The organism is Streptomyces sp. NPDC048290 (genome assembly GCF_040652095.1).
Lineage (GTDB): Bacteria > Actinomycetota > Actinomycetes > Streptomycetales > Streptomycetaceae > Streptomyces.
This window is the reverse complement of sequence record NZ_JBEZLM010000007.1, coordinates 12,669-240,339: the sequence shown is the minus strand read 5'-3', so window position 1 is coordinate 240,339 and position 227,671 is coordinate 12,669. Positions and strand designations below refer to the sequence as shown.

At 71.8% G+C, this 227,671-nt stretch carries 205 protein-coding genes, 2 tRNA genes, 1 pseudogene and 1 riboswitch (1 of these 209 running past the window's edge); of the genes and pseudogenes, 99 read left to right on the top strand and 109 right to left on the bottom strand.

Features of this window, described 5'->3' with window-relative positions; all coding sequences use genetic code 11:
• Window positions 1–376, top strand: partial view of a non-homologous end-joining DNA ligase gene (gene ligD, locus AB0D49_RS14695; protein WP_362756485.1) — the end only. The gene continues 524 nt to the left of window position 1, outside the view; only the last 376 of its 900 coding nucleotides appear in the window; its start codon lies beyond the left edge, outside the window; the stop codon is at window positions 374–376.
• A gap of 6 nt (window positions 377–382) precedes the next feature.
• Here ligD and AB0D49_RS14690 read toward each other — a convergent pair whose 3' ends face one another.
• On the bottom strand, window positions 383–1,186 hold the full coding sequence (locus AB0D49_RS14690; RefSeq protein ID WP_362756482.1) for an NERD domain-containing protein: 804 nt from the start codon (window positions 1,184–1,186) through the stop codon (window positions 383–385).
• A 99-nt stretch (window positions 1,187–1,285) separates the two neighbouring features.
• Here AB0D49_RS14690 and AB0D49_RS14685 point away from each other — a divergent pair, with 99 nt between their 5' ends.
• The 6 genes from AB0D49_RS14685 (at window position 1,286) to AB0D49_RS14660 (ending at window position 7,690) form a co-directional block, all read left to right on the top strand.
• Window positions 1,286–1,792, top strand: coding sequence for a protein phosphatase (locus AB0D49_RS14685; protein ID WP_362756480.1), 507 nt, complete (start codon window positions 1,286–1,288; stop codon window positions 1,790–1,792).
• A gap of 287 nt (window positions 1,793–2,079) precedes the next feature.
• Window positions 2,080–2,775, top strand: coding sequence for a hypothetical protein (locus tag AB0D49_RS14680; RefSeq protein ID WP_362756477.1), 696 nt, complete (start codon window positions 2,080–2,082; stop codon window positions 2,773–2,775).
• Between the two features lie 59 nt (window positions 2,776–2,834).
• A complete protein-coding gene (locus AB0D49_RS14675) occupies window positions 2,835–4,085 on the top strand; it encodes a HAMP domain-containing sensor histidine kinase (protein ID WP_362756913.1) in 1,251 nt (416 codons plus the stop codon).
• A 151-nt stretch (window positions 4,086–4,236) separates the two neighbouring features.
• Window positions 4,237–4,668, top strand: a complete 432-nt coding sequence (locus AB0D49_RS14670) for an SH3 domain-containing protein (RefSeq protein WP_362756474.1) — start codon at window positions 4,237–4,239, stop codon at window positions 4,666–4,668.
• A 32-nt stretch (window positions 4,669–4,700) separates the two neighbouring features.
• On the top strand, window positions 4,701–6,164 hold the full coding sequence (locus tag AB0D49_RS14665) for an FtsW/RodA/SpoVE family cell cycle protein (RefSeq protein ID WP_362756471.1): 1,464 nt from the start codon (window positions 4,701–4,703) through the stop codon (window positions 6,162–6,164).
• Entirely contained in the window at window positions 6,161–7,690 is a 1,530-nt protein-coding gene (locus AB0D49_RS14660) for a penicillin-binding transpeptidase domain-containing protein (protein ID WP_362756467.1), read from the top strand. The genes AB0D49_RS14665 and AB0D49_RS14660 overlap by 4 nt, the downstream gene beginning before the upstream one ends.
• 36 nt (window positions 7,691–7,726) lie before the next feature.
• Here AB0D49_RS14660 and AB0D49_RS14655 read toward each other — a convergent pair whose 3' ends face one another.
• Window positions 7,727–8,620 (bottom strand): hypothetical protein, encoded by an 894-nt coding sequence (locus tag AB0D49_RS14655; protein WP_362756464.1) that lies wholly within the window; start codon window positions 8,618–8,620, stop codon window positions 7,727–7,729.
• A 196-nt stretch (window positions 8,621–8,816) separates the two neighbouring features.
• Between AB0D49_RS14655 and AB0D49_RS14650 the strand changes: the two genes are divergently transcribed.
• Window positions 8,817–9,755 carry a diiron oxygenase gene (locus tag AB0D49_RS14650; protein ID WP_362756461.1) on the top strand — a complete coding sequence of 313 codons (939 nt, stop codon included), beginning with the start codon at window positions 8,817–8,819 and terminating at the stop codon, window positions 9,753–9,755.
• 104 nt (window positions 9,756–9,859) lie between these two features.
• Window positions 9,860–10,591 (top strand): GntR family transcriptional regulator, encoded by a 732-nt coding sequence (locus AB0D49_RS14645; protein WP_362756458.1) that lies wholly within the window; start codon window positions 9,860–9,862, stop codon window positions 10,589–10,591.
• 656 nt (window positions 10,592–11,247) lie between these two features.
• On the opposite strand, the gene AB0D49_RS14640 is transcribed toward AB0D49_RS14645, so the two are convergent.
• Window positions 11,248–13,425, bottom strand: a complete 2,178-nt coding sequence (locus AB0D49_RS14640) for an MMPL family transporter (protein WP_362756455.1) — start codon at window positions 13,423–13,425, stop codon at window positions 11,248–11,250.
• 235 nt (window positions 13,426–13,660) lie between these two features.
• On the opposite strand from AB0D49_RS14640, the gene AB0D49_RS14635 reads away from it, so the two are divergent.
• The 5 genes from AB0D49_RS14635 to AB0D49_RS14615 all read left to right on the top strand — a co-directional run bounded on the left by AB0D49_RS14635 (window position 13,661) and on the right by AB0D49_RS14615 (window position 17,915).
• Window positions 13,661–14,899 (top strand): histidine kinase, encoded by a 1,239-nt coding sequence (locus AB0D49_RS14635; protein WP_362756451.1) that lies wholly within the window; start codon window positions 13,661–13,663, stop codon window positions 14,897–14,899.
• A gap of 28 nt (window positions 14,900–14,927) precedes the next feature.
• Window positions 14,928–15,608, top strand: coding sequence for a response regulator transcription factor (locus tag AB0D49_RS14630; protein ID WP_362756448.1), 681 nt, complete (start codon window positions 14,928–14,930; stop codon window positions 15,606–15,608).
• A 136-nt stretch (window positions 15,609–15,744) separates the two neighbouring features.
• Window positions 15,745–16,404: a helix-turn-helix domain-containing protein gene (locus AB0D49_RS14625; protein WP_362756445.1), complete on the top strand. Its 660-nt coding sequence runs from the start codon at window positions 15,745–15,747 to the stop codon at window positions 16,402–16,404.
• Window positions 16,391–16,684 (top strand): hypothetical protein, encoded by a 294-nt coding sequence (locus AB0D49_RS14620; RefSeq protein WP_362756442.1) that lies wholly within the window; start codon window positions 16,391–16,393, stop codon window positions 16,682–16,684. The genes AB0D49_RS14625 and AB0D49_RS14620 overlap by 14 nt, the downstream gene beginning before the upstream one ends.
• Before the next feature lie 103 nt (window positions 16,685–16,787).
• Window positions 16,788–17,915 (top strand): NlpC/P60 family protein, encoded by a 1,128-nt coding sequence (locus AB0D49_RS14615; RefSeq protein WP_362756439.1) that lies wholly within the window; start codon window positions 16,788–16,790, stop codon window positions 17,913–17,915.
• 227 nt (window positions 17,916–18,142) lie between these two features.
• On the opposite strand, the gene AB0D49_RS14610 is transcribed toward AB0D49_RS14615, so the two are convergent.
• From AB0D49_RS14610 to AB0D49_RS14585, 6 genes are all read right to left on the bottom strand, one after another.
• Entirely contained in the window at window positions 18,143–19,381 is a 1,239-nt protein-coding gene (locus tag AB0D49_RS14610) for a tyrosine-type recombinase/integrase (RefSeq protein ID WP_362756436.1), read from the bottom strand.
• A gap of 719 nt (window positions 19,382–20,100) precedes the next feature.
• Entirely contained in the window at window positions 20,101–20,346 is a 246-nt protein-coding gene (locus AB0D49_RS14605; RefSeq protein WP_362756432.1) for a helix-turn-helix domain-containing protein, read from the bottom strand.
• Between the two features lie 249 nt (window positions 20,347–20,595).
• Window positions 20,596–22,086 (bottom strand): ATP-binding protein, encoded by a 1,491-nt coding sequence (locus AB0D49_RS14600; RefSeq protein ID WP_362756430.1) that lies wholly within the window; start codon window positions 22,084–22,086, stop codon window positions 20,596–20,598.
• Between the two features lie 230 nt (window positions 22,087–22,316).
• A complete protein-coding gene (locus AB0D49_RS14595) occupies window positions 22,317–22,862 on the bottom strand; it encodes an HNH endonuclease (protein ID WP_362756427.1) in 546 nt (181 codons plus the stop codon).
• Between the two features lie 2 nt (window positions 22,863–22,864).
• Entirely contained in the window at window positions 22,865–23,647 is a 783-nt protein-coding gene (locus AB0D49_RS14590; RefSeq protein WP_362756424.1) for a hypothetical protein, read from the bottom strand.
• On the bottom strand, window positions 23,644–24,030 hold the full coding sequence (locus AB0D49_RS14585; RefSeq protein WP_362756421.1) for a hypothetical protein: 387 nt from the start codon (window positions 24,028–24,030) through the stop codon (window positions 23,644–23,646). The genes AB0D49_RS14590 and AB0D49_RS14585 overlap by 4 nt, the downstream gene beginning before the upstream one ends.
• Window positions 24,031–24,262: 232 nt before the next feature.
• On the opposite strand from AB0D49_RS14585, the gene AB0D49_RS14580 reads away from it, so the two are divergent.
• Both AB0D49_RS14580 and AB0D49_RS14575 read left to right on the top strand, forming a co-directional pair.
• On the top strand, window positions 24,263–25,021 hold the full coding sequence (locus AB0D49_RS14580) for a GntR family transcriptional regulator (protein WP_362756418.1): 759 nt from the start codon (window positions 24,263–24,265) through the stop codon (window positions 25,019–25,021).
• The gene (locus AB0D49_RS14575) at window positions 24,991–25,563 is read left to right on the top strand and encodes an ATP-binding protein (RefSeq protein WP_362756356.1); all 573 of its coding nucleotides are present in this window, start codon (window positions 24,991–24,993) and stop codon (window positions 25,561–25,563) included. The genes AB0D49_RS14580 and AB0D49_RS14575 overlap by 31 nt, the downstream gene beginning before the upstream one ends.
• A 1,366-nt stretch (window positions 25,564–26,929) precedes the next feature.
• On the opposite strand, the gene AB0D49_RS14570 is transcribed toward AB0D49_RS14575, so the two are convergent.
• From AB0D49_RS14570 to AB0D49_RS14550, 5 genes are all read right to left on the bottom strand, one after another.
• Window positions 26,930–28,180: a styrene monooxygenase/indole monooxygenase family protein gene (locus tag AB0D49_RS14570; RefSeq protein ID WP_362756353.1), complete on the bottom strand. Its 1,251-nt coding sequence runs from the start codon at window positions 28,178–28,180 to the stop codon at window positions 26,930–26,932.
• Window positions 28,181–28,305: 125 nt separating this feature from the next.
• Window positions 28,306–28,944, bottom strand: coding sequence for an ATP/GTP-binding protein (locus AB0D49_RS14565; protein ID WP_362756350.1), 639 nt, complete (start codon window positions 28,942–28,944; stop codon window positions 28,306–28,308).
• Entirely contained in the window at window positions 28,925–29,344 is a 420-nt protein-coding gene (locus AB0D49_RS14560) for a DUF742 domain-containing protein (protein WP_362756347.1), read from the bottom strand. The genes AB0D49_RS14565 and AB0D49_RS14560 overlap by 20 nt, the downstream gene beginning before the upstream one ends.
• The gene (locus tag AB0D49_RS14555) at window positions 29,341–29,871 is read right to left on the bottom strand and encodes a roadblock/LC7 domain-containing protein (RefSeq protein ID WP_362756342.1); all 531 of its coding nucleotides are present in this window, start codon (window positions 29,869–29,871) and stop codon (window positions 29,341–29,343) included. The genes AB0D49_RS14560 and AB0D49_RS14555 overlap by 4 nt, the downstream gene beginning before the upstream one ends.
• Window positions 29,868–32,957: a nitrate- and nitrite sensing domain-containing protein gene (locus AB0D49_RS14550; protein WP_362756338.1), complete on the bottom strand. Its 3,090-nt coding sequence runs from the start codon at window positions 32,955–32,957 to the stop codon at window positions 29,868–29,870. The genes AB0D49_RS14555 and AB0D49_RS14550 overlap by 4 nt, the downstream gene beginning before the upstream one ends.
• 439 nt (window positions 32,958–33,396) lie before the next feature.
• On the opposite strand from AB0D49_RS14550, the gene AB0D49_RS14545 reads away from it, so the two are divergent.
• Complete coding sequence (locus tag AB0D49_RS14545; protein ID WP_362756336.1) at window positions 33,397–34,185, top strand: protein phosphatase 2C domain-containing protein; 789 nt, start codon at window positions 33,397–33,399, stop codon at window positions 34,183–34,185.
• A gap of 35 nt (window positions 34,186–34,220) precedes the next feature.
• Here AB0D49_RS14545 and AB0D49_RS14540 read toward each other — a convergent pair whose 3' ends face one another.
• Window positions 34,221–34,724 carry a MarR family transcriptional regulator gene (locus tag AB0D49_RS14540; RefSeq protein ID WP_362756333.1) on the bottom strand — a complete coding sequence of 168 codons (504 nt, stop codon included), beginning with the start codon at window positions 34,722–34,724 and terminating at the stop codon, window positions 34,221–34,223.
• A gap of 219 nt (window positions 34,725–34,943) precedes the next feature.
• Between AB0D49_RS14540 and AB0D49_RS14535 the strand changes: the two genes are divergently transcribed.
• On the top strand, window positions 34,944–35,762 hold the full coding sequence (locus tag AB0D49_RS14535) for a lysozyme (RefSeq protein WP_362756331.1): 819 nt from the start codon (window positions 34,944–34,946) through the stop codon (window positions 35,760–35,762).
• A gap of 342 nt (window positions 35,763–36,104) precedes the next feature.
• On the opposite strand, the gene lon is transcribed toward AB0D49_RS14535, so the two are convergent.
• Window positions 36,105–38,537, bottom strand: coding sequence for an endopeptidase La (gene lon, locus AB0D49_RS14530; protein WP_362756328.1), 2,433 nt, complete (start codon window positions 38,535–38,537; stop codon window positions 36,105–36,107).
• A 175-nt stretch (window positions 38,538–38,712) separates the two neighbouring features.
• Here lon and AB0D49_RS14525 point away from each other — a divergent pair, with 175 nt between their 5' ends.
• The 7 genes from AB0D49_RS14525 to AB0D49_RS14495 all read left to right on the top strand — a co-directional run bounded on the left by AB0D49_RS14525 (window position 38,713) and on the right by AB0D49_RS14495 (window position 47,130).
• The gene (locus AB0D49_RS14525) at window positions 38,713–38,859 is read left to right on the top strand and encodes a hypothetical protein (protein WP_362756325.1); all 147 of its coding nucleotides are present in this window, start codon (window positions 38,713–38,715) and stop codon (window positions 38,857–38,859) included.
• Window positions 38,860–38,868: 9 nt separating this feature from the next.
• Window positions 38,869–39,381, top strand: a complete 513-nt coding sequence (locus tag AB0D49_RS14520; RefSeq protein WP_362756322.1) for a YfbM family protein — start codon at window positions 38,869–38,871, stop codon at window positions 39,379–39,381.
• A 612-nt stretch (window positions 39,382–39,993) separates the two neighbouring features.
• On the top strand, window positions 39,994–40,722 hold the full coding sequence (locus AB0D49_RS14515) for a spermidine synthase (RefSeq protein WP_362756319.1): 729 nt from the start codon (window positions 39,994–39,996) through the stop codon (window positions 40,720–40,722).
• A 113-nt stretch (window positions 40,723–40,835) separates the two neighbouring features.
• Window positions 40,836–41,579, top strand: coding sequence for a response regulator transcription factor (locus AB0D49_RS14510; RefSeq protein ID WP_362756316.1), 744 nt, complete (start codon window positions 40,836–40,838; stop codon window positions 41,577–41,579).
• Window positions 41,576–42,703 (top strand): HAMP domain-containing sensor histidine kinase, encoded by a 1,128-nt coding sequence (locus AB0D49_RS14505; RefSeq protein ID WP_362756313.1) that lies wholly within the window; start codon window positions 41,576–41,578, stop codon window positions 42,701–42,703. The genes AB0D49_RS14510 and AB0D49_RS14505 overlap by 4 nt, the downstream gene beginning before the upstream one ends.
• Window positions 42,704–43,012: 309 nt before the next feature.
• A complete protein-coding gene (locus AB0D49_RS14500) occupies window positions 43,013–46,852 on the top strand; it encodes a multifunctional oxoglutarate decarboxylase/oxoglutarate dehydrogenase thiamine pyrophosphate-binding subunit/dihydrolipoyllysine-residue succinyltransferase subunit (protein ID WP_362756310.1) in 3,840 nt (1,279 codons plus the stop codon).
• 89 nt (window positions 46,853–46,941) lie between these two features.
• Window positions 46,942–47,130 carry a DUF6104 family protein gene (locus tag AB0D49_RS14495; protein WP_362756307.1) on the top strand — a complete coding sequence of 63 codons (189 nt, stop codon included), beginning with the start codon at window positions 46,942–46,944 and terminating at the stop codon, window positions 47,128–47,130.
• Between the two features lie 15 nt (window positions 47,131–47,145).
• Here the strand turns inward: AB0D49_RS14495 and AB0D49_RS14490 are convergent, their stop codons facing one another.
• Entirely contained in the window at window positions 47,146–47,973 is an 828-nt protein-coding gene (locus AB0D49_RS14490) for a hypothetical protein (protein WP_362756304.1), read from the bottom strand.
• 246 nt (window positions 47,974–48,219) lie between these two features.
• On the opposite strand from AB0D49_RS14490, the gene AB0D49_RS14485 reads away from it, so the two are divergent.
• Window positions 48,220–49,107 (top strand): DUF4097 family beta strand repeat-containing protein, encoded by an 888-nt coding sequence (locus AB0D49_RS14485; protein ID WP_362756301.1) that lies wholly within the window; start codon window positions 48,220–48,222, stop codon window positions 49,105–49,107.
• Window position 49,108: 1 nt separating this feature from the next.
• Entirely contained in the window at window positions 49,109–50,257 is a 1,149-nt protein-coding gene (locus AB0D49_RS14480) for a helix-turn-helix transcriptional regulator (protein WP_362756298.1), read from the top strand.
• An 87-nt stretch (window positions 50,258–50,344) separates the two neighbouring features.
• Here the strand turns inward: AB0D49_RS14480 and AB0D49_RS14475 are convergent, their stop codons facing one another.
• The 4 genes from AB0D49_RS14475 to AB0D49_RS14460 form a co-directional block, all read right to left on the bottom strand.
• Window positions 50,345–50,956 carry a Clp protease N-terminal domain-containing protein gene (locus AB0D49_RS14475; protein WP_362756910.1) on the bottom strand — a complete coding sequence of 204 codons (612 nt, stop codon included), beginning with the start codon at window positions 50,954–50,956 and terminating at the stop codon, window positions 50,345–50,347.
• Window positions 50,956–51,165, bottom strand: a complete 210-nt coding sequence (locus AB0D49_RS14470) for an HTH domain-containing protein (protein ID WP_362756295.1) — start codon at window positions 51,163–51,165, stop codon at window positions 50,956–50,958. Before AB0D49_RS14470 ends, AB0D49_RS14475 begins: the two co-directional genes overlap by 1 nt.
• Before the next feature lie 73 nt (window positions 51,166–51,238).
• Window positions 51,239–52,201, bottom strand: a complete 963-nt coding sequence (locus AB0D49_RS14465) for a zinc-binding dehydrogenase (protein ID WP_362756292.1) — start codon at window positions 52,199–52,201, stop codon at window positions 51,239–51,241.
• A gap of 394 nt (window positions 52,202–52,595) precedes the next feature.
• Window positions 52,596–53,786, bottom strand: coding sequence for an NADP-dependent malic enzyme (locus tag AB0D49_RS14460; RefSeq protein WP_362756906.1), 1,191 nt, complete (start codon window positions 53,784–53,786; stop codon window positions 52,596–52,598).
• 687 nt (window positions 53,787–54,473) lie between these two features.
• Here AB0D49_RS14460 and AB0D49_RS14455 point away from each other — a divergent pair.
• The 3 genes from AB0D49_RS14455 to AB0D49_RS14445 are packed head-to-tail and all read left to right on the top strand — an operon-like array spanning window position 54,474 to window position 57,210.
• Entirely contained in the window at window positions 54,474–55,445 is a 972-nt protein-coding gene (locus tag AB0D49_RS14455) for an ABC transporter substrate-binding protein (protein WP_362756289.1), read from the top strand.
• 38 nt (window positions 55,446–55,483) lie between these two features.
• The gene (locus tag AB0D49_RS14450) at window positions 55,484–56,437 is read left to right on the top strand and encodes an amino acid ABC transporter permease (RefSeq protein ID WP_362756286.1); all 954 of its coding nucleotides are present in this window, start codon (window positions 55,484–55,486) and stop codon (window positions 56,435–56,437) included.
• On the top strand, window positions 56,434–57,210 hold the full coding sequence (locus AB0D49_RS14445; protein ID WP_362756283.1) for an amino acid ABC transporter ATP-binding protein: 777 nt from the start codon (window positions 56,434–56,436) through the stop codon (window positions 57,208–57,210). Before AB0D49_RS14450 ends, AB0D49_RS14445 begins: the two co-directional genes overlap by 4 nt.
• Before the next feature lie 70 nt (window positions 57,211–57,280).
• Here the strand turns inward: AB0D49_RS14445 and AB0D49_RS14440 are convergent, their stop codons facing one another.
• Window positions 57,281–58,057, bottom strand: a complete 777-nt coding sequence (locus AB0D49_RS14440; RefSeq protein ID WP_362756280.1) for a class I SAM-dependent methyltransferase — start codon at window positions 58,055–58,057, stop codon at window positions 57,281–57,283.
• 104 nt (window positions 58,058–58,161) lie between these two features.
• Between AB0D49_RS14440 and AB0D49_RS14435 the strand changes: the two genes are divergently transcribed.
• A complete protein-coding gene (locus AB0D49_RS14435; RefSeq protein WP_362756277.1) occupies window positions 58,162–58,791 on the top strand; it encodes a CGNR zinc finger domain-containing protein in 630 nt (209 codons plus the stop codon).
• Here AB0D49_RS14435 and sodX read toward each other — a convergent pair.
• Window positions 58,695–59,129, bottom strand: a complete 435-nt coding sequence (sodX, locus tag AB0D49_RS14430) for a nickel-type superoxide dismutase maturation protease (RefSeq protein WP_362756274.1) — start codon at window positions 59,127–59,129, stop codon at window positions 58,695–58,697. The two genes, AB0D49_RS14435 and sodX, sit on opposite strands and share 97 nt — an antisense overlap.
• A gap of 142 nt (window positions 59,130–59,271) precedes the next feature.
• On the opposite strand from sodX, the gene sodN reads away from it, so the two are divergent.
• Window positions 59,272–59,667, top strand: a complete 396-nt coding sequence (sodN, locus tag AB0D49_RS14425; protein WP_362756271.1) for a superoxide dismutase, Ni — start codon at window positions 59,272–59,274, stop codon at window positions 59,665–59,667.
• 88 nt (window positions 59,668–59,755) lie between these two features.
• Here the strand turns inward: sodN and AB0D49_RS14420 are convergent, their stop codons facing one another.
• Together AB0D49_RS14420 and AB0D49_RS14415 are read right to left on the bottom strand one after the other, a co-directional pair.
• Window positions 59,756–60,589 (bottom strand): DUF6415 family natural product biosynthesis protein, encoded by an 834-nt coding sequence (locus AB0D49_RS14420; protein ID WP_362756268.1) that lies wholly within the window; start codon window positions 60,587–60,589, stop codon window positions 59,756–59,758.
• A 406-nt stretch (window positions 60,590–60,995) separates the two neighbouring features.
• A complete protein-coding gene (locus AB0D49_RS14415) occupies window positions 60,996–61,334 on the bottom strand; it encodes a hypothetical protein (RefSeq protein ID WP_362756265.1) in 339 nt (112 codons plus the stop codon).
• A 145-nt stretch (window positions 61,335–61,479) separates the two neighbouring features.
• Between AB0D49_RS14415 and AB0D49_RS14410 the strand changes: the two genes are divergently transcribed.
• Entirely contained in the window at window positions 61,480–62,238 is a 759-nt protein-coding gene (locus AB0D49_RS14410) for a GntR family transcriptional regulator (protein ID WP_362756262.1), read from the top strand.
• A gap of 93 nt (window positions 62,239–62,331) precedes the next feature.
• Here the strand turns inward: AB0D49_RS14410 and AB0D49_RS14405 are convergent, their stop codons facing one another.
• A complete protein-coding gene (locus AB0D49_RS14405; protein ID WP_362756259.1) occupies window positions 62,332–62,568 on the bottom strand; it encodes a hypothetical protein in 237 nt (78 codons plus the stop codon).
• A gap of 22 nt (window positions 62,569–62,590) precedes the next feature.
• On the bottom strand, window positions 62,591–63,745 hold the full coding sequence (locus tag AB0D49_RS14400) for an inorganic phosphate transporter (protein ID WP_362756255.1): 1,155 nt from the start codon (window positions 63,743–63,745) through the stop codon (window positions 62,591–62,593).
• Window positions 63,746–63,963: 218 nt separating this feature from the next.
• On the opposite strand from AB0D49_RS14400, the gene AB0D49_RS14395 reads away from it, so the two are divergent.
• Window positions 63,964–64,728, top strand: coding sequence for a VOC family protein (locus tag AB0D49_RS14395; RefSeq protein ID WP_362756252.1), 765 nt, complete (start codon window positions 63,964–63,966; stop codon window positions 64,726–64,728).
• A 13-nt stretch (window positions 64,729–64,741) separates the two neighbouring features.
• Here AB0D49_RS14395 and AB0D49_RS14390 read toward each other — a convergent pair whose 3' ends face one another.
• The 7 genes from AB0D49_RS14390 to AB0D49_RS14360 form a co-directional block, all read right to left on the bottom strand.
• Window positions 64,742–65,959 carry a sigma-70 family RNA polymerase sigma factor gene (locus AB0D49_RS14390; RefSeq protein WP_362756903.1) on the bottom strand — a complete coding sequence of 406 codons (1,218 nt, stop codon included), beginning with the start codon at window positions 65,957–65,959 and terminating at the stop codon, window positions 64,742–64,744.
• Between the two features lie 68 nt (window positions 65,960–66,027).
• Window positions 66,028–66,441, bottom strand: a complete 414-nt coding sequence (locus AB0D49_RS14385) for a YciI family protein (protein WP_362756249.1) — start codon at window positions 66,439–66,441, stop codon at window positions 66,028–66,030.
• Between the two features lie 221 nt (window positions 66,442–66,662).
• The gene (locus AB0D49_RS14380) at window positions 66,663–66,893 is read right to left on the bottom strand and encodes a hypothetical protein (protein ID WP_362756245.1); all 231 of its coding nucleotides are present in this window, start codon (window positions 66,891–66,893) and stop codon (window positions 66,663–66,665) included.
• A 45-nt stretch (window positions 66,894–66,938) separates the two neighbouring features.
• Entirely contained in the window at window positions 66,939–67,523 is a 585-nt protein-coding gene (locus AB0D49_RS14375) for a dihydrofolate reductase family protein (RefSeq protein WP_362756242.1), read from the bottom strand.
• 186 nt (window positions 67,524–67,709) lie between these two features.
• Window positions 67,710–68,330 carry a GNAT family N-acetyltransferase gene (locus tag AB0D49_RS14370; protein ID WP_362756239.1) on the bottom strand — a complete coding sequence of 207 codons (621 nt, stop codon included), beginning with the start codon at window positions 68,328–68,330 and terminating at the stop codon, window positions 67,710–67,712.
• A gap of 255 nt (window positions 68,331–68,585) precedes the next feature.
• Window positions 68,586–69,686 (bottom strand): family 2 encapsulin nanocompartment cargo protein polyprenyl transferase, encoded by a 1,101-nt coding sequence (locus tag AB0D49_RS14365; protein ID WP_362756236.1) that lies wholly within the window; start codon window positions 69,684–69,686, stop codon window positions 68,586–68,588.
• A 106-nt stretch (window positions 69,687–69,792) separates the two neighbouring features.
• Window positions 69,793–71,199 carry a family 2B encapsulin nanocompartment shell protein gene (locus AB0D49_RS14360; RefSeq protein WP_362756232.1) on the bottom strand — a complete coding sequence of 469 codons (1,407 nt, stop codon included), beginning with the start codon at window positions 71,197–71,199 and terminating at the stop codon, window positions 69,793–69,795.
• A 331-nt stretch (window positions 71,200–71,530) separates the two neighbouring features.
• On the opposite strand from AB0D49_RS14360, the gene AB0D49_RS14355 reads away from it, so the two are divergent.
• Both AB0D49_RS14355 and AB0D49_RS14350 read left to right on the top strand, forming a co-directional pair.
• Window positions 71,531–72,121 carry an N-acetylmuramoyl-L-alanine amidase gene (locus tag AB0D49_RS14355; protein ID WP_362756229.1) on the top strand — a complete coding sequence of 197 codons (591 nt, stop codon included), beginning with the start codon at window positions 71,531–71,533 and terminating at the stop codon, window positions 72,119–72,121.
• 49 nt (window positions 72,122–72,170) lie between these two features.
• Window positions 72,171–73,154 carry a pyridoxal-phosphate dependent enzyme gene (locus tag AB0D49_RS14350; protein ID WP_362756226.1) on the top strand — a complete coding sequence of 328 codons (984 nt, stop codon included), beginning with the start codon at window positions 72,171–72,173 and terminating at the stop codon, window positions 73,152–73,154.
• A gap of 44 nt (window positions 73,155–73,198) precedes the next feature.
• On the opposite strand, the gene AB0D49_RS14345 is transcribed toward AB0D49_RS14350, so the two are convergent.
• Entirely contained in the window at window positions 73,199–74,797 is a 1,599-nt protein-coding gene (locus AB0D49_RS14345) for a Na+/H+ antiporter (protein WP_362756223.1), read from the bottom strand.
• A 62-nt stretch (window positions 74,798–74,859) separates the two neighbouring features.
• On the opposite strand from AB0D49_RS14345, the gene AB0D49_RS14340 reads away from it, so the two are divergent.
• The 3 genes from AB0D49_RS14340 to AB0D49_RS14330 all read left to right on the top strand — a co-directional run bounded on the left by AB0D49_RS14340 (window position 74,860) and on the right by AB0D49_RS14330 (window position 76,994).
• The gene (locus AB0D49_RS14340; RefSeq protein ID WP_362756220.1) at window positions 74,860–75,120 is read left to right on the top strand and encodes a UBP-type zinc finger domain-containing protein; all 261 of its coding nucleotides are present in this window, start codon (window positions 74,860–74,862) and stop codon (window positions 75,118–75,120) included.
• A 315-nt stretch (window positions 75,121–75,435) separates the two neighbouring features.
• Entirely contained in the window at window positions 75,436–75,849 is a 414-nt protein-coding gene (locus AB0D49_RS14335; RefSeq protein ID WP_006136266.1) for an anti-sigma factor, read from the top strand.
• Complete coding sequence (locus AB0D49_RS14330; RefSeq protein WP_362756216.1) at window positions 75,846–76,994, top strand: RNA polymerase sigma factor SigF; 1,149 nt, start codon at window positions 75,846–75,848, stop codon at window positions 76,992–76,994. Before AB0D49_RS14335 ends, AB0D49_RS14330 begins: the two co-directional genes overlap by 4 nt.
• Before the next feature lie 116 nt (window positions 76,995–77,110).
• On the opposite strand, the gene AB0D49_RS14325 is transcribed toward AB0D49_RS14330, so the two are convergent.
• Window positions 77,111–77,569 (bottom strand): hypothetical protein, encoded by a 459-nt coding sequence (locus AB0D49_RS14325; protein ID WP_362756212.1) that lies wholly within the window; start codon window positions 77,567–77,569, stop codon window positions 77,111–77,113.
• Window positions 77,570–77,718: 149 nt separating this feature from the next.
• Here AB0D49_RS14325 and AB0D49_RS14320 point away from each other — a divergent pair, with 149 nt between their 5' ends.
• A complete protein-coding gene (locus tag AB0D49_RS14320; RefSeq protein WP_362756209.1) occupies window positions 77,719–78,687 on the top strand; it encodes a diacylglycerol kinase family protein in 969 nt (322 codons plus the stop codon).
• 322 nt (window positions 78,688–79,009) lie between these two features.
• Window positions 79,010–79,267 carry a WhiB family transcriptional regulator gene (locus tag AB0D49_RS14315; protein WP_003992873.1) on the top strand — a complete coding sequence of 86 codons (258 nt, stop codon included), beginning with the start codon at window positions 79,010–79,012 and terminating at the stop codon, window positions 79,265–79,267.
• Between the two features lie 340 nt (window positions 79,268–79,607).
• Here the strand turns inward: AB0D49_RS14315 and AB0D49_RS14310 are convergent, their stop codons facing one another.
• Together AB0D49_RS14310 and AB0D49_RS14305 are read right to left on the bottom strand one after the other, a co-directional pair.
• Window positions 79,608–81,074 carry a PAS domain-containing sensor histidine kinase gene (locus AB0D49_RS14310; protein ID WP_362756900.1) on the bottom strand — a complete coding sequence of 489 codons (1,467 nt, stop codon included), beginning with the start codon at window positions 81,072–81,074 and terminating at the stop codon, window positions 79,608–79,610.
• Window positions 81,075–81,724: 650 nt separating this feature from the next.
• On the bottom strand, window positions 81,725–82,420 hold the full coding sequence (locus AB0D49_RS14305; protein WP_362756206.1) for a TetR/AcrR family transcriptional regulator: 696 nt from the start codon (window positions 82,418–82,420) through the stop codon (window positions 81,725–81,727).
• Window positions 82,421–82,520: 100 nt separating this feature from the next.
• Here AB0D49_RS14305 and AB0D49_RS14300 point away from each other — a divergent pair, with 100 nt between their 5' ends.
• The gene (locus tag AB0D49_RS14300; protein WP_362756203.1) at window positions 82,521–82,661 is read left to right on the top strand and encodes a hypothetical protein; all 141 of its coding nucleotides are present in this window, start codon (window positions 82,521–82,523) and stop codon (window positions 82,659–82,661) included.
• Window positions 82,662–82,685: 24 nt separating this feature from the next.
• Here the strand turns inward: AB0D49_RS14300 and AB0D49_RS14295 are convergent, their stop codons facing one another.
• A complete protein-coding gene (locus AB0D49_RS14295) occupies window positions 82,686–83,759 on the bottom strand; it encodes an SIS domain-containing protein (RefSeq protein WP_362756200.1) in 1,074 nt (357 codons plus the stop codon).
• A gap of 320 nt (window positions 83,760–84,079) precedes the next feature.
• On the opposite strand from AB0D49_RS14295, the gene nagB reads away from it, so the two are divergent.
• Window positions 84,080–84,865: a glucosamine-6-phosphate deaminase gene (gene nagB, locus AB0D49_RS14290; protein WP_362756197.1), complete on the top strand. Its 786-nt coding sequence runs from the start codon at window positions 84,080–84,082 to the stop codon at window positions 84,863–84,865.
• A 213-nt stretch (window positions 84,866–85,078) separates the two neighbouring features.
• Here the strand turns inward: nagB and AB0D49_RS14285 are convergent, their stop codons facing one another.
• The 4 genes from AB0D49_RS14285 to AB0D49_RS14270 all read right to left on the bottom strand — a co-directional run bounded on the left by AB0D49_RS14285 (window position 85,079) and on the right by AB0D49_RS14270 (window position 89,782).
• Window positions 85,079–86,587 carry a glycoside hydrolase family 3 protein gene (locus tag AB0D49_RS14285; RefSeq protein WP_362756194.1) on the bottom strand — a complete coding sequence of 503 codons (1,509 nt, stop codon included), beginning with the start codon at window positions 86,585–86,587 and terminating at the stop codon, window positions 85,079–85,081.
• Between the two features lie 9 nt (window positions 86,588–86,596).
• Entirely contained in the window at window positions 86,597–87,427 is an 831-nt protein-coding gene (locus AB0D49_RS14280; RefSeq protein WP_362756191.1) for a carbohydrate ABC transporter permease, read from the bottom strand.
• Entirely contained in the window at window positions 87,424–88,398 is a 975-nt protein-coding gene (locus tag AB0D49_RS14275) for a sugar ABC transporter permease (protein WP_362756188.1), read from the bottom strand. The genes AB0D49_RS14280 and AB0D49_RS14275 overlap by 4 nt, the downstream gene beginning before the upstream one ends.
• A 97-nt stretch (window positions 88,399–88,495) precedes the next feature.
• A complete protein-coding gene (locus tag AB0D49_RS14270) occupies window positions 88,496–89,782 on the bottom strand; it encodes an extracellular solute-binding protein (RefSeq protein WP_362756185.1) in 1,287 nt (428 codons plus the stop codon).
• Between the two features lie 456 nt (window positions 89,783–90,238).
• On the opposite strand from AB0D49_RS14270, the gene AB0D49_RS14265 reads away from it, so the two are divergent.
• From AB0D49_RS14265 to AB0D49_RS14255, 3 genes are all read left to right on the top strand, one after another.
• Window positions 90,239–91,003, top strand: coding sequence for a GntR family transcriptional regulator (locus tag AB0D49_RS14265; RefSeq protein ID WP_362756182.1), 765 nt, complete (start codon window positions 90,239–90,241; stop codon window positions 91,001–91,003).
• A gap of 225 nt (window positions 91,004–91,228) precedes the next feature.
• Window positions 91,229–93,370: a carbon starvation CstA family protein gene (locus AB0D49_RS14260; RefSeq protein WP_362756179.1), complete on the top strand. Its 2,142-nt coding sequence runs from the start codon at window positions 91,229–91,231 to the stop codon at window positions 93,368–93,370.
• A 91-nt stretch (window positions 93,371–93,461) separates the two neighbouring features.
• Window positions 93,462–93,650 carry a YbdD/YjiX family protein gene (locus AB0D49_RS14255; RefSeq protein ID WP_362756897.1) on the top strand — a complete coding sequence of 63 codons (189 nt, stop codon included), beginning with the start codon at window positions 93,462–93,464 and terminating at the stop codon, window positions 93,648–93,650.
• A gap of 57 nt (window positions 93,651–93,707) precedes the next feature.
• Here the strand turns inward: AB0D49_RS14255 and AB0D49_RS14250 are convergent, their stop codons facing one another.
• Window positions 93,708–93,896 carry a hypothetical protein gene (locus tag AB0D49_RS14250; RefSeq protein WP_362756176.1) on the bottom strand — a complete coding sequence of 63 codons (189 nt, stop codon included), beginning with the start codon at window positions 93,894–93,896 and terminating at the stop codon, window positions 93,708–93,710.
• A gap of 354 nt (window positions 93,897–94,250) precedes the next feature.
• Here AB0D49_RS14250 and AB0D49_RS14245 point away from each other — a divergent pair, with 354 nt between their 5' ends.
• The 6 genes from AB0D49_RS14245 to AB0D49_RS14220 all read left to right on the top strand — a co-directional run bounded on the left by AB0D49_RS14245 (window position 94,251) and on the right by AB0D49_RS14220 (window position 101,418).
• Window positions 94,251–95,015, top strand: coding sequence for an XRE family transcriptional regulator (locus AB0D49_RS14245; RefSeq protein ID WP_362756173.1), 765 nt, complete (start codon window positions 94,251–94,253; stop codon window positions 95,013–95,015).
• Between the two features lie 33 nt (window positions 95,016–95,048).
• Window positions 95,049–95,624, top strand: coding sequence for an XRE family transcriptional regulator (locus tag AB0D49_RS14240; RefSeq protein ID WP_362756170.1), 576 nt, complete (start codon window positions 95,049–95,051; stop codon window positions 95,622–95,624).
• A gap of 367 nt (window positions 95,625–95,991) precedes the next feature.
• Complete coding sequence (locus AB0D49_RS14235) at window positions 95,992–96,501, top strand: GNAT family N-acetyltransferase (RefSeq protein WP_362756167.1); 510 nt, start codon at window positions 95,992–95,994, stop codon at window positions 96,499–96,501.
• 78 nt (window positions 96,502–96,579) lie between these two features.
• Window positions 96,580–96,657, top strand: a riboswitch (cobalamin riboswitch).
• Window positions 96,658–96,804: 147 nt separating this feature from the next.
• A complete protein-coding gene (locus AB0D49_RS14230; RefSeq protein WP_362756164.1) occupies window positions 96,805–99,183 on the top strand; it encodes a ribonucleoside-diphosphate reductase subunit alpha in 2,379 nt (792 codons plus the stop codon).
• The gene (locus tag AB0D49_RS14225) at window positions 99,174–100,214 is read left to right on the top strand and encodes a ribonucleotide-diphosphate reductase subunit beta (RefSeq protein ID WP_362756161.1); all 1,041 of its coding nucleotides are present in this window, start codon (window positions 99,174–99,176) and stop codon (window positions 100,212–100,214) included. Before AB0D49_RS14230 ends, AB0D49_RS14225 begins: the two co-directional genes overlap by 10 nt.
• Before the next feature lie 238 nt (window positions 100,215–100,452).
• The gene (locus AB0D49_RS14220; RefSeq protein ID WP_362756157.1) at window positions 100,453–101,418 is read left to right on the top strand and encodes a helix-turn-helix domain-containing protein; all 966 of its coding nucleotides are present in this window, start codon (window positions 100,453–100,455) and stop codon (window positions 101,416–101,418) included.
• Window positions 101,419–101,428: 10 nt separating this feature from the next.
• Here the strand turns inward: AB0D49_RS14220 and AB0D49_RS14215 are convergent, their stop codons facing one another.
• The 10 genes from AB0D49_RS14215 to AB0D49_RS14170 all read right to left on the bottom strand — a co-directional run bounded on the left by AB0D49_RS14215 (window position 101,429) and on the right by AB0D49_RS14170 (window position 111,896).
• On the bottom strand, window positions 101,429–102,805 hold the full coding sequence (locus AB0D49_RS14215) for a cytochrome P450 (protein ID WP_362756154.1): 1,377 nt from the start codon (window positions 102,803–102,805) through the stop codon (window positions 101,429–101,431).
• On the bottom strand, window positions 102,802–103,818 hold the full coding sequence (locus AB0D49_RS14210) for a multidrug MFS transporter (protein WP_362756151.1): 1,017 nt from the start codon (window positions 103,816–103,818) through the stop codon (window positions 102,802–102,804). Before AB0D49_RS14210 ends, AB0D49_RS14215 begins: the two co-directional genes overlap by 4 nt.
• Window positions 103,819–104,205: 387 nt before the next feature.
• A complete protein-coding gene (gene def / locus AB0D49_RS14205; protein ID WP_362756148.1) occupies window positions 104,206–104,856 on the bottom strand; it encodes a peptide deformylase in 651 nt (216 codons plus the stop codon).
• Between the two features lie 436 nt (window positions 104,857–105,292).
• Window positions 105,293–106,273 (bottom strand): hypothetical protein, encoded by a 981-nt coding sequence (locus AB0D49_RS14200; RefSeq protein ID WP_362756145.1) that lies wholly within the window; start codon window positions 106,271–106,273, stop codon window positions 105,293–105,295.
• A 149-nt stretch (window positions 106,274–106,422) separates the two neighbouring features.
• Entirely contained in the window at window positions 106,423–107,649 is a 1,227-nt protein-coding gene (locus AB0D49_RS14195) for an HD domain-containing protein (protein ID WP_362756142.1), read from the bottom strand.
• Window positions 107,646–108,968, bottom strand: a complete 1,323-nt coding sequence (locus AB0D49_RS14190; protein WP_362756139.1) for an HD-GYP domain-containing protein — start codon at window positions 108,966–108,968, stop codon at window positions 107,646–107,648. The genes AB0D49_RS14195 and AB0D49_RS14190 overlap by 4 nt, the downstream gene beginning before the upstream one ends.
• Window positions 108,969–109,104: 136 nt before the next feature.
• A complete protein-coding gene (gene rsrA, locus AB0D49_RS14185; protein ID WP_362756136.1) occupies window positions 109,105–109,407 on the bottom strand; it encodes a mycothiol system anti-sigma-R factor in 303 nt (100 codons plus the stop codon).
• A complete protein-coding gene (sigR, locus tag AB0D49_RS14180) occupies window positions 109,404–110,087 on the bottom strand; it encodes an RNA polymerase sigma factor SigR (protein ID WP_362756892.1) in 684 nt (227 codons plus the stop codon). Before sigR ends, rsrA begins: the two co-directional genes overlap by 4 nt.
• Window positions 110,088–110,344: 257 nt before the next feature.
• Window positions 110,345–111,016, bottom strand: a complete 672-nt coding sequence (locus tag AB0D49_RS14175; protein WP_362756133.1) for an alpha/beta family hydrolase — start codon at window positions 111,014–111,016, stop codon at window positions 110,345–110,347.
• A 64-nt stretch (window positions 111,017–111,080) separates the two neighbouring features.
• Window positions 111,081–111,896, bottom strand: a complete 816-nt coding sequence (locus AB0D49_RS14170) for an SOS response-associated peptidase (protein WP_362756130.1) — start codon at window positions 111,894–111,896, stop codon at window positions 111,081–111,083.
• Window positions 111,897–112,109: 213 nt separating this feature from the next.
• On the opposite strand from AB0D49_RS14170, the gene AB0D49_RS14165 reads away from it, so the two are divergent.
• Window positions 112,110–112,808 (top strand): Crp/Fnr family transcriptional regulator, encoded by a 699-nt coding sequence (locus AB0D49_RS14165; RefSeq protein WP_362756127.1) that lies wholly within the window; start codon window positions 112,110–112,112, stop codon window positions 112,806–112,808.
• 34 nt (window positions 112,809–112,842) lie between these two features.
• Here the strand turns inward: AB0D49_RS14165 and AB0D49_RS14160 are convergent, their stop codons facing one another.
• Genes AB0D49_RS14160 through AB0D49_RS14140 form a run of 5 tightly spaced genes read right to left on the bottom strand, consistent with a single transcriptional unit; the run spans window position 112,843 to window position 118,694 of the window.
• The gene (locus AB0D49_RS14160; protein ID WP_362756124.1) at window positions 112,843–113,607 is read right to left on the bottom strand and encodes a hypothetical protein; all 765 of its coding nucleotides are present in this window, start codon (window positions 113,605–113,607) and stop codon (window positions 112,843–112,845) included.
• Window positions 113,604–113,870 (bottom strand): hypothetical protein, encoded by a 267-nt coding sequence (locus tag AB0D49_RS14155; RefSeq protein ID WP_362756121.1) that lies wholly within the window; start codon window positions 113,868–113,870, stop codon window positions 113,604–113,606. The genes AB0D49_RS14160 and AB0D49_RS14155 overlap by 4 nt, the downstream gene beginning before the upstream one ends.
• Window positions 113,867–114,907, bottom strand: a complete 1,041-nt coding sequence (locus tag AB0D49_RS14150; protein WP_362756118.1) for a hypothetical protein — start codon at window positions 114,905–114,907, stop codon at window positions 113,867–113,869. Before AB0D49_RS14150 ends, AB0D49_RS14155 begins: the two co-directional genes overlap by 4 nt.
• A gap of 11 nt (window positions 114,908–114,918) precedes the next feature.
• Window positions 114,919–116,085, bottom strand: coding sequence for a hypothetical protein (locus AB0D49_RS14145; protein ID WP_362756115.1), 1,167 nt, complete (start codon window positions 116,083–116,085; stop codon window positions 114,919–114,921).
• Window positions 116,082–118,694, bottom strand: a complete 2,613-nt coding sequence (locus tag AB0D49_RS14140) for a hypothetical protein (protein ID WP_362756112.1) — start codon at window positions 118,692–118,694, stop codon at window positions 116,082–116,084. Before AB0D49_RS14140 ends, AB0D49_RS14145 begins: the two co-directional genes overlap by 4 nt.
• A 575-nt stretch (window positions 118,695–119,269) precedes the next feature.
• Here AB0D49_RS14140 and AB0D49_RS14135 point away from each other — a divergent pair.
• The 4 genes from AB0D49_RS14135 to AB0D49_RS14120 all read left to right on the top strand — a co-directional run bounded on the left by AB0D49_RS14135 (window position 119,270) and on the right by AB0D49_RS14120 (window position 122,971).
• The gene (locus AB0D49_RS14135) at window positions 119,270–119,983 is read left to right on the top strand and encodes a M50 family metallopeptidase (RefSeq protein WP_362756109.1); all 714 of its coding nucleotides are present in this window, start codon (window positions 119,270–119,272) and stop codon (window positions 119,981–119,983) included.
• Between the two features lie 181 nt (window positions 119,984–120,164).
• The gene (gene aroA, locus AB0D49_RS14130) at window positions 120,165–121,496 is read left to right on the top strand and encodes a 3-phosphoshikimate 1-carboxyvinyltransferase (protein ID WP_362756106.1); all 1,332 of its coding nucleotides are present in this window, start codon (window positions 120,165–120,167) and stop codon (window positions 121,494–121,496) included.
• Between the two features lie 11 nt (window positions 121,497–121,507).
• Window positions 121,508–122,518, top strand: coding sequence for a ribosome small subunit-dependent GTPase A (gene rsgA / locus AB0D49_RS14125; protein ID WP_362756103.1), 1,011 nt, complete (start codon window positions 121,508–121,510; stop codon window positions 122,516–122,518).
• 129 nt (window positions 122,519–122,647) lie between these two features.
• Entirely contained in the window at window positions 122,648–122,971 is a 324-nt protein-coding gene (locus tag AB0D49_RS14120) for a multidrug efflux SMR transporter (RefSeq protein ID WP_362756100.1), read from the top strand.
• A gap of 221 nt (window positions 122,972–123,192) precedes the next feature.
• Here AB0D49_RS14120 and AB0D49_RS14115 read toward each other — a convergent pair whose 3' ends face one another.
• On the bottom strand, window positions 123,193–123,804 hold the full coding sequence (locus AB0D49_RS14115; RefSeq protein ID WP_362756097.1) for a TetR/AcrR family transcriptional regulator: 612 nt from the start codon (window positions 123,802–123,804) through the stop codon (window positions 123,193–123,195).
• Window positions 123,805–124,002: 198 nt separating this feature from the next.
• Here AB0D49_RS14115 and hisN point away from each other — a divergent pair, with 198 nt between their 5' ends.
• Entirely contained in the window at window positions 124,003–124,803 is an 801-nt protein-coding gene (gene hisN / locus AB0D49_RS14110) for a histidinol-phosphatase (protein ID WP_362756094.1), read from the top strand.
• 196 nt (window positions 124,804–124,999) lie between these two features.
• On the top strand, window positions 125,000–125,392 hold the full coding sequence (locus tag AB0D49_RS14105) for a CBS domain-containing protein (RefSeq protein WP_362756091.1): 393 nt from the start codon (window positions 125,000–125,002) through the stop codon (window positions 125,390–125,392).
• An 80-nt stretch (window positions 125,393–125,472) separates the two neighbouring features.
• Here AB0D49_RS14105 and AB0D49_RS14100 read toward each other — a convergent pair whose 3' ends face one another.
• Window positions 125,473–126,936: a catalase gene (locus AB0D49_RS14100; protein ID WP_362756889.1), complete on the bottom strand. Its 1,464-nt coding sequence runs from the start codon at window positions 126,934–126,936 to the stop codon at window positions 125,473–125,475.
• Window positions 126,937–127,060: 124 nt separating this feature from the next.
• On the opposite strand from AB0D49_RS14100, the gene AB0D49_RS14095 reads away from it, so the two are divergent.
• From AB0D49_RS14095 to AB0D49_RS14080, 4 genes are all read left to right on the top strand, one after another.
• Window positions 127,061–127,477 carry a Fur family transcriptional regulator gene (locus AB0D49_RS14095; protein WP_362756088.1) on the top strand — a complete coding sequence of 139 codons (417 nt, stop codon included), beginning with the start codon at window positions 127,061–127,063 and terminating at the stop codon, window positions 127,475–127,477.
• A gap of 227 nt (window positions 127,478–127,704) precedes the next feature.
• A complete protein-coding gene (locus AB0D49_RS14090) occupies window positions 127,705–128,490 on the top strand; it encodes an ABC transporter ATP-binding protein (RefSeq protein WP_362756085.1) in 786 nt (261 codons plus the stop codon).
• Window positions 128,487–129,353, top strand: a complete 867-nt coding sequence (locus AB0D49_RS14085; protein WP_362756082.1) for an ABC transporter permease — start codon at window positions 128,487–128,489, stop codon at window positions 129,351–129,353. Before AB0D49_RS14090 ends, AB0D49_RS14085 begins: the two co-directional genes overlap by 4 nt.
• Entirely contained in the window at window positions 129,350–130,522 is a 1,173-nt protein-coding gene (locus AB0D49_RS14080) for an ABC transporter substrate-binding protein (protein ID WP_362756079.1), read from the top strand. The genes AB0D49_RS14085 and AB0D49_RS14080 overlap by 4 nt, the downstream gene beginning before the upstream one ends.
• Window positions 130,523–130,640: 118 nt before the next feature.
• On the opposite strand, the gene AB0D49_RS14075 is transcribed toward AB0D49_RS14080, so the two are convergent.
• Window positions 130,641–130,714: transfer RNA gene (locus AB0D49_RS14075), tRNA-Met, on the bottom strand.
• A gap of 84 nt (window positions 130,715–130,798) precedes the next feature.
• Here AB0D49_RS14075 and AB0D49_RS14070 point away from each other — a divergent pair.
• The 7 genes from AB0D49_RS14070 to AB0D49_RS14040 all read left to right on the top strand — a co-directional run bounded on the left by AB0D49_RS14070 (window position 130,799) and on the right by AB0D49_RS14040 (window position 137,970).
• Window positions 130,799–131,611 carry an SUKH-3 domain-containing protein gene (locus AB0D49_RS14070; RefSeq protein ID WP_362756076.1) on the top strand — a complete coding sequence of 271 codons (813 nt, stop codon included), beginning with the start codon at window positions 130,799–130,801 and terminating at the stop codon, window positions 131,609–131,611.
• Between the two features lie 251 nt (window positions 131,612–131,862).
• Window positions 131,863–132,294 (top strand): hypothetical protein, encoded by a 432-nt coding sequence (locus AB0D49_RS14065; protein WP_362756073.1) that lies wholly within the window; start codon window positions 131,863–131,865, stop codon window positions 132,292–132,294.
• 50 nt (window positions 132,295–132,344) lie between these two features.
• Window positions 132,345–133,901, top strand: a complete 1,557-nt coding sequence (locus tag AB0D49_RS14060) for a HAMP domain-containing sensor histidine kinase (RefSeq protein ID WP_362756070.1) — start codon at window positions 132,345–132,347, stop codon at window positions 133,899–133,901.
• Window positions 133,804–134,463: a response regulator transcription factor gene (locus AB0D49_RS14055; RefSeq protein ID WP_362756067.1), complete on the top strand. Its 660-nt coding sequence runs from the start codon at window positions 133,804–133,806 to the stop codon at window positions 134,461–134,463. The genes AB0D49_RS14060 and AB0D49_RS14055 overlap by 98 nt, the downstream gene beginning before the upstream one ends.
• A gap of 314 nt (window positions 134,464–134,777) precedes the next feature.
• Window positions 134,778–135,380 (top strand): carbonic anhydrase, encoded by a 603-nt coding sequence (locus AB0D49_RS14050; RefSeq protein WP_362756064.1) that lies wholly within the window; start codon window positions 134,778–134,780, stop codon window positions 135,378–135,380.
• A gap of 227 nt (window positions 135,381–135,607) precedes the next feature.
• Window positions 135,608–137,749: a SulP family inorganic anion transporter gene (locus AB0D49_RS14045; RefSeq protein ID WP_362756062.1), complete on the top strand. Its 2,142-nt coding sequence runs from the start codon at window positions 135,608–135,610 to the stop codon at window positions 137,747–137,749.
• Complete coding sequence (locus tag AB0D49_RS14040; protein WP_362756060.1) at window positions 137,746–137,970, top strand: hypothetical protein; 225 nt, start codon at window positions 137,746–137,748, stop codon at window positions 137,968–137,970. The genes AB0D49_RS14045 and AB0D49_RS14040 overlap by 4 nt, the downstream gene beginning before the upstream one ends.
• Window positions 137,971–138,201: 231 nt before the next feature.
• On the opposite strand, the gene AB0D49_RS14035 is transcribed toward AB0D49_RS14040, so the two are convergent.
• The 3 genes from AB0D49_RS14035 to AB0D49_RS14025 form a co-directional block, all read right to left on the bottom strand.
• Window positions 138,202–140,136, bottom strand: a complete 1,935-nt coding sequence (locus AB0D49_RS14035; protein ID WP_362756058.1) for a sel1 repeat family protein — start codon at window positions 140,134–140,136, stop codon at window positions 138,202–138,204.
• Between the two features lie 249 nt (window positions 140,137–140,385).
• Window positions 140,386–140,459 (bottom strand) — tRNA-Met (locus tag AB0D49_RS14030).
• A 53-nt stretch (window positions 140,460–140,512) separates the two neighbouring features.
• Entirely contained in the window at window positions 140,513–143,488 is a 2,976-nt protein-coding gene (locus AB0D49_RS14025; RefSeq protein WP_362756886.1) for a UPF0182 family protein, read from the bottom strand.
• Between the two features lie 166 nt (window positions 143,489–143,654).
• Between AB0D49_RS14025 and AB0D49_RS14020 the strand changes: the two genes are divergently transcribed.
• A complete protein-coding gene (locus AB0D49_RS14020) occupies window positions 143,655–144,197 on the top strand; it encodes a PPA1309 family protein (RefSeq protein ID WP_362756055.1) in 543 nt (180 codons plus the stop codon).
• 426 nt (window positions 144,198–144,623) lie between these two features.
• Here the strand turns inward: AB0D49_RS14020 and AB0D49_RS14015 are convergent, their stop codons facing one another.
• The 4 genes from AB0D49_RS14015 to AB0D49_RS14000 all read right to left on the bottom strand — a co-directional run bounded on the left by AB0D49_RS14015 (window position 144,624) and on the right by AB0D49_RS14000 (window position 148,302).
• On the bottom strand, window positions 144,624–145,721 hold the full coding sequence (locus tag AB0D49_RS14015; protein ID WP_362756052.1) for a PDZ domain-containing protein: 1,098 nt from the start codon (window positions 145,719–145,721) through the stop codon (window positions 144,624–144,626).
• A 73-nt stretch (window positions 145,722–145,794) separates the two neighbouring features.
• On the bottom strand, window positions 145,795–146,067 hold the full coding sequence (locus AB0D49_RS14010) for a hypothetical protein (protein WP_362756944.1): 273 nt from the start codon (window positions 146,065–146,067) through the stop codon (window positions 145,795–145,797).
• Between the two features lie 169 nt (window positions 146,068–146,236).
• A complete protein-coding gene (locus tag AB0D49_RS14005) occupies window positions 146,237–146,689 on the bottom strand; it encodes a molybdenum cofactor biosynthesis protein MoaE (RefSeq protein ID WP_362756883.1) in 453 nt (150 codons plus the stop codon).
• Window positions 146,690–147,183: 494 nt separating this feature from the next.
• Complete coding sequence (locus AB0D49_RS14000; protein ID WP_362756049.1) at window positions 147,184–148,302, bottom strand: SDR family oxidoreductase; 1,119 nt, start codon at window positions 148,300–148,302, stop codon at window positions 147,184–147,186.
• 192 nt (window positions 148,303–148,494) lie between these two features.
• Between AB0D49_RS14000 and AB0D49_RS13995 the strand changes: the two genes are divergently transcribed.
• Both AB0D49_RS13995 and AB0D49_RS13990 read left to right on the top strand, forming a co-directional pair.
• Window positions 148,495–149,961: a zinc-dependent metalloprotease gene (locus tag AB0D49_RS13995; RefSeq protein ID WP_362756046.1), complete on the top strand. Its 1,467-nt coding sequence runs from the start codon at window positions 148,495–148,497 to the stop codon at window positions 149,959–149,961.
• Complete coding sequence (locus tag AB0D49_RS13990) at window positions 149,958–150,506, top strand: NUDIX domain-containing protein (RefSeq protein ID WP_362756043.1); 549 nt, start codon at window positions 149,958–149,960, stop codon at window positions 150,504–150,506. The genes AB0D49_RS13995 and AB0D49_RS13990 overlap by 4 nt, the downstream gene beginning before the upstream one ends.
• Before the next feature lie 164 nt (window positions 150,507–150,670).
• Here AB0D49_RS13990 and AB0D49_RS13985 read toward each other — a convergent pair whose 3' ends face one another.
• The 4 genes and pseudogenes from AB0D49_RS13985 to AB0D49_RS13970 form a co-directional block, all read right to left on the bottom strand.
• Window positions 150,671–151,423: an AIM24 family protein gene (locus AB0D49_RS13985; RefSeq protein WP_362756040.1), complete on the bottom strand. Its 753-nt coding sequence runs from the start codon at window positions 151,421–151,423 to the stop codon at window positions 150,671–150,673.
• A 26-nt stretch (window positions 151,424–151,449) separates the two neighbouring features.
• Window positions 151,450–152,127 (bottom strand): AIM24 family protein, encoded by a 678-nt coding sequence (locus AB0D49_RS13980; protein WP_362756037.1) that lies wholly within the window; start codon window positions 152,125–152,127, stop codon window positions 151,450–151,452.
• A gap of 8 nt (window positions 152,128–152,135) precedes the next feature.
• Window positions 152,136–153,989, bottom strand: coding sequence for a TerD family protein (locus AB0D49_RS13975; RefSeq protein ID WP_362756034.1), 1,854 nt, complete (start codon window positions 153,987–153,989; stop codon window positions 152,136–152,138).
• A 503-nt stretch (window positions 153,990–154,492) separates the two neighbouring features.
• Window positions 154,493–155,083: pseudogene (locus AB0D49_RS13970) on the bottom strand (M48 family metallopeptidase); the annotation flags it as partial.
• Window positions 155,084–155,308: 225 nt separating this feature from the next.
• Between AB0D49_RS13970 and AB0D49_RS13965 the strand changes: the two are divergent.
• Together AB0D49_RS13965 and AB0D49_RS13960 are read left to right on the top strand one after the other, a co-directional pair.
• Window positions 155,309–156,610 carry a TOMM precursor leader peptide-binding protein gene (locus AB0D49_RS13965; RefSeq protein ID WP_362756031.1) on the top strand — a complete coding sequence of 434 codons (1,302 nt, stop codon included), beginning with the start codon at window positions 155,309–155,311 and terminating at the stop codon, window positions 156,608–156,610.
• On the top strand, window positions 156,603–158,123 hold the full coding sequence (locus tag AB0D49_RS13960; RefSeq protein ID WP_362756028.1) for an AarF/ABC1/UbiB kinase family protein: 1,521 nt from the start codon (window positions 156,603–156,605) through the stop codon (window positions 158,121–158,123). Before AB0D49_RS13965 ends, AB0D49_RS13960 begins: the two co-directional genes overlap by 8 nt.
• A gap of 102 nt (window positions 158,124–158,225) precedes the next feature.
• Here AB0D49_RS13960 and AB0D49_RS13955 read toward each other — a convergent pair whose 3' ends face one another.
• The 5 genes from AB0D49_RS13955 to AB0D49_RS13935 all read right to left on the bottom strand — a co-directional run bounded on the left by AB0D49_RS13955 (window position 158,226) and on the right by AB0D49_RS13935 (window position 162,127).
• The gene (locus AB0D49_RS13955) at window positions 158,226–158,435 is read right to left on the bottom strand and encodes a hypothetical protein (RefSeq protein ID WP_362756025.1); all 210 of its coding nucleotides are present in this window, start codon (window positions 158,433–158,435) and stop codon (window positions 158,226–158,228) included.
• A gap of 138 nt (window positions 158,436–158,573) precedes the next feature.
• Entirely contained in the window at window positions 158,574–158,897 is a 324-nt protein-coding gene (locus AB0D49_RS13950) for a hypothetical protein (protein ID WP_362756022.1), read from the bottom strand.
• Window positions 158,894–159,265, bottom strand: coding sequence for a WhiB family transcriptional regulator (locus AB0D49_RS13945; protein WP_362756019.1), 372 nt, complete (start codon window positions 159,263–159,265; stop codon window positions 158,894–158,896). Before AB0D49_RS13945 ends, AB0D49_RS13950 begins: the two co-directional genes overlap by 4 nt.
• Before the next feature lie 175 nt (window positions 159,266–159,440).
• Window positions 159,441–159,764, bottom strand: a complete 324-nt coding sequence (locus AB0D49_RS13940; RefSeq protein WP_362756016.1) for a hypothetical protein — start codon at window positions 159,762–159,764, stop codon at window positions 159,441–159,443.
• Between the two features lie 143 nt (window positions 159,765–159,907).
• Window positions 159,908–162,127 carry an ATP-dependent DNA helicase UvrD2 gene (locus AB0D49_RS13935; protein WP_362756013.1) on the bottom strand — a complete coding sequence of 740 codons (2,220 nt, stop codon included), beginning with the start codon at window positions 162,125–162,127 and terminating at the stop codon, window positions 159,908–159,910.
• A gap of 333 nt (window positions 162,128–162,460) precedes the next feature.
• Here AB0D49_RS13935 and AB0D49_RS13930 point away from each other — a divergent pair, with 333 nt between their 5' ends.
• Complete coding sequence (locus tag AB0D49_RS13930) at window positions 162,461–162,718, top strand: mycoredoxin (protein ID WP_362756009.1); 258 nt, start codon at window positions 162,461–162,463, stop codon at window positions 162,716–162,718.
• A gap of 78 nt (window positions 162,719–162,796) precedes the next feature.
• Here AB0D49_RS13930 and nudC read toward each other — a convergent pair whose 3' ends face one another.
• The 5 genes from nudC to AB0D49_RS13905 all read right to left on the bottom strand — a co-directional run bounded on the left by nudC (window position 162,797) and on the right by AB0D49_RS13905 (window position 173,563).
• A complete protein-coding gene (gene nudC, locus AB0D49_RS13925) occupies window positions 162,797–163,741 on the bottom strand; it encodes an NAD(+) diphosphatase (RefSeq protein ID WP_362756006.1) in 945 nt (314 codons plus the stop codon).
• Window positions 163,742–163,897: 156 nt separating this feature from the next.
• Complete coding sequence (locus AB0D49_RS13920) at window positions 163,898–165,301, bottom strand: dipeptidase (protein WP_362756003.1); 1,404 nt, start codon at window positions 165,299–165,301, stop codon at window positions 163,898–163,900.
• Window positions 165,302–165,311: 10 nt separating this feature from the next.
• Window positions 165,312–168,995: an ATP-dependent DNA helicase gene (locus tag AB0D49_RS13915; protein WP_362756000.1), complete on the bottom strand. Its 3,684-nt coding sequence runs from the start codon at window positions 168,993–168,995 to the stop codon at window positions 165,312–165,314.
• A 108-nt stretch (window positions 168,996–169,103) separates the two neighbouring features.
• A complete protein-coding gene (locus tag AB0D49_RS13910) occupies window positions 169,104–172,913 on the bottom strand; it encodes an ATP-dependent DNA helicase (protein WP_362755997.1) in 3,810 nt (1,269 codons plus the stop codon).
• A gap of 263 nt (window positions 172,914–173,176) precedes the next feature.
• Complete coding sequence (locus AB0D49_RS13905; protein ID WP_362755994.1) at window positions 173,177–173,563, bottom strand: MGMT family protein; 387 nt, start codon at window positions 173,561–173,563, stop codon at window positions 173,177–173,179.
• Between the two features lie 186 nt (window positions 173,564–173,749).
• Between AB0D49_RS13905 and AB0D49_RS13900 the strand changes: the two genes are divergently transcribed.
• The 3 genes from AB0D49_RS13900 (at window position 173,750) to AB0D49_RS13890 (ending at window position 179,926) form a co-directional block, all read left to right on the top strand.
• Window positions 173,750–176,575, top strand: coding sequence for a lysylphosphatidylglycerol synthase transmembrane domain-containing protein (locus AB0D49_RS13900; protein ID WP_362755991.1), 2,826 nt, complete (start codon window positions 173,750–173,752; stop codon window positions 176,573–176,575).
• Window positions 176,576–176,696: 121 nt separating this feature from the next.
• On the top strand, window positions 176,697–178,244 hold the full coding sequence (locus AB0D49_RS13895) for an alpha/beta hydrolase (protein ID WP_362755988.1): 1,548 nt from the start codon (window positions 176,697–176,699) through the stop codon (window positions 178,242–178,244).
• A gap of 152 nt (window positions 178,245–178,396) precedes the next feature.
• Window positions 178,397–179,926 carry an alpha/beta hydrolase gene (locus tag AB0D49_RS13890; protein ID WP_362755985.1) on the top strand — a complete coding sequence of 510 codons (1,530 nt, stop codon included), beginning with the start codon at window positions 178,397–178,399 and terminating at the stop codon, window positions 179,924–179,926.
• A gap of 227 nt (window positions 179,927–180,153) precedes the next feature.
• Here the strand turns inward: AB0D49_RS13890 and moeZ are convergent, their stop codons facing one another.
• From moeZ to AB0D49_RS13870, 4 genes are all read right to left on the bottom strand, one after another.
• Window positions 180,154–181,332: an adenylyltransferase/sulfurtransferase MoeZ gene (gene moeZ / locus AB0D49_RS13885; RefSeq protein WP_362755982.1), complete on the bottom strand. Its 1,179-nt coding sequence runs from the start codon at window positions 181,330–181,332 to the stop codon at window positions 180,154–180,156.
• A 63-nt stretch (window positions 181,333–181,395) separates the two neighbouring features.
• Window positions 181,396–182,109 (bottom strand): spherulation-specific family 4 protein, encoded by a 714-nt coding sequence (locus AB0D49_RS13880; RefSeq protein ID WP_362756880.1) that lies wholly within the window; start codon window positions 182,107–182,109, stop codon window positions 181,396–181,398.
• Window positions 182,110–182,180: 71 nt separating this feature from the next.
• Window positions 182,181–183,140, bottom strand: coding sequence for an NAD-dependent epimerase/dehydratase (locus tag AB0D49_RS13875; protein ID WP_362755979.1), 960 nt, complete (start codon window positions 183,138–183,140; stop codon window positions 182,181–182,183).
• 808 nt (window positions 183,141–183,948) lie between these two features.
• The gene (locus tag AB0D49_RS13870) at window positions 183,949–185,088 is read right to left on the bottom strand and encodes a hypothetical protein (RefSeq protein WP_362756877.1); all 1,140 of its coding nucleotides are present in this window, start codon (window positions 185,086–185,088) and stop codon (window positions 183,949–183,951) included.
• On the opposite strand from AB0D49_RS13870, the gene AB0D49_RS13865 reads away from it, so the two are divergent.
• Window positions 185,002–185,775, top strand: a complete 774-nt coding sequence (locus AB0D49_RS13865) for a hypothetical protein (protein ID WP_362756941.1) — start codon at window positions 185,002–185,004, stop codon at window positions 185,773–185,775. The two genes, AB0D49_RS13870 and AB0D49_RS13865, sit on opposite strands and share 87 nt — an antisense overlap.
• Here the strand turns inward: AB0D49_RS13865 and AB0D49_RS13860 are convergent.
• From AB0D49_RS13860 to AB0D49_RS13850, 3 genes are all read right to left on the bottom strand, one after another.
• Window positions 185,667–187,514, bottom strand: coding sequence for a DUF3492 domain-containing protein (locus tag AB0D49_RS13860; protein WP_362755976.1), 1,848 nt, complete (start codon window positions 187,512–187,514; stop codon window positions 185,667–185,669). The two genes, AB0D49_RS13865 and AB0D49_RS13860, sit on opposite strands and share 109 nt — an antisense overlap.
• A gap of 269 nt (window positions 187,515–187,783) precedes the next feature.
• A complete protein-coding gene (locus AB0D49_RS13855) occupies window positions 187,784–189,301 on the bottom strand; it encodes a DUF3152 domain-containing protein (protein WP_362755973.1) in 1,518 nt (505 codons plus the stop codon).
• Window positions 189,302–189,487: 186 nt separating this feature from the next.
• Window positions 189,488–190,498 carry an alpha/beta hydrolase gene (locus tag AB0D49_RS13850; RefSeq protein WP_362755970.1) on the bottom strand — a complete coding sequence of 337 codons (1,011 nt, stop codon included), beginning with the start codon at window positions 190,496–190,498 and terminating at the stop codon, window positions 189,488–189,490.
• A gap of 312 nt (window positions 190,499–190,810) precedes the next feature.
• On the opposite strand from AB0D49_RS13850, the gene AB0D49_RS13845 reads away from it, so the two are divergent.
• The 4 genes from AB0D49_RS13845 to AB0D49_RS13830 all read left to right on the top strand — a co-directional run bounded on the left by AB0D49_RS13845 (window position 190,811) and on the right by AB0D49_RS13830 (window position 192,878).
• Window positions 190,811–191,038 carry a hypothetical protein gene (locus tag AB0D49_RS13845; protein WP_362755967.1) on the top strand — a complete coding sequence of 76 codons (228 nt, stop codon included), beginning with the start codon at window positions 190,811–190,813 and terminating at the stop codon, window positions 191,036–191,038.
• A gap of 186 nt (window positions 191,039–191,224) precedes the next feature.
• Window positions 191,225–191,872, top strand: coding sequence for a TetR/AcrR family transcriptional regulator (locus AB0D49_RS13840; RefSeq protein WP_362755964.1), 648 nt, complete (start codon window positions 191,225–191,227; stop codon window positions 191,870–191,872).
• A 198-nt stretch (window positions 191,873–192,070) separates the two neighbouring features.
• The gene (locus AB0D49_RS13835; RefSeq protein ID WP_362755961.1) at window positions 192,071–192,298 is read left to right on the top strand and encodes a DUF3107 domain-containing protein; all 228 of its coding nucleotides are present in this window, start codon (window positions 192,071–192,073) and stop codon (window positions 192,296–192,298) included.
• A gap of 310 nt (window positions 192,299–192,608) precedes the next feature.
• Window positions 192,609–192,878 (top strand): hypothetical protein, encoded by a 270-nt coding sequence (locus tag AB0D49_RS13830; protein WP_362755958.1) that lies wholly within the window; start codon window positions 192,609–192,611, stop codon window positions 192,876–192,878.
• Window positions 192,879–193,127: 249 nt separating this feature from the next.
• On the opposite strand, the gene AB0D49_RS13825 is transcribed toward AB0D49_RS13830, so the two are convergent.
• Window positions 193,128–193,919, bottom strand: a complete 792-nt coding sequence (locus AB0D49_RS13825; RefSeq protein ID WP_362755955.1) for a ferritin-like fold-containing protein — start codon at window positions 193,917–193,919, stop codon at window positions 193,128–193,130.
• A gap of 425 nt (window positions 193,920–194,344) precedes the next feature.
• Between AB0D49_RS13825 and AB0D49_RS13820 the strand changes: the two genes are divergently transcribed.
• The gene (locus AB0D49_RS13820) at window positions 194,345–197,050 is read left to right on the top strand and encodes a DEAD/DEAH box helicase (RefSeq protein ID WP_362755952.1); all 2,706 of its coding nucleotides are present in this window, start codon (window positions 194,345–194,347) and stop codon (window positions 197,048–197,050) included.
• An 87-nt stretch (window positions 197,051–197,137) separates the two neighbouring features.
• Window positions 197,138–198,010 (top strand): alpha/beta hydrolase, encoded by an 873-nt coding sequence (locus AB0D49_RS13815; RefSeq protein WP_362755949.1) that lies wholly within the window; start codon window positions 197,138–197,140, stop codon window positions 198,008–198,010.
• A 4-nt stretch (window positions 198,011–198,014) separates the two neighbouring features.
• On the opposite strand, the gene AB0D49_RS13810 is transcribed toward AB0D49_RS13815, so the two are convergent.
• Window positions 198,015–198,920: an NYN domain-containing protein gene (locus tag AB0D49_RS13810; RefSeq protein WP_362756874.1), complete on the bottom strand. Its 906-nt coding sequence runs from the start codon at window positions 198,918–198,920 to the stop codon at window positions 198,015–198,017.
• 159 nt (window positions 198,921–199,079) lie between these two features.
• Here AB0D49_RS13810 and AB0D49_RS13805 point away from each other — a divergent pair, with 159 nt between their 5' ends.
• Window positions 199,080–199,232 carry a hypothetical protein gene (locus AB0D49_RS13805; RefSeq protein ID WP_138049181.1) on the top strand — a complete coding sequence of 51 codons (153 nt, stop codon included), beginning with the start codon at window positions 199,080–199,082 and terminating at the stop codon, window positions 199,230–199,232.
• An 84-nt stretch (window positions 199,233–199,316) separates the two neighbouring features.
• On the opposite strand, the gene AB0D49_RS13800 is transcribed toward AB0D49_RS13805, so the two are convergent.
• From AB0D49_RS13800 to AB0D49_RS13785, 4 genes are all read right to left on the bottom strand, one after another.
• A complete protein-coding gene (locus tag AB0D49_RS13800; RefSeq protein ID WP_362755945.1) occupies window positions 199,317–199,922 on the bottom strand; it encodes a MarC family protein in 606 nt (201 codons plus the stop codon).
• A gap of 70 nt (window positions 199,923–199,992) precedes the next feature.
• A complete protein-coding gene (locus tag AB0D49_RS13795) occupies window positions 199,993–200,850 on the bottom strand; it encodes a PHP domain-containing protein (RefSeq protein ID WP_362755942.1) in 858 nt (285 codons plus the stop codon).
• A gap of 306 nt (window positions 200,851–201,156) precedes the next feature.
• Complete coding sequence (locus tag AB0D49_RS13790) at window positions 201,157–201,798, bottom strand: DUF6758 family protein (RefSeq protein WP_362755939.1); 642 nt, start codon at window positions 201,796–201,798, stop codon at window positions 201,157–201,159.
• 190 nt (window positions 201,799–201,988) lie between these two features.
• Window positions 201,989–202,621, bottom strand: coding sequence for a suppressor of fused domain protein (locus AB0D49_RS13785; RefSeq protein WP_362755936.1), 633 nt, complete (start codon window positions 202,619–202,621; stop codon window positions 201,989–201,991).
• Window positions 202,622–203,237: 616 nt separating this feature from the next.
• Here AB0D49_RS13785 and AB0D49_RS13780 point away from each other — a divergent pair.
• A complete protein-coding gene (locus AB0D49_RS13780; RefSeq protein WP_362755933.1) occupies window positions 203,238–204,356 on the top strand; it encodes a magnesium and cobalt transport protein CorA in 1,119 nt (372 codons plus the stop codon).
• A gap of 22 nt (window positions 204,357–204,378) precedes the next feature.
• Window positions 204,379–204,909 carry a hypothetical protein gene (locus tag AB0D49_RS13775; RefSeq protein ID WP_362755930.1) on the top strand — a complete coding sequence of 177 codons (531 nt, stop codon included), beginning with the start codon at window positions 204,379–204,381 and terminating at the stop codon, window positions 204,907–204,909.
• A gap of 28 nt (window positions 204,910–204,937) precedes the next feature.
• On the opposite strand, the gene AB0D49_RS13770 is transcribed toward AB0D49_RS13775, so the two are convergent.
• The gene (locus AB0D49_RS13770; protein WP_362755927.1) at window positions 204,938–205,705 is read right to left on the bottom strand and encodes a hypothetical protein; all 768 of its coding nucleotides are present in this window, start codon (window positions 205,703–205,705) and stop codon (window positions 204,938–204,940) included.
• Between the two features lie 234 nt (window positions 205,706–205,939).
• Between AB0D49_RS13770 and AB0D49_RS13765 the strand changes: the two genes are divergently transcribed.
• Genes AB0D49_RS13765 through AB0D49_RS13755 form a run of 3 tightly spaced genes read left to right on the top strand, consistent with a single transcriptional unit; the run spans window position 205,940 to window position 209,055 of the window.
• On the top strand, window positions 205,940–207,229 hold the full coding sequence (locus AB0D49_RS13765) for a CBS domain-containing protein (protein WP_362755924.1): 1,290 nt from the start codon (window positions 205,940–205,942) through the stop codon (window positions 207,227–207,229).
• Entirely contained in the window at window positions 207,219–207,878 is a 660-nt protein-coding gene (locus AB0D49_RS13760) for a DUF1003 domain-containing protein (protein ID WP_362755921.1), read from the top strand. The genes AB0D49_RS13765 and AB0D49_RS13760 overlap by 11 nt, the downstream gene beginning before the upstream one ends.
• 43 nt (window positions 207,879–207,921) lie before the next feature.
• On the top strand, window positions 207,922–209,055 hold the full coding sequence (locus tag AB0D49_RS13755) for a P-loop NTPase (RefSeq protein ID WP_362755918.1): 1,134 nt from the start codon (window positions 207,922–207,924) through the stop codon (window positions 209,053–209,055).
• A gap of 284 nt (window positions 209,056–209,339) precedes the next feature.
• Here the strand turns inward: AB0D49_RS13755 and AB0D49_RS13750 are convergent, their stop codons facing one another.
• The 5 genes from AB0D49_RS13750 to sigE form a co-directional block, all read right to left on the bottom strand.
• Window positions 209,340–210,002 (bottom strand): hypothetical protein, encoded by a 663-nt coding sequence (locus AB0D49_RS13750; RefSeq protein ID WP_362755915.1) that lies wholly within the window; start codon window positions 210,000–210,002, stop codon window positions 209,340–209,342.
• Window positions 210,003–210,250: 248 nt separating this feature from the next.
• Window positions 210,251–210,730 (bottom strand): sec-independent translocase, encoded by a 480-nt coding sequence (locus tag AB0D49_RS13745; RefSeq protein WP_362755912.1) that lies wholly within the window; start codon window positions 210,728–210,730, stop codon window positions 210,251–210,253.
• Window positions 210,731–210,903: 173 nt separating this feature from the next.
• Window positions 210,904–212,634, bottom strand: a complete 1,731-nt coding sequence (locus tag AB0D49_RS13740; protein ID WP_362755909.1) for a trypsin-like peptidase domain-containing protein — start codon at window positions 212,632–212,634, stop codon at window positions 210,904–210,906.
• 731 nt (window positions 212,635–213,365) lie between these two features.
• Window positions 213,366–214,340 carry a zf-HC2 domain-containing protein gene (locus tag AB0D49_RS13735; protein WP_362755906.1) on the bottom strand — a complete coding sequence of 325 codons (975 nt, stop codon included), beginning with the start codon at window positions 214,338–214,340 and terminating at the stop codon, window positions 213,366–213,368.
• Window positions 214,337–215,038 (bottom strand): RNA polymerase sigma factor SigE, encoded by a 702-nt coding sequence (gene sigE / locus AB0D49_RS13730; protein ID WP_362756871.1) that lies wholly within the window; start codon window positions 215,036–215,038, stop codon window positions 214,337–214,339. The genes AB0D49_RS13735 and sigE overlap by 4 nt, the downstream gene beginning before the upstream one ends.
• A gap of 234 nt (window positions 215,039–215,272) precedes the next feature.
• On the opposite strand from sigE, the gene AB0D49_RS13725 reads away from it, so the two are divergent.
• Window positions 215,273–215,971, top strand: a complete 699-nt coding sequence (locus AB0D49_RS13725) for an O-methyltransferase (protein WP_362756868.1) — start codon at window positions 215,273–215,275, stop codon at window positions 215,969–215,971.
• A gap of 201 nt (window positions 215,972–216,172) precedes the next feature.
• Here the strand turns inward: AB0D49_RS13725 and AB0D49_RS13720 are convergent, their stop codons facing one another.
• Window positions 216,173–216,340, bottom strand: a complete 168-nt coding sequence (locus AB0D49_RS13720; RefSeq protein ID WP_003966491.1) for a DUF3117 domain-containing protein — start codon at window positions 216,338–216,340, stop codon at window positions 216,173–216,175.
• A 376-nt stretch (window positions 216,341–216,716) separates the two neighbouring features.
• Between AB0D49_RS13720 and AB0D49_RS13715 the strand changes: the two genes are divergently transcribed.
• Window positions 216,717–217,520 (top strand): enoyl-CoA hydratase-related protein, encoded by an 804-nt coding sequence (locus AB0D49_RS13715; RefSeq protein ID WP_362755903.1) that lies wholly within the window; start codon window positions 216,717–216,719, stop codon window positions 217,518–217,520.
• 18 nt (window positions 217,521–217,538) lie between these two features.
• Here the strand turns inward: AB0D49_RS13715 and AB0D49_RS13710 are convergent, their stop codons facing one another.
• Both AB0D49_RS13710 and AB0D49_RS13705 read right to left on the bottom strand, forming a co-directional pair.
• A complete protein-coding gene (locus AB0D49_RS13710) occupies window positions 217,539–218,126 on the bottom strand; it encodes a DNA-3-methyladenine glycosylase I (protein WP_362755900.1) in 588 nt (195 codons plus the stop codon).
• Window positions 218,123–218,479: a DivIVA domain-containing protein gene (locus AB0D49_RS13705; protein WP_362756865.1), complete on the bottom strand. Its 357-nt coding sequence runs from the start codon at window positions 218,477–218,479 to the stop codon at window positions 218,123–218,125. The genes AB0D49_RS13710 and AB0D49_RS13705 overlap by 4 nt, the downstream gene beginning before the upstream one ends.
• 147 nt (window positions 218,480–218,626) lie before the next feature.
• Here AB0D49_RS13705 and folP point away from each other — a divergent pair, with 147 nt between their 5' ends.
• Window positions 218,627–219,487: a dihydropteroate synthase gene (folP, locus tag AB0D49_RS13700; RefSeq protein WP_362755897.1), complete on the top strand. Its 861-nt coding sequence runs from the start codon at window positions 218,627–218,629 to the stop codon at window positions 219,485–219,487.
• A 42-nt stretch (window positions 219,488–219,529) separates the two neighbouring features.
• On the opposite strand, the gene AB0D49_RS13695 is transcribed toward folP, so the two are convergent.
• Together AB0D49_RS13695 and dapE are read right to left on the bottom strand one after the other, a co-directional pair.
• The gene (locus AB0D49_RS13695; protein WP_362755894.1) at window positions 219,530–220,288 is read right to left on the bottom strand and encodes a TIGR00730 family Rossman fold protein; all 759 of its coding nucleotides are present in this window, start codon (window positions 220,286–220,288) and stop codon (window positions 219,530–219,532) included.
• 205 nt (window positions 220,289–220,493) lie between these two features.
• Window positions 220,494–221,597, bottom strand: a complete 1,104-nt coding sequence (gene dapE / locus AB0D49_RS13690; protein WP_362755891.1) for a succinyl-diaminopimelate desuccinylase — start codon at window positions 221,595–221,597, stop codon at window positions 220,494–220,496.
• 139 nt (window positions 221,598–221,736) lie between these two features.
• Between dapE and AB0D49_RS13685 the strand changes: the two genes are divergently transcribed.
• A complete protein-coding gene (locus tag AB0D49_RS13685) occupies window positions 221,737–222,708 on the top strand; it encodes a heavy metal transporter (RefSeq protein WP_362755888.1) in 972 nt (323 codons plus the stop codon).
• 380 nt (window positions 222,709–223,088) lie between these two features.
• Entirely contained in the window at window positions 223,089–223,514 is a 426-nt protein-coding gene (locus AB0D49_RS13680; RefSeq protein ID WP_362755885.1) for an ATP-binding protein, read from the top strand.
• A 249-nt stretch (window positions 223,515–223,763) separates the two neighbouring features.
• Here AB0D49_RS13680 and AB0D49_RS13675 read toward each other — a convergent pair whose 3' ends face one another.
• Complete coding sequence (locus tag AB0D49_RS13675; protein WP_362755881.1) at window positions 223,764–224,861, bottom strand: bifunctional succinyldiaminopimelate transaminase/glutamate-prephenate aminotransferase; 1,098 nt, start codon at window positions 224,859–224,861, stop codon at window positions 223,764–223,766.
• A 93-nt stretch (window positions 224,862–224,954) separates the two neighbouring features.
• Window positions 224,955–225,275, bottom strand: a complete 321-nt coding sequence (fdxA, locus tag AB0D49_RS13670; RefSeq protein WP_003985062.1) for a ferredoxin — start codon at window positions 225,273–225,275, stop codon at window positions 224,955–224,957.
• 141 nt (window positions 225,276–225,416) lie between these two features.
• Between fdxA and AB0D49_RS13665 the strand changes: the two genes are divergently transcribed.
• A complete protein-coding gene (locus AB0D49_RS13665) occupies window positions 225,417–226,484 on the top strand; it encodes a GNAT family N-acetyltransferase (protein WP_362755878.1) in 1,068 nt (355 codons plus the stop codon).
• 65 nt (window positions 226,485–226,549) lie between these two features.
• Window positions 226,550–227,362 carry a transglutaminase-like domain-containing protein gene (locus tag AB0D49_RS13660; RefSeq protein ID WP_362755875.1) on the top strand — a complete coding sequence of 271 codons (813 nt, stop codon included), beginning with the start codon at window positions 226,550–226,552 and terminating at the stop codon, window positions 227,360–227,362.
• Window positions 227,363–227,671 lie beyond the last annotated feature (309 nt).

Here is a 227,671-nt window from a genome sequence, read left to right as displayed (position 1 = left end):
GGCGGTGCGCGGGGCGTCCAGCGGGGAGGTGTCCGCATACGCCAAGGGGCTCGCGGTGGAGGCCGAGCGGGCGCTGCCCCGGCTGGTGGTGCACCGGATGACCAAGAGCCTGCGGGTGGGGAAGGTCTTCGTCGACTGGAGCCAGAACGCGGCGCGCAAGACCACCGCCACGCCCTACACCCTCCGGGCCCGCCAGGAACCCCTGGTCTCCGCGCCGGTCACCTGGACGGAGGTCGAGCGGTGCCGCGAACCGGCGGCGCTGGCCTTCCGCGCCGGGGACCTGGCGGAGCGGCTCGCGGCGGACGGGGATCTGCTGGCGCCGCTGCTGGAGCCGGACCGGGCCGCCCCGCTGCCCTCGCCGTCCTCGCCGTCCTGAGCGGTGTCACACCCGTGCCCAGGTGTTCCGGTCCCTGGCCATCGCGTGCAGCGCCGCCACGTCCGCGGGCTTCAGCACCGCCCCCTCGCGGGCCAGCCCGCCGAGATCCGCCTCGGTGAGCACCCGTACGCCGCGCGGCGCGGCCGGGGTCTCCAGACGGGACGGGGCGACCACCGCCAGCACCGGCCGTACCTCGGCGGTCAGCGCGTAGGACGCCCGGTCGGCGGCGGCCCGCACCAGGCGCAGCAGCGGCCAGGGCGCCCTGCGGCCCACGGCCACCAGCGGATCGGTGATCCGGACGCGGTGCTTGCGGGCGTACAGGGCGTGGACGGCGTACACACCCGACGGGCCGATCGTCAGATGGTGGACGCGGTCACCGCCGGGGAGGGGGACCGAGTGCAGGGTGTGCCAGCCCGCGCCCTCCAGCAGGTCCAGACACCCGCCGACGGTCCGCTCCGCCTCCAGGGCGTTCCTGCGGGGGTCGGCGCGCAGCCGGGCGGGCGGCGCCGGATCGCGGTCCAGGGCGATGAGCAGGGCCTCGCCGGGACGGTTGGGGGCCAGGTCGTCATCGGGGTGGAGGGCGAGCCGGGCCAGTTCGGCGGGGGTCGGGACGGGCGGGGGGCCCACCGCCACCTGGCCGGTGAGGTAGGGGGCCAGCGCCGCCAGGACGGATTCCTGCTCGTCCTCGCTCAGCAGATTGACCCGGGCCGTCTGCCGGTCGTACCAGGCGATCTTCCGGCCGTCCGGGAGACAGACGTACAGGCGTTCGCGTCCGTGGTGCGCGGTCGGTATGACCCGCAGTCGTCTCATGCGCCCTCACCCCCGGTCCATGGGACCAGGCGGGGTGCTCCACGGGCAAGAACCCGGCTACCGTGGACAGCGGTGGGGACGACCTATGGGGAGGCTCCGGTGCGTACCCGCGGGAGGGCAGCCGACGTACCCAGCCCCGAGACGCCCTGGAGCGAGATCGTGCCGGGCCTGTGGATGGGCGGGCATGAGTTCCGGGGGCGTTCGGGGCAGCTCAGGTCCGCCGTGGTGCGGGGTGAGTTCGATCTCGTGCAGACGCTGCTGCGGCAGCCGGGACACGGCCCCGATCCCGGCGTGGAGCATCAGGTGTGGGCGATCCCGGACGGCCCGCTGGACGGTACACAGCTCGCCGGTGTGATCCGGCTGGCGCGGGCCACCGCGGACGCGGTGGACGCGGGGCGGACCGTGCTGGTGCGCTGCTTCCACGGCTACAACCGCTCCGGCCTCGTGGTGGCGCAGGCCCTGACCCATCAGGGGCACTCCGCCGACGGTGCCATCCGGCTGATCCGGGCCCGGCGCTCGCCCTGGGCGCTGCACAACGATCTGTTCGTGGAGTATCTGCGGACCGGTCTGAGCACCGTACGGCTGCTGGAGGAGCTGGCCGAGTAGGGGCGAGTGGCCCCGAGTGGCCCCAGGTAGCGCCGGGTCCCGCGTCCGCCGCCCCGGGGTCGCCGCCCGACCCGTGCACAAAAGGGACTTCTCTACGAATAGGGTGTACCGGGCATCCTTCCGGTGCCCCGAACCCGCGTACCCCACTCGCCCCCGTCCAGCCCGTCCAGCCCCGTCCAGCCCCGTCCGCCCCCGCCCAGCCCCGTCCGCCCCCGTCCAGCCCCGTCCGCCCCCGTCCAGCCCCGTCCAGGAGTCCCGTGCCTTCCAGCCGCCGTCCGGTGCGTGCCGTGTCCCGCCGTGGTGCCGGTGCCGCCGTCGTCGCCCTGCTGCTGGCCGTGGCCACCGCCTGCGGCGACGCCGGGGAGCTGCGGGCCGCCGGTACCGCGCCGACCGCCAGCAGCCCGGAGCGGCTGTGGCCGGAGCTGGCCCCGGCCACCTCCCCGGCGTTCCCGCTGGAGGAGGCCGACCGGGAGGTCATACGCGGGATCGTGGCGCCCGGCGACGATCTGCGCCGGGTCGACCCGGCGGCCCTGGTGGACGCCGAGATCGCCGCCCATCCGGACGACTACACGGCCGCGAAGGCCCCGTACCGGGTGACCGCCGAGCGGATGGCCGGCTGCGCGCCCGGGGACGGGCCGGGCGGCGGCTGCCCGGTGCTCACCCCCTACTACCGGGATCTCACCGGGGACGGCCGCCCCGAGCTGACCCTCGGATTCCGGCTGCTGCCGGGCGGGCTGACCGCCGTACGGATCTACACCGTCGAGGATCACAAGGTCGTCCAGGTGATGTCCTGGGACGACGCCTTCAGCTCGGCGGAGCTGGCCGAGCGGGCGCTGATCATGCGGCTGCCGTCGGACGTGCCGGGCTACGACTACCGGCTCCAGTGGACCTGGGACACCCAGGAGCGGGCGATGCTGCTCACCCATGACGAGATGGTCCGTACGGGCGTCAGCCCCACGCCGACCGGTACGGACGCCCGGTGATCCGGCTGCCGCAGTGGGCCGGGACCCTCGGGGCGAAGGCGGCGCTGTTCATCACGGTGATGTGCTGTGCGCTGGCCGCGCTGCTGGGCATCCTGGTGCATGTCTCGGTCACCAACCAGACCGTCGGACAGGCGCGTGAGCTGGCGCTGTCCCGGCTCGCCGACTCCACCCGCACCTACGAGGCCGGGGGCACCCCGCTGCCGGGCGCGGCGATCGACCCGGCGGGGCTGCCGCATCCGCTGCGCGCGCTGGCCGCTTCCGGGCGGCGCGGCACGATGGTCGCCGACCACCGCGGCCATCCCACGATGTGGGCGGCGGGCCCGGCCGAGGGCGGACGCGCGCTCGCCGTCCGGGTCGACTACGCCCAGCAGGCCCGCACCATCGACGCCCTCGACCAGGCCATCGTCTGGTCCTCGGCGCTGGCCATCGGGGCGACGCTGCTGGTCGGCGCGTTCGCGGTGACCCGGGTGACCCGGCGGCTGCACACCACCGCCCGGGTGGCCCGGCGGATCAGCGCGGGCGATCTGGACGCCCGGGTGAACGACCCGCGCACCAAGGACCCGACCCGGCCGCAGGACGAGGTGGCGTCGGTGGCCGCCGCGCTGGACTCCATGGCGGGCTCGTTGCAGAGCAAGCTCCAGAGCGAGCAGCGGTTCACCGCGGATGTGGCGCACGAGCTGCGCACCCCGCTGACCGGGCTGCACGCGGCGGCCGAACTGCTGCCGCCGGGGCGCCCGACCGAGCTGGTGCGCGACCGGGTGCAGGCGCTGCGTACCCTCACCGAGGACCTGCTGGAGATCTCCCGGCTGGACACCGGGCGTGAGCGGCTGGACCTGACCACCGAGGAACTGGGCGCGCTGGCCGGACGGGTGGCACGGGCGGCGGGCGGCGGCACGGAGATCGAGGTGGCGCGGGACGCGGCCGTACGGACCGACCGGCGGCGGCTGGAACGGGTGCTCGGCAATCTCGTCGTCAACGCGCACCGGCACGCGCGCCCGCCGGTGGTCCTGACGGTGGACGGGCCGGTGGTGACCGTACGGGACCACGGGGGCGGCTATCCGGACTATCTGGTGGCGCATGGGCCGCAGCGGTTCCGGACGGAGGGCGGGGCGACCGGGCACGGGCTGGGGCTGACCATCGCGCTCGGGCAGTCGGAGGTGCTGGGGGCGCGGCTGGAGTTCACCAACGCGCCGGAGGGCGGGGCGGTGGCCCGGCTGACCCTGCCGGAGGCTCCGCCGACGGCACCGGCGGAAGGACCGGCGGCACCGGCGGAAGGGCCGGCGGCGGCTCCGCCGGGGGGACCGGTCTGAGGCGGGGTCGGCGGGGCGGCGCGGGCAGGTGGGACGCGGGCAGGTGGGACGCGCTCCGATGGGTGAGTGTGACGGGCGGCGCCAAGGCGCCGCTTCTATCGTGGCGAACAGTGGCAATTCACCACATTCACCCGCCTTCTGGAGGTCCCTCATGTCCCCCACACCCCCGCGTATCCGGTCCTCGCTCACCCGGCTCGCCATAGCCACCGCCACGGGCGCGCTGCTCGCCGGTACGGTCGCCGCGGTTCCGGCCGTCGCCGACGAACATGACAGCGGCGACAGCTACAGCCGCGAGGACAGCCGCTCCGACGAAGGCCGCTACGACGAAGGCCGTGAGCACGGTTCGCGCGGGCACTACCGGGGCCGGGTCACCGCCGACCGGCTGCTGCTGCGCAGCAGGCCCGACCGGGGCGGCCGGGTGATCCGCTCGGTGCACCGGGGCGAGATCGTCTCGATCTACTGCAAGACCGCCGGGCAGCGGATCGAGGGCAATCCGCTGTGGTACCTGCTGACCGACGGCACCTGGGCCTGGGGCGCGGCCCGCTACATCGACAACATCGGGTCCGCGCCCCGGTGGTGCTGAGCCGACTCCTGACATTTAGGTAGGTTCCGGGCATGAGTGATGCCGGAACTGCCGGAACCCTGCTCCCGGTGGAGCCCGCCCCGCCCGCCGTCCGTCTCCCCCGGCGCCGGGGGGTCGAACTGGCGCTGATCGTCGTCGCCGTACTGCTCTCGGTGTACGGCTACTGCGCGGTCGGCCTGGCCAGGACCGGGTCCGTGCCGCCCGGCGCCGCGGGCTACGGCGCCGGGCTGGGCGCGCTCGCGCTGGTGGCGCATCTGGCCGTACGGCGGCGGGCGCCGTACGCCGATCCGCTGCCGCTGCCCATCGGGGTGCTGCTCAACGGGCTCGGGCTGGTCCTCATCTACCGGCTGGACCTGGACACCCCGGGCGACCGGGCCGCGCCCGCCCAGCTCGTCTGGTCCACCCTCGGCGTGGGGCTGTTCATCGTGGTGGTGCTGGTGCTGCGCGACCACCGGGTGCTCCAGCGGTACGCGTACGTCTGTGTCGCCGCCGCCCTCGCGCTGCTGATCCTGCCGATCCTCTTCCCCGCCGTGAACGGGGCCCGGATCTGGATCAGGATCGCCGGGTTCTCCATCCAGCCCGGTGAGTTCGCGAAGGTGCTGCTGGCCGTGTTCTTCGCGGCCTATCTCGCCGCCAACCGGGCCGCGCTGGCGCACGCCGGACGGCAGGTGTGGCGGTTCCGGCGGCTCCAGTTGCCGACCGGGCGGGTGCTCGGGCCGGTCCTGGCGATCTGGCTGGTCAGCGTCGGGGTGCTGGTGCTGGAGCGGGACCTCGGGACCTCGCTGCTGTTCTTCGGACTGTTCGTGGTGATGCTGTACGCGGCCACCGGCCGGATCGGCTGGATCGCCGTCGGGCTGACGCTGGCCGCGCTCGGCGCGGTGGCCGTCGGACGGCTGGAGCCGCATGTGGCCGCCCGTATCCAGGACTGGCTGCACCCGTTCGCCTCCATCGAGGCCGGACAGGGACCCAACCAGCTTGCCCAGTCGCTGTTCGCGTTCGCGGCGGGCGGGCTGCTGGGCGCCGGTCTTGGGCTCGGGCACTCACCGCTCATCGGCTTCGCCGTGAAGTCCGACTTCGTACTCGCCACCGCCGGGGAGGAACTCGGCCTGGTCGGGCTGACCGCCGTCTTCCTGCTGTACGCGCTGCTGGTGGAGCGCGGCTTCCGGGCCGGGCTGGCGCTGCGCGACCCGTTCGGACGGCTGCTGGCGGTGGGGCTGGCGTCCCTGATCGCGCTCCAGGTGTTCGTCATCGCGGGCGGGGTGACCGGGCTGATCCCGCTCACCGGCATGGCGATGCCGTTCCTCGCGCAGGGCGGCTCGTCGGTGGTCACCAACTGGGCGATCGTGGCCCTCCTGATCCGGGTGAGCGACTCGGCACGCCGCCCGTACGACGACGACGGCCCGGCCGGACCCTACGACGACCGCCCCGACCAGCGCCCCGGTCAACGCCCCGACGACCGCCCCAGCGACCGCCCCGGCGAGCAGGCCGCCCGATGACCCGGCACGTCCGCCACGCGGCCGTCTTCTGCGCCCTGCTCCTGCTCGCCCTCCTGGTCAACGCCACCCGCGTCCAGGTCTTCGAGTCCCGCTCCTACGACGACAACCCGGCGAACCGGCGCGGGGTCATCGCCCGCTACGGCCAGCCGCGCGGCGACATCCTGGTCGGCGGCAGGCCGGTCACCGGCTCGGCGGACACCCGCGAACAGCTCCGCTACGAGCGGACGTACGCCCACGGCCCGCTGTACGCCCCCGTCACCGGCTTCTCCTCCCAGGAGTACGGCACGACCTTGCTGGAGCACGCCGAGGACGGGGTGCTGTCCGGCACCGACCCGATGCTGTCCCCGTTCCCGCTCTGGAACGACCTGGCGCGCACCCGCAGCGCGGGCGGCGATGTCGTCACCACCCTCGACCCGGCCGCGCAACAGGCGGCGTACGCGGGGCTGGGCGCCCGCAAGGGCGCGGTCGCGGCGGTGGAACCGGCCACCGGGCGGATTCTGGCGCTGGTGTCGACCCCGTCGTACGATCCGGCCGTGCTGTCCGGCAACGGGGCGGCGGCGAAGGAGGCGTGGGCGCGGCTGAACGGGGATCGGGAGAAGCCGATGCTCAACCGGGCGGTGCGCCAGACGTACCCGCCGGGATCGACGTTCAAGGTGGTGACGGCGGCGGCGGCGCTGGACGCCGGGGTGATCACGGATCTCGACGCGCCGACCGACTCCCCCGCCCCCTACACCCTCCCCGGCACCACCACCTCCCTCGGCAACGAGTCGGACGGCTGTGCGGACGCCTCGCTGCGGGAGGCGTTCCAGTGGTCCTGCAACACGGTGTTCGCCAAGCTCGGCGTGGACACCGGGGTGGCGGACATGGCGGCGACGGCTCAGGCGTTCGGCTTCAACGACACCGGGGTGAGGATCCCGTTCTCGGTCGCCGAGTCCACCTTCGACACCACCGTCGACCGGGCGCAGCTCGCGCTGTCCTCCATCGGGCAGTTCAACACCCGGGCGACCCCGCTCCAGATGGCGGCGGTGTCGGCGGCGGTCGCCAACGGCGGGCAGTGGCGCACCCCGTATCTGGTGGAGCGCACGACGACCGGCGACGGGGACGTCCTCGGCCGGGCGGGCGGGCGGCCGGTGCGCCAGGCGATGCGCCCGCTGACCGCGCTGCGGATGCGGGAGCTGATGCGGGACGTGGTGGAGGAGGGCACCGGCACCAACGCGGCGATCCGGGGCGCGGTCGTCGGCGGCAAGACCGGCACCGCCCAGCACGGGGTGGACAACACGGGCACGCCGTACGCCTGGTTCGTCTCCTGGGCGCAGGCCGAGGGCGACTACGAGCCGACGGTGGCGGTCGCGGTGGTGGTGGAGGACGCGGCGGCGGACCGGGGCCGGGTCAGCGGCAACGGGGTGGCCGCGCCGATCGCACGGGCGGTGATGGAGGCGGTGCTGAAGAAGGGGGACGGGAAGCGGAAGGGGCGGGGCGGGCCCGCCCGGACACCGGACGCCGGGCGGCCCGGTACGCGACGCTGACGTACCGGGCCCGCGCGGCGGGAAGGACCGGAACCGTCAGCCGATCGGCCGGCGCATCTCCTCGCGGATCTGGAGGGTGGTCCTGGCGGCCTCCTCCAGGTCGATGTCCTCGGGGGCCGTGGCGATCAGTTCGGGGGTCACCTCGGCGACCGTGGCGCCGGTGTTGCCGTCGATCCAGCCGCAGGTGGGGATGGACATCTCGGTGCCCATCGTGGACTGGGTGAGGACCTCGCAGGTGACCGTGATGCCGGAGGCGTCCGGGGTGAAGTCCTGCGGCGGGACGGCGACCTCCATGCCCTCGGCCGAGGCGGCACCGGACATCATGTTGTCGCGGTTGGCGTCCAGGCTCAGGAACCGTCCGTACATGCCGGACACCACCAGCGTGCCCGCGGCCTCGTCGCCGCCGAGGCTGTAGGTGGCGACGACGGCCGTGGTGTCCTTGGCGTCCCAGGCGGTGTCCGCCTCCGCCTCGATGGCCTGGCCCTCGGTGTCCGACATGTCCTGGGCCAGTTCGTACGTGTCGTCCAGCAGGGTCTGCGGCACGGTCAGCTCGTACTTGGCCTCCGGGAAGCTGTCCTCGACCTCCTTGCCGATCAGCGCCAGCCCCACCACGACGACCACGACCAGCGCCACGACCCCGCCGACGATGCCGAGCACCAGCGCGGTCCGCTTCTTCTTCGGCGGCGGCCCCATGGGCGGTACGCCCCAGGGCTGCGGGGGCTGGCCGTACGGGGCGGCGCCGGGCTGGGGCGGCCCGTAGGGGGCGCCGAAGGCGCCCTGCGGGGACGGCGGCTGGGGCGGCTGACCGTACGGCCCGCCCTGCGCGGGCGGTTGCGGATAGGGGCCGGGCGGCGGGTTCTGGCCGTACGGGTCCTGGGGCGGCTGCTCGCCGTACGGGTTCTGCGGGGGCTGCTGCGGAGGTATGGACACATCGGAAAGGTACTGCACAGGAAGGGAGGTCAGGGGCCGTCGGCGGCGGAGGCGCGGGCTCCGCCGGGGAGCGGGACCCGCCCCGGGCGGTAACAACTGCGCCCCGGGGGATTGACCGACCTTGCTGACACGCAGTCTTATAAGAGGTGACCCGGGGTAACTGACCCAGCGACCGGCACCACGAGGTGGGACCACCATGACGACCCTGACCGATGGCGACGCGCTCGACGGACTGCGGGACGCGCTGGGCCTGCTGAAGGACCGTGAGCAGGTCGCCGAGCGGCTGCTCGCCGCGTCCGCGAAGCACTCCTTCGACCCGGACGGCGAACTGGACTGGGACGCCCCGTTCGAGGACGGCAAGTGGTTCTGGCCCCCGGAGCTGCTGTCCCTCTACGACACCCCGATGTGGCACCGGATGAGCGAGGAGCAGCGCATCCTGCTCTCCCGGCACGAGGCGGCGGCGCTGGCGTCGCTGGGCATCTGGTTCGAGATCATCCTGATGCAGCTGCTCGTCCGGCACATCTACGACAAGGCGGCGACGAGCGCGCATGTGCGGTACGCGCTCACCGAGATCGAGGACGAGTGCCGCCACTCGAAGATGTTCGCCCGGCTGATCTCCCGGGGCGACACGCCCTGGTACCCGGTCAGCCGCGCCCACCACAACCTGGGCCGCCTCTTCAAGACCGTCTCGACGACCCCGGGTTCCTTCACGGCGACCCTGCTGGGCGAGGAGGTCCTCGACTGGATGCAGCGGCTGACGTTCCCGGACGAGCGGGTGCAGCCGCTGGTGCGCGGGGTGACCCGGATCCATGTGGTGGAGGAGGCCCGCCATGTCCGGTACGCCCGGGAGGAACTGCGCCGCCAGATGGTGACGGCCCCGCGCTGGTCCCAGGAGTTCACCCGGGTCACCTCCGGCGAGTTCGCCCGGATCTTCTCGATCGCCTTCGTGAACCCGGAGGTCTACACGAACGTCGGCTTGGACCGCCGGAAGGCGGTGGCCCAGGTACGCGCCAGCGCCCACCGCCGCGAGGTGATGCAGACCGGCGCCCGCAAACTGACGGACTTCCTGGACGAGATTGGGGTGCTGCGGGGGGTGGGGCGGCGGCTGTGGCGGGCGTCGGGGCTGTTGGCGTAGCCGCTCCGCGAGTTCACGGGTTCGCCTGGATCTGCCTTGACTCGGATCGGCGTCTGCTTGAGCATGCCTACTGGACCAGTCAACCGTTTGACGGGAAGTCAGTCATGGCACTGCCGAAGTATGACCAGATCGCATCCGACCTCCGGGGGCGCATCGTCCGGGGCGAGATCGAGGCGGGCGACGCCCTGCCGTCCGAGCGTGAGTTGACGGAGCGCTGGAGTGTCTCGCGGGCCACCGTCGTACGGGCTCTGGACGTCCTGCGGCAGGAGGGCCTCATCGAGACCCGCCAGGGCACCGGGAGCAGCGTCAAGCAGCGGACGCCACTGGCCCGCACGGCGGGCGAGCGTTACCGGACCGCCGTGACGACCGGCCACATCTACACGGCCGGTGAGCATGCGGACATTCTCAGCGCGGAGCTGGTGCCCGCTCCGGAGGATGCCGCGACGGCACTGGGCGTCGACCCCGGCGACCAGGTGGCCCGCAGGGAGCGGGTGACCTTCGAGGGCGAGCAACCGACCTCGATGAGCTACTCCTGGTTCACGTCCGCCGTCGCCGAGGCGGCACCCCGGCTGCTCCAGCGTGAGCGGGTGCGGGAGGGGACGACTCGCTACGTGGAGATGGAGACGGGACGACGACCCCACACGGGCCGGGACTGGTGGACCTCGCGGCTCGCCACCGACCGGGAACGGCAGTTGCTGAAGCTTGAGAACCCCGAGGCCGTGGCGGAAGTACGGCACGTCTCCTACGACGAGGACGGCCAGCCACTGGCCTACGAGGTGGCCATCACCCCGGCGGGCCGGTGGGCCCGCACGGAGGAGTACGCGATGACCGACTGACCGTCGGACGCCGAACTGGCATACGGGCCCCGGCCGTTGGCGGGGCCCTTTTTCACGCCCACCTTGACATGACTAGTCCACCGGTGGACCATTCAAGTGCACGGTGAGTGGCGATGCGGTCACACTCCACTGATTCCACTGTGCCTCGTGCTGACTCCACAAAACCCCCGGCGACCGCGTCACCGGCCCCGGGGGCATGGCCACCAGCTATTGAGGAGCTGACGACAGTGAGCATTATCCCCGCGCTCTTGGCATGGACACTGGGCACGCTGCTGCCCGGAAAGGGCCGACGACGAAGGGTCCCGCGCTGCGCCTGCCCCTGCCACCGCCCCCACGCACAGGCCGCGCCATGAACGCCGGTACCCCACCCGCCCCGGGCACCTCCCGCATGACCATCGAGACCTACCGGGTCCGCCTGGACGGTGAGCGTGTGGACCGTACCCCGCCGCGCGTCTACGAGCCCGGCCCCGGACCCATCGCCCTTGACTCCCACCGCTGGCCCCCCTGCCGCTGCCCCCGCTGCCGGGCTGGGCAGGGCCCTCGCGGCATCTGGTAGCACCGGAGAATGCCCCTTCAGCCCAGCCCCCTCAGGGGCGCGGGGAACTGCGCGACCAGCCACACCCAAGCCGCACCCGCCCCGCGCCCCGAACCACCCCTCACCGACCCCCGACCACCGACAGCTCCCGTTCCTCCCCCACCTCCGCGGACTTCCGCCGACGCCCACCACCACTGGGCCACCACATCCCCCGCCCCAGCAGCACAGCCAACGCCGGCACCAGCACCAGCGAAAGCACCAGCGCCGACAGCAGAATCCCCAGCGCCGTCGCGAACCCGACCTCCGCCGTCGCCGGATTCGCCGCCAGACTCGCGAACGACCCGGCCAGCACCACACCCGCCGTAGTGATCGCCGGCGCCGTGTGCCGCACGGCCAAGGACACCGCCTCCCGGACGGAGGACCCCCTCATCTCCTCCCGTATCCGGTCACTGATCAGGATGTTGTAGTCCGTACCGAGCGCGACCACGAACAGGAACAGCACCAGCGGGAGCGTGAAGGTGACCCCCGCCCGGTCAAGTCCGTGCTGGAACACCAGCGTCGCCGCCCCCAGCGTCGCCGTGAAGCCAAGACCGACCGAGACCAGCAGCACCAGCGGCGCCACCAGGGAGCGCAGCAGCAGGAACAGGATCACCGCGATGAGCGCCGCCGCGATCGGGAAGACCAGCCGCAGATCCTTGTCGACGGCCTCGGAGATGTCCGCGTACACCGCCGCCGTACCGGTGATGTGCGCCTCCGCCCCGTCCGGCCGGTGCTCGGCGAGAGCGTCCCGCACGGGCCCCGACACCAGGTCCCGCGCCTCGGCCGACGACGAGTCCGCCGTCAGCACGACCCCGATCCTGGCCGCCTTGCCGTCCTCGGCGTACTGGACCGGTGTGACCTGTCCGACGCCCTCGGTCCCGGCGAGCGCCTTCGACAGCGAGGTCACCGCGCCCCGGTCCAGCGGGCCGTCCGCGTGCACGTACACCGTGTGCGGGTCCGTCGCCCCGGCGGGCATGACCTTGGAGATCTCCTCGGAGACCCGGACCGCGTCGGTGCGGTCCTGCTCCGGCATGTCGTAGCTCATCCGCACTCCGGCCGCGCCCGCCGACAGCACACCCAGCAGCGCCAGGCTCGCCAGCACGCACCGCACCGGCCGGTGCGCCACCGCGTCGCCGAGGCGCGCCGCCAGTCCGCCCCGCCGTTCGGTGCGCCATGCCTTCGACGGCCAGAACATGCCCTGCCCGGCGACCGCCAGCAGCGCCGGCATCAGGGTGAGGCTGGCCACCAGCATCACCAGCACGGACACCGCGATGGACGGGCCGAGCACCCGGAACTGCCCGAAGCTGGCCACGCCCAGCGTGGCGAACGCGGCGACGATGGTGAGCCCGGCGGAGGCGATGGCCCCGCCCACCTTCGCGGCGGTCGCGGCGGCGGCCTCCCGGGCGGGCTGCCCGGGGTTCGAGCGCAACTGCTCCCGGAAGCGGAACAGGAGGAACAGGAAGTAGTCGATGCCGATGCCCAGCAGCACCACGGTGATCAGCGACGGCACCGAGGCGTCCAGCGGTATGTCGAACAGGACCGCCGTCCCGGCCACCGCGCCCATCGCGACCCCGCCGATCAGCGAGCAGGCGATCAGCGGCAGGATCGCCGCGAGGACACTGCGGAAGACCAGCACGTTCAGGAGCACGATCAGCCCGAAGGTGAGCCCGGCGATCAGCATCTCGCGATGCTCACCGGCGTCCTTGGTGTCCACGGTGGACGCGATCCCGCCGGTGAACCCGGCCCGCAGGCCCGCCGCCGAGAACTCGTCCTCGGCGCTGTCCCGCACCTCCCGGTACACGTCCTGGAGCCCGGGGTCGTTCATGTTGCCGTTCAGGGAGAGCGACAGCAGCTGGAACGTGCCGTCGGGGGCGGTCGGGCCCACGGCGAGGGAGGGCCGCTGGGAGTGGTCCTCCATCAGCGGCATCTCCGGCGCCTTGGCCTTGATCCGCTGCTCGGCGAGACCGGCGGTGATCGTGGCGATCCGCTCCCGGTCGGCGCCGGTCAGCTTCCCGCCGTCGGAGCGGGCGACGAGCACCGTGGCCGCGTTGGCGTCCGGCTGCTCGCCGAACGCGTCCTCCGCGATCTTCAGGGCGGCGGCGGAGTCGTAGCCCTGGGGGAGGAAGTCCCCCGGCTGGGAGTCGGTGGCCCGGTACATCAGCGATTGGCCGACGACGGTCAGGGCGATGCCGAGCACCGCCCAGACGGCGATCGTCAGCCAGCGCCTGCGCGTGGCGAACGAGGTCAGAGCGCGGATCATGTCTGCTGGAGCCTCTTCCGGAGACGGGGATCTGGTACGGCTCCAGCCCATCAAGCCGACCCCCGGTCGGACATCGTGCACACGGCGGAACGGCTCCCCGGACCCCGGTCATGCCCCGCGCCGCATCCAGGACCGGGGTACTGGACGGCGATCCTGCGAGGTGAGGAGGGCGGGCCGCCGCGCGCGTGGTCCCATGGAGAGGCTCGCCCGACGACCGTACGGAGGACACCAGGGGATGCAGCGCGCTACGGACACCGCCACCGATCCGGCCGGACCGGACCACCCGGACGGAGGGCGGCTGCGCCGCGCCGTCCGCTGGTACACGGTCCACGCCGGACAGCGCGGCCTGGTCTCCCCCGCCCTGTCCTGGCTGCGCAACGACGTCCTGATCCTGGTCGCCACCGCCCTGGATATGCTCGACTACCTCGCCTCCGGGTACGACCGGGGCGAGGTGACCTGGGCCGGGACCGTCGTCGTCGCGCTCGCCCCGCAACTGCTCCTCGCCCGGCGTGAGCATCCGGTGGGGACACTGGTGGCGCTGGTCGTCGTCCAGTCCGCCGCCGGACTGGTGGTGCCGCTGACCCACGGGGTGAGCGTCGCCGTGCTGATCGCCCTGTACGCGGTGGCCCGTACCTCGGACCGGCGGACGCTGGCGTGGTGCCTCGGGCTGACCATCGCCTCCAGTGTGGTGCGCTCGGTGGCCGGGAACGCCCCGCTGGAGGCGATCGTGGGCGACGCGCTCGGCCTCGGTCTGGTCGTGCCCGTGGCCCTGTGGGTCCGCAAGTGGCGGCGCCAGACCGAGCTGACCCGGCATCTGCTCGCCGAGCGCGCGGTCGCCGACGAGCGCCGCCGGATCGCCCGTGAGCTGCACGATGTGGTGGCCCACCACATCACCACGATGTATCTGATGTCTGGCGGCGCCAGGACCGTGCTGGACCACGACCGTGACGCCGCCCGTGAGGCCCTGGTGACCCTGGAGGCGTCGGCGCGGGAGGCGCTCGGTGAGATGCGCTCCCTGCTGGGCGTACTGCGCGGCGACGACGCCCCCGAGGCGCCCAGCGAGCCCCAGCCGGGCATCGCGGACATCGAACGGCTGGTGGAGGGCGTGACGACGGCCGGGCTGCCCACCAAGCTCCGGATCACCGGCGGCCCGCCCCCCGCGCCGGTCCCGGCGACCGTCGGGCTGACCGTCTACCGGATCGTGCAGGAGGCGCTGACCAACTCCCGCAAGCACGCGCACGGCACCCACGCCGATGTCCTGCTCGACTACGGCCCCGGCCGGATCACCGTCTCCGTGACCGACGACGGCCGCCCGCAGCCCCACCCCCACCGCCCGTCCTCGCCGATGGGCGGCGGGTATGGTCTGCTGGGCATGAGGGAACGCGTCGCGGTCCACGGGGGCCGCCTGGACGCGGGCCCGCGCGACGAGGGCGGGTTCCGGGTGACGGCGACCCTGCCGCTGCCGCCCCTGTGACACCGACCAGCCCGAGGAACCCCACCGCGTGACGACCCCGCTGACCCCACCGGCCCCCCTGACCGTCCTCATCGCCGACGACCAGCCCCTCGTCCGCACCGGACTCTCCCTGATCCTGCGGGCCGCCCCCGACATCGAGGTGGTCGGCGAGGCGGGCGACGGCGAGCAGGCGGTTCAGGCCGCGCACCGGCTGCGCCCGGACGTCGTCCTGATGGACATCCGGATGCCGGTCCTGGACGGCGTCAGCGCCACCGAACGCCTGGTCGCCGAGCTGCCCGGCATCCGCGTCCTAGCGCTCAGCACCTTCGACATGGACGAGTACGTGATCCGCGCCCTGCGCGCGGGCGCGTCCGGCTTCCTGCCCAAGGACGTCTCCCCCGAGGAACTCGCCACGGCCCTGCGCACGGTCCGCTCCGGCGAGGCCGTGGTCGCCCCCCGGCTGCTGACCCGCCTCATCGCCACGTTCGTCAGCGCCCCCCAGCCCACCACCGACCTCGGCGGCCTCACCGACCGCGAGACGGAGATCCTCCGCCTGATCGCCTCCGGCCTGGACAACACGGAGATCGCGAACGCCCTCGGCATCGGCGTCCAGACCGTGAAGAACCACGTCACCAGCGTCTTCGCCAAACTGGGCGTACGCGACCGGGCACAGGCGGTGATAGCGGCCTACGAGTCGGGCCTGGTCCGAGCCCGCAACGGCTCGACGTGACGGGAGGGGCACGCGGGGGGATCGGCGAGCCCTGATCATCGGCGGCGACGGACCGACGGGGTCAGGCCGCCGACGTCGTACGGACCGCGTCAGACCCCCGCCGTCCCGTCGACCATGGCGGATTACCCTCGATCCCATGTCTCCCGCCGCCCCCGCCTACCGACGCCTCAGCGTCGAGGAGCGCCGCGCCCAGCTGCTGACGGCCGCCCTCGACCTGTTCGCCGTCCGCGCCCCCGAGGACGTCTCCCTGGACGAGGTCGCCGAGGCGGCCGGGGTCTCCCGCCCCCTGGTCTACCGCTACTTCCCCGGCGGCAAGCAGCAGCTGTACGAGGCCGCCCTGCGCTCCGCCGCCGAGGAGCTGAAACTCTGCTTCGACGAGCCCCGCGAGGGCCCGCTGCTGGCGCGGCTGACCCGAGCCCTGGACCGCTACCTCGCCTTCGTGGACGGCCACGACACCGGCTTCAGCGCCCTGCTCCAGGGCGGCAGCGTGGTGGAGACCTCCCGTACGACGGCCATCGTGGACGGGGTGCGCCGGGCCGCCGCCGGGCACATCCTGCGCCATCTCGGGGTCGCCGACCCCGGCCCGCGGCTGCGGATGACGGTCCGGATGTGGATCACGGCGGTGGAGGCGGCCTCCCTGATCTGGCTGGACGAGGAGAAGCAGCCGCCGGTGACCGAGCTGCGCGACTGGCTGGTGGAGCAGTTCGTGGCGATGCTCACGGTGACCGCCGGACGCGACCCGCAGACGGCGGGGCTGGCCGACGCCCTCGCCGCCGCCCCGGATGACCGAGACTGACCCGGTGAGAAGCGAAGACACCCCCTTCGAGGGCGGCCCGCTGGACGGCCGGGTGCTGCCGGTGCTGCTCGGGATGACCGGCCACCCCCCGAAGACGTACCGCGTCCCGGTGCCCGACCCGGCGGGCGGCGAGCCGACCGTCCTGTGCTATCTGCGGGTGCCGCGCTCCCCCGGCGGCAAGGTCGGTATGCGCGACCGCTGGAAGTACGTGTACGCCCCGGAAGGCAAGCCGACAGGCCGGGTGCGCTGGCCATGGACGAAACCCGGCACTCCCGGGTGACCCCCTTACGCCATCCCGCCGACGCCCGGCGCGCGCCCCGCGCCGCCCGGCCCCATCCTCGCGGTGCGGGGCGGAGACACCTCCCCGCGGCGGAGGTGATGACATGTCAGGAAGGCTTCTGCGACTGGCCTGTACGGCGGTCTGCGCACTCTCCTCGCTGGCCTTCACGGTCCCGCCGGAACCCGCCGCCCCCGCCGACGGGGACGACCGGACGGTCATCGCGCTGCTGACGGACCTTCAGCGGCTGTACCGGGAGGCGGAGCAGGCGAGCGAGACGTACAACGCCACCGAGGAGCAGCTGAAGAGGCAGCGCGCCGAGGTGCGCCGTCTGGACACCGAACTGGCCCGCGCCCGCACCTCGCTGCACGACAGCCGGGCGGCGGCCGGTCGGCTGGCCCGCCAGCAGTACCAGTCGACGTCGGACCTCTCCCCGTACCTGCGGCTGCTGCTGGCCAGCGATGCACGCCGGGCGCTGGACCAGGGCCATGTGATCGGCCAGGTGGCCCGCGAACGCGCCGCCACCGTGGACCGGCTCACCGGCGGCGAACGCAAGGCGGGATCGCTGGCCCGCGAGGCCCGCAAGGCGCTCGACACACAGCTCGCCCTCGCCCGTAAGCAGCGCGAGCAGCGCGACAAGGTCACCGGCCGCCTGGACGAGGTGGAACGCCTCCTCGCCTCCCTCACCGCCGAGCAGCTCACCGAACTGTCGGCCCGTGAGGAGCGGGAGACCGAGAAGTCCCAGAAGACGTTCATGGCGTCGGGCGCCCTGAGCAGCACCGCGAAGAACCCCACCGCCCAGGGCGAACGCGCCCTGCGCTACGCCGTGGAACAGCTCGGCAAGCCGTACGAGTGGGGCGCCGAGGGCCCCGACACCTACGACTGCTCGGGCCTGACGTCCCAGGCATGGGCGGACGCCGGAACCCCGATCCCCCGCACCAGCCAGGAGCAGTGGGCGCGACTGGACCACGTACCCCTGGACCGCCTACGCCCCGGCGACCTGGTGATCTACTTCCCCGAGGCAACCCACGTGGCCCTCTACCTGGGCAACGGCAAGGTGATCCAGGCCCCCCGCCCCGACACAAAAATCAAAATCTCCCCCATCGCAGCGAACCCCATCCTGGGAGCAGTCCGCCCGGACCCGGGTTCCACCCCGATGCCGACGTACACCCCACTAACCCTCCCGGAGAACGCCGAGCAAGGCTCAAACGAAGGGTTCAACGGGATCTTCTAGGGGCGCTGGGGGTACCCCCTCTGGGGGAGGAACTGCGCGAAAAGCGACCACGGACCCGCACCAGCCCACGCACCCCCACCCCCACGGCGATTACCCGGCAAGAGAAGCGAGGTACGCCTGCGTCTTCTCCGGCTCAGAGAAGCAAGCGAACGGCCCGCTAGGGCTCTCACCAGCGTGTTCGTTCCAACTGGCCGTGCCGTAGCGGGCCGTGGGCCGTGTCCGGGCCGTCAGACAGTGCGGCGAGCCGTGTCATAGACGGACGTGATCGCTGCCCGGGTGCGCTCCTGACTGCTCGGCATCAGGTGGGCATAGATCCGGAGCGTCAGCGCCGCGTTGCTGTGCCCAAGGTACTCACTGACGGCCTTGATGTTCTCTCCGCTGTCCAGCAGCGCGGACGCGTAGAAGTGCCTCAAGGCGTGCATGCCGTGCTCGCGCGCCGCCGCGTGGCCATCCTCCTTTGTCTTCGGCTCAGGGATCACCCCGGCCACGACGAGGGCGGGCTTCCACGCTTCCTCGTTCAAGGACGTGCGCCACACGTGGTTGCCGCCCGGCGCCATGAAGATGAGCCGCTTGGTCACCTTCGGTCCGTCAGGTGTCCCCCAGGGCAGCGTGATCTCAACTGGAGGGAAGCGCTTCATGTGGGCCCTGAGCGCGTCGGCCACAGGGCCAGGGAGGGGAACGCTCCGGGTCTTGCGCCCCTTGGGCAGGGCGAACACGGGCTTACTCCGGCTGAGCTTGAGTTGTTGAACGACCTGGATCGTGTCGGTCTCGAAGTCGAGGGCGTCCAGGGCGATCCCTAGAATCTCCCCTTGCCGCATACCGCAACCGGCGCCCAGGTCGACCATCGGTCGATATCGCTCCGGCATTGCTCCCTGCACCGCGAACACCCGCTCAGCCGACCACGGCACCACACGCTTGGGAGTGAGCGTGGGCGGCTTCACCGACCGCGCAGAGACCGGGTTGCGGCTCAGGTAGCCGTCATCGACAGCAGCGCTGAGAGCGCCCCGTACGTTCGCGTAGATGATCCGGCCGTACGAGCCGGGAACAGTGGCTTCAAGCTGTGCCACCCATTCCCGGATGTGCTCCGGCTTGAACGACCCAAGAGGGCGAGAGCCGATGTGCGGGAAGGCGTGCAAGCGGAGTTGAGACTTCATGGACTCGATCGTGTTCGGGTCCGCCCCGAGGGTGGTCAACCACTTCTCGGTGTACTGCTGAAAGGTGAGCTTGGCCGCGCGAGGGTCGATGTACTGACCACTCGACATGTCCGTCTCGATGGCGCTGAGCCACTTCTCGGCGAGTCGCTTCTGTCGGTCGGGGAAGCTCTTGGACTTCTCGGTGCCGTCCGGGCCGACGTAGCGGGCCCGGTAGCGCATTCCGGTGCCGTACCGGCTGGAGCGGACCCTGACGGGCTTGCCGGTGGTGTCGTTCTCGGTCTTGTACCAGCGGTCTTGGATGTGGCCAGCCATGGGGGCTGTGTCCCTTCTGGGTAGCAGGGCGGTGCGGGGCCTGTTGGCCGCTGTCCGGCCTGTTTCGGGGTGTGCTGGGCCGGGCCCGCTACTCGCTACGGGCCTGATCGGCGGGGGTTTGGGTTGCTAGCGGGGTTGCTACCGGTAGCGGGTGCGGGTGCTACCGGTAGCGGGCCCGGCGGGTGTTGGGGAGGGAGGCGGGCCAGGGGGCCGATGTGGCGCTCAGGGGCCGGTTTTCGGGGGCGTGCGGTGGCGCCTCCCCTGCCTCCCCTGCCTCCCCAAACGGGTCTTTGCGCTGGTCAGTGCAGGGGAGTCGCTGCGGGGAGGCCGGTGGGGAGTTCTCCCCACCTCCCCACTCCGGCGGGCGGTGCCTCCCCCTGCTGCGGGCCGGTTTCTGGGGCGCCGGCGGGGCGGGTTGCTGGTCGCTTCGCCGCTGATGGTGGGCGGGTTGGGTCGCTGGCGGGGTTGCTTGCGCGAGCGGTGGTGGTCGCTTGCGCACGCGAGCCGTGGCGGTCGGGCAGGGAGGCGGAGACAGGGGGTGCCGGGTGGCTTCCTGAGGGGGTTTCGGGGGCTGTGGGGGTGTGCCTCCCTGTCTCCCTGTGGGGGTGTTTGTGCTGGTCAGGTGGAGGGAGGCGGGTCAGGGAGGCTGTCAGGGAGTCCTCCCTGCCTCCCTGACCCCGCGGGGCGTTCCTCCCTGTCCCGGGGGCCGTTCCAGCGCGTCAGGCGGCGTCCGCCGCGTTGTGCGCGGTCTGCTCGGCCTCCCACGCGTGGACGGCGGTGGGGTTGTAGCGGAGGTAGCGGCCTACGCGGAAGCCGGGGGGTCCGATGCGCTTGCGGCGCCACTGGTAGAGGGTCTCGACGCTGGGGAGGCTGAACATGGTCACCAGGTCTTCGGGGGTGAGGTAGCGGTCCGGGAGACCGGCGCGCAGGATCGCGCGGGGGTCGGTGGGCTGGTCGGTGGCCATCGTTGGTGACTCCTCGTGTCCGGGCCGGGGGCGGGCGGGAGTGGTGCCGGGCGGGGTCCTAGAGAGTTGGTGTATTCCAGCGTCCGCAGCGTCCCAGCGTCCGCCCGCTTCAGTTCGTGCAGGTCAGTGGAGGTGAGGGGTGCGGACGCTGGTGCGGACGCTGGGAGCGCGGGACGGGTGTAGCGTCCGCAGGGTCGACGTGTCCGGGCCGCTGGTGTGCGGCCCGGCCCGGAACGGGTTCCGGTGACGTCAGTACAGGTCGGGCGGGGGTTCGTCGGGCGTGTTCGGGTTCTGGCCGGGCCAGAGGGATGCCTGTTCGGGTGCGGACGCTGTGTCCTGGTCGGGGTCGGTGCGGGCCAGGGTGAGGAGCTTGTGCCGGGTCCGGTCGCGGCTACGCTGCGTGTCGTCCACGCTGATCCCGATGGACCGCAGGAGCGGTGCGAGCCGTTTGACCCGTCCGCCCGCGCGGGTGGCGTCCTTGGGCCAGTTCGGCGGGCGCACGGGCGGTGCGGGCAGGGCTTCGAGGAGCTGCCCGGCGGTGCCCTGCCAGGTACCGGCCTGGTCGACCAGCCGGGCGATGGCCAGCGCGAACGGGTCGCCCTCCATCGCGTCCGTGGCGACGTTCGCCGACGTGCTGAGGTAGTCGCCCAGGGTGTTCCAGCCCTGTGTCTGGTCGACCGCGGCCAGCACCCGGGCGAAGTCGGCCATGCGGGGCATGGACTCCAGCCGTACGGACGGAAGGACCGCCAGCACGCACGCCAGCACATCGAACAGCGCCCCGAGCACCGCCGGGCGCACCACGTCGAACGTGGCGTCTAGTTCCTCCTCCGAGCGGCGCCGCCCTGCGTCGATGAGCTGGAGATCGAGCATGAGGACGCGTTCCGCGAGGTCACCGGCGAGAGCTCCCGCGTCGATGGTGGTCATGGCCAGCACCCGCCGGAAGGTGAGCACGACCACGTCGTCATCGCTGTACAGGGCGCGGTCGACCACGCCGTCACCGGTCACCGCCTTGCACAGGGTGTCGGACAGCCATGGCGGGATGGTGCTGATGTTGTCGAGGCACAGGGCCCATGAGCTGAACGCCTGCCGTGACCATGCTTTCTCGTCCCTGGGCTGGCTCCGTTTCGCGGCCGGGGACGGGTCGACCAGGTTGATGAACATCTGCGCGGCCTTGGACTTCCCGGTGCCCTGCTCTCCCTTGCACACCAGGGCCGGGTGCGGGATGTCCGGAATCCACGCGGCCACCAGCCACGCCACCAACTGACGGAAGGACGCCGTGTCCATGTTCACCAGCGCGTGGAGCTTGGCCAGCCCGTCACCGTCCAGGACCGGCGTGGGCATCGGCGCCATCGCCCCGGACCGGCGGAACAGCACCGGGGCCCGCTCCACCACCGACCAGCCCGTTGCCGACACCACCACCGCACGCCCGTCCGCACTGCCCAGGTCGACCGCCACCGCACCGTCCGGAGCGCGCCCGACACGCAGGTGCACGGGTACCGGGTCGCCGTCGTCCGCGATCCCTTCCAGCACGGTCATGGTGTCCGCCAGCGCGGACTGGGAGGCCACCTCCCCGGGATAGGCGTCGGCGAACAGCCGGGCGAGACGCTGGCGCAGCCCGCCCTTGTTCCGCAGCGGCAGCGCGATGTTCGGGCCGTCCAGGGCGACCGCGTAGGGCCGCCCGTCCGGCGACATGACGAACCGGTACCGCTCCCGCGCCATGGCCACCAGCCGCGCGGCCACGGGCGGCGGCTTCCCCCCGTCCCCGCCACCCGCCGACCTACGACCGGCGGACGGCGACGTACGGGGCGGGTCGACCGCCCGACTCCCCGCACGCTCACCGGTGTCCACCGAGTCGGGCGACCCGTTCAGCGTCGGGTGCGCCGTGTCCACGGGGCGGGTCGACCTGTTCAGTGGGGCGGTCGGAAGGTCGACGGGTCGGGTCGACCCGTTCAGGTGTCCGTTCATGGCGTTCACGCGAACACCGCCTCTCCGGTCGGTCCCGTGCACCTGCGGACGGGTCGGGGGGCACGTAGGCAGTCGGGTCGGATCGACGTGCGGCGCATGGCCGTGCGGCAGACCGGTCGGGTCGACCGCACCGGGCCGTGACGCCGGGTGTGACGCGACACGTCACGCAGGTCAGGGGTCGACCGTGCGCCGATCGGGTCGGGCATCCAGACCCTCTGGAAGGTCGGCTGGTGGGAGTGAGCGAGTCGGGCCAGCAGGGGCCAGACGGACGGGTCGACGGTCGGCTGAGTCGGGTCGGCCCACCGCAGCAGGAGCAGCGCGAGGGAGAGGGGGAACCGGTCGGCCTTGGCCTGGTTGCAGTCGACGCACGCCAGCGTCAGGGAGGTGACCGACCAGGACCGCCACAGCGACTGAGGGGCGATGTGGTCCAGGGTGGCCTCGCTAAGGTCGGTGAACGGGTGGCGGCAGTACGTGCAGCGCTGCCCGTGGCGGCGGGCGAGCTGTTCCCTGCGCAGGCGCCGCTTGGCTGAGTTGATCGGGCGGAGGCTCACGGCTACCACTCCGTCCGGGCGGACCGCAGCCACAGGCCGTCCGGCGCCGGGGGCGGGGTCAGACCGACCAGGTAGCCGCCGCTGTCCGGACGCACGATCAGCGGGGCGGGCTGGCTGCGGTCCCAGCGCACCAGGTCGAACGCGAACCGGCGGCGGTGGTAGTCGGGCAGCGCCTGCTTGTACAGCCACTCCCGTTCCCGGTCCTGGTCGGCGGTCCGGCCGAACTCCTGGGCCATGAACGCCCCGAGACGGATCAAGGTCTCGGTCGGCACGGCCGTCACACCCTCGTGGACGGCGCGGGCCACCAGCAGCTTGCGGCGCGGGAGCTCCCGGAACTCGGCCATGCGGCAGCGGTCCAGACCGGACAGGTAGAGGGCCACGCCTACTTCCCCGGCCGTCATCGGGCGGGAGCGGGCCCCCTCGTACCAGAACGACAGGGCGAGCCGGTAGGCGAACCTGCGGCAGTCGGCCACCTCCGGGAACTCCCCGGCGGGCAGATCCCCGAACAGGGGCGTGATGCCCGCGATCCCGGCCGGGCCCAGCGTGCGCACGGCGCCGTTCAGCGCGTCATACAGGGTGTCGGTGTCGGGAACCGGCACGGCCAGTTCGTCCACAGCCGTCTCGAACAGCGCTGCGGCAGCTTCCGTGACCGTCAGCTCCAACCCCATGATCGGGATGGTGGGGAAGTCCTCCCCGGCGGGGCGCCGGTCCATCTCCGCGAGGGAGAAGACCGGCGCCGCACCCGGAGCGACCTGCGCGTACAGCGCGTCAGTCGTGTTCGTCATGCTGCGGTCACCCCGAACACACGGGTGACCGCACCGGCGAGCATCTGCACGAACAGCGCCGACCTGCACCGTCCGGCCCGCGCGTTGCGGTACTCGACCATGGCGCGCTCACCGTTGATCTCCAGCGTGCGCACGTTCGTGTCGATCACCGCGAACTGAAGGGAATCGGCAATCGCCTCGTCGTCCTCCAGCTCCTCGAACAACAGGCTCAGACCCGGCGTATAGAGCAGCAGACCAAGGATCTCCGCGAACGACAGGCACATACGCACCTGCACCTCGGCCCGCACCGGCTCACCCGGCTCCGGACCACCGAAGATCTCCACCCCCTCACGCAGGCCAACGGCCGACACGGACGGGGAGGGCGCAACGAGAATTCCAGGCATGATGGATGTACCCCTTCGAGGGTCAGGGAGCGGCTGACTGCTTGGCGGTAGGTGGCCGCTCCTTGCTTTCCTGGCGTTGACCAGGCTCTTTACGGATCAGTGCACGCCCACAGCAGTGGCTTCCGTTCGGCCGAACTGACCGGCGGGCACATCCCTAAGGTTCCCTAGGGCACCCTAGGGTGTCAAGCGGTACGCTAGGGAACGCATCAACTGAGACGAGGGAGCTGACGAAATGTCGGAACAGGCCGACAACCGCGCGCCGTACGCGCAGATCGCCGCCCACTACGAGGAAATGATCACGTCCGGCGCGCTGGAACCGGGCGCACTGTTGCCGAGCATCAAGAGCCTCGCGCAGGAGTGGAAGGTCAGTACTGCAACCGCGGAGAAGGCGTTGCGCAAGCTCCGTAGCGAGGGTCTTGTCAGGGGGATTCACGGGATCGGGACAGAGGTACTGGACCGTCCGTCCCCCATGTCGTCAGGGTCTCAGCGGCAGGATCGCGGTCGACGCAGCGGGTCGAGTTGGGGGGCGGGTGAGCGTTCCGACTCCCACCAGGCCAGCATGGTGCCGGCGCCTAGTGATGTGGCTCGCGTGCTGGATATCCCGCCGGGATCGGACGTAATCAGGCGGAGGCGTGTCTATCGCGACCGGCATGGGATCGTTGCCCATTCCACGTCATGGATTCCGGCTCAATACGGCAAATTGATTCCCGAGTTGGTGCATAGTGAGCGTTTGACCGGCGGTACTTCTCTACAGCTAATCACTCGTGCTACAGGTCGACCCATTATTCATCGCGTTGATACGGCTTCAGCACGCCTGTTGACTCCTAAAGATGCCGAACTGTTGGAATTGAACCCTGAGGAATGCCCGACTGAGCCGGTAGTCGTGATGACAGCGAAATTTGTGGACAGTGACAGCAATGTCGTGGAATACGGCGTTGACCTTGGTGGCCCTGGTCGCACATGGCGCACCGAATCGGAAGTCTCCCAGTGACTTCTCCTCGCAGCGAATCCGCACCTTCCTGTGTACTTCTGGCAGGGCTTCCAGGGTCAGGCAAGACGACACTCTCTCGTGCGCTTGCGGCGCGCGGATTCGTCAGACTGTGCCCTGACGAAGAGATGTTCCGTCGGCATGGCGTGTACGGTATTGACTTTCCTCGCGGGATCTTCCCGAAGCTCGAAATCCCCGTACTCGAAGAGACCTCAAAAGAATTGCGAGGAAATCTAGAGGAGGGTTGCAGTGTGGTGGTCGATCACGGTTTCTGGACACCAGCCGACCGTACCAAGTGGCGCTCAATCGCGATCGATTCGGGAGCAAATGCGCTGCTTGTATATCTAGAGGTCGACCATGATGAACTTTGGACCCGCGTAAGCAAGAGAAACGCACAGCATGAGGCCGACCCGAACTCCATCTATTTCGCTGAAAGTGATCTGGTCCGCTATCGAAACCGATTCGTTCCCCCAGGGGTAGACGAGCCGCATCTCGTCTACGACGGCGACCCCGATTCGGTGCTCAGAGCTTTGAAACAGGGATAGAAGGGGCGGCCAAGGCCGCGCAGCCCTTGGCGGCTCGCTGCGCTCGCACGACGTAGCGGTGGGAGCTCCCGCCGGTCGCGCGCTTTCGGCCGGTCGTGGCACCGGATGAAGAGGCCACCCCCGCCCCGCGTGGGGGTGGCCTCTTCTCTGTTCGGGAGCGGCCAGCGTCCGCAGCGTCCGCACGTCTCCCCCTACTAAGAGCAGTCCTGACCTGCGGAAACAGATGACTGGTTACAGAGTGTGTCTGGACGCTGCGGACGCTAGCGGACGCTAAACAAACTGTTTAGCGTCCGCAGTATCGGCGCAGGTCAGACGGGGTGCGCGATGCCCGGCGGACGCTGCGGACGCTGTTTTCTTCTTTTCTCTGTAAGAGAGAAAAGAAGGGCTCTCTGGTAGGGAGGGGGATCGCCCGGTTCCTGACCGAAATGCCGACCTTCCCTCAGGCTGGCTTTACCGGGGGGGGCGTCCCGCCGTTGGCATCGGCCTGTCTCACTGGGGGACCACGGCGTTTCAGGGGGGGCGTGGGCGATGCACGGCCGTCTGCCCCCCCCTGAAACGCCGTAGTGGCAGCCCAGGCGCGGGGAGGCCGATGGTGGGCGCGGCACACGGCCCCCTGCCGCCTGTACTGCTGCCAGCCGCCTTCCAAGGGGAGGCGTCCGGGTGGTGCTCTCCCTGCCCCCTTGGAAGGCATCCCGGGGCGCCCTGCACGGACAAGAAGAGCACGCGGCGCCGGGGTGCTCCTCTTGTCCGTGCCCTGTGGCCACGGTTCGCCCGCCTGCCCGGACCCCCTCTACCCCCCTTACCTTGCAGGCCAGGGGGCGCTACCACCCCCTCTACCCAGGTAAGGACCCCGCTTTACCCCGGGGCGCCCGGAGGGAGCCGCACACAGGCGTCCCCGGGGCCCGCCCAGGGGAGCCCCGGTAAAGGCGCCCCCCTCTACCCGCACTGGGCAGACAAGCCCCGGGAGCGCCACCGGGAGGCTTCAGCCGCAGACCGGCCGGGAGCTCCAGCGAGGGAAGGCGCCCGACAGTCGTCCGCCCGAAGGGCGGTCCTTCTCGCTCTTCCCCCCAACGACGGCGCGCGGCCCGGAACGGCCGGTCCGCCCCGCTAGCGAGGCGTGGCACCGCTGGAACACCCGCTCGGGGCTGATTCCAGGAACCCGCCAGACAGGGCCGCTATCCGCTAACGCGCTGGTCACCAGCCATTCCAGCCGCTAGCGGGGTCGCTAACGCTAGCGGCACGCCCCGCTAGCGTTAGCAGCCGATCGGGCGCCGTGGCCGGGCCGTCTGTGGGCCGTCCGAGGGTGACCAACGTCGACAGATGACGACAGGTGATGACGGCTCGACCGCAGCTCAGGCGGTAGCGATCAGCCAGCCAGGGAGGCCAGATACGCCTGAGTCTTCTCCGGCTCATAGAAGAAGTTCTCAAAATCCGCAGGGTCGTCAAACCCATTGGCGAACCGATCAGCAACCGCCGATATCTCCCCCGCCGCCCCGATCAACCCAAGAACATGCTCAGGCGGCGGAGCCAACATCGCATTCGTCCACTTGGTGACATGCTGAGCAGTCCCCCAGTACCGCTCGAACGCCCCCCGCATCCACGCCTCGTCGAACTCCCCCTCCCCCCGCTCCAGAATCGACGCGAGATACGACGCCGCGCACTTCGCCGCGGAGTTGGACCCCTGCCCGGTGATCGGATCGTTCGCGACGACCACGTCGGCGACCCCCAGCACCAGCCCCCCGCCCGGCAGCGTCCCCACCGGATTGCGGACCGTCGGCGCGTACCGCCCGGCGAGCGTCCCGCCCGCGTCCGTGAGCTCGACCTTGGTGGCGCGCGCGTACTCCCAGGGCGTGAACTTCTCCATCAGCTCCAGGGTGAGGGAGAGATGCTCGGCCGGGTCCTTGATGCCCTGGAAGGCGTCGAGGGGGCCGCCGGGTATGCCCTCCCAGAACAGGATGTCGGCCCGCCCGCTGGTGGTGAACGTCGGCATCACGAACAGCTCACCGACGCCGGGCACCAGATTGCAGCGGACCGCGTCGAAGTCGGGGTGCTCGGGGCGCGGCCCCAGCCCATGGACATAGGCGACGGCCAGCGCGCGCTGCGGCTCGCGGTACGGGGAGCGGTCGGCGTCCCGGCCGAACATCTGGACCAGCTCGCCCTTCCCGGCGGAGACCAGCACCAGGTCGTACGTACGGGAGAAGTAGTCCAGGTCGCCGACGGCCGCGCCGTGGATGACGAGCTGGCCGCCGCGCTGGGCGAAGGTCTCCATCCAGCCGGCCATCTTGACCCGCTGGTCGACGGACTGGGCGTGGCCGTCGAGTCTGCCGACCCAGTCGATGATCCGCTGGGTGGGGCCGGGGTCGTGCGAGCCGGGGGCGGCGACGGAGACACCGAGGCCCTCGATACGGGGGGCCTGGGACTCCCAGAAGTTCAGCTGGAGGTCGCGCTCGTGCTGGAGCGCGGTGTGGAACATGCACTGCGTCGACATGACCCGCCCGGCGCGGATCTCGTCGGCGGTCCGGTTGGACATCAACGTGACCTCGTACCCGTGCGACTGGAGGCCGAGGGCGAGCTGGAGGCCGGACTGTCCGGCTCCGACGACGAGTATCTTCCGCATGAGGCTGCTGGACTCCTAGGTCGGGACACCGACGGGGGTGTGCCGGTGCACGGTCTCTCGGACTACTCGAACAACGCAGATAACGCAGATAACGCAGATAGCGCGGGTAACGCGGGTAACCGGAACTACTCGGGCGTCTCGTCCAGCGCATGGCCGACGAGCGCCAGCAGCGTCTCGATCACAGAGATCCGGCGCCGCGCGTCCATGATCATTACAGGGATGTGCGCGGGGATCGTCAACGCCTCCCGCACATCCTCCGCGGCGAACACCTCACTGGCGTCGAAGTGGTTGACCGCGACGACATACGGCAGTCCGCAGCTCTCGAAGTAGTCGAGCGCGGGGAAGCAGTCCTTCAGCCGCCGGGTGTCGGCCAGCACGACCGCGCCGACCGCGCCGCGCACCAGGTCGTCCCACATGAACCAGAACCGCTGCTGGCCGGGGGTGCCGAAGAGGTACAGCACCAGGTCGTCGTCCAGCGTGATGCGGCCGTAGTCCATGGCGACGGTGGTGGTCAGCTTGCCGGGCGTGGCGGAGAGGTCGTCGGTCTCCTCGCTGGCCTCGGTCATCAGCGCCTCGGTCATCAGCGGAGGGATCTCCGAGACCGAGGTGACCAGGGTGGTCTTGCCGACCCCGAAGCCCCCGGCCACCACGATCTTGGTGGCGATGGGGGCCCGGCTGTGGTCCGTCTGCCAGGACCGCGGGTTGTCGTCGTCGTCGACGAACGGGAAGACGCCCGAGACGGCGTCAGAGACGACGGAGTCCACTCAGCACCCTTTCCAGCAGCGCGCGCTCCGGCCGGCCCGCGCCATGGCCGGTCCCGGTCCCGTACACACGGATCTTTCCCTGGTCCGCGAGATCGCTGAGCAGCACCCGGACCACGCCGAGCGGCATTCTCAGCAGCGCGGCGATCTCGGCGACCGTGCGCATCCGGCGGCACAGTTCGACGATGGCCCGCATCTCCGGCATCACCCGGGGATTGAGGCCGTTGGTGAGTTCCTTGCGCTCCTCGCCGGCCTCCAGCGCGGCCGTGCTGGCGACGAAGGTCTCCACCAGCAGGACATGCCCGAACCGGGTCCGGCCGCCGGTCAGCGAGTAGGGCCGGACCCGGGCGGGTTTACGGTCCCCGCCGCGCACCGGGAGTTTCTGAGGTCCGCCGTCGCTCATCGCTCACTCTCCGCGGGCACGGGCGTCCGGGGTCCGCCGGACGGTTCGGGCTCCAGGGACTTCCGCAGCTCGGTGCGGAGTTCGGGGGTCAGCACATGTCCGGCGCGGCCCACGAAGAGCGCCATGTGGTAGGCGACCACACTCATGTCGCAGGCGGCGGAGCCATGGACGCCGAGCAGCGAGCCGTCGCTGATCGACATCACGAACAGGCTGCCCTCCTCCATCGCGATCATCGTGTGCTTGACCCCGCCGAAGTCCAGCACCTTGGCCGCCCCGAGGGTGAGGCTGCCGATACCGGACACGATGGTGGCGAGGTCGGCGGCCGAGCCGCGGGGCCCGGTGGGGCGCTCCTCGCGGGCCTCGCGGGCCTCCGCGTTTCTCCCGGGGTCGGACGACAGCAGCAGCAACCCGTCGGAGGAGACCACCGCGACGGAGAGGATGCCGGGCACCTCCTCGACGAGGTTGGTCAGCAGCCAGTGCAGATTGCGGGCCTCACTGCTCAGTCCGAACGTACTGGGCGCGGTCAACTGCTTGCCTCCTCGACGGTGCCCCCCGTGGATTCTTCGGCTGATGCGTGTGCTGGGCCGGTGCCGGACCGGGTGTCCGCCGGACCGGTGCGGCCCGTCTCCTCGGCGGCCAGCTCCGCCCGGACGTCCCGGAGCCCGGCCTCGGCGCCCCTGCGGAACCCACCGAGCCTACGGCGCAGCGCCTCGGCGTCGACGGAGGAGGTACGCGGGCGCGGCGCGGCCTGCGGCACGCTGATCCGGGGGGTGCGCTTGGGCAGCCCCTTGTCGGTGACGGCCTCGTCCGCTCCGCCGGGGTCACCGGGGTCGGCGTGGGGCCGTTCGTCGGGCGCCCGCTCATGGGTGTCGGGGCCGATGGCGTAGGGGTCGGAGGCGGGGGCGGGGGCCGGGACGCGGGCGGATCGCGACGGCCCGGGGGCAGCCTCGCGCTCCGGGTACGCCCCGTGGTCCGCGTACGCTCCGCGCTCTCCGTTCTCTACGTGCTCTGCGTGCTCTGCGTTTTCTACGCGCTCTGCGTGCTCGGCGCTTTCTCCGTGTTCTACGTGTTCTGCGTACTCTCCCTGGCCCTCGGCCGGTTCGGGCGGTTCGGGGGCCAGCAGCTCCATCGTGGTCTCGGACGGGCTGGGCTCCCGGGCGGCGGTCCTGCGTACGGGCAGCGGCGGGTGGCCGCCGGTGCCGGGCTCCGCGCCGGACGGCGGGACGGTCTCCCGCACCGGCTCACCGGAGTCCGCCACGGTGTCCGTCCCGGCGGTGGGCGCGGCCGGGCGGTCCAGCTCCTCCGGGGTCGCCGCCGCGACGGCCTGCTCGGCGAGGGCGACCAGCGGGTCCCGGGCGGGAACCGGGGCCGGGGTTCGGTCCTGGGACGCCGACCGGCCGTGCAGCACATTGGAGTTGGCCTCGGCGTCGGCGCCGGGCAGCGAGAAGGTGCCGCTGGCGTCGGCGGCGGGCGAGGGGGCCGGTACGGCGGTCGGGCGGCCGGACACCAGCAGCGACCCGGGCAGCACGACGACGGCGGCGATCCCGCCCTGCTTCTGGTCGCGGAGCTGCACCCGCACCTGGTGGCGCTGGGCGAGCCGGGCCACCACATACAGCCCGAGCCCGAGGCCGTCGTCGCCCTGCTGCTCATAGGGCGACTCGGGGTCGAACTCGCCGAGCCGGGCGTTGAGCCGGGTCATCCGCTCCTCGGTCATGCCGATGCCCTCGTCCTGCACGGAGAGCATCACTTCACCGCTCTCCAGCAGCCAGCCGGAGACCTCGACGGGCACATCGGGCGGGGAGAACGTGGTGGCGTTCTCCATGAGTTCGGCCAGCAGATGGGAGAGGTCGTCGGCGGCGAACCCGGCGACATGGGCGTGCCGCGGCAGCGCGGCGATCCGGATGCGGTCGTAGCGCTCGATCTCGCTGACGGCGGCGCGGACCACGTCCACCAGCGGGACCGGGCCCGCGGTGTGCTGGACGTGCTCGGTGCCCGCGAGGACGAGCAGGTTCTCGCTGTGGCGGCGCATCACGGTGGCGAAGTGGTCGAGCTTGAAGAGGGTGGCGAGCCGCTCGGGGTCGTCCTCGCGGTCCTCAAGACCCTCGATGACGGCGAGCTGGCGCTCCACCAGGCCGAGGGTGCGCAGAGCGAGGTTGACGAAGGTGCCGCCGATGCTGCCGCGCAGCCGGTCCAGGGCGGCGGCGGAGTCGTCGAGTTCGCCGCGCAGCTGCTCCCGGGCGTCGGCCATCCGCTGGCGCTGGGTGATCAGATGCTTGCGGTCGGACTCCAGGGTGGCGATCCGCTCGTGCAGCAGGACGGCCTGCGCGTGCAGGCTGTTGACGGACCGGACGACCTGGGCGAACTCGTCGTTGCGGCCGGTGAACTTCACGGCCTCGGCGGCCCGCGGGTCCTCGGCCTCGGCGAGCCGGGCGGAGCCGAGACGCAGCACGGCGAGCGGCCGGGTGAGGGTGCGGGCCATGGCGGTGGCGGTGCCGACGGCGAGCAGCATCAGCGCGCCGAGCAGGGCGATCCGGATCTCCAGCGCGGTGACATCGTCGTCGCGCAGGGTCTCCAGGCTGGTGGTGCGGCGCTCGAAGAGGGAGGACTCCACACCGCGCATCAGCTCGATCCGGGCCGACAGGGCGGCGTCCAGCTCGGCCGGGTCGGTGCCCAGCTCGTCCTCGCCGAAGGTGGGGCGACCGGTGAGGTCGGCCAGGAACTGGTCGGCGGAGTTGACCTCGGTGCCGGTGAGGGTGGAGTCGTAGGAGGACTTGGCGCTGTCGGGGGCGGTCTCGTGGAAACCGGCGAGGGCCGCGTCGGAGCGCAGCCGGGCCTGCTGGGCGGCGGCGGTGAGCGCGTCGCGGACCTTGGTGTCCTCCTCGGAGGAGACGGTGGTCTCGACGGGCATCCCGGTGATCGGGTCGTAGCTGGTCTCGGTGCTGGTGGGCACGGAGAGCGCGGCGAGCAGCAGGCCCCGGGTGGCGGCGGCCTGCTGGACGGCGGTGTCCAGCTGGGCGAGCGCGTAGCCACCGGCGCCCGCCCTGGGGGGCAGCTCTTCGGCGAGGTCCTCGGCGAGCCGGTGGAGTTCGGCGATGGCGTTGGAGTACGCCTGGTGGGCTTCCAGGGCGCTGCTCTTGCCGGTGAGGGCGGAGCGGCGGACCCCGGCGATGGCGTCGAGGTCCTCGCTGAGCGCGGCCGGGGTGTCGGGGTCGGCGCGGAGTTCGGCGACCTGGCGGTCGACCCGGGCGCTGTGCTGCTCGTCGGGCGCCTTGGACTCGGGGCGTCCGGCGGCGACGAAGGAGATGACCTCGTCGCGCTCGTCGGCCAGCGAGTGGGCGAGGGTGAGCGCGTTCTGGGTCTGTCCGGCCAGGGTCACCAGGTCCTGGGTGTCACTGAGCCGGGTGGAGGCGGCGAGCACCGAGGGGGTGCCCGCGGCGGCGACGGCCGCGGCGACCACGGTCACCGCGATGATCAGCCGGTTGCGTACATGGGTGGGGCGCCCCCGTCCGACCGGCGGGGCCGGGGGAGGGACGACGGACGGGGCGACGCCAGGGCCGGACGGGCCCGCGGGTGCCCCGGCGGTGGTGCCGGGCGTGTGGTTCTGGCCTCCCATGGGGGCCGTCCGCTTGCCTGCGCGCCGAAGCCGCTTGTTCTGCACCGGTGCTCGCATTCCTGACTCGCTGTACCCAAGGGGCCGGGTGACGTTCCGTCAATCGTCCGTCATTTCGGTGCAACTGGTGCGACCTCACCCGGTTTCGGTGACCGACCCTCCCAGTGCCGCTGGGTGGTGGTCACGCATCATCGGACCCGCCACCCGAAGGAGTGAACATCGGAGGGGAGTTGGCGGGCAAGTTCCTCCGGCGTGTGCCGACGGGTGGGTCCCGCGTGCCAGTTGGACGTGCGGGACGCACTTTGACAGGATTCGCCGTCACCAGTTCCCAGACCATTGCAATATCCTCCAAAACCGGCGCCTGACCTGCACGCCCGTGCCGCACGGGCAGAGGTTGTCGCCCATTCGCGCAGCTTGTGAAGGGGTGGTGCAGACTGACGGGATGCGTACGGAACTGGTATCGGAGCCCGGCGACCGGACACGGCCCAACGAGGACTTCGCGAGTGTCGCACTACCCGCTTCGGGGCAGGGTGGTTCGCTCGTGGTGCTCGACGGGGTGACCCCACCGCCGGACGGGACGGGCTGTGTCCACTCCGTCCCGTGGTACACCGCGCGCCTGGGCGGCGCGCTGACCGAACTGACCGTTTCACTGCCGGATGTCCCCCTTGTGGAAGCCCTGTCGCTCGCCATCGCGCGTACCGCTTCCGCACACGGGGATACCTGTGACCTTTCTCACCCCCGTACTCCACAGGCGACGGTGGTCACCGTCCGCTGGACCGATTCGAAGATCGAATACCTGGTCCTCTCCGACTCCGCCCTGCTGGTGGAGTCCCCGGACGGCCTGATCACCCCGCTCCTCGATGACCGGCTTGACCGGGTCTCCCGGACCGCGCTCACCTCCGCCGAGGTGACCGACGCCACGCTGCGGAACAAGGAGGGCGGCTTCTTCACGGCCGCCGCCGATCCCTCGGTGGCCGCGCGGGCGGTGACCGGGACCCTGCCGCGCGCCGAGGTCCGCGCGCTGGCCGCGCTCACCGACGGGGCGACCCGCTGGACGGAGACATTCCACGAGGGCGACTGGAGCGACCTGTTCCTCTATGTCCGCAAGAACGGCGGACCGTCACTGATCGAGCAGGTACGGGGACGGGAGCGGGCGGACGCCGAGGAGCGGGCGTATCTGCGCCGGAGCAAGACGCACGACGACGCGACGGTGGTGTTCGTGGAGCTGTAGGGGAGCCATCAGGGGACGGGCGCCAGGGAACGGGGCTACTTCTCCATCCCCTGGTTGAGCTGCTGGAGGAGCCGGGCCAGTTCGGCGACCTCACGGCGGTCCCAGTGGGCGAGCTTGCTGACATAGCGGGCGCGACGGGCCTCACGGACCCGGCCGACCCGGGTGCGGCCCTCCTCGGTGAGATGGACCAGCCAGGCCCGGCCGTCCGCCGGGTCGGGCTCGCGGGCGACCAGCCCGAGTTCCTCCAGGGCGCGCAGTTGGCGGGACATGGTGGCCTTGCCGACGCCGATGTACGCGGCGAGGTCGGTGGCCCGCTGGCGCCCGCACTCGTCGAGCCGCACCAGCAGCCCGTACGCCGACGACTCCAGGTCGGGATGGACCTCGCGGGCCATCTCGCCCTGGTTGGCCCGCGCCCGGCGCATGAACATGGTCAGCTCGCGCTCCAGGGCGAGGAACTCACGGTCCGCGGCCTGGTCCACACCACTCGGTGTCGGCCCGGGTTCGTCCCGATGTCCGTCCGCGTTCGCGTCCTCGTGCACGTCAGCACCCCTGCCCGGTTTCCCGCTCGTGAAAGTTTCCGCCAGGAGCTGTCATCTCCGCAGCTCCGTCAGTATTTCGCAGGCGTAGACCAACGGCAGCCTCCGACCCCCCTTCCCTCCCGGTGTTCTACGTGCGTAGCGTTTTTACCGCGCCCGAACTGACATGCCCACCTCATTCTGAGACGCGGGCGCCCCACCGAGTCTCGAAAGGCACGCACCATGACCGTGCACAGACCCGGAACCCCCCGATCCCCCCTCACCGCGCTGCTGCTGGCCGTGTGCTCCCTGCTGACGGCGCTGGTCGCCGTCCCGGCGTCGGCCGCCGACACCCCGCCGCGCGGTACGGCCCACATGGGCATGGGCGTCGCCCCCCACGACGGCGTCCACGGCACCCCCGGCCCCGGCCGGGCCGCCCAGACCGAGGGCGTCGACGTCAGCAGCCATCAGGGCAATGTGGCCTGGACGACCCTGTGGAACAGCGGCGTCCGCTGGGCCTACACCAAGGCCACCGAGGGCACCTACTACACCAACCCCTACTTCGGGCAGCAGTACACCGGCTCGTACACCGTGGGCATGATCCGCGGGGCGTACCACTTCGCCACCCCGGACACCACCAGCGGCGCGGCCCAGGCCAACTTCTTCGTGGACAACGGCGGCGGCTGGTCCCGCGACGGCCGTACCCTGCCGGGCGCCCTGGACATCGAGTGGAACCCGTACGGCGACACCTGCTACGGCAAGACGCCGGGGCAGATGGTGTCCTGGATCGCCGACTTCCTGAACACCTACCGGGCCCGTACCGGCCGGGAAGCGGTCATCTACACCGCGACCAGCTGGTGGACCCAGTGCACCGGCGACTACGCCGGTTTCGCCGGCGCACACCCCCTGTGGATCGCCCGCTACGCGGCCACGGTGGGCACGCTCCCGGCGGGCTGGTCCTACTACACGATGTGGCAGTACACATCGACAGGCCCAACGGTAGGCGACCACAACCACTTCAACGGCGCCCTGGACCGAGTCGTGGCCTTGGCCAACGGCTGAGCCGGAGGCCGAGTTCGAAGACGGGGATACCCTCGCTCTCAAACCCCGGTCTGGGCAACCCCTCAAGGGGCGCGGGGAACTGCGCGAACACCACCCACTGCCCCGCACCCAACCCACACGACCAGCCCCACCCTCCCAGGGGCGCGGGGAACTGCGCGAACACCACCCACTGCCCGCACCCAACCCACACGACCAGCCCCCCTCCCAGGGGCGCGGGGAACTGCGCGACCAGCCCCCACCCACCCGCACCCACACAGCGACCGGCCCCAACAAACACAACGGCGAGGGCCCGAGGCCCCAAATAGGAACCCCGGGCCCCCGCACAGGCACCGACCACGTCCGTCACGCCGCGACCGGCACCTCCGACGCCGCCCCACTGACCGCGGGCGCGAGCGCCAGCTCAAGGACCTGCCGGACATCGGTCACGGCATGTACATCGAGCTTCTCCAGCACCTCGGCCGGCACATCATCGAGGTCGGCCTCGTTCCGCTTGGGGATGACGACCGTCGTCACCCCGGCCCGATGCGCGGCGAGCAGCTTCTGCTTCACCCCACCGATCGGCAGCACCCGCCCGGTCAGCGACACCTCACCGGTCATCGCCACATCCGTCCGGACCAGCCGCCCCGAGAGCAGCGAGGCCAGCGCCGTCGTCATGGTGACGCCCGCGCTCGGACCGTCCTTGGGGACCGCGCCCGCCGGGAAGTGGATGTGCACACCCCGGTCCTTGAGGTCGCCCACCGGCAGTTCCAGCTCCGCGCCGTGCGAACGCAGGAAGGACAGGGCGATCTGCGCGCTCTCCTTCATCACATCACCGAGCTGACCGGTCAGGGTCAGTCCGGCCGCGCCGGTCTCGGGGTCGGCCAGCGACGCCTCCACGAAGAGGACGTCCCCGCCCGCGCCGGTCACCGCGAGCCCGGTGGCCACGCCCGGCACCGCCGTACGCCGCTCGGCCGGGTCCTGCGCGGACTCGGGCACGTGGTGCGGCCGTCCGATCAGGTCGCGCAGCTCCGCGTCCGTGACGGTGAACGGCAGCTTCCGCTCCCCCAGTTCATGCTGGGCGGCGACCTTGCGCAGCAGCCGGGCCACCGACCGCTCCAGGTTGCGCACCCCGGCCTCGCGGGTGTACTCCCCGGCCAGCTTGCGCAGGGCGCTCTCGTCGATGGTCACCTCGTCCTTGTCCAGGCCCGCCCGCTCCAGTTGGCGCGGCAGCAGGTGGTCCCGGGCGATGACGACCTTCTCGTCCTCGGTGTATCCGTCGAGCCGGACCAGCTCCATACGGTCCAGCAGCGCCTCCGGAATGGCTTCCAGCACGTTGGCGGTGGCCAGGAACACCACGTCGGACAGATCCAGCTCCACCTCCAGGTAGTGGTCCCGGAAGGTGTGGTTCTGCGCCGGGTCGAGGACTTCGAGCAGCGCGGCGGCCGGGTCGCCCCGGAAGTCGGACCCCACCTTGTCGATCTCGTCCAGCAGCACCACCGGGTTCATGGACCCGGCCTCCTTGATGGCCCGCACGATCCGGCCGGGCAGCGCGCCGACGTACGTACGGCGGTGACCGCGGATCTCGGCCTCGTCACGGACGCCGCCGAGGGCGACCCGGACGAACTTGCGGCCCATCGCGTGCGCCACGGACTCGCCGAGGCTGGTCTTGCCGACGCCGGGCGGGCCGACGAGCGCCAGCACGGCACCGCCGCGCCGCCCGCCGACGACCCCGAGGCCCCGCTCGCCGCGCCGCTTGCGCACGGCCAGGTACTCGGTGATCCGCTCCTTGACGTCCTCAAGTCCGGAGTGCTCGGCGTCCAGGATGTCCTTGGCGCCCTGGATGTCGTACGCGTCCTCGGTCCGTTCGCTCCACGGCAGTTCGAGGACGGTGTCCAGCCAGGTGCGGATCCAGGAGCCCTCGGGGGACTGGTCGCTGGACCGCTCCAGCTTGTCGACCTCCTTGAGGGCGGCCTCGCGGACCTTCTCGGGCAGGTCGGCGGCCTCGACGCGGGAACGGTAGTCGTCGGACTCCTCGCCCTCCTTGTCACCGTTCAGGTCGCGCAGTTCCTTACGGACCGCCTCAAGCTGGCGCCGCAGCAGGAACTCGCGCTGCTGCTTGTCGACGCCCTCCTGGACGTCCTTGGCGATGGTCTCGGCGACATCCTGCTCGGCGAGGTGGTCACGGAGCTGCTGGGTGGCCAGCTTCAGCCGGGCGACGGGGTCGCCGGTCTCCAGCAGTTCGATCTTCTGTTCGGTGGTCAGGAACGGCGAGTACCCGGAGTTGTCGGCCAGCGCGGACACGTCCTCGATGGCCTGCACCCGGTCCACCACCTGCCAGGCACCGCGCTTGCGGAGCCAGCTCGTGGCGAGCGCCTTGTACTCCTTCATCAGTTCGGTGACGCTGCCCGGCAGCGGGTCGGGCACGTTCTCGGCGAGCCGGGTGCCCTCGACCCACAGCGCGCCGCCCGGTCCGGTGGTACCGGCGCCGATCCGGACCCGGCCACGGGCGCGGATCAGCGCACCCGGGTCGCCGTCGGCCAGCCGGCCGACCTGCTCGACCGTGCCCAGCACACCGGTGGTGGCGTACACCCCGTCGATCCGCGGCACCAGGAGCACCCGGGGCTTACCGGGCTCCGATCGCGCGGCGACCTGCGCGGCCTCCACGGCGGCGCGTACGTCCTTGTCATTGAGGTCCAGCGGAACCACCATCCCGGGCAGCACGACCTCGTCGTCGAGCGGCAGCACGGGCAGGGCGAGCGGGGCGGACGCCCCGAAGCCGGCGGACTCAGCAGCCATTATCTCCCCTTCGGCAGTCAAGTTGAGCTATGCCGACTCAATGCTCCTGAGCCCCACATTGTTCCCCACCCGATGTTCGCTCTGAGCGATCAGCCGATATGCCCTCGGTGACGTGCGAGAACACCAGAAGCGCCCAGGAGATTCCACGGAGACTCCACGACCGCCACGAGCCGTGATGCGCTCCCCGCCCCACACCGCCGCCGCCCGCGGCGCCACCCCCGACGGCCACGCCCTGTACACCTCCCTGGGCTGGCGCGCGGTGGCCCCGCCGACCAGCGCGAAGTACCTCGGCGCGAACGCCGGTGTCAGTGCCCCCGCCTAGCCTGCACGCATGGGAATGACCGGAGAGTACGTACGGCTGACCGCCGCCGAGCTGGAACGGACCCTCGGCGACGCCGACTGGGCGCACGAGTGGGTCGGGGAACTCCAGGAGAGCGCGGCCGAGTCGGAGGCGCCGCCGCCCGAACCCCGGCTGCACAGCACCGGGAAGACCTGGCAGGCGCTGGACTTCCTGCTGCGGCGCCGGGCGTTCCCGGTGGACGTGGTGTTCGGCGAGGCGGACGTGCCGGGCGCGATGGAGTGGGGGCACAGCCCGCCCCGCCATCTCACCCCCGAGCGGGTCGCCGTCGCCGCGCGGGCGCTGGCGGACCTCACCCCGCAGGCGCTGGCCGAGGGGGTCTCGGTGGCGGAGTTCGCGGCGGCCGGGCTCTACCCCGAGGGCGTCTGGGAACGGGACGAGCAGAACGAGGAACTGGACTGGGTGATCGCCGAGTACCAGGACCTGGTGCGGTTCTTCCGGATCGCCGCCCGCTACCGGCAGGCCGTCCTGCTCTGGATCGGCTGACCGGGCGGGCGGCGATCCCGGCGGCCAGCGCGATCGGGTGCCCCCAGTCGGTCAGCGGGTCGTCGTGGCGGACCAGGGCCAGGAGCGGCGCCCCGCCGTACAGCGCGAGCGGCGGCCACCGCAGCCGGGGGCGCGGGAGCCCGGCGAGCGCGCCGGTCCCGGCGGCCACGCCGGAACTGACCCCGTGGTCCAGCCGGTGCGGCGAACTGTCCGGGGGCGGCCCGGCCAGCACCCCGTGCCCGATCGGCACCTCGATCGCCAGGGTCGCCCCCACATGCCCGAGCAGGAACACCGCCCCGTCCGCAGCCGTCCGAGCCGCCGCTCCAGCGCGGTCAGCACCGGGGACGCCCAAGGTACGGCCCGGGATGCCCGAAGTCACCCGGTCCCGGACGCCCAAGCCACGATCCGGGACGCTCAAGGTGTGGTCCAGGACGCTCAAGGTGCGGTCCCACGTGAAGCGCTCCCTCCGTATCGCTCGACCAGCGCTGTGCGTCCCCCTCGCCCGCGCCTGGAGGGCCACCTCTCCTGCCCGCTCCTCTGGTGTTCACACTCCGTCAACGCCAGGTGCGAAATTCCGTCAGCCGGACGTCAGGGAACTGACAGGATGGGCGGATGTCCGCCATCTCCGGCGTCCCGACCGCCGCCTCCCCCGCCCCGCCCGGACCCAGCGACACGCCGGTGGTGCTGGACCGGCGGGACGGCCCCTACGGCGAGGTCGCGCTGCGCCGCCACGGGGAGTTGCTCCAGATCATCGCCAACGGCTGTTTCCTGATGGACACCTCGGACGGCCGCAGTGAACGGCTGCTGGTGGAAGCGGCGCTGGCCGCGCTCGGCGAACATCCCCGGCCGTCCCGCCCGTCCGTCCTGATCGGCGGTCTCGGCGTCGGGTTCTCGCTCGCACACGCCGCCGCCGACCCCCGCTGGGGGCGTATCACGGTCGTGGAGCGTGAACCGGCCGTCATCGACTGGCATCTGACGGGTCCCCTCTCCGCGTTCTCCCGCGAAGCCCTCGCCGACCCCCGCACCGAGGTGGTCCAGGCCGATCTGACCACGTACGTCAATGAGACGTGCGCCACTTATGACGCGCTCTGCCTCGACATCGACAACGGCCCCGGATGGACCGTCACCGAGGACAATGAGGGGCTGTATTCGGACGCCGGAATCGCAAGCTGCGCAAGGGTCTTGAACCCCTCGGGGGTACTTGCCGTATGGTCCGCGAAACCCTCTCCCGAATTCGAAGGAACCTTGGGGAATGCCGGATTCCAACGTGTGCGTACCGAAGAGGTCCCGGTTGCCCGGGGAGTTCCGGACGTCGTGCACATCGGCGTCCTGCCTGGATAGCAAAGGCGTGGTGACTGCCCGTACGCTGCCTACCTGACGCGGATCATTCAAGCGTCAATCGCAGTCGAGGGATCACCCCACGGATTCCGAAAAGCACACTTCAGGGGCGGGCGATGGAGCAGACACACACCTCCCAGAGCAGCGCGGCGGCGACGGCCACCCCGGGCGCGCAGCGGCGAGTCCTGGTGGTCGAGGACGATCCGACCATCGTGGACGCCATCGCGGCCCGGCTGCGCGCCGAGGGATTCCTCGTACAGACCGCCGGTGACGGTCCGGCGGCGGTCGACACGGCCGAGGCATGGCAGCCCGACCTGCTCATCCTCGACATCATGCTGCCCGGCTTCGACGGCCTCGAGGTCTGCCGACGGGTGCAGGCCCAGCGCCCGGTGCCGGTGCTGATGCTCACCGCGCGTGACGACGAGACCGACATGCTGGTCGGTCTGGGTGTCGGCGCCGACGACTACATGACCAAGCCGTTCTCGATGCGGGAACTGGCCGCGCGGGTGCATGTGCTGCTGCGCCGGGTCGAGCGGGCCGCCATCGCGGCGTCCACGCCGAGAAGCGGCATCCTGCGCCTGGGCGAGCTGGAGATCGACCACGCGCAGCGCCGGGTGCGGGTGCGCAGCGAGGACGTTCATCTGACCCCCACCGAGTTCGATCTGCTGGTCTGTCTGGCGAACACCCCGCGCGCGGTGCTCTCCCGGGAGCAGTTGCTCGCCGAGGTGTGGGACTGGGCGGACGCCTCCGGCACCCGGACCGTCGACAGCCATATCAAGGCCCTGCGCCGCAAGATCGGCGCGGAACGCATCCGCACGGTGCACGGGGTCGGGTACGCGCTGGAGACACCGACGCCATGAGCGGGGGGCGGCCGGCCGCGAGACGGAACGCCGGGGGCCGGAACCCCGGTGAGGAGCCCTGGGGCGGTGTCCGGCCGTTCTCGATCAAGACCAAGCTGGGCGCGCTGGTGGTCACCTCGGTGCTGATCACCACCGGGCTGTCGATGATCGCCGTACGGACCCAGACCGAGCTGCGGTTCATCACGGTGTTCTCGATGATCGCCACCCTGCTGATCACCCAGTTCGTGGCGCACTCGCTGACCGCGCCGCTGGACGACATGAACACGGTGGCCCGCTCGATCTCGCACGGCGACTACACCCGCCGGGTGCGGGAGAACCGCCGGGACGAGCTGGGCGACCTGGCCGTCACCATCAACCGGATGGCGGACGAGCTGGAGGCGCAGGACCAGCAGCGCAAGGAGCTGGTGGCGAACGTCTCGCACGAGCTGCGCACCCCGATCGCCGGGCTGCGGGCGGTGCTGGAGAACATCGTGGACGGGGTCACCGAGCCCGACCAGGAGACCATGCGCACCGCCCTGAAGCAGACCGAGCGGCTCGGGCGGCTGGTGGAGACGCTGCTGGACCTGTCCCGGCTGGACAACGGGGTGGTGCCGCTCAAGCAGCGGCGGTTCGAGGTGTGGCCGTATCTGTCGGGGGTGCTGAAGGAGGCCAACATGGTCGCCTCGGCCCGCGCGGGCATGGCGTCCGGCTCCGGCAGCCACACCCGTACGGACGTCCATCTGCATCTGGACGTGACCCCGCCCGAGCTGACCGCGCACGCCGATCCGGAGCGGATCCACCAGGTGGTGGCCAATCTGATCGACAACGCGGTCAAGCACAGCCCGCCGCACGGCCGGGTCATCCTCAAGGCGCGGCGCGGCCCGCGCCCGGAGTCGCTGGAGCTGGAGGTGCTGGACGAGGGCCCCGGCATTCCGCGCTCGGAGTGGCACAAGGTGTTCGAGCGCTTCAACCGGGGCGCGGTCAACCGTCCGCACGGTCCGGGCAGCGACGGCGGTACGGGGCTGGGGCTGGCCATCGCGCGCTGGGCGGTGGATCTGCACGGCGGCCGGATCGGGGTGGCCGAATCCGAGCGGGGCTGCCGGATCCTTGTCACCCTTCCGGGAGAGTCCGCCGCAGCGAGTTGACGTAAAGTTTGCCGAGAGCCGTTCCGGGCGTCATCGCGCCGGGAGGCCACGGACACGTGTGATCAGGCAGGTGCGATCGGACACGTGCGGAGCACGGGTCCGGCCGCGACACGCGCCGGACCTGGGCCGACCCATTTCTCCAGCAGCGGAACCACGCTTGTTTCCCGCCATTTCCAGCCCCGAAACCCGGCTCTCGATGTGACTTACGCGACGTTGAACGGGCCCGGCCTGACCTTCGCGGTCGCGGGGGCGTAGCCTTAATTCCCGCTGTCCCATCACCTTGTGAAGCGGAAGAGGGCGGTTGCCGCCGTGTCGCCACAGTCCCCCAGTAACGCATCGAGTGTCTCGACCGACGCCGGCCAAGCGGGCAAGAACCCCGCTGCCGCGTTCGGGCCGAACGAGTGGCTCGTCGACGAGATCTATCAGCAGTACCTCCAGGACCCGAATTCGGTAGACCGCGCCTGGTGGGACTTCTTCGCCGACTACAAGCCGGGCGCCCCCGCGGCCCCGGCTGCGGCGGGTACCGCAGCCGCGGGGGCTGCGGAGACCACCACCGCGACGGCGCAGTCCGCGCCCACCGCCCCGGCCGCCCCCCGGCAGGCCCCGGCCCCGGCCCCGGCTGTGCAGGCGACCCCTGCCGCCCCGCGGCCCGCGGCTGCGGCTCCCGCCGCTCCGGCGCCCGCCCGGCCCGCCACCCCGGCGGCGCCCGCCGCGCCCGCCGCCAAGCCCGCCGCCGCACCGGCGCCCGCGAAGGCCGCACCGGCCCCCGCCACGGCGCCCGCCGGTCCCGAGCTGGTGACGCTGCGCGGCCCGGCCGCCGCCGTGGCGAAGAACATGGACGCCTCGCTGGAGATGCCGACCGCCACCTCGGTGCGCGCGGTCCCGGTGAAGCTGCTGTTCGACAACCGCATCGTGATCAACAACCACCTGAAGCGGGCCCGGGGCGGGAAGATCTCCTTCACCCACCTCATCGGCTTCGCGATGGTGCAGGCCATCAAGGCCATGCCGGGGATGAACTGGTCGTTCCAGACCAAGGACGGCAAGCCCACCCTGGTCAAGCCGGAGCACATCAACCTCGGCCTCGCCATCGACCTGGTCAAGCCCAACGGCGACCGCCAGCTGGTCGTCGCGGCGATCAAGAAGGCCGAGACGCTCAACTTCTTCGAGTTCTGGCAGGCGTACGAGGACATCGTCCGCCGCGCCCGGGACAACAAGCTGACGATGGACGACTTCACCGGGGTCACGGTCTCCCTGACCAACCCCGGCGGCCTCGGCACGGTCCACTCGGTGCCGCGGCTGATGCCCGGCCAGTCGGTGATCATGGGCGTCGGTGCCATGGACTACCCGGCGGAGTTCCAGGGCACCTCCCAGGACACCCTGAACAAGCTCGGCATCTCCAAGGTCATGACGCTCACGTCGACCTACGACCACCGGGTCGTCCAGGGCGCCGCCTCCGGCGAGTTCCTGCGCCAGGTCGCCAACCTGCTGCTCGGCGAGAACGGCTTCTACGACGCCGTCTTCGAGTCCCTGCGCATCCCCTACGAGCCGGTCCGCTGGCTCAAGGACATCGACGCCAGCCATGACGACGACGTCACCAAGGCCGCCCGGGTCTTCGAGCTGATCCACTCCTACCGGGTCCGCGGCCATGTCATGGCCGACACCGACCCGCTGGAGTACCGCCAGCGCAAGCACCCCGACCTCGATGTCAACGAGCACGGGCTGACGCTGTGGGACCTGGAGCGCGAGTTCGCCGTCGGCGGCTTCGCGGGCAAGGCCCTGATGAAGCTCCGGGACATCCTCGGTGTGCTGCGCGACTCGTACTGCCGCACCACCGGCATCGAGTTCATGCATATCCAGGACCCCAAGCAGCGCAAGTGGATCCAGGACCGGGTCGAGCGCGGCCACACCAAGCCGGAGCGCGAGGAGCAGCTGCGCATCCTGCGCCGGCTGAACGCGGCGGAAGCCTTCGAGACCTTCCTCCAGACCAAGTACGTCGGGCAGAAGCGGTTCTCCCTGGAGGGCGGCGAGTCCGTCATCCCGCTGCTGGACGCGGTCCTGGACTCGGCCGCCGAGTCCCGGCTCGACGAGGTCGTCGTGGGCATGGCCCACCGCGGCCGGCTGAACGTGCTGGCCAACATCGTCGGCAAGTCGTACGCGCAGATCTTCCGGGAGTTCGAGGGCAACCTCGACCCGAAGTCGATGCACGGCTCGGGCGATGTGAAGTACCACCTGGGCGCCGAGGGCACCTTCACCGGTCTGGACGGCGAGCAGATCAAGGTCTCGCTGGTCGCCAACCCCTCGCACCTTGAGGCGGTGGACCCGATCCTGGAGGGCGTCTCGCGCGCCAAGCAGGACATCATCAACAAGGGCGGCACGGACTTCACGGTGCTGCCGGTGGCGATCCACGGCGACGCGGCCTTCGCGGGCCAGGGCGTGGTGGCCGAGACCCTCAACATGTCGCAGCTGCGCGGCTACCGCACCGGCGGCACGGTCCACATCGTCATCAACAACCAGGTCGGCTTCACCGCCGCCCCCGAGTCCTCGCGCTCCTCGATGTACGCGACGGACGTGGCCCGCATGATCGAGGCCCCGATCTTCCATGTGAACGGCGACGACCCGGAGGCCGTGGTGCGCGTCGCGCGGCTCGCCTTCGAGTTCCGTCAGGCGTTCAACAAGGACGTGGTGATCGACCTCATCTGCTACCGCCGCCGCGGGCACAACGAGTCGGACAACCCGGCCTTCACCCAGCCGCTGATGTACGACCTGATCGACAAGAAGCGCTCGGTGCGCAAGCTGTACACCGAGTCCCTGATCGGTCGCGGTGACATCACGCTGGAAGAGGCCGAGCAGGCGCTCCAGGACTACCAGGGCCAGCTGGAGAAGGTGTTCACGGAGGTCCGCGAGGCCACCTCGCAGCCCGCCGCCGTGGAGACCCCGGACCCGCAGGCCGAGTTCCCGGTCCAGGTGTCCACGGCGATCTCCTCCGAGGTCGTCAAGCGGATCGCCGAGTCCCAGGTCGCCATCCCCGACCACATCACCGTCCACCCGCGGCTGCTGCCGCAGCTCCAGCGCCGGGCGGCGATGGTCGAGGACGGCACGATCGACTGGGGCATGGGCGAGACCCTCGCGATCGGCTCGCTGCTCCTGGAGAACGTGCCGGTGCGCCTCGCCGGTCAGGACTCCCAGCGCGGTACGTTCGGCCAGCGCCACGCGGTGATCATCGACCGGGAGACCGGCGAGGAGTACACCCCGCTCCAGTACCTCTCCGAGGACCAGGCGCGGCTGAACGTCTACAACTCCCTGCTCTCCGAGTACGCGGCCATGGGCTTCGAGTACGGCTACTCGCTGGCCCGCCCGGACGCGCTGGTGATGTGGGAGGCGCAGTTCGGCGACTTCGTCAACGGCGCCCAGACGGTGGTGGACGAGTTCATCTCGTCGGCCGAGCAGAAGTGGGCGCAGACCAGCGGTGTCGTCCTGCTCCTCCCGCACGGCTACGAGGGCCAGGGCCCGGACCACTCCTCGGCCCGTCCGGAGCGGTTCCTCCAGCTCTGCGCGCAGAACAACATGACGGTCGCCATGCCGACGCTCCCGTCGAACTACTTCCACCTGCTGCGCTGGCAGTCGCACAACCCGCACCACAAGCCGCTGGTGGTCTTCACCCCGAAGTCGATGCTGCGGCTGAAGGCGGCGGCGTCGAAGACGGAGGAGTTCACCACGGGCCACTTCCGCCCGGTCATCGGGGACGAGTCGGTCGACCCGGCCGCCGTGAAGAAGGTCGTCTTCTGCGCCGGCAAGGTCTACTACGACCTGGACGCCGAGCGGAAGAAGCGGGGCGTCACGGACACCGCGATCATCCGGATCGAGCGGCTGTACCCGCTGCCGGGCGCGGAGCTCCAGGCGGAGATCAAGAAGTACGCGGGCGCCGAGAAGTACCTGTGGGTGCAGGAGGAGCCGGCGAACCAGGGCGCGTGGCCGTTCATCGCCCTCAACCTGATCGACCACCTGGACCTGGCGGTCGGCGCGGACGTCCCGCACGGCGAGCGGCTGCGGCGGATCTCCCGCCCGCACGGCTCGTCCCCGGCGGTCGGCTCCGCGAAGCGCCACCAGGCGGAGCAGGAGCAGCTGGTCCGCGAGGTGTTCGAGGCGTGAGCCGCTGAGGCGTCCGAGTACGCCGGGCCCGGCCCCTGGAGTCCGCTCCGGGGGCCGGGCCCTTCCGCGTCGCCGCCTATCCTGAGGGCATGTACTTCACCGACCGAGGCATCGAGGAGCTGGCGAAGCGGCGCGGCGAGGAGGAGGTCTCCTTCGAGTGGCTCGCCGAGCAGCTCCGTACGTTCGTGGATCTCAACCCGGACTTCGAGGTGCCGGTGGAACGCCTGGCGACCTGGCTGGCCCGGCTGGACGACGAGGACGACGAGGACGACGACTGACCCGGGGCGTCCCCGTCAGTCGCGGGGCCGGACGAGGTCGTACGTCAGCCCGAGGGCGCCGTGGGCCAGCAGCAGCGCCCCCGCGGCGAGCCAGCCGGGGCTGCGGCGGCGCAGCCCCCACAGGGTGAGCGGAAGCCCGGCGGCGATCTGCACCAGCGCGAGCGTCCGGACGTCGGGACGGTGGGCGACAGCGCCGGGTGTGACGTCCCGCAGGGCGTCGCGGGCGGTCTCGCGCAGGGTGGCGCGGTCGACGCGCCGGACGCCGGGCCGGTCGCGCAGCGCGGTGCGCAGTGCGGCGGTGGGGGTGCCGGGGGTGAGTCCCGGGGGAAGGTCGACGCCGATCCGGGAGAGCACCGCGAGCAGCCCGCGCAGCCGGGCACGGGCGTCGGACACGAGGTCCGGCTCGGCCAGCCGGTCGAGCGACTGCACATCGAGTACGGGGTCGAGGCCCAGTCGGGCGGCGAAGGTGCGCATGGCCTCGTCCTCACCGGCCGCCGTCCCGTCGGCGAGCCAGACATAGCCGACCGGGCGGCGGAAACCGGCGGCGAGGCTGTATCCGGCGCGGTCCCGGTCCCACCAGAGCGCGAGCACCGGCCAGGGGGCGCCGACGGCGAGCGCGGAGGCCCATCCGGTGGCCACCCGGTCGACGGGTTCCGCCCCGTCGTCCCAGGCCCGCCCCTCGGGCACCAGCACGCTCCATCCCTCGCCCGCCGGTGCGAGCAGCAGCGACTCGGGCAGCAGCGCGGCCACGAGGCCGACGGAGTCGGCGGGGGCACGGCAGAGCAGCAGAGCGCCGGGGGCGGGACCGGGGCGGGCACTCGGCGCGAGATCTTCCGACGACATGCTTCACACGCTAGGGCAAATTGCCGGGAATGGGCGGATTGGGGTGGCGGGGTGCGGCCGGGGAGGACGGGGCGAGGCGCAGGGAGGCGGTCCGGTCCGCAATCGCGACTGTCTTGACTTTCCGGGTCCGCGATATATCGTGAATGCAGGCAGACACGATATGGCGTGTTCAGCGCGTCCTGCGTGTCGGGGGTCATGTCCGTCCGGTCCCGTGTGCGGTCCGGCCCGGTCGAGGAGGTCTGCACCATGCCCGAGTGGTCCGTCGGCGAGCCGAGGAAGCTCACCTTCGACGCGCCCGTGAGCGAGCTTCAGGTACGTATCGTCAGTGGAACGGTGAACGTCGTGGGGACCGACGAGAGTTCCGCGCGGCTGGAGATCTCCCAGATCGAGGGCCCGCCCCTGGTGATCACCCAGCAGGACGGCACGCTCACGGTGGCCTATGAGGACCTGCCCTGGAAGGGCTTCCTGAAGTGGCTCGACCGCAAGGGCTGGCGGCGCAGCGCCGTCGTCTCCCTCGCGGTGCCCGCCCGTACCCGGGTCGAGGTCGGCGTGGTCGGCGCCAACGCCATGGTGTCCGGGATCGAGGGCCGGGCCGAGGTCAAGGGCGTCTCCGGGGACACCACCCTGGTCGGACTGACCGGACCGGTGCGCGCCGACACCGTCTCCGGAAGCCTGGACGCCCAGGCCCTGAGCGGCGATCTGCGGTTCAACTCGGTCTCCGGTGACCTCACCGTCGTAGAGGCGGGCTCGTCGGTGAAGGCGGACTCGGTGAGCGGTTCGATGATCATCGACCTGGACCCGGTGAGCCGTCCCACGGACATCAGTCTGACCAGCGTCTCCGGTGAGATCGCCATCCGGCTGCCGCACCCGGCCGACGCCGAGGTGGAGGCCAACACCACGAGCGGCCATGTCTCCAACGCGTTCGAGGATCTGCGGGTCGGCGGCCAGTGGGGCGCCAAGCGGATCACCGGTCGGCTCGGCGCGGGCAACGGCCGGCTGAAGGCGACGACGGTCTCCGGCTCCATCGCCCTGCTGCGGCGGCCCGCGGAGGAGGCGCCGTGGGACGCCGCCGGACCAGACGCCGAACCGGCCGCCGGTCCCGCGGACGGCACGACTGACAAGAAGGTGCTCTGACATGCCCCCCGTCTTCGCTCACGGCCGGCTCCGGCTCTATCTGCTGAAGCTGCTCGACGAGGCCCCGCGCCACGGCTACGAGGTGATCCGCCTCCTGGAGGAGCGCTTCCAGGGCCTGTACGCCCCGTCGGCGGGCACGGTGTACCCCCGGCTGGCCAAGCTGGAGGCCGAGGGCCTGGTCACCCACACCACCGAGGGCGGCCGGAAGGTGTACGCCATCACGGACGCGGGCCGCGCCGAACTCGCCGACCGCAGCGGTGAACTGGCCGATCTGGAGCTGGAGATCCGGGAGTCGGTCGCGGAACTGGCGGCCGAGATCCGCGCCGATGTGCGCGGCGCGGCCGGGGACTTGCGCCGGGAGATGCAGGCCGCCGCGCGGGAGGCCCGGCACGGCACGGGTGCCCGGGGCGCCGGTGCGCGCACCGGGGAGTTCGGCGCCCCCGGCGACCCTGGAGACTACGGCGACAAGGAGGCGTGGCGCGTGGCGAAGGAGGAGATGCGGCGCGTCAAGCAGGAGTGGAAGGAACAGGCCCGGCGCGCCAAGGACGAGAGCAGGCGGGCGCGCGAGGAGGCGCAGCGGGCCCGCAGGCAGGCCAAGGAGGCCCAGGACCGGGCGCGTGCGCAGGCTCAGGAGGAGGTCCAGCGGATCGCCCGCCGGGTGCAGGAGCAGGTCCAGGACCACTTCACCCGCGGAGACTGGCCGACGGGCGTCCGCGAGGGCCTGACGGAACTGGCCAAGGAGTTCGGGGAGTTCGGCAAGGACTACGGCAAGGAGTTCGGCAAGGACCTGGGCCGCGACTTCGGCTTCGGCCGGGGGGACGACCGCAAGGACGGTCACGACCGGGACCGGGCCGAGGCGACCGACGCCCACGACGACCACGAACACGGCGAACACGGCGAACACGGCCATGACCGCGAGGCTGACCGTGACGGGACAGACGCCTCCTTCCCCCGCCCGTCCTGGGCCGACGACCCTCCGACCGGCGACCCGGCCCGCGATCTGGACCGGCTGCTGGACCGCTTCCGCGACGACATCCGCGACGCGGCCCGCGACCACGGTGTCACCCCGGACCAGCTCCAGGACGCCCGCCGCCACCTGTCGACGGCGGCGGCGCACATCGGGGCGCTGCTGCGGGGGCGGGGCGCGTGAGCGGAACCGGAACACCGGGCGGGGCACCCGGGGCCGGGGTCCCCGTCGCCCCGCCCCTCGCCCCGCCTCTCGCCCAGGGAGTCCCCGTCAGCCCGCCGCCCTTACGTCTCCTTCGCCCTCCCCCTCCCTCCCCCCTGCTCCTTCTCCTGCTGCTCCGCCTGGCCCCAGCACCCGGGTCACCGACGCGAAGGTGACCCCGTGGTCGGCGAGCACCTCGGCGACGACCCCGCGCCCGGTGGTGAGGGCGAGCAGCAGATGCTGGTCCCCGATGGCCCGCTCACGCCGGGCGAGGGCGATCCGCAGGGACTGTTCGAGCACGTCCTTGGCGGGGCGGCTGAAGGAGCGGTGCCCGCGCCACCAGCGGCCGTCCCGCCGGTCGCCGGAGAGCGCGCCGACGCCGTGCACCTCCTCGACGCGGGAGACGACCTCGGTGACATCGATACCGAGCCCGGCGAGGGCGTCGGCCTCGGCCTGGGAGAGCCCGGCGCGGTGGCGTACGTCGGCGAGAGCGGCCCGCAGGGTCCCCTCGGGGTCGGCGAGCCCGAGCGCGGCGAGGACGAAGGCGCCCTTGCCGCCGGGCCGCCCGGCGAGGGAGACCAGCAGATGCTCGACCTCGACGGCCCCGGAACCGGACCGTTCGCTCTCCTCGACGGCGCCGGTGACGACCGCGCGGGCGTCCTGGGTGAACCGTTCGAACATCATCGCCTCCCGTACTTCTTGTGCACGGCCTGCCTGCTGACGCCGAGTTCGGCCGCGATCTCCTGCCACGACCACCCTTGATTGCGCGCGCCGCGCACCTGTACCGCCTCCAGCTGCTCCAGCAGCCTGCGCAGCGCGGCGACGGCCCGCAGCCCGACCCGGGGGTCGCGATCACCGGCCCGCTGCGCGAGATCCGTTGCTTCGGTCATGACGTCAACCTACATTGACACCTCACACACGTCAACCAAAGTTGACGACGGCCATTCGGTGAACCGGTAGACGCTAGTTGCGCAGCACCACCTTCCCGAACAGCCCCCCGGACTCCATCCGTTCGAAGCCCTCGCGGGCCCGGTCCATGGGCAGCACCTCGTCGATGACCGGCCGGACACCCGTGGCGGCGCAGAAGGCGAGCAGATCCTCCAGCTCGTCCTTGGTGCCCATGGTGGAGCCGACGATCCTCAGCTCCAGGAAGAAGACCCGGGTCAGTTCGGCGTGCGCGGGCCGGTCGCCGCTGGTGGCCCCGGAGATGACGATCGTGCCGCCGGGCCGCAGCGACTTGACGGAGTGCGACCAGGTCGCGGCGCCCACGGTCTCGATGACGGCGTCGACCCGCTGCGGCAGCCGGGCGCCGGGCTCGACCGCCTCGACGGCCCCCAGTTCGACCGCCCGTCTGCGCTTGGCCTCGTCCCGGCTGGTGGCGAAGATCCGCAGCCCGGCGGCCTTGCCGAGGACGATGGCCGCGGTCGCGACCCCGCCACCGGCGCCCTGCACGAGCACCGAGTCCCCGGGCCGCACCCCGGCGTTGGTGAACAGCATCCGGTAGGCCGTCAGCCAGGCGGTGGGCAGACAGGCGGCCTCCTCGAAGGAGAGCGCGGCGGGCTTGGGCAGCACGTTCCAGACGGGTACGGCGACCTGTTCGGCGAAGGTCCCCTGGTAGCGCTCGGTGAGGATGGAGCGGGGCTCCCCGGGGCCGACGCCGTGCCCGGTCTGGCCGATGACGGAGTGCAGGACGACCTCGTTGCCGTCCTGGTCGACCCCGGCGGCGTCACAGCCGAGGATCATCGGCAGCCGGTGCTCGGGGAGCCCGACGCCGCGCAGGGACCAGAGGTCGTGATGGTTGAGGGAGGCGGCCCTGACATCGACGACGGTCCATCCCGGCGGCACCTCGGGAGCGGGCCGCTCCCCCAGCTCCAGTCCGTCGAGCGGTCGGTCACGGTCGATTCGGGCGGCGTAGACAGCGAACATGCCGCCGACGATAGGTGTCCCCCCACGCCCGAGGAACGCCCCCACACTGTGACGCATCCCCCCTTGCACCCCGCTCCCCTGAGAGCAACGCCCTCAAGGGACAGGGGGGAACCACTCACCCCGGGCAGACCAACGCCCTCCCCGGACACGGGCAACTACGCACCCCGGCAGGGCAACGCCCTCAAGGGGCGCGGGGAACTACTCACCCCGGGCAGAGCAACGCCTTGAAGGGGCGCGGGGAACTGCGCGCCCAGCCACACTCCACCCGCACCCGGCACACGACACGCACCCCCACCCCCTCCCCCCGGGGCGGCACCCGTGCAACATCCCCGCACGGGCGGGTGGGTGGGCAAAAAAGGGCCCCGCCGCGGCGGACGGGGCCCTCGAAAAACACCTAGCGCCGAGCGACCCCATCCGCCCGCGCCGCCGCAGCGACAGCCGCCGTCACCGCAGGAGCGACCCGCTCGTCGAACGGCGACGGAATGACGTACGACGCGCTCAGATCGTCCCCGACCACACCCGCGAGGGCCTCCGCCGCGGCCAGCTTCATGCCCTCCGTGATCCGGGAGGCCCGCACCTGGAGCGCCCCCGCGAAGATGCCCGGGAACGCCAGCACGTTGTTGATCTGGTTCGGGAAGTCGGACCGCCCGGTGGCCACCACCGCCGCGTACTTGTGCGCCACGTCAGGGTGGATCTCGGGGTTCGGGTTGGCCATCGCGAAGACGAAGGCACCCGGCGCCATGGAGGCGACCGCCGCCTCCGGCACCGTACCGCCGGACACGCCGATGAAGACGTCGGCGCCCGCGAGCGCCGACTCCAGCGAGCCGCCGAGCCCCGCCTTGTTGGTCAGGGACGCCAGCTCCCGCTTGACCGGCGTGAGGTCGTCCCGGTCGGCGGAGACGACGCCCTTGCGGTCGGCCACCGCCACGTCCCCGATCCCGGCGTCGATCAGGATCTTGGCGATGGCGACCCCGGCCGCCCCGGCGCCGGAGATGACCGCCCGCAGCTCACCGAGCGCCCGCCCGCTGAGCCGCGCCGCGTTGCGCAGCGCCGCCAGCGTGACGACCGCGGTGCCGTGCTGGTCGTCGTGGAAGACGGGGATGTCCAGGCGCTCCTGGAGCTTGCGCTCCACCTCGAAGCACCGGGGCGCCGAGATGTCCTCCAGGTTGACCCCGCCGAAGGAGGGCGCGAGCCGGACGACGGTCTCCACGATCTCGTCGACGTCCGTGCAGGCCAGCGCGATCGGGACGGCGTCCACCCCGCCGAACTGCTTGAACAGGATCGCCTTGCCCTCCATCACCGGGAGGGACGCCTCGGGACCGATGTCCCCGAGGCCGAGCACGGCCGTGCCGTCGGTGACGACGGCGACGACATTGGACTTCCAGGTGTAGTCGTTGACCAGGTCCGGCTGCTCGGCGATCGCGCTGCACACTTTCGCGACGCCGGGTGTGTACGCGAGGGACAGGTCGTCCTTGTCGCGCACCGGCACGGTGGCCTGCACGGCCATCTTGCCGCCGCGGTGCAGCGCGAACGCCGGGTCGAGGTCGAAGGTGTCGAGGGAGTCCAGGGAGTCGAGGGAGCCCAGGGGCTCCCCGGCTTCCTGGTCGACGTCTCCGACATTTCCGGCGTTTCCGGCACTGCGAGGATTGACGATCTCCGCTGCCACGTTGTCTGACCCCTTAGGTGTTCATGGTTGAGGGTGGCCGCCTCTGGTCGAAGAGGCGGGCGGGACCGTGTACGACCCTGTGGTGCGTAGTGATGAGAACGGGCGTACACGACGGGCACGCCGCACACGCGCCCTTGAGCCCCGGATGAGGGGTGTAAAGAACCTTCATACCTGACGACCGGCGTCAGGGACGAGTCCATAACGCGAAGGTCACATGCATCACGTGACGATCACAGCATGTCGCCCCGAGGAGGTTTGAACGGCGTCCGGTCGCACCCCTGAATACCGGGATGTAAGGGACAAAGGGCGACCAAACCCCTGACGGTCGCACAATCACCGGCAAAGGGACGGCATTGTCCGTCCGCGCGCGGGGAATCGCCGAAGATCTTCCGGCCGGAAGCCGGGATTCCTGAAGATGATCCGGTCATGATGTACCGGAGTGGTGCGGTTCGGGGGTGTCCCGTTATCCGATTTTGACATGACTGGCCCCCTGAATGCCCTAGTCCGAATGGCAAGATGCCGTAATCACACGAGGTCGCGACACTCGAAGAGGTGTGTCGGCCCGACCCCATCGGCAACCCTCGCCATCCGCCGGAGGAACCCACCATGACCGCACGCTCCACCCGTCGTACGACCGCCACCCGCACGCGGCTGGCCGCGGTCGGCTCGATCGCGGTCGCAGGCACCCTGCTGCTCACCGGCTGCGGTGACCAGACCGAGGGCAGCGGTGCGGAGAGCAAGGAGAGCGCCGCCTCGTCCTCGGCCGCCGGCGCCCCGCTGGCCGACAAGCTGCCCCAGGCGATCCGCGACAAGGGCGTCATCAAGGTCGGGTCGGACATCGCGTACGCGCCGGTCGAATTCAAGGACGAGTCCGGCGCGACGGTCGGTATCGACCCGGATCTCGCCGCGGCGATGGGCAAGCAGCTCGGGGTCACCTTCGAATTCGAGAACGGCACCTTCGACACCCTGGTCACCGGTCTGCGGTCCAACCGCTACGACATCGCCATGTCCGCGATGACCGACACCAAGGACCGCCAGGAGGGCATCGACTCCGACACCGGCAAGAAGGTCGGTGAGGGCGTGGACTTCGTCGACTACTTCACCGCGGGTGTCTCGATCTACACCAAGAAGGGCGACGACCAGGGCATCGCCACCTGGCCCGACCTGTGCGGCAAGAAGATCGTGGTGCAGCGCGGCACGGTCTCCGAGGACCTCGCCAAGACCGAGGCCAAGAAGTGCCCGGCGAACAAGAAGCTGTCCATCGAGGCGTTCGACAACGACCAGCAGGCCCAGACCCGGCTGCGGGCCGGCGGCGCCGACGCCGGTTCCTCGGACTTCCCGGTCGCCGCGTACGCCGTGCAGACCTCCGGCGGCGGCAATGACTTCGAGCTGGTCGGCGAGCAGGTCGACGCGGCCCCGTACGGGATCGCGGTGGCCAAGGACGACGCCCAGCTGCGGGACGCCCTCAAGGCCGCTCTGGACGCGGTGATCGCCAACGGCGAGTACCAGAAGATCCTGGAGAAGTGGGGCGTCACCGCCGGTGCCGTCACCGAGGCCGTCGTCAACGGCGGCAAGTGACCGGGCCCCGGAACCGCGGTCGCTGAAAGGCCACCACCGTGACTCCTGACTTCTCCAAGACGGGCGAGAGCCCGGCGGACACCCCGCCGGGCCCCTCGGCGACGCCCTCGGAGGCCATCAAGGCCATCCCGGTGCGGCACTACGGGCGCTACCTCACCGCCGTGATCGCGGTGGCGCTGCTGGGCACGATCGTCTACGCGTTCGCCCAGGGCAAGATCAACTGGGGTGCCATTCCGGACTATTTCTTCGACAGCAGGGTCCTGAGCGGTGTCGGCAAGACACTGCTGCTGACCGTGCTGGCCATGGCCATCGGCATCGTCGGCGGCATCATGCTGGCCGTGATGCGGCTGTCGAAGAACCCGGTGACGTCGTCCATCGCCTGGTTCTACATCTGGTTCTTCCGCGGTACGCCGGTCCTGGTGCAGCTCGTGGTCTGGTTCAACCTGGGCCTGGTCTTCGAGTTCATCAACCTCGGCCCGTTCTACCGGGACGAGTGGTCGGACTTCATGACCCCGTTCCTGACCGCGCTGCTCGGCCTCGGTCTGAACGAGGCCGCGTACATGGCGGAGATCTGCCGTGCCGGTCTGCTCTCGGTGGACGAGGGCCAGACGGAGGCGTCGCACGCGCTGGGCATGAGCCAGGCGAAGACCCTGCGCCGGATCGTGATCCCGCAGGCGATGCGGGTGATCGTGCCGCCCACCGGCAACGAGGTCATCAACATGCTGAAGACGACCTCGCTGGTGTCGGTCGTCCAGTACTCGGAACTCTTCCGGGTGGCCCAGGACATCGGACAGACCTCCGGCGCCCCCGCCGAGATGCTGTTCCTCGCCGCGGCCTGGTACCTGCTGCTGACCTCGGTCTTCAGCGTGGGCCAGTACTACCTGGAGCGCTATTACGCCCGCGGCTCGTCCCGCCAGCTGCCGCCGACCCCGATGCAGAAGATCCGCCGGAACCTTCTCTCACTCGGCCGTCCGAAGGGAGCCTCGGCATGACGCACGACCCCGCCGTGCCCATGGTGAAGTCCGAGGGCGTGCACAAGTCCTTCGGCCCGGTCGAGGTGCTCAAGGGCATCGACCTGGAGGTCCGCACCGGCGAGGTGTTCTGCCTGATCGGCCCCTCCGGCTCCGGCAAGTCCACCTTCCTGCGCTGCATCAACCACCTGGAGCAGATCAACGCCGGACGGCTGTACGTCGACGGCGAGCTGGTCGGCTACCGGCAGAAGGGCGACAAGCTCTACGAGCTGAAGGACAGCGAGGTCGCGGTCAAGCGCCGGGACATCGGCATGGTCTTCCAGCGCTTCAACCTGTTCCCGCACAAGACCGCGGTGGAGAACATCATCGAGGCCCCGGTGCAGGTCAGGGGCGTGCCCAGGTACGTGGCCCGGGAGCGCGCGATGCAGCTCCTGGAGCGGGTGGGCCTCGCCGACAAGGCACGGAACTACCCCTCGCAGCTCTCCGGCGGCCAGCAGCAGCGGGTCGCCATCGCCCGTGCGCTGGCGATGGACCCGAAGCTGATGCTGTTCGACGAGCCCACCTCGGCGCTCGACCCGGAGCTGGTCGGGGACGTCCTGGACGTGATGCGCGATCTCGCCGAGTCCGGGATGACCATGATCGTCGTCACCCATGAGATGGGCTTCGCCCGCGAGGTCGGCGACAGCCTGGTCTTCATGGACGGCGGTGTGGTCGTGGAGTCCGGCAACCCCCGGGACGTCCTGACGGACCCGCAGCACAACCGCACGAAGGCGTTCCTGTCGAAGGTCCTCTGACCTCGCACGCACAGGGAAGGGGCGGTACGGAGATCCCCGTACCGCCCCTTCCGTATGTTCAAGAGCGCCGCTACTTCAGCGCCAGCAGCAAGGTGTCCGACGGCGAGCACCACACCGCCCGCGCCTCGCCGAATCCGGCCGCGCGGAGGGTCTCGGCGTGCCAGGACACGGGGGGCATGTCGCCGTCGGCGTGTTCGCCGTAGATGGCGAAGCGGCGGGCGGTGGGCTCGGCCAGCACCGGGTCCTCGGCGGCGAGCTGCCACCAGGCGGCCCAGTCGACGGCGCCGTCGGCCTTGGCCTGATCCATACGCTCATGGCGCAGGGCGCGCTCAGCCGCGTTGATCCGGGGAGTGCTGTCATCGATCATGTGATCGACGTTCATGAAGACACCGCCGTCCCGGACCAGCCCCGCCATCTGCCCGTAGAGCACGGCGAGCGGGTCGCGATGCAGCCAGTGCAGGGCGGTGGCCGTCAGGATCGCGTCGTACGACGGGTACGGCAGGGCGGCGGGCCAGTGCGGGTCCTTGAGATCGGCGGTGACGAGGGTGACCCGGTCGTCCCCGGCGAAGGTGCCCTCGGCGATGGCGAGCAGCGCGGGGTCGAGGTCGACGCCGGTGCTGACGGCGCCGGGGAAGCGATCGAGGAGGCGGGCGGTGATGGAGCCGGTGCCACAGGCGAGGTCCAGGACGCGCGGGGTGCGCCCGACGGTCGCCTCGACCATGTCCAGCATGACCCGGAAGCGCTCCTCGCGGTCCGGCAGGTACCACTCCTGCTGCCGGTCCCAGCTGTGCTGCCACCCCTGCCAGTCGGTGCCCGCTCCGGTTCCGGCCGCCGTGGTCTCCGTCATGGTGGATGCCCTCCATCCCCTCGCACGCGTAATACCCTGGACACGGAATCGACTGTTACGTCGATCCGCGTCACGACCATAAAGCCCCTCCGTAAGGACTACAAGTGGAACTGGCCTATTACTCGGACTACGCCGTGCGGCTCGTGAACAGCGAGGAACCCGGGCGGGGCACGGACGCGCTGACCACGGTGGAGGCCGTACGCGAGCTGTTCGGGGGCAACCAGTCGGCCGCCCGCCGGGCCACGGACGCGGACGTGACCCGCTTCCGCGCGGTCCGCGCCCGGCTCCGGTCGGTGTTCGAGGCGGCGGACGGCGACGACGAGACGCTCGCGGTGGACCTGCTGAACTCACTGCTGCTGGAGTTCCCGGTCAGCCCGCAGATCTCCGGCCATGACTTCCGGGACGACGACGGCCGCCCCCTGTGGCACATGCACCTGGCCGACCACCCGTCGAACGCCACCGCGGGCTATGCCGCCATCGCGGCGATGGGCCTGGCCTTCCACCTCACCGAGCACGGCGTGGACCGGCTCGGCCTGTGCGAGGCACCCCCGTGCCGCAACGCCTACCTCGACACCTCCACCAACCGCTCCCGCCGCTACTGCTCCGACCGCTGCGCCACCCGCGCGAACGTGGCCGCCTACCGGGCCCGCAAGCGCCTGGACGCCGACCGGTCGCAGAGCACTGGCCGCGCGGCGGACACCGCCCAGCGCAGCACGGCGAACGGCGTCCGCTGACCCGTGGGGAACGGCCGGTAGCGGAACCGCACCCGCCCGAGCACCAGCTCCTCGGGCACCACCCCGTAGTCGGTGCTGTCCCCACCGGCGTACGCGTTGTCCCCGAGCACCCACCAGCCGCCCTCGCGCCGCCCCGCCGCCCGCTTGACGACCAGCAGGTCCTGCTGGAACGGATGGCGCAGCACGACCACGTCACCGGGCCTGATCCGGGCGCCGTAGTGCACCACCAGCCGGTCCCGGTCACGCAGTGTGGGCACCATCGACGGCCCGGACACCTCGGCCATCCCGAACGGCAGCACGAAGCCCCTGCGGTCGCTCTCCTGCGACAGTTCCGGCATCCCGGCACCTCCCCGGTCGTTCCTCCACAGTGTCAGTCTGGCCCTGGACTTTCGTCCTAAGCCCATGGGGGCACTCGCGAAAACCCCTTCCTCAGGGAGTAATGTCCCACCTGAGAAGACGATCACGAGGAAGGAATGCTCCATGCTTTCCCGCCTGTTTGCCCCCAAGGTGAAGGTCAGCGCCCACTGCGACCTGCCCTGCGGCGTGTACGACCCGGCCCAGGCCCGTATCGAGGCGGAGTCGGTCAAGGCCGTCCAGGACAAGATGGCCGCCAATGACGACCCGCACTTCCAGGCTCGCGCCACCGTCATCAAGGAGCAGCGCGCCGAGCTGGCCAAGCACCATGTGTCGGTGCTCTGGAGCGACTACTTCAAGCCCCCGCACTTCGAGAAGTACCCCGAGCTGCACCAGCTCGTGAACGAGACCCTGAAGGCCCTCTCGGCCGCGAAGGCGTCCACGGACCCGGCGACGGGCCAGAAGGCGCTGGACTACATCGCCCAGATCGACAAGATCTTCTGGGAGACGAAGAAGGGCTGATCTCCGATCATGCCGTCACCGGGATCTCCGTGCCCGACGGACGCAGCGCAGCCCGCCCCTCACCGTCCTGAGGGGCGGGCTGCGGCCTTCAGCGGACCGGGCACAGCCCGACATGGACATAGGCGCGGGAGAAGCCGCTGCACCCCTCCCGGACGCGCGGCACGACCTGATGATCCCCGATGAGCAGCGCCCCGGAGCAGCGGACACAGTACGGCGGCCGGTCGGTCACCACTGCACGGGCACGCGCGTGAGCCTGGGCGAGGGGTACGGCGGTGGCGCACCGGTCGGCGGCGCAGACCCAGCAGGTGTCGGAGTGCCGCTGCCAGTCGAGATAGGTGCGCAACGCGTCCCGCCGGACGGTCCAGCACCGCTCGCACGCCGAGGGAGCCTGCTCGCGGACAAAGGCGAGGCGATGCATGGCGCTGCCGGCGGCGGCGCCCACTCCGCACCAGACGCACGCCTGCCCGGTGCGCTGGTGGGGGGTCAGGGTGCGGAGGGCGGGCATGTCGTCGGCGAGCTGCCGGGCTTCGAGGGCGGCGGTCTGTCGCTCGCTGGTCAGATTCTCGTAGTGGTCACACAGGGCGTGGACGGCACGGGCGAGCCGCTGCGCGTGGGCAAGCCGGACGGGGTAGGCACCGGGCGGGTCGAGGCTGAGTCGGCGGCGGGCTTCGCGCACTCCGGCTGCCGCGCAGGCCCGGGGGACGTCGTCTTCGGGGAGCCGGGCGGTGATCTGCTCGATCTCGGGGATGGTGAGCATGAGATGCCCACGCAACTGAAGCACCAGCGTCTCCAACTCGCCCTCACCCGGCAGGGATGCCTCCTCGCCGAGAAGCTGCCGCACGGCCGCGCGCATGGTCTGGATGTCCAGCGGGGCGGTGGTCCGGTGTGTGGCCTCCTTGAACTGGACATCGCGTGCGCCCATGCCCGCGAGCCGGGTGATCGTCTCCGTCCAGTCCGCAGTGGGCGCACTCCAGGTTGCCGCGCCCTGTGGCTTCAAGCCGTGCGAAGCCCGAGGGGCGTCGGGTAGCGTCATTGCTGGTCGCCTTCCTTCTTTGCGAGGTGGTGATGGCCCGCCCCGGCCGGGGCACCTTGCCCGGTCGACCCGGCCGGGGCGGGAGTCTGCGTGGTGGCGGAAGGCGGCCCACATCCGGTGCCGGGCGGGCAGGCGTACACCTCGATGTCTAGGACGTGCGCGCCGAGCCTGCCCCGTGCGATACCGGCGCTGATCCCGCCCGCCGTCAGGGACTTGCGGCACCAGCAGCAGGACCAGCCCGAGTACTGCGCCCGGTCCAGCGTGTCTGCGGGCGGTGGACCTGACGGACGGCCGGTCACCGGTCCAGCCCGAACTGTGCCCAGACTCCGCGCTCGTCGTCGGTGTGTCCGGCAGCGTCGGCAAGGCCGGTGACCAAGACCCAGCCGGGCCCGTGACGGGCGATGAGCGGGAGCGGGTCCGGGCCGTGCGCGCTGATGCGGACGCGGGGACCAGCGGTGGACAAGGTCATCTCGATGACCGGGGCGCCCGAACTCAGGACTGCGACATACAGCTCGTTCGCGACGGCCGGGGCGTCCGGATGCTTGACGCGGCCAGCGGTCCACAGGCGGACGTGCGGCGCTTCGATCGGCTCTCCCTTGAACGCCTTCTGCCACGTTTGACCCGATTCGGACATGGGAGGCCCCCGGTACACACGGCTTATCTGAGTACAGGAAATCTTTATCTGTACTCAGAATGTAGCGGGGATTGGCGCTGGTCAAGGGGTAGGGGAGAGTATGTGTACTCAGATTGACCTGATCACTCGGAATGGGGGTGCCGTGGTGGCACAGCCTGAGTACCTACGGATCGCCGCCGACCTGCGGCGCCGCATCTCCTCCGGGGAGTTCGGGCCGGGCGATCAGATCCCGACGCTCCCCGAACTGTGCGGTGAGTACGGCGACGTCTCCCAGACGACCATCCGGAACGCACTCGCCCTGCTCCGCAACGAGGGCCTGATCGAGACGCGGGCCCGCGCCGGGACACGCGTTCGGCCGAGGCCGCCGACCCACCGCATGGCAGCCGACCGCTACCGGGCCACACCCGGCGCCAAGTCCACGCCCTACACCAGGGATCAAGGCATCGGTTGGACGGAGTACAGGCTCGACAAACGGTTCGAGCGGGTGCAGGCCGATGCCGAGCTGGCCGGTCTGTTCGAGTGCGAGATCGGCGAGCGGCTCCTCGCCCGGCACTTCGTCTTCTACGACAACGACCAGCCGACGCAGATGTCGACGTCCTACGTGCGCTGGTCGGACGTTGCCGGTACGCCGGTTGCCGACCCGATCAACGAGCCGTGGCCCGGCGGCACTCGCGCGCAGCTGGCCACGCTCGGAATCCGAGTCACGGCCATCACGGAGTCGTTCACCGCAGCGATGCCGACCGAGCTGGAGGCGTCGACGCTCAGGATCGGAGCTGGGGTTCCGGTGCTGCGCTACACGCGCAAGCACATCTCCGACACCGGCCGCGTGGTGGAACTGGCTCACCCGATCGTGCGGCGCGGAGACACCACGATCGTGGACTTCCGGATCGAGCTGGACGACTGAGGGGTGCGGGCCTGGTAGAGCCTTGAGCGGCGAGGGGAGTGCCCAGTACATCTGGACATGACCAAGCCCCAGGCCCGCAAAGCACCCCACCCCTCAATGAAACTGCGGCACCAGCAGATAAATCCCGTACCCCACCACCACCCCGCACACCACAAAACACACCCCCGCCTGCACCAACCCCGTCACCGACGTGCCCCCGTCAGGGCCATGGCGGGCGTCGGACACGCGGGCCATGCCGACCACGCCCAGGGCGAAGACGACGACCACCGCCACCGTCACTCCGAGACTCACCCCGGCGACCTGGCCCAACGCGCCCCAGTCCAGATGCATCCGACGACCTTCCCTTCCGTACTCACACCGCCTTGGACACCTTCTCCGGGCGAGCCGCCCGCACGGAGACCTCGTTCGCGTCATTGACATTGCTCGCGCGCACCGGATTGCGCCGGGCCAGCAGCACGATGCCGAGCGCGAGCGCCGCGCCGACCAGGGCGACGACGACCGTCCCGGCGTTCCCGCCATGCGTGACCACACTCGCCGCGAGCCCGCCGACCAGCGCCGCCGAGGGCAGCGTCACCAGCCAGGCCAGCGCGATCCGCCCGGCCACCCCCCACCGCACCTCGGCCAGGCGCCGCCCCAGTCCCGCGCCGAGGATGCTCCCGGAGGCGACCTGCGTGGTGGAGAGGGCGAACCCCATGTGCGCGGACGTCAGGATCACCGCCGAGGACGCCGTCTCCGCCGTGAAGCCCTGTGGTGACTCGATCTCGGTGAGGCCCTTGCCCATCGTGCGGATGATCCGCCAGCCGCCGATGTACGTGCCCAGCGCGATGGCCAGCCCCGCCGAGGTGATCACCCACGGCGGCGGACCCGAGCCCGGGGCGAGCGCGCCCACCGAGATCAGCGTCAGCGTGATCACGCCCATCGTCTTCTGCGCGTCGTTCGTGCCGTGCGCCAGCGACACCATGGACGCCGAGGCGATCTGCCCCAGCCGGAACCCCCGCTTCACCGACCCCTGCCGGGCCCGCGCGGTGAGCCGGTAGGCGAGGTACGTCGCCGTCAGCGCCGCCACTCCCGCGACCAGGGGCGAGGCCAGCGCGGGCAGGAGGATCTTGTCCACCACCGCGTCGAAGTTCACCGCGCCCGTGCCCGCGCCGACCCAGACCGCCCCGATCAGCCCGCCGAACAGCGCGTGCGAGGAACTGGACGGCAGCCCCAGCAGCCAGGTCAGCAGATTCCACAGGATCGCCCCGACCAGCCCCGCGAACACCATCGCCGGGGTCACCAACGAGTCGTCCACGATCCCGCCGGAGATCGTCCGGGCCACCTCGGTCGAGAGAAAGGCGCCCGCGAGATTGAGGACACCGCTGATCAGGACCGCCACTCTCGGAGCGAGCGCGCCCGTGGCGATGGAGGTGGCCATCGCGTTCGCCGTGTCGTGGAACCCGTTGGTGAAGTCGAACGCCAGGGCCGTGACGACGACGACCGCCACGAGGAACGTGATGTGGTCCATGTGGTCCGATGTAATCGGACGATCCGCCCCTGACCGGGCAGGCGGCGGCGCGGCCCCCGCCCGGGTCGATGCATTCGACACACAGGCGCACTGCGCAGCACGGGGGCGCACGCTCTCGCGCACTTCCGACCACGCACGCCCACCGTCCCCGTCCCTCCCCCCGGCAGCCGCCACGAAATTCCGTCGGCCCGCCCCTGACTTCCGCCTACGCTCCCGCCATGACCGTCCGCTGGACCTACGCCTTCATCGACCGCCCCGCCGAGCGCCTCGACACCGCCCTCGCCTTCTGGACCGCCGTCACCGACACCCGGACCTCCGACCGCCGGGGCGACCAGGGCGAGTTCACGACCCTGCTGCCCCGCACCGGCGCCGACCCCTGTGTCAAGGCGCAGGGCACCGCGTCCGGCCCCGGCGGCGCCCATCTCGACTTCTCCGTGGACGACGTCGACGCCTTCGCCGAGCGGGCCGTACGGCTCGGGGCGCGGACCCGCGCCCGGCACGACGGCTGGACAGTCCTGCGCTCCCCGGCGGGTCACGCGTTCTGCGCGGTGCCCTGGCAGGGCGAGACGGTCAGGCCGCCGGTCGTCCACGGCAGCCGGCTGGACCAGGTGTGCCTGGACACCCCGCCGTCCGCCCACGACACCGAGGTCGCCTTCTGGACCGGGCTGCTGACCGGCGCCGAGGGGGCCGGGTGGGAGTCGGTCACCAGTCCGCTCCCGGAGTTCCACGCCGTCGTACCGCCGCCCGGTCTGCCCGTCCGCGTGCTGCTCCAGCGGCTCGGCGCCGAACAGCCCGCCGCCGCGCACCTCGACCTGTCCTGCGCGGATCTGGACGCGACCGCCGCCGCGCACGAGCGGCTCGGCGCCACGGTCGTGCACCGGGCCACGTACTGGATCGTCCTGCGCGACCCGGCGGGCGGCACGTACTGCCTGACCGGCCGCGACCCGGAGACCGGCGGACGACCCAACCCCGAGTCCGCCTGAGAGGCCCGCGCGCCTACTCCCCCACCAACCTCGCCGCCCTCCCCCGCAGATACCTCCGCTCAGGCACGCTCAGCGTCCGCGCCGCAGCCGCCTCGTACGCGGCGCGAGCCGCCCCGTACTCGCCCGCCCGCTCCAGCAGATGACCGCGCACCGCGTCCGTCCGGTGGCCCAGGTCGGAGCCGTCGAGCGCGTCCACGGCGGCCAGCCCGGCCCGTGGACCGTCGACCATCGCGACGGCGACCGCGCGGTTCAGCCGCTCGACCGGTCCCGGCACCATCCGGACCAGGATGTCGTAGAGGCCGAGGATCTCCGTCCAGTCGGTGGCCCCGGCGGACGGGGCCTCGTCGTGGACGGCGGCGATGGCCGCCCGCAGTTGGTACGGCCCCGGACGGCCGCGCCGCAGCGCCCCGGTGATCAGGGCCACGCCCTCGTCGATCGCGGCCTTGTCCCAGCGCGCCCGGTCCTGTTCGTCCATCGGCACCAGATCGCCGTCGGGCCCGGTGCGCGCGTCCCGGCGGGCGTCGGTGAGCAGCATCAGCGCCAGCAGCCCGGCCACCTCGGTGTCGTCCGGGAGCAGCCGCTGCGCGGTACGGGTCAGCCGGATCGCCTCCCCGGCCAGCTCACGCCGCTGGAGGCGGGGCCCGGACGTCGCCGTGTAGCCCTCGTTGAAGATCAGGTAGAGGGTGTGCAGGACGGCGGGCAGCCGGGCGGGCCAGTCGTCGGGGCGGGCGAAGCCGACCCCGCGTACCTTCCGCTTGGCCCGGCTGATCCTCTGGGCCATGGTCGCCTCGGGGACGAGACAGGCCCGCGCGATCTCGGCGGTGGTGAGTCCGCCGACCGCCCGCAGGGTGAGCGCGAGCTGCGCGGACGGGGACAGCCGGGGGTGGCAGCACAGGAACAGCAGGCTGAGGGTGTCGTCCTCGCGCGGCTGCCGCTCGGCGCCCGGCGGCGGCGCGGTGAACGCGTCACGGGGCGCGAGTTCGACGACCCGTTCCTCCCGGCGGCGCCGCGCCTCCTCGCTGCGCAGCGCGTCCGTCAGCCGCCGTGCCGCCACCTTGATCAACCAGCCCCGTGGATTCTCCGGGACCCCGCGCTCCGGCCACTGCCCGGCCGCCGCGATCAACGCCTCCTGTACGGCGTCCTCGGCGGCGTCGAAGTGCCCGTACCGGCGCACCAGCGCCCCGAGGACGGTCGGGACCAGGTCCCGCGCCTCCCGCAGGGCGTCCGGCACCCGGTCGCCGTCCCGCCGCTCCTCGTCGCCGTCCCGCACGACCGGCCGTTCCCCGCCGTCCGGCCCGCTCAGATGTCCCCTGCGCCGTCCAGGATCTGCCGGATCTCCACCGGGTAGACCGGTGCCCCGGCGGGCTGCGGGCAGCCGGCGATCCGCGCGGCGATCTCGGTGACCCGCTCCAGACCGGCGCACTCCAGCACCCAGTACCCGGCCAGCATCTCCTTGGTCTCGCTGTACGGGCCGTCGGTGACGATCGGCTCGCCGTCCGCGCCGAGGGTGACATGGCGGATCTGCGCCGGGGCGGCCAGGCCCTGGCCGTCGATCAGCTCACCGCTCTCGGAGAGGTCGTCGTTGACCGCGCTCATGAAGGCGTACATCGCCTGGAGGTCCTTCTCGTCCCAGGCCGGGGAGGCGGCGGACGCCTTGCCGGCCATGGCGTCGTAGTCGATCTGCGCGCCCTGAATCATGACCAGGTACTTCATCGCCGTGCTCCTTCGACTCGGCCGCCCCCTGCGGGCGACGCTCACCCGGGACGTCGGAGCCGATCCGGGTTCCTCGACAGGCGACCTGGAAACTTCCCGAGGAATGTCCGGCGGGCCGCCCGGGAGGGGTCCCCGGGGAGGGCTTCCCAGGGAGGGCTTCCCAAGGGGCTTCCCAGGGGGCTTCCTGGGCGGGGCTTCCGGGGGGCTTCCCAGGGGGGCGCTCAGGCCGTCGGACCAGGCGCGTGCTCGTCGGCGGTCACGTCCTTCTCCGCCCCCGGCTGTTCCTCCTCCGGTTCCCTCGCCCCCGCAGGGGCCACATACGCCGCGCAGGCACGGTTCCGGCAGGGTCCCGCGACCCAGGTCGGCACCCACGCGCCCAGCGTCTTGTGGCGCCAGATCACCGTCTCCACCGGCTGTCCGCAGACCGGACAGACCCGCTCATCGCTGTCCATGCCCTCAGCGTAGGGCGGTGCCCCGCCCTCCGCCGCTCCACCGGCTCACCGCTTCCGGCCGTACGTCCGCACCACCGCCCCATTCCCGAAGGCGCGCACCGACTCCAGGGCGAACGCGGTGATGTCGAAGCCCCTGGCGAACATCGGCATACCCGAGCCGTAGACCAGCGGGTAGGACTTGATGACGAGTTCGTCGATCTCGTCGAAGAGCGCGCCCGCGAGCTGGGCGCCGCCGCACAGATAGATACCGAGGCCGCCGTCCTCCGCCTTCAGCTCCCGCACCTTCCCGACGACGTCCGAGGCGACGATCTCGACGTCCGGGTCGGGGGACTCGCCCAGCGTGGTGGAGGCGACGTACTGCCGCATATGGGCGTAGGGGCTGGTGACGCCCTCCTTCAGGGCGAGGTCGTAGCTGGCCCGGCCCTGGATGACCGTGTCGAACCGCTTGTTCTCCAGGTGGTCGGTGCCGGTGGCCCGGCGGCCGTGGGTGGGCAGCGTCTCGGGGTACTCGGCGGCGAGGTAACCGAAGAACTCCTCGTCCACCAGCGAGACCATCGCCGTCGCGTCGCCCTGCGGATCACCGATGAATCCGTCCAGGGAGCAGGCGATGAAATAGGTGAGCTTGCGCAAACTTGCCTCTTCTCAAGGGAGACGACCGGGAGCGCGGCGGAATCGCCCGCCCCGATGACGACTCCATTTGTAGTACTCCACCTGTAGTGGTTGCAAGTCTTTTAGCGACCCGGGAAGCACCCACCAGCGACCCGCCCGTGAGTCCGCTCGTGAGTCTGCCCCCGGTTCCGTCAGGGATTTCGCAGGTCAGAGCCCGTTCGACTGGCGCCACATCGGCCACATCGTCGGGCCGCCCTCCGGCAGCTCCAGCGGCGTGCCGTACGGCGCGAAGCCCAGCCGCGCGTACAGATCACGGCTGCGCGCGTTGCTCGCCTCCAGGTAGACGGCCGTACCGTCCCGGTCGCAGCGGTCCAGCACGGGACCCATCAGCGCGCTGCCGAGCCCCTCGCCCTGCCGCTGCGGGGCGACGCCGATCAGCCAGAGGTATTCGTGCGCCCGGTCCCCGGGGTGGATGGCGGCGGTCAGCCGGGCTATCTCCTCGACCCGCGGATTCCCGGGGTCCACGGCCTCCCGCAGCAGTACGGCGTCGTCCTCGTCCTGCCCGGAGCCGGGTTCATGCCCGGCGTCCCCCGCCGCTCCCGGCACCGACAGCCACAGCGCGCACGCCGTACCGTCCTCCAGCACATCGATCCGGCCCTCGGCCAGCACGATGTCGGTGAAAGCGCCCATCAGCCGGTGGTGGGCGCGCGCGAACGCGTCGCCGGGAAAGACCCAGTTGCTCACCGGGTCGTCCTGGAAAGCCGAGTCCAGAAGCCGGACGACCTGCTCCCGGTCGCCCTCCCCCGCCGTCCGGATCGCCACGCCCATGGTCCCGCCTCCACGTCAACCGCTGTTGTCTCTTTGGCGGTTGAAGACTAGCGGGACGCGTGGAACGGCGGACCCCGCACAGCGTGGGCTGTGCGGGGCCCGCCGGACCGGAACACCGGGACCGGAACCAGGACCCGCCCCGGAGCTGCCGCGGACTCCGGGGCCGGTGCGCCGCCTGGACGGCACCTATCTCTCGCCGTCCAGGCGGCGCCCTCCTTTCCGTGTCCCCCGGCGCCCCGTCCCGCCGCCGCTCGGCTAGCTGCTGCGGCGGGTCACGAACTCGGCCAGCGCGAGCAGACCGTCCGCCAGCGCGGGGTCCGGGATCGCGCGGGCCAGCTGGTCCATCGCGCGGGCCATCCGGTCGGCGGCCTGGCTCTGCGCCCAGTCCCGGCCTCCGGCCCGTTCGATGGCGAGCACCGTGCGCTCCAGGTCGCCCTGGTCGTACGGCGCCCCGTACAGCGCCGCCAGTTCGGCCGCCCCGGGCGTGCCCGAGGTGAGCGCGGCGACCACCGGCAGGGACTTCTTGCGGGCGGCCAGATCCGCGCCGGCCGGTTTGCCGGTGCGGCCCGGGTCGCCCCAGATGCCGATGACGTCGTCGATCAGCTGGAAGGCGAGCCCGGCGGCCCGCCCGAACGCGTCCAGCGCGTCGACGGCCTCGTCGTCCGCCCCCGCGTACAGCGCGCCGACCGCGCACGCGCAGCCGATCAGGGCGCCCGTCTTGGCCTCCGCCATGGTGAGCACCTCGTCGAGGGTGACCTCGTCGGGTGCCCGGCTCTCCATGGCGGTGTCGGCGTGCTGGCCCTCGCACAGCTCGATGACGCAGGCGGCGATCCGGGCGGCGGCGCGCGGGGCCGCCGGATGCGGGTCCCGCGCGAGCATCATCTGGGCCAGCGCCTGGAGGGCGTCGCCGACCAGGATCGCGTCGGCGGTGCCGAACACGGTCCAGGCGGTGGGCCGGTGGCGCCTGGTGACGTCCCGGTCCATCACATCGTCGTGCAGCAGGGTGAAGTTGTGCACCAGCTCCACCGCCGCCGCGGCGCGTACCGCGGCGGCCCGTGCCGCGCCGCCGCCGAGGGCTTCGGCGGCGGTGAGGACCAGGGCCGGACGGATCGCCTTGCCCGCGCTGCCGTCCGCCGGGGTCCCGTCCGGGTTCTCCCAGCCGAAGTGGTAGCGGGCGACGCGCCGCATCTGCGCGGGGAGCAGGGCGAACGCGGACCGCAGTTCGGGGTCGACGGACTCCCGGGCGCGGTCCAGTATCAGCGCCGCCTCCCGCCCGTCGTCCGCGTGGACGGCCACGGCGCCCTCCTGTACCTCGCCGCTGGGCCGTTCCGCGTCCGGCGTCAGGGACTCGGCCATCGGCGCCCCCTCGAAAGGCCCGGTGACGGGGTCGCCCCGCCCCGTCGCGCGTCGAGGGGATGTCCCCACCCGGCAGGGCGGGGACACGGCGACGGTGCGGGACGGGTCACTGCCAGCGGCCGATCTCGACGTTCTCCAGCACGCCGAGCGCGTCCGGGACCAGCACGGCCGCCGAGTAGTAGGCGGTCACGAGGTACTTGATGATGGCCTGTTCGTTGATGCCCATGAACCGCACCGAAAGGCTCGGCTCGATCTCGTCCGGCAGTCCGGACTGGCGCAGCCCGATGACGCCCTGGTCCTGCTCGCCGGTACGCATGGCGATGATCGAGGTGGTCCGGGCCTCGGTGACCGGGATCTTGTTGCACGGGTAGATCGGCACACCGCGCCAGGTCGGGATGCGGTTGCCGCCGACGTCCAGGCTCTCCGGGACCAGTCCGCGCCGGTTCAGCTCACGGCCGAACGCGGCGATGGCGCGGGGGTGGGCGAGGAACAGCTTGGTGCCGCGGCGGCGGCTGAGCAGCTCGTCCATGTCGTCGGGGCTGGGGACGCCGTCGTGCGGCTGGATGCGCTGCTCGTACTCGCAGTTGTTGAGGAGCCCGAACTCGCGGTTGTTGATCAGCTCGTGCTCCTGGCGCTCCTTGAGCGCCTCGACCGTGAGCCGCAACTGCTGCTCGGTCTGGTTCATGGGCTGGTTGTAGAGGTCGGCCACCCGGGAGTGGACCCGCAGCACGGTCTGGGCGACGCTCAGTTCGTACTCGCGCGGCCGGGCCTCGTAGTCGACGAAGGTGTGCGGGATGTCGGGCTCGCCGGAGTGGCCGGCCGCGACGTCGATCTCCTTCTCGCCGTACTTGTTGGTGCGCTGCGCGGGGACGGCCCGCAGCCCGTCGAGGTGCCCGCGCAACGTTTCCGCACGTTCCGCGACCTGCTGGAAGTCGTCCCGGGAGAGCACGAGCACCGTGCACGCGGTGCCCGCGCGGACGGTGTACTCCCAGATGGCGTCCGGGTCCAGCAGTGCCTGGTCCCCGAAGTAGGCGCCGTCGGCGAGGACCCCGAGCACGGCGTCGTCGCCGTAGGGCCCGGTGCCGACCTTCTCGACCCGGCCGTGCGCGAGCAGGTACACCTCGTTCGTCGGGTTGCCGAAGGACGCGATCACCTCCCCCGCGGCGATCTCCCGCTGGGCGCACCGGCGCGCCAGCTCGGTCAGCACCTCGTCGTCCTCGTACGACCGCAGGGCGGGCAGTTCGCCCAGCTCGGCGGGGATGACCTCGACCCGGTCACCGGTCTTCACAAAGGTGACGCGCCCGTCGCCGACCGCGTACGTCAGCCGCCGGTTCACCCGGTACGTGCCGCCCTGCACATCCACCCACGGCAGCGTCCGCAGCAGCCAGCGCGAGCTGATCTCCTGCATCTGCGGCACGGACTTGGTCGTGGTGGCCAGGTTCCGCGCTGCCGCCGTCCCCAGACTCTGCTGCGGCGTGCCCTGCTCCGTGCGGACCTCTTCGCCTACCGACATATGGAACTGCCCTCCCGGTCATGCCCGGACAGCACTCCGCCGCCGGGCACCGAACTCCGCGGGACAGATTTCCATCACCGGCGTGCCGGTGCTATTACCCGAAAGAGCGGGAATGGATCACCGCGCGCCGGGGCACATGTGAGGCTCCCGGCTCATGACCGAGCCCGCGGAATGCGCCGTTCCAGCGTCACCCCGTAGCGGAATGGACCTGTCCGAATCCGCTCGCACGCTGTACGAATCGATGATTTCGGCCGCAATGCGTTCGGTACAAGCAGCGGTACGAGACGGCCGCGACCGGCGGTCGGCGCTCAGGTGTGCGAAGGAGGCGGTCATGGCCCCACCCATGTCCGCGAACACATTTCTGAATACGCTCCGCGAGGAAGGGCTGAAGGTCGTCGAGGTCGGCGACTGGCGCCACCACAACCGCAACAGCAAGGGCCCCTGGGGGCCGGTGCACGGGGTGATGATCCACCACACCGTCACCAAGGGCAGCGCCCAGACCGTACAGATCTGCCGGGACGGCTATGCCTCCCTGCCCGGCCCGCTCTGCCACGGGGTCATCACCAAGGACGGCACGGTCCACCTCGTCGGCTACGGCCGCGCCAATCACGCGGGGCTCGGCGACGGCGATGTCCTGAACGCGGTGATCGCCGAGAAGGCGCTGCCACCGGACAACGAGGCGAACACCGACGGCAACACCCACTTCTACGGCTTCGAGTGCGAGAACCTCGGCGACGGCAAGGACCCCTGGCCCGCCGCCCAGCTCGACGCCATCGCGCGGGCGGCGGCGGCCGTCTGCCGGGTGCACGGCTGGAACCAGCGCTCGGTGATCGGCCACCTGGAGTGGCAGCCCGGGAAGATCGACCCGAAGGGCTTCACCATGGCCTCGATGCGCACCCGGGTCGAGGAGCGGCTGAAGTAGCCGCCCCCGACCTCGCCGCAGGCGCGGCGGCGTGACCGACAATGGGCTGATGACCAGCCCCGACGCCGTCGCCGCGCTGCGCCCCCGGCTGCCCTCGCCGCTGGTGGAGGCGGCCGATCCGCGCTTCGCCCGCCGGGGTGTGCGGCTGCTGCTCAAGCGGGACGACCTGATCCACCCGCGGCTGATCGGCAACAAGTGGCGCAAGCTCGCCCCGAACCTCGCCGCCGCCGCGGGCCGTACGGTGCTGACCTTCGGCGGCGCCTACTCCAACCATCTGCGCGCCACCGCCGCCGCGGGCCGTCTCCTGGGTCTGCCGACGGTCGGTGTGGTCCGCGGCGACGAACTGGCCGGTGGCCCGCTCAACCCGTCCCTGGCCCGCTGTGCCGCCGACGGCATGAGGCTGCACTTCATCGACAGATCGATGTATCGCCGCAAGGCGGAGCCCGCGACCCGCGCGGCGATCCTCCGCGCGGCGGGCGCCGAGGACGCCTTCGTGATCCCCGAGGGCGGCAGCGACGAGCGGGCGGTACGCGGCTGTGTGGCGCTCGGCGAGGAACTGCGGGGCACGGCGGACGTGGTGGCCGTCGCCTGCGGCACCGGCGGCACCCTGGCGGGACTGGCCGCGGGTCTGGCCCCGGACCAGCGCGCTCTGGGCGTGCCGGTGCTCAAGGGCGGCTTCCTCGCCGACGAGGTCCGTGCCCTCCAGACCGCCGCGTTCGGCGGACCGCGCGGTGCCTGGTCCCTGGCCGACGGCTTCCATTGCGGCGGTTACGCGCGGGTGCCGAGGGAGCTGGAGGCGTTCGCATACGACTTCGAACAGCGCCACGGACTCGCCGTGGAACGTCTGTATGTCGCCAAGTTGCTCCATGCCCTTGTCGCCCTCACCGAGGCGGGCGCCTTCCCGCGCGGGACCCGTCTCACGGCGGTCGTCACCGGGGCGCCCTTCACGCCGGGCGCGCGGGAGCCGGAGGACACGCCGGAGCGGGACAGGCCGGGGCGGGACACGCCCGGACCGCCCCGCGCGGGGCACTGACCCCACGCGAAGGACGGACATACGGCGGGCGTACATGACCGGCCTCAGTCGGACGTCTCCCGGTAGGCGGCCGCCTCCTCCAGGTCCAGTCGGCGCAGCAGGGTGCGCAGCATCTCGTCGTCGATGTAGCGCAGGTCCCGCAGCCGGACGAAGACCTCCCGCTCGGCGCCGATCATCTCGCGGGAGAGCCGCCGGTAGGTGTCGTCGACGCTCTCGCCGGTGACCGGGTTGGGCTGGCCGAGCCGCTCCCACACGGAGTTCTGGCGGCGTTCCAGGACCGTGCGCAGCCGGTCGGCGAGGGGGCCGGGCAGGGCGTTGCGCTCGTCCTGGAGGAGGTCGTCCAGCCGCTGTTCGGCGGCCCGGGACGCCTGGGCCTGGGCGTTGGCCTCGACCAGGGTCTCGGCCTGGGCGTCCTTGCCGGGCAGCCGCAGGACACGGATCAGCGGCGGCAGGGTCAGTCCCTGGAGGACGAGGGTGCCGATGACGGTGGTGAAGGTCAGGAACAGGATCAGGTTGCGGCCGGGGAAGGGCTCGTTGTCGTCCAGGGTGACCGGGATGGAGAAGGCGATGGCCAGCGAGACCACCCCGCGCATTCCGGCCCAGGAGATGACGAAGGCGCCCTTCCAGGTCGGGTTCTCCTCGCGTTTGCGCACCCGCGCGGACAGCATCCGCGGCAGGAACGCCGCCGGATAGACCCAGATGAACCGCGAGGCGACCACCACCAGGAAGACGGCGACGGCGTACCAGGCGGCTTCCAGCCCCTCGTACGCGCCGAGGCCGCGCAGCACCACCGGGAGCTGGAGGCCGATGAGGGCGAAGACCGCCGACTCCAGGACGAAGGCGACCATGCGCCACACGGCGTCCTCCTGGAGCCGGGTGGCGAAATCGACCTCCCACGCGCGGTGGCCCAGATAGAGCGCCACGACCACGACCGCGAGCACTCCGGAGGCGTGCACCTGCTCGGCGACCCCGTACGCGACGAACGGGATGAGCAGGGAGAGCGTGTTCTGGAGCAGGGCCTCCTTGAGATGCGTGCGCAACCAGTGCAGCGGGAACATGAGCAGGACCCCGATACCGATGCCGCCGACCGCGGCGATCACGAATTCGCCGATCCCGCCGGCCCAGCTCGCGCCCTCCCCGACGGCCGCCGCGACGGCGACCCGGTAGGCGGTGATCGCGGTGGCGTCGTTCACCAGGGACTCGCCCTGGAGGATGGTGGTGATCCTGGACGGCAGTCCCACGCGGCGGGCGACCGCGGTGGCGGCGACGGCGTCCGGCGGTGCCACCACCGCGCCCAGCACCAGCGCCGCGGTCAGCGGCAGCCCCGGCACCAGCAGATAGGCCGCGTAGCCGACGGTGACGGTCGCGAACAGCACATAGCCGACCGACAGCAGGGCGACGGGACGCAGTTGCGCGCGCAGGTCGAGATAGGAGCTGTCGGTGGCGGCGGTGTGCAGCAGCGGGGGCAGCAGCAGCGGCAGCACGATGTGCGGGTCGAGGGCGTACTCGGGGACGCCGGGCACATAGGACACCGCCAGACCCGCCGTGACCAGCAGCAGCGGCGCGGGCACCGGGGTGCGCCGCCCGGCCGCGGCGACCGCGGCGCTGCCCGCCACCAGCAACAGCAGCGGCATCACGTCCATGCGCCATCCCCGCCCTTCGTTGTGCGCGCGGTCTCCCGCACACCCGTCGTAATCTGGCAATCATGAAACAGTGCACGCACGTGGACGCGCTGCCGCACCCGGAACCGGACCCGCTCAGCGAGACCTGTCTGGAGTGTCTCGCCGACGGCACGAACCCGGTGCAGTTGCGGCTCTGCCTCTCCTGCGGCCACGTCGGCTGCTGCGACTCCTCGCCGCACCGCCACGCGACCGAGCACCACAAGGAGTCGGGTCACCCGGTGATGATGACGTTCGAGCCCGGCGAGGACTGGCGCTGGTGCTTCGTCGATCATGTCCTGGTGTGACTCCTGAGACGATCCCCGGGTGTCGTCCCGGCGTCCGAAAGCGATCGGATGTGATCCACGACAGGTCCGGTTCGGGGACGGTTCGACCCTCTGACGTCTGGGTACGTCAATGCGGCGCGCGCTCTTCCCATTTGGGCCCGCCACACCCCTAGCCACGGAGCGTATCCGTGTGTTTACTATGAGTGACAGCAAGGGGTTGGGGTCCCGGGGACAGGACTGTTGAGAGCGCGATAGCGTCACCGCTGAACGACACATCGCGTTACCCCGGGGGGCGACCCTCGGCCCCGAACAGCTTGTACCACCTTGGAGGTGAGGGTGTCCCAGATCGCAGGCGAGCCCGCGACCCAGGACTTCGTGGAAGTCCGGCTGCCGGCCGCGGGTGCCTACCTGTCGGTGCTGCGGACGGCCACGGCCGGCCTCGCGGCCCGTTTGGACTTCACCCTGGACGAGATCGAGGACCTGCGGATCGCGGTGGACGAGGCATGCGCGATCCTGCTCCAGCAGGCCGTGCCGGGCTCCGTGCTCAGCTGCGTGTTCCGACTGGTCGACGACTCACTGGAGGTCACCGTCTCGGCGCCGACCACGGACGGTCACGCCCCCTCGCGGGACACCTTCGCCTGGACCGTGCTGTCCGCCCTGGCGGGCAAGGTCTCCTCAGCCGTGGACGAGGACCGGACCGTCTCGATCAGCCTGTACAAACAGCGCGGCGCGGGACCCGGGCCGGCGTGAAGGACGGGGACGGGCCGGTGCGGGACGATGAGCGCGGCACACGGGAGCTGGCCGCCGAGGGCGCCACGGGGGCCCCGGGCGGCCCCCGCCCCATGGCGGACGGCATCGACGCCATCCCCGAGCAGGCCCGGCCGCACCCGGAGGACGTGTCCGGTGACACCGGACCGGCCGGTCCCCCCGGCGGGGGACGGACGAATCAGGAAGGTGCCGCGCGGAGCACGTCTCCGCGGCGGAGCGGGGTGTCCCCCGTCCGGGCTGACGCGCGGGCTCGGGGAAGGGCAACGGGCGGGACGATGAGCGAGCACGAGCGGAACTCCGGACAGGCGGCGCCGACCGCGCCGACCGCGCAGAGCACACAGCACGGCACACAGCACAGCTCACAGCACGACCCTCAGGACCGCAGCGGGGCGCGTGCGATGTTCCTGGAGCTGCGCAAGCTGAAGGAGGGCAGCGCGGAGTACGCGGAGCTGCGCAATCGGCTGGTGCGGATGCATCTGCCGCTTGTCGAGCACCTCGCGCGCCGGTTCCGCAACCGCGGCGAGCCGCTGGACGACCTGACCCAGGTCGCCACGATCGGGCTGATCAAGTCGGTCGACCGCTTCGACCCGGAGCGCGGCGTGGAGTTCTCGACGTACGCCACACCGACCGTGGTCGGCGAGATCAAGCGGCACTTCCGGGACAAGGGCTGGGCGGTCCGGGTCCCCCGCCGCCTCCAGGAGCTGCGCCTCGCCCTGACCACGGCCACGGCCGAGCTGTCCCAGTTGCACGGGCGCTCCCCCACGGTCCATGAACTGGCCGAGAAGCTGGCGATCTCCGAGGAGGAGGTCCTGGAGGGCCTGGAGTCGGCGAACGCGTACTCCACGCTGTCCCTGGACGTCCCCGACACGGACGACGAGTCCCCGGCGGTCGCCGACACCCTGGGCGCGGAGGACGAGGCGCTGGAGGGCGTCGAGTACCGCGAGTCCCTCAAGCCGCTGCTGGAGGATCTCCCGCCGCGCGAGAAGCGCATCCTGCTGCTGCGGTTCTTCGGGAACATGACCCAGTCGCAGATCGCGCAGGAGGTCGGCATCTCGCAGATGCATGTCTCCCGGCTGCTGGCCCGCACACTGGCCCAGTTGAGGGAGAAGCTCCTCGTGGAGGAGTGAGGCCCGCACGGACAGGACGGGGTCCGCGATCCCAGGCACGGGTCCAGGCACGGGTCCGGGTGCGAGTGCGGGCCCTGGTCTTGGTCCCGGCCCGAAGGGGTCCCCGCCCGGGAGGGTTACTTCCGCTCCGCCTCGTCCGCCACCGGGCCCGCGCCCGGTCCCCGGATGTTCAGCGCGCGGGTCGTCTCCTGGTTCACCAGGAGCAGCAGCGCCAGCACCGCCGTCACCCCGAGCGCGATCCCGGCCGGGATGGCGGCGCTGTCGGTCTGGAGCAGGTTGTAGGCGACGGGCAGCGCGATGATCTGGGTGATGACGGCCGGGCCCCGGCTCCAGCCCCGCCGGCCCAGCAGACCGCGGGCGGCGAGCAGCGGCAGCAGCGCGAGGACGATGAGGGTGACCCCGCCGGTGACGGCCTGCTGCCGGTCGTCCGGGTGGCCGGTGAGTCCGAGGACGAGGATCCAGGCGCCGCCGACGAGCAGCGCGAGCCCCTCCAGACCGGTCAGGGCCGCCGCGTAGGTCAGCCGCCGCGGACGGGGTCCGGTGGGTTCCGGGGTGGGATTCTGGTCACTGCTCACACCGGCAGGGTAGCCGCCGGGACGTACGGCGACCGGTGCGGCCCCTGGGCGGCGGCTCCCGGCGGGCGTACCGGGTCCGGGTCCCGGTGGCCCGTTCCGATCCCCCGCGCACTGGGACCGAGTACCACCCAGTAGGTACGCTGCAACCCATGCGTGCACTTCTCGTGGTCAATCCGGCGGCAACCACCACCAGTGCGCGCACGCGCGATGTGCTGATCCACGCGCTCGCCAGCGAGATGAAGCTGGAGGCGGTCACCACCGAGTACCGCGGCCACGCCCGGGACCTGGGACGCCAGGCGGCGGAGAGCGGCAACATCGACCTGGTGGTGGCGCTCGGCGGCGACGGCACGGTCAACGAGGTGGTCAACGGGCTGCTGCACTCGGGCCCCGACCCGGAGCGGCTGCCCGGTCTCGCGGTGGTGCCCGGTGGCTCCACCAATGTCTTCGCCCGCGCCCTGGATCTGCCCAACCACCCCGTCGAGGCGACCGGCGCGCTGCTGAACGCGCTGCGCGAGGGCAGTGAGCGCACGGTCGGTCTCGGACTGACCTCCGGCACTCCCGGCACCGAGGACGAGGGGGTGCCCTCGCGCTGGTTCACCTTCAACTCCGGGCTCGGTTTCGACGCCGGGGTCGTCGGCCGGGTCGAGCAGCAGCGCGAGCGCGGCAAGAAGTCCACCCACGCGCTCTATGTCCGTCAGGTGGTCCGCCAGTTCCTGGGCGAGCCGAGCCGTCGGCATGGCTCCATCACCCTGGAGCGGGCCGGTGAAGATCCGGTGTCCGATCTGGTGGTGTGCATAGCCTCGAACACGGCCCCGTGGACCTTCCTGGGCAATCGCCCGATGTACGCGTCACCTAAGGCATCGTTCGATACCGGGCTCGACGTATTCGCTCTCAGCCGGCTGTCTACCGCCGCGGTTGCCCGATATGGCACACAGTTGCTTACTTCGTCCCCCGAGCGGGGACCGCAAGGAAAGCATGCGGTCTCACTCCACGATCTGGACCAGTTCACCTTGCATTCGAAGGTCCCACTGCCGCTTCAGATGGACGGTGACCACCTCGGGCTGCGCACCAGCGTGACGTTCACAGGCGTACGCCGTGCACTGCGTGTGATTGTGTGAGCAGAAGGGGCTAAAGTCCTTTCACTCGAACGTTTAGGCCAGGGTCCACCCCATGGAAGTACGGCTGTGACCTAGTCGACACCGAGGAATCAAAAAAAACTTTCCAGAAGGGGTTGTATCCGCCGCTGAGGTTTGCGAGTCTCTACGTGGCGATCGAGACGGCCCGCACCACCGGCCTCCACAGATCACCGGAACCCCTCTTCAAACCCACAGGACCACGCCAGGGCAACCTGACGGTCGGCCCTTCCCTTGTTGAGGGATTCGTGAAAGCGTTCACATTCACAAGCAATCAGCACGTAATACCCAAGGAGAGGTAGCAGCCATGGACTGGCGTCACAACGCCGTTTGCCGCGAGGAAGACCCCGAGCTCTTCTTCCCCATCGGCAACACCGGTCCCGCGCTGCTGCAGATCGAGGAAGCCAAGGCCGTCTGCCGTCGCTGCCCGGTTATCGAGCAGTGTCTGCAGTGGGCGCTTGAGTCCGGTCAGGACTCCGGCGTCTGGGGTGGTCTCAGCGAGGACGAGCGCCGCGCCATGAAGCGCCGCGCCGCCCGCAACCGGGCCCGTCAGGCATCCGCCTGACCTACCCGCCCCGCACAACAGCCTGAGCTTGGCGGCGCGTACAGCGAGTACGCAACTCCCGCCCCCGAGCCGCAGCGCGCAGTACCCCGATGCGCACTGGCCCCGGACCGTTCACCACGGTCCGGGGCTCTTTGCTGTGCGGGGTTCCCTTGGGTCCGCGCACTTTGGGCCCAAGTGCTTTTACGCCCAGGTGCTCTTATGCCTGGGCGCTTTTATGCCCTGGCCCTTTGGTTCCCTGGTCCTGTGATGCCCTGGTTCTGCGATGCCCGGGGGATGTCCGGGCTGTGCGAGGACGGGTGTTCGCATCCGCCTCATCCGGCGCATGTCCCTTTGTGATTGTTCACTTGTGCGCGCGGACCGGGATGTCCAGGATCACCTGGGTGCCGCGCTCGGGGGCCGGGACCATGTCGAAGGTGCCGCCCAACTCGCCCTCCACCAGTGTCCGGACGATCTGGAGGCCCAGGTTCCCTGAGGTGTGCGGATCGAAGCCGGGCGGCAGGCCCACACCGTCGTCCTGGACCGTGACCAGCAGCCGGGTCTGCTTGGTCGTACCGCCGCGCACCGCCGAGACCTCGACCGTGCCCGTCTCGCCCTCCGTGAAGCCGTGTTCCAGGGCGTTCTGGAGGACCTCGGTGAGCACCATGGCGAGCGGGGTGGCGACCTCCGCCTCCAGGATGCCGAAGCGGCCGGAGCGGCGGCCGGTGACCTTGCCGGGCGAGATCTCGGCGACCATGGCGACCACCCGGTCGGCGATCTCGTCGAACTCCACCCGCTCGTCCAGGTTCTGGGACAGCGTCTCGTGCACGATGGCGATGGAGCCGACCCGGCGGACCGCTTCCTCCAGCGCCGCGCGGCCCCGTTCGGATTCGATCCGGCGGGCCTGGAGGCGCAGCAGGGCGGCCACCGTCTGGAGGTTGTTCTTCACCCGGTGGTGGATCTCCCGGATGGTGGCGTCCTTGGTGATCAACTCGCGTTCGCGGCGGCGCAGTTCGGTGACGTCCCGGAGCAGCACCAGCGAACCGGTGCGGGTGCCCTTGGGCTTGAGCGGGATCGTACGGAACTGGATGACCCCGTCGCGGGCCTCGATCTCGAAGGCGCGCGGGGCCCAGCCGCTGGCGACCTTGGCGAGGGCCTCGTCGACCGGGCCGCGGGTGGGGGCGAGTTCGGCGGTGGTCCGGCCGAGGTGGTGGCCGACGAGGTCGGCGGCGAGGCCCATGCGGTGGTAGGCGGAGAGCGCGTTCGGGGAGGCGTACTGGACGATGCCGTCGGCGTCGACGCGGATCAGGCCGTCGCCGACGCGCGGGGAGGCGTCCATGTCGACCTGCTGGTCGGCGAACGGGAAGGCGCCGGCCGCGATCATCTGGGCGAGGTCGGAGGCGCTCTGGAGGTAGGTCAGCTCCAGTCGGCTGGGGGTGCGCACGGTGAGCAGATTGGTGTTGCGGGCGATGACCCCGAGGACCCGGGAGGCGCGTCGTACGGGGATGGACTCGACGCGGACCGGGACCTCCTCGCGCCATTCGGGGTCGCCCTCGCGGACGATCCGGCCCTCGTCGAGCGCCGCGTCCAGCATGGGGCGGCGCCCGCGCGGGACGAGATGGCCGACCATGTCGTCCTGGTAGGAGGTGGGGCCGGTGTTGGGGCGCATCTGCGCGACCGAGACATAGCGGGTGCCGTCGCGGGTGGGGACCCACAGAACGAGGTCGGCGAAGGAGAGGTCGGAGAGCAGCTGCCACTCCGAGACCAGCAGATGGAGCCACTCCAGGTCGGAGTCGTCGAGGGCGGTGTGCTGGCGGACCAGCTCGTTCATGGAGGGCACGCTGTGAGCGTACCTGGGGGTCTGAGAGGCCCCCGCATGTCCGGCCCTGCGCCAAGGGGTCATGTGCGGCCCCTTGGGGCGGTCTCGGGGCGGGAGGGGATTCGGGAGGGGGCTGCGGAGGGGCTCGACGGGGCCGTGCGCGGCCCGGAAGACACCCGCGGGCCGCGGCGCCTGGGAGGGACCCTCAACCCTCCCGGCACCGCAGCCCGGAGCAACAACGGCCGTGGGGTGTGCGGTCCCGGTCGGCCGATGGATGAGGACCCGGGGCAGTCAGGGCAGAGAGCACCGGTTCCTCGGTCCGCCCTCCTGTGCGGGGAGGACGGAGGCTTGTGTGCAGTTGGCGTCGCCGCGCGGGGCGCGACGGTCTGTACCGCTGGTGGTACGACTGCTGGTCTCGCTGGTGGTACGGCCCCGGAGACGACCGCTGGTACGGCTGCCGGGACGACCGGTGGTCCGATCGTTGGCCCGATCGACGGTCTGGTCGGTGGCGCCGCCGGCCGGGCGACCGGCCGGGTCACCGCCGCGCGGGGTTCCCTCCGTACAGCATTGTGGACTAGACCACTCCGCGTGTCCATGAGTCGGGGGCGGTGAATTGTTGGAGGCTGTTGGCTGTTGACGCCTCGCAGCCTAACCCGCGGAGGTCAGCCGCGGGGCCAGTTGGTCATGGCGATTTCGGCCAGTGCCTCCAGTTCCACCCGGCTCGCGCCGTCGCGGGCCTGCTGGGACATGCCCTGGATCATGGCTCCGGCGAACCGCGCGAGCGCGGCCGCGTCGGTGTCCGCGGGCAGTTCACCGGCGGCGATCCCGGCGGCGACCCGGCTGCGGATCGCCGCGATGTCGGCATGGCGCCGGTCTCTGAGGGACGCCTCGACCTCGGGCGTGGTGCAGTTGGTGGCGGCGTGGACGTAGAGAGAGCCGCGTGGATGGCCGGGTTCGGTGTAGACGGCGGCGGACTCCCTGAGCAGTCGCTCCACGGCGGCACGGGCGGTGGGCTCCTCGGCGAGGGCGACGGCGCCGAACGACCCGTACCGCTTGTCGTACTCGACGACGACCTCGTCGAACAGGGCGCGTTTGTCGCCGAACGCGGCGTAGAGGCTGGGGGCTCCGATGCCCATCTCGCGGGTGAGGTCGGAGACGGAGGTGGCCTCGTACCCATGGGCCCAGAACGCCATGAGGGCCTTTTCGAGGGCGCCCGCCCGGTCGAAGGAGCGGGGGCGGCCCCGGCGGCGGGGTGGGGCGGGGGGCGCGGATGGTGGCCGCGAGGGGGTCTGTGGCGCCCGCGCCGAGGGGGTCTCCGTGTCGGAGGGGGTTGCGGAGGGGGGTTCGACGCTCGCCATGACTTTATTCTATAGCGGGTACTAGAGAAATGTCGGCGGGGTGGTGTACGGTTTTTCTGTAGCGACCGCTAGATATTTTCGGCTGAAGGGGGCTGCGGGGATGGGGATCGGGGTGGGGGCAGGTGTGCTCGGGGGCAGGGCGGCGCTGGTGACGGACGCCGCGCTCCCGGCCGTCGCCGCGACCCACATGGCCAAGGGCGCGGGGCAGCATGTGGACGCGACGGGGGGAGGGCGCTGCTGAGGTTCTAGGGGGCGGGGTGCGGGGTCAGCGGGTCTCCGTGACCTTGGCGAGGGCGCGGGGGGCGTCGGGGTCCTGGCCGCGGGCGATGGTGACCTCGTAGGCGAGGAGTTGGAGGGGGATGATCTCCAGCACGGGCTGGACCTCCTCGGCGACCCCCGCGGTGGGCAGGACGAATCCGGCGGAGGCGTCCCGCACCCGGTCGGCGGGCCCGATGACCACGAGGTCGGCGCCCCGGCCGCGCAGCCGGTCCAGGACGGGCTGGAGCGCTTCGCCGCCCTTGCCGTCGGTGACGACCGCGATGACCGGGGAGACGTTGTCGACCATCGCGAGCGGGCCGTGCAGCAGATCGGCGCCGGAGTAGGAGAGGGCGGGGATGTAGCTGGTCTCCATCAGCTTGAGGGCGGCTTCCTTGGCGGTGGGGTAGCCGTAGCCGCGGGAGGTGATGACCATGCGCTCGGCGAAGCGGTAGCGGGCGGCGAGGGCGCGGATCTCGTCCTGGCGGGCGAGGAGCCCCGCGGCGAGGTCGGGGAGGACGGCGGCGGGGGCGCCGTCGCCGCCGCCCAGGTGCTCGACGAGGAGGTACAGGGAGAGGAGGGAGGCGGTGTAGGTCTTGGTCGCGGGCAGCGCGCGCTCGGGGCCGGCCAGGATGTCGATGTGGTACTCGGAGACGGCGGCCAGCGGTGAGTCCGGGTTGTTGGTCACCGCCAGGGTGATGGCACCGGCCTCGCGGGCGGCGCGGGTCGAGGCCACGAGGTCGGGCGAGCCGCCGGACTGGCTGACGGTGACGACGAGGACATCGGTGAGGTCGGGACGGGCGCCGTACGCGGTGGTGGTCGACATGGAGGTCAGACCGCAGGGCAGGCCGAGGCGGATCTCCAGCAGGTACTTGGCGTAGAGGGCCGCGTTGTCGGAGGTGCCGCGGGCGGTCAGCAGGACGAAGCGGGGCTTGCGGGCGGCGATCTCCTGGGCGACCCGCCGGATCTCCGGGATGCCGTCGGTGAGGATGCGGCGCAGCACGGCGGGCTGCTCGGCCATCTCACGGGCCATGATCCGGCCGGGGGCATCGCCGTGGGGCTCCGGGGTGGTGGCGGCGGTCATGCGGGTTCCTCCGGGGGCGGGGCGGCTGGGCGTGCGCCTTCCTCGTTCTGCGCCGCGCGGGCTCACTGGTTCGCGGGGCGCGAGGGCGCGGGGCTCACGAGTTCCATGGTGCGGGTGTGGGCTCCGCCGGCTCGCGGGACGCGAGGGCGCGGGGCTCACGGTGGCGTCATGGTGCCATGCGCCGGTCGCGCGCAGGCGCACGCTGACCTGGGACGGCGGGCCGATTCCTGATAGATTGGTCTAAACCACACGACCCGAATTCGGATTCTCCGCGTCTTCCTTCGAGTTCCTTCTCCCTTCTTCAGAACGGCAGGCCCAGCGTGGAAGTTGTCATCGTTCCGGACGCCGCGGCGGGCGGCGAGCTGATCGCCGAGGCCATGGCCCAGTTGCTGCGCGGCAAGCCGGACGCCCTGCTCGGGGTGGCCACCGGTTCGACGCCGCTGCCCATCTACCAGGCGCTGGCGGCGAAGGTGCGGGCCGGGGTCGTGGACACCTCGCGGGCGCGGATAGCGCAGCTCGACGAATACGTGGGGCTGCCCGCCGAGCATCCCGAGTCGTACCGGTCGGTGGTGCGGCGCGAGGTGCTGGAGCCGCTGGGGATCGGGACGGACGCGTTCATGGGGCCGGACGGCACGGCCGAGGACATCCCGGGGGCGTGCGAGGCGTACGACCGGGCGCTGGGGGCGGCCGGCGGGGTCGATCTCCAGCTTCTGGGGATCGGCACGGACGGGCACATCGGCTTCAACGAGCCCTGCTCGTCGCTGGTGTCCCGGACGCGGATCAAGACCTTGACGGAGCAGACGCGGGTGGACAACGCGCGGTTCTTCGACGGAGACATCGACCAGGTCCCCCACCACGTCATCACCCAGGGGATCGGGACGATCCTGGAGGCACGCCATCTGGTGCTGCTGGCCACGGGCGAGGGCAAGGCGGACGCGGTGGCGGCGACGGTGGAGGGGCCGGTGGCGGCGGTGTGCCCGGCGTCGGCACTGCAACTGCACGCGCGGGCGACGGTGGTGGTGGACGAGGCGGCGGCGTCGAAGCTGAAGCTCTCCGAGTACTTCCGGCACGCGTTCTCCAACAAGCCGGAGTGGCAGGGTATTTAGGTAGAACGGAGAGTGCCGGTCACCCTGGGGGGAGCCAGGAGTGACCGGCACTGTTTTGTGCGGGCAGGTCTGAGAGCCGTGCGCGGTTCCTCCCCCGGAGGGGGTACCCCCAGCGCCCCTGAAGGCACAGGGCGCTGGAGGTCCCCCCTCCGGCGGAGGAACTGCGCGACCAGCCACAGCACACCCGCACCCGGCAACGCACCCACCGCCCCCCTACTCCCCCGCCAACACCTCCGCCGCCGCGCGCCCGCTCACCCTCGACGCGCCGTAGGTCGCCACATGCAGCGCTCCCCGGGGCGGGGCCTGGGGGACGCCCATCTCGATCACCGTGGTGTCGGGGCGGGCGGCCAGGAGGGCCGTCACCGCGTCGGACATCCAGTCGTGCCGGTGCTCGTCGCGGACCACGGCGACCACCGGGCGCCCGCCCGCCGCCGCGAGGATCTCCGCCGTGAGGGTCTCCGCCGCCGCGCCGGGGCCGGAGTACGTGCCCGACTCGGTGCCCGGGAGGAGTTCCGCGAGGTCCGCCACCGGTCCCCACGGGGTCTCGTCCCCGACGGCGATATTGGCGACCGGCGAGAACACCGCCACGTAAGGCGCCGACGTCAGCGGGGAGAAACCTTCCGCCGCCGTCACCCGCAGGGCCCGCCGCGCCGCCGTCAGGCCGATGTCACGGGGGACGGAAGCCGTCCCCGGCGCAACGCCCCGCGCGGGGTCCCGGGTCCAGCGCGCCAGCCCCCGCACCCGCTCCGCCGCGTCCGCGAGGCGTTCCTCCGGGAGGTCGCCGGAGCGGACCGCGGCGACGATGGCGTCCCGCAGCCGTCGTACCGTCTCGTCGTCGGCGAGGCCGCCGCCCACGCAGATGGCGTCGGCGCCCGCGGCGAGCGCGAGGACGCTGCCGCGTTCGATGCCGTAGGTGGCGGAGATGGCCTGCATCTCCATGCCGTCGGTGACGATCAGGCCGTCATGGCCGAGTTCGCGGCGGAGCAGTCCGGTCAGGATGCCGGATGACAGCGTTGCCGGGCGGTCCGGGTCGAGCGCGGGGACCAGGATGTGCGCGCTCATCACGGCGAGGCTGCCCGCCGCGATGCCCGCCCGGAAGGGGGCGAGATCGCGGGCGGCGAGCACGTCCGCGTCCACGTCGATACGGGGCATCGCGTGGTGGGAGTCGACGGCGGTGTCGCCATGGCCCGGGAAGTGCTTGACGCAGGCCGCGACGCCCGCGGCCTGGAGGCCCTGGACGTACGCGGCGGTGTGCCGGGCGACCAGGGCGGGGTCGGCGCCGAAGGAGCGGACCCCGATGACCGGGTTGTCGGCGTTGGAGTTGACGTCCGCGGACGGGGCCCAGTTGAAGTTGACCCCGCACTCGGCGAGCCGGCGGCCGAGTTCGTAGGCCACGTCCCGGGTGAGGTCGGTGTCGTCCACCGCGCCGAGGGCGTGGTTGCCCGGGAAGGAGGAGCCGGTGCGGACCTCCAGGCGGGTGACGTCGCCGCCCTCCTCGTCGATGGCGACGAGGACGTCGTCGCGCTCGGCGCGCAGCTGGGCGGTGAGCGCGGTCAGCTGCTCGGGGGTGGCGATGTTGCGGCCGAACAGGCCCACCGAGGCGAGGCCCTCGCCGAGGCGGCGGAGCAGCCAGTCGGGGGCGGTGGTGCCGGGGAAGCCCGGCTGGAGAACGGTGAGCGCGTCACGCGTGAGCGTGTCGGTCTCGCTGGCGATGGTCGTCATCGGATGGCGTTATCCCTTCACGGCGCCCGCGGTGAGGCCGCCGACGACCTTGCGCTGGAGGAAGAGGAAGAGGATGAGGATGGGGATCGCGAACAGCGTGGACGCGGCCATGGTGGCGCCCCAGTCGTTGCCGAAGACGCTCTGGAAGCTGCTCAGCCACAGCGGCAGGGTCTGCGCGTGGGCTTCCTTGTTGATGACCAGGACGAGCGGGTACTCGTTCCAGGCGGTGATGAAGCCGAACATCGAGGTGGCCATCAGACCGGGGGCGAGCAGCGGGAAGATGACCTTGCGGAACGCCTGGCCGCGGGTGCAGCCGTCGACCATGGCGGACTCCTCCAGCTCCTTGGGCACCGCGGCGACGAAGCCGCGCAGCGTCAGGATGGTGAAGGGCAGGATCATCATCGTGTAGAAGAGCGTCAGCGGGACCAGGCTGTTCAGCATCGACGCGTCGCGCACGATCATGTAGATGGCGATGATCATGACTTCCCAGGGCGCCATCTGGGCCATCATGAAGCCGACGATGAAGCCGCGGCGGCCCTTGAACCGCATCCGGGCCAGGGCGAAGGACGCGGCGAGCGCGATCAGCAGCGAGAAGGAGACCGCGAGGCCGGTGACGATGAACGAGTTCGCGACGAACGTCCAGAAGTTGTCCGCCGAGACCGCGGTCGAGAAGTGGTCGAGGGTGAAGTCGGTCGGGAACCAGACCGGGTCCTCGGAGATGATGTCACCGGTCGGCTTGAACGCGGTGGAGAACATCCAGTACACCGGGAAGACAAAGCCGATGAAGAGGACGATCGCGGTGACATTGGGCCAGACACGGCCGAAGAGCGAGCGCTTCACAGCTCCTCCTCCTCTTGCTTGAGCACGAGCCGCAGGTAGTACGCGGTGATTCCGAGCAGGATCAGGATGGTCAGTACGGCGATCGCGGCGCCCATGCCGTAGTGCTGGTTGCCGACGCCCTCGACGTACGCGTACACGGGCAGGATCTCGGTGAGGCGGTCGGGGCCGCCGCCGTTGAAGGTGAAGACCTGCACGAACGCCTTGAAGACCCAGATGACCTCAAGGAACGTGGTGGCGTAGAGGAACGGCGACAGGAACGGCATGGTGACCGTCCTAAAGCTGCGCCAGGCGCCCGCCCCGTCCAGGGCCGCGGCCTCGTACAGCTCGCCGGGGATGGTGGTGGTGGCCGCGTAGAGGTTGAGCGCGACGAACGGGATGGACATCCAGACGATCAGCACGGTGACGACGAAGAAGGTCGACATCTGGCTGCTGGTCCAGCTGTAGTCGGCCATGGAGTGCCAGCCGAGTTTGTCCAGCACCCAGTTGACGACACCGAACCGCTGGGCGAACAGCCACTGATAGACGGTGGTGGCGGCGACCACGGGCATCGCCCAGGTCAGCACCAGGCCGATCATCAGGGCGATCCGCATCTTCTTGCCCAGCCGGGCGAGCAGCAGACCGATGAGGGCGCCGAGCACCATGATCAGGGCGACATTGACCGCCGTGAACAGGATCGAGCGAAGGGTGACCCGCCAGAAGTCCTCTCCGGTGAGGGTCTCCTTGTAGTTGTCGAGGCCGTTCCACTCGGTGACGCGCTGGATGAGCTGCGCCATGTTGAGGTTCTGGAAGGACAGCAGGACGTCCTTCAGCAGCGGCCAGCCCAGCAGCAGCACAGTGGCCACGACGGCGGGCAGGAGCAGCAGGTACGGCAGGAAGGCGCCCGCGCGCCTCGGTGGTGTGCCGGGGCGGTCGGCCTGCGTCTTACGGATCGGCACCTGATCCGAGGGCGGCCGTTCGGTCTGCACGGTCATGCTCGCGATCTCTCTTCTCGACCTACGTACGTTCGCCGGGGCGGAGACGGTCCGAGGACCGCCCCCGCCCCGGCTTGAGCGCGGAGCGCCGGTGCGACTACTCCTGCGACAGACGCTTGTTGAACTCGCCCTCGACCTGGGCGGCGGCCTGGGCCGGGGTCTTCCCGTTCAGCACAGCGGTCAGGTAGGTCTTGATCGGGTTGGGCGCGTTCTCGACCGCGGCCCACTCGGCGATCAGCGGCGTGGTGCCACCGCCCGCGGCGGCCGGCGCGGCGGCCTCGGCCGCGGCGTTGCCCGCCAGGTTGGACTGGAGCGACTCCTTGTTCGGGATGACGCCGTTGGCCTTGGCGAGCTTGCCCTCGAACTCGTCCGAGAGAATGATCTTCATGAACTCCTTGGCCAGGTCCTGCTTCTGGCTGCCCGCCGCGACGGCGAGGTTGGAGCCGCCGAGGAAGACGCCCTCGGGCTTGTCCGCGGTCGGACCCGGGATGGTGAAGTAGCCGATCTGCTCCTCGATCGCGGCGTTGGCCTCGATCGCGATGCCGGCCTCCCAGCCCATGCCGATGAAGGCGCCGACGTTGCCCTCGGCGAACACCTCACCCTGCTGCGGGGTGGCCTCGTCCTTGTCCTTGGGGGCCTTGGACAGGGCCTGGAACTTCTTGTACGTCTCCGCGGCGGCGGCCACCTCGGGCGAGTCGAGGTTGGAGACCCACTTGTCGCCGTCCTGCTTGACCAGCTCGCCGCCCTCGCCGACCACCAGGCCGACGAAGTGGTACCAGTTCTGGCCGGGCAGGTAGATCGGCTCGGCGTCGGTCTTCTCGCCGATGGTCTCCAGGTTGGCGTAGAACTCGTCGCGGGTCTTCGGGGTGGTGGTGATCCCCGCGTCCGCCCAGACCTTCTTGTTGTAGAGGACGACACGGTTGGCGAAGTACCACGGAGCCGCGTACTGCTTGCCGTCGAAGACGGAGGAGTTGTTGAGCGCCTCGGTCCAGTCGGCGCCGATCTCGGTCTTGAGGTCGGCCAGGTCCGCGAGGCCGCCGGTCTTGGCGTAGGCGGGGGTCTGGGTGTTGCCGATCTCGAAGACGTCCGGCGGGTTCTCCTCGGAGAGGGCGGTGGTCAGCTTCTGCTGAATACCGTTCCACTGCTGGACCTCGAACTTGACCGTGGCCTTCGTCTCCTTCTCGAAGGCGGCGGCGACCTCTGCCTGCCAGTCGTCGGGGGACGAGCCGTCCATCACCCAGACCGTCAGTTCCTGACCCGCGTAGTCGCCCGCGGCCGCACTCTCGCCGCCGCTGCCCCCGTCGCCGCCGTCGTCGCCCCCGCACGCCGCGATGGAAACCATCATCGCCGCGACACCGATCGCGGATATCAGCTTGCGCTTCACGCCACCCTCCTCAGGGATGCCACAAACCCCCCTGCCTCCCCGCGGTGCTCGTCGAAACGCCGTGCGTACCGTCAATGGGGCCGGGACCTGGACCAATGGTGTAGACCAGTACGGGGAGCTTGGCTCAGACCAATTGGCCTGTCAAGGGTGCTCATAGGCCCTCCCGGTGTCCGTGATGACACCGAGATATGCAGGGAACTTTCATTGCGCAAGCCACGTATCGGACGTACCACTGCGGGTGTCCCGACGGGCGTACCACCCGCGTGATCCTGCCGTGATGGACTAGACCAACGGGGGTCACGAAGGTATACAGAGGAGATCACGGACGTGCGGCGGACCATCTGGGGGCGATCGGGCCAACCGGGAGTGGCCACGCGCAGACAAAGCCGTGCCACGATGTGAGCCGCGTCCGGCGGGTGCCGGTCGCTTCGGCATCCGGAGCCGGGAAGGCAGAGCATGACCACCGACGTCAGCAGTGCGGAGAACGAGGGTGGGGCGACCGTCCGTACCGCGCGCGTGCCCAAGTACTACCGTCTGAAGAAGCATCTGCTCGACATGACGGAGACGCAGACTCCCGGCACCCCCGTGCCGCCCGAGCGCACCCTCGCCGCCGAGTTCGACACCTCGCGCACCACGGTCCGCCAGGCGCTCCAGGAACTGGTGGTCGAGGGGCGGCTCGAGCGCATCCAGGGCAAGGGCACCTTCGTCGCCAAACCGAAGGTGTCCCAGGCACTCCAGCTCACCTCGTACACCGAGGACATGCGCGCCCAAGGGCTGGAACCCACCTCCCAGTTGCTGGACATCGGCTACATCACCGCCGACGACCGGCTCGCGGTACTGCTGGACATCACGCCCGGCGGCCGGGTGCTGCGCATCGAGCGGCTGCGCATGGCCAACGGTGAGCCGATGGCCATCGAGACCACGCACCTCTCCGCCAAGCGCTTCCCCGCGCTGCGCCGCAGCCTCGTCAAGTACACCTCCCTCTACACCGCCCTCGCCGAGGTGTACGACGTCCATCTCGCCGAGGCCGAGGAGACCATCGAGACCTCGCTCGCCACACCGCGCGAGGCGGGGCTGCTGGGCACCGACGTGGGTCTGCCGATGCTGATGCTGTCCCGTCACTCCCTCGACCGGGACGGCAAGCCGGTGGAGTGGGTGCGGTCGGTGTACCGGGGTGACCGGTACAAGTTCGTGGCACGGCTGAAGCGACCGGAGGCGTAGCGCCGCCGGAGACATGGGACCACCGGAGACATAGGACCACCGGAGGCATAGGGCCGACCGAGTGGAACCGGTCCGTCCGGACGTACGCCCCGAGCGCCCCGCAGCGTAGGGCCGTACGTCCGCTTTACACAATCCCCTTACCCGACATGGCCGTTCACGCCGTAGCGCGGATCACACGGCTGCCGTAGCGTCCTCCCGTCATCGCATACGACGGGAGGACGACCCGTGCGCACAGCGAATGCCCGAACCCTCGTCATCTGGACCCTTGTCGCGCTGGTCGGAGCCGCCGGCTGGACCGTGCTCGCGCTGTCCCGCGACGAGGAGGTGTCCGCCGTCTGGATGGTCGCGGCGGCCCTCGGTTCGTACGCCATCGCCTATCGCTTCTACTCCAAGTTCATCGCCTACAAGGTGCTCAGAGTCGACCGGACCAGAGCGACCCCGGCCGAGCGGCTGGACAACGGGATCGACTACCACCCGACCGACCGGCGGGTGCTGCTCGGCCATCACTTCGCCGCCATCGCGGGCGCGGGCCCGCTGGTCGGCCCGGTGCTCGCCGCGCAGATGGGCTATCTCCCCGGCACCATCTGGATCATCGTCGGTGTGATCTTCGCGGGCGCGGTCCAGGACATGGTCGTCCTGTTCTTCTCCACCCGCCGCGACGGCCGTTCGCTGGGGCAGATGGCCCGGGAGGAGATCGGCCCGTTCGGCGGGGCGGCGGCGCTGCTCGCCGCGTTCGCCATCATGATCATCCTGCTCGGGGTGCTGGCGCTGGTGATCGTGAACGCGCTCGCCGAGTCGCCGTGGGGCACCTTCTCCATCGGCATGACCATCCCGATCGCCCTCCTGATGGGCTTCTATCTGCGGGTGCTGCGCCCCGGCCGGGTGGTCGAGGTGTCGGTGATCGGGGTCGCCCTGCTGCTGTTCGCGCTGATCGCGGGCCGCTGGGTGGCCGAGTCGTCGTGGGCGGAGACCTTCACCCTCGCCCCGTCCACGCTGGTCATCTGGCTGGTGGCGTACGGCTTCATCGCCTCGATCCTGCCGGTGTGGATGCTGCTCGCCCCCCGTGACTACCTCTCCACCTTCATGAAGATCGGCACGATCGTGCTGCTCGCGCTGGGCGTGATCATCGCCATGCCGACGCTGAAGATGGACGCGGTCACGCCCTTCGCCTCCAACGGGGACGGGCCGGTGTTCGCGGGCTCCCTCTTCCCGTTCGTGTTCATCACGATCGCCTGCGGCGCGCTGTCCGGCTTCCACGCCCTGATCTCCAGCGGTACGACGCCGAAGATGATCCAGAAGGAGACCCAGGTCCGGATGATCGGCTACGGCTCCATGCTGATGGAGTCGGCGGTCGCCGTGATGGCGCTGGTCGCGGCCAGCATCATCGACCCGGGGCTGTACTTCGCGATGAACGCGCCCGCCGGGGTCATCGGCACCACGGTCGAGAGCGCGTCCCAGGCGGTCGCGGGCTGGGGCTACACGATCTCCCCGGAGGACCTCGCGCAGGCCGCGAAGAACGTCGAGGAGTCGTCCCTGCTCTCCCGTACCGGCGGCGCGCCCACCCTCGCGGTCGGGGTCTCGGAGATCTTCGCCCAGGTCACGGGCGGTGGACTACGGGCGTTCTGGTACCACTTCGCCATCATGTTCGAGGCGCTGTTCATCCTGACCGCGCTCGACGCCGGGACCCGGGTGGGCCGGTTCATGCTCCAGGACATGCTGGGCAACGTCTACAAGCCGTTCAAGAACATCAGCTGGAAGCCGGGCCTGGTGATCACCAGCGCGATCGTCTGCGGCCTGTGGGGCTACTTCCTGTGGGTCGGCGTCCACGAGCCCCTCGGCGGGATCAACCAGCTCTTCCCGGTCTTCGGCATCTCGAACCAGCTCCTGGCGGCGGTCGCCCTCGCCATCTGCACGACCCTCCTCATCAAATCCGGCCGCCTGAAGTGGGCGTGGATCACCGGCATCCCCTTGATCTGGGACGCCACGGTCACCCTCACCGCGAGCTACCAGAAGGTCTTCTCCTCGGACCCCAAGGTCGGCTTCTTCAAGCAGCGCCAGGTCTTCCAGGACGCGATCGACCGGGGCGAGGTACTGGCCCCGGCGAAGACGATGGACGACATGCGCACGGTGGTGACCAACTCGACGGTGGACGGCGTCCTGACGGCGATACTGGCCCTCCTGATCATCATCGTCATCGCGGACGCGGCGCGGGTCTGCGTCCGCCACATCCGCCGTCCGGCGCTGTCGACGCTGAGCGAGGCGCCGTACGTCGAGTCGAAGATCGTGGCCCCGGCGGGCCTGTTCCCGACGCAGGAGGAGAAGGAGGAGGCGGCCCATGCTGCGGTCGGCACTGCGGCGGACCGCTGAGCGCGTCCGCCGGTCAGCACTGCGGCGGACGGCTGAGGGCGTCCGCTGGTCGGCACTGCGACGGACGGCTGAGGGCGTCCGCTGGTCAGCACTGCGACGGACGGCTGAGGGCGTCCGCTGGTACCTGCGCGAATTGACGGACGAGTCGGCGTACGACCGCTATTGCGCGCATCTGCGCAAGGGGTGTCCGGAGGCGGTGGTGCCGTCGCGGCGGGACTTCGAACGGATGCGTACGGATCGCCAGGAGGCGGACCCTCGGGAGGGGTTCCGCTGCTGCTGAGCGGGACCTGGCGTGGGGTGCCCTTCCGCGTGCTCGGGGCGGCACCCCACCTCCCGGCTACGGCTTGCTCCGGCAGCGGGGGCAGCGGCATGGGGGCCAGCGGTGGGAGTCGATGACGAGGGGGCCGGGTCCGGGCAGGTAGCTCCAGACCCGGGAGGGCCCGACCCGCTCACCGTCCGGCCGCACCCGGTAGGTCTCGACGGTGAGGCGGGAGGCACCGGGCGCGGGCGGGGTACCGGCGTTCACCGGGGGCCCCGCTGGACGGGGATACGGGGCGGAAGTTCACACCGGGAACGGGGGGCGCGCCCGCGCGGCACGGGATTCCGACAGCGACAGCAGACACCGGCACGCCGCCTGCCGGAAGGCGGAAGGAACAATGCCAGCACCCCTTTTAAGAACGTATGCATAATGCTCACCGTCGTCAGCTCCTCAGACGCTGATGGCCACGCCCCCGGACCGTTCACGCGGTCGCGGGGGTTTGTCACGATCACCCTCGCGCCGCGACAAGGAGCCGCGCGACGACGCTTGCGACGTCATATCGGCGACACAAGAGGCGTCATTCCGGTGTCATTGACGTCGTCTCAGGGCTACCGTGATCGCATGACGACACCGAACAGCACCCTTCGGGCGGTCCGCATGGGGCTGCTCATGAGTCAGGACGAGTTCGCGCGGGCGATCCGCGACGCCGGGACGCGGCTGGGCTCGGCCAACGACGCCTCCAAGCGGCTGGTGCAGCGCTGGGAGAGCGGCACGACGGCCGCGCCGCGCCCCCTGTACGCGCGCGCCCTGGAGCTGGTGACCGGGTTGCCGATCGAGTCCCTGGGCTTCCCCTCCCCCGTGCTGGTCCGCGTCTCCGAGGACGGCAGTGGCGGGCACGACCTCCAGGGCTCGCCGATAGGCATCCCCCGGGCCGACGCGTCCCCCGCCGGGCAGCCGAATCCGCACGGCAACCACTCCGGCGTCTGGCAGTCGACCTACGAATACGTCTCCAGCGGCCGGGGCAACCAGGTCTTCACCGGCAAGCATCACGTCGTCCTGCTCCAGCACGGCAACCGGATCACGGGCCGCAGCCTGCCGGGCGCCTCCCTGAACCCCGACAGCCCGCTCACGCTCGACCTCCAACTGGAGGGCAGCACCGTCACCGGCACCTGGACCGAGCAGACCTCCACGGAGGGCTACTACCGGGGCGCCCGGTACTTCGGCGCGCTCCAGATGCTCGTGGAGCCGACCGGCCGCCGTATGGCGGGCAAGTGGGTCGGCTTCGGGAAGGAGTTCGACGTGAACACCGGCCCGTGGGAGCTACGGCTACTGGACCCCTCCACGAACAAGGCGACCCTGGACAAGTACAACCGCCCACCGGAGTAGCCCTTCGGGGCGGATCGGGAAGTGGACGAGGAAATGATCTGGCCAGCCGCGATGAAGGCCCGTATCAAGAACAGGACGGACCGGGAGATCCTGCACAGCTATCCCTACCGTTCCGCCGCGCCGTCGACGCTCTGGGCCGAGTTGGTCCAGGGGGCCACCCAGGAGATCTTCCTCTCGGGCTACACGAACTACTTCTTCTTCACCTCCGTCCCGGCCTTCCCCGAGACCCTGCGGCGCAAGATCGCGTCAGGAGTCCGGGTCCGTTTCCTGCTCGGCGACCCCGAGGGGGAAGTGACCCGGCAGCGCGAGACGGTGGAGGACACCGCCCTGACCGTCTCCACCCGCATCCGCATCACCCTGGAGCAACTGACGCGACTGGGCCCGCTGGACGGACTGGAGACCCGCTACTCGTCCCCCGAAGACGCCGTGAACCACGTGAGCCTGAGCGTCTTCCGCTTCGACGACGACGTACTCGTCACCCCCCATCTCGCCCGCCTGGTAGGCCACGACTCCCCCCTGCTGCACCTACGCCGCCACGGCGACACCGGCATGACAGCCCGCTTCCACGACCACGCAGAGGAACTCTGGACCAGGGGACGCCCCGCCTAGGGGCGCGAGGAACTGCGCAAAAAGCGACCACCCGCCCCGCACCCAACACACCAGACCAAGCCACCCACCTCCCAGGGGCGCTGGGGGTACCCCCTCTGGGGGTGGGGGTGCCCCCTCTGGGGGAGAACTGCGCGAAGAACCACCACCGGCCCGCACCCGACACACCGCGCCCGCCCCACTCCCCCCCAGGGGCGCGGGGAACTGCGCAACAAGCGACCACCGGCCCGCAGACGACACACCGCGCTCACCCCCTCAGGGGCGCGAGGAACTGCGCGACCAGCCCACCACAACCGACCGCCGAACACCCACGCCAGGCCCCCCAAAAAATCAGCCGCCCCCACCCCACCCCACCCGGCAAACTCCCCCCATGCACTCCACCCACCTCACCATCCGCCCCGCCACCCCCGCCGAATACCCCCGCCTCGGCGACCTCGTGGCCGACAGCTATCTCAGTGAGGGGTATCTCGAATACGGCGGGGACGATCCCTACCTCCCCGTACTCAAAGACGTCGCCCGGCGAGCCAAGCACGCCGAGATCCTCGTCGCCGACACACCCGACGGAGTCGCCGGCACCGTGACCTTCGTCGCACAGGGAGACACCCCCATGGCCGACATCGCGGCCGGCGACGAGGCCGAGATCCGGATGCTCGCCGTCTCCCCCACCGCCCGGGGCCACGGCATCGGCGAGGCCCTCGTCCGCGCCTGCATAGCCCGCGCGGCAGGCGCCACCCGCATCGTGCTCTCCACCCAGAGCGAGATGCACGCCGCCCACCGCCTCTACGAACGCCTCGGTTTCGTCCGCACCCCGCACCGGGACTGGAATCCCTTGCCACACCTGGACGACCTCACTCTCCTCACCTACGAGTTGACACTGTGAAACCGGCGCGACACAACATGTGGGGGTGACCCGACAGCGCGGCACAAGATGTATGCTCATGCTCGCTGTCGCCCGCAGGGGAATCCGGTGCGAATCCGGAACTGTCCCGCAACGGTGTACATGTACGCATTCGCGTACTTGGCCAGTCCGAGGACCTGCCGACGGCGCGCCCGGCCATCCGGTCCGGGTGCCATGACGTCCGGGCCTCGCGGAGTGGGCCGGTGGACGCGACGCCCCGCGCGCTCGTGAGCCACCGACCCCTGCCCTCCCCGAGGCCCCGTGCCGAGCGAGGGAGAGCCCCACGTGACGATCGCGCCAGCCGACCCGGCTTCAGTAGTCACCCCTGTGGAGAGCGACGGTCCAGGCGCCGCGCTGCTGCGGACGCTGACCGAGCTGACCGCCGACCTCCCCGACACCGACCCCGGCCGGGTGGCCGCCGCCGCGCTCCGCGGCCGGTCCGCCCGCGCGGACGAGGCGGAGTTGCGCGAGCTGGCCACCGAGGCCGCGGCCGGACTGATCTCCGAGGACCCCGCCTACTCCCGGCTCGCCGCCCGGCTGCTGACGATCTCGATCGCCGCCGAGGCCGCGAGCCAGGGCGTCACCACCTTCACCGAGTCCGTCGCCGTCGGCCACCGCGAGGGCCTGATCGCCGACCGCACCGCCGCCTTCGTCACCCTGCACGCGGCCCGCCTCGACGCCCTCACCGACCCGGCCGCCGACGACCGCTTCGGCTACTTCGGGCTCCGCACCCTGCACAGCCGCTACCTCCTGCGCCACCCCATCACCCGCAAGGTCGTCGAGACCCCCCAGCACTTCCTGCTCCGGGTCGCCGCCGGACTCGCCGAGGACGACAGCGCCCGCGCGCTGGACGAGGTCACCGCGCTCTACGGTCTGATGAGCCGCCTGGACTACCTCCCCTCCTCCCCCACCCTGTTCAACTCCGGCACCCGACACCCCCAGATGTCCTCCTGCTACCTCCTGGACTCCCCCAAGGACGAGCTGGACTCCATCTACGACCGCTACCACCAGGTCGCCCGGCTCTCCAAGCACGCCGGCGGCATCGGTCTGTCGTACTCCCGCATCCGTTCGCGCGGCTCCCTGATCCGGGGCACCAACGGGCACTCCAACGGGATCGTGCCGTTCCTGAAGACCCTGGACGCCTCGGTGGCCGCCGTGAACCAGGGCGGGCGGCGCAAGGGCGCGGCGGCGGTCTACCTGGAGACCTGGCACTCCGACATCGAGGAGTTCCTGGAGCTGCGCGACAACACCGGCGAGGACGCCCGCCGTACGCACAACCTGAACCTGGCGCACTGGGTGCCGGACGAGTTCATGCGCCGGGTCGACACGGACGGCATCTGGTCGCTGTTCTCCCCGGCGGACGTGCCCGAGCTGGTGGACCTGTGGGGCGATGACTTCGACGCGGCCTACCGCGCCGCCGAGGCCCGTGGCCTGGCCCGCAAGACGCTCCCCGCGCGCGAGCTGTACGGCCGGATGATGCGCACCCTCGCGCAGACCGGCAACGGCTGGATGACGTTCAAGGACGCCGCCAACCGCACCGCCAACCAGACCGCCGAGCCCGGCCACGTCGTGCACTCCTCCAACCTCTGCACGGAGATCCTGGAGGTCACCGACGACGGCGAGACCGCCGTCTGCAACCTCGGCTCGGTCAATCTGGGCGCCTTCGTCGACCAGGCCACCGGCGACATCGACTGGGCGCGGCTGGACGAGACCGTCCGCACCGCCGTGACCTTCCTCGACCGGGTCGTGGACATCAACTTCTACCCGACCGAGCAGGCGGGCCGCTCCAACTCCCGCTGGCGCCCGGTCGGCCTGGGCGCGATGGGCCTCCAGGACGTCTTCTTCAAGCTGCGGCTGCCGTTCGACTCGCCGGAGGCGAAGGCGCTGTCCACCCGGATCGCCGAGCGGATCATGCTGGCCGCCTACGAGGCGTCCGCCGACCTCGCCGAGCGCCACGGCCCGCTCCCGGCCTGGGACAAGACCCGTACCGCGCGCGGTGTGCTGCACCCCGACCACTACGGCGTCGAGCAGTCCTGGCCGGAGCGCTGGAGCGCGCTGCGGGAACGTATCGCCGTCACCGGGCTGCGCAACTCGCTGCTGCTGGCCATCGCCCCGACCGCGACCATCGCCTCCATCGCCGGTGTCTACGAGTGCATCGAGCCGCAGGTCTCCAACCTCTTCAAGCGCGAGACCCTGTCCGGCGAGTTCCTCCAGGTCAACTCGTACCTGGTGCAGGATCTGAAGAACCTCGGTGTGTGGGACGCCCGCACCCGTGAGGCGCTGCGCGAGGCCAACGGCTCGGTGCAGGGCTTCGCGTGGATTCCCGAGGAGGTGCGGGGGCTGTACCGCACGGCGTGGGAGATCCCGCAGCGCGGGCTGATCGACATGGCCGCCGCCCGCACCCCGTACCTGGACCAGTCCCAGTCGCTGAACCTGTTCCTGGAGACGCCGACCATCGGCAAGCTGTCGTCGATGTACGCCTACGCCTGGAAGCAGGGGCTGAAGACCACGTACTACCTGCGGTCGCGCCCGGCGACCCGGATCGCGCGGGCCGCCCAGGGCCAGGCGCGCGCCGAGAAGACCATCCCCGTCCAGCAGGTCGCCGACCCCGACGCGGTCGCCTGCTCCCTGGAAAACCCCGAGTCCTGCGAGGCATGCCAGTAATGTCCACCCCGTCCCAGCCGTCCCGCCGCACCCAGAACCTGCTCGACCCCGGTTTCGAGCTGACGCTCCGGCCGATGCGCTACCCCGACTTCTACGAGCGCTACCGGGATGCCATCAAGAACACCTGGACGGTCGAGGAGGTCGACCTCCACTCGGACGTGGCCGACCTCGCCAAGCTGAGCCCCGCCGAGCAGCACCTCATCGGACGGCTGGTCGCGTTCTTCGCGACGGGCGACTCGATCGTGGCGAACAACCTGGTGCTGACGCTGTACAAGCACATCAACTCGCCCGAGGCGCGGCTCTACCTGTCCCGGCAGCTGTTCGAGGAGGCCGTGCACGTCCAGTTCTATCTGACGCTGCTGGACACCTACCTCCCCGACCCGGAGGACCGCAACGCCGCCTTCGCGGCGGTGGAGAACATCCCCTCCATCCGCGAGAAGGCCGCGTTCTGCTTCAAGTGGATCAACGAGGTCGAGAAGCTGGACCAGCTGGAGTCCCAGGCCGACCGCCGCCGCTTCCTGCTGAACCTGATCTGCTTCGCCGCGTGCATCGAGGGCCTGTTCTTCTACGGCGCCTTCGCGTACGTCTACTGGTTCCGCAGCCGGGGTCTGCTGCACGGCCTGGCCACCGGCACCAACTGGGTGTTCCGCGACGAGACCATGCACATGTCCTTCGCGTTCGACGTGGTGGACACGGTCCGCAAGGAGGAGCCGGAGCTGTTCGACGACCAGCTCCAGCAGGAGGTCACCGACATGCTGCGGGAGGCCGTCGAGGCCGAGCTGCAGTTCGCCCGTGACCTGTGCGGCGACGGCCTCCCGGGGATGAACACGGAGTCGATGCGGCAGTACCTGGAGTGCGTCGCCGACCAGCGGCTGACCCGGCTGGGCTTCGCACCGGTCTACGGCTCGGAGAACCCGTTCTCCTTCATGGAGTTGCAGGGCGTTCAGGAACTGACCAACTTCTTCGAGCGCCGCCCGTCGGCGTACCAGGTGGCCGTGGAGGGCACGGTCGACCTGGACGAGGATTTCTGAGGCTCGTCACCTCGCTCCGCCTCCCTGAGCTGACGGTCGATGCGCAGCTCGCGCACCGCGCCGATCAGCCCGGGGAGGCTCACGAGAAGCAGGATGCCGAGGACGGCCAGCAGGCCGAGGAGTCCTTCTGTCTGTGCGCTAGTCATGACATTACTGTCGCGCCGAATGCTCCTTACCGACAGTGGCAGGACTGCCGCACACCCTCGATTTCCTGCCAGTGGCGCGGCACACTGGCCGCATGTTGAAGAACGTGGCCGTCGCGCTGCTCGACGGTGTCCATCCCTTCGAGTTGGGGGTCGTCTGCGAGGTCTTCGGCCTCGACCGCAGCGACGAGGGGCTCCCGGTCTACGACTTCGCGGTCGTCTCCGCCGAGGGCCCCACCCTCACCACCCATGTCCCCGGCTTCACCGTGGCCACCCCGCACGGTCCCGACCGGCTGGACGAGGCCGACCTCATCGCCGTACCGGCGGGCAGCGAGTACCTCGTCCGGGACTATCCGCCCGCGCTGCTGTCCGCGCTGGTCAGGGCCGTAGATCGCGGTGCGACCGTGCTCAGCGTCTGCTCCGGGGCGTTCGTGCTGGGCGCCGCCGGACTGCTGGACGGCCGGCGCTGCGCGGTGCACTGGCGCCATGTCGAGGAACTGGCCTTGCGCTACCCGCGGGCGATCGTGGAGCCCGACGTGCTCTATGTCGACGCCGGCCGCGTGATCACCTCGGCGGGCACGGCCGCCGGGATCGACGCCTGTCTGCATATCGTGCGCCGGGAGCAGGGCACCGAGGTGGCCAACCGGATCGCCCGCCGGATGGTGGTCCCGCCGCACCGCGACGGCGGCCAGGCCCAGTACATCGAACGGCCGCTGCCCCTCTCGTCCTGCGACACCGTCGGCGAGGTACTGGCCTGGATGGACCAGCACCTCGCCGAGGAGATGACGGTCGAGCAGCTGGCGGCGCGGGCGCACATGTCACCGCGCACCTTCGCCCGGCGCTTCCAGCAGGAGACCGGGACCACGCCCTACCGCTGGATCCTGCGCCAGCGGGTGCTGCTGGCCCAGCGGCTGCTGGAGGCGACCGACGAGACGGTGGACGCCATCGCCGCCCGGACCGGTTTCGGCTCGGCCGCGGCGATGCGCCACCAGTTCCTGCGGACGGTGGGCACCACTCCGCACGCCTACCGGCGCACGTTCCGAGGCCCGGAGGCCGCCTGAACCGGGTCCGCTAGCGGGCGACCGGGGTGAGCAGCAGCCGGTTGGGCCGCAGGGTGATGCCCAGCCGGGTGGTGTCGTCGGAGCCGGGCACCTGTTCGAACCGGTACTTGCCGGCCACCGCCGCCGTGATCAGCGTCAACTGGGCCATCGAGAAGTGATCACTGGGACACTTCCGATTGCCCACGCTGAACGGGCTCATGGCGAATTTCGGAACCTCCTTGGCGCGTTCCGGAAGCCACCGGTCGGGATCGAAGCGAAGGTTCTCGTCGTACGACTGCGGATCGCGCTGGACCGCGTACGGACTGTAGATGAGGTCCGCCCCCGCCGGAATGCGATACCCGCCGAGTTCGGCGTCCGCCACCGCACGGCGGGTCAGTATCCATACGGCCGGGCGCAAACGCATCGCCTCGACGATGACATTGTTGGTGTGGGTCAGCTTGCGGACGTCCTCGAATGCGACCGGGCGCCCGCCGGTGACGGATTGCACCTCGGCGCACACCTTGTCCGCGTGCTCCGGGTGTTCGGCGAGGATGTGGAGCAGCCACATGATCGTGGACGCCACGGTTTCGCTGCCGGGCAGGACTATCGCGACCACCTGGTCGTGGATCTCCTGTTCCCCGATGGGGTCGCCGTTATCGTCCTTCGCCGCCAGCAATGCCGTCAGCAAATCGTCCGGCTTTTGACCGGATGCCCGGCGCTCGGCGACGATCTCGTCCACCAGTAGATGGAAATCGGCCAAGGCCCGGTTGAATTCGCGGTTGGCCGGAAGCGGTACCTGGTACAGCGGGCCGAGCGGCACCACCATCCGCCGGTACATGCCCCGGAAGATCACCGCGAGCGCGTCGCACAGCCGCTCCGCCCGCTCGTCCATGTACTCCCCGCGCAGCAGACAGCGCGCGGCGACCCGCACCGCGACCCGGAACGCCTCGCCGGTGCACTCGATGGTCTCGCCCGGCTGCCAGCGCTCGGTCAGCGCGTGCGCCTCCTCCTCCATGATCGGGCCGTACGCCGGGATGGCGTCCAGCCGGAAGGCGGGCTGGATGGTGCGGCGCTGGCGGCGGTGGCGCGGGCCGTTGGCGGTGGCCACGCCCTCCTTGCCGAGCAGCCCCTCCAGGGACTCCCAGAGCGGGCCGTCGATCTTGTAGTTGGGGTCGAGCGCGAGCGCTCCGGTCAATTCCGGCGTGGTGACGGCGTACACCGTCTTCGGGCCGAGCCTCAGCCGGACCACCTCGCCGTGGGCGCGCAGCCCGGACATGAAGCCGAGCGGATCGCGCACAAGTCTCAGGCCGTGTCCGAAGACCGGCACTCCGCCGCCCGCGAGGGGCGGTTCACGCAGTTCGTCGGGCCCGGGGGCGGTGGTTTCGGGCCTTGCCGACTCGACGGTCATTTCTCACCTGCCGCTTCGTTGTTGACGTACGGGGGCGTGGACCGGTCGTCCCAGCTGTCGACCATGTATCGGCCGGACTCGTGGTGGAACCAGTAGACGGAACTGAACCAGTTCCGCATATTCGCGACGCAGGTACGGACCGCGCCGCCGAGTTCTTTTCCGGCGACCGTGCCGTCGGCGTCGAGTTCCTCGGCGAACCGCAATGTCTGGCGTTCGGCGACCAGGAATTCAGAAATGCATTCCTCGACCCGGCGCCTTACTTCCGCGACCGCTTCCTCCAGGCTCAGTCCCTCATGGGTGACAAGACTGATCCCGAGATTGTGCACATCGGCGCCCGCGATTTCCTTGGGCAGCGAGCAGAGATCGTTGTACCAGGCGGCGAATTCCTGGCTGAGCAGCGCCGCCCGCCGGAAAGCGGGATTTCTGCGCACCGGACGTGGGAGCTCCAGCCCCGCGGCCGGTTCCAGGAGATCCGTCCAGATCCAGTGCGCGAAGGTCAGCCGGCGCAGCGCGAGATATTCCTCGACGCCCGGGATGACCCCCTCGGTGCGGTTGTGGAACTCGCGGTCGTACGCGTCGATGACCGCGTGGAAGTGCCGGGCGAAGCGCGCCGCCCAGCCCCCCGGGAGGAACGACAGCAGCCGGGCCACGCTGTCCGCGAACCCCGCCACCAGCGGGTCCTTGTCGTGCAGATGGTCCCCGGGGGCGTCCAGGGCGGTGTGCAGGCGCTGCCGCAGCCGGCGCCAGGACTCGGGGCGGCGGTGCACGATGTCCCGGTCGTGGCGGTCGTCCCAGACGAAGAACCAGGTGCTGTAGTCGCCTATCGCCTGGAGAACGTCGTCGGAGGCCCCGAGGTAGTACCCGGCCATCAGATCCGTGTAGCAAAGTCCATCGGCATATTCCTCCACCTTGTCGGCCGGCATGAGCCGCATTTCCAGCAGCCAGGTGCGGGTCTTCTCCTGGAGCCTGGGCCAATACGGGTGCAGCTGCCGCGGAAACTCCGACTCGATCACCGGGAGAGAGAGCGATGGTGGGATCGCAGTCGTCGTCGATGTGGTGCCGTGTGGGAAAGACACGAACAAACCCCTCTCAGCCGCCAGGTGCGCACACCCCTCCCGCGGTACCGGGCGTGCGCCGTTGCGTATCCCCGCACTTCCCATTCAGCACCACAACTGACCGATCTGGGAACGGATTTGCTTCATTCACTACCCCAACATGCCCCGATTCCCCTCTTGCGTGACTGATTGTGGATCAGTAGGAGAGAAGAACGGGTCGGTAACCGATCGGACGTACGACGGCGTACGAACGCGTACGAAGGACAGACGAACGGCGCCCGTCCGGGGTCTCCCGGGCGGACGCCGTCGGTCCGGCGCGGGGGCGGAGGACCGCCCCGGCGCGTGTCAGTCGTTGGCGACCACGGGGTAGCGCGGCTCGTTCTCGGCCATCTGCCGCAGCGCGTCCTTGCGCTCCCGCTTGGACAGCCGGTCGATGTACAGGTACCCGTACAGATGGTCCGTCTCGTGCTGCAAACACCGAGCGAAGTATCCGGTGCCCCGCACCCTGATCGGATTGCCCCGCTCGTCCTGCCCGGTCACCTCGGCGTAGTCGGGGCGGGCGAGCGGCGCGTACGCCCCCGGCACCGACAGACAGCCCTCGTTGCTGTCGTCCAGGCTCCTGCGGTCGGCGGGCAGCTCCACCACCCGGGGGTTGCAGACCACGCCCACGTGCCGGTTGCCGTCGTCGTCCGGGCAGTCGTACACGAACACCTTCAGATCGACGCCGATCTGGTTGGCGGCGAGGCCGACGCCCTCGGCGGTCCGCTGGCTGGCGAACATGTCGTCGACCAGGGCGCGCAGGGCGTCGTCGAAGACGGTGACGTCCTGGCACTCCTTGTGCAGCACCGGGTTGCCCACCACGGTGATCGCCCGCGAGGTGCCCCGCTCCCGGTAGGCAAGCTCCCGCTCCGCGCAGTCCTCCGTGTCCACGACGAACCCGTCGCCATCGACGGGAAGCACGCCCACGTGCTGCTGTTCGGTGTCCTGCTGACCCATGACGGACGTAAGCCCTTCCTACACAAAAACTTCCGGAGCAATGCGCATCCAGGGTACGCGCGACACGGGCATGCAGGGGCGCGGGGAACTGCGCGAGAGAGGACCACCGGCCCGCACCCGGCTGTCCAGGGGCGCTGGGGGTACCCCCTCTGGGGGAGGAACTGCGCAAAAACCGACCACCGCCCCGCACCCGACCATCCAGGGGCGCTGGGGGTACCCCCTCTGGGGGAGGAACTGCGCAAAAACCGACCACCAACCCGCACCCGACCCTCCAGGGGCGCGGGGAACTGCGCAAAAACCGACCACCAACCCGCACCCGACCCTCCAGGGGCGCGGGGAACTGCGCGAAGAGCGACCACCAACCCGCACCCGACCATCCAGGGGCGCGGGGAACTACGCGAAGAGCGACCACCGCCCCGCACCCGGCACAGAAAGATCAACACACCTCTTCGAGATCCCGCCAGTCCCGAGACTCCGGCGAGTCAGCAACCCACCCGTCGAGCAACCCCCTCACCAGAGAAGCCGGCGCAGCCACCCCGCACTCCCGCTCCGGCACCCACAGCTGCCCGTCCGTCCGGTGCCCCAGCGGCCCCGGCTGTCCCGGCTCGCTGTGGTCGTGCGGGTCGAGATGCTCCCCGTCGCCCTCGTCGGACGGCATCCGGGACTCCGAGCACAGCCGGCACAGCAGCCGCACGGACGACGACCAGTCCTCCGCCGCGAACCCGGCGTCCGCGGCGAGCTGCTCCAGCGCGTCCCGGTCGGCCTCGGTCGCCGCGTCCAGCAGCACCACCCAGGTCGGCACCGGCGACGGCGCCCACAGCTCGATCTCGTCGAACACCGGGTAGGCGTGCCCGGCGGACGTGGTGCGCTCGCCGTGCGGCACCCCGTCGTGCAGGACGACCTCGCCCCAGCGACGGCCCGACGACGGCAGCGGGATGGACAGCACCTCGATCCGCGCCGGATCGAGCCGCCGCCCCCACACCACCTCGGCCTCGCCCTCGGGCGACAGCCGGACCGCCGCGCTGCCCAGGTCCATGCCGACCGGCTCACCGGAGACGGTGGCGCCGCCCGGGACATGCAGTCCGTACGCCTGCCAGGCGCGGCGCGCCAGCGGCCAGTCCTGGAGGGCGGTGGCCGCGATCCCCACGTTCCACCAGTCGGGTGCCCCGGTCTCCCGGTCGAGCAGCGCCACGGCCCGCAGCCCGGCGGCCCGCGCCTGCTCCCAGTCGTGCCGGAACTTGTGCAGCAGGGCCAGGTTGAACCAGGACTCCGACAGCCAGGGCTCCAGATCGGCCGCCCGTGTCAGCAGCGCTCCCGCGTCCTCGTACCGGCCGTCGCCGATCAGCGTGAACGCGCGGTCCGTGGCCTGCCGCCAGGAGGCGGAGGGCCGGTGCCGTCCCTTGCCGAAGATCCTCACGATTCCCGCCTGCCAGTTCCGTTCGGTGGGCTGGCCGAGCCCCCGGACACCCTCTTCCTCGCATCCAACCACGTACCGCTGGAAGGGCGCTCATTACCCATGGGTTACCCAGCCGGAAGCGGGGTCAGACCCCTGGTTTCCCTTGTCGCTCACGGCCCGCCGCCCTGGTTCGCCAGGACCCGGGCGAGCGCTTCCACGACCTCCGGGGCGTAGGCCCCGGCGGTGCCAAGCCGCAGTTCCTCCAGCGCGGTGAGCGGCCCGCCCGGACCGGTGTCCCGCGCCTTCTCCTCGTAGGCGTTGACCGCCCGGACGATCCTCGCCGCCAGGGGCTGGTCGCGGTAGGGGTCGGCCTGCTGCTCCACGACGGCGGCGACGGCCGCGTTCACCCCGGTCTGGCGGACCACCGCGCCGCCCAGCAGCGCGATCCGGCGCTGTTCGGCGGCGGGCAGTCCGGCGGTGGCGCCCGCCGGGACCGGGTCGACCAGGCTGAGCTGGCCGATGTCGTGCATCAGCGCCGCGTACTCCAGCACGGTCAGCTCCGGCTCGGTGAGCCCGAGGTCGCGGCCCACGGCCTGGCTGAGCGCGGCGACCCGGTGGGCGTGCCCGGCCGGGGTGTACCCGGCGATCTCGGTGGCGCGGGCGAGGGAGGCGATGGTCTGCCGGTAGGTGGCGCGGACCGCGGAGTAGCGCCGGAAGGTGACCTGGGCCAGCAGCAGCGGCAGACAGAACAGGGGCAGCGCCCACAGCCCGGCGACGGCGACCCCGAGCGCCATCACCGCGCCGGTCGCGCACACCGCCGAGCCGATCCCGCGCATCGCCCGCAGTTCCTCGCGCAGCAGCGGGCCGAACGGCCAGCCGGTGCGGGCGTGCGCCAGCGCGGCGGCCAGCACGGCGTCGCACAGCTCGGTCAGGACCAGGATCACCACCAGCAGCACGGCGTAACCGGGTCCGCCCCAGTCGTCGAACACGCCCTGGGTGTAGAGGGGCTGGAAGCAGACGGCGGCGAACGCGGTGGTCAGCACGCGCCGCGAGAGATGGTCGAGGGTCGGCCCGCGCCCGCGCGCCACATACGGCACGCTCCCGGCGAGCGTCGCGGCGAACACCACGGTGACCACCTGGGCGACCCCGTGCCCGGTGGGCTCCCCGCCGACCTCCCCGAGCAGCGCGTACGACAGCGCGCCGGCGGCTCCGAGCGGCGCCGCCTCCCGGCCTTCGGTCCAGGTCCACCGGGTCAGCTCGCCGACGGCGACGAGGACGCCGAACGCCAGCGCGGTCCCGCGTCCCTCAAGCCCCAGCCACAGGGTCAGCCCCAGACAGCAGCAGGACCCGACCAGGGTCCAGCCGTACACCGCGGCGCAGAGCAGCCGACCCCTCATCGGTGCGCCCCCTGGCGGCGGACCGCCGGGAGGGAGATCCGGGGGGCGCGCGGCTCGTCGGAGGTGACCGCCGGGTGCCAGCCGGTGTCGTCGCCGGTGGGGGCCCGGCCCAGGGCGCGGACCAGGGCCTCGACCATCCGGGGGTCGAACTGCGCGCCCGCGCAGCGCCGCAGCTCCGCGAGCGCCACCGGCACCGGACGGGCCCGGCTGTAGGAGCGGGTGGAGGTCATCGCGTCGAAGGCGTCGGCGACGGCGACGACCCGCGCGGGCTCCGGGATCTGGCTGCCGACCAGGCCGTACGGATAGCCGCTGCCGTCCAGGCGCTCATGGTGGTGCAGGATCGCGGAGCGGGCCTCGCCGAGGAAGCCGATGCCGCGCACCATCTCGTGGCCGTACTCCGGGTGGAGTTCGATCACCCGGCGTTCCTCGGGGGTGAGGGGACCGTCCTTGCGCAGCAGCCGGGTGGGGACGCCGAGCTTGCCCACGTCGTGCAGGATCCCGGCGAAGCGGATCAGCTCGATGCGCTCCTCGTCCAGCCCGAGTTCCCGCGCTATCAGCATGGACGCCTGGCCGACCCGCTCGCTGTGGCCGCGGGTGTAGCCGTCCTTGATGTCGACGGCCTGCACCAGGGCGCGGATGGTCGCCTGATGGGCGGCGCTCTCCCGGTGGTACTGGGCGAACGCCCACCACGACACACACATCGGCAGCAGCACCAGCAGCGCGGCGACCGGCCCGTAGGGGCTGCGCCACAGGACGGCCATCATCAGCCCGGCGAGTCCGTGCACGGCGATCGGCCCGAGCGAGCGGGCCAGCAGCCCGCGCCAGGCGCGCCGGGCGGGGACGCCCTCGGCGAGCACCAGGACGGCGCCGTCCAGCGCGGTCAGCACCAGGCCGAAGGCGAGCACCGCGGCGGCGGCCGGGAACAGCGCGTAGGGGAAGTCGGAGGCGACGACCGCGTCCCGGCCGCCGAAGACCCAGTGGGCGTGGGTCGCGGTCCAGACGGCGACCACCAGCCGGGCCGCCCGCCACAGCCGCCGCCAGCCGCGCGGGCTCTGCTCCACCTGGGCGATCAGCGCCCCCGGCAGCACCACCAGGGCGGCGGCGGGCGGAGGCAGCAGAAACGCTCCGGCAAGGAGGACCGGATAGCAGGTACCGGCGAAGCGCCGCCGGGCGAGCCGTTCCCCCGCCGCGTGCAGCACGGCGAGGGCGGCGACGGCCCACCACGGGGTACGGAGTCCCGGTACGGGGGTCAGACAGGCGAGCGCGGTGAGCGCGACACCGGCGATGAACACACGGGCCTGTGCCGGTCTCGCCGCCATGACGCCCTCCCCCGACCCCGACCATGCCTGTCTCGGCTCCGGAGCCTAGGACGGCGGGGGGAGGCGTGCGGGCGGATAACCCGTCGATTAGCACGTTCGGGTGACGGCGGGCCCGCTCGGGGCCTGCTGAAGTGGCTCAGGACTCCTGGGCGCCGGCCGTCACGTCATGGTCGGGCGCGGGCTGCCCGGAGCGGATCAGCTCCAGCCGCCCCATGACCTTGGCCCGCAGGTCGCTGGGCACGTCGTCATGGCCGCAGCACCGCTTGACCAGCTTCTTCACGGCCTGCTCCAGACCGTACTTCTCCAGGCACGGCGAGCACTCGTCGAAGTGCTGCCGGAACTTGTCCCGGTCGACATCGGGCATCTCGCTGTCGAGGAACTCGTACAGATGGTCGAGTACCTCACTGCAATCCGTCTCGTGCGGCTCTCCGCAGCTCATGAGCCCGAGCCTTTCGCTTCGTTCGACTCTCCGGCGCCCGCCGGGACGAGCCCGCGCTCACGGGCGTAGTCCTCCAGCATTCCGCGCAGTTGCCGGCGTCCCCGGTGCAGCCGGGACATCACCGTACCGATGGGTGTCCCCATGATGTCCGCGATCTCCTTGTACGCAAAGCCCTCTACGTCCGCGAGATACACGGCGATACGGAATTCCTCCGGGATCGCCTGGAGGGCTTCCTTCACGTCCGAATCGGGCAGATGGTCCAGCGCCTGCGACTCGGCGGAGCGCAGACCGGTCGACATGTGCGACTCGGCGCGGGCGAGCTGCCAGTCCTCGATCTCCTCGGCCGCGGAGCGCTGGGGTTCGCGCTGCTTCTTGCGGTACGAGTTGATGAACGTGTTGGTGAGGATGCGGTACAGCCACGCCTTCAGGTTGGTGCCCTCGCGGAACTGGTGGAAGGACGCGTACGCCTTGGCGTACGTCTCCTGCACCAGGTCCTCCGCGTCGGCCGGATTGCGCGTCATGCGCAGCGCGGCCGAATACATCTGGTCGAGGAATTCCAGCGCGTCCCGCTCGAAGCGCGCGCTGCGCTGCGCGGTGGTCTCCGCGCCGCCGCCCCGGCCCTCGGGCTGCTCCGCCTGGCCGTTGTCGGTCCCTGCGTCGGTACCGGGAACCGGACCCACCTCCTCAAGTTTCCGGGCAGGACCGAACCCGGTCCCACCAGAATCGGAGGATAGACGACGATCCGGTCCGGCCGCCGCTCGAATAGGGGCGGTCTTGGCCGCGTGCAGCACGGTCCACTCCAGGTCGGCCTGGGGGGTGCGGCTGGGGCTTACGGTCGAACCCATGCGGCGGACTTCCTCTCCACGACGGCGGTGCCGGTGCCCCGGCCCTACTGTCCGCCTTCAACAGTGCCCCGAGTCGCGGCATTCCCCGCCCGTCAGCCCAGGCCCGCGACCCACTCCGTCACCCGGTCCGTGATCAGCGTCACTGCCTCGTCCTGGCCGAGGGGCGCCTTCTTCGGCACGGCGAGACCATGATCGGCGTACGGCACCTCGACCAGGGCGTAGGTGCCGCCCGGCGGGAACTCGGCGGGGCGGCCGAAGGGGTCGTTGCCGCCCTGGACGACGAGGGTGGGCACCCCGGCGGCGAGCAGCTCGGCGGCGCGGGACTTCTCGGGCCGGCCCGGCGGGTGCAGCGGGAAGCTGAGCGCGAGGACGGCGGCGGCGCCCAGTTCCCCGGCCGTACGGCAGGCGACGCGGGCGCCCGCGCTGCGGCCACCGGCGATCACCGGCAGCCCCGGGGCGGTGAGCGCGGGCCACAGGCCCCGCCAGCCGGTGTCCAGGGTCTTCGGCGCCGGAGCGACCTTCTTCCCGGCGACCCGCCAGGGCTGCTCCACCAGGGCGACGGTCACGCCGTGCGCGGGCAGTACCCGGGCGAGCGCCTGGAGGTCACGGGCGTCGATGCCGCCCCCGGCGCCATGGCTCACGGCGAGCACCCGGCGGGCGGCGCGGGCCGGGTGCCAGGTAATCCGGGCGGTCCCGGCGTCGGTCTCGACGGTCTGTGTCTGTGTCTGTGTCTGCGTCTGCGTCCGATGGCCCTTGCCGGTCATGTCCGCGTACCGCCCGTTCCTCGCCGTCCCGTGCTGACAGCGCCGATCCTGCCGTACGCGCCGGTCAGAACAGGGTGCCGACCTCGGGACCGGCGAGTTCCTTCAGCAGCTCCGGGCCGTTGTTGCGGACGTTGCTGACCGCCGTGGAGACCGGGTAGGCGCGCATCAGCCCGTGCGGCGGCGGGGCGAGCAGGGAGCGCAGTTCCTCCGGGTCGGTGCGGGACGGGTCGAGCCAGTCGTCCCAGCGGTCCGGGGTGAGCATCAGCGGCATCCGGGGGTGGATCTCGGCGAGCGCGTACGGTCCGTCGGCGGGGGCCACGGCCAGCGGGGTGGTCTCCGCCTCGGTGGTGATCACCGAGCAGGTCACCCACCATGCCCCCGGGTGCTCGTCGGGCAGGGTGCGGTCGCGCCAGAACTCGTACAGCCCGGCCATCGCGAAGACCGAGCCGTCGGCGGGGAGCACGAAGTACGGCTGCTTGCGGGGGCGCTTCTTCCTGCCCTCCACCTCCAGCTCCCGCTCGTCCTTGCCGGTGACCCACTCGTAGTAGCCGTCGGCGGGCACGATGCAGCGGCGGGTGGCGAAGGCCCGGCGGTACGACGGCTTCTCGTGGACGGTCTCCGCGCGGGCGTTGATCATCCGGGCGCCGCCCTCGGGCGTCTTGGCCCAGGACGGCACCAGCCCCCATTTGAGCTTGCGCAGCTGACGGACCGGGCGGGGGTCGTCGGCGTCCTTCAGGGCACGGTCGAGGACGGCGTAGACCTCCTTGGTGGGGGCCACGTTGTAGTCGGGGGCGAGCGTCTCCTCGGGCTCCCACTGCTCGATCCCGAAGATTCCGGCGAGATCCTCGGGCCTACGACTCGACGCATACCGTCCACACATCTGCAACCACCCCTGTGACCTGCGAAAGCCCCGGCCCCGGTGCGGTGTGCCGCCAGGACCGGCCGTAACGACCCAGTGTCCCAGTGTCGCAGGTCACGCCGGTTCGACGGGCGCCGGGCCGCCTGCCCCGAACGGGCCCGCGGGGCGGTGCCGGTGCCCTATCATTCCGGCGGCTTCGCGGCGGGGGGGATGGACGTGCGGTGGGGAGCGGGCGTGGCGGTGCCGGACGGGATGTGGCCGGAGCCCGGTTTCATGGGGCTGCTGGACGCCGGGCGGCGCCGGGAACTGCTGGCCCTGGGGAGCCGCCGCTCCTTCCCGCCGGGTGCGGCGCTGGTGCTGGAGGGGAGCACCGACAGCACGGTCTTCGTGCTGGTCGACGGCTGGGTGAAGGTCCTGGGCAGCAGCGCGGACGGCGGTACCTCGCTGCTCGCGGTGCGCGGCCGGGGCGACCTGATCGGGGAACTCGCGGCGATCGACTCCCGGCCGCGCTCCGCCACCGTGATCGCGGCGCGGACGACGGCCGCCACCGAGGTCACCGCGGTCGCGTTCCGGGGCTTCCTGCGCGCCCACCCGGGGTCGGCGGAGGCGCTGCAACGGACCGTCGCGGGCAAGCTGCGCAGCGCCACCCGGTACCGGATCGACGCGGGCGGCGGCTCGGCGACCGTCCGGCTGGCCCGCACCCTGGACACCCTCGTACGGACCCATGGGCTGGCCGTCGACGGGGGCCTCCGGATCGACATGCCGCTCAGCCAGTCGGACCTGGCGTCGCTCACCGGGATCTCCGACGCGAGTGCCCAGCGGGCGCTGCGGCGGCTGCGGCTGGACGGGACGATCATCACGGGGTACCGGGGGATCGAGGTACGGCGGCCGGCCGCGCTGCGGGCGGTCGCCGAGCAGCGGGCTCAGCCGTGACGCGGACAGGGAGGCGTACGGCGGCCCCGGCGGTTCAGAGCGGGCCGAAGCGTCGGAAGATCTCCGGCTGGTAGAGCGCGGGAGCCACCTGCTCGGGGGTCGGCACCGGCGGCGGCACGGGGAACCGGCCCGGGGCCGGACCGGGCGACGGGGGCGGGGACGGGGCGGGGGACGCGGTGGGCGCGGTGGACGGCGGGGGCAGCAGCTCGGGGGTGAAGGCGAGGTACATCCACACCTCGGTGGCGAACTTCTTGGCGGGCAGATCCGTGCGGTAGCGCACGAAGAGGTCCGGGTCCAGACCCTGGTAGCCGTGTTCGAGCACATCCTCGAAGAGCGACTCGGAGACCACCAGGGCCAGTTCGCAGGCGGGCAGGGTCTCCATGACCGTGCGCGGGGCGGACGAGTCGAGCATCCGGCAGGTGCGGACGCCCGCGCGGCTGACGAACCCGTTGGCCGCCTCCTGCACGATCCCCTGGTGCATCGCCGCCCGCAGCCGGAGCCGGGAGTCGAGGGCCAGGTCGCGGTTCATCTGCCGCAGGGACAGGGCGAGTTGCTGCACAAGCCGGGGCACCACCCGGCCCTCGTCCAGGGCCGGGGGCAGCAGCAGCACCTCGCCGTCGCCCTGCGGCTGGCGGGTGCAGGCGGCCCGGTCCACGTCCGCTCCGGCGCAGGCGCGTTCCATCACCTCCACGAGCCGCTGCTGCACGGCGAGCTGCCGCAGATGGTCAAGGGTGCTGTAGCCGACCAGATCGACGGCGAGGATCAGCCGCCGGAGGGCGGGCGGGATGCTGCCGCTCATTCGTCCTCGTCCTCCTCGACGGGGAAGTCCGCCGCGGGGAAGTCCTCGACGGGGAAGTCCGCTGCGGGGAAGTCCGCCGCGTGGACATCCTCCAGGGGGTCGTCCGCCACGGGGAAGTCCGCTGCGGGGGACTCCGGCTCTTGGACCTCCGCCGCGTGGACATCCTCGGCGTGGACATCCTCGGCGTGGACATCCTCGGCGCGGAAATCCTCGGCGCGGGGCTCCGCCGCCGTGGGGAACAGGGTCTCGCCCACTCCGGTCACTCGCTCTCGCGTCCCTCGGCCGACCCTGGCGGCAAGACTCCACGCCTCCCGCCGGACCTTGTCCGCGATGACGCCGAGGACGTCGGCCGAGGTCTGCGACGCCACAGCACCGGGGTCATGAGGACCAGGACCAGCAGGGTCCGGCGGGTCCAGATCCACCGTCGGAACCAGCCCACCGTGCGGCCGAACCAGCCCGGTCGGCCGCCCGCTTTTCCCGGGCCGAGACGCACCGGCCGTCCCGGGGTGTCGTGGACCGCCAGCACATAGAGCGACTCGCCCGGCTCCGGAACGGGGGCGTCCGCGGCGCCCTCCGTCTCGTTCAGCACCAGGGCCCGGCCCACGGTCGCGCCGGTGAGCAGGGCCCGTACCCGGGCCAGGAAGTCCACTCGGGCCCCGTCCCGGACGTCCGCGTACCACGACCCGTCCGGATCGTCGCCGGGGAGCGCCGGTACGGGGGCCAGCCCGGCGAGGAAGGCGTCCAGCCGCCGGCACACCTCGCCGCCCGCGTCGGCGTCCCGGCGGTCCCGCAGCTCCATGACGTCCGGATCGGGGAAGACCTGGTCGAGCGCCGTGCCGAGCGCCGTGCGCGGGTCGCCGCCGCCGCTGCCGCCGTCATAGCCGTCGTAGCCGGAGAGCCAGTCGTGGATGAACCGGAAGACCGGGTGGGCGGGTCCGACCGGGGTGTCCGACTCCAGGGCGAGGACATGGCGGATGGGCCGGTGGAAGGCGTCGCGCCGCCGGGACGGCACGGTCGCCAGGAGGCGCCAGCCGGGGCCGTCGGTCTCCACCAGCAGGGTCGGCTCCTCGAACCGGGTGTACGGGCGGTACGCCTGCCACCACATCGCGGCCGGGGCGGCGCCGAGGAAGCGGTAGTCGGCGTTCCGCTCGAAGCCGCGGGTCATCAGATAGCCGTGGACGCGGCCGAGGGCGCTCAGCTCCCTCATCGCCCTCATCTCCGTGTGCCTGTCCCCGTCCATGGAGTCGTCCATGGGATCGTCCATGGGGTCGTCCATGGGATCGTCCATCGTGTGGTCCATGGGATGTCCCCTCAGAGCCATCTGCTGCGTTTGCCGAGTTCACGGGTGGCCAGCGACCGGACGGCGTCGTCGAGCCGGGCGATCTGGAGGCGCAGCCGCTCCGCCTCCGCCTGGTGTCCCGCCGCCGCCAGCCGGGCCACCCGGGTGTCGCCGTTGGCCCAGTGCCGCAGCGCCCGGAACCAGCCCCGCCGGTAGCTCTTCAGGTTCTCCTCGGCCTGCTCTCTCGCCCCGTCGTGCCGGTCGGCGACCTGGGCGGTGTAGCTGCTGCGGGACTGCATGAGCATCCGGCAGACGGCGCTCAGCAGATCGTCCGCGCCCACGATGCTGATCCTGGTCGGGCGCCGGATGCCGAAGTGGCTGACCGGTGCGAGCACCGCCGACCCGGCCCGGGTCGGATGCCACTCGGTACGGACCAGTTCGACACAGCCGAGGGTGTCGACCGGGCAGTACAGCACCTTGGCGTGCGGCGCGTTCAGCCGGATCAGCTCGATCAGCGGGCCGTAGACCGTACGCACCCGTTCCAGCAGGCGCACGGCCCGGTTCTTGCGTCCCCCGTTGTCCGCGAAGTAGCTCTCACATTTGACCGGCGCGAAGACGATCAGGGCGGGCTGGTCGGTGAGGTCGGCGCGGCGCTGCGCCCAGTCCAGCACGATGTCCTGGACCACCATGGTCTCCAGCACATGCGTGACGCTCTGGAGGTGGGCGGTCTGTACGGCCTCCATCAGCACCGTGGCGTCCACCGGGACCAGCAGCACATTGCAGTCGGTGAGGAAGTCGAGGCACTCCTTCCACTGCTGGTGCTCGGGCTCCGTCATGTGGTCGGGCTCGGCCATCCAGCCGCCGGGGAAGTCCAGCAGGGAGAACCCGATGGCCTCGCCGTCGCGGCCGGCCCGCAGCTCCAGCTGGAGGTACCGGGCCTCCGAGCCGCCGGCCAGCCGGGATTCGAAGCTCTCGGCGAGGACTCCGCCGTTGAGGGCGCTGCGGCTGGCCCGCAGGACGTTCCGGGTCTCCTTGTCCGCCTCACGCAGGCGTACCCCGCTGCTGCCGAGCAGCCGCTCGCTGTCGGTGAGCACGGACACCACCAGCGAGGTCTTGCCGACGCCGCTGGGGCCGAGCATGCCGATCCGGAAGGGCGGCGGGGCGTCGTCGGTGCCGGTGCTGGTGTCGGTGTCGGTCACGGCTGCTCCTCGGGTGCTTCGGCGGACAGCGGCCCGGTGGCCTGCCGTACCGTCTGCCGGACGGCGTCGCAGGCGCGGCTCACGGCCGCGAACCGGGCGTGTCCGCTGCCCAGCCCGCTGTAGCGGCCGGGCCAGAGTTCATTGCGGTAGCTGCGGGCGAGCCGGGCGAACTCGCGGTCGGAGGAGCCCGAGCGGATCAGCGCGTCCTCGAACTGCTCCACCGCCGCGAACAGCACCTGGGCGGGCAGTACCGCGTCGCCCAGCAGGGCCTGCCGGGTGGTGTGGGCGGCCTGCTCGGCCCGCTGCTGGACGAAGCCGTACAGCTCCGCGACGCCGTCCGCGCTGGCCTCGACGGTGATCTGGGTGCGCATACCGCCGGTCAGCGGATCGCGCACGGTCAGGCTCAGATCGTCCAGCTGGGGGCGGATCCTGGGGTGGAGCTGGGTGCGGTAGTCCAGGCGCAGGTCCAGCAGTTCCCCGACGGCGGCGGCCAGCTCCGGGCAGGGCTCGGAGCCGGTGAGCAGCAGGTCGGCGAAGGCGCGCAGGACGGCGGCGGGGGGCGGGGCGGGGGCGGGGGCGGGAGTGGTCTCGGGGGCCGCCGGGGCGGGGGCGGGTCCGGTGCCGGGGACGTCCCCGAGCAGGTTCCCGGTCCGTTCCCGCAGTGTCGTGGCGATGGCGCCCAGCAGGCGTACCACCCGTTCCTGGAAGTAGAGGTCGATCGTGGAGAACCGGCGGCCGATCTCCACCCGGATGCGGTTGAACTCGTCCACGGCGACCTGGCTGGCGTCCTGCTTGACGAGGACGCGTCCCAGATGGGCGTCGACCCAGGCGCCGCGGTGGGCGCCGACCGGATCGCCGCTGTTCCCGGTGGGGAGGGGCGGGACGGCGCTCTCCCGGGCGGGGACGGGCGGGGTGCCGTCTTCCCTGGCCGGGATGGGCGGGGTGGCGTTCTCCCCGGCGGGGACAGGTCGGGTGCCGCCTTCCCGGGCCGGGACGGGCGGGGTGGCGTTCTCCCCGGCGGGGACCGGTCGGGTGCCGCCTTCCCGAGCCGGCACAGGCGCGGCGGCGCTCTTCCCGGCAGGGCCCGGTGCCGGGTCGGGCGGCGCGCCGGTGCCGAGCCCGTGCACGATCCACGCGCGCAACTGGTCGTAGGCGCTCTCCACGGCGGCGACGAAGTCCTTGTCCTCCTGCTCGGCCATGACCTCCGCGCGGAGCCGTCCGCGCAGCGCGGCGAGATCCGCCGCCAGGGACTCCTGCAACTGGCGGGTCATGTCGCCGAGGTCCTCGGCGGGGGCGGCGGACATGCCCCGGAGCCGGTGGACCGCGCCCGTGATCCGCTCGACGCGTTCCAGCACGGCGGCGGCCAGCTCACCGGAGCGCCGGTCCAGTTCGGCGACGATGTCCCGGTCCATCGCGGGCAGCCGCCGCACCAGCAGGTCCAGCAGCGGCTGGAGCAGATCGCGGCCGACCGCGTCCGGATCGGCGCCGTCCGCCTCCAGCACGGTGAAGCGGCTGTCGCCGCGTCCCGCGTTCAGCTCGCTGCGCAGATTGCCCCGGAGGTCCTCGATCAGCCGCGGGGCGTCCCCGGCGCCCCTGTTGACCAGGAAGCACACGAAGTCACCGGTGCGCCGGACGAGACCGCGGGCCATGTCCAGGAGGGCCAGCGCCCGGTCGTCGGCGGCGCTGTAGAAGGCCATGCCCTCCACCGGGCGCTTCACCAGGAGGACCAGGTCCACCTCGTGCCGCAGCCCGGCCACATGGTGCCGCTCGGCGTCCGCGGCGATCTCCCCGAGCCCGGGGAGGTCGACCAGGGCGAGCTGTCCGACGTCGCCGTGCGGGAAGGGGCAGCTGATCCGCACCTCCTTGACGGCCAGATAGGGGCGGGGCGCGTCTCCGGTGTCGACCTCCGCCTGGGTCGGGTAGGCGACATGGCGCCGCACCTGGTCCAGCGGCACCTCGCGCACGCCGCCCACCAGGTCCGCCCGGTAGGACGGCAGGGCGCGCTGGGCCGCCCTGACCCGCTCCAGGACCGGGCCGCGGATGTCCTCGACCGTGTCGGGGTAGGGCCAGTCGGCGAACTCGTCGAGGGTGCCGGGACGCCCATGCAGCCCGAGCAGCGTGTGGTACGGCCACACCGACTGCTCCAGGAACGAGGCGGGGTCATGGAGTTCCAGCACCGCGCGCGCCGGACCCTCCGTGTGCTGGATACGGGACCGGACCGCCGTGACGGGCACCCCCGATCCGGACGGGATCTGCTCGGCGCCGAGCCCCGAGATCGACCGCAGCACGGTGCTCTTGCCCACCCGCGCCTGACCGCTGACCCCGAGAGTGACGGTCGTCCGGGCGAACCGGGCTGAGGTGTGCTGGTACTGCTCCGACAGTCCCGCGATCCGTACCTGGAGGTCCTGCACGCCCAGGTCCTCGGTCTGGGCGAGGATCTCCGCGGAGGCGTCCTCATGCCGGCGCAGGGCGAGGACCGCCTGCTCCAGCTCCGTCAGCCGGGTGTTCACCTCCCCCCACCAGGTGATCTGCGACAGGACCTCGGCTCGTAAGGCCCGGCGCGCGAGGAGCAACTCCTCGATCCGCCGAGCCACCTGGGACCGCGACAAAACCGCCTCCCCCCTCTTCCCCGGCTCACCGGGGAGACCTTCCGCTCCCCAGGAAGACCCTTCGCTCCCCGGAGAGACCCTCCGCTCCCCTGGGACACCCTCACGCGGGCACCCCAACTAGCCCGGCACAGCGCCGAGTTGATCCCTCGGCGCGGCCGGTCCACCCCCCGCTCTCCCCTGGAGGCCGCTCAGCGTAGGGCTCCGCGCGCCGCCCGTCCCCCTCAAGTGAGGGAATTGTGCGAGAAATGACGAACCGGGGTGAGGAAGGGACGTATCGCGACCGGATCCATGGGCGCGCCACAGGACCCTCAGGGCCTGTCCACAGCCGCCACGGGTAGCCCTCACACGGCTCTGAGCTGGTCTTTCCCGCCCAGGAACGATCGCGTCCCGACCGGCGTCCTACCTAGCGTCCGCACTCTCGTGCCACACTGCCGGATTCCGCACGAGGCCCACCGAGACACAGGGTCCACCGAGACACATGGCCGACCGAGACACGTGGCCGACCGAGACACGAGGCCCGCGGAAGCACGAGGCCCACCACGAGGCCCACAGAGACCAGGGAGCGCCCCGGACCCATGGACAGCACCACAGCGACCTCGCTCTGGGACGAACTGACCGGCACCCAGCCCGCCCCCGACGTATGGGTGGTGATCGGCACCCTGCTGGTCGCGCTGGCCGTCGTCGTCCCGCACGCCCCGTGGCGGATATCCCGCAACGCCATCACCATCGCCCACGAGGGCGGGCACGGGCTGATCGCCCTGCTCACCGGGCGCAGCCTGACCGGTATCCGGCTGCACTCGGACACCAGCGGCCTGACGGTGAGCCGGGGCAAGCCGCACGGCATCGGCATGATCCTCACCGCCGCCGCGGGCTACACCGCCCCGCCGCTGCTCGGCCTCGGCGGTGCCGCGCTGCTCGGCTCGGGCCGGATCACGCTGCTGCTGTGGCTGGCGACGGCCCTGCTGCTGGCGATGCTGGTGATGATCCGCAACGCGTACGGCGTCCTGACGGTGTGCGTCAGTGGGGCGGCCTTCCTGCTGGTGTCCTGGCTGGCGGGTCCGCAGGTGCAGGCCGCGTTCGCGTACACGGTGGTGTGGTTCCTGCTGGTCGGCGGGGTGCGCCCGGCCTTCGAGCTCCAGGCGAAGCGCTCCCGTGGCGGCGCGGGCGACTCGGACGCGGACCAGCTGTCCCGGCTGACACACGTCCCGGCGGGCCTGTGGTTCTTCCTGTTCCACGCGGTGTCGCTGTGCTCGCTGATCGGCGGCGGCCGATGGCTGCTGGAGCTGTGAGCGTGCCCGGCGCGACGAGCCCGGCGCCAGGAATCCGCCCTGAGTGACGTACGCCGGACGCCGGACGGGGAAGCCCCGGCGGAAGGGGGGCGCACGGCGGACGGGTGACCGCCCGGAACCGGGCCCCGCCCGGCCGCGAGAGGCGAAACACCGCCCACCCCGCCCCTTATAAGGTGGGTGTATGGCCCCCAACACCACGCACACCGCCCTCTGGCCCGCCCCGCACGCGAGCGGAGCCGTCGACGCGACGGTCCACGTGCCGGGGTCGAAGTCGGTCACGAACCGTGCTCTCGTGCTCGCCGCCCTCGCCTCCGAGCCCGGCTGGCTGCGCCGTCCGCTGCGCTCCCGCGACACCCTGCTGATGGCCGGTGCCCTGCGGGCGATGGGCGTGGGCATCGAGGAGACGGTGTCGTCCAGCTCCTCGGTCGCCGGTGACTCCGGCGAGGCGTGGCGGGTGCTCCCGGCCGGGCTGCGCGGCGACACCGCCGTCGACGTCGGCAACGCCGGGACGGTGATGCGGTTCCTGCCGCCGGTGGCGGCGCTGGCCGACGGCCCGGTCCGGTTCGACGGCGATCCACGCTCGTACGAGCGTCCGCTGCACGGGGTGATCGACGCGCTGCGGGTGCTCGGGGCCCGGATCGACGACGACGGGCGGGGCGCGCTGCCGCTGACCGTGCAGGGCTCGGGGGCGCTGGAGGGCGGCCCGGTGGAGATCGACGCGTCCTCGTCGTCGCAGTTCGTCTCCGCGCTGCTGCTGTCCGGGGCGCGCTTCAACCAGGGCGTGGAGGTCCGGCACATCGGCTCCGCCCTGCCGTCGATGCCGCACATCCGGATGACGGTGGACATGCTGCGCGCGGTCGGCGCCCAGGTGGACACCCCGGAGTCGGGCGGCGAGCGCAATGTCTGGCGGGTGACGCCGGGCGCGCTGCTCGGCCGCGATCTGACCGTCGAGCCGGACCTGTCCAACGCCCAGCCCTTCCTGGCGGCGGCGCTGGTGACCGGTGGCAAGGTGATCGTCCCGGACTGGCCGGCCCGTACCACCCAGCCCGGCGACCGGCTGCGGGAGATCTTCACGGAGATGGGCGGCAGCTGCGAACTGACGGACTACGGACTGGAATTCACCGGATCCGGCGCGATCCACGGAGTGGATGTGGACCTGAGCGAGGTCGGTGAGCTGACCCCCGGTATCGCGGCGGTCGCGGCGCTCGCCGACTCCCCCTCCACCCTGCGCGGGGTGGCCCACCTCCGGCTCCATGAGACGGACCGGCTGGCCGCGCTGACCAAGGAGATCAATGAACTGGGCGGCGATGTGACGGAGACCGCCGACGGACTGCGCATCCGCCCGCGCCGGCTGCACGGCGGGATCTTCCACACCTACGAGGACCACCGGATGGCGACCGCGGGCGCGATCATCGGTCTGGCGGTGGACGGCGTACAGATCGAGAACGTGGCCACGACGGCGAAGACCCTGCCGGACTTCCCCGACCTGTGGACCGGGATGCTCGGGGCGTAGGGGTTCACGCGATGCGCCGCTACGGCAAGCACACCGACGAGGACGACATCCGTTCGCGCCCCAACCGCAAGGGCAACCGGCCGCGCACCCATATCCGTCCCAAGCACGAGGACGCGGCCGAGGGCATGGTCCTCACCGTCGACCGGGGCCGGCTGACGTGTCTGGTCGAGGACCGTACGGTGATCGCGATGAAGGCCCGGGAGCTGGGCCGCAAGGCGGCGGTGGTCGGCGACCGGGTGGCCCTGGTCGGCGATCTGTCCGGCACCAAGGACACCCTCGCCCGGATCGTCCGCATCGAGGAGCGCACCTCGCTGCTGCGCCGCACGGCGGACGACGACGATCCCTACGAGCGGGTGGTGGTCGCCAACGCCGACCAGCTGGCGATCGTCACCGCGCTCGCCGACCCCGAGCCGCGCCCCCGGCTGATCGACCGCTGTCTGGTGGCCGCGTACGACGGCGGTCTCGACCCGGTGCTGGTGATGACCAAGTCGGACCTGGCCTCCCCGGACAAGCTCCGGGAGCTGTACGGCGACCTGGACATCCCGTTCGTCGTCACCAGCCGGGAGGAGCTGGCGAGCGGGGCGGCGGTGGAGCGGGTCGCCGAGCATCTGGCCGGGAAGGTGACGGCGTTCGTCGGGCACTCCGGGGTCGGCAAGACCACGCTGGTCAACGCGCTGGTCCCGGCGGACCGGCGGCGGCTGACCGGTCATGTCAACGCGGTGACCGGCCGGGGCAGGCACACCACGACCTCGGCGCTCGCGCTGCCGCTGGCCGGGTCCGGCGGCTGGGTGATCGACACCCCGGGCGTGCGGTCCTTCGGACTCGCCCACATCGACCCGTCCCGGGTCATCCACGCCTTCCCCGACCTGGAGCCCGGTACGGCGGACTGTCCGCGCGGGTGCAGCCATGACGAGCCCGACTGCGCGCTGGACGCCTGGGTGGCCGACGGTCACGCCGATCCGGCCCGGCTCTACTCGCTGCGGCGGCTGCTGGCGACCAGGGAGCGCCGGGACGGCGACTGACCTTGGCGTTGTTTGATCCGTTCAAGGTCAGGTAAGGGCATAATCGCAACAGCCGTATCCCAAGCCCTAGTAAAGTCTGACAAGCGGTCACAGGACGTCACAGAACGTGAAGTTACGGGAGGATTGCGCATGGCGTGGCTGCTGGTCATCGTCGCGGGGCTGCTCGAAACGGGCTTCGCCGTCTGTCTGAAGCTGTCGCACGGGTTCACCCGGCTCTGGCCGACGGTCGCCTTCTGCATCTTCGCCCTGGGCAGCTTCGGTCTGCTCACCCTGGCCCTGAAGAAGCTGGACGTGGGCCCGGCGTACGCGGTGTGGACCGGGATCGGCGCGGCCGGTACGGCGATCTACGGCATGGTCTTCCTCGGCGATCTGGTGTCGGTCCTGAAGATCGTCTCGATCAGCCTGGTGGTCATAGGAGTCGTCGGCCTCCAGCTCTCGGGGTCCGCACACTGACTCCGGGCCCTTGGGGGGCATCCGGTGGTCTGAGTCCGGCCCTTTCAGAGGTCATCCGGCGCACTGAGTCCCTGCCTCTCCCGGGGTCATCCGGCGGTCCGAGTCCGGCCCCTTCAGGGGTCATCCGGCGCACCGACCCCGGCACTTTCTGGAGTCATCCGGCGCACTGAGTCCTCCCTCTCCCGGGGGCGTCCGGCGCATGAGTCCGGCCCTTTCTGGGGTCATCCGGTGGTCTGGCGGGACAGCGCGTCCCGTATGAGCCCGGCGACGCCGCCCTCCCCCGGGGGCGCGGCGACGCAGGACAGCGCGAGGCGGACCGCGAGTTCGCAGGCGCGGGCCAGTTCGGCGGTCTCGGTCCCCGGCCGGGCGCGCCCGCCGCCGAGCACGGCGACCGCCCGGTCCCGGACCAGGGCCACCAGATCGCCCGGCGAGGGCAGCGGCCCGTCGGCCCGGCGCTGCGCGGGCACCGCGGCGGACGACGGCACGGCGGCGAGCGAGGGCCTCGGCAGCCGCTCGCTCCAGCATCCGGTGACCATGGCTCCGACCAGCGCGTTCTGCCGGGCGGCGAGGGTGATCCACTCGGCGGTCGCGGTGAGCCGCTCCCGGGCGTCGACCGCGGAGGACAGCGCCCGTTCCACACCGGCGAGATAGCCGTCGGCCTCGCGGCGGACCAGGGCGCGGGCCAGGCCGTCCTTGCCGCCGAACTCGTTGTACAGCGTCTGCCGGGACACCCCGGCCGCCGCGGCCACGTCCACCATCCGCACCGCGGACCACGGCCGCCGGGCCAGCGCGGTGTAGGCGGCGTCGAGCAGGGATTCCCGAGCAGCAGGCATCACGCCTCCCAGGGGGAACGACACTGCCGCACAGATTTGACGCGCGGGGTGGAGGTGTCAAGGGTCCGCGCAACCCCGTACGGCAGCGCACGGCACTGTGCGGCCCCGCGCCGCCGCTCCGCCGTCCCCCCGTTCCGCCGTGACACACCCACGCGCCCCCCATGGCCCGTCCCCGGTCCGGACAGATAGCGTGCGGGTATGCCCGACTATCTCGACGATCTCCGGCTCGCCCACGTTCTCGCGGACGCCGCGGACGCGACCACCATGGAACGGTTCAAGGCTCTCGACCTCAAGGTGGAGACCAAGCCGGACATGACCCCGGTGAGCGAGGCGGACAAGGCCGCCGAGGAACTCATCAGGAGTCAGCTCCAGCGCGCCCGCCCCCGGGACGCGGTGCTCGGCGAGGAGTACGGGGTGGCGGGCACCGGCCCCCGGCGCTGGGTGATCGACCCGATCGACGGGACCAAGAACTATGTGCGGAGCGTCCCGGTCTGGGCCACGCTGATCTCCCTGATGGAGGCGGCGGAGGGCGGCTACCAGCCGGTCGTGGGCCTGGTCTCGGCGCCCGCGCTGGGCCGTCGCTGGTGGGCGGCGAAGGGGCACGGGGCGTTCTCCGGCCGCAGTCTGACCTCCGCGAGCCGTATCCATGTCTCGGCGGTCAACCGGCTCGCGGACGCGTCCTTCGCGTACTCCTCGCTGTCCGGCTGGGAGGAGCAGGGCCGGCTGTCCGGATTCCTGGATCTGACCCGGCAGGTGTGGCGCACCCGGGCGTACGGCGACTTCTGGCCGTACATGCTGGTGGCCGAGGGCGCGGTCGACCTGTGCGCCGAGCCGGAGCTGTCCCTGTGGGACATGGCGGCCACCGCGATCATCGTGACCGAGGCGGGCGGCGCCTTCACCGGGCTCGACGGCCGCCCCGGCCCGCACAGCGGCAACGCCGCCGCGTCCAACGGCCCCCTCCACGACGAGTTGCTCGGCTACCTCAACAACCGCCGCTAAAACCGGCCGCCACCGGAGCCCGAACGCCTCCACGCGCCCCAGGGCGGGCCGTACGCGCCCCCTTGTTGACTCTCCCTTTGCCTGCGACTCTGAGAGCCCCCACCCTTGTGAATTTGTGAAACGATGAACTAATCAACCGATGAAACCCCATCGGACCCACTGAGGGCGGGGACTCCCAAGGAGGTGGCTCCAGCCCATGCTCGTCCGCGACGCCATGAGCACCGTGGTCCTCACCATCGGCCCCGACCACACACTCCGCCAGGCCGCCGCGCTGATGTCCGCGCGCCGGGTCGGTGCGGCGGTGGTCCACGACCCCGACGCCGACGGGATCGGCATACTCACCGAGCGCGACATCCTCATCTCCGTCGGTCTGGGACAGGACCCGGACATCGAACGCGCCCACGCCCACACCACCACCGATGTCGTCTTCGCCGCCCCGGCCTGGACCCTGGAGGAGGCCGCGCACGCCATGGCCCACGGCGGCTTCCGCCATCTGATCGTGCTGGAGCGCGGCGAACCCGCCGGGATCGTCTCGGTCCGCGACATCATCCGCTGCTGGGCCCCGCGCCGCCAGCGCGTCCCCGCGTAACTAGCGGGCCGGGAAAAGGGCAAGGAAAGCGGGCCGGGTCCCCGTCCAGGGGACCCGGCCCGTCGCTCCGGCAGGCGGGGTCAGCCGCGCATGGCCTGGACCGCGGCCTCCAGCCGCTTGCCGAAGTCCGCGTCCGCCCGCCGGAAGTTGCCGATCGCGCGCTCGGCGAGGTCGTCGCGCGAGACACCCGCGATGGCCCCGGCCAGATTGGCGATCAGCCGCTCCTTCTCGTCCTCGGACATCAGCCGGTAGAGGTCACCGGCCTGGACGAAGTCGTCGTCCTCGGAGTGCGAGGGAGCCGGGTGCTCGCCGGTGAGACCGGTGACCGCGGTGGCCGACCACAGGGGGCGGTCGGTCTGGTGGGGGCCGCCGAAGCTGTTGGGCTCGTAGTTCTTGGCGCCCTTGTGACGGCCGTCGTACAGCGCGCCGTCGCGCCCGTGGGTGCGGGCCTCGGTGGCGTGCGGGCGGTTGACCGGGAGGTGGTCGGCGTTGATCCCGACCCGGTAGCGGTGGGCGTCGCCGTACGCGAACAGCCGGGCCTGGAGCATCTTGTCCGGGGACGGGCCGATGCCGGGCACGAAGTGGGCCGGGGAGAAGATGCTCTGCTCGACCTCGGCGAACACGTTCTCCGGGTTGCGGTTCAGCTCCAGCCTGCCGATGGTGACCGGCGGATAGTCCGCGTGCGGCCAGACCTTGGTGAGGTCGAACGGGTTGAAGCGATAGGCCGCCGCGTCCTCGGCCGGCATGATCTGCACCTGCACGGTCCAGCTCGGGAACTCCCCGCGCTCGATGGCCTGGCGCAGATCGCGCTGATGGGAGTCGGGGTCCTTACCCGCGAGCCGCTCGGCGTCCGCGGCGGCGAGGTTCTTGATCCCCTGGTCCGTCTTGAAGTGGTACTTCACCCAGAAGACCGCCCCGGCCTCGTTCGTCCACTGGAAGGTGTGCGAGCCGTAGCCGTTCATGTGGCGGTACGAGGCCGGGATGCCGCGGTCACCGAAGAGCCAGGTCACCTGGTGGGTGGCCTCGGGGCTGAGCCCCCAGAAGTCCCATACGTTGTCCGCCTCCTGGGAGCCGGTGTACGGGTCGCGCTTCTGGGTGTGGATGAAGTCCGGGAACTTGATCCCGTCCTTGATGAAGAAGATCGGGGTGTTGTTGCCGACGAGGTCGTAGTTGCCGTCCTCGGTGTAGAACTTCAGCGCGAAGCCGCGCGGGTCGCGCACCGCGTCCGCCGCCCCCAGGTTCCCGGCCACGGTCGAGAACCGCAGGAAGACCTCGGTCTCCTTGCCGACCTCGGAGAGAAATCCGGCCCGGGTGTACGGGGTGACATCGGCGGTCACCGTGAAGGTGCCGTAGGCACCGGCCCCTCGGGCGTGCACCACCCGCTCCGGGATGCGCTCCCGGTTGAAGTGGGCCAGCTTCTCCAGCAGAAGCTGGTCCTGGATCAGCAGCGGACCGCCGACCCCCGCGGCCTCACTGTTCTGGTTGTCGGAGACCGGGGCACCGGCCTCCGTGGTGAGCGGTCCCTGCGTCACGTCCGCCTCCAGCTGCACGTTCTTGTTCCTCGCCTAAAGTCGTCTCCGATCCTACAATGGACATTGTCCAAGTCAAGCAGGGCTCTAAAGCCACACCTATTCAGGACCTGGGCCCCTTGCTGTTAAGGTGGTCGGCATGAGTGACCTTCTGGAACGGCTGCGCGGACGCGGATGGCGTATGACCGCGCAGCGGCGTGTCGTCGCCGAGGTGCTCGCCGGTGATCATGTCCATCTGACCGCCGACGAGGTGCACGCCCGTGCCGTGGCCAAGCTGCCCGAGATCTCCCGGGCGACGGTCTACAACACGCTCGGCGAGCTGGTCTCGCTCGGCGAGATCCTCGAGGTCAGCACCGACAAACGGGCCAAGCGCTACGACCCCAACGCGCACCGGCCGCACCAGCACCTGGTGTGCGCCCAGTGCGGCGCGATCCGGGACGTCCACCCGACCGGCAATCCGCTGGCCGACCTCCCCGACACCGAGCGCTTCGGCTTCACGATCTCGGACGTCGAGATGACGTACCGCGGCATCTGCCCGAACTGCGCGAGCGCGTAACCAGCGCCAGTACCAGCACCAGCACCAGCACGTCCACCGAGCCCCGGTGCCCCTTCGGCGCCGGGGCCTTCGGTATGTCCGGCACCCCACCCAGACGCCCCACCCGGACACCGCGCCCCTCCGTCCCGTTCCGTCCCCACCCTTCCCGAATCCCTTCCCGAATCTGACGACCCGTCATATGGTCGACGGCACCCACCAGTCCGTACCGCACTCCGCGAGGAGACCCAGTGGGAGAGCCGTACACACCGGAAGCGAACCGTCCGAAACTCACCGCCACCGATCTGACCCGCACATTCGGCCGAACCCCCCACGCGGTCGACGCCCTCGGCCCGCTCGACCTCACCGTCGCCGCGGGCGAGTTCGTCTGTGTCGTAGGCCCCTCGGGCTGCGGCAAGTCCACCCTGCTGCGGATCGCCGCCGGGCTGCTGCGCCCCAGCACCGGCCGCCTGGAGATCCGCACCGCCAGCCCCCGCCCCGCCGCGATGATCTTCCAGGACTATGGGATCTACGACTGGAAGACCGTGCGGGCCAATGTCCGCTTCGGTCTGGACATCCAGGGCGTCCCGCGCCGCGAGGGCGACCGGCGCGCGGCCGACTGGCTGGCCCGGCTGGGCCTCGCCGACTTCGCCCACGCCTACCCGGCGACCCTGTCCGGCGGGATGCGCCAGCGCGTGGCCATCGCCCGCGCCCTCGCCGTCGAGCCCGAACTGCTGCTGATGGACGAGCCCTTCGCGGCGCTTGACGCCCAGTTGCGCACGATCCTCCAGGACGAGCTGCTGGAGATCACCCAGGCGCTGCGCACCACCACGCTGTTCATCACCCACAGCCTGGAGGAGGCGATCGTGCTGGGTGACCGGGTGCTGGTGATGTCCGCCCGGCCGGGCCGGATCATCGCCGAGCACCGCCCGCCGTTCCCCCGCCCGCGCACCGGTGACATCCGCGCCACCGCCGAGTTCACCGCGCTCAAGGGCGAGCTGTGGGAACTGCTGCGCAAGGAGGCGGTGCAGGTATGAGTACCGTCGTGCGCACCCCGCCCGCCGAATCCGTGCTGGTCCGTGAGCCGGGGCCGCGTGAACTGCATCCCGGGCGCACCCATCGCCGCCGCCGCGCCCTGGAGGTCTCCCTCGCCCTCGCCGTGCCGCTGGCGCTCGTCCTGCTCTGGCAGTTGGCCGCCGCCCAGGCGTGGATCGACGACCGGGTCTACCCGGCCCCGTCCACGATCCTCGCCGACGGCTGGGACCGGGCGGCGGCCGGTGAGCTGTGGCCGGACGTCTGGGCCACCTTGCGACGCGTGCTCGCCGGGTACGCCGTCGGCACCGCCGCCGGGTATCTGCTCGGGCTGCTGATGGGGTCGTTGTCCCTGGTCAGGGCGGCGCTGGAGCCGCTGCTCGACGCGCTGTACGTGGTGCCGAAGCTGGCCCTGCTGCCGATCTTCCTCAATATGTTCGGGCTCGGCGAGGGTCCGCAGGTGGCGCTGGTCGCGGCGACGGTGTTCTTCTTCGTGTGGATCTCCACCATGTCCGCGGTGATCGCGGTCCCGGCCGGGCACCGGGACGCGGGCCGGGTCTTCGGGGCGTCGCCCTGGCAGATGTTCCGCCATGTGCTGCTGCCCGCCTCGCTCCCGGCGGTGCTGGTCGGGGCGCGGATCGCGGCCGGGGTGGCGGTGCTGGTCATCGTCGCCTCGGAGCAGATCGCGGCGGCGGACGGGCTGGGCCATCTGATCTTCGACTCCCGGGCGCTGTTCCAGAACGATGTGATGTTCGTCGGCATCGTGTGCGTCGCCGTCCTCGGCGTCCTGTTCTCCGAACTGATCCGCCTGGCGGGCCGCTTCCTCACCCCCTGGGCACCACGCGACCGCGGACGGGGCCAGTCATGAACCGAAGCGATATCGCCGGCCGGCCCAGAAGACGCGGCAGATGCGGAGGTGTCCTGCTGGCGGTCGCCGGACTGCTGGCATCGGCGGCCTGCTCCGCCCAGGGCACCTCGGACGACAACGACAACGGCACGAAGCCCCGCCCCCGCACGATCACCCCGGTCGACGGCTGTGGCCCGACCGCCTGGACCGACCCGTCGGACCTCGCCGCCGACCGCGCCCCCGCCCGCTGCGCCCCGAACGCGCCCGCCCCGAAGCCGTTGTCCGAGCCCCGTGCGCTGACCATCGCCACCGGCACCTTGAGCGCCGAGTACGTGGCCGCGCTGCGGGTCGCGGTGGACAAGGGCGAGTTCGAGAAGGAGGGCCTGGACGTCACCCTGAAGGTGCTGCCCACCCCGGACGCCCTGCCGCTGCTGGCCAAGGGCGATCTGGACGCGCTGTGGGCGGCCCCGGAGGCGGCGGTGATGAACGGCGTCAAGGGCGGCTTCGACATCAAGTGGGTCGCCGGGAACTTCTCCCCCGACCCGGCGTCCAAGAGCGGGCTCTGGGTGCGGGCGGAGGGGGACGCCGGGCGGGTCGAGATGGCCGGGCGCAAGCTCGGCACGATGATCGGCAAGGGGTCGGTGATCGCGTACCCGATGCAGCGGGCGCTGCGGGAACACGGCGGCGGCCTGGACCGCATCCAGTACCAGCAACTGGGCTCGGCGGACGTACTGACGGCGCTGCGCAACGGCGGCGTCGACTCGGCCTGGCTGCTGGACCCGGTGTGGCGCACGGTGGACGGCGAGCGGGGCTACACCTTCCTCGGCGGCCAGCCCCTGGGCGAGCCCCTCGGCGGCCTGCTGTACGGCCCGAACCTGCTGTCGGACGACGCGGACGCGGGCGTCGCCGTGCTCCGCGCCTACATCCGCACGGTGAACACCTACTTCACCGGCGACTACAAGGACGACCCGGCCTTCGTCGGCTATCTCGCCGGACTGCTGGAACAGGACGCCTCGGTGCTGCGCTCTACCCCGTCCCTGCGCATGGACTGGGAGATCCGCGACGGCACCACGGACCGACTGCAAGCGGCCTACGCGGCCCAGGGAGTGGCGGAGGGCGACCCCCTGCCGGAGTCCCGCACGGTCGACCGCGCGCTGTACGCGGAGGCGGTGGGCCACGAGCCGGACTGAGTGCCGTACGCCACACCGCCGCACACCACACGGCCGTACGCCACACCGTTCGTACGACCTGCCGTCGTACGACACACCAAGGGCCGGAACCCTGAGGGTTCCGGCCCTTGGCCTTGAGTAGCGGGGACAGGATTTGAACCTGCGACCTCTGGGTTATGAGCCCAGCGAGCTACCGAGCTGCTCCACCCCGCGTCGGTGAATGCAACGTTACGTCACCGGGGTCCGACGAGGCAAATCACGGCGCCGGGGGCGCGGTCCTCGGGTCAGGATGGCGTGATGGTGAGCCCCGAAGACTGGATGCGGGTGCGGCGCGGTCTGCGGTTCGGGCAGCGGCTGCGCGGCACGGTGACGGCGGTCCCGCGCCCCGGCGCGATCGGCGTCTTCATGGACCTCGGTCTGGCGGTGGACGGTTACGTCGACGTCTCCCTCCTGCCCCGGGACCCGGCCCGCTGGCCGGTCGAGGGCACCGCGTGCGACGTCGAGGTCTGGTGGGCGGACGACCGGCCGCGGATCGCTCTGAAGCCGGTGGACCGGCGCTTCCTGCGGGACGACTTCACCGCGTGGCAGCGCGCCACACGACCGGACTGGCCCGAGCGCGTCCCGGTGGAACGGGCGTGGGTCGACGCGGCGGCGGCGCGCCGGAGGACGGGCGTGGTCGAACGGACCCTGCGGGCGGCGGGCTGGGCGCCCGGCCGCAACGTCCCGACCGGCGGCTGGCGGGCGGCGCTGGAGGCCAGCGGTCTGGTGCGGATGCACAGGGCCGCGCGCGGCTTCCTCGCGGAGTTCGGGGGTCTGCGGGTCCGGGTCGACGGGCCCGGCATCACCTGTGCCAGGACGCCCTTCCACTTCGACCCCGGGCTGCTGACCGGTGAGGAGGACCGCTTCGCCGACTGGAGCGCCGCGCTGGGGCGGGCCGTCTTCCCGATCGGCGAACTCGACGAGGGCCGGTTCTTCCTCGGGATCGACGAGCGGGGCGAGGTGTACCTGCTGGAGACCTGGGTGGCCCGGTTCGGGCCGGTGCGGGACGCGCTGGAGAAGCTGGTACTGGGGATCGCGCCCGAGCGGGTGGACGTCGGACCTGCCTACTGAGGGGGTCGGCGGGGAGACCGGCGGCGGAAGGGTCCCGCTGAGGGGGCTGTCGCGCGGGTCCGCTGAAGGCATGCCCGTCATTCACCCCGTGGCTACCGAGCGGTCCGGGCCCGGCTCGCGTATCTCCTGGCGCACCAAGGAACGGCCAAGCGTCAACCACATACGCCCCATCCGTCTCTCAAGAGATCTCAAGAGATGAGAATCCTCTCCTCTTTCAGGCAACTGTTCGATTGGACTGGACAATCACCCCCATGAAGAGGCTTCGCAAAGCCAATCTGGCGATCACCGTGGTCGCCGCCCTGGCAGGGGCCGGGATGGTGGTCGGAAAGGCTCTGGTGGACCAGGGACGGCCGCTGGATCTGGGGCCCTCCGTCGAGGTGGGGGACCCGAGCGCGGACGCCATCCCGCCCGCCTCGGAGTCGGCGCCGCCGAAGTCGCCGCACGGCCCCTCCGTCTCCCCGCTCGTCCCCTCCCCCACCCCCAGCACGGGCCCGACCCTGCTGCCCGCCCCGGAATCCTCCCCACCCGACCCACCGCCCACCACCACGCGGCCCCCCGGAGGAGTGCCCGTGCCCTCGCTCACCCCGCCCCGCAGCAGCGAGAACCCCACCACCCTCCCTCCCCCGCCCGACGACGATGACGACGCGGCCGGCGGTTCGGACGACGACGGAGGCGGGGACTGATCGGCGTGCGGCGGCACACCGCCAGCGCGCGGTCGAAGATCGTCGGATGGATGCTGCTCCTCGTGGGAGCGGCCCTCGCCCTGCCCACGGTCGGCATCACCGTGGTGTGGCAGGCCCAGCTCGACGACCAGATCGATGCCCAACTGCTGCGCGAGGCCGAGAAGCTGCGCCAGTTCGCGGTCAGCAGCGAGCAGCCCGGCACCGGTCCGCGCTATCCGGACGGGGCGTCGCTGCTGACCGCCTTCATGACCATCAACCTGCCCAACCGCGAGGAGACGTTCTTCAGCATCGTCGACGGCCAGGCCGACCGCCGCAGTTCGGCCGCCGCCCCGGCCCGGCTCGACCTCGACCCCGAGGTGGTGGCCCTGCTGTCCGCGCTGCCCGCCGACCGCGCCCAGGTCGGCTGGCTCACCGACTCCTCGGTGGGCCGGGTCCGCTACGGGGTCATGCCGGTCCGGGTCGCCGGTGATCCGCATGACGTACGGCTGGTGATCCTGGAGTTCCGGGACCGTCAGCTGTCGGAGGAGCGGGGGGTCGCCAAGATGCTGCTAGGCACCGGGTTCGGCGCGCTGGTGCTGGCGGGCGGCGCGAGCTGGCTGGTGGCCGGGCGCATCCTCGCCCCGGTCCGGCTGGTGCGGCACACCGCCGCCCGGATCAGCGAGTCCGATCTCACCCAGCGCCTCGATGTACGCGGCGACGACGACGTGGCCGCGCTCGCCCACACCTTCAACCGGATGCTGGACCGGCTGGAGAGCGCCTTCACCACCCAGCGGCGCTTCCTGGACGAGGTCGGCCATGAACTCCGCACCCCCATCACCGTCGTCCGCGGTCATCTGGAGCTGCTCGACCCGGGCGGGCCGCCGCGCGGCGGCTGGGACGTGGCGGTCGCGGAGCGCGCGGCGACCCGCTCCCTGGTGCTGGACGAACTCGACCGGATGAGCCGGATCGTGGACGACCTGCTGCTGCTCGCCAAGGCCGAACGGCCCGACTTCCTGAACATCGGTGAGACCAACCTCACCGATCTGATCGTGGACGTCGTCGCCAAGGCACGTGCGCTCGGCGACCGCTACTGGCGGGTGGCGGCGGTCTCCGAGGCCACCGTGCTGGTCGACGGCCAGCGGCTCACCCAGGGCCTGATCCAGCTCGCCGCCAACGCCGTACGGCACACCCTGGACGGCGATCTCATCGAGATGGGGTCGGCGATCCGGGGGGACAAGGTGCTGCTGTGGGTGCGGGACACCGGTCCCGGGGTCGGCCCGATGGACCGGGAGCGGATCTTCGGCCGGTTCGCGCAGGCCGGGCGAGGGGCCGCCGACACCGGTCAGACAAGTCAGGCGGGCGGTCAGTCCGGCCGCGGCGGCGCGGGCGGCGGGATCGGTCTCGGCCTGGCGATCGTCCGCGAGATCACCGAGGCGCACGGCGGGGTCGCGTGGGTGGAGGACGCGACGACCGGCGGCGCCCGCTTCGTACTCCAACTTCCGGCGTACCACCCCGGTCAGGAAGGACCCCATGCACCGGATTCTCATAGCGGAGGACGAGGCGGGAATCGCCTCCTTCGTAGAAAGGGGCTTACGCGGACATGGCTTCCTCACCTCCGTGGTCGGTGACGGTCTGTCGGCCTACGAGCACGCCCGCTCCGGCGACTGCGATCTGATGATCCTGGACCTCGGGCTGCCCTCCGTCGACGGACTGACCGTGCTGCGCAAACTGCGCGAGATGCGGGTGACCCTGCCGGTGGTGATCCTCACCGCCCGGGACGGCGTCTCGGACGTCGTGGCCGGCCTTGAGGGCGGCGCGGACGACTACATCTCCAAACCGTTCGCCTTCGAGGAACTCCTCGCCCGGGTCCGGCTGCGGCTGCGCGCCGAGGGCGGCCCGGAGTCCTCGCTGCTGCGCGCCGGGGACCTGGTGCTGGACCTGCGCACCCGGCGGGTCCATGTCGACGGACGGGTGGCCGAGCTGTCCGCCCGGGAGTTCGCCCTCGCCGAGGTCTTCCTGCGCAACCCGGACCAGGTACTGACCCGAGAGCAACTCCTCAGCCGGGTCTGGGGGTTCGACTACGACCCCGGCTCGAACATCGTCGATGTCTACGTCCGCTATGTGCGGCGCAAGCTGGGACCCGACCGGGTGGAGACCGTACGGGGGGTCGGGTACCGGCTGCGGGCGTAACGCCCTGAGCTGCGACGACGGCGGCGGGCCGCCGGTGGAGCCACCTCGGGGTGTGGCTCGCGCCGGGTGCGACAACGTTGCCGTACCGAGCCGTCGGCCGTCGCTGACAACGTTGCTGGGCCGGTGAGAACTCTCTCACCGTGATCTCACAGCCGGCTCATCGCACACCCGCATGCTTCCGGGCCAGGACACCGACCCCAGGTGTCTCCTCCTCACCGGCGGCCCCGGTGGTGTCAGCCCGCGGCCGTCGATCCACAGATCCGAGAGATCCGAGAGATCCGACGGATCCGACAGATCCGGCCTGGAGCACACTCATGAAGAAACTGCTCGACAACGCACGGACCTTCCACGACCGCGTCGCCCCGCAGCGGGACATGTTCCGCCGGTTCGCGGCCGGGCAGAGCCCCAGCACCCTGTTCATCACCTGCTCCGACTCCCGGGTGGTGCCCGCGCTGATCCTGCGCACGGGCCCCGGTGAGGTCTTCGAGCTGCGCAACGCCGGGAACATCGTCCCGCCCTACGACCCGGACCGCTTCTCCGGCGAGGCCGCCACCCTCCAGTACGCGGTGGATGTACTCCAGGTCAAGGACGTCGTCGTCTGCGGGCACTCGCACTGCGGGGCGATCGGGGCGGTGGCCAGCGGCCAGGATCTCGCCGCGCTGCCCAGCGTGGACCGCTGGGTCTCCTTCGCCCGGCCCGGCCTCAGCCCGCTGCTCGGCGCCCCGCCGCAGGACCCGGCCATGGCCGCGTTCGTCCAGCGGCATGTCGCCGCCCAGCTCGACACCCTGCGCGGCTACCCCGAGGTGGCCTCCGCGGCGGCGGCCGGACGGCTGCGGCTGCACGGCTGGTACTACCGCGTCGACACCGCCGAGGTGCTCGAACTCGACGAAGGCGACGGCGAGTTCCACCTCCACTGATCGGGCGCCCAGCCCGGTGTGGAAAGCGACAGCACCGGCCGGTCGCACCCCTCGCGTCCGGCCTCCCCCCCTCCATGCCCCCCACAGACGCGTCCGGCCCGCCCGCCCGAGCGCCCCGCCCCGGTCCTGACCGGTCGGGGCGGCCCCGGGCACCCCTCGCACAGCCCCCGGCCCCTTCGCCGGATCTCAACCGTGCGGTGCCGGACGCGGCGAAAGGATCGAACACTGTGTCAAACGACCGAGTACGTCCCGGTAGTTCCGGACGGCACGCGCGGCGGAGCGCGGGGCCCCGGAGCGGCGGTACCTCCACCGCCGCCCCCGGCAAGCCCACGAGCGCCTCCTTCGGTACCGACCTCGTCGCCTCCGTCGTCGTCTTCCTCGTCGCCCTCCCGCTGTGCATCGGAGTCGCCGCGGCCTCCGGAGTGCCGGTCGCGCTGGGCATCATCTCCGGCATCATCGGCGGTCTCGTGGTGGGCTTCCTGCCCGGCTCCTCGCTCCAGGTGAGCGGCCCGGCCGCCGGACTCGCCGTGCTGGTGCTGGAGTTCGTCACCGAGCACGGCGTCGGCCTGCTGGGCCCGGTGGTGCTGGTCAGCGGGCTGCTCCAGATGGCGCTGGGCGCGCTGCGCGCGGGCCGGATCTTCCAGTCCATCTCCCTCTCCGTGGTGCAGGGCATGCTGGCCGGCATCGGCGTCCCGCTGATCCTCAGCCAGACCTACGCCATGGTCGACTCCAAGCAACTGGGTACGGCCCTCAAGAACATCGCCGGGCTGCCCGACCTGGCCGCCGCGGTCGCCGGGGACGCGCACAAGGCGGCGGCGCTGGTGCTCGGGCTGATGGCGCTGGTGCTGTGCTTCGTCTGGAAGAAGGTCCCGGCGCCGCTGAGCAAGGTACCGGCGCCGCTGATCGCGGTGGTGCTGGGCTGCGTGATCGGGGCGATGCCGGGCTTCGAGGTGAAGAAGGTGTCGTTCGGCAACATGCTGGACGCGGTCACCTTCGTCACCCCGTCCGCGCTGAGCCATCTGCTGGACCCGGCGCTGCTCACGATGATCGTCACCTTCACCGTGATCGCCTCCGCCGAGAGCCTGTTCAGCGCGGCGGCCGTGGACCGGATGCACACCGGCGCCCGGACCAAGTACAACGCCGAGCTGTTCTCCCAGGGCGTCGGCAACACGATCGCCGGGCTGCTCGGCGCGCTGCCGCTGACCGCGGTGATCGTGCGCAGCGCGGCCAATGTCCAGGCCGGCGCCAAGACCAAGATCTCCCGCATCCTGCACGGTGCCTGGCTGCTGGGCTTCGGTCTGCTGCTGCCGGGCCTGCTGGGTCTGATCCCGGTGTCGGTGCTGGCCGGGGTGCTGCTGCACGCGGGCTGGAAGCTCTTCAACCCCCCGGCGTTCAAGCAGATGTGGCAGACCGACCGGGGTGAGGGCATCGTGATGCTGATCACCACCGGCGCGATCGTCGTGGCGAATCTGCTGGAAGGTGTGCTCGCCGGGCTGGCCGTGGCGATCGTGCTCGTGGCGCTGCGGATGTCCCGGATGACCATCAAGCGGACGACGACCGACGACACCGGACGCCTGGAGCTGAAGGGCAACGCCACGTTCCTGCGGCTGCCGAAGCTGATCGAGGCGCTGGAGTCCATCGCCGACAAGCCCCGGGTCCATGTGGACGCCTCCGGTCTCTCCCACCTGGACCTCGCCTGCCGCAGCCAGATAGAGGAGTGGGCGGAACAGCGCCGCAAGTCGGGCGCGCTGCATGTGGACGTCCGGCTGCCGCACGACGGAAGCGGCGGGAGCGGCGGCAAGGACGCGAAGGAGAGCGGGGAGGCGGAGCGCGGGCCCGTCGCGGCCGAGGCGGTGGCGGACACGCTGGAGACGGCGACGGTCCGGCCCGGCACGGAGGGCGAGAACCTGGTCCATCCGTACGCGACGGCTCCTACGGCCGACGGTCATCCGCATCCGATGGGCCAGGGCTACGCGCAGGGCCAGCCGGGACAGGCGGGCCAGGCGGTTCCGCCGCCGCGGTCGTACCAGCCGCCGTATCCGCCGCCGTACCCGCAGGCACAGCCGGTCCACCCAGCCCATCAGGTCCACCCGGTCCATCCGGTCCATCCGGTCCATGCGGCGCCGACGCATCCGGGACATGTGCACGGGACCGGGCATCCAGGGCATCACACCGCCCACCCGACGCACCCCGCGCAGACCCATCCCGGCCAGGCCCATCAGCCCCACCCCCACACCCACCACCCGGCGCCCCCGGCTCCGGCGCCCGACCCGTACGGGCCGTACGTCCAGCCGGGTCAGGGGACGGGGTACTGGGGCCCGGAGGACGACTGGGCCGCCCAACAGTACGGCGAGGGGACCCGGCGATGAGGCTGCCTCATCTGCTGGACCTGACGGCTGACGAGGACGACACCTTGTTCCTTCTTCTCCAGTCCCTGCACCGCTTTCTGATGGCGTGCCAGGACGACCCCGAACTCATCGCCCGCCACCCCGAACTGCATACGACGGTCGAACCGGGCCAGCCTCCGCTGCCGCCGCCGATTCCGCGCCGGCGCGCGATCCGCCCGGCCGAGCGGGACGCCCCGCGATGACCGTCCCCTCCTAGCCGACCGGTCGGCTCCGCCACCGACCGGTCCCAGCGCCGGGGTCTCCATACCGGGCTCATGGAGACCCCGGCGCCTCATTGCCCAAGGAGAGACAGCACCTGTCACGCCGTAAAGGGGCGCTGGGGGTACCCCCTCTGGGGGAGGAACTGCGCGACCGGCCACATACGACCCGCACCCGGGACTCAACCGCCCCCGCGCCGCCGAACCCCGTACACATCACGCCGACAATTCCTCCCGCAGGGCGTCCCTGAGCCGAGTAGCCCGCTCAGCGACCTCCCCCGGCCCCAGCGTCACCGCCCGATCCGCCCAGTGCTGCCCCTCCCGCAGCTCCCCACGACGGGCGTACACAAGAGCGAGCCGAAGCGCGGCCCGCCCGTGGCCCGCATCAGCCGCACGCGTCCACCACACCGCCGCCTCAGGCTCACTGCCCTCCCGCGCCAGCAGCAGACCGAGGTTGAACGCCCCGTTCCGGGACCCCGCCTCCGCGGCGGCCCGGTACCAGCGAGCCGCCTCGACGACATCACCCCGCCCGGCGGCGAGCATCCCGACCCGCACCTGGGCGCGCCGGTGCCCCTGGGACGCGGCCCGCTCGTACCACTCCTCGCACTCGGTCTTGCCGTGCGCGGGCTCGCCCAGTCCGTGCGGCGAGACCGGCGGACGCCGGGCGTCGAGCACGGCGGCGAGCCGGTACGCCCCCTCCGCGCTGCCCCCGCCCGCGGCGCACCGCAGATGCCGCTCGGCGGCGCGCTCGTCGCCCTCGCGCAGCCGGGCGATGCCGACCTGGAGCGCGGCGTCGGTGTGCCCTGCGGACGCCGCCCGCTCGTACCAGCGCAGCGCGTCGGCGTCGGCGCCCCGGCCCGCGTAGAGGATGCCGAGATTGAACGCGGCGTCGACGCTGCCCGCCTCGGCCGCCTTGGAGAACCACGGCTCGGCGCCGGTCGCGTCGCCGCCCTGGAGCAGCAGGATGGCGAGCGCGTTGGCGGCCTCGCGGTGTCCGTCGTAGGCCGCGCGCCGGTACCACTGCTCGGCCTGGGCGGTGCGGCCCTGCTCGGCGCAGAGCAGGGCGAGGTTGTAGCCGCCGTTGATGTCCCCGGCGTCCATCGCGGCCCGGTACCAGCGCTCGGCGGTCTGGGTCTCGCCGCGCTCGGCGTGCAGCGCGCCGAGCGCGTTGGCGGCGTTGCCGTCGCCGTCCTGGGCGGCCCGGAGCCACCACACGGCCGCGTTCTCACTGTCCCCGGCGTCGCGCAGCAGGAAGCCCAGCGCGCAGGCGGCCCGCGCCTCGCCGTCCTTGGCGGACGTCAGGTACCAGCGCCCGGCCTCCTTCAGCTCGCCGCGCTTCTCCAGGATCGCGCCGAGCTGGAGCGCGGCCCGGCGGTGACCGCGCGCGGCGGCCTGCCGGTACCACTGCTCGGCCTCGGCGGCGCGGCTCCGCGCGGAGCCGTCCTCGCGGAGCTGTGCCCGCGCGGAGCCGTCCCCGGCGACCCGGGCCCGCGCGGAGCCGTCCTCGGCCCGGACCCCGGAGCCGGCTGCGCCCGGCTGCCGGTCCTGCTCCTTGAGCGCCTGCCGGTCCAGCTCGCGGGCGAGCCGGTACGCGGCCTCCCGGTGGCCGCGTTCGGCGGCGGCCCGCATCCACTGCTCGGCGGTGGGGTCGCCGCGGTGCTCCAGGAGGTCGGCGAGGGCGTAGGCGCCGAGCACATGACCCTGCTCGGCGGACTGGCGCTGCCAGTACTCGGCGGCGGGTTCGTCGCCGCGCTCGCGGTGGTGGCGGCCGAGCGCGTGCGCGGCGGCAGCGGACCCGGCGACGGCGGCGATCCGCCACCAGCCCGCGGCCTCGTCGGCATAGCCCCGCTGGTGCAGCAGAACGCCGAGGTTGTTGGCGGCGGCACGGTCACCGGCGGCGGTGGCGGCCCGCAGTTGGGGTTCGGCTCCGTCGAGGTCGCCGCGGCGCAGCAGCATGGCTCCGAGGACGCTCATCGCCTCGACCTCACCGGCGTCGGCGGCGGCTCGGGTGCGTGCCTCTTCAGCAGCCTGTCCCGTATCGTCCCGGTCGGCCCCGATCTTGTCCTGATCGGAACCGATCACTTCCCGATGGGAAGGCTGCACAAAACGCCCTGTATCCAACAGAGTTGCCTTGTCCCCCATAACGTCCATCGTCGCACCACCAACAACCTGGGTACACCTGGTATACCGCAGCCAGTGAGGTCACTTCAGCGTTTTGTCGACATGCCCACAGAGAGACAAGTCAAACACAGCTGCCCCAACTCTCCACGGCGGCACGGCGACGCGTGTCCCGGTACCTGCGCCGACATGCGCGCCGATACCGCGTCCGCACAGCACGAAGGCCCGAATCCGATAAGGATTCGGGCCTTCGCCGTCACACGCCCAAGGCGTCGACTTCAGTAGCGGGGACAGGATTTGAACCTGCGACCTCTGGGTTATGAGCCCAGCGAGCTACCGAGCTGCTCCACCCCGCGCCGTTGTGCGGCAACCGTACCACGGCGCGGGAGGAGCCTTTCGATCAAGCCCGTCAGCCGGGGTCAGGACTGCCCGACGGGCTGGCGGACGGACTGCCCGAGGGACGGGCACCGGGGCTGCCCGACGGACTGGGGCTCGGGCTCGCGCTGTTCCCGCCGCCGGAACCGCTCGGCTGGGTCTGCGCGTCCTCGGCCCGCTGGAGCGCCTCCTCCAGCTCCTTCTGCGCCCGGCCGTACGCCTCCCAGTCACCGTTCTTGAGGGCTTCCTGGCCCTCGTCGAACGCCTTCTGGGCGTCGTCCAGCGCCTGTTGCACCGTCGGGTTGTCGGACGTCGGCGGTGGCGGCTCGGTGCCGCCGTCGTCCGGTGGCGGCTGGGGAGCCGTCCCCTCGGCGCCGAAGATCTTGTTCAGCGCCTCGTCGAGGGTGTCCTCGAACGCCGTGTTGCCGCCGTAGGAGACCAGCACCTTGCGCAGCAGCGGGTACTTCAGCCCGCCACCGCGGACATACACCGGCTCCACGTACAGCAGGCCGCCGTTCAGGGGCACGGTCAGCAGGTTGCCGTACTCCACCTCCGAGTCGCCGCCTCTGAGGAGCCTGATCGACTCGGCGATGTCCTGTTCGGAGTTGAACTGGCTCTGGACCTGTTTAGGTCCGTCGACGGTGGTACTGGTCGGCAGTTTCAGGATTCTGATCTTGCCGTAGTCGTCCGTACCGGCTTCCGCGTCGACCGCCATGAACGCGCTCAGGTTGTCCCGCCCGTTGGGCGTGAACGTCGTCGTCAGCGAGAACGCCTGCTGCTGCTGGTCCGGCATCCTCATGCTGAGGTAGTACGGCGGCACCGCGTTGCCCGACTTGTTGGTCGGGTCGTCCGGCACCTGCCACACCTCGCTGCCGCTGAGGAAGGTGTCCGCGTCCTTGACGTGGTAGCGGGTCAGCAGCTCGCGCTGCACCTTGAACAGGTCCTGCGGGTAGCGCAGGTGGTCCATCAGGTCCTTGCTGATCTCGGTGCGCGGCTCGACCGTGCCGGGGAACGCCTTCATCCAGGTCTTGAGGACCGGGTCCTGGGTGTCCCACTGGTAGAGCTTGACCTCGCCGGTGTACGCGTCGACGGTGGCCTTCACCGAGTTGCGGATGTAGTTGACCTGGTTCTGCTGGGCCACCACCGCGCGGGAGTTGTTCGTCGCGGTCAGCGAGTCCGCCGTGGTGTCCCCGAGCGTGGTGCGCGAGGCGTACGGGTAGCCGTTGGTGGTCGTGTACGCGTCGACGATCCACTGGATGCGCCCGTTCACGACCGCCGGGTAGGCGTCGCCGTCGATGGTCAGCCAGGGCGCGACGGCCTCGACCCGGTCCTTGGGCGTGCGCTCGTACAGAATGCGCGAGCCCTCGCCGATCGCTCCCGAGTACAGGATCTGCGGCTCGCTGAACGACACCGCGTAGGCGGCCCGGTTGATCGGGTTGGAGAGATCGACCCCGCTGTCACCCTGGTAGGTGTAGGTCTTCTCACCACTGTCGTCGGAGTAGTCGATCTCCTTCTGGGGACCGCCGACGATCGAGTACTCGGTGGTCTTCTCGCCGTAGTAGATCCGCTGCTCGTACTCGCCCAGCTTGCCCTTCGACGGCAGATCGGACTCGGTGAAGACCGGACGGCCCTCGGAGTCCGCCGTGGTGCCCTCGGCGGCGACCACGCCATAGCCGTGGGTGTAGCGGAAGTGGGTGTTGATCCAGTTCTGCTTGTCCACGCCCGCGAGGTTCAGCTCGCGCAGACCGATGACCGTGTCCTGGTCCTGGCCGTTCGCGCTGTAGCGGTCCACGTCCAGGTTGGTCGGGAACGCGTAGTACTTCCGCATCTGCTGGAGCTGCTGGAAGGTCGGCGAGACGATGTTCGGGTCCATGATGCGGATGCTGGCGGTCTGGTCGACCTCGTCCCGCAGCGCGGCCAGATCCTCGGTGTCGCTCTTGCCGTCGTAGTCGGTGACCTGGGCGTCCGCGATGTCGTACGCGTCACGGGTCGCCTCCAGGTTCTTGGCGACATACGGGGCTTCCTTGGCCTGCTCATTGGGCTGGACCTGGAACTTCTGCACGATCGCCGGGTAGAGCCCGCCGATCAGGATCGCCGAGAGCACCAGCAGCCCGAAGCCGATCACCGGCAGCTGCCAGGTCCGCCGCCACAGAGTGGCGAAGAACAGCAGGGCACAGATGATCGCGATACAGAACAGGATCGTCTTGGCCGGCAGATACGCGTTGGCGTCCACGTACCGCAGACCGGTCCAGCTGTCCGTGGCCTTGAAGTCGCTGGACTTCACCGCCAGGCCGTACCGGTCGAGCCAGTACGCCACGGCCTTCAGGGAGACGAACAGTCCGATCAGCACCGACAGGTGGCCGGTGGCCGCGGACGTGGCCCGCGCACCCGGGCTGGTGACCCGCAGACCGCCGTAGAGGTAGTGGGTCAGGGCGGCGGCGATCACGGACAGGATCGTGGCCGCGAAGCCGAAGCCCAGCAGGAAGCGGTACCAGGGCAGGTCGAACGCGTAGAACGACACGTCCAGGTTGAACTGCGGGTCCTTCTGGCCGAAGGGCACGCCGTTGACCCACATCAGCCAGGTGCGCCACTGCCCGGAGGCGGAGGCACCGGCGATCAGGCCGACCAGCGCGGTGATCCCGAGCAGCAGCCACTTCTTGTAGGGCGCGATCCCCATCCGGTACCGGTCGAGGTTCTGCTGCTCCATCGACATCGCGCTCAGCGGCGGGCGCAGCCGGTGGGCCAGCCAGATGTTGAAGCCCACCGCCAGGGCCATGAGCAGGCCGAAGACGAAGAAGAGGCCGATCTTGGTCCACAGGGTGGTGGTGAAGACCGACGAATAATTGACCGACCGGTACCAGAGCCAGTCCGTCCAGAACCCCGCGAACATGGTGAACGCCATGCCGAGGACGGCGAGGACGCCCAGCGTCATGAGCAGGGTCCGGACCCGCCGGGACGGTCGGCCCACTCTGATCCGTGGCCCCGTCGGGCCTCCGCCGCGGTCCGGCATCTGGAATGCCAAGGTCTGCACCTCGAAGTTAGCTGTTGATCTGTCCGACCCGTCCCGTTTTCGGGCCGTCTGTAAGGGCCCCGTGATCGTAGGCCCTCACCTATGCAACTTACTCACGCTTTACTCGGTTCCCGATTTCGGGGAAGAACGAGGCAGGATTGTGACCATGTCCAACACCCCCATGGCGGCGAGCCCGCTCACCCGGGCCGTCCTGGAGATCGACGAGTACGTCTCCGGTCTCGGCTGGGACCAGCCCGCCCGTCTCTTCGCCCTCGTCGACACCGCCCGGCTCCGGGCTCAGGAACCCTCCCTCGCCACCCAGCTCGGTCTCGGTGAGGAGCAGGAAGCCGTCGGCCTCACACCGATCGAGCAGGACGAACTGGCAACGGACAAGCCGCTCGACGAGTTCCTCGCCACCATCGCCTGGCCGGACGCGGTCGCCGGATGCGCGCTGAGCGTGGAGCGGCTGATGCTGCCGCCGTCCGCCGAGGCCCAGGTCCCGCAGGATCTGGACGAGGCCGCGCTGGCCCAGTGGGTGGCCGCGCACCCCGGCCGCCAGGAGGTCCGGATGACGGTCGCGGTGCTGCGTGACGGGGGCCGGGAGTCGGCGCTGCGGCTGCGCGCCAAGGACACGCCTACGGAGGTTGTCACGGGCTCGGAGCTGGTGCCGGGGCTGGCGGAGGCGCTGGCGGCGACGTTCGCGGACTGAACGGGCCGGGAGGGGCCGGGAGGGGTGGGAAGGGGTGGGAAGGGTCAGGAGGGGGCGTAGCGGGCCGTAGCGGGTTGTAGCGGGCGGAATGGGGTCGGGCGGGGCTGCCGGTCGGGGGCGGTGAGGCGGCGGGACTGCTGGGCCGGGAGCCGTGCGGCGGCGGGGCGGCTGTCGGGTTCCGCGCGGGGCCCGGTCCATGTGGAGTCCGGTCGGCCTGGAGTCCGGTCGGCGCGGGACCCGGTCCCCGGCTGTCCGGTTCCGCGCGGGGCCCGGTCCAAGTGGAGTCCGGTCGGCCTGGAGTCCGGTCGGTGCGGGGCCTGGTCCGCGCGGGACCCGGTCCGCGCGGAGCCCGGTCGGCGCGGGACTCGGTCCGCGCGGGACCCGGTCCGCGTGGAGCCCGGTCGGCCCGAGCCCCGGCCCTCCCGGTCAGCCCTTCGCCGAGCAGGTGGACAGCGCGGCGGTGTCGCCGTCGCGGATGTCCTTGAGGGCGTTCAGCGCGTCGTCGATGGTGGCCACCTTGACCAGCGTCAGCCCGTCGGGCGTGTCCTTGGCGGCGGCCTCGCAGTTGTCGGCGGGCGTCAGGAAGTACCGCGCGCCCTTGTCCCGGGCCCCGACCGTCTTCATCTCGACGCCGCCGATCGGACCGACCTTGCCCTCGTCGTCGATCGTCCCGGTCCCGGCGACGAACGAGCCACCGGTGAGGCTGCCCGGGGTCAACTTGTCGTAGATGCCGAGCGCGAACATGAGTCCGGCGCTCGGCCCGCCCACGTCGGCAAGCTTGATGTCGATGGTGAACGGGAACGTGTGGTCGGTCCCGGCGGAGATGCCGACGATGGCGCGCTTCTCGCCGGTGTCGTCCGAGGCGGCCGTCTTGACGGTGATCTTCTCGGTCTTCTCCGGCTGCCGCTTCTCCTTCTCGGCGGCGGCCTGCTCACTAGCGGGGACGATGGTGAAGACCACGTCCTCGCCCGGCTCGTGCCGGGTCACCAGCTCGGCGACATCGGCCGGAACCTTGACCTCCGTACCGTCCACGGCCTTGATCACATCGCCCGCGTGCAGCACACCCTCGGCCGGGGAGTCCTTGACCACGGTGGAGACGATCACCCAGGACTGCACCGGGACGTCCAGCGCCTCCAGGGCGGCGACCTTGGCGCTCTCCTGGGACTGGCTGAACTCCTCGGCGTTCTCCTGCGTCGACTGCTCCTCGGTCTGCCCGTCCGGGTAGAGCGTGTCGTGGGGCACGACCTTGTTGTCGTGGGCGAGCCAGCCGTAGACCGCCTCGACGAGGTTCATCCGGTAGTCGGCGCTGGTGACCCGGACCGTCGTCATGTTGAGATGGCCGTCCGTGGGGTACGTCTTGCGCCCGGAGATCTGGAGCACCGGCTCCCCGTCGTGGTCCCCCAGCGTGTTCACCGTCGGGCCCGGGGACATCTCCGAGTACGGCACCTTGATGAGCACCCCGGCGCACAGCAGCGCGATCAGCATCAGGGTGGACGCGAGCATCGTCACGGTACGGCGTGGCATGGTCAGACAGTACGGGACGCTTCTGTCAGCGCACCGTCAGGGCGTCCGGTCGGGGCACGGGTGCACGGCCCGCTCAGGAAGCGGAACGGGAGTCCTCCGGTACGGGGGTCTCGGCCGGGGTGTCCGCGGGGATGTCCGCGCGGGTGTTCGCCGGGACGGTGGCCGGGGTCGTGACGGTGGTCGTGGCCGGAGTCGTGGACTTCTCCATCGCCGCGCGGAATCTCGCGTATCCGTCCAGCTCGGGGCCGTCGCTGCGGGCCTTGCGGGTGCGGTTGGCCCAGCTTCCCCACAGCCCGGCGGCGACCGCGGCCACCAGCGGAATCAGCAACCAGGCGAGCGCCGCCATGCCGACCTCCCAACCCCAGACGAGTCCGCAACCGACGGAACGTCCGCAACCGACTGAAACTGACCGATCAGCAGATTAACCGTCCGCACTGACAACGCTCACGGCAGGGGTGCGGTTACGCAAGCGGAGGGGGTGCAAGGGGGGTGGCTCAGCGGGGCGCCGGACGGCCTCAGCAGGCGCCGACCCATTCCTCGGTGCCGTCGGAGAACGACTGGTGCTTCCAGATCGGCACCTCGTGCTTGAGGGTGTCGATCAGCATCCGGCAGGCGTCGAACGCCTCGCCCCGGTGCGGACAGGCGACGGCGACGACCACGGCGAGATCACCGACCCGCAGATCCCCCACGCGGTGCACGGCCGCCAGCGCGCGTACCGGGTACTCGGCGGCGACCTTCTCGGCGATCCGCCGCATCTCGGCCTCGGCGGACGGATGGCAGGAGTAGCCGAGCCCGTCGACATCGGCACCGCCGTCGTGATTGCGTACGGTGCCCACGAACAGGACGATCCCTCCGGCGGCGGCGTCGCCGACGGCCGCGAACACCTCGTCGACGGAGAGCGGGGTCTCCCGGATGCCGATCAGCTTGATCGGCTCGTCACCGGCGTGCTCGCCCGGGTGGTCAGGAATCTCCGGGCGGTTCGCCCGAGCGGCCTGATCGACGGGACGGGAGGAACCGGGGGGACCGGCGGGGCCGGGGGGACCGGCGGGGCCGGGGGGACCGGCGGGACCGGCGGGTTCATGGGTGGCAACCATGTCCCCCATCGTGCCCGACGCTCCCGGACTTCGAAATACCGTTTCCACTTTCCCGGTGCGGGCAGCCCTCCGGTACGCGCTCTCCTGGTGCCGACGGCTCCCGCGGCACCCTTGTGCCGACTTCGGCAGCGCCGGCACTCGCTTTCCCGGCGTCGGCGGGGCCGGGTGTCCACGTTCCCGGGGTCGGCGGAGCCTGGCATCCCCCTTCCCGGCGTCGGCGAAGCCCGGTAGGCGCGTCCCCGGCATCGGCGGAGCCGGCAGCCATGTCCCCGGCGTCGACAGCGCCCGGCACCGGCCAGATCCCCCGGCCGCCGCCCTCCGCGGCACAGTGCGCCCCTCGGACGGGCCGCAATGCGCCCTCGGACGCCTCAGATCCTCCGCCGGGCCTTGCGCGCCCGCCGTACGACCGCCGCGGCGCCCAGCAGGGCCACCGTCGCCCCCGCGGCGCCCGCCGCTGTCGCGTCCTTGCGGCCCAGTCGCCGTCCGGCCACCGTGTGCCGCCCGGCGACCTCCTCCAGCAGTTCGGCGAGGACCTCCTCGTTGGTCCACCGGGGACGCCATCCGGCGTCGTGCAGACGGCTGCCGCTCACCACCCAGGGGTACATCGTGTAGGCGAGGTCCCCGGCCGGGGACGGCGTCAGCCCGATCCGGTGCAGCCGGGCCGCCGCGCCGAGCGCGACCGCGGAAGGCAGCTCCATGCGCCGGATTCCGCTCAGCTCCTCGACTTCCTCCTGTTCGAGCCAGCCGTCGCAGCCCACGACCAGCTCCCCCTCCACCTTCTCCAGCACCGCGTATTCGAGCGCCCCACACAGGTCCTCGACATGGCAGAACTGCCACGCGGGCCGCGACCCCGCCACCACCAGTAGCCGAGGCGACTCGAAGTACCTGGTCAGCGCGGTGTCCGTGCCTCCGACCAGCACGGCGGGCCGTACGACGGTCACATTGAGGCCGGGATGCGCGCGCGGAGCGCGCCGGGCGAGTCGCTCGATCTCCAGGAGGTCGCCGACGCCGGTGGCCTCCGCCGTGGCCCGCAGCTCCGCGTCCTCCGACAGGGGCAGCTCATTGTCGGGCAAGGCTCCATAGACCATGGCCGAGGTGCAGAGCACGACCCTGTGGACCCCGGCCGCCGCGGCGGCGGTCAGTACGGTCTGCGTACCCCGTACGTTGTACGCGGTCCGTGCGGCGGCGTCCGTCTCCAGGTCCAGGTCCAGCGCGAGGTGGACCACCACGTCGGCGCCGCGCAGCTTGTCGGCGATGGCCGGATCACGGACGTCCAGGATGTGCCAGCGGGCGTCCGCGCACTCGCCGCGGCGCTCGTCGATGGCGATGACCTGCTTGATCTCGCCGGACGCGGCGAGCCGCTCGGTGAGCATCGCGCCCACACCGGTCGCCGCGCCGGTGACCGCGACGACGGGCCCGGTCGAGGGAGCGGGCGAGGAGGTTGAGTGGTTTCGCGGTGCGCGAACCTGCGGATCTGGGGAACTCACCGGGCGTCTCCAGCGGTTGTCTACGTACGTAGCGCGCGTGACGCGTACGTACCAGGTGGCATCCATCCTGCCGCAGCGCTGCTGTGGGCGAAGCACCGAGGCCCTATCCGCCCGGGGTGTCTAGGCTGGGTGGTGTTGTCGGGCAGTCGTGCCGCCGGAAAGAACCGGTGGCCTTACCAGCCGAGGAATCCCGTGAGTGACACCCCATTCGGATTCGGCCTTCCGCCGGAGGAGCCGGACGACGGCGACGAGGGCAAGAAGAAGGACCAGGAGAGCGGTGGTGGTCAGGGACCGGGCAACCCGTTCGGTTTCGGGCTGACCGGGGCCGGTGGCCCCGGTGCGGACAATCCGCTCGCCGCCATGTTCGGGTCGTTGAACCCCACCGACCTGGGCGCCGCGTTCCAGCAGCTGGGCCAGATGCTCTCCTATGAGGGCGGCCCGGTGAACTGGGACATGGCCAAACAGATCGCCCGCCAGACGGTGTCCCAGGGCACCGCGGACGGTGTGAAGGACGCGAGCGTGGGCCCCGCCGAGCGCACGGCCGTGCAGGAGGCCGTCCGGCTGGCCGACCTGTGGCTGGACGACGCGACCTCGCTGCCGTCCGGCGCGAACACCGCGGTGGCGTGGAGCCGCGCGGAGTGGGTCGAGGCCACACTGCCCGCCTGGAAGGAGCTGGTCGACCCGGTCGCCGAGCGGGTGGGCGGCGCCATGGGCGACATCCTCCCGGAGGAGATGCAGGTCATGGCCGGGCCGCTGATCGGCATGATGCGCTCCATGGGCGGCGCCATGTTCGGTACGCAGATCGGCCAGGCCGTGGGCGTCCTCGCGGGCGAGGTCGTCGGCTCGACCGACATCGGCCTCCCGCTGGGCCCCACCGGCAAGGCCGCGCTGCTGCCGCTGAACATCGAGGCATTCGGCAAGGACCTCGGCGTGCCCAAGGACGAGGTGCGGCTGTATCTCGCCCTGCGCGAGGCGGCGCATCAGCGACTCTTCGTACATGTGCCGTGGCTGCGCGCACACCTGTTCGGCGCGGTCGAGGGCTATGCGCGCGGGATCAAGGTCGACACGGCCAAGCTGGAGGACGTGGTCGGCCAGTTTGACCCGCAGAACCCCGAGGAGCTTCAGCAGGCGCTCCAGCAGGGCATGTTCCAGCCGGAGGACACCCCGCAGCAGAAGGCGGCCCTGGCCCGGCTGGAGACGGCTCTGGCGCTGGTGGAGGGCTGGGTCGACGCGGTGGTGCACGCCGCCGCCAAGCCCCGGCTGTCGTCCGCCGACGCGCTGCGCGAGACCCTGCGCCGCCGCCGGGCCACGGGCGGCCCGGCCGAGCAGACCTTCGCCACGCTGATCGGCCTGGAGCTGCGCCCGCGCCGCCTGCGGGACGCCTCCCGCCTGTGGGCGTCCCTGACGGACGCGCGCGGGGTGGACGGCCGGGACGCCCTGTGGAGCCACCCGGACATGCTGCCGACCGCCTCCGACCTGGACGACCCGGACGGCTTCGTGCATCGCGAGCAGATCGATTTCTCCGAGCTGGACAAGATGCTCGGCGAGGCGGCGAGCGGCTCCACGGGCTCCTCCGGCGCCCCGGACCTGAAGAAGGGCGATGCCGAGCCCGACGACAGCGACGGCGAGAGCGACGGAAAGGGCGACGGCACCGCGTGAGCCTGTACGACGACGCGATCCTGGTCCTCAAGGGCTACGAGAGCTCCGAGGGCCGGGACGAGGAGCAGCGCGCGCTGGGCCAGTCCTATCTTGACCATCTCGCCGCCCACCCGGACGGCCTGTGGAAGTCCTGCCACGCGGGGCATGTCACGGCGAGCGCGCTGGTGATCGACCCCCCGCGCGGGCGGGTGCTGCTCACCCTGCACAGGAAGCTGCGCATGTGGCTCCAGATGGGCGGCCACTGCGAGCCGGGCGACCCCGCCCTCGCGGCGGCGGCCCTGCGGGAGGCGCGCGAGGAGTCGGGCGTCGAGGGGCTGAGCCTGCTGCCGGGCGGCCCGCTGCGCCTGGACCGCCATCCGATCCCGGCGCCGTGCCACTGGCACTACGACGTCCAGTACGCCGTCCTGGCGCCCCCGGACGCGCTGCACACGGTGAGTGACGAGTCGCTCGACGTCCGCTGGTTCGGCTACGGCGAGGTCGCGGAGGTGGCCGACGACTCGGTCGTACGGCTGCTGGGGGCTGCGCGGGAGCGGCTCGGGGAGTGAGCGTGGTGGCGTCGGTGGGGCAGGCGGCGCCAAGGTCGGCGACACCTGGGTAAGGGGCGCCCGCATGGGCGGGCGCCCCTTACTTGTCCGCAGGAGATGTCTGCGGCAGCTCCGACCGGGCTCCGCGGGGAGCCCGGTCGGGGCAGAGCCGTCGGAGCGGTGCCTCAGTTGCGGCTGCCGCCGAGCGAGTTTCCGCTCAGGCCGCCAGAACCCATGCCGAACTGGCCGAGCACGCCGGAGGCGCGCACATGCTGCGGCGGAAGCAGCTCGCTGGGCTGCACCAGGACGTGTCCGGTCCCGGAGAAGTGCATCTCCCAGCCCTCGCCGGTGGAGCCGCGGCGGCGCCATACGGCCGATGTCGAGGTCGGCGCCTGGAGCTGGGTGCGCAGCGAGGTGGACCAGGCGATGACCGCGTCCGAGTCGCAGCAGATGTTCTTCTCGGGCGTCACCTCCAGGACCAGGGGCTCGCCGGAGGTCATCAGGACGACCTGTCCGCCGCCGGACAGCTCCAGGTTGTAGGCGCCCGCGGAGGCGACCTCCACGGCGCTGTCGATGGCGACGATGCCGACGTTGAGCGCGTCGTCGAAGGCGAGCACGGCGGAACTGTCGACGGTGATCCCGGAGCCGACGTCCATGATGTGCAGGTACTGCGCGAAGTTGGCGAGATAGACGATCCCGTTGCCCTTGCAGCGCATCAGCTCCAGTTGCTCGCCGGTCATCCGCTCGACATTGCGCCAGCCCCGGTTGCGGTACTGGCTGTCGAACTCGACCTGTCCCTCGAAGGCGACCATGGCGCCCTGCCGGGCCAGTACGGCGCCGCGGCCCAGGGTGACATCGGTCTTGAGGAGTTGCGGATTCTGGAGGGTGTAGCGCGCGGTGTGCTCCACCGGGATGTGCGCGAAGAGTGTGCTGTGCATTGTGCTGGTGCTCCTCTCAGCCCCGGTCAGCCACGGATCTTGAAACGGTCGCCGGTGTCCTCGCTGGGCTGGACGACCACGAAGCCCTGTCCTTTGAACCCGATCTGGAACGCCTCACCGCTGCCGCGCCCGATGAGCGCGCTCGCCTTCACGCTCCGGCGGGCCTTCATGTCGAGCCCCTCCGTCCAGGCGATCAGCGCGTCCGGGTCGACATAGGTCTCGCGTTCGGCGCAGTCCAGGGAGATCGGGATGCCCCGGGTGACCAGGGCGACCCAGCCGGTGCCCCGGACGACCAGGTTGGTGAGCCCCGAACCGGAGAGCTTGGCGAGGCCCTTGACCGGCTCGATGGTCAGCCCCAGGGAGGCGTCGCAGGCCAGCAGGGTGGGGCCGTTGACGGACAGCGCCTCGTTGTTCAGATGGACGACGAGGATCTCACCGCCGTAGTCCGCGAGGTACAGCTCGCCGTCGCCGCGGCAGAGCATGAGTCTGCCGCCCTCGCCGGTGACCATCTCCTCGGCGCTGCGGCGCAACGTGCCGGGTGCCGCGTCGAACTGCACATAGCCGTCGTACGCGATCATCGATCCGGCCTTGGCGTACAGGTCCTGGCCGCTGACCATGGTGACCTTGAGCGTCTTGGAGTTGTGCACGGCCATCCGGACGCCGGTGGAGGCGGAGCGCTGCGCGTGGAGTTGCTGGAGGTCCATGGAGTGCCTCACACCTCGAAGGGCTGGACGACGACGAAGTTGCCGGGCGCGCCGCGGAACTGGAGGTTCACGGCCTCCGAGTTCTGCCGGGCGTATCCGGAGCGGCGCAGCCTGAGCGAGGTGGTGGTGACCGCCTGCGCGCCCGCGGACCAGGCGATGACGGCGTTTCCGTCCACATACGTGGCCGGTCCGACGGGCAGCACCACAGGCACCCCGCGGGTCTTCACGACGACCGCGCCGGTCCCGGAGAAGAGCATGCTGAACAGTCCGCCGCCGGGCAGTCCGGCGCCCTCGATCCGGCGGATCTCGGTGTCCAGGGCCTCGTCGAAGGCGAGGACGCCCCGGGCGCTGGTGTAGAGCTGCTCGCCCTGGAGGCGGATCACGAAGAGCCGGCTGGCCTCGTCGGCGAGGAACACCTCGCCGTCGCCGGAGCAGCGCATCAGGGCCATGCCCTGGCCGGTGAGCTGCCCGGTGAGCTTGCCGAGCAGCCCGGAGCCCTTGTGGGCGAAGTCGATGTCGCCCTGGTAGGCCACCATGGAGCCCTGTTTGGCGAGGATGTTGGCGCCCTTGGTGAGGGTCGCGCGCACCAGCTCGGGGTTCTGCTCGGTCCAGCGGTCGCCGACGGGCGCCTCCGCGTACCGGGCGAGGACATTGCGCAGCCCGGCCTCCGGCGGCACGGGAGCGAGCTGTGCGGCACCGCCGAAGGGCTGGGCCTGGCCGGGGAAGGCGGGGCCGCCGGGCGGGGGCGTGAACGGGCCGCCGACGGGTGCGCCGGGGGGTGTGAAGGGACCGCCGGCCGGGGCTCCGCCAGGAGGTGTGAACGGGCCGCCGGCCGGGGCTCCGCCAGGAGGTGTGAACGGGCCGCCGGCCGGGGCTCCGCCAGGAGGTGTGAACGGGCCGCCGGCCGGGGCTCCGCCAGGAGGTGTGAACGGGCCGCCGGCCGGGGCTCCGCCGCCGGGCGGCGTGAACGGGCCGCCCTGGGGCGCGACTGGCGCGGCGGGCGGCGCGCCCGGAGGCGGCACCGTGCCGCCGGGCGGGGTGTGCAGCGGCGCGACGACGGTCTGCGCGGAGTGCACGTTGGGCGCGGGCGCCGGGGACGGCGGCGGGGTCGCTCCGGGCGGCGGGGCGAAGCCCTGCGCGGGGACGGGTGCGGGCGCCGGGGCAGGCGCGGGCGGGGCAGGCGCCTGGGGCGGCACAGGGGCCGCGGGCGCCGCGGGGGCGGGCGGGGCGGCGAAGGCGGGCGGCGCGGCGGCCTGCGCGGGCGGCGCGAAGCCGGGCGCGGCGCCGGGCGGCGCGGACTGCGGCTCGGGCTCCGGCGCTGCGGGGGTCTCCTCCTCCATGACCTCGCCGCCGAAGTTCTTCAGCAGCGCGTCCAGACCACCGTCGAAGCCCTGTCCGACCGCCGCGAACCGCCAGACGTCCTTGAGGTAGAAGTCGCCCAGCATCACCGCGCGCTCGGTGGTGAACTCCGAGCCGTCGAAGGCGTAGCGGGCCACCTCCTCGCCGCCCGCGACGATCCGCAGGTACCCGGGGCCGACCTGGGACATCTGTCCGTCGCCGTCGAGGGTCGCCGTGAACGACAGCTTCTGGATCTCCGGCGGAACCTGGTCCAGGGTGACCCTGAACGACTCGGTGTCACCCGCCTGGGCACCCAGCAGTTGGAGCGACTCCTCCGGTGACTTCGGCTGGTTGAAGAAGATGAAGTACCGGTCGTCGGAGAGCCGTTCGTCGGAGTCGAGTCCGAAGCAACTGATGTCGAAGGTCAGTCCGGGCCCCGAGATCTGCACACCTACATACAGATCGGTCCCCGCGGTGAGATCGCTGATCCTGGCCTTGTGGCCGCGTTGGAATTCCCTGGCCATGCGCTACGACCGTCCCCCATCCCGATGGTGAATGCGTCGCGTCAGGCTAACGGCAATCCCGGACAACGGACGAAGTCGGTACAGACCCGGTACAGAACGAAGACTCCCGGCCATGGGGTGATCACCGGACATGGGACACGCCGGGCGGGCGTGGCGCGCGCACGGGGGGGGCGGCTCCCCGCGCGGGAGGCGGCGCCTTGTCGGGGTGGTGTCCGCGGTGCCCCCGCGCGGGGGCCGCTCACACGCCGACCGGACGGCTCCCCGCGCGTGAGGGCGTCACGGGGTCGGGCCCGTACGAGCCTCCAGGAGCGGGACGGTCCCCGCGCGTGAGGGCGTCACACGCGGAACGCGGCCCCGCCCCCGTCGCCCTGCTCCACGTCGGTGTCCGTATCGGTATCCGCGTAGGTATCGGTATCCCTGCCGGGACCGGCACCGGTACCGGGATCGGTGTCGCTGTCGAGGTCGTCGTGGAGATCGCCGTCGGTGTCCGGCCCGCCGCGTCCCTCGCGGGCTCCGGGCAGGTGCGGCAGCCGGTCGGCGGCGACCACGCCCTCCAGATAGCCGCGCGCCCGCTCCGTACGCGGGTACGCCTCCAGCAGCCGCCAGAAGCGCGGGCCGTGTCCGGGCACCAGCAGATGCGCCAGCTCATGGAGGAGGACGTAGTCGACGACGTACTCGGGCATTCCCTGGAGCCGGTGGGAGAGCCGGATGCTGCCGTCGGACGGGGTGCAGGAGCCCCAGCGGGTGTTCTGGTTGGTGACCCAGCGCACGGAGACGGGGCGGGCCCGGCCGTCGAAGTACTGCGCCGACAGCCGCTCGGCGCGCTCGGCCAGCTCACCGTCGCCCAGTACCCGCTTGCTCTCCTGGGCGGCCAGCTTGTCCAGCATGACGCTCACCCAGCGTTGCTCCTCCGCCTCGGACATCCGGGCAGGGATGAGCACGACGGTGCGATCGCCCTCGCGGTACGCCGAGACGGTCCGTCGGCGACGGGCGCTTCTGCGTACCTCGATCGCGCTCGCCCCCGAGCCGCCGGGCGGCTGGCTCGTCGTGCTGCGCTGTGCTGTTCCGGCGCGGTGCAGTGGGTCGGCGGACACGCCCCGACGTTACCCGCTGCACATGAGTGAAGTCTTGACTCCGGAACCGTTCCGTTGCCGATCCCCCACCAAGCGTCTGATTTGTACGACGAATACCTGACGCCTGTGGACAACTTTCCGCCTCGACGGCCGGGTCCGTGCATCCTGGATCACATCGGCGGAGCGGGGCCGCGGTGCTCCCCCGGCGATTCCACCGGCGAACGTCCGAGGCTACGGGGGCCTGACATGCATCCGAGGGTGAAACCCGCGCTGCGGCGCGGATGGCGCGACCTGAACACCGTGCAGTTCGGCATGGCACCGGCGCACGCGATGACGCTGGGCCCGATGGACCAGGCGACGGGCCACTTCCTGGAGCTGCTCAACGGCACGCGGGGGCTGCCGCTGCTGCGCGAGGAGGCCCGCAAGATGGATCTGCCGGACGGCCATGTCGACACGCTCGTCGACCGGCTGACCAGCGCGGGCCTGCTGGACGACGCCCGGGGCGGCGGACCGGCCGCCGATGCCCTGCGGGCCCGGAAGGACGTCCTCGACCGGCTGCGCCCGGACCAGGCGTCCCTGTCCGTGACCACCTCGGAGCCGGGTGAGGCCCTGGCCCGGCTGGCGGCCCGGCGGGCGGCGCGGGTCAGGGTGCTGGGCGCGGGCCGGGTGGGGGTGACGCTGGCCGCGCTGCTGTCGGCCGCGGGGGTCGGCGAGGTCGATGTGCGGGACATCGGCACGGTGGAGCCGTGGGACGTGGCGCCGGGCGGTCTGCCGCCCGAGTCGGTGGGTGAGCACCGTGCGGAGTCGGCCCGTCGCGCGGTGCGCCGGGCGGCCCCGGACCGGTCGCCGCGCCACACGCCCGGTCCGGCCGAGGAGAGCGGCGATCCGGGGCTGTCGCTGGTGATCCTGGCCCCGCGCGACGACGTGGCGATCCACGCTCCCGCTCCGGAGACCGCCCGCCCCTTCCTCTCCTCCGGCACACCGCATCTGTACGCGGGTGTGGTCGAGGCGACGGGGGTGGTCGGCCCGCTGGTCCTGCCTGGTGAGACGGGCTGCGCGGGCTGTCTCCAGGAGACCCGCGCGGATCGCGACCCGGACTGGCCCCGGCTGGTCACCCAGTGGCGCTCGGGCGGCCGGCGCCGCGAGGTGCCCGCCTGCGATCTGACGCTGGCCGGCACGGTCGCGGCCCTGGCCTCGGCCCATGCGCTGGCCTTCCTGGACGGCGGGGTACCCGCCACGGCGGGCGCCCGCTGGGAGCTGTCGCTGCCCGCCCTGCACTGGCACGCGCGCCCGGTCCTGCCGCACCCGGCCTGTCCGTGCGGTGCCGCGGAGAACACCGCGCGGCAGGACATGGAGCAGAGCACGGAGCAGGACTCGGAGAACGGCGCGGAGATCGGCGCGGAAAACCGCGCACAGAAAGGTAAGGGAGAACACACCTCAAAGGAGGGGCCCCCGCACGAGACAATGGCGGTGCGACGGTCGTCGAAGACGTCATGCCGTACCCCCGGCGCGGCGCGGCCGTCCGGCACTTGGAGGGCGCATGTCTGATCTTCCCCGGAAGGCGGTCACCCGGACCGCCAAGCTCGCCGCGCTCCCGCTCGGTTTCGCCGGACGGGCCACCTGGGGCCTGGGCAAGCGGATCGTGGGCGAATCGGCGGAGCTGGTCGGCCGCGAGCTTCAGCAGCGCACCGCGGAGCAGCTCTTCAAGGTGCTCGGCGAGCTGAAGGGCGGGGCGATGAAGTTCGGCCAGGCGCTGTCCGTCTTCGAGTCCGCCCTGCCCGAGGAGATCGCGGGACCGTACCGGGCGGCGCTGACCAAGCTCCAGGAGGCCGCTCCCCCGATGCCGACCCGCACGATGCACTCCGTGCTGGCCGAGCGGCTAGGCGAGGACTGGCGCGAGCTGTTCCTGGAGTTCGAGGACAAGCCCTCGGCGGCGGCCTCCATCGGTCAGGTGCACCGGGGGGTGTGGCGGGACGGCCGGGTGGTGGCGATCAAGGTCCAGTACCCGGGCGCGGGCGAGGCCCTGGTGTCCGACCTGAACCAACTGAGCCGCTTCTCCCGGCTCCTGGGCCCGCTGATCCCCGGGATGGACATCAAGCCGCTGATCGCGGAGTTGCGCGACCGGGTCTCCGAGGAGCTGGACTACGGACTGGAGGCCGAGGCCCAGCGGGTGCACGCAACTGAGTTCCTGGACGACCCGGACGTGGTGGTCCCGACGGTGGTCCACCAGTGCGACCAGGTGCTGATCACCGAGTGGATCGACGGCATCCCCCTGTCGGAGATCATCGCGGACGGCACCGAGGAGCAGCGCGACCGCGCGGGCCAGATCCTGGCCCGCTTCCTGTTCTCCGGCCCGGCGCGCACGGGCCTGCTGCACGCGGACCCGCACCCCGGCAACTTCCGGCTGCTGCCCGGCGGACCGGACGGCGAGGACGACTGGCGCCTCGGCGTCCTCGACTTCGGCACGGTCGACCGGCTCCCCGGCGGACTGCCCGAGCCGATCGGCGACAGCCTGCGCCTCACGCTGGACGGCGAGGCGGAGGCGGTCTACGAGATGCTGCGGGCGGAGGGGTTCGTCAAGGACTCGATAGAGCTGGACCCCGAGGCGGTCCTGGACTATCTGCTGCCGATCATCGAACCGGCCCGCGCGGAGGCGTTCACGTTCACCCGTGGCTGGATGCGCAGCCAGGCCGCCCGGATCGCCGACGTCCGCTCCCCCGCCTACCAGCTCGGCAAGCAGCTCAATCTGCCCCCGGCCTATCTCCTGATACACCGGGTGACGCTCAGCACGATCGGTGTCCTGTGCCAGCTCGGCGCGACGGTCCGGCTCCGCGACGAACTGGCGGAATGGCTGCCGGGATTCGTCCTGGACGAGGAACCGGAGGACAGGCAACCGGAGGACAGGGAACGGGAGGACATGGACCCGGGCGATGTGGACCCGGAGAACCTCGAACCGGAGGACCTGGACCCGGCGGACCTCGAGCCGGAAGACCTGGAGCCGGAGGGCCTGGAAGACGGCGGAGCCATGAAGGAGGAGCCGAAGGAAGCCGCGGGCGCATGATCCACCCCTGCCTCAGCCTCCACCCACCCCGTACCTTTACCTATCCCCTCTCTCCCTCTACCTCTGTCTCTGCCTCTCCCTGTGTCTCTGCCCCTGCCTCCCCTACCACCACGACGAGTCGAGCCGCCCCTCGATCGCTCTGAGGTGCGCCCGGGAGCAGGTGTCGCAGAAGTACTGACGCACACTGTTCTCGACGGAACAGGTCCAGGTGAGGCGTGACCCCTCGGCGGGCGTCCCGCAGCGGGCGCACACCAGGGTCCGGGCGGCCTCGGCCGGGCCGTCGCCGTCACTGACTCCGGCATCACTCGTCATCAGGTGACGATAACTCCGTATCAGGGCGATACCGGACACAACGCACCGCGGGGGCCGGTCCGTTCGGACGGACCGGCCCCCGCGTGAAGTCCTCGCCCCCCGTCACTCCGGAGGGCCACCGCTTCAGGTGTGGGCGGATTACTGCATGACGGCCATGGCCAGCGCGCGGCGGGCGCGCATCGAGGCGCGCTCGGCCCGGCGCTGCATCCGGCGGGCCGCGGCCAGGCGGATCGCCCGGCGCTCCTGCTCCGCTTCACGCAGCCGGTCGTGCATATGCGCACGCGCCAGTGCTTCTGGGATGAGTTGCATCTCTCGGGTCCTGTTCTGGCGCGAGTCGTGCGCGCCGGTGGTGCTGACGTCTTCGGTCGCCGAGCCGGTGGGCTCGTGTGCGGACGGCTTCATCGGGGCCTGTTTCTGGGGGTCGTGCGTGAGGGGGCGATCGATCGTTCCTGCGGCGTTCATGCTGTGACCGGGTTCTTGCGCGGGCGGCCACGGGGCCGCTTCCGGGCGACGACGACACCCTGGACGAACAGCTCTCCGCCCCAGACACCCCACGGCTCACGTCGCTCCTTGGCGCCGGCGAGGCAGGCCTCCATCAGCGGGCAGGTTCGGCAGAGGGACTTGGCGTACTCGACGTCCGCCGGGGACTCCGCGAAGAAGACCTCCGGGTCGTAGGAACGGCAGGGGACGGGTACGCCGAGGTTCTCGATGGCGTCGTCGAGCGCGGTGAGCGCGGTGAGCGGGATCAAGGTGGAGTCCTCCGTGAGGCGGCCGGGCGGCGGGATCGTTTCGGAAGGCGGTACGGACGTGGCGTGCGCTTCGAGTTGCACGGTTCGTCTTCCTCGTCTGGTCGGTCCGGCCCTGTGGGGCCGGTGGTCGGCTGGGGTACCGGGTTCTGGCTGACCCGAGGTCCTTCGTGCTGTTCTCCCTGTTTGGGGAAAACAGAAGGGCCGCGGTTCCCGGATGGGGTTCCGCGGCCCTGGAAGGTGCCGGCCTGATCGCCGATCAGGCTGGATCGCTCCAGGGTTCTGGCCCACGGAAGGCCCACATCTGGTGGTGCTGCGTCGTCTGCTTCCGGAATCCGGCACCGGTCGCCGTAAAGGCATAGGCATCTGCCTCAGCCTTTACTGCCGCTTCCAGTGCCTTGGTCGGTCGCTCATTCCGCTCACTGACAGGGAGACCCGCCAGGGACACGGGGGCAGCCGGGCGCACGGCAGAGATGCCGGACAGACCGGTGCCCGGGTTCGAGACGCCGAGCATGCACAGGGAGACGGTCGAGCGATCGGTCATTTTGACCGTGCTGTCGAAGCTGGTGTTGATGCTGATCACTGGACTCGCCTCCTCTCGGCGTATCGGGGGGTTGGATGAACCAACCCGTTCGGATATGTAAGTAGAACACGGAATCAGGGCCTCCGAGAAGGCCGCTGTTCCGGTGTGTAAGAACCTATGGGGATTGACGGGGCTTTCGCAAACTATTTTTTCGACGAGTTCGGATCGCCTTCGCCGTCCGCCGGCTCAGGGTCGCGGCCTGCGCAGATGGCCAGCACATCGGCCCCGTAGCGGCGGCACTTGCGCATCCCGACGCCCGGGATGCGGGCCAGCTCCGGCTCGTCCTCCGGTCCGGTCTCGGCGATCGCCACGAGTGTCTTGTCGGTGAGGACGCAGAACGCCGGCTGCCCGCTGCGCCGCGCCACGCCCGCCCGCCAGACGCGCAGCCGCTCGTACAGTCCCTCGTCCATGTCGGACGGACAGTCCTCGCAGCGCATCAGCTTCATCTCGGCGGCCTCCGTGAGGGTGCGCCCGCAGACCCGGCAGCGGGCCGGGGTGCGCCGGGTGGGCCGCCGCTCTCCTGGCACGGCACCGGGCGCCCCGCGTTCCACCCCGCCCGCTCCGCCGCCCGCCGCGGTCCGGGCCGTACCGGGCGCGGAGCCGGGGCGCAGTCCGTCCAGGAAGCGGCTGGCGCGGCGGTTGGGGCGATGGCCCGGGGAGCGGGCGAGGGCCCAGGAGACATGGAGCCGCTCACGGGCGCGGGTGACCCCGACATAGAGGAGGCGGCGCTCCTCCTCGATCTGCTCGTCGGTTCTGGCGTAGGTGATCGGCATCATGCCCTCGGCGACCCCGACCAGGAACACGGCGTCCCACTCCAGGCCCTTGGCCGAGTGCAGGGAGGCCAGCGTGACGCCCTGCACGGTCGGGGCGTGCTGGGCGTTCTCCCGCTCGTCCAGTTCGGCCACCAGATCGGCGAGGGTGGCACCGGGTCTGGCGGCGGCGAAGTCCTGCGCGAGATGCACCAGCGCGGCCAGCGACTCCCAGCGTTCGCGCACCGCCCCCGAACCGGCCGGTGGCTGTATGGTCCAGCCCTCGACGGAGAGCACGGCACGCACCTGGGAGGGCAGGTCGACGGCCTCGTCCAGCGCGGTGTCGTTGCCCCCGAAGCGGGCGGCGGCCCGCAGGGCGATGCTGGCTTTGCGCACCTCCGGCCGGTCGAAGAACCGCTCCGCTCCGCGCAGCTGATAGGGGATGCCTGCGTCGGCGAGGGCCTGCTCGTACGTCTCGGACTGGGCGTTGGCACGGAACAGGATGGCGATCTCGCCCGCCGGGACCCCCGAGTCGAGCAGGGCCCGGATCCGTCTGGCGGCGCCTTCGGCCTCGGCGGGTTCGTCGGTGTACTCGGTGTGCACCGGGTCGGGTCCGGTGGGGCGCTGGGAGATCAGCTCCAGCCGGTGGTCGGCGGCCCGGCCGCGGGCCTGGGCGAGCAGCCCGTTGGCGAGATGGACGACCTGGGGGGTGGAGCGGTAGTCCCGGACCAGCTTCACGACCGTGGCGCCGGGGTGGCGGGTGCGGAAGTCGAGCAGATGGTCCGGCGTTGCTCCGGTGAACGAGTAGATGGTCTGGCTGGCGTCGCCCACCACACACAGGTCGTCCCGCTGCCCCAGCCACAGTTCCAGCAGCCGCTGCTGGAGCGGGCTGACGTCCTGGTACTCATCGACCACGAAGTGGTGGTACTGGGCACGTACCTGGTCAGCGATGTCGTGCCGGTCCTGGAGGACACCGACGGTCAGCAGCAGCACATCCTCGAAGTCGATCACTCCACGGGCCCGCTTGAGGTCCTCGAAGGCGGCGTACAGCTGGGCGATCTCGGCCGGATCGCGGGGGATGTCACGGCCGGCCTTCGCGGCTGCGAGCGCGTAGTCGGCGGGCACGGTCTGGGTGACCTTGGCCCACTCGATCTCCCCCATGGCGTCCCGCAGCTCCCCCCGGTCGAGGCGCAGACGGCAGGCCGCGGCGGCGTCCGCGACCAGCTGGCTCTTGCGGTCGACGAGCCGGGGCATGGCACCGCCCACCGCCTTCGGCCAGAAGTACTGGAGCTGGCGCAGGGCGGCCGAGTGGAACGTACGGGCCTGGACGCCCTGGGCGCCGAGCTGGCGCAGCCGACCGCGCATCTCCCCCGCCGCCCGGTTGGTGAAGGTGACGGCGAGCACGCTGGAGGGCTGGAGGATGCCCGCGCGCACCCCGTAGGCGATGCGGTGGGTGATGGCCCGCGTCTTGCCCGTACCGGCCCCGGCCAGGACGCACACCGGGCCGCGCAGGGTGGTGGCCACCTCGCGCTGCTCGGGGTCGAGCCCTTCGAGCACCGCGTCGGCCGTGTCCGGTACCCGCGGGAAGAGGGGGGAGTGCGTTGCTGCTGTCACACCGCAATGCTGCCAGGTCGGTGGAGACGGGTGAGCCGGTTGTCCACAGGCACACCCGCGCAGTCGTATTAATGCCCGTCGCCGGTGCTGGCGGCGGGCAGTGCTGGTGCTGGTGGCGTCGGCGTTCGACGGGGCCCTAGGGGATCCGGCGCGGCTTCCAGTGGGGTGGCGGCGGCGTTCGACGGGGCCGTAGAGGGTGCGGCGCGGCTTCCGGTGGGGTGGCGACCTGACGGAGACGGGCCCGGATACCCCCGGCGGGAATGGTGGCCGGGTCCGATACGTTCCACCAGCGCGAGCACCTGTCCCCGGAACCGCATAAGGAGCGCCAGAGACATGTCGGGCACTGTGACGATGTACAGCACCACGTGGTGTGGCTACTGCCGTCGGCTGAAGAGCCAGCTGGACCGCGAGGGCATCGCGTACGACGAGATCAACATCGAGCAGGACCCGGAGTCGGCCGCCTTCGTGGAGAAGGCCAACAACGGGAACCAGACCGTGCCGACCCTGCGTGTCGTCCCGAACTCCGGCGGTCCCGAGGTGGTCATGACCAACCCGAGCCTCGCCCAGGTCAAGCAGGCTCTCACGGCCTGACTCCGGCTGGCACCGGCGTACCGGCAGCGGACGCCTACGGCCCCCTTCCCCGACGCGGCGGAGGGGGCCGTAGGTGTCTCAGGCGGCGCTGCGGGTCGGCATCGGCTTGCCGTACCAGAGTTCGATCAGCCGGGCGGCGATGGAGATGCCGTAGGGCGGCAGCACCTCGCCGGAGTCGAAGGCGGCGCGCAGTTCGTCCCGGGAGAACCAGCGGGCCTCGCTGATCTCGTCCCCGTCGACGGTGATCTCGGTGGTGGTGGCGCGGGCCAGGAAGCCCAGCATCAGGCTGGACGGGAACGGCCATGGCTGGCTGGCGATGTACTCGACCTGGCTGACGGTGATCCCCGCCTCCTCGAACACCTCGCGGCGCACCGACTGCTCCACCGACTCGCCCGGCTCGACAAAACCGGCCAGTGTGGAGAAGCGGCCCTCGGGCCAGTGCACCTGGCGGCCGAGCAGGATGCGGTCGTCCTCGTCGGTGACCGCCATGATCACGGCCGGGTCGGTGCGCGGGTAGTGCTCGGCGCCACAGGCGGGGCAGCGGCGGATGTGTCCGGCGGCGGCGATCACCGTGCGCTCACCGCAGCGGGAGCAGAAGCGGTGGGTGCGCTGCCAGTTCTCCAGGCCGACCGCGTGGACCATGAGACCGGCGTCGCGCGGCGCGAGCAGGAGCCCCGCCTCGCGCAGCCCGGCCGGGCGGGCGGACTGGTCGATCCGGCCGGGCAGGGCGTCCTTCTGGAGGGCGAAATAGCTCACCCCGTCCCCGTCGATGCCCAGGAAGTAGCGGTGGGCCTCGGTCAGGGGCGCCTCGAAGGACGGGGTCATGACGAGTTCGGTGCGCCCCTCGGGCGTCTCGTCGATCAGGACCTGGCCGCCGGACACCACGAAACAGCGGGTCGTGGGGTGGCTCCACGCCGCCGCCAGCCATGCCTCGTCGAGCCGGTGGTGCGCGGCGCGGTCGATGCCGCTGGGGGCGGTCAGCGAGATGGGTCGGTCGGCGGTGTGGTCGGTCCAGGTGGTCACGGGTGCTTCCAACTCCCCCAGGGCGACGGTTCGTTTCGGCGGGCGGTTCGACGGGACGTACGGCAGGCGGTCACCTCATCCGTCGGGGCCCGGCCGCGCGGGGCGGTGTTTCCAGTGTGCCCCGCGCGGGCGGTCCCTCCGGACGGCGCGGGACGGTCAGGGCGCATGGCTCCAGTGCTCCGCCAGATCGCCCCACAGGTACGCCGCGGTCTCGACGCCCTTGAACAGCAGATCCAGCTCCACCTTCTCGTTCGGCGCGTGCCAGCCGTCGGAGGGGATGGAGATGCCGAGGAAGAGCACCGGGGCGCCCAGCACCTCCTGGAGGTCGGCGGCCGGTCCGGAGCCGCCCTCGCGCGTGTAGCGCACCGGTTGCTCGAACGCGCGGCTCATGGCCCGTGTCACGGACTGGAGGGCGGGGTGGTCCAGGGGGGTCAGACAGGGCCGGGTGGCGCCGCTGAACACGATCTCGTACCGGATTCCGGGCGGGATCTGTCCGGCGGCCCAGTCGCGGACCGCCTTCTCGATGTGCTCCGGGTCCTGCCCGGCGACCAGCCGGAACGACAGCTTCAGCAGCGCCTCGGACGGGATGATCGTCTTGCTGCCGGGCCCCTGGTAGCCGCCGCCGATGCCGTTGACCTCGGCGGTCGGGCGGGCCCAGATCCGCTCCAGGGTGGTGTGCCCGGCCTCGCCGACGGCCGCGTACGACCTGGCCGTGCGCAGCCAGCTCCGCTCGTCGAAGGGCAGCTCCGCGAAGAGGTCCCGTTCGCGGTCGGTCAGCTCCACCACGCCGTCGTAGAAGCCGGGGATCGCCACGCGCGCGTGCTCGTCGTGCAGGGCGGCGACGAGCCGCGCGGCGGCGGTCGCCGGGTTCGGTACGGCGCCGCCGAACGAACCGGAGTGGATGTCCTGGTCGGGGCCCTGGAACCGGATCTCGCACTCGGCCAGGCCCCGCATGCCGGTGCACACGGTCGGGGTGTCCGCCGCCCACATGCCGGTGTCGGAGACGATCACCGCGTCCGCCGCGAGACGGCCGGCCCGCTCCTGGACCAGCGCCCTGAAGTGGGGCGAACCGGACTCCTCCTCGCCCTCGATCAGCAGCTTCAGATGGACCGCCGGTGCCATGCGCCCGGTCGCCGCCAGGTGGGCGCGGACCCCGAGGGTGTGGAAGAGCACCTGGCCCTTGTCGTCGGCCGCCCCGCGCGCGTAGAGCCGGTTCTCGCGGACGACCGGCTCGAAGGGGTCGCTGTCCCAGCCGTCCTCCCGCGCGGCGGGCTGTACGTCGTGGTGGCCGTAGACGAGGACCGTGGGGGCCTCCGGGTCGTCGCTGGGCCACTCCGCGTAGACGGCGGGGGCGCCGGGTGTGGGCCACACCTCGGCAACCGGGAAGCCGGTCTCGGTCAGCTTGGCGGCGAGCCAGTCCGCGCTGCGCAGGACGTCCGCCGCGTGGTCGGGCTGGGCCGACACCGACGGGATGCGCAGCCACTCGCGCAGCCCGTCGAGAAAGGTCTCGCGGTGCTCGGCGATGTACGTACGGACGGCGCTGTCCGGGGTGTGGCTCATGGTCACGAGCCTATCGGCCCACAGTGACAACCCGTCCGTGCTGTTCGTCACCGGGCGGCTCGTCCCCGGGGTCGGTCAGCAGCAGCCGCTCCAGGGCGGCCCGGTCCGGCAGGTCGTCCGGGCGGACCACCTCGCCGGTGCGGATGTGCACGAACGCCGCCGTCACCGTCTCCGGCTCCACCCCCTGCTGCTCGGCCCAGGCCAGCCGGTACACGGCGAGCTGGAGCGGATCGCCGTCCCGCCCCCGCCCGGTCTTCCAGTCCACGATCTCGTACGTCTGCGTCCCGCCGTCCGTGGTCCGGTAGACGGCGTCGATCCGGCCGCGGATCACCCGGCCCGCGATGCCGAGCTGGAAGGGGGCCTCCACGCGGTAGGGCGTACGTCTGGCGTACTCGGTCCGCTCGAACGCCGCCTTCAGGGCTTCCAGGTCCCGTTCGTCCGTGATCTCGGCATCGCTGCCGGGCAGTTCGTCCGGGCCCAGCAGGGGCAGGGTCAGCTCCTCGAAGCGGGCCTCGACCCAGGCGTGGAAGCGTGTCCCGCGGCGGGCGGCGGGCTGGGGCGGGGCAGGCATGGGGCGGGCCAGCTCCCGCGCGAAGCCGTCGGGGTCGGCGGCCATCCGCATCAGCTGCGAGGCGGTGAGCGAGGTGGGCAGCGGCACGTCCGTGACGGCCTCCCGCGCGCGGAGCAGCTCTCCGGTGAGGGCGTCCAGGTCACGGTCCCAGGAGGCGACGGCCCTGGCCTCCTCGGGGGTGAGGGGTTCGGACAGGGCTGGGGGGGCTGGGGGGCCTTGGGGGGCTGGGCGGTCTCGGTGGGAGGCGGACGCCTGGTGGGGTACGGAGGGGGCTGCGGGCGTGGGCCTCTCATGGGGAGGCTGCTCATGTGCGGGCGCTACGCCGTCGGGCTCTGTGTCGTCGGGCGCTGCGTCATGGGGCTCTGCGTCGTCGCGCTCTACATCGTCTCGCTCTACGTCACCGGGCTCCGCCTCGTATGGCGCTTCCCCGGAGAACTCGTACGGCTCCTCGCCATAGAAGTCGCCAGAGAAGTCGTCCCCGTACAGCTCCTCCTCCGGCGGCTCCGTCGGCCAGTCCGGGTCGTCGTAGGTGCCCGGCTCGTGGGTGTCCCGCTGATAGGTGCCCGGCTCATCGCTGACCCGCCCATAGGTGCCCGGCTCATGCGTGGCCGCCGCCTCGGTGAGGTCGTGCGCGGCGAGGGCGTCCAGGTGGGCGAGGACGGTCCGCGCGGCGGCGCGGCGGCGGGTGAGGGCGGTGTCGTCCAGGGGCAGGGGCCACGCCTGGTCGGCGGTCTGCCGGTGGAGGGCGGGGTTCTCGGCGTCGTCCTCCGGTTCGTCGGACCAGATCTCGATCTCGCCGTGTCCGGCGGCACAGTGCTCGTACAGGGCCGTGAGGAAGTCGGAGGGGCCCCTGCGGCGCTTCTGGGTGGGGCCCCACCAGTGGCCGGAGCCGAGCAGGAGGGAGCGGGGGCGGGTGAAGGTGACATACCCGAGGCGGAGTTCCTCGGTGTGCTGGTGGTCCTTCATCGCCTCGTGGAACGCCTTCATGCCGCGCGCGTCCCAGGATCCGATGTCGGGGAGGGTGTCGGCGTCGCCGCGCAGCGCGTGCGGCAGCACCTTGGCCTGTGCGGTCCACTTCTCCCGGCCCTGGGCGCTGGGGAAGGTGCCGGTGACCAGGCCGGGGACGGCCACGACGTCCCACTCCAGGCCCTTGGACTTGTGCGCGGTGAGCACCTTGACCGTGTTCTCGCCGCCGGGGAGGGCGTTGTCGAGGCCCTTCTCGTACTGGGCGGCCGTGCGCAGGAAGCCCAGGAACGCGAGGAGGGTGGCCGTACCGTCACCGGCGGCGAAGGAGGCGGCGACGTCCAGGAAGTTCGAGAGGGTCTCGCGGCGGCGGGCGGCCAGCGCGTGCGGGGACGCGGAGAGTTCGACCTCGAGGCCGGTGACGGCCAGGACCCGGTGCAGCACGTCCATGAGCGGGTCGGCCAGCGAGCGGCGCAGGTCGCGCAGCTCGGTGGCGAGGTGGGCGAACCGGACGCGCGCCTCGGGGGAGAAGGGCAGTGCGTCGTCGGCCCCGGCGTGTTCCAGGAAGGTGTCCAGGGCGTCGGCGAGGGAGATCACCTCGGCCGGGTCGACGCCCTCGACGGCCTCGGCGAGCCTGCGGTCGGGATCGTCGTCGCCGCCCCCGCGCGTGTGGGCGACCAGGAGCCGGGCGCGGCGGCCGAGCAGGGCGAGGTCGCGGGCGCCGATGCGCCAGCGGGGGCCGGTCAGAAGCCGGACCAGGGAGGCGTTGGCGCCGGGGTCCTGGAGCACCTCGCAGACGGCCACCAGGTCGGCCACCTCGGGCAGGTGCAGCAGCCCGGACAGGCCGACGACCTCGACCGGGACGTCACGGGCGACCAGGGCGCCCTGGATCTCGGCGAAGTCCCCGGCGGTGCGGCACAGCACGGCGATCTCACCGGGCGCGGTGCCGGTGCGCACGAGGTGGGCGAGCGAGTCGGCGAGCCAGTCGATCTCCTCCGCGTGGGTGGGCAGCAGGGCGCACCGCACCTGGCCGTCGCGCTCGGCACCGGGGGCCGGGCGCAGCGCCTCCACGCCCGCGTGCAGGGCGCGCAGCGGCGCGGCGAGGCCGTTGGCGAGGTCGAGGAGCCGGCCGCCGCTGCGGCGGTTCTCGCTGAGCGCCTGCCGGGTGGCGGGGCGGCCGTCCGCGCGGGCGAAGTGCTCGGGGAAGTCGTCCAGGTTGGCTACGGAGGCGCCGCGCCAGCCGTAGATGGCCTGGCAGGGGTCGCCCACGGCGGTGACCGGGTGGCCGGTGTCGTCGCCGAACAGTCCGGCGAGCAGGACGCGCTGGGCGACCGAGGTGTCCTGGTACTCGTCGAGGAGCACCACACGGAACTCCTCCCGCAGCAGCCGCCCGACCTCGGGGACCTGCCCGAGCCGGGCGGCCAGGGCGATCTGGTCGCCGAAGTCGAGCAGATCGCGTTCGCGTTTGGCGGTGCGGTAGCGCAGCACCAGGTCGGCGAGTTCCCGGCGGGCGGCGGCGGTGTCGGGGATCTTGCGCAGATCGGCGTTGGTGAGTCTGGTGCCCTGGACGGCGAGCAGCAGTTCGGCGTCCCAGGCGCGCAGGCGCTCCGGCTTGACGAGGTGCTCGGACAGCTCGGAGTCCAGCGTGAGGAGGTCGCTGACCAGGTCGGGGAAGGAGCGGGTGAGCGCCGGATAGGGGCCGGGGGCCTCGCGCAGGACCCGCGCGGCGAGCTGGAAGCGGGTGGCGTCGGCGAGGAGCCGCGCGGAGGGCTCCAGGCCGATACGCAGTCCGTGATCGGTGAGCAGCCGTCCGGCGAAGGCGTGGTACGTGGAGATGACCGGCTCGCCCGGCGGGTTGTCCGGGTCGATGACGTCCGGATCGGTCACGCCCGCCTTGACCAGCGCCTTGCGGACGCGCTCGGCGAGTTCACCGGCCGCCTTGTTGGTGAAGGTGAGGCCGAGCACCTGTTCGGGGGCGACCTGGCCGGTGCCGACCAGCCACACCACCCTCGCCGCCATCACGGTCGTCTTGCCGGAGCCCGCCCCGGCCACGATCACCTGCGGAGCGGGCGGCGCGACGATGCAGGCCGTCTGTTCCGGGGTGAACGGAATCCCGAGCAGTTCCTTGAGCTGCTCGGGATCGGTGAGGTGTGCGGGCATGTCGGAGAGGCTATCGGCGGGCACTGACAACGGGGGTGGCGGGAGCCGGGCGGGGCTCCGGGGCGAGGCCCCCGACCGTTTCCTGGGCACGCCGCACCGTGCCGTATGTCACTCCACCACGTGGCGTCCCTCCGGGCGGGCGCTGCACGAGGCGCGGAACGCGCAGTGGGTGCACTGCTGGCCCGCGGTCGGGGTGAACCGTTCGTCGAGGACCTTCCCGGCGGCGGTGGCGAGCAACTCGCCGATCCACTCCCCCTCCAGGGGCTCCTGGGCCTGCACCTTGGGCAGGGTCTCGCCGCCGTCGCGCCGCGCGGCGCCCTGGCGGAGCTGGACGAGTTCGGCGCCTCCGGGAGCGGGGCGCAGCCCGTCGAACACCTCGTCGACCGCGCCCTCGCGGACCGCGAGCTGATAGACGGCGAGCTGCGGGTGCTGGGCCACCTCCGCCGCGCTGGGCGCCTGTTTGCCGGTCTTGAAGTCCACGACATACGCGCGGCCCTCGCCGTCGGCCTCCACGCGGTCCATCTGGCCGCGGATGCGGACCTCATAGGCACCGGCTTCGAGGGTGATGTCGAAGTCGTGCTCGCTGGCCACCGGGGTGCGCCCCGCGCGGTCCATCACATGCCACTTCAGGAACCGTTCGAGCGCCACGCGCGCGTTGTCCTTCTCCTGGGCGGACTTCCACGGCGCCTCGAAGGCGAGCGCGTTCCACACCGAGTCGAGGCGTTCCATCAGGACGGACAGATCGGCCGGGGAGTGCCCGGAGGCGACCTCGTCGGCCAGGACGTGGACGACGTTGCCGAAGCCCTGGGCGGCCGAGGCGGGCGCGTCCGCCTTCACCTCACGGCCCAGGAACCATTGCAGCGCACAGGTGTTGGCGAGCTGGTCGAGCGCGCTGCCGGACAGCACCACGGGCTGGTCCCGGTCGCGCAGCGGCGCCCTGGCCGCCGTCGGCTCGTGCATCCCCCACCAGCGTTCGGGGTGCGCGGACGGCACCAGGGGGCGGCCGTCCTCGTCGGCGAGCGCGGCGAGCCGGGCCAGCCTCTGCGCGGTGGCCTCGCGCAGCGCCCCCGAGACCCGCGGGTCGACGGTGGTGGCCCGCAACTCGGCGACCAGCGCGGCCACCGACAGCGGGCGGCGCGGGCGCCCGGTGACGTCCCGGGGTTCGACACCGAGTTCGGTCAGGAAGCGGGAAGGCTGGTCGCCGTCGTCCGCCGGGGCCTTCACGGCGGTGACGACGAGACGCTCCTTCGCGCGGGTGGCGGCGACATAGAAGAGGCGGCGCTCCTCGGCGAGCAGCGCGCCCGGTGTGAGGGGCTCGGCGAGTCCGTCGCGGCCGATCCGGTCGGCCTCCAGCAGCGAGCCGCGCCGCCGCAGGTCGGGCCACAGCCCCTCCTGGACCCCGGCGACGACGACCAGCCGCCACTCCAGGCCCTTCGCCCGGTGCGCGGTCATCAGACGGACGGCTTCGGGGCGCACGGCCCGCCGGGTGAGCGTGTCGGCGGCGATGTCCTGCGCGTCGACCTCCTCCAGGAAGTTCAGCGCGCCCCGCCCCCCGGTGCGCTCCTCCGCGCGGGCGGCGGTCGCGAACAGGGCACATACGGCGTCCAGGTCACGGTCGGCGTTGCGGCCCGCCGCGCCGCCGCGCCGCGCGGTCCGCTCCAGTCGGGCCGGCCAGGGAGTGCCGTCCCACAGCGCCCACAGCGCCTCCTCCGCCGTGCCGCCGCGCGCGAGGGTCTCCCGCGCGGTGCGCAGCAGCCCGCCGAGACGCTGGGCGCCGTGCGCGTACGCCGGGTCGTGCACCGCCAGCCGCTCCGGCTCGGCGAGCGCCCGCGCGAGCAGGGCGTCCGAGGGCGGCGGCAGGGCATTGCCCCCGGCCCGCTCCTCGTCCCGCAGAGCCCGCCCCAGGCGCCGCAGATCGGCGGCGTCCATCCCGGCGAGCGGGGAGGTGAGCAGGGTCAGGGCGGTCTCGGTGGAGAGCCAGCAGGGGGCGTCCTGGGGCGGCTCGTCGGCGAGCGGGGCGTCCGGCCCGGGGAGGGTTCCCGGTCCGGGTGATACGTCGTCGTCGCCCGGGGCCTGCGCGTGTACGGGGCGGTGGTCGGCCTCCGCCTGGTCCTCTGAGGGGCTGTCGCCGCCCTCCACCTGGTCCGCTGAGAGGCCGTCGCCGCCCTCCACCTGGTCCACTGAAGGGCTGTCGCCGCCCTCCACCTGGTCCACTGAGAGGCCGTCGCCACCCTCCACCTGGTCCACTGAAGGGCTGTCGCCGCCCTCCACCTGGTCCACTGAGAGGCCGTCGCCACCCTCCACCTGGTCCACTGAGAGACCGACGCCGCCCTCCCCATGAACCACGGGGGAGCCACCGCTGCCCTCCGCCCGCTCCCCTCCGGCAAGGTCGCCGCCCCGCACCCCTCCGGAACCGCCATCACCCGCGGCCCGCCCCTCCCCGGGCACCCGCCCGTCCCCAGGACCGCCGTCGCCCGCCCCGGACCCCGCCACAGACCCCGCTCCAGCCCCCTCCCCGGCCCCCGCCTCCGCCTCCGCGACCGCCCGCAGGGCCGTCAGCAGCGGTGCCACCGCCGGTTCATGCCGCAGGGGCACGTCGTCGCCGTCGATGTCCAGCGGGACCCCGGCGGAGGTGAGGGCGCGGCGCAGGGTCGGCAGGGTGCGGGAACCGGCGCGCACCAGGACGGCCATCTCCCGCCACGGGACCCCGTCCTCAAGGTGCGCCCGGCGCAGGATGTCGGCGATGTTGTCCAGCTCGGTACCCGCCGTCGGGTAGGTGAAGACGTCGACCCGGCCGCCCTCCCGCGCGGGGGCGAGTTCCCGGTGGGCGCGGACCTTGTCGGCGGGGAGCCGGGTCAGCGGCATCCGGCGGGTGAGCAGCCGGGTGGCGTCCAGCAGGGCGGTGCCGGAGCGCCGGGACGTGCGCAGCACCTCGACGGGTGCCGGGCGGCCGTCGGGCCGGGGGAAGGCGCGGGGGAAGTCCAGGATTCCGTTCACGTCGGCGCCCCGGAAGGCGTAGATCGACTGGTCGGGGTCGCCGAAGGCGACCAGGGTGCGTCCGCCGCCGGCCAGCGCGTGCAGCAGCCGCACCTGGGCGGCGTCGGTGTCCTGGTACTCGTCGACGTAGACGGCGTCGTACTGGGCGGCGAGCCGCTCGGCGACCCCCGCGCGGTGGGCGAGGAGCACCGCGCGGTGCACCAGCTCGGCGTAGTCGATCACGCCCTGGAGGTCGAGGACGTCGAGGTACTCGGCGAGGAAGGCGGCTCCGGCCCGCCAGTCGGGGCGTCCGATGCGGCGGGCGAAGGCGTCCAGGGCGTCCGGACCGAGGCCCAGCTCACGGGTGCGGGCGAGCACCGCGCGGACCTCGTCGGCGAAGCCGCGGGTGGTCAGACAGGCGCGCAGTTCGTCGGGCCAGCGCACGGCGCCGAGACCGGCCCGCTCCAGGTCGATCTGTCCGGCGAGCAGCTCGCGGACGGCCACGTCCTGCTCGGGGCCGGACAGCAGCCGCAGGGGCTCGGCGAACCGGGCGGTGTCCTGGTGGGCGCGGACCAGGGCGTAGCAGAAGGAGTGGAAGGTGGTCGCCCGGGGCGCGTGGGCGGCTCCCATGCGCCCGGCCATGCGGTCGCGCAGGTCGACGGCGGCCTTGCGGCTGAAGGTGAGCACCAGGACGCGTTCGGGGTCGCCGCCGCGGGCGATACGGGCGGCGACGGACTCGACCAGCGTGGTGGTCTTGCCGGTGCCCGGACCTGCGAGAACGAGCAGCGGACCCTGGGTGTGGTCAACCACCGCGCGCTGTTCGGCGTCCAGACGAGGGGAATCCGGCCGGACCGGTGGGGTACGCACCAGCCGGTAGGCGCCACGGTTCCCCTGCCGCACTTTCAGGTGCGGCAGGCGCCTGGTGGAGGAAGAGGAGCTCACGTGGTTCGCCGGTCCTGGTGGTCGTGCTCGGGTCTGTTCCGGGCGGCGGTGCGCGCCGCCGCGGAGGGGGTCTCGGGGGGCGTCCGCCGCCGTGCGGGGAGGACGGTGGAGGCGGGGTGAACGGGACACGCGCCGCCGACGCTACGCCGACCGCCGACACGGAAGCCGGACTTCCGGACGAACGTACGCCATGCCCCGCGCGGGCCCGATGTCGCTCGTACGGAGCACGCGCTCCCCACACCGGCCCCCGATGGCGGAAGCTGTCAGGTGTGAGCCTCCGTGTGGTCGCCGCCGTCCCAGCGCGCCCGTCTCATGTCGAGACGGGGCACATGTCCTTCCGCGGCCCGGCTCGCGCCCTTGAGCGGGGTGCCCTCGGTCCGGTACTGGTCGAGGGCGCGCAGCTCGTGTCCGGGCAGCAGCACCCCGTCCGCGCGGACGACCCGCCACCAGGGCACCGCGCCCCCGTACAGGGCCATCACCCGGCCGACCTGGCGCGGCCCGCCCTCCTGGAGCCACTCCGCGACATCGCCGTATGTCATGACCCGGCCCGGCGGGATCAGTTCGGCGACCTCAAGGACCCGCTCGGCGTATTCCGGCAGGGCGTCCGCGTGCTCCGCGCGGGCGTCCGCCGACAGGCTCTCCTCGCTCATCCACCCCATCCTGCCCCACCCCACCGACAATGTGACGGGCCCGCGACGGTGCGTGGCCCTCGCCCCCTCGCGGCGCTTCCGGCAGACTGTGCGCCCCCGCATTTGCACCCTGATGCCCCCGTGTGTCGGTGCGGCATGCCACCATCGTGCGGGCGGTAACCGGTGATACGAGACCAAGAAGAGTCGATGAAGCAGCAGGGTGTGCAGCCAGAGGACCCGGAGGGCACCTCTGACGCCGCGGCGCGCCCGGACACCGGCGACAGGCCCTCGCAGGCCGCCCACCGCGCGGGAGGCGACGCACACGCGAAGCCCGGCGAGCCCGGGGGCGACCCGCCTGAGGACGGCGGCGGGCCCCCCGCCCAGGAGAGCGGCCCCGGCGCGTACGACGGCCACGACCCCGGCGATACCGGCGACCTCCACACGGGCGAGGTCGAGGGCGACGAACCCTTGCTCCCCGCGCGCGTGCACCGCCCCTCCGACCTCATGCGGCTGCTGGTGGGCGTGCTCGGGATCGCCGTCCTGCTGGCCATCGCCGCGTTCGCCCACGGCACCACCTCCGGCCTCGAACAGGACATCAACAAAGGCACCGGGCAGGCGCCCGACCTGCTGATCAAGATCGCGGGGCTGGCGTCCAGCATCGCGATCCTGCTGGTCCCGGTCGCCTTCGCGATCGAGCGGCTGATCAAACGCGACGGCCTGCGCATCGCCGACGGCGTCCTCGCGGCGGTCCTCGCGCACGGTGTGACCCTGGCCACGGACCTCTGGGTGGCGAAAGCCGCCCCGGGCTCGATCCAGGAGGCGCTCACCCAGCCCTCCCCCGGCAATGTCACGGCGCTCACGGACCCGGTGCACGGCTATCTGGCCCCCGTGATCGCCTACATGACCGCCGTCGGCATGTCCCGCAGACCCCGCTGGCGCGCGGTGCTGTGGATCGTCCTCATGCTGGACGCGTTCTCCATGCTGGTCACCGGGTACACCACACCGTTCTCGATCATCCTGACCGTGCTGATCGGCTGGAGCGTCGCCTATGGCACCCTCTACGCGGTCGGCTCCCCCAATGTCCGGCCCACCGGCCGCACGCTGATGGCGGGCCTCAGGACAGTCGGCTTCCGCCCGGTGAGCGCCGCCCGTGTGGAGGTCCCCGAGAACACCGACAACGGCGACCGCGGACGGCGCTACTTCGTCACCCTGGAGGACGGTCCACCGCTGGACGTCACCGTGGTGGACCGTGAGCAGCAGGCACAGGGCTTCTTCTACCGGGTGTGGCGGAATCTGACCCTGCGCGGCTTCGCGACCCGCCGCAGCCTCCAGTCGCTGCGCCAGGCCCTGGAGCAGGAGGCGCTGCTCGCGTACGCGGCGATCGCCGCCGGGGCCAACGCCCCGAAGCTGATCGCCACGTCCGAGCTGGGCCCGGACGCCGTGATGCTGGTCTACGAGCACACCGGCGGCCGTTCCTTCGACTCGCTGGCCGACGACGAGATCACCGACGCTCTGCTGCGCAACGCCTGGCATCAGGTGCGGGCCCTTCAGTCGCGGCGGATCGCCCACCGCCGACTGGCCGGTGACGCAATTCTGGTGGATCGTTCCGGCACGGTGATTCTGACCGATTTGCGCGGTGGTGAGATCGCTGCCGGTGATCTGCTGCTCCGCATGGACATCGCCCAGCTGGTGACCACGCTGGCGCTGCGGGTGGGCGCCGAGCGGGCCGTGGCCTCCGCGCTCAGTGTGCTCGGGCCGGACACGGTCGCCGACTGTCTGCCGATGCTCCAGCCGATCGGTCTGACCCGCTCGACCCGCGCGACCCTGCGCCGACTGGCCCGGGAGCGGGCCGAGCGGGAGCGGGAGGCGGTCCTGGAGTCGTCCCGGCAGGCGAAGCTGGCCCGCGCGGAGGCGGCCGGGGTCGACTCGGCCCAGGCGCTGGAGAAGACCGACAAGAAGGCGGCGCGCGCGGAGTCGCGGGCCGAGAAGCGGGCCATGGACGAGGCCATGGAGGAGGCCCGCGAGGAGGACCCGCTCACCCAGATCCGGCACGAGGTGCTGAAGATCAGGCCACAGGCGCCGGTGGAACCGGCCCGGCTGGAACGGGTCCGTCCGCGCACGCTGATCAGCATCATCGCGGGCGCCATCGGCGCGTACTTCCTGCTGTCGCAGCTCACCCACATCGAGTTCGGGACGCTCTTCGCCACCGCCGAGTGGGGCTGGGTCGTCGCGGCGGTGCTGTTCTCGGCGCTGAGCTATGTGGCGGCGGCGATGAGCCTGCTCGGGTTCGTCCCGGAGCGGGTGCCGTTCGTGCGGACCGTGGCGGCCCAGGTCGCCGGGTCGTTCGTGAAGATCGTGGCGCCCGCCGCGGTCGGCGGGGTCGCCCTGAACACCCGGTTCCTCCAGCGCCAGGGCGTACGGCCGGGGCTCGCGGTGGCGAGCGTCGGCGCGTCGCAGCTGTTCGGTCTGGGCTGTCACATCCTGATGCTGCTGGCGTTCGGCTACCTCACCGGCATCGAGAAGACACCGTCCCTGTCGCCGTCCCGGACGGTCATCGCGGGTCTGCTGACGGTGGCGGTGCTGGTGCTGGTGGTGACCTCGGTACCGTTCCTGCGGAAGTTCGTCGTCACACGGGTCCGCTCGCTGTTCGCCGGGGTCGTGCCGCGCATGCTGGACGTGCTCCAGCGCCCGCAGAAGCTGGTCACCGGCATCGGCGGCATGCTGCTGCTGACCGCCTGCTTCGTGATGTGCCTGGACGCCTCCATCCGGGCCTTCGGCGACGAGTCCACCTCCATCAGCCTGGCCAGCGTCGCGGTGGTCTTCCTCGCGGGCAACGCGCTGGGCTCGGCGGCGCCCACCCCGGGCGGTGTCGGCGCGGTGGAGGCCACCTTGACGGTCGGCCTGATCGCCGTCGGCCTGCCCAGCGAGGTCGCCGCCCCGGCCGTCCTGATGTTCCGCCTGCTGACCCTGTGGCTGCCGGTCCTGCCGGGCTGGCTGGCCTTCAACCATCTCTCCCGCAAGGGCGCGCTCTGACGGACCGGGCCCCTATGGACCCGGTACGGCCGCGCCCTTTGAGCGGGCTCCATGGACGGGGCCGTACCTCGTACGGCTCGCGCCCCGCGCGGGCCGTCCGGGCCGACCGCAGGATGGGGTCATGCCGAATCGATCCCGCCCGCGTGCCGCCGCCCTGACCACCACCGCCGTGCTGCTCGCCGCCCTGACGGCGGCATGTGGCGGGGACAATCCCCAAGGCGTGGATCTGACGGCGCAGAAGCTGAACTGGCAGGACTGTCCCGCGCCGTCCCCGGCGGAGGGCGGCGGGGAGGCGCCGTCGCCGCTGCCGGGCGGCACCGACTGGCAGTGCGCCACCATGAAGGCGCCGCTGGACTGGAACGCCCCTGGGGGCGAGACCATCGGGATCGCCCTGATCCGGGCCAGGACCAGCGGCACGGCGGACCAGCGCATCGGCTCGCTGATCTTCAACTTCGGCGGACCGGGCGGCTCCGGCGTCACCACGCTGCCCGCCTTCGGCACCGCGTACGACACCCTGCGCACCCGCTACGACCTGGTGAGCTTCGACCCGCGCGGGGTGGGCCGCAGCGCCGGGGTGCGCTGTGAGAACGACCAGCAACTGGACGCGTACTTCCAGCAGGACGCCACGCCGGACGACGCCGCCGAGCGCGCCACATACGTGGACAACGTCAAGAACTTCAACGCCGCCTGCGAGCGGAACTCCGCGCGGGTCCTGCCCCATGTACGGACCACGGACGCGGCCCGTGACATGGATCTGATGCGCCAGGTCCTGGGCGACGACAAGCTGTCCTACTTCGGCATCTCCTACGGCACCGAACTCGGCGGCGTCTACGCCCATCTGTTCCCCCAGAACGTGGGGCGGGCGGTGTTCGACGCGGTGGTCGACCCGACCCAGAACGCCGAACAGGGCTCGCTCGGCCAGGCCAAGGGCTTCCAGCTCGCGCTCGACAACTTCGCCGAGAACTGTGTCTCGCAGATCGAGGACTGCCCCATCGGCGACAGCGCGCAGGACGTCAAGAACCGGATCGCGAAACTCCTCGCCGACCTCGACCGCAAGCCGATCCCGGGGATCTTCCCGCGCGAGCTGACCCAGACCGCGGCCACCAGCGGCATCGCCCAGTCGCTCTACTCGCAGGACTTCTGGCAGTACCTCACCGAGGGCCTCGACCAGGCGTACGGCGGCGACGGACAGATCCTGATGCTGCTGTCGGACTCGATGAACGGCCGCAGCCAGAACGGCGAGTACAGCAACCTCACCGCGGCCAATGTGTCCATCAACTGCGCCGACGACAAACCCCGCTACGACGCGGCCTACGTGGAGCAGAAGCTGCCCGAGTTCCGCGCCGCGTCGCCGGTGTTCGGCGACTATCTGGCCTGGGGCATGATCAGTTGCACCGACTGGGCGGTGCCGGGCGCCGCCGACCACCCCGACGTCAGCGCGCCGGGATCGGCCCCGATCCTGGTCGTGGGCAACACCGGTGACCCCGCGACACCGTACGAGGGCGCCCAGAAGATGGTGACCGCGCTCGGCACCGGAGTCGGGGTGGAACTGACCTACAAGGGCCAGGGGCACGGGGCCTACGACAGCAACGACCCGTGCGTGCGCAGCGCCGTCGACGGCTATCTCCTCAACGGCCGGGTACCGGCGGCCGGAACGGTCTGCGGCTGACCGACCTCCACCGCACAACCCCAGAAAAGCACAGGTCAGAAGGTTATCCACAGGCCCCGACGAATTTTCCGCCGGACGCCTACGATGGCCTGACAACCGTTCGCCGCCGAAGCGCGGACGGCCTGCGAGGGGGAAAGAGGGGGAAAGGTGCGATGACGCGTTTCGTACGGTGGTCCGCGCTCGGTGCGGCTGCCGCGCTACTGATGGCGGGATGCAGCTCGGGTTCGTCGGACGAGGGCGGGGGCGACAAGGGCGGGGGGAGCACAAGCCCGTCCGGGTCCGGTCTGCCGACCTCACTGACCTCGCAGAAGCCGGACTGGAGCGAGTGCGGGGCCACGGCCGGCGCGCCCGCCCCGGGGGACGACTGGCGGTGCGCCACGCTGAAGGTGCCGCTGGACTGGTCGAAGCCGGGGGGCCAGACCATCGACCTGGCCCTGATCCGCTCCGAGGCCACCGGCGGCGACCGGATCGGCTCCCTCCTCTTCAACTTCGGCGGCCCGGGAGGCTCCGGGGTGGACACGATGCCGTCGTACGGCTCGTACGTCTCCGCCCTGCACGAGCGGTACGACCTGGTGAGCTGGGACCCGCGCGGGGTCGGCGCCAGCGAGGGCGTGCGCTGCCGTACGGACGCGGAGATAGCGGCGGCGGAGCAGGTGGACGCCACGCCGGACACCCCCGCCGAGGAAGAGGCGTTCCTGAAGGACGCCGCCGACTTCGGCGCCGGCTGCGAGGAGTCGGCCGGGCCTCTGCTGGCCCATGTCTCCACGCAGGACACCGCGCGGGACATGGACCTGATGCGCCAGGTCCTCGGCGACACCAAGACGCACTACTTCGGCATCTCGTACGGCACGGAGCTGGGCGGTGTCTACGCCCACCTGTTCCCCGAGAACGTGGGGCGGCTGATCCTGGACGCGGTGGTCGACCCGGCCGGGGACACCTTCGCGCACGCCAAGAACCAGGCCCTGGGCTTCCAGCGAGCCCTGGACAACTACCTGGAGTCCACCGGTGAGGACCCCGCCGAGGGCACCCGCCGGATCACGGACCTGCTGACGGAGCTGGACTCCCGGCCGCTGCCCGCGTCCGACGACCGGGAGCTGACCCAGACGCTCGCGCTGACCGGCATCGTGCTGCCGCTCTACAGCGAGTCCGGCTGGCCGAGTCTGACCAGCGCGCTGGCCGCCGCCGAGGAGGGCGACGGATCGGAGCTGCTGGCCCTGGCGGACGGCTACAACGAGCGCGACCCGTCGGGCGGCTACGGCACGACGACCCACTCCCAGCGCGTCATATCGTGCTTGGACGACAAGCAGCGGCCGACCCTGGCGGAGACCAAGCGGCTGCTGCCGGAGTTCGAGGAGATCTCGCCGGTCTTCGGGCCCTTCCTGGGCTGGGACACAGCCGGCTGGTGCCACGACTGGCCGGTGCCGGGGCAGGTCGACACTCCGGAGGTGAGCGCGCCGGGAGCGGCACCGATCCTGGTGGTCGGCAACACGGGCGACCCGGCGACACCGGTGGAGGGCGCCCAGCGGATGGCCGACGAACTGGGCCAGGGCGTCGGGGTGGTCCTCACCTGGGAGGGCGAGGGCCATGGCGCCTACGGCAGTGGGAGCGACTGCGTGGACTCGGCGGTGAACGCCTATCTGCTGGAGGGCGAGGTGCCCGAGGACGGCACGGTCTGCCAGTGACGACAGCGGGGGCTGTCAGCACCCCGGGTATCCCGGGAACAGTTCCTGGACCTCCAGGAACTGTTCCCGGTACCTCTCGCACTGACAGCCCCCGCGTCGGGAAGCACATCCACGCCGACCGCGACAACCGTCGGGCGACCGGACGCCGTTGCCCGACGGCCACGCCACCGCGGGCGCCTCGGTCAACCGGGTCGACCCGGCCGAACCGTCCGACCCAGGGGACCCGCCTAGTAGACCGGCTTGTCCGGCTCGATCTGGTGGACCCAGCCGATGACTCCACCGCCGACATGCACGGCGTCGGCGAAGCCAGCCGACTTCAGGACCGCGAGGACTTCCGCACTGCGGACACCCGTCTTGCAGTGCAAGACGATCTTCTTGTCCTGCGGAAGGCTCTCCAGAGCCGTGCCGAGCAGGAACTCGTTCTTGGGGATCAGCTTGGCGCCCGGGATGGAGACGATCTCGTACTCGTTGATCTCGCGGACGTCGATGATCTCGATGTTCTCGCCGTCGTCGATCCACTCCTTGAGCTGCTTGGGAGTGATCGTGGAGTCCGCGGCGGCGGCCTGCGCCTCCTCGGAGACGACCCCGCAGAACGCCTCGTAGTCGATGAGTTCCGTGACGGTCGGGTTCTCGCCGCAGACCGCGCAGTTCGGGTCCTTGCGGACCTTCACCTGGCGGTACTGCATCTCCAGGGCGTCGTAGATCATCAGCCGGCCGACCAGCGGCTCACCGGTGCCGGTGAGGACCTTGATGGCCTCGGTGACCTGGATGGAACCGATGGACGCGCACAGCACGCCGAGCACACCGCCCTCGGCGCAGGAAGGGACCATGCCGGGGGGCGGGGGCTCCGGGTAGAGGCAGCGGTAGCAGGGGCCGTGCTCGGACCAGAAGACGCTGGCCTGGCCGTCGAAGCGGTAGATGGAGCCCCAGACGTACGGCTTGTTCAGCAGCACGCACGCGTCGTTGACCAGGTAGCGGGTGGCGAAGTTGTCGGTGCCGTCGACGATCAGGTCGTACTGGCTGAAGATGTCCATCACGTTCTCGGCTTCGAGCCGTTCCTCGTGAAGGATCACGTCCACGTACGGGTTGATGCCCTTGACGGTGTCACGGGCGGACTCGGCCTTGGAGCGGCCGATGTCGGCCTGGCTGTGGATGATCTGGCGCTGCAGATTCGACTCGTCGACCTCGTCGAACTCCACGATGCCGAGCGTGCCGACACCGGCGGCGGCCAGGTACATCAGCGCCGGCGAGCCCAGGCCGCCGGCGCCCACACAGAGCACCTTGGCGTTCTTCAGCCGCTTCTGCCCGTCCATCCCGACGTCGGGGATGATCAGGTGGCGGGAGTACCTGCGGACCTCGTCTACGGTGAGCTCACCGGCGGGCTCGACCAGGGGTGGCAACGACACGGGGACTCCGTTGGTCGGTCTGTCACTACGGTTGTTCTCCCCGTAACAGTGCCACGGCCTTTTTCATTCCGAGACACCTGGTCCAAGACGCGAGACGATCGCGTCCCAGTAGCCGGGCATGGCCGCCCAGGGGTCCCTCGGATCCGCCTCCTCGCGGGCCGTGCGGTCGGTGAACCAGAGCGTGGCGGCGCCCTGCCAGCGGGCGATCCGCAGTGCCTCGTCGAGGTGCCCGCCCGGCAGACCGTGCACGAAGTGGCAGAACTTCTCCGGTGGATAGCTCGCGGTCCACTCGGCCACCTGCGCCCACCGGTAGTCGCTCCAGGGCCCGGAGAAGGTGATCAGCTGATCGGCGTTCTCGGCGTAGCCGGGATGCGGATGGGTGCCGTGGCCGAGGACGACATGGGGTTCGCTGTCGCCGATCGCGCGGAGCGTGGTGACCGTGCGGCGGATCTCGGGCAGTTCCTCGCGGCCCGCCGGGCAGTGGTCGAGCAGGAACCCGTCGACCAGGTACCAGTCGAGATAGCGGTGGGCGTCGGAGATCACCTCGCCGAAGCCGCGGGCGCCGAAGCGGCTGTCGATCCGTCCGAGGACCCGGACCCCGGCGTTCCGCAGCCGGCCCGCGGCCTCCAGGCAGTGCGGGTCGGGGCGGTCGCCGGGGCCGTCGGACACATCGAGGACGACCCAGTGCAGCGGGACGCCGGCATCGGTGAGCCCGGCCCATTCGGCGCGGGCGACCAGGGGGTGGGCGTAACCGGGGACACCCAGGCCGGTGCCCAGACCCGTTCCCGGGGCCTGGGGGCCGGGGGCGAGCCGGGTCCCCCAGGTGCGCGCGGTGACGCCGGCCGGGTTCAGATACGGCACGCGGCCTCCATCCAGATGTCGGCGAGGGATTCCTCAAGGTTGATCCGGGGCCGCCAGCCGAGCCGGTCGCGGGCGGTGCGGACATCGGCCTGCTGCCAGCTTCCGCAGCCGTCCGGGTACGGATACGCGACGGGGGCCACATGGTCGGAGTCGCCGCGCGGGTGGCCGATGGCCGGGCGCAGCGGGCCGGGCGGGCCGTCGAGTTCGTGCAGCGCACCGCCGTATCCGGCGACCCGGGCGAGGGTGGCGGCGGCGTCGCGCAGCCGCACGGCACGGCCGGAGCCGATGTTGATGACGCCCTGGGCGGCGGACAGCGACGCGGCGTGCACCGCGCGGGCCACGTCCCGGACGTCCACGAAGTCCCGCTGGGCGCCGAGACCGCCGAGCTTCAGCTCACCGTCACCGGACTGCATCGCGCGCCGCATGGCCTCGGCGAGCCGCCCGAGCGGGGAGCCCGCCGGGGTGCCGGGCCCGGCCGGGGAGAAGACCCGCAGCACGACGGCGTCCAGACCGGAGCCGAGGACGAGTTCGGTGGCGGCGAGCTTGCTGACGCCGTAGGGACCGCCGGGGCGGGGCACGGCGTCCTCGGCGGTGGACGAGCCCGGCTGGCTGGGCCCGTACTCGGCGGCGCAGCCGATCTGGACCAGCCGGGCGCCGCATCCGCTGCGGCGCAGGGCCTCACAGACGGTGGCGACGGCGACGGTGTTGTGCCGGGTGAGGTCGCGGGCGCCGCCGCGGGTGGTACCGGCGCAGTTGACGACGACGCCCGGGTGGACCGCGTCGAGGAACCGGGTGAGCGCGCCGGGGCTGCCGGACGCGAGGTCGAACCGGACGTCGGCGTCGTCACCGCGGCCGAGCGCGGTGAGCTGGACGGCCGGGTCGGCGAGCAGCCGGTCGGCGACGAAGCGGCCGATGTATCCATTGGCTCCGATCAGCAGGACCCTCATCGGGCGGCTCCCGGGGTGAGTCGTCCGGCGCTGCCGGAGGCGCCGGTGGCTCCTGGGGCTGCGGTCGCGCCGGGTCGGGAGGTGGTCATCAGTCGTTCTCCTTCGAAGGGTGGTGGTACGGGTGTGGTTGCGGGGGCCTCCGGCGGTGTCGCGGGGGCGGGGTGGGGGGCGATTCCGGCGGCCTCCCGGCGGTGGCGGACCCAAGCCCGGCCCGTGGGGACCGGGAAGCCGGGGCCGCGGTCACCGGGGTCGAGGGGCGTGGTCCCGTGGGGAGCACCGGTGCGGGAGGCGGGATGCCCGCGGGCGAGATCCGCCACGGGCGGGCGGCGCCGCTCCGGGCTCCCGCCACGCGCGGACGCCGGTACGGGACGCGGCGCGGTGACGCGATGGACGTCGAGGCCCGGTCCTCGCACGGGACGCGACGCGGCGACCGAGCGGATGTCGAGGCCCACTCCCGGCACGGGACGAAGCCCGGCGACCCCGGTGACCGCAGCCCCGGCTTCCCGTACGGGACACGGCGCGGCGACCCAGCGGATGTCGAAGCCCACTCCCCGCACCGGACGCAGCCCCGCGACCCCACGGATGCCGAGACCCACTCCCCGTGCGGGACACGGCGCGGCGACCCAGCGGATGTCGAGGCCCCCTCCCGGCACGGGACGCAGCCCCCCCGACCAGACCCGCTCCCCGCACGGGACGAGGCGAGGCAACCCAACGGATGCCGAAGCCCACTCCCCGAACGGGACCAAGCCCCCCGACCCCACGAATGCCGAGACCCACTCCCCGTACTGACACGACCGACGCGGGGCCATCACAGGGACTCCGTTCTCGCGTGGGCCGAGGCACGCGGCAGCACCCGCACCGCGTGGACCAGCAGCGTCAGGGCCGCCGCCGCGCAGATCAGGGTCGGGACACCGCCCGTCCCCCAGAGCCCGACGACGGTCTCGACGGGCACGGAGAGAAGGTCGCAGCCCGGCAGCCGAGCGGCGAAAACGGTCGTCAGCGCCAGGGCCTCCGCACTCGCGGCGGCGGTGAGCACCAGCGACGGAACCTGGGCGAACCCATGGAGGGAGAGGAGCCGGGCGAGCAGCAGCAGGGCGCCGAGCGTGAGGGTCTGGAAGAAGGTGACGGGCTCGCCGAGTACCGCGGCACCACCGGCGAGCAGAGCGGCGAGAGCACCGAGGTACAGGGCGAACACACCGAGCAGCAGCGGCCGTACGGACCCGGTGAACTCCTCCAGCCCCCGACTGGCGCCGAGCCGTCGCCGGGCGGCGACCGTGAACAGGTGGGTCGTCCAGGCGGCCGGAGCGCAGGCCAGGGCGAGCGCGAGCAGCGGGGCGAAGGCCAGCGGCCAGGCGGCGTCCCCCGCGCCGGTCGGCAGGGCGTCGGGACCTCCGGTGACGGCGACTTGCAGCAGTCCGTCGCCGACGACGGCGTATCCGAGGAGCCAGAGGGTCCAGGGGCCGGTGGAGGGGGTCGGTCCGGTCGACGGGCGCCGGGGGGCGAGCGGGCCCCGGGCCAGCGCCGCGCGCAGACCGAGCCCGAGGGCGAGCACCCCGACCGCGGCCACGAGCAGCCGGGCCCGGCCGTCGGTGAGCCGCAGCCCGGCGAGGGTCGCGGCGCACAACGCGCCCGGCAACAGGGTGCGGACCACCCAACCGGCCCGTATCTCGGGCTCCACCGGAGCCTCGACGGGCGGCCGGGCGTCGCCGTCGCGTGGCACCCGGGCGTACATCTCCTCCGCGAGCGAGAAGACGTCCTTGTGCAGGAACCGGCCGGCGGTACGGTCGGTCAGCCCGTACGCCTCCAGCCCGGCCGCGATCTCCAGCGGATCGACGGCACGCTCGCACAGGGCGCGGTGCCGGTGCATCAACGCCTTGACGGGATCGACCGCGCCCCGGCGGGGGACGGTGGCGGCTCTCCGGTCGCCGACGCGGGGGGATGGGGACAGGGAGCGGAAGCGGACGGATGCCAGTGCGCCGTCGCCGCCGCGTACCGGTGCGCTGTCGGCGCCGCGCCCGCCCAGATCGCCGTGACCGCGCCCGCCCAGACCTCCGTCATCGCGTCCGCCCCGACCTTCGCCATCGCGTCCGCCCCGACCCTCGTCACAGCGTCCGCCTCGACCACCGTCACCACGCCCGCCCAGACCGCCGTCGCCATCCCCCTCGCGGAAGCTCAGGCCATCGCCCTCGCGGAAGCTCACGCCATCGCCATCACCACAAACGACCCCATCCGCCCCGAAAGAAAGCGCATCAGCCCCAAGACCCACCACCCCGCCCCCCACGCCGGAGGCGACCGGCACAGCCCCCACAACCCCGTCGCCGTCCCCACCCCCGCCACTCACATCCACCGCCGCCCACACACCCGCCGCCCCGCCGAGATCCCCGACCCACCGCTCGGACCGCGCGTCCCAGGCCCCCGGGCTGCCAGGCGTCCCGGGCAAGTCCACGGCACGCACCCCGTTCACCGCAGCCGACTCATCCCGCCCGGCCGCCTCGCCCACCGCCCCCAAGCCGTCCAGCTCACTCATCACGCCCCCTCCCCCAGACAGGTCATCGCCGACGCACGGACCGGTGGCCCCGCCGCCCACGTCGGGACGGAGCGGGGCGCGGGCCGACGGGACGCGTCGGTCCAGTGACCGGGGACATGGGCTTCGGCCGGACAGGCGAACGGCAGCGGCTCACCGGTCGCGTCCAGGACGACCCGGCGGACCGGATACTGAGAGACGACCTCCAGGTAAATGCCGTTAAATGCCGCGACGTTCTGCTCCACGGTGAAGAGTTCGAGCGCTCGGGCGCGCGCGGCCTCCCCAAGGCGCGTCCGGCGCTCGGGGTCGCGCAACAGCGCCACGCACGCCGTGGCGAGCGCCCGCGGATTGCGCGGCGGCACCACCAGCCCCGTACCGCCGATGACCTCCACCACCGCCCCGACGTCCGTCGACACGGTGGCCCGGCCGCCGAGCATCGCCTCGACCAGGCTGACCGGGAACCCCTCGACCACGCTCGACAGCACGACGACCGCACCGGAGGCGTACGCCGCGGCGGAAGTGGGCAGGTCGGGACCGCCGATCTCCTCGAACGACACCGGGTTCTCCCCCACGGCGTGCGGTCCGACGGCCTCGTCCGGGAACAGATGCGCGGCCAACGCCCGGCAGTGCGCCAGATAGGCGGCCCCCTCCCCACCCGAACCCGAACCCGAACCCGCGCCCGGAACCGGACCCGCCTCAACGGAACCCGAACCGCCCCCCGCCCCCACACTCACCACCCGGAGCCGCGCCCCCGGCTCCACCCGCCGCACCTCCGCGAACGCATGCAGCAGCGACACCAGATCCTTGGCAGGCTCGACCCGCCCGACCCACACCAGCGTGCCGACGTCAGCACCGAGCCCCCCAGCCCCACCGACCCCTCCAGCCCCACCAGCAAACACATCCATCCCCGGATAAACAGTCCGCAGCTTCCCCCGCCCCGCCCCACACCGCTCCTGCCACCGCCGCGCATGTGCGTTGCCGTGCGTGACGACGACCGCCCGGCGGTAGACCTCCGCCGCGAGCCGCCCGTGGAAGCCCGCCAGCAGCGCCCGCACCGCGGGAGCCGCCGCGTCCGCGCCGGACGCCAGATAGCGCGTGCGCACCTGCACGCCGTACTCCGTCACCACCAGCGGTACGCCGGTGAAGTGCCCGGCGAGCAGCCCCGGGAGCGCGCCGACCCCGCCGGAGGCGGCATGGCACAGATCGACCGCGCCGAGCGAGTCGTCCTCGTACCAGTCGAGGGAGAGGGGGCGCAGGGCGCGTTCGAGATGCGCGGCGACGGCCAGCAGATCCGGTACGCGCGCCCCGCGCACGGGTCCGAGGGCGCCGGGCGCACGGCACGCGCGCTCCAGTGCGCGTACGGCGTTCTCCGAGCGCAGCGCGCCCGCGAGCCCGCCCCCCGCGTCCCGGGCCAGCTCAGCGAGCCCGTACAGCGCATAGGCGAAACGGTCCGCCTGAAGCGCGAAGACATCAGAGCCGCCCTTCTCTGAACCCCACGAACCCTCCGAACCCTCCGCCCCCACACCCCCGGCGTACACCCCGGCGCCCGACACCACACCCCCGGCGCACAACCCCCGCACCAACTCCCCGTACGCCTCCGAGAAGCGCCGGCGTGCGCGCCTGCCGAGCCGGACGCCGTCGTCCCCGGCGGTCCACAGCGGAGCGGTCCGCACCCGGGTGACCTGCGGCGGCAGCGCCAGTCGGCCCGCGCTCTCCTGGCGCTCGCTGCGACTGAGCGCGTAGACGTGGAACTCGTGCTGCCCGAGCCCGCGCACGAGCCGGTCGCACCACAGCCTGGCGTCACCGCTCACATACGGATAGCCACCCTCCGTAAGCAGTCCGATGCGCACGAGTGCACCCCCGATCTCCCATGTGGGGAGCCACCGTTACCCGGCGGCTCGCAGCGGGACGAAGGTATGCGGACAAGGCGGTGGCGCGACGGACGGTTGTCCATCGCGCCACCAAAAGGGGTGAACGGTCGTAACTTTCCCGTGCGAGATGCGTTCGATCGCGCTAGGCGATCACCCGGCTACGTACCGCATATCAGACAGACGTACGCGACCACCCACACACCCACGCCACACCCGGCAGCCGCTCCCCGCGGCACCGCCTCCCGGCATCAGCGCCCGGCGTCGCCGGGATAGGGCCACGGGTTGGGCAGACACCGCACCCCGTCGAACTCGAGGAACTTGGTCTGCTGCTGCATGACCGGCGCGAGATCGCCGTCCTTGTCGCAGGTCACATGGGTGAAGCCGAGCCGGTGCCCGACCTCGTGATTGATCAGCATCTGCCGGTAGGCGAAGATCTCGTCGTCGCCGTACGTCTCCGATCCCTGCGCCCAGCGGTACGCGTTGATCATCACGCGCTCGGTGGAGGCGGAGTCGCAGGACACGTTGTCGATGGTCGTGTCCAGCCCCGACATGGCACACCACTCCCCGGTGGTCCCGGGACTGGCCAGCGTGATCACGAAGTCCGGCGAGCCACTGTGGATGCGCTCGAACGTACGACCGCCGTCGTGCGCCCAGCTCCGCTCGTCGTTCAGCGTGGTCTGCACGGCCTCGGCGAACAGCGCGCCATCGAGCCCGAGCCCCTCCTCGACATCGACGCGGTAGGTGTACTTCTCCCCCGAGCCCGGCGCCTTGGCGACGCCCTTGATCGCCTCGAAGGTCCCCGGCCCGGCCATCGACGCGCTCAGCGGATAGAGCTTGGACATCTTCTGGTCGTAACTCAGCGGCCGGGGTCGCGGCGACTCGGAAGGCGTCGGCCGCCCGTCCCCGCGCGAGGCCGGGTCCCGGCTGTCCCGCGTCTGATCGGCGGCGGACGACGACTGGACGGAGGAGTCGTCCCCGCCGTCGCGCACCTGCCCGGCGACGACCACGGCCAGCACCGTCGTCACCGCGAGCGCCGCGATCCCGGTGAACGTACGTCCCTTGCCGCCCCTCGTCCGCTCGGGCGCGGTGACCGGCGGAGCGTCCTCCTCCGGCGCCCGGGGCCCGGTGAGCAGCCCGACCCGGCCCGTACGCCCGCCGTCCCGGCCGGTGGCGGAGGCGGAGGCGTACGGATCGTCGGGGCGGCCCTGCTGCCGGGAGACGAAGACACCGTCGCCGCCGTCCGGGGCGTCGAAGGCGTCGACGTAGTCCTGGCGGGGCCCTCCGGGGGGCGTGGGCCGCTGTCGCGGTATGCCCCCGCCGCCACCGCCACTGCCCCCACCGCTGCCGCCGGACGGGCCCCGCCCCCGGAACTCGCCCCAGCCACCGCCGGTCTCATGCTGCTCGGGATGCCCCCCGCGGGTGTGGGCACCGCGCGCCGGTCCGCCGTCGGGCGTCCGGGGAAAGCCATGCGCGGGCGTACCGTCCGGGAGCCGGGGGAAACCGTGCGCGGGCGTACCGTCCGGCAGCCGCGGAAACCCGTGCGCCGGGGTGCCGTCGGAGAGCCTCGGCCCACCGCCCCCGGCCGCTCCTCCCGTGCCGGGCGCACCGGGCGCCGCCCGGCGTGGCCCTCTGGCCTCGGGCGTTCCCTCGCCCCGCGCCGCACCGCCGGAACCGCGCGCCGACTCGGCCCCCGCCCCCCGGCGACGGCCCCCGGTGTCCGCGGCGTCCCCCTTGGGGGCGGGCCCACGGCGACTGTGGCGTCCCACGTCCCGCCTCAGCTCCCTGTGTTCGTCTGCGTGCCGATACGTGCCCACTGCATGTCCACCACGTGCCCTCTGTACGGTCCACATGTACGGGCTACATGCGGCGGCCGTATGTACCCGCTCCACCTCTGCGTACCGCGTACTGCCGTGTCTCTGTGTACCGCGTACCGCGTACTGCCTGTCGCGCCCCTACCGTTGACGCGCCCGCCCACCCGGCGGCGGGTCCGCCGTCGCATCCGTACCCGATTCCGCCCCGGCATCCCGGAGCAGCTCACGAAACGCCGTGGACACCGTCTCCGGATACTCCATCATCGCCACATGCCCGGCGTCCGGGAGGGTCAGCAACCGGGAGTCGCGGAAACTGCGGGCCGCCCGCTGGGCCATCCGGAAACCGACGAGCTGGTCCCGGCCGCCGTAGACGAGCAGCGTCGGCGCGAGGACCCGTTCGGCCTGCCGCCACAGCCCATGCTGGCCACCGAGCGTGTACGCGTCGACGATACCCCGCGCGGAACGGGCCATCGCGTCCCAGAAGTACGGCAGTTGGAGCCGCCGTTCCATCTCCTCCACGGCGTTGCTGAACCCCTCGGGCGTCACCCGGCCGGGGTCGCCGTAGCACAGCGACATCACCCCGCGGACCCGCTGCTCGGCGGACCAGTCGGCGGTGAAACGGGTGAACATGCGGGCCACCCCGGGCAGAGCGAGCAGCGCGGTGGGCACCGCCGTGCGCTGGACGCGCAGCTCCGGCAGGGCGGGCGAGACCAGCGTCAGCGTCCGGACCAGATCGGGGCGTACGGCGGCCACACGGGTGGTGACCGCTCCGCCGAGCGAGTTGCCGACCAGGTGGACGGGGCCGCGCCCGGCGGCGTCGAGATGGCGGATGACCGCGCGGGCGTGCCCGGTGACCGAGTAGTCGCCGTCGTCCGGCGGCGGGGAGTCGCCGAAGCCCGGCAGATCCAGGGCCTCGCCGTCGACCGTGTCGTCGAGCAGCTCCATGAGCGCCGACCAGTTCTGCGAGGAGCCGCCGAGCCCGTGCACGTACAGCGCGGGCGGGAGCCCCTCATGGCGGCCCGGCCGGGAACGGACCGTCAGCGAGATGCCGGGCAGCCGTACCGACCGCAGCCGCTCGCCGTCCGCGACCCGGACGGGCGTCACTTTCGGAAGCACGTCGGCCGTCACGGGCGGCAACTCGGTCGAAGACATGCGGCAATGTTACGAGACGATCACGTACCGACTCAGGTGTTCGCCTGTGTTCGCCCTCACACGTCAGTTCGCCCCCGCCTCACCGAGAACCGCCCTCCGTGGTCCCGTAACCCGCCCACCACGCTTCGTGACTCCGCGTAGACGGTCCCTATGTCCCGCCCCCGGGAGCGCGCCCCAGGAAACGGGCCGGGACCACAAAGGCCCGCCCATGGATCGCCATCCCCCCTCCCGTCTCCTACGCTCGAAGTGAGCCCACCCGCGTGTGGCCCCTGCATGCATCAGGGACGGATGTTCGTAGGAAGGGGGCCCGCCATGGCCGTCGATCCCACCGATCCCGACACCTTCACGGACCAGGAGGAGACCCGCGGCGCCGAGGAGTACGGCGTCGAGGCTCCGGCCGCCGACGCCGCCGAGCAGGACACGGACCTCACCCCGCACCACGACGAACCGCTGACCCGCGCGGCCACCGACGAGGCCGACGACGCCGACCTCGCCGAGCAGTCCCGGGTGGTCGCGCTGGACGAGGACGACTACCGCTGACGGCACCGGCCCGCCCACCAACCCCGCCCGGTTTACCCCGGCCGGACCGTGTTCGCGGCCATACGCACGGCTTTCTTGACCGTCCGGTCCGTGAAATTCTGCGCTCGCACCGCGCACACCACGGTTACCGAAAAGTACGATGGCCGCGCGGCGGCACACCGCATATGGACGATTTTGGGAGGCGGCGTGACAGCCATCGAGCAGACAGAGGCGGCGCGCCCGCGAGGCACCCGCCTGCCGCGCCGTGCGCGACGGAACCAGCTGCTGGGCGCCGCACAGGAAGTCTTCGTGGCCCAGGGCTACCACGCGGCGGCGATGGACGACATCGCCGAGCGGGCCGGGGTCAGCAAGCCGGTGCTCTACCAGCACTTCCCGGGCAAGCTCGACCTGTACCTCGCCCTGCTGGACCAGCACTGCGAGGCCCTCATCCAGGCCGTACGGGGCGCGCTCGCCTCGACGACCGACAACAAGCAGCGGGTCCGGGCGACCATGGACGCCTACTTCGCCTATGTCGAGGACGAGGGCGGCGCCTTCCGGCTGGTCTTCGAGTCGGACCTGACCAACGAGCCGGCCGTGCGTGAGCGGGTCGACAAGGTCACCAACGACTGCGCCGAGGCCATCTGCGACGTGATCGCCGAGGACACGGGGCTGTCCCGCGCGGAGTCGATGCTGCTGGCCTCGGGTCTCGGCGGGCTCGCCCAGGTGGTGGCCCGCTCCTGGCTGCACAGCGACCGCAGCGTCCCGCGCGACCAGGCCGTCCAGCTGCTCACCTCGCTGGCCTGGCGCGGCATCGCCGGATTCCCCCTGCACGGCACGGAACAGCCGCACCACTGACCCGGTACGGCAACCGCACCACCGGTTCGGCACCGAACCGGTCCGGGCAGCCGCGCCACCAGGTCGGCTCTTTGTTCCCGCCTCCTGTTCGCTCCTGGCGTGGCAGGGCGGAGCGTGCGCGTCCCCTCACCGGGCTAATGTGTGCTGCGTACGGCGCGGAAGGTCGCGCACATCACTGACCGTCGGAGGGACATAGCCGTGGAGGTCAAGATCGGCGTGCAGCACTCGCCGCGCGAGATCGTTCTGGAGAGCGGTCAGACCGCCGAGGAGGTCGAGCGTGTGGTCGCCGAGGCGCTGGAGGGCAAGTCTCGCCTGCTGAGCCTGGTGGACGAGCACGGCCGCAAGCTCCTCATCCCGGCCGACCGCCTCTCGTACGTGGAGATCGGCGAGGCGGCCCCGCGCAAGGTGGGCTTCGGCGCGCTGTAGTCGCCCCGCCGGACACGCCGCTGAGGCGCCGCCGCGCGGGCGGGCGCCCACAGAGCGACAGAACGCCACAGAGGTGGACGGAACGCCACGAAGGCGAACGAGACGCCACAAAGGCCGGTGGCTCCGCGATCGAGCAGCACCCGCGGAGCGACCGGCCTTTGACATGCCGTCAGCCGTGCCGGGCGTACCACGGCCCGCCTCCACACGTTGACCACAGTTCACGCACAGAGGGGGATTGCATTCCGCAGGTCAGGGGTATGACCGGCTACGACCGTTTAGGGCAGGACGGCCGGGTGGGAGGAACCCCGACATGGTCTTGGAAGCGATCAGCTCCGCGGTGCTCGGTCTGGCCCTCGCATGGATGGCCGCGAGTCGGCTCCCGCACCGACTGCCCGCCCGCCCGCTCGTTCTGTCGACCGGCGTGGCCGGGTCCCTCTTCGGCGCCTTCCTCACCCACAGCGCGCTGGAGACGGCGAGTCTGCTGCTGGTCCTGACCGGCTCGGGCATCGTCGCGACGGCCTCCGTCTCCCTGCTGGTCCGCCCGACGGGCAGACTCCGCCGCCGCTCGGCGACGGCGTAGCCACGGCCCCGGGTCCCGGCCCGGCCCCGGATGTCGGCCCCGCCAGACGCCCCGCCGGACGCCCGACCAGACGCCCCGCCAAACGCCCTCCCCGCCCGGCCCCAGGTCCCGGCCCCGCCAAACGCCCCGCCCGACCCCGGGCGCAAAGCCCACCACACGCGCCACGCCCCCGCGCCGCACCCGCCCCGCGCGGGGCCCGCCCCAGCCCCACCCGCCCCGCAAGGGGCCCGGCACTCCCCCCGCCGCCCCCTACGCGGCCAGCCCCAACGCCGCCATCCGCTTGGTGTGCGCCTCGGTGATCCGGGAGAACATCCGCCCGACCTCCGCGAGATCGAACCCGTCGGCGACCCCGCCGACCAGCATCGTCGAGAGCGCGTCCCGCTCCGCCACCACCCGCTGCGACTGCGACAGCGCCTCCCCCATCAGCCGCCGCGCCCACAGCGCCAGCCGCCCGCCGAGCCGCGGGTCCGCGTCGATCGCGGCCCGCACCTTCTCCACCGCGAAGCCCCCGTGCCCGGTGTCGTCCAGCACGGCCAGCACCAGCTGCCGGGTGTCGGAGTCCAGCCGGACGGCGACCTCACGGTAGAAGTCACTGGCGATCGAGTCCCCGACATACGCCTTGACCAGGCCCTCCAGCCAGTCCGAGGGGGCGGTCTGGCGGTGGAAGCCATCGAGCGCGGCGACGAACGGCTGCATGGCCGCCGTCGGCTCCTCGCCGATCTCGGTGAGCCGGTCCCGCAACCGTTCGAAGTGGTGGAACTCGGCCGACGCCATCTTCGCCAGCTCCGCCTTGTCCGCCAGGGTCGGGGCCAGCTTGGCGTCCTCGGCGAGCCGCTCGAAGGCCGCCAGCTCCCCATAGGCGAGGGCCCCCAGCAGATCCACCACCGCGGCCCGGTACTGCGGGTCGGCGGCGGCCAGCGCCCAGTCCTGGGCGGCGACCCCGGTGTGCCCAGCGGTGTCGGAGGCCGTGTCGGAGGCCACGTCGGAGGGGGTGTCGGAGGGGGTGCGATCAGGCGTGTCAGGCGTGTCAGCGGAGGTCATGCAGCGCACAATAGCCCGCCCGCAGCCCGACGGAACCCCCTGGCCGCACCCGCCCGGAACGCCCCGCGCACCCCCGTGCACGGACCCTGCGCCGACCCGTGCGCCGACCCCGCGAACACCCTCTCGGGCCCGATTGTGAACGCTCCCGTGAATGTGACGATGGCAACGTGACCGAATCGGCCATCGCGTGTGCGCCATTCCGGGGTATGGTGGTAATGCGCCTGCTGAGTATCCAGTCGTCATGTCGTCACACGACGACCGCGCTCGACAGGCCGCACGTATGAGGATGCCCGGTCGGTGGCCCGATCGGCTCCGACCCGACAGCTCTCCCTGACCGCACGGCCCGGTTCCCACCGAGGACGTACGACGATCGGAGAGACCCCTCAGCGGTACGAGCGCTAGAGCGTCGGCAGAGGTCCCGTGCCATGCCATACGGCTCGCCGTGCGGCGGCCGACGTCCCCCCGGCACGGTCAGCACGACCCCCGCGCTCGCCTCGCACCGCGCACACAGAAGAGGCAAAACCCTGACTACGTCGTTCCGAGAGCTCGGGATTCTTCCCGAGACCGCCGAGGCCCTGGAGGCCGTCGGCATCGTCACCCCGTTCCCCATCCAGGAGATGACCCTCCCCGTCGCCCTCTCCGGCACGGACGTCATCGGACAGGCCAAGACCGGCACCGGCAAGACGCTGGGCTTCGGCCTGCCGCTCCTGGAGCGCGTCACCGTCCCCGCCGACGTGGAGGCCGGACGCGCCGCCCCCGACTCCGTCACCGACGCCCCGCAGGCGCTGATCGTCGTCCCGACCCGCGAGCTGTGCCAGCAGGTCACCAACGATCTGCTGACCGCGGGCAAGGTGCGCAACGTACGCGTCACCGCGATCTACGGCGGCCGGGCCTACGAGCCCCAGGTCGATGCCCTGCGCAAGGGTGTCGACGTCGTCGTCGGCACGCCCGGCCGGCTGCTCGACCTCGCGGGCCAGAAGAAGCTCAATCTGAAGCACGTCCGCTGCCTGGTCCTGGACGAGGCCGACGAGATGCTCGACCTGGGCTTCCTGCCCGACGTCGAGAAGATCATCGACATGCTTCCGGCCAAGCGCCAGACCATGCTGTTCTCGGCCACCATGCCGGGCGCGGTCATCGGCCTCGCCCGCCGGTACATGTCGCAGCCCACGCACATCCGCGCCACCGCGCCGGACGACGAGGGCGCGACGGTCGCGAACATCGCGCAGCACGTCTACCGCGCGCACAACATGGACAAGCCCGAGCTGGTCGCGCGCATACTCCAGGCCGACGGCCGTGGCCTGGCCATGGTCTTCTGCCGCACCAAGCGCACCGCGGCCGACCTCGCCGACCAGCTCAAGCAGCGCGGCTTCGCCTCCGGCGCGGTCCACGGCGACCTCGGCCAGGGCGCCCGCGAGCAGGCGCTGCGCGCCTTCCGCAACGGCAAGGTCGACGTCCTGGTCTGCACCGATGTCGCCGCCCGAGGCATCGACGTCGAAGGTGTGACCCACGTCATCAACTACCAGTCGCCGGAGGACGAGAAGACCTACCTCCACCGCATCGGCCGCACCGGCCGCGCGGGCGCCTCGGGTACGGCGATCACGCTGGTCGACTGGGACGACATCCCGCGCTGGCAGCTGATCAACAAGGCGCTGGAGCTGAACTTCAACGACCCGCCCGAGACGTACTCCACGTCCCCGCACCTGTTCGCCGAGCTGAGCATCCCCGCGGGCACCAAGGGCATCCTGCCGCGCTCGGAGCGCACCCGCGCCGGGCTCGACGCGGAGGAGCTGGAGGACCTGGGCGAGCCGGGCGGACGCGGTCAGCGTGGCCGCGGCGCTCGCGGCGAGTCCCGTGGCGACCGCGGCGACCGTTCCGGGCGCCCGGACCGCTCCGAGCGCTCCGACCACGCCGAGCGGGAGCGTCCGGCCCGTACCCCGCGCCGTCGCCGCCGCACCCGTGGCGGTACGCCGCTGGAGGCCGGGGCCGTGCAGGAGACGGCCGCCCCCGCGGTCACCCCGGCCGCCGAGGACGAGGCCACCGGTCCGCGCACCCCGCGCCGCCGTCGCCGTACGCGCAGCGTGGGCCAGGCACCGGCGCCCGTGGCGGAGGCGACGACCGAGGCCGTGGCGTCCGTGACGACGGCGGAGGGCCCGGCGACGCTCGTGGCGCAGCCGTCCGCGCCGCCGCAGACGGGCACCGCCGAGCTGGAGTCCGCCCCGGCCAAGCCGCGCCGCCGCCGCACCCGCAAGTCGGCGGAGCCGGCCGAGACCACCGGGACCACCGGGACCACCGGGACGGCGGAGCCGACCGTGACCGCCGAGGCAGTCGCGGCGCCGGAAGCCCCGGCCGCCCTGCCCGAGCTGGTCGAGGCCGTCGGTGCCGTCGAGGCTGTGGCAGCCGTCGAGGCCAAGCCGCGTCGCCGTACCCGCAAGACCGCCGCCCCGGCCCCGGCCGAGACGGTGGACGCCGCCGCCGCGACCGCGCTCGACACGGCGGAGGGCGCGGAAGCCGCCCCCAAGGCGCGCCGCACCCGCAAGACGGCCGTCAAGAAGACGGCCGCCGAGCCCGAGGTGACGGCCGAGGCCGCCGCCGAGGCCAAGCCGAAGCGGACCCGCAAGAAGGCGACGGCAGCCGCTCCCGAGGCCGTCCTCGACACCGTCGAGGACACGGCGGCGGAGGCCAAGCCCAAGCGGGCGCCCCGCAAGAAGGCCGCCGCGGCGCCCGTGACCACGGACGCCCCGGTGACCACCGGCCCCGCCGCCGAGGCGGAGCCCGAGGTCAAGCCGAAGCGGACCCGCAAGAAGGCCACGACCACGGCCACGGCCGCCACCACCGCCGTGGACACGGCCGAGGGCGCGGAGGCCAAGCCGAAGCGGACCACGACCCGCAAGACGGCAGCCACGAAGACGACGGCCAAGAAGACGGCCGCCAAGGCCACCGCGGACGCCGAGGCCACGGCTGACGCCCCGGTCGCTGACGCCGCCGAGGCCAAGCCCAAGCGCGCCCCTCGCAAGAAGGCCGCCGCCGCGATCCCGGCCCAGGCCACCGCCGGTGAGGCCGACGCCGAGCCGAAGCCGAGGGTCCGCCGGACCCGCAAGGCGACGGTCGCCGCCGAGCCCACCGAGGGCTGACCGACCCGGCACCCCGACGGCCCGGTTCCTCCCAGGAGGAGCCGGGCCGTCGCCGTACGCACCCAACGCCCCCGTTACCCTCGCAGCGTGAGCCGACCTCCGTCCTTGACGCCGCCGCCCGCCGCCCGCGCCTACCCCCTGCACACCGCGCGGGGCGACTTCGCCGTGGTCGACCACCCCGTGGCACCCGGCGTCGAGCCCCGGGGGACCGCGCTGCTGCTGCCCGGGTTCACCGGCAGCAAGGAGGACTTCCGGCTGCTGCACGCACCGCTCGCCGCCCGGGGCTACCGCACGGTGGCGGTGGACGGCCGCGGCCAGTACGAGTCGGACGGCCCGGTGCACGACGAAGCGCCGTACGCGCAACCCGAGTTGGCGAGGGACGTCCTCGCCCAGGCGGCGGCCCTCGGCACCCCGCTGCATCTCTTCGGCCACTCCCTGGGCGGCCAGATCGCCCGCGCGGCCGTCCTGCTGGAGGCGCCCGCGCCCGCCTCCTTCCGCTCCCTCACCCTGATGTCGTCCGGCCCGGCGCAGATCTCAGGGCCCCAGCAGGAGCGGGTGAAGCTGCTGCGGGACGCGCTCGCGGTGATGTCGATGGCGGAGGTGTGGGAGGCGATCGAGTCGATGGACGCACCCGAGGACATCGCGGACCCGGCGGTCGGCGAGGACCATCTGCGAGTGCGCTGGCTGGGCAACAAGCCCGCCCAGCTGATCGCGACCGGCCGCCAGTTGTGCGTCGAGCCGGACCGGGTCGCCGAACTGGCCGCCGTCCCGCTCCCGTACCACGTGCTATCCGGCGCGACCGACGGCACCTGGCCGCTGCCGCTGCTGGACGACATGGCCGTACGGCTGCACGCGCGCCGCACGGTCGTCGCGGACGCGGACCATTCGCCGAACATCGATCAGCCGCTGCCGACCGCCGAGGCCGTCGCCGACTTCTGGGACACGGTCCCCATCGAGTAGGAACTCAGTACAGCGTCCGCAGATGCTCCCAGAACCCGTCCCGCAGGGCCCGGCGCAGATCGGCCTGGCCCCGCAGCGAGTACTGGAGGATGCCCTCCGCCTCGACCAGCAGATCCTGGTCGACGGAGCCGGGCAGATAGGGATGGCCGGGCAGCAGCTCCACCAGGGCCTCGCGCCCGCGTGAGGCCAGCCACTTCGCCGCGATCTGGGCGCCGACGAAGCGCACGTCCTCCCGGCTGGGCCGGGTCGCCCCCGCGTTCTCGTAGGCGGCGGCGGTGCGCCTGCTGACGTACGGCTTGAAGAAGTCGAGGTCGAGGGTGCGCTGGCTGTCGACCTCCCAGAGCAGCGGTTCGGCCTGATTGCGCGCCTCGGGGGCCTCGATGCCCCACAGGTGCACCCGGGCGCCGTAGCCCTGGGCTGCCTCGACGGCCGAGACCAGGTCCTCGTCGCCGCCGAGCAGGGCCGCGTCGCTGACCGCGCGGTGCCGGGCGAGGGACTCCAGGTCGGTGCGGATGAGCGAGTCGACGCCCTTCTGCTGGTTGTTGGCGTTGAGGTTGCCGAGGCGGACCTTGACGTCCGGGAGTTCGGCGATGGACTGCTGCTCACCGGTGTGGATGCGGCGCCGGGCGCCGTCGTACCAGTAGACCCGCAGCAGGCGGCTGTCGGCGAAGATCTGCCGGGCCTTGTCGATCAGCGCCTCGATCAGCCCCTCGGCGTCGAGATCGAAGGCGCGGCGGTCCTCCGTCCCCGCGACCAGGCGGCCGGCGGCGGCGTAGAGATAGCCCGCGTCGACGAAGATCGCATGGGTCGAGGGCGTCTTCGCCACCTCGGCCAGCATGCGTTGCAACAGCTCGTTCGTGCGGTCGATGCGGGCGGACAGCGCCGCCAGGTCCTCGTTCATCCATTCCATTGTCCCGGCGGTCACGCTACGAACACAACCGGTCCCGATCAGTCTCCGCCTACTTTCTTACCCAGGGGTAATTAGGCGTGCGAAAATTTTCTTTAGCGTAGGGAATGTTTGTAACAGCCCGACTGTTGACTACGACTGGAACACGAAGGGAGAAGCATTATGCGCTTCGAGATCATGCGCCTCGACGACGTGGACGGCACGCCCGTGGACACCACCGTCGTGGACGCCGCCTCCGTCAACCGGATCGTTCAGCAGGCCGCCGCCATCGGACAGCGGCTGTGGATTCGCCCCGCCGACAGTTCGGCCTCGTAACACGCGTCGCACGGACCGGTTGTCACCGGCCGCTTCAGGGCCCCTCATGGCACCCCGTGAGGGGCCCTGTCGCGTTCCCGCCGGTCAGCTCCCCTGGATCACCTGGGTCACGCCGTTGATGATCTGCTGCACGGCGATCGCGGAGAGCATCATCCCGGCGAGCCGGGTCACCAGCACCACACCGCCGTCCTTGATGACCCGGATGATCAGCAGCGAGTACCGCATGACCAGCCACAGCACCACATGGATGACGAGGATCGCGGTCCACACCGACAGCTGGGTGCCGAAGCTGTCGGCCTTCTGCACGGCGAGGATCACCGACACGATCGCGCCCGGCCCGGCCAGCAGCGGCATACCCAGCGGGACCAGGGCGACATTGACGTCCTTGGTCTGCTGGGGCTCGTCCGACTTGCCGGTGAGCAGATCGAGCGCGATCAGCAGAAGCAGCAGCCCACCGGCGATCATCAGGGCCGGTACGGAGACATGCAGATAGTTCAGGATCTGGTGGCCCAGCACCCCGAAGACGGTGATCACCCCACCGGCGACACAGACCGCCTGGAAGGCCATCCGCCGCTGTACGGCGGCCGGGCGCCCGGAGGTGAGTCCGAGAAAGATCGGGGTGATCCCGGGAGGGTCCATGATCACGAAGAGGGTCAGAAAGAGCGAGCCGAAGACGGCGAGGTCGAACACGGTGAAGCCTTGAGCCTTGAAACGGAGGGACAGGGAGGACAGGGACGACAGGGAAGGGGGGAGACCGGTCTCAGCGTCCGCCGGTCCCGGGCACGGGGAACGCGCCGGTCGCCCGTCGGACGATCTCGCCGTACACCTCGGGGTCGGTCAGGTTCTCGCCGAGCACACAGGTCTTGCGGCTGCCGTGGTAGTCGCTGGACCCGGTGACCAGCAGCCCCAGCTCCCCGGCCAGACCGCGCAGCCGCGCCCGGGTGTCCGGGTCGTGGTCCATGTGGTCGACCTCGATGCCGTCGAGTCCGGCGGCGGCCAGCTCGGCGACCGTCGCCTCCGGCACCGTGCGCCCGCGCTTGGCGGCGCCCGGGTGGGCGAAGACGGTGACCCCGCCCGCGGCCTTGACCAGCCGGATCGCCTCGAAGGGATCCGTCTCGTGCTTGTCCATATGGGCCCGGCCGCCGTCGCCGAGCCAGTCCGCGGTGAAGGCGTCGTCCACACTGCGTACGACGCCCAGCTCGACCAGCGCGGTCGCGATGTGCGGCCGTCCCACCGATCCGTCGCCCGCGATCCGCGCCACCTGCTCCCAGGTGACCGGCGCTCCGAGCGCGTTCAGCTTGGCGATCATCCCCTGGGCCCGGGGCACCCGGTCGTCGCGCACCAGCTCCCGCTCGGCGAGCAGCGCGGGCTCCCGCGCGTCGAAGAGGTACGCCAGCATGTGCATGCTGATCCCGTCGACACGGCAGGACAGCTCGGCCCCGGTGACCAGCGTGAGCCCCTCGGGCAGCGCGGCGAGCGCCTCGGCGTGTCCGCGCGTGGTGTCGTGATCGGTCAGCGCGACGACGTCGAGCCCGGCCGCGACGGCGTTCCGCACCAGCTCCCCGGGACGGTCCGTCCCGTCGGAAGCGGTGGAGTGCGTATGCAGATCGACCCGCACGACACCCTCCCCCACACCAGCCCGACAGAACCCATTAAGCCTAACCGCCCCAAGAACCAGCAAAGCCCCACGCTCCCCGGAACGCCGCTCTCCGCGGAGAGCACAAGCAGCCGCTCACCTTGGAAGCGCGGGCACGTGTCTCCCAGGGGCGCTGGGGGGTACCCCCTCTGGGGGAGGAACGGCGCGAAGAGCGACCACGCACCCGCACCCGACGACCCACGACCACAACCCTCTCAGGGGCGCGGGGAACTGCGCGAAAAGCGACCACCCACCCGCACCCGACAACCGTCCCTCACCCCCCACCCCCTACGGCTCAAGCAACCGCCGCGCCAAAACCCCACACGGCACCAACTCGATCTCCGCCCCCGCATCCCGCAGATCCGTCAACACCAGCTCCTCGTACATCAGCAGTCCCGCCTGCTCCGGCCACACCACCGCCCACAGCCACAGCCCGCGCGCCTCCCCCGCGAACACCGCCCGGTCGGCCGGCGGCCCCGAGACATGCCACATCGGCGTCGGCCGCCCCGCCGCCAGCACCTTCGCCTCCGCCGGTTTCTCGACGCTCATGTACGGCCCCGGATCGGGCCCGTCGATCCCCGCGTACCGCGCGCCGAGCCCGACACCGATCTCCTCGGCGATCAGGATCAGCTCGCACGTCCCGCCGAACGGCCCCGGCCCTGAGCAGGCCACGGCGGTGGCCCGGACCCCGCTGCGGTCGTCGCCCGCGCACGCGACCCCGGTGAACAGCCACCCCACGGGCAGCGGCCACGGCATCCAGACCGGCACCTGCGTCCGCTGCGCGACAACGGCGAGCGCCTCGACGCTGGGCGGCACCACGGGCTGCACGGGATGCACCGCGCCATGGACAGCGCACTGCCAGGAGTCGGCGAAAAGACCGGGAGCCCTGACCCGGCCACCGCACTTCGGGCAACTGGGTTCGCCCCTCATAGAGCCCCACGGTCCTACCCGGGCCCCGTCCCGTCAAGGACGATCACCCGTCCGGGCCGCCGGGCTCCCGCCCCGCCCGCACGGCACGCCCCCACGGCCGTACCAACTGAACGGCCGGACAGGTGAGTTCCGTCACGACCCGCACCGACACGACCCGCGCCGACCGGAACCCCGGGAACCACCCCGCCGCTCACCCCAGCGGCACAGCCCCCCGCAGCGGGTCCCGGAGATCCGTCCCGTACGTCAGCCAGCGCTCCTGGAGCGCCCCGGCCCCGTGCACCCGCTTCCACGCGGCCTCGTTCGGGGTCATCGGCAGCAGCGGCAGGAACCGCACCGGATCACGGGGCTCGTCCAGTTCCAGGTCCTCGACGAGACCGCCCGGCTCGGCGACCAGGACGGCGGTGAAGGGAGCGCCGGGCCACAGCGGACCGCCCACGTCCAAGGACGCCCCGGGCGCCACGATCACGCCCTCGACCTGCGGGGACGCGGCGAGCACGGCGAGCGGACGGAGCACCTGGTCGGTGTCGGCGAGCCCGGACCTGACGGAGATGATCAGCTCCGCGCGGGGGCCCTTGACGGGGTCGGCGACCAGCGCGGTGGGGTCCGCCATCGGCTGGGCGGACATGCCCAGGGTGGCGTAACGGACGATGTCCGCTTCGTAGCGGACGATGTCCGCCTCCGGCGCCCCCGGGCCCTCCCCGGCGCCCCGGAAACGGAGCACCTCGACGCGGTCCGTGCCGAGGAAGGTGACGGCCGCGCGGGCGTCCGGCGTACCCAGCGCGGAGCGCAACCGGGCCTCGACCAGAGGAAGAACATCAGCCATGCCGGGAGCATAGAACTCGTCAGTACCGGGCAATGCAGCCCCTTGACACTTCTGTCGGCTGATACTCTTGCCCGGTCGTCGGGCGGCGCGCGGCAAGCGTCGGCCCACAGCCCGGCCGACACCGAGCATTCCCCGGGACTCCCTCGGGGAGTCTTTCCGCGGGGCGCGTTCCCCGGGAAATGGATCGTCCCTCACCAGGGACCGGCCGGAGGAGGTGGGGCTGCAATGGATCGAAGTCGATCGTGCAGTAGCACCCGCTCTTCCGGCCTCTGAAGCACTTCTGACGTAGCCGCCCGCGTATCGGGCTCCTCGCTCCGAAAGTTCCGAACATCTGGAGTTCTGGAGCCCTGGTCGGCTGCTGCCTCTCGCGTTCTCGTCACCACGGAAGAGCACCCGTCCCGTACTGCTCGCGTACCGCTCGCCATCGCCTGCGTACCGCGTGATCCGTCTGTTCTTCCGCCTGTACTGACTCAGCAGCGAAGCTCGCCACCGCGACGGTGCGGTGCTCCCCGCTTTGTGGACGTGCCACACATCCCGTAGCACGGACGTCCTCATTCCGGGCAGTTCCATCCGCCGCGGGCCTGTGGGCCGCTGCTCCGTCGCGAAGGAGCCTGCCATGTCGATGATCCGTGACCTGCGTGCCGCCGTCCGGCCCGGCCGCCCCGGTGCCCCGCGCAAGGACACCGGCGGTTACGACACCACCCGCGACCCCTCGACCCCCTCGGCGGTCGTGGACTGCGCCGTCTACCGCGATGGCGCCCGCGTCGAGACCCCCGCCTCGCTGACCCCCCAGGAGGCCATGCGCCAGGTGCGCCGCTCCGGCGGCTTCGTCTGGATCGGGCTGCACGAGCCGACCGAAGCCGAATTCGCCGGGATCGCCTCCGAGTTCGGGCTGCACCCGCTGGCCGTGGAGGACGCCGTGCAGGCGCACCAGCGGCCCAAGCTGGAGCGCTACGACGACTCCCTGTTCACGGTCTTCAAGACCATCCACTACGTGGAGCACGACGAGCTGACCGCGAACAGCGAGATCGTGGAGACCGGTGAGGTGATGTGCTTCACCGGCCGGGACTTCTTCATCACCGTGCGGCACGGCGGACAGGGCTCGCTGCGGGGGCTGCGCCACCGGCTCCAGGACGACCCCGAGCTGCTCGCCAAGGGCCCCTCGGCGGTGCTGCACGCCATCGCCGACCATGTGGTGGACGGCTACATCGCGGTCGCGGACGCCGTGCAGGACGACATCGACGAGGTGGAGACCGAGGTCTTCTCGCCGGGCCGCAAGGGGTCGCCGCGCGGTACGGACGCGGGGCGGATCTACCAGCTCAAGCGTGAGGTGCTCCAGTTCAAGCGGGCGGTGGCGCCGCTGCTGCGGCCGATGCAGCTGCTCAGTGAGCGGCCGATGCGGCTGATCGACCCGGACATCCAGAAGTACTTCCGGGACGTGGCCGACCATCTGGCCCGGGTGCAGGAGCAGGTGATGGGGTTCGACGAGCTGCTGAACTCGATCCTTCAGGCCAATCTCGCGCAGGCGTCGGTGGCACAGAACGAGGACATGCGGAAGATCACCTCGTGGGCGGCGATCATCGCCGTACCGACCATGGTGTGCGGGGTGTACGGCATGAACTTCGATCACATGCCGGAGCTGCGCTGGCGGTTCGGGTACCCGATGGTGCTCGGGATCACCGCGTTCATCTGCTTCGGCATCCACCGCACGCTCAAGCGCAACGGCTGGCTGTAGCGGGGCTGACTAGGCTGGCGCCATGACATCTGAGCGCGAGCGGTCCGGGTCCGAGCTGCTCGACCGGGCCCTGGTCGAGGAGGCCACCAAGAAGTCCGGCCTGATCTGGGTCCGCGGCCCCGGCACCGCGGACCGCGCGCTGTGGCACGTCTGGCACGAGGGCGCGGCATACGTCGTCGGCGACGGGCCCGGCGAGCAGCCGCTGCCGGGGCTGTCGGACGGCGGGACGGCGGAGGTCACCGTCCGCAGCAAGGACAAGGGCGGCCGGCTGGTCGTCTGGACGGCGGCGGTCGCGGAGCTGGCGCCGGGCGGGGAGCCCTGGCGGGCGGCGGTGGCGGAGCTGAAGGGCAAACGGCTGAACGCCCCCGACGGCGAGGCGATGCCGGACCGCTGGCAGCGCGAGTGCCGGGTGCTGCGGCTGACCCCGACGGGCGCGACGGCGCCGCTGCCGGACGGTCCGCTGGCCCGGCCCCCGCTGCCGTCCCCGGCGACCACCCGCGAACCCGCCCCGGCGGGCCTGCCCCGGCTGCTCTTCAAGCGCCGCGCGCGCTGACCGGCGTACGGCCGGCCCCTCCCTCGGGCTACGACGTCGGGAGTTGCTTGCCGTAGTCCACCGTCTCGTCCTCCGCCGGTTCCTCCAGGGGGAAGTCCTTGCCCCAGTCGGAGAAGGTGAGGGTGCCCGCGCCGCCCGCGCGGGACAGCAGCAGCGGATAGGGGGTGCCCTCCAGGGAGACGTCGAGGGTGCCGCCCGCGCCCTGGTCGCCGGTGAGGCGGATGGTGCGGACCCCGGCCCGCTCATGGCGGCCGTCGGTGGAGAGCGTGCCGTGCAGCGTGAGCAGCCCGTCCAGCAGTACGGCCTTGTCGGTGAAGCCGGTGAACTTCTCGTAGGAGGGGTCGCCCTCGGGGACCTTCACATACTTGCCGTCGAGCTTGGCCGCCGCGGCGGTGTCGGACTCCCCGCCGTCCCCCCCGTTTCCTTCCCCGCCGCCCGTCCAGAAGTCGCCGTCCGCCATCAGATACAGCACGTCGCCGATCCGCAGCAGCTGGAAGGTCGCCCCCTCGGCGGTCACCGACCCGCTCCCGCCCTCCTTCTTCAGCCGCATGTCGAGCTTGTAGGTCTTGCCGCCCGCCGTCACGCTCCCGGCCAGCCGGACCGCCGGAGCGCCGTCCGCCGCCGTACGCGTCCTGGTCTGGATCTGCTCCGGGGAGAGCTTGCCGACCCCGTTCGTCCCGGCGTCCGGGTCCTCGCCCGCGCAGCCGGTCAGCGCTGTCGCGCCGGTCATGACCAGGGCGCAGACGGCCCCCACCCATGCGTTCCTACGGAAACGGCCCCGGCGCATAACGATCACAGGTGACGCTGCCTTTCTGGCGGGTGTCCTCAGCGGCGTACGGCAGCGTACCGGGGCCCGGAACACCCGTCGGAGCCAGTCCGTCCGGACCCCCCACCTGCGCGGATCGGACCGGTACGGGCTAGCCTGAAGCCCGATCGAACCGAGCGATTCGGCACATTGGACACGAGTGCGGCAAACCGCTGAGGACAGTGCGCGGCCCGCCCGCATCCGGACCCGGGAAGGAGGCGCGGTATGGCCGCCGGCGCCCCCCGGATCTTCGTCTCGCACCTCTCCGGCACCGCCTGCTTCGACCCCAACGGCGACCATGTGGGCCGGGTCCGGGACGTCGTGGTGATGCTGCGGGTCGGCCGCCGTCCGCCCCGGGTGCTCGGACTGGTCGTCGAACTCGCCACCCGGCGCCGGATCTTCCTGCCCATGACCCGGGTCACCGGGATCGACTCCGGCCAGGTCATCACCACCGGGGTGCTCAATGTCCGCCGGTTCGAGCAGCGCCCCACCGAACGGCTGGTCTTCGGCGAACTCCTGGACCGGCGGGTCACCCTCACCGAGACCGGCGAGGAGGTCACGGTCCTGGATCTGTCGGTGCAGCAGCTGCCCGCCCGCCGGGACTGGGAGGTGGACCGGGTCTACGTCCGCAAGGACCGCAGGACCCGGACGGGCGGCTTCCGCCGGGCCCGGGGCGAGACCCTGACCGTGGAGTGGTCGGCGGTCACCGGCTTCACCCTGGAGGAGCAGCAGCAGGGCGCGGAGACCCTGCTCGCCACCTTCGAGCAGTTGCGCCCCGCCGACCTCGCCAATGTGCTGCACCACCTCTCCCCCAAGCGCCGCGCCGAGGTGGCCGCCGCCCTCGACGACGACCGGCTCGCCGACGTCCTGGAGGAGCTGCCGGAGGACGACCAGATCGAGATCCTCGGCAAGCTCCAGAAGGAGCGCGCGGCGGACGTCCTGGAGGCCATGGACCCGGACGACGCGGCCGACCTGCTCTCCGAACTGCCCGAGGAGGAGAAGGAGCGGCTGCTGAGCCTGATGCAGCCGTCCGACGCGGCCGACGTACGGCGGCTGATGGCCTACGAGGAGCACACCGCGGGCGGGCTGATGACCACCGAGCCGATCGTGCTGCGCCCGGACGCCACCGTCGCCGACGCGCTGGCCCGGGTCCGCAACCCCGATCTGTCCCCGGCGCTGGCCGCCCAGGTCTATGTCTGCCGGGCGCCCGACGAGACCCCGACCGGCAAGTACCTCGGCACGGTCCACTTCCAGCGCCTGCTGCGCGACCCGCCGTACACGCTGGTCAGCTCGATCCTGGACGACGATCTCCAGACCCTGGCCCCGGACGCGGCGCTGCCGGTCGTCGCCGGGTTCTTCGCCACGTACGACATGGTGGCCGCGCCCGTGGTGGACGAGGCGGGGTCGCTGCTGGGCGCGGTGACCGTGGACGACGTCCTGGACCACATGCTGCCGGACGACTGGCGGGAGACGGAGTTCCATCTCGGGGAGGGGGCGGTGGGCGATGGCGCCTGAGCGGGAGAACGCGCGGGAGCGCGGCGGACCGTCCGGCGCGTCCGGATCCTCCGGGTCCTCCGGGTCTTCCGGGTCTTCCGGGCCGACGGGGGCGACCGCCGCGGGCCGGTCCGCCCGCGCCCGGCTGGACCAGCCGATGTCCCGGCGGCGCCGACTGCTGCCGGAGTGGGACCCGGAGGCGTTCGGCCGCCTCTCGGAGCGGATCGCGCGGTTCCTGGGCACCGGGCGGTTCATCGTCTGGATGACGTTCGTCATCATCGCCTGGGTGCTGTGGAACATCGCCGCGCCGGCGCAGCTCCGCTTCGACCAGTACCCGTTCATCTTCCTGACCCTGATGCTCTCGCTCCAGGCGTCCTACGCGGCCCCGCTGATCCTGCTGGCGCAGAACCGGCAGGACGACCGCGACCGGGTCAATCTGGAACAGGACCGCAAGCAGAACGAGCGTTCGATCGCGGACACCGAGTATCTGACCCGGGAGATCGCCGCCCTGCGGATCGGTCTGGGCGAGGTCGCCACCCGGGACTGGCTGCGCTCCGAGCTCCAGGACATGGTCAAGGACCTGGAGCGGCACGACGGGCGGCGCCGCCGCGCCGAGGAGCGGGCACTCCCGGCGGACCGGTCGGCGGGACGTGACGCAGACGACCGGTGACGGGCTTCCCGGGGGCCCTGTCCGGCGCCGTACCATCGTCCCTATGGCTACGGAAGACGCGGTGCGCGAGGCACTGGCGACGGTGAACGACCCCGAGATCAACCGTCCCATCACCGAACTCGGGATGGTCAAATCGGTGGACATCGCCGCGGACGGAGCGGTCGCGGTCGCCGTGTATCTGACGGTCTCGGGCTGCCCCATGCGGGACACCATCACGCAGCGCGTGACCGACGCCGTCGCGGCGGTGGACGGCGTCACCCGGGTCGACGTCACCCTCGACGTGATGAGCGACGAGCAGCGCAAGGAGCTGGCGAGCGCGCTGCGCGGCGGCCAGACCGAGCGTGAGGTCCCGTTCGCCAAGCCGGGCTCGCTGACCCGGGTCTACGCGGTCGCCTCCGGCAAGGGCGGCGTCGGCAAGTCCTCCGTCACCGTCAACCTGGCGGCGGCGATGGCGGCCGACGGTCTGAAGGTCGGGGTCGTGGACGCCGACATCTACGGCCACAGCGTGCCGCGCATGCTGGGCGCGGACGGGCGCCCCACCCAGGTCGAGAACATGATCATGCCGCCGTCGGCGCACGGCGTGAAGGTGATCTCCATCGGGATGTTCACGCCGGGCAACGCGCCGGTCGTCTGGCGCGGCCCGATGCTCCACCGCGCGCTCCAGCAGTTCCTGGCGGATGTCTACTGGGGCGACCTGGACGTCCTCCTCCTCGACCTCCCGCCGGGCACCGGTGACATCGCGATCTCCGTCGCCCAGCTGGTGCCGAACGCCGAGATCCTGGTCGTGACGACCCCGCAGCAGGCGGCGGCCGAGGTCGCCGAGCGCGCGGGCTCCATCGCCGTACAGACCCATCAGAAGATCGTCGGCGTGGTCGAGAACATGTCGGGGCTGCCCTGTCCGCACTGCGGCGAGATGGTCGACGTGTTCGGCACGGGCGGCGGTCAGGCGGTCGCCGAGGGCCTCACCCGCACCACCGGCGCCACTGTCCCGGTCCTCGGCTCGATCCCGATCGACGTCCGCCTGCGCGAGGGCGGCGACGAGGGCAAGCCGGTCGTCCTCTCCGACCCCGACTCCCCCGCGGGCCAGTCCCTGCGCGCGATCGCAGGCAAACTGGGTGGCCGCCAGCGCGGCCTGTCGGGCCTGTCTTTGGGCATCACGCCACGGAACAAGTTCTGACGGCTACGGGAGGCGGCCCTGAGCTGTTCGCTGCTCAGGGGGCGGCCCTGAGCTATTTTCAGGGCCGCGAGCCCCTGGGCTTCTCGCCTAGTCGGGGGTCGAGGTTTCTAGGGCACGAGGGGCGAGCCTCTTAGCGGCGCGAGGGCCGAGGCTTTTGGGGCGCGAGGGGCGAGCCTCTTAGCGACGTGAGGGCCAAGGCTTTTAGGGGCACTGGGGGTACCCCCTCTGGGGGAGGAACTGCGCGAGAAGCGACCACGACCCGCACTCACCCCCGCACCCAAACCTCACTCGTACCCCGCGATGTCCTTGATCACCGCGAACCCCAACCCATACGCGCTCATCCCCCGCCCATACGCGCCCAGATGAACCCCCTCGCCCGTGGAACCAGCGAGCACCCACCCGAACTCCGACTCCCGGTAGTGGAACGCCCGCGGCACCCCATCCACCGGCAGGGACAGCGTCGACCACTCCGCCCCCTCCAGATCGTCCGCGAGGACCCACGCGGTGTCGGTCTGCTGCTCCAGCCAGTCGTCCCGCAGACTGTGGTCCATCTGCCCCGGCCAGGTGCACGTCAGCAGCCCCACCCCGGCCAGCCACGCCGCCGAGGACACCGAGGTGGCCTCCAGCAGCCCGGTACCGTCCGCGCTGCGCCGTGACGGGCTCGCGGCGACGGTCACGACCACAGCGAACCGGTCCCGTTCCTCCGCCGCCGCCTCGCCCCCACGCACCGAGGGCTCGTCACCGTGCCCGATGGACCCGTGCTCCACGGCCCCGTCGGCGGCCGTGCCCACCTGCATCAGCCGCCGCGGCCCGGTGAACGCCTCATCCAGGCCGTACCAGGGAAAGGCAGCGCGCAGATAGCCGTCGACCACGCGGCGCGCGGAGGGAAGCGGTGTACCGTCCTCCGCGGCCGGCGCCTGTTCGACGGCTCGACTCGTCGTCTCCATGTGCCCGGACGCCTCCTCGTTCTCGTCGGACCGGCGTGGCCCGCCCCCCTTCGGGCGTACTCGTCCGGTCCGCACAACAACTCGGCAGCATATCCACACCTCACCGGGCAGCAGGGAAAGCGCCGGGCGCACGGGTCCCCCGGACGGCGCGTTCACACCGCGCGGACGGGTGTACGAGGCGAGGTGCGGCTATGACACGCGTCACATACGCCGGACCCCGTTGGACCGGCTCCGGCGCGGCAGTGCGGTCAGGTGGCGTCGGCGTCGAACGGCGGGCGGTCGTCCCGCGCGGGCTCGGGCTTCTTGACCATGTCGATACGCCCACCGGAGGCACCGGCGCCGGAAGAGGACGACGAGGAAGAGGACGACGAGGATGACGTAGAACCGGACGCGGACGCCTCCGACTCCTTGCCGTGCACCGCGTCGGCGACCTCGGCCATCTCCTTCTTCAGGTCGAAGCCGTTGCGGATCTCCTTGAGCCCCAGCTCGTCGTTGTCCATCTGCTTGCGGATGAACGTCTTGGGGTTGAGATCCTCGAACTCGAAGTCCTTGAACTCCGGCCCCAGCTCCTGCCGGATGTCCTGCTTGGCGCTCTCCGAGAAGTCCCGGATCTTCCGGATCGTACGGGTCACGTCCTGGATCAGCTTGGGGAGCTTGTCCGGACCGAAGACGAGCACGGCAAGGACGATGATCGTCACCAGCTCAAGCGGTCCTATGTCATTGAACACCTGAAGCTCCTTGCCATGTCCGGGCCGCCACCACGGTACCCGCCGTTCCTGTCCGACCGGTACTGTCCCGTGGCGACCAGATGCATGTATGCGACCGCTTTTTCCCGATGTTCGTCTGACGGAACGGCACGGGCACCGGCGGGATTCGTCCGGAATTCATCATGACGGCCCGGTCAGCTGCCGTCGGACGAGCCCAGGACCAGCGAGATCGTCCGCTCCTCACCCTCCCTGAGCAGCTTCAGCTCCAGCCGGTCGCCGGGGCGGTGCGAGCGGGTCTTGACGATCAGCTCCTCGCCGGAGTGGACGCGCTGGCCGTCGATCTCGGTGATCACATCGCCGGGCTCGATCCCGGCGCGGTCGCCGGGGCCGCCCGGGGTGACGGGCGAGCCGCCGTCGCCGGTCTCGGTGTGGACCCGGGCGCCGTCCCCGGAGTAGTCCATGTCGAGGGTCACCCCGATCACCGGATGGGTGGCCTTGCCGGTGTTGATCAGCTCCTCGGCGACCCGTTTGCCCTGGTTGATCGGTATGGCGAAGCCCAGCCCTATCGAGCCGGACTGTCCGCCGTCCAGCTCCGAGCCGCTGCCCGCGGAGCGGATCGCGGAGTTGATGCCGATCACCCGGCCCCGGGAGTCCAGCAGCGGCCCGCCCGAGTTCCCGGGGTTGATCGGGGCGTCGGTCTGGAGGGCGTCGACATAGGAGATGTCCGTGCCGTCGGCCTCACCACCGGCCGTGATCGGGCGCTCGGTGGCGCTGATGATCCCGGAGGTGACCGTGCCGGACAGGTCGAAGGGGGCGCCGATGGCCACGACCGGGTCACCGACCTGCACATTGTCCGAGTTGCCGAGCGGTGCGGGCTGGAGGCCGTGTACGCCGGACACCTTGACCACCGCGAGGTCGTAGCCGCCGTCGCTGCCGATCACCTCGGCCTTGGCGGTGTCCCCGCTGTTGAAGGTGACCGTGATCCGGCCGTCGTCCCCGGCGGGCTCGACAACATGGTTGTTGGTGAGGATGTGACCGTTGCCGTCCAGCACGAAGCCGGTGCCCGTGCCGCCCTCGCCGCCGCCGGACACATGCAGGGTCACCACGCTGGGCAGGGCGCGGGCCGCGATCCCGGCGACCGTGTCGGGCGCCCGCTCGGCGGACTCCTTCCCGGCCTGGGGCAGGTGCACCTCGCTGACCCCGCCCCCACGCTCCAGATACGTCCCCACGGCTCCGCCGATGCCACCGGAGACCAGCGCCAGCGCCAGCGCCCCGCCGATCAGCGCCCCGCGCGACCACCCACGCCGCCGCGCCTCGCCGGACGCCGCGGCCCCGCTCTCCTGCAAGGCACCCGTCGGCCGGGCGGCCCAGGGGTCGTACCGCCCCCAGGGATCAGCGGAGACGGGGGCGCCGGGGGGCGTGAAGCGGGGGGTTTGGTGGGCGGAAGCGTGGTGGACGGGGGGTGCGCCTTGCGCGGCCGGGTGTGCGGGATGGGCGGCGGTCGGTGCGCCGTGGGCAGGGGCAGCGGGTGCGCCATGGGTGGCGGTCGGTGCGCCGTGAGCTGGGGCAGCGGATGTGCCATGGGTGGCGGTCGGTGCGCCGTGAGCGGGTTGCGGAGGGCGCGGGACCGGTACGGCAGTGCCGCCGCCGCTCTGCTGCTGGGGCACTGCCGGTGCGACCGCCGTGCCCTGCGCCGGAGTGGTCGTCGGATGCTGCACGGGCGGCGCGGGCGCCCAGGGACCGGGCTGCCCGTAGGGCGGGGTGCTGTAACGGTCGGGCTCATGCAGGGGCCTGTCGGAGCGAGGCTGGGCGCCGGAAGGCGGCGCGTCGGCATGAGGCTGGGCGCTGGCAGGCGGCGCGTCGGCATGAGGCTGGGCGCTGGCAGGCGGCACGTCAGCGTGAGGCTCGGCGCCGGAGGGAGGCATGTCAGCGCGGGACTCGGCGCGAGGCCCGGCAGAAGAAGGCGGCGCGTCGGCGCGGGACTCGGCTCGAGGCCCAGCTCCAGAAGGCGGCGCGTCGGCGCGGGACTCGGCACCAGAAGGCAGCACGTCAGCACGCGACTCAGCGCGAGGCTCGGCACCAGAAGCCGACACATCACCCCAAGCCCCCGTACCAGAACCCCCCACGCCGGAGGCCCCAGCACCAGAAACCCCCGCCCCGGAGCCCCCCACATCAGCAGACCCACCCGCATCAGCCCCAGCCCCGCCCCCAGCCCCCGGTAGCACACCAGAGACCCCGGCACCCCCCACCGCGGCATCCCAAGGCTCGCCCGCAGCCACCTGCCCCACCGGACGCTCCAGCACGAAATCCCCGTCCCCGGGGCCCGGCTCGGGGCGCTCCGGCTCAGGCTCGGCGGGGGCACCCATCGCTCGGGACCGCTCTGGGACATCCATCGCCCGGGAGCCCTCGGCGGCATCCCTCGACGCCACCCCCGGCGCCCCCGGCTCCAGCGGCACCACCGGCTCGCCCGGTACGCGCGGCTCGCCCGCCGGGCCCTGCGTGGGCTTCCCCTCGTCCATGCTCTCCCCACAGCTGGCCGCGGCCCACCGCACAGACGGCGACCGCGGTACGTCGACTCCGCGCCCGGCAGCCTGCCGAAGGCGCGGTCCACCCCGGATTCAACCAGGTTCGCCCCGCGGACGGACTCCGCTCCTGGTCAGCGGGCCGGGGTGGCGGGACCGGTCTGCGGTGGGGCGGAGGCGCCGGGGGTGGACCCGGCGAGCAGCCCGGGGGCGGCGATCTCCGGCACTTCCGACCACTCGGCGAGCATCAGCGGCGGAGTCGCGGCGAAGGGGCGTATCAGCGGGGACATGGCCGCGGCCCCCGCTTCGACGGCGCCGGCCAGCGGGTGCGACACCTGCTGGGTGACCGGAACGCCGGGCAGCAGCGGGGCGGACACCTCGGTGGCGGCCACGGAGCCGTCCAGCGACTGCTGTCCCTGGGCGAGCACCGGTCCGGCACCGCGTCGGCGCTGGCTCTCCGGCGCCGTCGTGGCCCCCGTGCCCGGTGAGCGCATCGGGGTGACATTGCTGCCGTTGCCGCCGCGGGCGTCGTTGGTGGTGTCGCCCGGCATCCCGGTGGTGACCCCGCCCAGCGCGATGGCGGCCAGCGACACCGCCCCGGCGGCGACGAAGGCGAACCGGCGCCCGCGCGAGGCGGTGCCCCGGTCGGGGTCGGGCCGCCGCACCTCATGGATACGGAAGCCGCGGTGACCGGTGGCCGCGGCGGCGGGCAGGATCGCGGCGGACCGGCGGGCGGCCACGTACGCGAAGTCGTAGCGCTCGCCGCGCTCGGTACCGAACGGTCCGGCGGGCGGGCGGCCCGACAGTCCGTCGAGGAAGCCTCTGTCGTCGAGCGGGCCGCCCCCGTCGCCGTCACCGCCGCCCGGCAGGCCCTGGAGCCGGGCCAGGAAGCTGGCGGAGGGCGGGGGCGGGGCGGCCTCGGCGAAGACGTTCTTCAGACGGCGCTGGGCGTCGACCTCCGCCTTGCAGCGGGCACAGGTCGCCACATGCGCCAGGACCCGCTCGCGCGTGTCATGACTCAGCTCGCCGTCCACCAGGGCGGCGAGTCGGTCTCCCAGATGCTGTTCTGCCAGGCGCTCCTCGGCAGATTTCGGCCGTGATCCACTCACGCGGGCGCGCCCCCTCCTCCCAGAGCGGGAACGCGGGGCACGAACGCGCGGCGCTCGGCACGCGCCTCGGGCGAACGGTGCGCGAGGGCCTTGCGCAGCTGCGAACGGCCCCGGTGGATCCGCGAGCGGACGGTGCCCAGCTTCACACCGAGGGTCGCGGCGATCTCCTCGTACGACAGTCCTTCAATGTCGCACAGGACGACCGCGGCGCGGAACTCGGGCGCGAGGGTGTCCAGCGCCTGCTGGACGTCCGCGTCGAAGTGGGCGTCGTTGAAGACCTGCTGCGGGTTGGGCTCGCGGCTGGGCAGTCGCTCCGCCGCGTCCTCACCGAGGGCGTCGAACCGGATGCGCTGCTTGCGCCGGACCATGTCGAGGAAGAGGTTGGTGGTGATGCGGTGCAGCCAGCCCTCGAAGGTGCCCGGCGTATAGGTCGACAGGGACCGGAAGACGCGGACGAAGACCTCCTGGGTGAGGTCCTCAGCGTCATGCTGGTTGCCGGTGAGGCGGTACGCGAGGCGGTAGACCCGGCCACTGTGCGTGCTGACGATCTCCTCCCAGGTGGGCGGAGTCCACGCCTGCCCGTCCGCGTCGGTGGAGAAGGTCGCGGTCGTGGTCCGGTCAGCGGCGTGACGGTGGTCAGCAGCGTTGTTGTTCACGGATTTCGGCCTGCCCGCCGACCCGAGAAAGCGCCGGAGCACTCCTCCCCGATCCACAGGTCCGGCCGCACCTCCCCTGTCGGCTCTGGTGGTGTCCAGTGGAGCCCCTACCATAACCACCTCGCCCGTTAGCTCCTCATAAGCGGTTTTACAAGAGTTTGATCTGTGCTGTTGCGGCTCATACGGCTGCGTCTGCACTTGCTCCGCGCACCGCTCTCCGTCGTGATCCAACCGTGTCCCCCGTGTCCGTGCTCACCCTTCTAAACGCCCGGTCCCATCAGCGGGTTCCCGGCGCCAACGGATACAGTCACGCCGAAGGACCAACGGGGACAGGAGAGGGTCATTACCGGCAACCGGCAGACGAGCTGGGCGTTCGCCGACGCCTATGTCGCCGAGGACGAAGCGCTGCACTGGGCCCGGGAGCGGGCCCGTGAGGCAGGGCTGCGCTCGGTGTCGCCCGGCACGGGTGCCGCGCTGCGGCTGCTGGCGGCTTCCGTGGACGCCAAGGCGGTCGCGGAGATCGGGACCGGTACCGGAGTCTCCGGAATCCATCTGCTGCACGGGATGCGCCTGGACGGGGTGCTGACGACCGTGGACCCCGAGCCGGAGCACCAGCAGTTCGCCCGGCAGGCGTTCCGCGCCTCCGGGTTCGCCGGGAACCGGGCCCGGTTCATCCCCGGCCGGGCGCTGGACGTGCTCCCCCGGCTCGCGGACGCCGGGTACGACCTGGTCTTCTGCGACGGTGACCGGCTGGAGGTACTCGACTACCTCGCTGAATCGTTGCGCCTGCTGCGCCCCGGTGGCCTGGTGGTCTTCGAGGGCGTCTTCGCCAACGGCCGTACGGTCGGTTCCGGTCCGCAGCCCACCGAGGTGCTGCGGCTGCGGGAGCTGCTGCGGTCGGTGCGGGAGAGCCAGGAGCTGGTGACGTCCCTGCTGCCGATGGGCGACGGTCTGCTCTGCGCGGTCAAGCGCTGAGCCGGTCCGGGCCGACCGGACGCAGGGCCGGACAGACAGCCGGACGGACGGCCGGACAAAGAAATAGACAGACGTTCGAGGCGGCCCCGGATGAAGCAGCCCAGGAACGAGCAACCGCCCCCGCACCGAGTGGGTGCGGGGGCGGCTGAAAGGGTGCTGAAAGGGTGGGTCGCTCGCGACCGGACCTCAGTGGTGCCGTGGTCAGCCCACGACCTTCTTGAGGGCGTCGCCGAGCGCGTCGGCCTCGTCCGGGGTCAGCTCGACGACGAGCCGACCGCCGCCTTCGAGCGGAACGCGCATGACGATGCCCCGCCCCTCCTTGGTCACCTCGAGCGGGCCGTCGCCCGTCCGCGGCTTCATGGCCGCCATGCTCGTTCCCCTTCCTGAAACCAGCTCATCGTCAAAGCCGACGGCCCACTGTGGGGCACGCGCGGCCCTCGGGGACACGCGACACCGGCATCGAACACATTGCTTCCCGGCCATTATCCCGCATCTCGCGACCCGATGACCAACATCAGTCGGCATCGCTTGGGCAACGCGCGCGAGCAAAACCACTCAATTCGGCGATCGGAACGCGATACTGCGCTCCCGCACGGACTTCCGGCCGCCGGAAACCGGCCCGAATTCTTTGACGCAGGTCACACGTCCGTTCCGGTGCGGCGACCGTGATCTCCGCCATGCTGTCCTCAGCACACGACCTACCGTTCGGTACGCGCCGGACGCCCGACGACGGAGAGGACACCCCATGGCCGACACCGTGCTCTACGAGGTGAGCGACGGACTCGCGACGATCACGCTGAACCGCCCCGAGGCGATGAACGCGCTCGACGTCGCCACCAAGGTCGCCCTCCGTGAGGCGGTCCGGTCGGCGGCGGACGACGGGGCGGTCCGGGCGGTGCTGCTGACCGCCGCCGGGGAGCGGGCGTTCTGTGTGGGCCAGGACCTCAAGGAGCACATCGGGCTGCTGGCCGCGGACCGCGAGGCGGGCGGCGGCCAGACCATGAGCACGGTCCGGGAGCACTACAACCCGGTCGTACGGACCCTGGCCCGGATGCCCAAGCCGGTGGTCGCCGGGGTGAACGGCGTCGCCGCGGGGGCGGGCTTCGGCTTCGCGCTGGCCGCGGACTACCGGGTGGTCGCCGACACCGCCTCCTTCAACACGTCCTTCGCGGGCGTCGCGCTCACCGCGGACTCCGGGATCTCCTGGACCCTGCCCAAGGTCGTCGGCCCCGGCCGCGCCGCCGACCTGCTGCTCTTCCCGCGCGGGATCAAGGCGCAGGAGGCGTACGAGCTGGGGATCGCCAACCGGGTGGTGCCCGCCGCCGAGCTGCGCGCGGAGGCCGAGAGCGTGGCCCGCGCCCTGGCCGAGGGCCCGACGGTGGCCTACGCGGCGCTCAAGGAGTCCCTCGCCTACGGCTTCTCGCACTCCTTGGAGGAGACCTTGGAGAAGGAGGACGAACTCCAGTCCCGCGCGGGGGCCTCCGAGGACCACGCCATCGCCGTACAGGCGTTCGTGGAGAAGCGGAAGCCGACGTACCTGGGGCGGTAGGCCGGACCGGGGAGCCGCCTAGGAGCCGCCTCTGGCAGCGCAGTCCGCGAGGTGGTCGTCGACCAGGCCGCACGCCTGCATCAGCGCGTACGCCGTGGTGGGGCCGACGAAGCGCAGGCCCTTGCGCTTCAGCTCCTTCGACAGGGCCGTGGACTCGGGGGTGACCGCCGGGACGTCCCCGAGGGTGGTGGGGGCGGGGCGGGTGGCCGGGTCGGGGGCGTGGGACCAGATCAGGGCGTCCAGGTCGCCGGGCGCCCAGTCGGCGAGCACCCGGGCGTTGGCCATCGTGGCGTCGACCTTGGCGCGGTTGCGGATGATGCCCGGGTCGGCGAGCAGCCGCTCGCGGTCGGCCTCGGTGAAGGCGGCGACCTCGGCGATCCGGAACCCCGCGAAGGCCGTACGGAAGCCGGGGCGGCGGCGCAGGATGGTGATCCAGGACAGCCCGGACTGGAACGCCTCCAGGCTGAGCCGCTCGAACAGCGCCTCGTCGCCGTGGACCGGGCGGCCCCACTCCTCGTCGTGGTACGCCACGTAGTCCGGGGTGGACAGCGCCCAGGGGCAGCGCAGCACGCCGTCCTCGCCGGGGACGGCCGAGCCGTCGCTCACTGGTGGTCCCCCTCCGCGGGCTTGCCGAGGTCGACGGGGCCCGCGCCGGTGTGGGCGCCCGCGAGTGCGGACTCCAGGTCGGCGATCCGGGCGTCGCGCTCGGCCAGCTCGGCGCCGAGCCGGTTCAGGGCGTCGTCCACCTCCGCCATGCGGTAGCCGCGCACGGCGAGCGGGAAGCGCAGGGCGTCGACGTCGGCGCGGCCCAGGGGGCGGTCCGGGGCCAGCGGGTCGTGCAGCCGCTCGGGGGTCGCGTCGGGCAGCGGGCCGCCGCCGTCGCTGCCGCCGACCACCAGCAGGGTGACCGCGCCGACCACGACGGCGAGCGCGACGACGAGGAACAGGAACATGACCATCGGGTGAGCCCCCACGCTGGGTGTGGTCGATCTGGGATGTCTGGGTCCGATCGTGCCATGCGAGTCTGACAGTTAGGGTCACAGACGGCCGGAACGGGCCGCGGACCAGGATGAACGCGGTCGAGGAGACGAGGAGAGGCGCAGCAGATGCTCAGGCTGGGCAGGCGGGAGTTCGCCGCGCACGAGCCGGTGATCATGGCGATCGTGAACCGGACCCCGGACTCCTTCTACGACCAGGGGGCGACCTTCCACGACGAGGCGGCGCTCGCCCGGGTGGAGCGGGCGATCGCCGAGGGGGCCGCCGTCATCGACATCGGCGGGGTGAAGGCCGGTCCTGGCGAGGAGGTCACGGCCGAGGAGGAGGCGCGGCGCACGGTCGGCTTCGTGGCGGAGGTCCGGCGGCGCCACCCGGACGTGGTGATCAGTGTGGACACCTGGCGGGCCGAGGTCGGCGAGGCGGTCTGCGAGGCCGGGGCGGACGTCCTGAACGACGCCTGGGGCGGGGTCGATCCCCGGCTGGCGGAGGTCGCCGCGCGGTACGGCGTCGGCCTGGTCTGCACCCATGCCGGAGGCGCGGAGCCCCGCACCCGCCCGCACCGGGTGACGTACGACGATGTCGTCGCGGACATCCTGCGGGTGACCGTCGGGCTGGCGGAGCGGGCGGTGGCGCTCGGTGTGCCGCGCGCGTCGGTGATGATCGACCCGGGGCACGACTTCGGGAAGAACACCCGGCACAGCCTGGAGGCGACCCGGCGGCTCGGGGAGCTGGTGGAGACGGGCTGGCCGGTGCTGGTGTCGCTGTCCAACAAGGACTTCGTCGGCGAGACCCTGGACCGGCCGGTCAAGGAGCGGGTGCTCGGGACGCTGGCGACGACCGCGGTGTCGGCGTGGCTGGGCGCCCAGGTGTACCGGGTGCACGAGGTGGCGGAGACCCGGCAGGTGCTGGAGATGGTGGGGTCCATCGCGGGGCACCGGGCACCGGCGGTGGCGCGGCGGGGGCTGGCGTAGCGGACGCGCCGGGAAGGCCCGTCCGCCACCTCTGCGGGGGTCTCAGCGACCCGCCTCCTTGGACACCAGCGCCACCGCCTCGTCCACGTCGTCCGTCACATGGAACAGCAGGAGGTCCTTCTCGGCGGCCTTGCCCTGGGCGATCAGGGTGTTGCGCAGCCAGTCGATGAGACCGCCCCAGTACTCCGTGCCGAACAGCACGATCGGGAAGCGGGTGACCTTCTGGGTCTGGACCAGGGTGAGCGCCTCGAACAGCTCGTCCAGCGTGCCGAGCCCACCGGGCAGCACCACGAACCCTTGCGCGTACTTCACAAACATCATTTTTCGGACGAAGAAGTACCGGAAGTTCAGGCCGATGTCGACATAGGCGTTCAGGCCCTGCTCGAAGGGCAGTTCGATGCCGAGGCCGACCGACACGCCGCCCGCTTCCAGGGCGCCCTTGTTGGCCGCCTCCATGGCGCCCGGTCCGCCGCCGGTGATGACCGCCCAGCCCGCGTCGACCAGGGCCCCGCCGAGCCGGACGCCCGCCAGGTACTCCGGGGAGTCCGCCGGTGTCCGCGCGGAGCCGAAGACGCTGATCGCGGGCGGGAGTTCGGCGAGGGTGCCGAAGCCTTCGATGAACTCCGACTGGATACGCAGGACCCGCCAGGGATCGGTGTGGACCCAGTCGGAAGGGCCGCCCGCGTCCAGCAGCCGCTGGTCCGTCGTGCTGGCCGTCACCTGGCCGCGCCGCCGCAGGACCGGTCCGAGGCGCTGCTCCTCCGGCGGCTGCTTCCTGCCCTCAGGGTTGCCGGTGGCCATATGCGCTCCCTCCGATCGGGTCCCGCCCCGGCCGTCCGGCCGGAGCCGCGGGTCCAGGGAGGGACGTCTTTCCACCTCAGCGTAGATCTACGCCGGTTACGCGCGGGGGACGTCGGCGTGTCCGGGCCGAAGCAGCCAGCGTAAGCGGTCGGCCGGACCTCCGTGGGCCGTACCGGGGGACGGCTGCCGGGCAGAGGAAAGGGCGTCAGAGCGTCAGCCAGCTCCGCAGCCGCTCCTCCGCCGCCAGGATCTTCGCCGTCTCGACCCGTTCGTCCCGCTTGTGCGCCAAGTGCGGATTGCCGGGGCCGTAGTTCACCGCGGGGACGCCGAGCGCGCTGAACCGGGAGACGTCCGTCCAGCCGTACTTGGGCTGCGGGGTGCCGCCGACCGCCTCGATGAACGCCGCCGCGGCCGGATGGGACAGCCCCGGCATCGCCGCGCCGCTGTGGTCCACGACCTGGAAGTCCGTCACCCCGCAGTCCGCGAAGACCTCACGGACATGGGCCACGGCCTCGTCCTCCGTACGGTCCGGGGCATAGCGGAAATTGACCGTGACCACGCAGGCGTCCGGGATGACATTGCCCGCCACCCCGCCCGAGATCCCGACCGCGTTCAGACCCTCGCGGTACTCCAGGCCGTCGATCACCGGGTAGCGCGGCTCGTACGCGGCGAGACGGGCCAGGATCGGGGCGGCGGCGTGGATCGCGTTGGAGCCCATCCAGGAGCGCGCCGAGTGCGCGCGCTCCCCCTCGGTGCTCAGCAGCACCCGCAGGGTCCCCTGGCAGCCGCCCTCGACCTGCCCGTCGGACGGTTCGAGGAGCACCGCGAAGTCGGCGGCGAGCCACTCCGGGTGGTCGGCGGCGAGCAGGCGCAGCCCGTTCAGCTCGGCGGCGACCTCCTCGTTGTCGTAGAAGATGAAGGTCAGATCGCGGTTGGGGGCCGGGACAGTGGCCGCGATGCGGAGCTGGACCGCCACGCCGGACTTCATGTCGCAGGTGCCGCAGCCCCAGAGCATCCCGTCGTCGTCCAGCCGGGAGGGCACGTTGTCCGCGATGGGCACGGTGTCGATGTGCCCGGCGAGCACCACCCGCTCGGCGCGCCCCAGGTCCGTCCGGGCGACGACGTTGTTGCCGTGGCGGTCGACGGTGAGGTGCGGCAGCGCGCGCAGCGCCCGCTCGATCGCGTCGGCGAGGGGCTTCTCGGTGCCGCTGACGGACGGGAGGTCGACCAGCCGCGCGGTCAGCAGGGCCGCGTCCAGGCCGAGATCCAGGCCGGTGGCGGGCGGGGCGCCGGGTGTGGTGTCGGGCATGCGCCGACACTACAGCCGGTGACGGCGGCGCCGCCGGACGGGTACGCGCGCGCCCCGCCGACCGATCCCCCGTCGCCCTCCCGCACACTCCTTCGATGCCTTCCGCCGGACATCACCCGAGGTCAAGTACCTTGTACACGTGTCACAGCCGTACCCCTCCCGCAAGCTCCACGGACGACTCCTGCGCTGCGGCACGGCCTTCCTGGCGATACTCGCCGTCGCGGGCTATCTGGTCGTGCAGTACGTCACCGGCGCCTCCGGCGCGCACTGCAAGGTCGTCGCGGCAAACGGCACGGGCGGGACGTACGACTTCACCCCCGAGCAGGCGGTGAACGCGGCGGCCGTGTCCGCCGTCGGCACCGGGCGCGGGCTGCCCGGACGGGCCGTCACCATCGCGCTGGCCACCGCGCTCCAGGAGTCGGCGCTGCGCAACCTGGACCACGGCGACCGCGATTCGCTCGGCCTGTTCCAGCAGCGCCCGTCCCAGGGCTGGGGCACCGAACGGCAGATCATGGACCCGGTCTACGCGGCGAACGCGTTCTACGACCATCTCGAACAGGTGGACGGCTACACCGAACTGCCGCTCACCGTCGCCGCCCAGCGGGTCCAGCGCAGCGGCTTCCCCACCGCGTACGCCCAGCACGAGGCGGACGCCCAGTTGCTCGCCGACGCCTTCACCGGCCGGGCCGCGGCCACGCTGACCTGCGGGGGCCGCCCCGACGTGACCCGAACCCCGGCGCCGGAACAGCTCCGGGCCGCCGGGCCGGACGTGGTGCGTTCCGCCCTCGTACGGGACTTCGGGCAACTGGAGCGGGCGGGGGCGGCGGCGGGGGCGGGGGCGGGTACGGACGCCGATCGCGTGCCCGCGCCGGGTCCGGCCGGGGTCACCGCGGAGACCAGCGGGCGGACGGTGACCGTGCCGGTGGTGGACGGCTCGGGCGAGGAGCAGGGCTGGCGGTTCGCCCACTGGGCCGTGGCCAACGCCTCGGAGCTGGGGATCGAGAGCGTGTCCTACGCGGGGCGGGAGTGGACCGCAGGGTCCTCCGAGAACCCCTGGGCGGACGGGGCCGGTGGGAGCCGGGACACGGTGCGGATCGTCACCGTCCGCTAGTGCGAAGCGTCCCTCGCGGGGAGTAGCCCGCGACGGTCGCGGCGTTGGGGTGACCGGGATTTCGCGCGGTCACCCCGCCGAACCGCGAATCCCTTGGGAACACCGGGGCGTAAGGATTCGGCAGCGCTTCACGGCAAGTGCCCTTTGCCCGTTTTTATCCGCAACCGATAATGCGACGCATTACCAACTCTTTACGTTGGCGCTCCGCAACCTCGACGGGGGGTCGAGCGGTAGTCACTGCGTCCGAGCCCGGACGGTCCACCGCCGAAACGCATCACCGCGGTGGTTCTTGGCCAGATGGTCAACTCCCGGGCCCGGAAGGACGGTTCACCGTTCGGAACAGCGTCCCGTACATCCCTTTCCTCCGTCGAAGGAGCATCATGTCCCTCCCCCTGACCCGCCGGATCGCCCGTGCCGCGCTGCTCGTCGCTGCGGGAGCGGCTGCCGGGGTCGGTGCGGCCGGCTCCGCCAGTGCGGCCCCCGAACTGCCGGCCACCCCGAACCTGGGCGGACTGACCGCGCTGGACGGCGCGAACATGGGCAACACCCTGGACAGTGCCGCCCGTACCTCCACCGGGCTCGCGGGTGAGGCCGGCGGCAACGCGGTCAAGTCGGCGGTCCCGGCCGCGGGCAAGGTCACCGGTGCGGCGGCCAAGAAGGCGACGCCTGCCGCGCAGAAGGCGGCGGGGGAGGTCGCCGGGTCCGCGGGGGATGTGGTGGGTGAGACCGCGAAGACCGCGACCAAGGGGGGGCTGCCGACGGAGCAGCTGACCAAGGGGGGGCTGCCGCAGCTGCCGCTTGGGTGACGGTGGTTGTTGTCGCCGGTTGTTGAAGAGGGGCCCGGGGTTTGTCTCCGGGTCCCTCTTTCTTTGCGGGTGGGGGGTAGGTGCGGGTGGGTGGGGGCTGGGGTTTTTGCGCAGTTCCTCCCCCAGAGGGGGTACCCCCAGCGCCCCTGGCAGTCGTCGGGTGCGGGTGAGTGGTGGGTTGCTCGCGCAGTTCCCCGCGCCCCTAAGGGGTGGCAGTTCGGCGTGTTGGCAAGTGAAGGGCCCCAAGCATCAACTGGTGAGGCGGGTTACTGCTGCGGTGATGTGGGGGTCTGTGGCTGTGAGGGCTACTCGGATGTGGTGTTGGCCTGCTTCGCCGTAGAAGTCGCCCGGGGCCACCAGGATGCCGAGGTCGGCCAGGTGGGCGACCGTGGTCCAGCAGGGTTCGTCGCGGGTCGCCCAGAGGTAGAGGCTGGCCTCGCTGTGGTCGATGCGGAAGCCGTGGGACTGGAGGGCCGCGCGGAGCGCCTCGCGGCGGGTCGCGTAGCGCTCGCGCTGGACGCGGACGTGGTCGTCGTCGTTGAGCGCCGCCACCGCCGCGGCCTGGGTCGGGGCCGAGGTCATCATGCCGCCGTGCTTGCGGATCTCCAGGAGGGGGCCCAGCACCGCCGGGTCGCCCGCCAGGAAGGCGGCGCGGTAGCCCGCGAGGTTGGAGCGCTTGGAGAGGGAGTGGACGGCCACGATGCCGTCGTACGAGCCGCCGTTGACGTCCGGGTGCAGGACCGAGACCGGGTCGGCCTCCCAGCCCAGTTCGAGGTAGCACTCGTCGGAGAAGATCAGGATGTCGTGGGCTCGGGCCCATGTGACGATCCTGGTCAGTTCCTCCTTGGCGAGGACCTTGCCGGTCGGATTGGACGGGGAGTTCAGCCACAGGAGCTTCAGGCCCTCGGGGTCGAGGGCGGTCGGGTCGTCGTACACCTCGTGGTGGGCGCGGGCCAGGCGGGCGCCGACCTCGTAGGTGGGGTACGCGAGGCGCGGGTGGGCGATCCGGTCGCCGGGGCCCAGGCCCAGCTGGGTGGGGAGCCAGGCGACCAGTTCCTTGGAGCCGACGACCGGCAGGACATGGCGGTGGGTGACCTCCCGGGCGCCCAGGCGGCGGGTGAGCCAGCCGGTGATCGCGTCACGCAGTTCGGGCGTGCCCCAGACCGTCGGATAGCCCGGCGAGTCGGCCGCCGCGACCAGCGCCTTCTGGATCACCTCGGGGACCGGGTCGACCGGCGTGCCGACCGAGAGGTCGACGATGCCGTCCGGGTGGGCCGCGGCGGTCTGCTTGAAGGGGGTCAGCTTGTCCCAGGGGAAGACCGGAAGCCGGTCGGTGACTGCGGACACGGGTTCGTGCTCACTTTCGGTTGCGCGCTGGTACGGCGAACGCCCCGGTTCCACGGCGGGACCGGGGCGGCGCGGGTCGGTCGCGGGGCGCGCTCAGCCGTTCTGCGGCGGCAGCGCGGCGATGAAGGGGTGGTCCCGCTCGATCAGCCCGAGCTTGCTGGCACCGCCGGGCGAGCCCAGCTCGTCGAAGAACTCGACGTTCGCCTTGTAGTAGTCCTTCCACTCCTCCGGAGTGTCGTCCTCGTAGAAGATCGCCTCGACCGGGCAGACCGGTTCACAGGCGCCGCAGTCGACGCATTCGTCCGGGTGGATGTACAAGGACCGGGAGCCCTCGTAGATGCAGTCGACCGGGCACTCCTCGATGCACGCCTTGTCCTTGACGTCGACACAAGGCTGCGCGATGACGTAGGTCACGCTGTCGTTCCTCCTCGATACGGGCGCTGGCGGGCCACCTGGGCTCCGCCGTGCTGGCGCGCGTGAGCGCGGCGTCGTCGATGCCCGCACCTAGTATCTCCGTTCTTGGGCATGATCCGAACAGGAGGGGTGGATTGACCTGTGGAAATCTCGGCGTCCGGGCGCCTCGTCGTCCGAATTACCGCTGCTGACGTGGGAAAACGGGTCTCCGTACGGCAGCGACTCGATCTCCCGGACACCGGGGGTGAATTCACCGACACGGTGGGTGTTCTCACATCCTGGGATGACCATGGGCTGGTGATCACCCGCCGGGACGGCGAGGCGGTCCGGATCGCGGAGTCCACGCTGGTCGCGGGCAAGGTGGTGCCGTCCGCCCCGGCCCGTCGCCGGGGGCCCTCGGCGTCGTACGCGGAGCTGGCGCGGGTCGCCGCGCGGGGCTGGCGTCCGCTGGAGAGCGAGCGGCTCGGGGAGTGGGAGCTGCGGGCCGCCGCCGGGTTCACCCGCCGGGCCAACTCGGTGCTGCCGCTGGGCGATCCCGGCCGACCCCTGGACGACGCGCTGACCGCCGTACGGGAGTGGTACGCGGAGCGGGGGCTGCCCGCGTATGTGCAGGTCGCGACCGGGGGTGACGGGACCGAGGAGCTGCTCGGGGCGGAGCTGGCGGCGCGCGGGTGGGTGCGGGAGGTGAGCGCCGAGCTGTGGGTCGGGGCGCTGGCGCCGGTCGCCGACCGGGCGGAGGGGGCCGGGGTCGTGCTGGCGCGGGCGGCGGACGCCGGGTGGCTGGCGCGCTATCAGCGCAAGGGGGTGGGCGAGGTGGCGCTGCGGGTGCTCGGGAGCGGGGCCTCGGTGTGGTTCGCGAGTGTGCCGGGCGAGGGTGAGGTGCCGGCCGCGATCGGGCGGTGTGTGGTGGACGGGCGGTGGGCCGGGTTCGCGGCGGTCGAGGTCGATCCGGGGGCGCGGCGGCGGGGGCTGGCCACGGAGGTGATGGCTGCGTTGGCCCTCCGGGCGCTGGACGAGGGGGCGTCTGCGGGCTGGCTCCAGGTCGAGGCGGACAACGTGGGGGCGCGGGCGTTGTACGGACGGCTGGGGTTCGCCGTGCATCACGCCTATCACCACTATCGGTTCGCCGGGTCCGACGCCGGGGTCGCCGGGTCCGCCGGGGTTGCCGGGTCCGCCGGGGTTGCCGGGTCCGCCGGGGACGGGGGCTGAGGGGCGTGTCGGCGGGATTCCGGGGGCCGTCGCCGTGTCCGCCGCCGGGGGGACGGGCCGCGGAGGTGCGGCGGCGGTTCGCCGAGGAGGCGCGGTCCGGGGCGCCCGATCTGTCCGCGCTGTGTCTGCTCATCGGGGCCCAGGCGGACGGGGCGCTGGACGACGACGGGATCGACGCGGCGCAGGTCGCGCTGGACGAGTTGGCCGGGCGGCTGCCGTTCCGGCCGGGCGGGGCGTTGGCCTGGGCGGAGGCGTTGCGGGAGCTGCTCGGGGAGCGGTTGGGGTTCCGGGGGTCACCGGCGGAGTACCGGCGGCTGGACGCGTCGCTGCTGCATCGGGTGCTGGAGCGGCGGCGGGGGCTGCCGATCCTGTTGTCGGTGGTGTGGCTGGAGGTGGCTCGGCGGGCGGGGGCGCCGGTGTACGGGGTGGCGCTGCCGGGGCACTTCGTGGTGGGGCTCGGGCCGGTGGGGCGGCGGCCGGTGCTGGTCGATCCGTTCGGTGGGGGGCGGGTGTTGTCGGGGGACGATGCGGAGGTGCTGGTGGCGGGGGCTACGGGGGGTTCCTTGGAGCGGGGGATGTTGGCGCCGGCCGCGCCGTTGGACGTGGTGCGGAGGATTTTGAACAACGTGGGGGTGTGGGCGCGGGGGCGGCCTGAGCGGGTGGATGTCGCCCTGTGGGCGGTGGAGTTGGGGTTGTTGTTGCCTGCTCATGCGGCTCGGTTGCGGTATGAGCGGGGGCGGTTGTTGGTGGAGCGGGGGGATTTTGTGGGTGGGGCCGGGGAGTTGGAGGCGTATGCGGAGGTGGTGGAGGGGGTGGATGCGGGGGCTGCGGAGGTTGTTCGGGGGGAGGCTCGGGCTGCGCGGGCGCGGTTGAATTAGGGCGGGGTGGGGGTGGTTGGGGTTTTGTGTCGGGTGCGGGTGGGTGGTCGTCTTTCGCGCAGTTCCTCCCCCAGAGGGGGTACCCCCAGCGCCCCTGGGGGTTGGGGGGTTGCCGGGGTGCGGGAGCGGGTGCGGGTCGGTGGTCGCTCTTCGCGCAGTTCCCCGCGCCCCTGGAGGCCGGGGGTTGCCGGGGTGCGTGAACGGGTGCGGGTCAGTGGTCGCTCTTCGCGCAGTTCCCCGCGCCCCTGGAGGCCGGGGGTTGCCGGGGTGCGTGAACGGGTGCGGGTCAGTGGTCGCTCTTCGCGCAGT

Bases quoted from the DNA above. Each gene is read 5' to 3' on its own strand.
- AB0D49_RS14690 (WP_362756482.1), bottom strand. From the start codon at position 1,186: ATGAGACGACTGCGGGTCATACCGACCGCGCACCACGGACGCGAACGC.
- AB0D49_RS14675 (WP_362756913.1), top strand. From the start codon at position 2,835: ATGTGCTGTGCGCTGGCCGCGCTGCTGGGCATCCTGGTGCATGTCTCG.
- AB0D49_RS14670 (WP_362756474.1), top strand. From the start codon at position 4,237: ATGTCCCCCACACCCCCGCGTATCCGGTCCTCGCTCACCCGGCTCGCC.
- AB0D49_RS14665 (WP_362756471.1), top strand. From the start codon at position 4,701: ATGAGTGATGCCGGAACTGCCGGAACCCTGCTCCCGGTGGAGCCCGCC.
- AB0D49_RS14660 (WP_362756467.1), top strand. From the start codon at position 6,161: ATGACCCGGCACGTCCGCCACGCGGCCGTCTTCTGCGCCCTGCTCCTG.
- AB0D49_RS14650 (WP_362756461.1), top strand. From the start codon at position 8,817: ATGACGACCCTGACCGATGGCGACGCGCTCGACGGACTGCGGGACGCG.
- AB0D49_RS14645 (WP_362756458.1), top strand. From the start codon at position 9,860: ATGGCACTGCCGAAGTATGACCAGATCGCATCCGACCTCCGGGGGCGC.
- AB0D49_RS14640 (WP_362756455.1), bottom strand. From the start codon at position 13,425: ATGATCCGCGCTCTGACCTCGTTCGCCACGCGCAGGCGCTGGCTGACG.
- AB0D49_RS14635 (WP_362756451.1), top strand. From the start codon at position 13,661: ATGCAGCGCGCTACGGACACCGCCACCGATCCGGCCGGACCGGACCAC.
- AB0D49_RS14625 (WP_362756445.1), top strand. From the start codon at position 15,745: ATGTCTCCCGCCGCCCCCGCCTACCGACGCCTCAGCGTCGAGGAGCGC.
- AB0D49_RS14620 (WP_362756442.1), top strand. From the start codon at position 16,391: ATGACCGAGACTGACCCGGTGAGAAGCGAAGACACCCCCTTCGAGGGC.
- AB0D49_RS14615 (WP_362756439.1), top strand. From the start codon at position 16,788: ATGTCAGGAAGGCTTCTGCGACTGGCCTGTACGGCGGTCTGCGCACTC.
- AB0D49_RS14610 (WP_362756436.1), bottom strand. From the start codon at position 19,381: ATGGCTGGCCACATCCAAGACCGCTGGTACAAGACCGAGAACGACACC.
- AB0D49_RS14605 (WP_362756432.1), bottom strand. From the start codon at position 20,346: ATGGCCACCGACCAGCCCACCGACCCCCGCGCGATCCTGCGCGCCGGT.
- AB0D49_RS14590 (WP_362756424.1), bottom strand. From the start codon at position 23,647: ATGACGAACACGACTGACGCGCTGTACGCGCAGGTCGCTCCGGGTGCG.
- AB0D49_RS14585 (WP_362756421.1), bottom strand. From the start codon at position 24,030: ATGCCTGGAATTCTCGTTGCGCCCTCCCCGTCCGTGTCGGCCGTTGGC.
- AB0D49_RS14580 (WP_362756418.1), top strand. From the start codon at position 24,263: ATGTCGGAACAGGCCGACAACCGCGCGCCGTACGCGCAGATCGCCGCC.
- AB0D49_RS14575 (WP_362756356.1), top strand. From the start codon at position 24,991: ATGGCGCACCGAATCGGAAGTCTCCCAGTGACTTCTCCTCGCAGCGAA.
- AB0D49_RS14570 (WP_362756353.1), bottom strand. From the start codon at position 28,180: ATGCGGAAGATACTCGTCGTCGGAGCCGGACAGTCCGGCCTCCAGCTC.
- AB0D49_RS14560 (WP_362756347.1), bottom strand. From the start codon at position 29,344: ATGAGCGACGGCGGACCTCAGAAACTCCCGGTGCGCGGCGGGGACCGT.
- AB0D49_RS14550 (WP_362756338.1), bottom strand. From the start codon at position 32,957: ATGGGAGGCCAGAACCACACGCCCGGCACCACCGCCGGGGCACCCGCG.
- AB0D49_RS14545 (WP_362756336.1), top strand. From the start codon at position 33,397: ATGCGTACGGAACTGGTATCGGAGCCCGGCGACCGGACACGGCCCAAC.
- AB0D49_RS14535 (WP_362756331.1), top strand. From the start codon at position 34,944: ATGACCGTGCACAGACCCGGAACCCCCCGATCCCCCCTCACCGCGCTG.
- lon (WP_362756328.1), bottom strand. From the start codon at position 38,537: ATGGCTGCTGAGTCCGCCGGCTTCGGGGCGTCCGCCCCGCTCGCCCTG.
- AB0D49_RS14525 (WP_362756325.1), top strand. From the start codon at position 38,713: ATGCGCTCCCCGCCCCACACCGCCGCCGCCCGCGGCGCCACCCCCGAC.
- AB0D49_RS14520 (WP_362756322.1), top strand. From the start codon at position 38,869: ATGGGAATGACCGGAGAGTACGTACGGCTGACCGCCGCCGAGCTGGAA.
- AB0D49_RS14515 (WP_362756319.1), top strand. From the start codon at position 39,994: ATGTCCGCCATCTCCGGCGTCCCGACCGCCGCCTCCCCCGCCCCGCCC.
- AB0D49_RS14510 (WP_362756316.1), top strand. From the start codon at position 40,836: ATGGAGCAGACACACACCTCCCAGAGCAGCGCGGCGGCGACGGCCACC.
- AB0D49_RS14505 (WP_362756313.1), top strand. From the start codon at position 41,576: ATGAGCGGGGGGCGGCCGGCCGCGAGACGGAACGCCGGGGGCCGGAAC.
- AB0D49_RS14495 (WP_362756307.1), top strand. From the start codon at position 46,942: ATGTACTTCACCGACCGAGGCATCGAGGAGCTGGCGAAGCGGCGCGGC.
- AB0D49_RS14490 (WP_362756304.1), bottom strand. From the start codon at position 47,973: ATGTCGTCGGAAGATCTCGCGCCGAGTGCCCGCCCCGGTCCCGCCCCC.
- AB0D49_RS14485 (WP_362756301.1), top strand. From the start codon at position 48,220: ATGCCCGAGTGGTCCGTCGGCGAGCCGAGGAAGCTCACCTTCGACGCG.
- AB0D49_RS14480 (WP_362756298.1), top strand. From the start codon at position 49,109: ATGCCCCCCGTCTTCGCTCACGGCCGGCTCCGGCTCTATCTGCTGAAG.
- AB0D49_RS14475 (WP_362756910.1), bottom strand. From the start codon at position 50,956: ATGTTCGAACGGTTCACCCAGGACGCCCGCGCGGTCGTCACCGGCGCC.
- AB0D49_RS14470 (WP_362756295.1), bottom strand. From the start codon at position 51,165: ATGACCGAAGCAACGGATCTCGCGCAGCGGGCCGGTGATCGCGACCCC.
- AB0D49_RS14465 (WP_362756292.1), bottom strand. From the start codon at position 52,201: ATGTTCGCTGTCTACGCCGCCCGAATCGACCGTGACCGACCGCTCGAC.
- AB0D49_RS14455 (WP_362756289.1), top strand. From the start codon at position 54,474: ATGACCGCACGCTCCACCCGTCGTACGACCGCCACCCGCACGCGGCTG.
- AB0D49_RS14445 (WP_362756283.1), top strand. From the start codon at position 56,434: ATGACGCACGACCCCGCCGTGCCCATGGTGAAGTCCGAGGGCGTGCAC.
- AB0D49_RS14440 (WP_362756280.1), bottom strand. From the start codon at position 58,057: ATGACGGAGACCACGGCGGCCGGAACCGGAGCGGGCACCGACTGGCAG.
- sodX (WP_362756274.1), bottom strand. From the start codon at position 59,129: ATGCCGGAACTGTCGCAGGAGAGCGACCGCAGGGGCTTCGTGCTGCCG.
- sodN (WP_362756271.1), top strand. From the start codon at position 59,272: ATGCTTTCCCGCCTGTTTGCCCCCAAGGTGAAGGTCAGCGCCCACTGC.
- AB0D49_RS14420 (WP_362756268.1), bottom strand. From the start codon at position 60,589: ATGGGCGCACGCGATGTCCAGTTCAAGGAGGCCACACACCGGACCACC.
- AB0D49_RS14415 (WP_362756265.1), bottom strand. From the start codon at position 61,334: ATGTCCGAATCGGGTCAAACGTGGCAGAAGGCGTTCAAGGGAGAGCCG.
- AB0D49_RS14405 (WP_362756259.1), bottom strand. From the start codon at position 62,568: ATGCATCTGGACTGGGGCGCGTTGGGCCAGGTCGCCGGGGTGAGTCTC.
- AB0D49_RS14400 (WP_362756255.1), bottom strand. From the start codon at position 63,745: ATGGACCACATCACGTTCCTCGTGGCGGTCGTCGTCGTCACGGCCCTG.
- AB0D49_RS14395 (WP_362756252.1), top strand. From the start codon at position 63,964: ATGACCGTCCGCTGGACCTACGCCTTCATCGACCGCCCCGCCGAGCGC.
- AB0D49_RS14385 (WP_362756249.1), bottom strand. From the start codon at position 66,441: ATGAAGTACCTGGTCATGATTCAGGGCGCGCAGATCGACTACGACGCC.
- AB0D49_RS14380 (WP_362756245.1), bottom strand. From the start codon at position 66,893: ATGGACAGCGATGAGCGGGTCTGTCCGGTCTGCGGACAGCCGGTGGAG.
- AB0D49_RS14370 (WP_362756239.1), bottom strand. From the start codon at position 68,330: ATGGGCGTGGCGATCCGGACGGCGGGGGAGGGCGACCGGGAGCAGGTC.
- AB0D49_RS14365 (WP_362756236.1), bottom strand. From the start codon at position 69,686: ATGGCCGAGTCCCTGACGCCGGACGCGGAACGGCCCAGCGGCGAGGTA.
- AB0D49_RS14360 (WP_362756232.1), bottom strand. From the start codon at position 71,199: ATGTCGGTAGGCGAAGAGGTCCGCACGGAGCAGGGCACGCCGCAGCAG.
- AB0D49_RS14355 (WP_362756229.1), top strand. From the start codon at position 71,531: ATGGCCCCACCCATGTCCGCGAACACATTTCTGAATACGCTCCGCGAG.
- AB0D49_RS14350 (WP_362756226.1), top strand. From the start codon at position 72,171: ATGACCAGCCCCGACGCCGTCGCCGCGCTGCGCCCCCGGCTGCCCTCG.
- AB0D49_RS14345 (WP_362756223.1), bottom strand. From the start codon at position 74,797: ATGGACGTGATGCCGCTGCTGTTGCTGGTGGCGGGCAGCGCCGCGGTC.
- AB0D49_RS14340 (WP_362756220.1), top strand. From the start codon at position 74,860: ATGAAACAGTGCACGCACGTGGACGCGCTGCCGCACCCGGAACCGGAC.
- AB0D49_RS14320 (WP_362756209.1), top strand. From the start codon at position 77,719: ATGCGTGCACTTCTCGTGGTCAATCCGGCGGCAACCACCACCAGTGCG.
- AB0D49_RS14315 (WP_003992873.1), top strand. From the start codon at position 79,010: ATGGACTGGCGTCACAACGCCGTTTGCCGCGAGGAAGACCCCGAGCTC.
- AB0D49_RS14310 (WP_362756900.1), bottom strand. From the start codon at position 81,074: ATGAACGAGCTGGTCCGCCAGCACACCGCCCTCGACGACTCCGACCTG.
- AB0D49_RS14305 (WP_362756206.1), bottom strand. From the start codon at position 82,420: ATGGCGAGCGTCGAACCCCCCTCCGCAACCCCCTCCGACACGGAGACC.
- AB0D49_RS14300 (WP_362756203.1), top strand. From the start codon at position 82,521: ATGGGGATCGGGGTGGGGGCAGGTGTGCTCGGGGGCAGGGCGGCGCTG.
- AB0D49_RS14295 (WP_362756200.1), bottom strand. From the start codon at position 83,759: ATGACCGCCGCCACCACCCCGGAGCCCCACGGCGATGCCCCCGGCCGG.
- AB0D49_RS14285 (WP_362756194.1), bottom strand. From the start codon at position 86,587: ATGACGACCATCGCCAGCGAGACCGACACGCTCACGCGTGACGCGCTC.
- AB0D49_RS14275 (WP_362756188.1), bottom strand. From the start codon at position 88,398: ATGACCGTGCAGACCGAACGGCCGCCCTCGGATCAGGTGCCGATCCGT.
- AB0D49_RS14265 (WP_362756182.1), top strand. From the start codon at position 90,239: ATGACCACCGACGTCAGCAGTGCGGAGAACGAGGGTGGGGCGACCGTC.
- AB0D49_RS14245 (WP_362756173.1), top strand. From the start codon at position 94,251: ATGACGACACCGAACAGCACCCTTCGGGCGGTCCGCATGGGGCTGCTC.
- AB0D49_RS14240 (WP_362756170.1), top strand. From the start codon at position 95,049: ATGATCTGGCCAGCCGCGATGAAGGCCCGTATCAAGAACAGGACGGAC.
- AB0D49_RS14235 (WP_362756167.1), top strand. From the start codon at position 95,992: ATGCACTCCACCCACCTCACCATCCGCCCCGCCACCCCCGCCGAATAC.
- AB0D49_RS14225 (WP_362756161.1), top strand. From the start codon at position 99,174: ATGCCAGTAATGTCCACCCCGTCCCAGCCGTCCCGCCGCACCCAGAAC.
- AB0D49_RS14220 (WP_362756157.1), top strand. From the start codon at position 100,453: ATGTTGAAGAACGTGGCCGTCGCGCTGCTCGACGGTGTCCATCCCTTC.
- AB0D49_RS14215 (WP_362756154.1), bottom strand. From the start codon at position 102,805: ATGACCGTCGAGTCGGCAAGGCCCGAAACCACCGCCCCCGGGCCCGAC.
- def (WP_362756148.1), bottom strand. From the start codon at position 104,856: ATGGGTCAGCAGGACACCGAACAGCAGCACGTGGGCGTGCTTCCCGTC.
- AB0D49_RS14195 (WP_362756142.1), bottom strand. From the start codon at position 107,649: ATGAGGGGTCGGCTGCTCTGCGCCGCGGTGTACGGCTGGACCCTGGTC.
- AB0D49_RS14190 (WP_362756139.1), bottom strand. From the start codon at position 108,968: ATGGCGGCGAGACCGGCACAGGCCCGTGTGTTCATCGCCGGTGTCGCG.
- rsrA (WP_362756136.1), bottom strand. From the start codon at position 109,407: ATGAGCTGCGGAGAGCCGCACGAGACGGATTGCAGTGAGGTACTCGAC.
- AB0D49_RS14175 (WP_362756133.1), bottom strand. From the start codon at position 111,016: ATGACCGGCAAGGGCCATCGGACGCAGACGCAGACACAGACACAGACA.
- AB0D49_RS14170 (WP_362756130.1), bottom strand. From the start codon at position 111,896: ATGTGTGGACGGTATGCGTCGAGTCGTAGGCCCGAGGATCTCGCCGGA.
- AB0D49_RS14160 (WP_362756124.1), bottom strand. From the start codon at position 113,607: ATGAGCGGCAGCATCCCGCCCGCCCTCCGGCGGCTGATCCTCGCCGTC.
- AB0D49_RS14150 (WP_362756118.1), bottom strand. From the start codon at position 114,907: ATGGACCACACGATGGACGATCCCATGGACGACCCCATGGACGATCCC.
- AB0D49_RS14135 (WP_362756109.1), top strand. From the start codon at position 119,270: ATGGACAGCACCACAGCGACCTCGCTCTGGGACGAACTGACCGGCACC.
- aroA (WP_362756106.1), top strand. From the start codon at position 120,165: ATGGCCCCCAACACCACGCACACCGCCCTCTGGCCCGCCCCGCACGCG.
- rsgA (WP_362756103.1), top strand. From the start codon at position 121,508: ATGCGCCGCTACGGCAAGCACACCGACGAGGACGACATCCGTTCGCGC.
- AB0D49_RS14120 (WP_362756100.1), top strand. From the start codon at position 122,648: ATGGCGTGGCTGCTGGTCATCGTCGCGGGGCTGCTCGAAACGGGCTTC.
- AB0D49_RS14115 (WP_362756097.1), bottom strand. From the start codon at position 123,804: ATGCCTGCTGCTCGGGAATCCCTGCTCGACGCCGCCTACACCGCGCTG.
- hisN (WP_362756094.1), top strand. From the start codon at position 124,003: ATGCCCGACTATCTCGACGATCTCCGGCTCGCCCACGTTCTCGCGGAC.
- AB0D49_RS14105 (WP_362756091.1), top strand. From the start codon at position 125,000: ATGCTCGTCCGCGACGCCATGAGCACCGTGGTCCTCACCATCGGCCCC.
- AB0D49_RS14095 (WP_362756088.1), top strand. From the start codon at position 127,061: ATGAGTGACCTTCTGGAACGGCTGCGCGGACGCGGATGGCGTATGACC.
- AB0D49_RS14085 (WP_362756082.1), top strand. From the start codon at position 128,487: ATGAGTACCGTCGTGCGCACCCCGCCCGCCGAATCCGTGCTGGTCCGT.
- AB0D49_RS14080 (WP_362756079.1), top strand. From the start codon at position 129,350: ATGAACCGAAGCGATATCGCCGGCCGGCCCAGAAGACGCGGCAGATGC.
- AB0D49_RS14070 (WP_362756076.1), top strand. From the start codon at position 130,799: ATGGTGAGCCCCGAAGACTGGATGCGGGTGCGGCGCGGTCTGCGGTTC.
- AB0D49_RS14065 (WP_362756073.1), top strand. From the start codon at position 131,863: ATGAAGAGGCTTCGCAAAGCCAATCTGGCGATCACCGTGGTCGCCGCC.
- AB0D49_RS14060 (WP_362756070.1), top strand. From the start codon at position 132,345: ATGCTGCTCCTCGTGGGAGCGGCCCTCGCCCTGCCCACGGTCGGCATC.
- AB0D49_RS14055 (WP_362756067.1), top strand. From the start codon at position 133,804: ATGCACCGGATTCTCATAGCGGAGGACGAGGCGGGAATCGCCTCCTTC.
- AB0D49_RS14050 (WP_362756064.1), top strand. From the start codon at position 134,778: ATGAAGAAACTGCTCGACAACGCACGGACCTTCCACGACCGCGTCGCC.
- AB0D49_RS14040 (WP_362756060.1), top strand. From the start codon at position 137,746: ATGAGGCTGCCTCATCTGCTGGACCTGACGGCTGACGAGGACGACACC.
- AB0D49_RS14035 (WP_362756058.1), bottom strand. From the start codon at position 140,136: ATGGACGTTATGGGGGACAAGGCAACTCTGTTGGATACAGGGCGTTTT.
- AB0D49_RS14025 (WP_362756886.1), bottom strand. From the start codon at position 143,488: ATGCCGGACCGCGGCGGAGGCCCGACGGGGCCACGGATCAGAGTGGGC.
- AB0D49_RS14020 (WP_362756055.1), top strand. From the start codon at position 143,655: ATGTCCAACACCCCCATGGCGGCGAGCCCGCTCACCCGGGCCGTCCTG.
- AB0D49_RS14015 (WP_362756052.1), bottom strand. From the start codon at position 145,721: ATGCCACGCCGTACCGTGACGATGCTCGCGTCCACCCTGATGCTGATC.
- AB0D49_RS14010 (WP_362756944.1), bottom strand. From the start codon at position 146,067: ATGGCGGCGCTCGCCTGGTTGCTGATTCCGCTGGTGGCCGCGGTCGCC.
- AB0D49_RS13985 (WP_362756040.1), bottom strand. From the start codon at position 151,423: ATGCACAGCACACTCTTCGCGCACATCCCGGTGGAGCACACCGCGCGC.
- AB0D49_RS13980 (WP_362756037.1), bottom strand. From the start codon at position 152,127: ATGGACCTCCAGCAACTCCACGCGCAGCGCTCCGCCTCCACCGGCGTC.
- AB0D49_RS13975 (WP_362756034.1), bottom strand. From the start codon at position 153,989: ATGGCCAGGGAATTCCAACGCGGCCACAAGGCCAGGATCAGCGATCTC.
- AB0D49_RS13965 (WP_362756031.1), top strand. From the start codon at position 155,309: ATGCATCCGAGGGTGAAACCCGCGCTGCGGCGCGGATGGCGCGACCTG.
- AB0D49_RS13960 (WP_362756028.1), top strand. From the start codon at position 156,603: ATGTCTGATCTTCCCCGGAAGGCGGTCACCCGGACCGCCAAGCTCGCC.
- AB0D49_RS13955 (WP_362756025.1), bottom strand. From the start codon at position 158,435: ATGACGAGTGATGCCGGAGTCAGTGACGGCGACGGCCCGGCCGAGGCC.
- AB0D49_RS13950 (WP_362756022.1), bottom strand. From the start codon at position 158,897: ATGAACGCCGCAGGAACGATCGATCGCCCCCTCACGCACGACCCCCAG.
- AB0D49_RS13930 (WP_362756009.1), top strand. From the start codon at position 162,461: ATGTCGGGCACTGTGACGATGTACAGCACCACGTGGTGTGGCTACTGC.
- AB0D49_RS13920 (WP_362756003.1), bottom strand. From the start codon at position 165,301: ATGAGCCACACCCCGGACAGCGCCGTCCGTACGTACATCGCCGAGCAC.
- AB0D49_RS13915 (WP_362756000.1), bottom strand. From the start codon at position 168,995: ATGCCCGCACACCTCACCGATCCCGAGCAGCTCAAGGAACTGCTCGGG.
- AB0D49_RS13905 (WP_362755994.1), bottom strand. From the start codon at position 173,563: ATGAGCGAGGAGAGCCTGTCGGCGGACGCCCGCGCGGAGCACGCGGAC.
- AB0D49_RS13900 (WP_362755991.1), top strand. From the start codon at position 173,750: ATGAAGCAGCAGGGTGTGCAGCCAGAGGACCCGGAGGGCACCTCTGAC.
- AB0D49_RS13895 (WP_362755988.1), top strand. From the start codon at position 176,697: ATGCCGAATCGATCCCGCCCGCGTGCCGCCGCCCTGACCACCACCGCC.
- AB0D49_RS13890 (WP_362755985.1), top strand. From the start codon at position 178,397: ATGACGCGTTTCGTACGGTGGTCCGCGCTCGGTGCGGCTGCCGCGCTA.
- AB0D49_RS13875 (WP_362755979.1), bottom strand. From the start codon at position 183,140: ATGAGGGTCCTGCTGATCGGAGCCAATGGATACATCGGCCGCTTCGTC.
- AB0D49_RS13850 (WP_362755970.1), bottom strand. From the start codon at position 190,498: ATGTCTTCGACCGAGTTGCCGCCCGTGACGGCCGACGTGCTTCCGAAA.
- AB0D49_RS13845 (WP_362755967.1), top strand. From the start codon at position 190,811: ATGGCCGTCGATCCCACCGATCCCGACACCTTCACGGACCAGGAGGAG.
- AB0D49_RS13830 (WP_362755958.1), top strand. From the start codon at position 192,609: ATGGTCTTGGAAGCGATCAGCTCCGCGGTGCTCGGTCTGGCCCTCGCA.
- AB0D49_RS13825 (WP_362755955.1), bottom strand. From the start codon at position 193,919: ATGACCTCCGCTGACACGCCTGACACGCCTGATCGCACCCCCTCCGAC.
- AB0D49_RS13820 (WP_362755952.1), top strand. From the start codon at position 194,345: ATGCCATACGGCTCGCCGTGCGGCGGCCGACGTCCCCCCGGCACGGTC.
- AB0D49_RS13810 (WP_362756874.1), bottom strand. From the start codon at position 198,920: ATGGAATGGATGAACGAGGACCTGGCGGCGCTGTCCGCCCGCATCGAC.
- AB0D49_RS13805 (WP_138049181.1), top strand. From the start codon at position 199,080: ATGCGCTTCGAGATCATGCGCCTCGACGACGTGGACGGCACGCCCGTG.
- AB0D49_RS13790 (WP_362755939.1), bottom strand. From the start codon at position 201,798: ATGAGGGGCGAACCCAGTTGCCCGAAGTGCGGTGGCCGGGTCAGGGCT.
- AB0D49_RS13785 (WP_362755936.1), bottom strand. From the start codon at position 202,621: ATGGCTGATGTTCTTCCTCTGGTCGAGGCCCGGTTGCGCTCCGCGCTG.
- AB0D49_RS13780 (WP_362755933.1), top strand. From the start codon at position 203,238: ATGTCGATGATCCGTGACCTGCGTGCCGCCGTCCGGCCCGGCCGCCCC.
- AB0D49_RS13775 (WP_362755930.1), top strand. From the start codon at position 204,379: ATGACATCTGAGCGCGAGCGGTCCGGGTCCGAGCTGCTCGACCGGGCC.
- AB0D49_RS13765 (WP_362755924.1), top strand. From the start codon at position 205,940: ATGGCCGCCGGCGCCCCCCGGATCTTCGTCTCGCACCTCTCCGGCACC.
- AB0D49_RS13760 (WP_362755921.1), top strand. From the start codon at position 207,219: ATGGCGCCTGAGCGGGAGAACGCGCGGGAGCGCGGCGGACCGTCCGGC.
- AB0D49_RS13755 (WP_362755918.1), top strand. From the start codon at position 207,922: ATGGCTACGGAAGACGCGGTGCGCGAGGCACTGGCGACGGTGAACGAC.
- AB0D49_RS13750 (WP_362755915.1), bottom strand. From the start codon at position 210,002: ATGGAGACGACGAGTCGAGCCGTCGAACAGGCGCCGGCCGCGGAGGAC.
- AB0D49_RS13740 (WP_362755909.1), bottom strand. From the start codon at position 212,634: ATGCCTCCCTCCGGCGCCGAGCCTCACGCTGACGTGCCGCCTGCCAGC.
- AB0D49_RS13720 (WP_003966491.1), bottom strand. From the start codon at position 216,340: ATGGCGGCCATGAAGCCGCGGACGGGCGACGGCCCGCTCGAGGTGACC.
- AB0D49_RS13715 (WP_362755903.1), top strand. From the start codon at position 216,717: ATGGCCGACACCGTGCTCTACGAGGTGAGCGACGGACTCGCGACGATC.
- AB0D49_RS13705 (WP_362756865.1), bottom strand. From the start codon at position 218,479: ATGGTCATGTTCCTGTTCCTCGTCGTCGCGCTCGCCGTCGTGGTCGGC.
- folP (WP_362755897.1), top strand. From the start codon at position 218,627: ATGCTCAGGCTGGGCAGGCGGGAGTTCGCCGCGCACGAGCCGGTGATC.
- AB0D49_RS13695 (WP_362755894.1), bottom strand. From the start codon at position 220,288: ATGGCCACCGGCAACCCTGAGGGCAGGAAGCAGCCGCCGGAGGAGCAG.
- dapE (WP_362755891.1), bottom strand. From the start codon at position 221,597: ATGCCCGACACCACACCCGGCGCCCCGCCCGCCACCGGCCTGGATCTC.
- AB0D49_RS13680 (WP_362755885.1), top strand. From the start codon at position 223,089: ATGTCCCTCCCCCTGACCCGCCGGATCGCCCGTGCCGCGCTGCTCGTC.